Here is a 228,902-nt window from a genome sequence, read left to right on the forward strand (position 1 = left end):
GCCATCAACCCGACCTCCGGCGCGCTGCCCGCCGCCACCGGCGTGGCACTGAAAGCCCCCGGCTTCTGGCACCGCGCGCTGCGCCACCGCAGCTTCTGCATCGGCGGCGTGCTCGCCGCGCTGCTGGTGCTGGCCGCGCTGCTGTCCTATCTGTGGACGCCTTACTCGCCCTACGGCATGGACATGGCGAACAAGCTGCAGGCGCCCTCCGGCTCGCACTGGCTCGGCACCGATGCCTTCGGCCGCGACGTGGCCTCGCTGCTGCTCGTCGGTGCACGTGCATCCATCCTGGTCGGCGTGATCGCGGTCGGCATCGGCCTCGTGGTCGGCACCGCCCTGGGCTTGCTCGCGGCCGCCAAGCGCGGCTGGGTCGAGGAAGCGGTGATGCGGCTGTCCGACTTCACGCTGGCCTTTCCCGCAATCCTGTCGGCCATCATGATGACCGCCGTCTTCGGCGCGGGCATCGTGAATGCCATCGTGGCCATCGGCATCTACAACATCCCGACCTTCGCGCGCATCACGCGTGCGTCGGCCAATGCGATCTGGTCGCGCGAGTACGTCGCCGCCGCGCGCGCCTGCGGCAAGGGCAGCTTCTCGATCACCATGCAGCACGTACTGCCGAACATCTCGGCCGTGCTGATCGTGCAGATCACGATTCGCTTCGCCATCGCCATCCTTGCCGAAGCCGCCCTTTCCTACCTGGGCCTGGGCACGCAGCCGCCGCAACCTTCGTGGGGCCGCATGCTCAGTGAAGCGCAGACCCTCATGTTCCAGCAGCCGCTGCTGGCCGTCTTCCCCGGCATGGCCATCGCGCTCGCGGTGCTCGGCCTGAACATGCTCGGCGACGGCCTGCGCGACCTGCTCGATCCGCGCCTCGCACGCGCCCGCTAAGCGATATGCCACTCCTCGAAGTCAACAACCTCCAGATCGGCCTGCAGACCCAGCGCGGGCCGGCGCAGGCCGTGCGCGGCATCTCGTTCTCGCTCGAACGCGGCGAGACGCTGGGCATCGTCGGCGAGTCGGGCTGCGGCAAGTCGATCACCGTGATGTCGCTCATGGGCCTGCTGCCCTCCAGCGCCAAAGTCGCGGGCAGCATCAAGCTCGACGGGCAGGAGCTCGTCGGCCTTCCCGAAAAGAAGATGTGCGAGATCCGCGGCAACCGCATCGGCATGATCTTCCAGGAGCCGATGACGGCGCTGAACCCGGTGCACACCATCGCGCGCCAGGTGGGCGAGCCGCTGCGGCTGCATCGCGGCCTGACCAAGGAACAGGCCCGCAAGGAGGCGCTGAACCTGCTCGAGCGGGTGGGCATTCCCGACGCGGCCTCGCGCCTCGATGCGTACCCGCACCAGTTCTCCGGCGGCCAGCGCCAGCGCATCGGCATCGCGATGGCGCTCGCTTGCGGTCCCGACCTGCTGATCGCCGACGAGCCGACCACCGCGCTCGACGTGACCATCCAGAAGCAGGTGCTCGACCTGATCCAGGGCCTGGTCAAGGAAATGGGCATGGCGCTGATCCTGATCTCGCACGATCTCGGCGTGATCGCCAGCAGCGTGAAGCGCATGCTCGTGATGTACGGCGGCAGCGCAGTGGAAAGCGGACCGACCGACGCCGTCTTCGCCAGCCGCGCCCATCCCTACACCCGTGGCCTGTTCGCGGCACGCCCCGCCCTCGGCGCAGTGCGCGCCGGCCGGCTACCCACCATCAGGGGCAGCGTGCCGGAGCTGGTCGACATGCCCCGCGGCTGTGCATTCGCCGGCCGCTGCGCTCACACCATCGACCTGTGCCAGAGCACGAAGCCGCGCGAGACGCTGCTGCCGAACAACCACACGGTGCGCTGCCTGCGGCTGGGCGAGATCGCCGCATCGAACGCCAGGGCCGCCGCCGCATGAGCCAGTCAGCCACCGCCCGCCAGCCCCTGCTGGCCGTGAACAACCTCTATCGCCACTACGCGCTGCCGCGCGAGAAGCTGTTCGGCCCGCCGCCCACCGTGAAGGCACTCAATGGCGTCAGCTTCGAAGTGCAGGCCGGCCAGAGCATGGGTATCGTCGGCGAATCGGGCTCGGGCAAGTCGACCATCGCTCGCCTCGTGATGGCGCTCGACACGCCCACCTCGGGCACTGTCTCGCTCGAAGGCCGCGACCTGCACGCGCTCTCGAAGGAAGAGCTGCGCGTGGCGCGGCGCGACTTCCAGATGGTGTTCCAGGACCCTTACGGCTCGCTCGACCCACGCCAGACCGTCGCGCGCATCGTCGCCGAGCCCTTGGAAGCACTGGCCGCAACGAGCCGTGCTGAGCAGCGCGAGCGCGCCAGCGAAACGCTGGCCGCAGTGGGCCTGCGCACCACCGACCTCGACAAGTACCCGCACGAGTTCTCCGGCGGCCAGCGCCAGCGCATCGCCATCGCGCGCGCGCTCATCACGCGCCCCAAGCTCATCGTGGCCGACGAGCCCGTGAGCGCGCTCGACGTGTCGGTGCAGGCCCAGGTGCTCAACCTCATGCAGGACCTGCAGCAGCAGTTCGGCATCAGCTACCTGCTCATCAGCCACGACCTCGCGGTGGTCAACCACCTGTGCGACGAAGTCTGCGTGGTCTTCAAGGGCCGCATCGTGGAGCGCGGCCGTCCAGCCGACCTGTTCGAGCACGCGCAGCACGAGTACACGCGCACCCTGCTTTCCGCCGTCCTGCATACGCCCTCCCGCTAGCCGGGGCGGCTTTCCTTCCTTTTCCACACTCACCTCCAGGAACTATCGAATGTTGAAGCGACGCACACTCATGACTTCCGCCATGGCCGCGGCAATCCCGGGTGTCTTCCTGCCCCAGGCCCGTGCGCAGGCCGGCAAGAACACGCTGACGATCGGCATGCCGCTCGAACCGCCGGGCCTGGACCCGACGAGCGGCGCCGCTTCGGCCATCGCGGAAATCACGCAATACAACATCTTCGAGACGCTCACCAAGGTGAACGCCGACGGCTCGGTCACGCCGATGTTGGCGGAGAGTTGGTCGTCCTCGCCCGACATGAAGACCTTCGTCTTCAAGCTGCGCAAGGGCGTGCGCTTCGAGAACGGGCAGCCCTTCAACGCGAACACGGTGAAGTTCTCCTTCGACCGCGCGGGCGGCGCCAAGAGCACGAACAAGGACAAGCGCTTCTTCAGCGAGATCGGCACCGTCGTGCTCGACGAGCACACAGTGGGCGTCAACAGCACGCTGTCGAACCCCGACCTGCCCTTCATGCTCGGCCAGTCGACCGCCTGCATCGTGGAGCCCAAGAGCGCCGAGACCAACGCCACTGCACCCGTGGGCACCGGCCCCTACAAGCTGAGCGCCTGGCAGCGCGGCGCCTCGTGCACGCTGGTGAAGTCGCCGACCTACCGCGACCCCAACCTCGCGAAGACCGAGAAGTTCGTCTTCCGCTTCATGTCGGACACGGCCGCGCAGACCGCCGCGCTGCTGTCGAACGACATCGACATCTTCCCGCGCGCGGGTACGCGCTCGGTGAGCCAGTTCAAGGGCAACGCGCGCTTCCAGGTGATCGAGGTGGGCACGCGCGGCAAGGTGATCCTGACCATCAACAACCGCAAGAAGCCGCTCGACGACGTGCGCGTGCGCCGCGCGATCCTGGCGGCCATCGACCGCAACGCGATCATCCAGGGCGCGGCCGACGGCTTCGGCAGGCCCATCGGCAGCCACTACGCGCTGGGCGCGCCGGGCTTCATCGACACCACCGCGATGAACCCCTTCGACGTGGAGAAGGCGAAGAAGCTGCTGGCCGAAGCCGGCGTGAAGACGCCGCTCGAGCTGCGCCTGCAACTGCCCCCGCCCTCCTACGCCCGCCAGGGCGGCGAGGTGATCGCCGCGCAGCTCGCGCAGATCGGCATCAACGTGAAGATCCAGAACGTGGAATGGGCCCAGTGGCTCAGCGGCACCTTCGGCGGTGCGCACGACTTCGACCTGACCATGGTCGCGCACGTGGAGCCCTTCGACCTGGTGAAGTACACCGAGCCCGACTACTACTGGGGCTACGACTCGAAGAAGTTCCGCGACTTGTTCGTCACCATCCAGAACGAAGAGAACAAGAAGCGCCGCGCCGACCTGCTGGCCGATGCACAGCGCATGCTTGCGACCGACGCGGTCAACGGCTTCCTCTACCAGGCGGTGTTCCCGACCATCGCGCGCAAGGAAGTGAAGGGCCTGTGGCCGAGCATGCCGATCGTGGTGAACGACCTGGCCGCGATCTCGTGGGGTTGATGCGATGAGCACGTCGACATCGAAGCCCCTGTATTCCCTGGGCGTGCAGGAGCTGCACGCGGCCTATGCCTCCAAGGAACTCTCGCCGGTGGAAGTGGCGCGCTCGGTGAACGAGCGCATCGCGGCCTACGAGCCCGAGCTGCATGCCACCTGGCTCTTCCGCCCCGAACTGGCGCTGGAACAAGCCCGCGCCTCCGAGGCACGCTGGCTGGCCGGCAAGCCGCTCGGCACGCTCGACGGCGTGCCCGTGACCATCAAGGACAACCTCGCGACCAAGGGCGATGCGATGCCGCTGGGCACCGCCGCCTACGACCTCGTGCCGATGAGCTACGACTCGCCGCCCGCCGCGCGCCTGAAGGAAGACGGCACCGTGCTGGTCGCCAAGACCACCATGCCCGACCTGGGCATGCTGTCGTCGGGGCTGTCGAGCTTTCATGAGCTCTCGCGCAATCCGTGGGACCTGTCGCGCACGCCCGGCGGTTCCAGCGCTGGCGCCGGTGCTGCTGCCGCCGCCGGCTACGGCCCGCTGCACGTGGGCACCGACATCGGCGGCTCGCTGCGCCTGCCGGCGAGCTGGTGCGGCATCTACACGCTCAAGCCCAGCTTCGGCCGCATTCCGCTGAGCTCTCCCTACATGGGCCGCTGTGCCGGCCCGATGACCCGCACCGTGGCCGATTCGGCGCTGATGATGGCTTCGGTCGCGCAGCCCGACGACCGCGACTATTCCGAACTGCCGCCGCCAGTCATCGACTGGAATGCCTTCGAGGTCGATCCGTCGTTCATCAAGGGCAAGCGCGTGGCGCTGCACATGGACGCGGGCTGCGGCCTGCCGCTGGACCCGCAGATCGCCGAAGCCGTGCGCCGCGCGGCGAAGCACATCGAGGCCGCTGGTGCGCACGTCGAGGAAATCCCGGCCTTCATGACGCCGAAGATGCTCAAGGGCATGGACCACTTCTGGCGCATGCGCTCGTGCATCGACATCCAGGCTATGGCGCCGGAGAAGCGCGCGAAGATCCTGCCGTACATCCGCGAATGGGCCGAGAGCGCGGCCGGCTTTTCGGGCGCGCACATCTTCGAGGCCTACAGCGAGTTCATCGCCACGCGCGCGGCGGCCATCGCCGCGACCAAGGCCTACGACTTCGTGATCTCGCCGGTGTCGCCCAACATGCCCGCGCCGGCCGACCACGCCTCGCCGACCAACGACCCGATGCTGCCGCTGGAGCACATCGGCTTCACCGTGCCCTACAACATGTCGGAGCAGCCCGCTGCCTCGATCAACTGCGGCTACTCGGCCGAAGGCTTGCCCATCGGCCTGCAGATTGCCGGTCGTCGCTTCGACGACCTGGGCGTGCTGCAGTTCAGCCGCGCCTTCGAGCAGATCCGCGAAACGCAGAAACCCTGGCCGGAACCCAACGCGACCCGTTGACCCGGCCCCCAGGAGACAAGACACCATGAACGCAACAGCAGCCCACTACATCGACGGACGCCGCGTGCAGTCCGAAGGCAACGCCACCATCGACGTGATCGACCCGAGCGATGGCAGCAAGTTCGGCGAGATCGCGCGCGGCACCGCCGCAGACGTGGACACCGCCGTGCGCGCCGCGCGCCAGGCCATGGGCGAGAACTTCGACGGCCCCTGGGGCGGCATGACCGCGCTGCAGCGCGGCCGCCTGCTCGCCAAGCTCGGGGCAGCCGTCATGGAGCACCACGAGGAGCTGGCCCAGCTCGAGGCGCGCGACACCGGCAAGGCGCTGCGCGTGGCGCGCAACGACGCCACCGCGCTGGCCCGCTACATGGAGTACTACGCCGGCGCCTGCGACAAGCTGCACGGCGACACCCTGCCCTACGAGCGCGGCTACACCGTGCTGACGGTGCGCGTGCCGCACGGCGTGACGGGCCACATCATTCCCTGGAACTACCCGATGCAGATCGCGGGCCGCAGCGTGGGCGCCTCGCTCGCCGCGGGCAACGCCTGCGTGGTGAAGCCGGCGGAAGATGCGAGCCTGTCGCTGCTGCGCCTGGCGGAGATCGCGACCGAAGTGGGCTTTCCGGCTGGCGCGCTCAACGTGGTGACGGGCTACGGCAAGGAAGCCGGCGCCGCGCTGTGCGCGCACCCGGGCATCGACCATATCTCGTTCACCGGCTCGACCATGACCGGCCGCAGCGTGGGCCTGGCCGCGGCCGAACGCCACTGCCCGGTGACGCTCGAACTCGGCGGCAAGTCGCCGCAGATCGTGTTCGCGGATGCCGACCTCGACGCGGCCGAGCCGGTGCTGCTCAATGCCATCATCCAGAACGCCGGCCAGACCTGCTCCGCGGGCAGCCGCGTGCTGGTGGAACAGTCGGTCTATGAAGAAGTGGTGCAGCGGCTTGCCAAACGCTTCACCGCCGTGCGCGCGGGCACGCCCGCCGAAGACCTGGACATGGGCCCGCTCATCAACGAAAAGCAGTTCCGCCAGGTGCGCGACATGGTCGCGACCGCCGAGGCCGCCGGCCTGAAGGTGGCGGCGCGCGGCACGGTGTCGCCCAACGCGTCTTCCACCGGCTACTACCAGGAGGCCGTGCTGTTCCGCGACGTGCCGCACGAGAGCGACATCGCGCAGCGCGAGGTCTTCGGCCCGGTGCTGGCCCTGACGCCCTTCGCCGACGAGGCCGAAGCGGTGCGCCTGGCCAACGGCACGGATTTCGGCCTGGTGGCCGGCGTATGGACCCGCGACGGCGCGCGCCAGTTGCGCATGGCGCACAAGCTGCATTGCGGCCAGGTCTTCGTCAACAATTACGGTGCGGCGGGTGGTGTAGAACTGCCTTTCGGCGGCGTGAAATCCAGCGGCTTCGGCCGCGAGAAGGGCTTCGAGGCCCTGCTCGGATTCACGACCCTCAAGACCATCGCCATCAAGCACGGATGAAGACAACACATGACTACCACTGAACAGCAGCAAGCGCCGCGCAAGGTCGGCCTCGTCGGCGTCGGCCTCATGGGCCACGGCATCGCCAGCAACATCGTCAAGCACGGCCACCAGCTCACCGTGCTGGAGCACGCGGGCAACCAGCCCATCGACGGCCTGCTGAAGGCCGGCGCCACCTCGGTGAAGGACGTGGCCACGCTGGCCGCGCAGGTCGACGTGCTGATCCTGTGCGTCACCGGCACCCCGCAGGTCGAGGCCGTGATGCTCGGCGACAGCGGCGCACTGACCACGCTGCGCCCCGGCACCGTGGTCATCGACTGCTCGACGGCAGTGCCCGCCTCCACCGCCAAGGTCGCGGAAGCAGTGAGCGCCAAGGGCGGCAAGTTCATCGACGCGCCCATGACCCGCACCGCGAAGGAAGCCGCCGAAGGCCGGCTGAACCTGCTGGTGGGCGGCGACGAGCAAGTGCTGGCCTCGTGCCTGCCGCTGCTGCGCTGCTTCGCCGAGAACATCACGCACGTGGGCGGCATCGGCGCTGGCCATGCGATGAAGCTGCTGCACAACTTCGTCTCGCTGGGCACCGTGGCGCTGCTGTGCGAGGCGGCCGCCTGCGCGGAGCGTGCCGGTGTGAAGCCCGACGTGTTCGTCGACGTACTCGCCAAGGGCGGCGGCAACGGCGTAGCGCTGGAACGCGTCAAGCCCAAGCTGCTGACGGGCAGCACCGATTCGCTGAAGTTCTCGATGGCGAATGCGAAGAAGGACCTCGGGTACTACAACGACATGGCGGAGCAGTCTTCTTCGAGCCATGGCATTGCGCAGGCTGTGGATGCGCTGCTGACTCACGGGGTCGAGAAGTTCGGTGGTGACCGGATGGTGCTCGATCTGGTTGAAGCGTTGCGCTGATCTCTTGCCCGCACTTGCTCTGTGCGGGCCGCTCGCTGTTCGGGGCGCGTGCGGCTATGAAGTTCGTGGTTCGACCGCTGCGGCGGAATGCGGATGGATATGCGCGGGCGCAACACTGAACATTTGCCGGACCTCGTCCATCCCAGCTCGAACCACCCAATCTCGCACCATCACTCAAACCGTATCTCAGCCACGGTAGGCGCATTCGGCTCCCTGGTTTGAGCATTCGCAATGCCACCGTCCTTTTCGTTCCTGAACCAGTAGCGGCAGCCGGTTCGAGAAATCATCGTCACGCACATCGAGCCGTCGGAGTTGAGAACCCACTTGCCCGACGCCTTGCCGGGCCCGCTTTGATTGACAAAGTCGACGCGGCCATCCGAATAGAACTGCCAGCGCGACACCATGCCGGTCGAAAGATTGCTTGAAACGATGGGCTTGCCGATCAAGGTGGTCTCTACCTCGGCTTTGGTCAGAAACACCCGGCCATGGATGGGTGCGGACTCCTCGGAGATGGCCGGCACGGCGGCAATGCAAAGCAGCGTGCGGACGACGTATCGTGTGAACATGACATGCCCCTCTGACGTCGCGCAGTCGGCGTGCGTTCAGCCCTGCGCGTGCGTCCAAGCGCCTGGTTGGCCTGTCGGTAACGCCCGATGGCGTTACATGGCATTAACTAAAAAGCGCTACTTCTTTGAGCGCTGGATCCGGCCGGTGCACGCGAACGAGGCCTGCTTCTTCCTGCGCTCCACAGCCATGCCGGGAGGTGGTGGCCCGAGATCGAGACGAGGAAGGCGGCGTTCTTTTTCGGCGACGACACGACTTGTGCTCCGATGGCCCTCCGGCAAGGTGGCCGAAGGGCGTTGTGGGGTGGCTTGGGCAAACTCCGTAGCAACGCGCCAGCGACGGCGGAAGAGCACTATGAAGGCCACGGTGCAGTTGCTTGTATTGCGCTGTGTCGTGCGTACGGCGCTTGTAAACGGCCCATTGATTTCCGCGCAGACGTAACCCACGTTTCCGCTGAATCTCGGCCCTTCCCACACCTCGGATCGCAGGCCTGTGGTCCAGAGCATCGGCACGCGGATATCCGATTTCTGCCGGCGAGGTCGTGGCGTCGAACTGCACGGGCACGAACGCCGCTTTGGCTTGATCCCGCAGCATGTCGACGGTCGCATTGACAGGACTGGCGCTGGGCAACCGTTGATCGCTTTGCTTGATCGGTGGTCCAAATCAGCCTGGCCGCTTCAGCGTCACTGGATGGCGGTAGCCAGTTCAGCGCGCACTGCCGCGAACACGGCAGCGGGATTCAAGGCACGCGATATGGGTCGGCCGATGACCACGTGCGTCGCGCCAGCCCCGATTGCCTGCGTGGGAGTCGCAGCCCGCACGTGGTCATTTTGTTCATCGCCTGAGAGCTGCGTACCTGGCGTCACGATAAGGGCACCGAGCGGCAAGACCTCACGAAGCAGCCTCACCTCCAATGGGGACGCTACAACGCCATGGCAACCGGCTACGGCTGCAAGACGACCCAGTCGTGCGACCTGCTCTGGAACCGTCGAGGCGACACCTACCTCTTTCAAATCCTGGTCACTCATGCTGGTGATGACGGTGACCGCAAGAATCTTTAGTTGAGGGAACTGGCTCGCGGCTTGAACTGCCGAGCGAAGCACAGCGGAACCGCCTGAGGCGTGCACAGTCACCATCGAAGCACCCAGATGTCCGGCTGCCGTCACCGCGCCAGCCACCGAGTTTGGAATTTCCAGCAGCTTGAGGTCCAGGAAAACACTTTTCCCTGCATCTACAAGCTCGCGGACGACCGAAGGTCCTGCTGCCGTCAGCAGCTGCAGGCCTACCTTGTAGAACGTAGTGGCTGCGCCCAACTGCTTCACGAGGTCCGCCGCCAATGCGGCGGTAGGGAAGTCGAGCGAAACGATGATGCGGCTGTCCGTGCTCATTGACTTGTCCTCAATGTCGATGCCCTGCGCTCCCAGAGAGACCGTGAACTGGGCAAACGTGCGCAGCCTATCAGCTGACAGGCAGAATGCGGCCAACAGCGGTCGTCCAAGACAAGCCGTCAATTAAGCCAAGAATCGCAACTTCGATGAGTCACCTCACCATTTCGAGCATCAACTGGCTTTCAGATAGCGGGGACGCCAACGTTACGCTTTCCAGCGATGTGGCCACGGTGGTGGCCTTTTGCTTTCAGTGCTCTTACAAGGTTGGCCAAACAGTTCCCAACCTGCTGCATCCGGTCATGGTTGACGAGCTGGAGTCTCCGTACCTGCAAGACTGGCCGGCAGATAAGAAAGCACTTGCTGGTGCAGAGCGGCTGGAGTGTCACGGGAGCTACGGGTATCGCGGTTGCGGCGAAGTAGTCGATCAGGCTGAGGGACTGGTCCAGGCGCGTGGCTTCGTCTTCAACTTCGGGGATGTCCCGGCTGGTGCAGAAACTGTTCGATTTCAGTTTGACCGACTGGACCTTTGGTGAGCACAAGTGTGAGCAGATAAACGACTGCTTTCGAGAACAGCGAACTTCGGCTCAAGGCCCGGTGGCGTCGACCTCACTTCGACTACAGTCGGCCACAAGCCGTCATCCGGCGTTCGGGGCCAAATCGCGACGTAGCGACGTAGCGACGTTGGGCCGACCACGCAGAATTCGACCACCTTCGCACTCTAAGCAATAAAACCGCATGACATTGACTAGTTTGCTCGGCAAGAAGCTGAAAGACGAAGAGATTCTTCAACTCATAGAGGACTATCAGGTCGGCGATGTCGTCTATAGCTTCGATCGCCTACGCGAGGGCACAGAGGACGAGTACTGGGCCGAAGCGAAGGCGGCTGGATTTGCGGTCCGGTTTGACCAGAACCAAGTGCTCAAGACGGTCTTCTGCTATGCGTCCTCAATTGAGGGGTTCACACCCATCTCAGCGAGCGACGTTGGGGTGCCCTTTTTTAGTTCTTTTGAGGATGCAGAGGTTGCAGCCAAGGCCGCAGGAGTTCGTCATTCCACCGGGCATGTTGACGATGCTCTACTGGGCTTGAAGTCATCTTGGGTCCGACATGAGCGCCCTGAAGCCTGGGTGCACTACGAGTTCCGTGATGGTGAACTTGCTCTGGTCACGCTTTCGCGCTCAAGGCCGTAGTCCGGCCATCATCGGTCGTTCATTCAAGATACTCGAACTGATGCAGTCGATCCGAAAGTACTATCGAACGTACAACGAGAGTCATGAAGGGATTCCTGGACTCTTCTATTGCGAAGTCCATGACGGCATGATCACTCGGATGATTAACAGCTTTGAGCATGAGCTGTGGTGGGCAACCCCTAGCGCTCATAACAACGAGCAGTATGACTTCACGACCCGTCCCGAATTTCCAGAGGCCGATACAGAAAATCTGAAAAGGGATGCGGCCCTCACCGAACTGTCCCTCGCAGAGTTCGAGGAATTATGGCGCCGTGCGACGCGGCAGCCTTAAGGCTCTTTAGAGCCAGCAATCTGCCTCGCACCGCCACTCGATCGACCAGGCGAGAGACCGCTTTGGATTGAATCGAACTTCGGCTTCGGGCCCTTTCCGGTCACTCGTCCCGGCAGAAAGCGGCCACTCGAATCGCACGAGCCCGCACCGTTGAGGTCAGGACAAAAATTTTATTGAAGCAACGAACTCTTCAAATGGCTTCTCCATCTCTTTGAAAAAAACCATGGGGTCCTTTGCCTTGTCCACAGACCCCGCTCCGCATTGAATCATCCACGCGAATCCTGGCGTCTGAGTGACGAAGTGCTTGGTAACGACTCTGAACTGATCAGCACCTTGGCCCTCAGTGACCGTCGCAACGGCCCAGTAGGCCAGCGCACCCCCTATCGTGCTCTGTCCCACCTTTTCGATAGAAAGCGGGCCGCGCACCTGGGTAGCGAGTCTTGCTCGGAATCCTTGCGCATCGAGCGGCTTACTGGCATATGCCTCATTAAGTTGCTTCTGGGAATATGACCGAAAGTTTGGCGGCAAATCGTGCCTGTCGATCTGGCAAGTAAAAGCGATGTTGCCTCTCTCCCTGAGCCCCGCTCGAATCGCAACTATCTTTCGCGTAGGTTCACTTGCCAGCCGGTACTCCCACCGATCAGGCAGGTCAAAGGAGACGGTGGCCTCCGGAACGGCCACTTGCCTAGAAAAGGCGCTCATCGGCAAGACCGACAGACAGGCAATTCCGAAAAGGAGTGCCGACTGCGGGATGAAACGAATCTTCGAAGTTGTGCGCATTTCTCGTCCAGTTTTTGATGAAAGTTTAGGCTCATCCATGCGCCAGTCTGCTCGAGGAAGAGGCAGGCGGTAAAGGTCGGCTTCTGGCCGCCATCGGCCTATTTGCTGGACTCCAGCAGCTTCAATGTCTCAGCGGGAAGTACGCCATCGGGAAGAAGCTTGCTCTTAAGCGCTGACGGCCTAAAACCGGTGTTGTCGTAGCCTCCCACCAAGAGCCATGTTTGCCTCAGCTTCACGTGGAAGTTGCCAATGCCGCTACAACTGATACCACTTGGTTCGCCGACGCCAATAGTCGTGACAATTGTCGATTGATTCCCTCCGCGCCATGAACGTAGTACCTCAAACTCGACTTTCTGCTCAGAGAGCATCTGCGGGCGAGGCGGTAGATTCTCGACCACAACAACTCTGGCAAGGATGACCACTTGCAATGAGTCTCGTTGCTTCAAGAAGGCTTCTAGGTCGTACGCGGACGGCGCAAGGCTGCATGCCGCTGCACAAACAGGTAGCGCGCCGAACAACGCTCCGCCAGCGGAACTGAGCCAGTTTCTAAATCCCATAATTCCTCCCGTCGACTGTCGACCTCACCTCGCCCCACCCTGGGCCATTGACTGCGGTTTATCGAATTCTGGTTCAGGGCCGATCGTCTGCTATTGGCCGACTGTCGCCGGTCGCGACAGCATCGCGAACGGGCCCAGAGCGGCCCTTGATCAACGTTAGTCATCAACGTCTGTAGTCCATCCTTGCGCTCCACAGAACTCCTTGACGTGGTGGAATTCGGCGTCGGTGACGTGATACAGATAGGCAAATGCGTGTAGAGCCCCGCATCGCTCGTAGACCAACACCGCGTCATTTATTATTTGCGCCGGGAGAACGGTCAAACCGTGCACGGAGTGCTCCGCCGGCATCGGGTGTCCAAGGGCAGACTCAATGCGTGGGTGCAGATCTGGAAATGCCATATTCATCAAAGTCCGCTTCCTACCGACTGTTATGAGATCTGATGCAAGTCAGAACGCGCTCGCCAAGCACTCTCAGACTGGAAGAGCAAAGCTTGAGAGCGCTAGGCACGTCGGGTTGTGGCCGCATGAGGAACTACCCAGCGACGTACATCGTGGTTTCTGGCAGCTCGCCGGCCTTCCAATGCGCGAAGACCTTCTGAGCCGCACGGTCGGCGACCCGACGCTGGCTATCACCGGGCATCGGCTCAAGTAACTCGAACTTTCCAGTTTTCTTGACGAGCTTCAGCCGCCCGGAGACGGCTCTGGCCTGTTCGTTGCGGTTCGGGCCAACCGCACCGTAGAGATTGCTACTGAACTGGTAGACACACTCGCGGTCGTCGTCGGAGAGGCGACGCAGACTTATGCACATCCAGTCGAGGTACTCACCGGAATCAGACGTCGATGGCGATGGCTCTACGGACATGATTTCTGACGACCACAGGGGGTGCATGGGTTGCTAAAGGTGACTGCTCGGGCTGAATCGAGCCACAGCGACGAACGTCCTGTCCTGGCCGATTGCTGCGTTTTCTATGCGAAGACTGTTGTTGGTGGCTTTGCCACAAACCCTCGTTCGACATCCCCTTTGAACCCAACAGCCTCGTACAAGCCGTGAGCCTCTGAACGCTGCATGCCGGAAAGGAGCATCACCTTACAGCAGCCAGCTTGCCAAGCCTCCATCAACGCGAACTCCAGCAATCTGCGGCTGAGCCCACGGCGCCGGAATCTCGCCGCCGTCACAACGTGTTCGATAACACCGATGGGCCTTCCGCCACTCGCAAGGTTGGCCAACGTGGCCAGCATGCAGGTGGAGGCGACCTCCTCGTCGCATTCGGCCACCAGCACCATGGATTGCGGGCCTTCCGCGACCTCCCTCCAAAGTAAATCGAGGCGATCATTCGCAATCGGAGGGTCATGGGGTCTCAACTCGCGATAGAGCGCGAGAATGGCGGGTGCGTCTGCGGCGGCAGCTTTCCTGACTGTGATGCACGTCATATGCGGTTGTTAGTGCGCCTTCGTCGAAGGTCTGGTTCTGGCCGACTGCGAAGGACGTTAGACACTTCCCGATTCATCCTCGCCAGCAGCAACATCACTTTGTACCTGCGTAGATCATGGCAAGGCCCTTGAGGAATTCGTCGAGCAAAATCTCCGTGTTGCCTGTGCAAGTTTCACCGATCATTTTCGAGTCGCAGTGGCTCGGGAAGTGCGTGGAAGATACATAGTTCAAGGTTCTTATGCTCACTGCTGGCCTGTAGTCGAAGTGCGGGCTCGGTTTGACTTCGATTGTTCCAAGCCCCCATCCTGTCTCGCGCAGTGGGGCGTAGCCCGATTCGCATTGGGCACGTGCCGCCTCCTCTTTCCCGGCAGGAGTCCAGCTGGCGATCAAGGGATCCTTGAAGTACGAATACGTTGAGTCGCCGGGCGCCCCGGCCTTGACCAGTAGCACCACGTATCGATTGCCGATTCCACGTCCACTGAAAGGACTGAACGAGATCATGCTGCCCACCGAAGGGCCCTTCACCGTCGACCGCACTACAGCCTCGTAAATGGCGCCGCAGCGCTGCCCAATGCTGGCCATTGCAAGTCGCCCCTCAACGATTTCCACCTCAGCAACAACGTCTGCTTGCGCCACCGCTTGGTCCAAGTCGATATATATGGACGTGGCTAAGCAAGCTTGTTGTGCAAAGGCAAGGATTGCCGTGAGTACAAGACTTCGGATCATGCAAAGCACCTTGTTCGTGACTAGGTTCACAAAAGACCTTCGACGCGGCAACCGCTGCGGCTTGGCATCGCAGCCGAAGAAGAAAACACTTGCATCTCGCAGTCCACTCCTTAAGGGGGCAATGAAGGCTTGATTTGGTTGCAATGTACCTAGCAAAGTAGCAGTTGCGCGCCACAATGATGGAATATTGAGCTGCCGTGACGAACGACCGCTTCTAGCCGATTCACGCCGCTGAATGCACCAGCGTTCATCGAGCAATACGCGCGGCCAATGCGTCGAACACCTCGGCAAGACCACGATCCTCTGAGCTGTAGGGGTAGTCGAAGTGTTCAACTTGCAGCCACTGCGCTTCCTGGCCGGGATGAACGTACTTCTCGAAGTCGTCGACCAGCAATACTTGGTGGGGATCTACGCCCGGGACAAATTGAAGGTCTTTGGTCTCGCCCCGCCAGACGATGTACTCCATATCCGCAAACCAGGTGGGCGCGACCTTCTCATCCACCAATAGGCGCGCGATCTTTCGGAATCGTTCTTCCTTGACTGTGGTGAACATGACGATGCGGGGGAACAACTCAGCGCAACGAGTCAGGAACTCAGCCAGGCCTGGCCGCGGTATCTGGCTCATCGCGTTTGAGATCAAGGTGCCTTCGAGATCGAGGGCAAGGACATATTCGTTCATGGACGGACTTGGATCGACTGTAGGAACGTCTGGTCTTGGCGAAAGCGCTAGACATCAAGCGCTCGCTGCCTGCGGATCTGGCGCTTCTGCTCTGCACTGGGCGGCTTGAACGAGCCGGAAAGACGGCGCTGGAGAGACTTTATCGCGGCGGTTTTTGCACGCATAGCACCCGCGTCGACCACCGTCTGAGCCTGCGCCCATTCCAGTGCCCCTTCGATAGGTGCCCCTCTTAACGCACACAGGCAAAGTGTCTGTTGAAATGGGGTGTTGGCGCCCGCGAACGTCTCGATAACCAAGTCCCTCAACTTCTCCCGCTGTTCATGTGTGATGACCAGCCCGTCGTCGAAGCTGGTCAAAGAGTTCAACGCGCTGAGCGCTTGCCAAAACGGATCGCCTGGCTCGTCCGAAAGGGGAGTGGTCGACAGGCAGTAGTCCAGCAGCACCGCAACACAAGGCTCGGTGCGGACTTCCGTAAGAACCGCGATGGCAAAGGTCGCGAGTGTCCGATTGGTCAGCAAACGCTGCAGCGAAGCAATGCCACCCCGCCCGTAGGCAATGCAGGCCGCAGCCCAGCGCGCGAGCGGCGCTACTCTTTTGCCGTTTTCCAGCAAGCCGTCCTCATGCCAGCCGTGTTGCTTGCAGAGTCGTTCAATTTCGTCAGCACCCTCAGCACCATATGCCAGCGAAAACCGAATCATGTCTTCTGGATTAACTGATCCACCGTAGGACAGTGGTGCGGAGCCTTTCGCGGCTTTGCGGGCAAGATCGTTGAACTTCATCTGATGTGCGTTTGATCGAGGCTAGCCACTTCCAGTGGCCTCTTAGCTTGCAGCACGGGCCATGGACTTGCGGATCGATTCCAAGAGTTCTTCCGTAGGCAACTCGACAGACGATCCGTCGGCACGAAATTCATCAAGACTGCGCAGCAGGCTACCGATTCTTGATGGTGCGAAAGACCACCCTTCAACATTCGACCACCCTCTTTCAACCAGGAATCCCTCTTGGCGACGGGTGCAGCGCAGCCAACCGGTGTATTGGTCCGAGAAGTCATATGGCAGGAAGGCGATCTCATCAACGTGCAACTCATTCAGAACTTCCAGCCATTGTTCCAACACTCGCAAGAGCACTGCTCGAACCTTCGCTACATCTTCGACTTTTGGCAGCAGGTAGTCGTCAAGCGCCAGGTAATAGGAATCGCAAACCCAAGTTTTCCCTTCCCACTCCAGCACGATGTCGTTGTGCTGGGTTCCGTTGTCGACGAAATTCAAGCTCAAACTCATCACGCCCTCCTTTCCCATTCGAATCACAAAGATCGAAAGATCTACTTCGTCGAATCTGCGTGCAGGTGCTGAGCGGCCGTTTCTGACCGCACGCTGCCGCGCCTCCGAACGACAGCTCTTGGTCGATAGTACCTATTCACTTCGCCAGAGCCAACGACAGCAACCATTGCAAAGCAGATGAGCGCGTTGCCTGTCGCCGCAGCGCACGGCCGACGCCGAGGCTGGCTCTCTCAACAGAATCGAACTACCGCCATCAGGGAGACCTGAGCCTCTTCGCACAAAAGGGCTTGTTCCCAGGCAGGCGGCGATCTCGCGGCCCGCAGACAAGCCCCTACCCGCCAGCCTCAGGCGCCTCACGCCGCGCCTTCTCACTCATCTGAAACAGCTCACCAGCCTTGCGAGCAAGCTCAGCCGCAAGCCAAAGCAGGTTGTCCAATCGTCGAGGCCCATCCCCGCTGCACCAGTCGACGTCTTGCCCGTGGCAGACCCACAGGAGAGCTTCGAGTTGAGACAGGGTGTTTTCAAGAAGATCCGCCGGGTCTTGGGCGTTGTCTTCGGAAGCTACCAGCGTAGTTGGCCGGGCTATAGTCTTGGTAGCCATTTTTGTGCTGTCCTTTAGAGGGTAGTGCACGAACTTGGTTAGACGGCTGGGGTGCTCGCTACATCCCGGCCGTCGCCTTTTGATACCTCGCATCTGCATCGCTGCTTTCGCACCGACGACCTGCCGCGAGGCAAGCAGCCTTCGAACATCGGGTTGAGTTGGGTGGGTGGCGCCTTTCTGCTCCCCTTGGTAGGGTATCGAGTGACAGGGGCATTCACTCTAGAGAAGAAGCCGGCGAAGCAACCGCTGCCACAGCACGAAGTCGCGAAGACCGCGAACTAATGCAGCTTCCGCAACACGCCGCGCGCAGACCTCGCGAGCCCCGAGCCATATCAGCCCACAGCGGCTCCAAAACGCTCACGCCGATGGGGTGCCTTGCGCAGCGAAATAAAGGGGGAGCCCGAAGGGCGGAGGACATTCGCGGAGCAAGGTACCCCGTCGGCCTGAGCGTCGCCCTGAATGACCCCGAACCCCACGCACCGACATGTGCCGAGCGCGCCGGCGTCAAGCCTTACGTGTTCGCAGAGGTGCTCGCCAAGGGCGGCGTCGAAGCGTTGCGCTGAGCAAGCGCACCACGCTAGAAGACTCTCAGGGCGCCCGCATTCGGGCGCCCACTGGCCGGGTTCAGTTAACCGTGTGCGAGCCCAGGCCCGCCGAGGTGTCGATGGAGAAGCTGTCCCATTGCGTCGCCGTATCGAAAGCGATGCCCGGGTTGGGATCACCCGATTTGATCGTGGGCTTGCGGCGCAGCGTCTGGTTCAGCGTGCTTGCGCCGTTGGCGCTCTTCCACTCGGTTCCGGGGTCGAACCCGACCTGGCCGATGCGGTCAATGACCGTGCCCGACTTCTCCAGCGTCAGGGCGTCGTCGCCGTTGAAGTTGGCGACGCCGCTGTCCTGAGTGCCGGCCGGTTTGAAGGCAGCCGTGGCGCTGGCGTGCGCCAACACGATCGTGCCGCCAGGCGGCAGGGAGCCGCTCAGCGCCTGCGTGCTCGTCGGCGCAGTCACTCCGTTCGAGTACAGCTTGACGGCATAGAGGCTCAGGTCGATCGCCGAGGCGGTCGGGTTGTAGAGCTCGATCGCCTTGTTGTTCGACGAGCCTTCCACATACTCGCTGAAGAAAAGGTCCGGCGGGCCGGGCGGCAGCACCACGACCGTGGTGGTGACATTCACATTGCCCGTCTTCGTCGCGGTCTGGCCGGCGGAGTTGGTCAGCGTGACCGTCACGCTGAAGGTGCCCGCTGCCGCGTAGGTGTGCGTCACCGCGCCAGTACCGGTTGCCGTGGTGGTAGGACTGCCGTCGCCCCAGTCGACCACGAGCGAGGTCATCGTGTTGGCCCCGCCAGGAATGGCTTCCGTGATGTCCACGCTGTAGGTCTCGCCGGTCTTCGCCGAGGCCGGAATCGAGGCGCTGACGATGGGCTCCACCACCACGGTGTCGGCCGCGAGGTTCAGCCCCACGAGCACCGGATCGTGGTCCGACGCGCGGAACGGCGTGGGCGCGTAGCGGTCATCAGTCGTGAAGTCGGTGTTGTAGTCCAGCGCGGTCGGCTCGTCGGAGTTGATGTGCCACACGCTCACGCCGTTGACCTGCGAAGCCAGGGAGGCCGAGGCATAGGCGTGATCGAGCGCGCCGGTTTCGCCGCCGAACACGTAGGTGTAGCGGTCGCCGGCGGGCATGCGCTTGAGCAGGCTCTCATTGGCCGCGCCTTCCAGCACCTTCGTCGGGTCTTCCAGCAGATAGCTGTTGAAGTCGCCCATCATCAGCACGTCGTTCTCGCCAGTCGTGCCCATCGCCTTGAGCTTGCTCACGAAGCTGTTGAGCGCAGTGGCTTGCTGGGTGCGCGCCAGGTTCCAGCAGCCCTGGCCCTGATCGGTGTCGCCCGTGGTGGGGCAGCTGCCCTTGCTCTTGAAGTGGTTGACCACGAACCAGAAGCCACCGTTGTTGCCCACCGCGCTGAAGCGCTGGGCCAGCGGCGGCCGGCCGCTTGCGGCGGTGTAGTCCGTCAGGTCGGTGCCGGTCGGCAGCACGACGTTGCCGACGCGCTGGACCTTCGCGGGCTTGTAGAGGATGTCGACCTTGATCGCATCCGTGCCGAACACGCCGCTGTTGACTGCCGCGTAAGTATTCGGCCCGAGCTTGGCGTTGAGGGCGGCCAGCAGGTCGTTCGTTGCCACGTCGGTGTTCTGGATCTCCATCAGGCCGATCACGTCGGCGTCGAGCCCAGCGATGGCGGCGACGATCTTGGCTTGCTGCCGCTTGAACTCGTTCAGGTTGTTGGCGCCGCGGCAGTCCGTTGCGACTCCTGTGCCGAGCAGGCAGACCTGGCCGGTCTGCCCTGCGGAGTTCGTGCCGTCCACGAAGGTGGTGAAGTAGTTGAGCACGTTGAGGCTGGCCACCTTGAGCGAGCCACCGACCACCGGTGCGGTGGGCTGGCGGGGATTGGCCTGCGCGAACACCGGTGCCACCGTCGGCTGGATGCGATAGGCGCCGAAGTTGTGGCTCAGGATGCCCGTGACCTTTTGCGTCGTGTCGCCCATGCGCCGAGTGCCGTCGGTGCCGGCTGCGCTCAGGTAGGGAATGGGGTTCGGGTTGGACACCGAAGCGCCGTCGTCCAGCACGATGCGCGAGAGCAGGTTCTGCGCATGCGTCGCCGTCGCGTTGCCGTTGGTGGGGTTGAACTGACGCCCGTTGAGCGACAGCACCATCTGGCCGTAGCGGCCCAGCTCGAAAAGTTCGGTCACGGCCAGGGGCTGTGCGATCTCGACGAGCATGCCTTCGTAGCGCTCCAGCGTGGACTCGTCGGCGACCGGCAGTGTGATCTGCGTGGGTTTGACGACCACGCCGCTGCCGCAGACGCTGATGGCGAGCGGGGTCGGGGTCGTGCCGGCAATCTGCGTGATGCTGTCAGGCTTGGCCCCCACACCGGCAGTCTGGCCGAACTCGGCCACCACGCCAGTGACCTGCACGTAATCGCCGACCGCCACGCGGGTGGCGTTGTTCGGCGCATAGACGAAGACACCTTCCGAGGTCAGCGGGTCGGCATCGGGCACGAGCTGCTGTACGAAGAACCCATTCAGCTTCACCGAGGTGGTGCCGGTGTTCTGGAAGTCGCCGACGACCACGCCGCGCACGGTCACGGCCTGCGAGGCCATGGGGCTGATGTTGCCCGTGCCCTGCACGGAAGAGATGGCCGCGAGCGGCGCGCCGGCCGGAATGGCCGCGGCGCATGTGGGCGGAGGCGTGACTGGCGCGGGGTCTTCAGGCTGCGCCGCTGGCGGCGTGCCGCCCGAGGACGGGGGAGTCAGTGGAAAGAAAGCGTTGCCGCCACCACCGCCGCCGCAAGCGGTCAGCAAGATGGCCAGTGTCAGCGCCAATGTCTTGAACGGCCACGCGGGCCTCGATCCTCGTCCTCGGTGTGTCATTTGGGGTCTCTCTTGTTGTGGGGGCCGGCAAGCGAACCGCGGCCGTTTTTATGGTTCTTGTGTGTAACCCCCGAGACACCCCAGGCACGCCTGGGTGATAGCGCAGCCGCTAGCTCATGCCGCGCGCCAGCAGATGGTCGACCAGCCGCCGCTGCGGAAAGCTCAACGCCTCCTGCCGCGTGCACAGGTACATGCGGCGCGAGGCCCACGCATCGGTGAGGTTGATGAAGCGCAGCTTCATCTCCTTGCGATAGGTCACCGCGGCGCCTTCGGGCAGGATGCCGACGCCCATGCCCGCTTCGATCATCCGGCACACGGCCTCGAAGCTCTTCACCCGCACGCGCAGGCGCAGCACCTTGCGCGCGCTCATCGCGGCGTCTTCCATGGTGCGGGAGATGGCGGAGTCGTCCTCCAGGCCGACGAAGTCGTAGTCGAGCAGTTCCTCGAACGACACCTCGCGGCCGCGCCACGGATGCTTCTGCCGCACGATGGCCACCAGCCTGTCGGTGCGGTACGGAATGAAGTGCAGCGCCGGGTCTGCCGCCTCGCTGGTGATGACGCCCACGTCGGCCTGCCGGTCGCGAATGGCCTGCACGATGTAGACGCTGCGGTGCTCCTCCACGCTCACGCGGATCTCGGGATAGCGCTGGCGGAAGCTCGCCACGTCGTCGGGCAGGAACTGGCCCATGGCCGACGCGTTGGCATGCAGCCGCACACGGCCTGTGGCGCCCTGCGCGTAGTCCGAGAGGTCGGCGCGCATGCGGTCGACGTCGCGCAGTATCTGCCGCGCATGCATGGCCAGCGATTCGCCCGCGCCGGTGGGCGTCACGCCCTTCGATGTGCGGTTGAGCAGCGCCACGCCCAGGTGCTCTTCGAGGATGGCCAGCCGGCGGCTGGCGGCCGACAGCACCATGTGGCTCTCGGCCGCGGCCTTCGACAGGCTGCCGTGCTCAATGGCGCGCAGGAAAAGCGCCAGCGAATCGAGGTCGGGTCTCATGGGGTTCGGGGTCGGTCTGCGAGGCCGACATTGTCGGGCCAGCAGGGGCCACGGCCTCCGCCGAAATACTTTCGGCAGATCGCGCCCGCAAGAGACAGATCTTCCGGAATGCGCTGCACTTTGCCCAAACGAAGAAGCACTTTCCGCGGGCGAAGCGGAAGAATCGTTGCTGTTCCGGCGTCTACCCCGCCGGGGCGTCCGGCGAGCCGGCCCTCTACCGGGGCCATGCCCGCATTCCAACGAGTCCTACCCGGAGTCTTTTCCTGTCATGGCATCCCACGAACTGGCCAGCGTTGCGCTGGACGACAAATACACGGCCACCGAAGGCCGGATCTACCTCAGCGGCATCCAGGCGCTGGTGCGCCTCATGCTCGTGCAGAAGTGGCGCGACCAGAAGGCCGGGCTGAACACCGCGGGCTTCGTCTCGGGCTACCGCGGCTCGCCGCTCGGCGGCCTCGACGAAGCGCTGTGGAAGGCGCAGCCGCAGCTCGAAGCCAACGCCGTGAAGTTCCTGCCCGGCGTGAACGAGGAACTGGCCGCCACCGCCGTCTGGGGCACGCAGCAGGTGCACCTGACGGGCGAGTCCGCCGTCGATGGCGTCTTCGCCATGTGGTACGGCAAGGCGCCGGGCGTGGACCGCTGCGGCGACGTGTTCAAGCACATGAGCCACGCGGGCACCTCGCCCAACGGCGGCGTTCTGCTGGTGGCGGGTGACGACCATGGCGCGTCTTCGTCGACGCTGCCCAACCAGAGCGATCACCTGTTCGCCGCGTCGATGATCCCGATGCTCTATCCGCAGAGCGTGGAGGAGTACATCGAGCTCGGCCTGCACGGCTTCGCGATGTCGCGCTTCGCGGGCCTGCCGGTGGGCTTCAAGGCGCTGGCGGACACGGTGGAGTCTTCGGGCTCCATCCCGGCCGACGCGCTCGACGTGCACACGCGGCTGCCCTCGGACTTCGTGTTCCCGCCCGGCGGCGTGCACGCGCGCCTGTCGACCGACACGCTCGGCGTGCAGGCGCGCAAGCAGGAAGCGCTGATGCAGGACTACAAGATCTACGCGGCCATTGCCTATGCGCGCGAGAACAAGCTGAACCGCGTGACCATCGATTCGCCAAAAGCGCGCCTTGGCATCGTGGCCTCGGGCAAGTCGTACCGCGACGTGCTGGAGGCGCTGGAAGAACTGGGCATCGACGCCGACGAGGCCGCCCGCATCGGCATCCGGCTCTTCAAGGTGTCGATGCCCTGGCCGCTGGAACCCGATTCGATCCGCGAGTTCGCCGACGGGCTCGAAGAGATCCTGGTCGTGGAAGAGAAGCGCCAGATCGTCGAGTACCAGCTCAAGGAGCATCTCTACAACTGGCGCGAGGACGTGCGCCCGCGCGTGATCGGCAAGTTCGACGAACAAGGTGAATGGGGCGCGCATCCGCGCGGAAAGTGGCTGCTGCCGGCCACGGCCGACTTCTCGGTGGCGCAGATCGCGCGCGTCATCGCGGGGCGCGTGGCGCGCTTTCACACCAGCGACCGCATCCGCATGCGGCTCGCCATCCTCGACGCGAAGGACGTGGTGCTCGGCAAGGCAGTCGCCACGCCCTCGCGCCCGGCCTGGTACTGCTCGGGCTGCCCGCACAACACATCGACCAAGGTGCCCGAAGGCAGCCTCGCGCTCGCGGGCATCGGCTGCCACGTGATGGCCACCGCCATCTACCCCGAGCACAACCGCACGACCACGCACATGGGCGGCGAAGGCGCGCCGTGGCTGGGGCAGGCCTGGTTCTCCAAGCGCAGGCACGTGTTCGCGAACCTGGGCGACGGCACCTACTACCACTCGGGCTCGCTCGCCATCCGCGCCGCAGTGGCGGCGGGCGTGAACATCACCTACAAGATCCTCTACAACGACGCGGTCGCCATGACCGGCGGGCAGCCGGTGGACGGCCCCATCACCGTGCCGCGCATCGCGCACCAGATGGCCGCCGAGGGTGTGAAGCGCCTCGCGCTGGTGGCCGAAGACCCGACGCGCTGGGCCGACCGCAGCGTGCTGCCGCCGGAGCGCGAGGGCTTCGTGCTCACCGTGCACCACCGCGACAGCATGGACGCCGTGCAGCGCGAGCTGCGCGAGTTCGAGGGCGTCTCGGTGCTGATCTACGACCAGGTGTGCGCCGCCGAGAAGCGCCGTCGCCGCAAGAAGGGTGAGTTTCCGCAGGCCGCGCGGCGCGTGTTCATCAACGACGCGGTGTGCGAGGGCTGCGGCGACTGCGGCGAGCAGTCGAACTGCACCGCGCTGCTGCCGAAGCAGACAGAACTCGGCCTGAAGCGCGCCGTGGACCAGAGCGCCTGCAACGCCGACGAGTCGTGCATCAAGGGCTTCTGCCCCAGCTTCGTGACGGTGGAAGGCGTCAAGCCGCGCAAGCAAGCGCCGGTCGCCGCGAAGGCCGCGGCCGAAGAGGCGCCGCTGCCCGAGCCGAGGCAGCTCGCGCTCGAAGGCATGCACAACATCCTCATCACCGGCATCGGCGGCACGGGCGTCATCACCATCGGCGCGCTGATCGGCATGGCGGCGCACCTCGAAGGCAAGGGCGTGAGCGTGCTCGACATGACGGGCATGTCGCAGAAGAACGGCTCGGTGACCTCGCACGTGCGCATCGCGCGCGATGCAGCCCAGCTGAAGGCGCAGCGCATTCCCACCGGCGAGGCCGACCTGATTCTGGGCTGCGACATGCTGACGGCCGGCGCGCCCGACGCCATCGCGCGGATGCGGCCGGGCCGCACCTACGCGCTGGTCAACACCTTCGAGCAGCCCACGGGGCATTTCGCGCAGCAGCCCGACTGGCAGTTTCCGGCCGCGCAGGTGCGCGCGCTGATCGAGGAATCGGTGGAAGGCCGCGCCGACTTCGTCGATGCGACGCAGTTGGCCACCCGGCTCATGGGCGACGCCATCGCGGCCAACCTGTTCCTGCTGGGCTTCGCCTTCCAGAAGGGCTATGTGCCGCTGTCGGCCGAGGCGCTGGACAAGGCCATCGAGATCAACGGCGTGGCGGTGAAGGCGAACCAGTCGGCCTTCCGCTGGGGCCGCAAGGCGGCGCTCGACCTCGCAGCGGTGACGCGCGAAGCCTCGCCGCAGAAGGTGGTCGCTCTGCAGCGGCCGCAGAGCTTCGAGGCGCTGGTGAAGAGCCGCACCGAGTTCCTCGTCTCGTACCAGAACGCCGCTTACGCGCAGCGCTATGCGGAGCTGGTGGAGCGCGTGCGCGAAGTCGAACAGCGCGAGCGCGGCAGCAATGTGCTGGCGAAGGCGGTCGCGTCGGGCCTCTTCAAGCTCATGGCCTACAAGGACGAGTACGAGGTTGCGCGGCTGTACACCGACAAGCGCTTCATGGAAAAGCTCGGCGAGCAGTTCGAGGGCAAGCCGGTGTTGCGCTTCCATCTCGCGCCGCCGGTGCTGGGTCGCCGCGACGCCGAGGGGCGTGCGGTGAAGACCAGCTTCGGGCCGTGGATGATGGGCGCGTTCCGCGTGCTCGCCGGATTGCGCGGCCTGCGCGGCACGGCTTTCGATGTGTTCGGGCGCACCGCCGAGCGGCGCATGGAGCGGCAGCTTGTCGAGGACTACCGCGCGATGGTCGAGGGCCTGCTCGCTCGCTTCGACACCATCGACTTCGACACGGCGCTCTCGCTGGCGCGGCTGCCCGAGCAGATCCGCGGCTTCGGGCACGTGAAGCAGGAAAGCGTGGTGTCGACACGGGTGCGTTGGGAGGCGCTGGCAAGGCAACTGGACGCGACCCCGGCGCAACCTGCGCCGAGGCAGCCGCAGCCGGTCGCGGCCTGAGCGAACCGGGCAGAGGGCGAGCGGCAAGGGCCCTGCCGGGAGGATCAGGGCAAAATCCGTCCGCCGCGCCGGTCGGCCCTGTTCCCCCATGCCGCCCACCACTCCCGAAACGCCAACGCCCTCCCCGGCCGCCAGCCCGCGCCGCCGGCGCCGCAACGTGGTCGCCTGGACGGCAGCGTGCTTGCTGGCCCTGCTGCTGATCGGCCTGGCCGGCCAGTGGGCTGCGCGCCGCGAGGCGAACTTCCAGGCCGATTCGATCCGGCGCGCCATGGAAGTGCACGTGCTCGGCCTGCGCGATGCCGCCGGCAAGTACAACTACCTGCCCTTCACCACCGGCCTGCATCCGCTCGTGCTGGCCGCGCTGGACCATCCGGGCGACCCGGCCGCGAAGCAGCGCGCCAACCTCTACATCGAAGGGGTGAACCGCCGCGCCGGCTCCGACGCGCTCTACCTGATCGACATGCAGGGCCTCACGCTGGCGGCCAGCAACTGGGCGACGCCGCAGAGCTTCGTCGGCCAGTCCTACGCCAACCGGCCCTACTTCATCGACGCACGCGCGGGACGCAACGGCCTCTTCTACGGCGTGGGCCAGACGACGGGCGAGCCCGGGCTCTTCATCTCCTCGCCGGTGCGCGGCACGGACGGCGAGGTGCGCGGCGTGTTGACGGTCAAGGTGAGTCTGCGCCAGGTGCAGGAGACATGGACCTTCGTGCGCGACCCCATCCTGCTGACCGACGCGCGCGGCGTCGTGTTCCTGAGCTCTGTGCCGTCGTGGATGTACCAGTCCACGCGCCCCCTGGCAGCCGCCGAGCTCGAGGGCATGCGGCGCGACCAGCAGTACGGCACGCGCACCAGCTTCCAGGCGGTGCCGTGGAAGGTGGAACACGAGGAAGGCGCGCACAGCTATCTGGTGCGCGCCAGCGTCGGCGGCCGGCCGCGCCAGTTTCTCGCGGTCGACGAGCGCCTGCCCGACCTCGGCTGGACGCTGACCGTGATGGCCGACCACGCCGACGTGGACGTCGCGCGCGAGCGCGCCTGGATGCTGGGCCTGCTGCTGGCCGTGGTTCTGCTGCTCGCCGGCCTGTACTGGCAGCTGCGCGAACGCCGCTTCGCCGAGCAGCGCGACGCGCGGCGCGACCTGGAGCTGCGCGTGCGCGAACGCACCCACGAACTCGACGAGGCCCATGCCTTCCGCAAGGCGATGGAAGACTCGCTGCTGGTGGGCATGCGCGCGCGCGACCTGGAAGGCCGCATCATCTACGTCAACCCGGCCTTCTGCGAGATGACCGGCTACGACGCCGACGAGCTGCTGGGCAAGCTGCCGCCCTACCCCTACTGGCACCCGAACGACGTGACCCAGCACTGGCGGCAGTACGACGCCATGATGAGCGGTCAGCCCGCGCGCTCGGGCTTCGAATCGCGCCTGCGGCACCGCGACGGGCACGAGGTCATCACCATGGTCTACACCGCCGCGCTGATCGATGCCGACGGCAGGCACAGCGGCTGGATGAGCTCGGTGGTGGACATCACCGAGCAGAAGCGCGCCGAGCTGCGGCAGCGCCAGAACGACGAGCAGCTGCAGCACGCCCAGCGCCTCGCGAGCCTGGGCGAGATGGCATCCACCCTGGCGCACGAACTGAACCAGCCCCTGATGGCGCTGAGCAACTTCGCGAGCGCCGCCAAGGCCTTTGCCGAGCAGGGCAACCAGCAGCTGCTGGTGAGCAGCCTCGACGAAGCCATGACGCAGGCCCGGCGCAGCGCTGAGATCGTGCGGCGCATCCGCGGCTTCGTGCGCCAGCGCACCGTCGGCACCGAGGACTGCGCGGTCGCCGCGCTGGCCGGCAACGCGCTCGCGCTGCTGCAGGGCGAGATCCGCATGCGCCAGGCGCGCGCCGAGCTGCGCATTCCGCAAGGGCTGCCCGACGTGCGCGGCGACCGCGTGCTGCTCGAGCAGGTGCTGCTGAACCTGCTGTCGAACAGCCTGCACGCCATGCAGGCCGTGCCGCCGGAGCAGCGGGTCGTGGAAGTCGAGGCCGGGCTAGAGGGAGGCCGCATGCACATCCGCGTGGCCGACCGCGGCCCGGGCATCGACCCGGCCGTGGCCGACCAAGTGTTCTCGCCCTTCTTCACCACCAAGACCGGCGGGCTGGGCCTGGGCCTCAACATCTGCCGCACCATCGTCGAGGCGCACCGGGGGAGCCTGTACTTTGCCGACCGGCCCGGCGGTGGCACAGTCTTCACACTCGAGCTGGAAATCTCTCCGCCATGAACGCCATCACCGCAGCGAGCGCTCCCGCCAACAACCTGTGCATCGTGGACGACGACGAGGCCGTGCGCCGCTCGCTGGGCCTGTTGCTGCTGTCGCGCGGGTACGCGGTGCAGACCTTCGCATCGGGCGAGGCTTTTCTCGAAGGCACCGACCTGCAGCGCGCCGGCTGCGTGATCCTGGACCTGCGCCTGGGCGGCATGAGCGGCCTGCAGGTGTTCGACGCGCTGCGCACGCAGGAGAGCCCGCTGGTGGTGATCTTCCTGTCGGGCCACGGAGACATCCCCGTGGCCGTGGAAGCCGTGCAGAACGGCGCCTTCGGCTGGCTCGAGAAACCCTGCAACGACGAACGCCTGCTCGACACCATCGCCCGCGCCCTGCAGCAGGCCGGCGAAGTCGCCGCCCGCCGCCAGGCCCGCCAGGCCGCGCAGGCCCTGTGGGACAAGCTCACTCCGCGCGAGATGCAGATCGCCCGCCTCGTGGCCGAGGGCAAGCCCAACAAGCAGATCGCGCAGGAACTCGCGCCGCTGGAACAGCGCACGGTGGAAACGCACCGGGCGCATGTGTTCGCGAAGCTGGGGCTGGCGAACAGCCATCAGCTGGATCGGTTTCTGCGGGAGCATGCGCTGTAGGTAGCGCCGGCGCGAGCGCTCTAACGCGGATTCATGGCATCGAAGGTGGCCTCGTAGCGACCGTCGCGCTCGGCCCATCGCCTGGCTCGATCGCGTTCGACAAGCAGTTCGCCCCTGGGATGGTCCCTGCGCTCCAGCAACTGCATGACCTCCGCGACATAAGCGTCGACAGGCATGGCACGCGGGTCGGACGCCTGCCCCGCGCCCGTCAGTTCCGTCTGCACGTAAGGCGGCGCAAGCTCGAGGACTTCGACGGGAATCTTGCGCAGCTGATGGCGCAGCGACTGGAGCCATGAGTGCAGGAACGCCTTGCTGGCGCAGTAGGCCGGAAAGTCGGCGCGCGGCACGAAGGCGAGGTTGGAGCTGGTCGCGATGATCGTGGCGCCCGGCTGCCGCTTCAGCACCGGCAGCAGCGCCGCCGTCACGCGCAGCACGCCCAGGACGTTGGTCCGCACTATCGCTTCGGCGCCGGAAGCGTCCCAGCTGTCGGCGGTCATGTCCTCCGCCTGCGAGATTCCCGCATTGGCGACGAGCACATTGAGCTCGGGAAAGCGCGCGCGAACCTCGTCGGCGAGGCGCGACAGCGCTGCCGGGTCGTCGATGTCGAGCGGTATCCCGAAGAAGCCGGGACGGTTCGCGGTGATCTGGTCGAGCAGGGCCTGTCGCCGCCCCGTGACGATGACGCGGTTGCCGCGCGCCAGCAGGGCTTCGGCAAGCGCGCGGCCGATGCCGCTGGTGCCGCCGGTGACGAGAATGGTGTTGCCTGTCGTGTTCATGGTTGCTGCCTTTCTTTCGTTGAGTCGGATGACTCGAAAGGCGGCGGCAGGCCTGGAACGCCGGACTCGCGAACGGCCACGGCAAGACGGCGCGCATGGGCGTCTCGATCGGGCGGTCGCGAGGCAGGAGGATAGGGGCATACCGTGGCGCCTTTCGATGCTTCGAGATTTCCCTGCTGGGACCCTCGCGACGAAGGACGCGTTGGATGACGGTAACGCCTACGGAAGCGCCATCTGGTGACGGCGGCTGCGGGCGGATTGTCGGCAAGGCGCCTTGCGACCGTCAAGCCCCCGCTCCCGATGCCAGGCCCGCCGGCCCCTCCAGGTCTTTCTAGGTATTTACCCTTGCGTACCGATACGTAGACGCCCCGCCCCCAGCTACGGACGACAGCGCGACCCGAGGCGGACAGACTCGGCCGAACGGCCTCCGCGTGACTTTTTTCTTAACGCGGCGGGCCCCAGCCAGAGACAAGGACCCCTTTTCATGACCGCCACCGCAAGCGCGGCCGCCGGTGCTTCCAGCGCCGACGCGGCACCCGCCACCAGCAGCAACACTCCCTATACCTTCGAGGAAAAGCGCAAGCGCATCTTCGCCATCTTCGCCGCCTCGTCCGGCAACCTCGTGGAGTGGTTCGACTTCTACGTCTACGCCTTCTGCGCCATCTATTTCGCGCCGGCGTTCTTCCCCAAGTCCGACCCCACCGTCCAGCTGCTGAACACCGCCGGGGTGTTCGCCGCCGGCTTCCTGATGCGCCCGATCGGCGGCTGGCTGTTCGGCCGCATCGCCGACCGCAAGGGCCGCAAGACCTCGATGGTGACCTCGGTCGTCATGATGTGCGTGGGCTCGCTGGTCATCGCCTGCCTGCCCACCTACGCGCAGATCGGCGCGGCCGCTCCGGCGCTGCTGCTGCTCGCGCGGCTGCTGCAGGGCCTGTCGGTGGGCGGCGAGTACGGCACCACCGCCACCTACATGAGCGAAGTGGCCATGCGCGGCCAGCGCGGCTTCTTCTCGTCGTTCCAGTACGTCACGCTGATCGGCGGCCAGCTGCTCGCGGTGGTCGTGGTGGTGGTGCTCCAGCAGCTGCTGGACGAGGCCGAACTCAAGGCCTGGGGCTGGCGCATTCCCTTCGTGCTGGGTGCCGTGGCTGCCGTGGTCGCACTGCTGCTGCGCCGCACGCTGACCGAAACCGCCAGCACCAAGACCCGCGCCGCCAAGGGCGCTGGCACGATGCGCGAGCTGTTCACCCACCACAAGCGCGCTTTCTTCGTGGTGCTGGGCTACACGGCCGGCGGCTCGCTGATCTTCTACACCTTCACCACGTACATGCAGAAGTACCTGGTGAACTCGGCCGGCATGTCGATCAAGACCGCCAGCAACGTGATGACGGCCTGCCTGTTCATCTACATGTGCATGCAGCCGGTGTTCGGCGCGCTGTCGGACCGCATCGGCCGCCGCAGCAACATGCTGCTGTTCGGCGCGCTGGGCGCGCTGATGACGGTGCCGGTGCTGAGCAACCTGCAGAACGTGGGCAGCCCGCTGGCGGCCGGCCTGCTGATCACGCTGGCGCTGGCGGTGGTGAGCTTCTACACCTCGATCAGCGGCATCGTGAAGGCCGAGATGTTCCCGCCCGAGATCCGCGCGCTGGGCGTCGGCCTCTCCTACGCGGTGGGCAACGCGATCTTCGGCGGCAGCGCCGAGTACGTGGCGCTGGGGCTGAAGTCGATCGGGCACGAGTCGTACTTCTACTGGTACGTGACGGCCATGATGGTCGTGGCGTTCACCGTGAGCCTGCTGCTGCCGAAGCAGGCGAGCTATCTGCACCACGACAAGTAGGACAGGCAGGCAGACAGGGGCGCCATCGCCCCGCCGGGAGGCTTGCCACCTCCCGAAGCGATATCCCGGGAAAGCTTTTTCGAATCGATCGATCCACCAGAAAGCATGAGGGTAAAGCCATGGCGAGACGGATGGTCCACAACGCAACCATCACCTTGAAGCTGCCGTTCGACCTCGACACGGAGGCCAGGGTCAAGGCCCTTCGAGCGGCCGGTGTTCCGGTGGATGCGGAAGGCAACGCACGACAGGGCTTTCTCTTCGTGCGCTCGGGTGACGGCTACAGGAGCCGTGTCGACATCTTCCGGTGGTTTCCCGACGAGGTGAGCCCGATCTCGCGCGATGCAACCGCCATGGCGAAGCCCCCGCGCGAACAGCGCCCCGCACCGCCGCCGGGCAACACGCTCGACCACTGGCTGGCCCAGATCCTGACGCAGCCCATTCCCACCCACGACGCCGTGCTGCGCTACGAGCCGGAAGCTCCTTCGACCACGTTCGGCTGAGACTGCTCGCTCAGGGCATCGCTCAGAGCCGGATGCTCTCGAAGCTCCTGACGAGCACCAACCCCTCGCCGACGCGCGGCTGGCCGTCGTCGGCGATGGTGTCGGCCCGCCGGACCAGTTCGCCGAAATCGAGCCCCGTCCGGGCCTCGATCTTCTCGATGGGCACGCGCCACTGGTTCACGTCCACCGAGGCCAGCGCCTGTGGCGAACCCAGGCTGCGCCGAGGTTCGGAAAGCAGCTTCGACTGATCGGCCACCAGCCCCACGGCCCTGGGGCCGGCCTGCCCCTGCCAGACCACGACCTTGAAGAACGACGAGGGGATCTGCACGTCGTCCGCCCACAGGTCGATCTTGTCGTCGAAGATCGGCCCCTGAAAGACGGCCAGCCTGCGTCGCACGTCGCCCGCGAGGGTGCCGTTCTCGAGCACGTAGCGCTCCAGCCCCTGCCAGTACCTCGCGCTCTGGTTGAACCTGAAATGCTGCGGCGAGCAGTTCGTGAAATGGAAGGTGTCGGCATTGGCGCGCGCGGCGTCTTCCGCCGAACCCCAGGTCGGGTCGGTGCGCCGCGTGAGGTGGCCGCGGTCGAAGTAGGTCGACCATGCCGAGTAGAAGCTCTGGTCGAGCACGAAGCTCGCGCTGACGCGCGGGTCCTTGAACCAGACCTCTCCTTCGGACGCGTTGGGCTGGCCGGTCTTCCTGTCGATTTCGAGATAGGTCTCGCCGTCGATGTTGGTTGCCGTGAAGAGCGCGATGCGCTTCGACTTGTTCAGCTTCAGGCTGAAGTGCTCGTACTTCAGCTCGCCCTCGGCGGCGTCGGGCTCCTCCGCCCGCAGCGGGGCGACCTGCTTCGCCAGAGCCGGCGAGGGCTGCGGCAGCGGCAGTTCCAGCCCCGGAACGAACGCCGAGTCGTAGCCATTGCGGTTGCCGTAGTCCTGGTCGACCTGCACGGCCTCGGCGCCACGGGCCAGCACCTTCGGCTGCAGTGAAGTGGAAGCAAGCGAGGACCGGGAGGCGTCGACGACGACAGGCTGCGCCTGCACCGCCTGCCCGATGCTGATCGTCAATTCGATGGGCACGGTCAGCCGGATGGAACTGGAAGGCGATGCACTGCTCGGGGTGTCCATGGTGTGAAGCTCCGTGGTTGGGTTCGTGATCTCGACTTCCTTGGCCTCCCGTGCCGACGGCCGGGGCGGCGATAGCCTGCGGTCGCTTCCCACGGCGGCCGCGCTGCCGGGGTCTCCGAGCGCAAGCGCATCGCGCAGCAGCGACTGCCACTGCGCCGGCAGCCCGCTCAGGCGACTGGCGAGGTCGCGATAGATGGCACTGATGCGAACGCCCTCGTTCACGTTCACCGGCGGCTTGTCGCCAAGGGCATTCCGGTCGATGAAGGGCTCGCCCCAGTGATGGAGCGCGACCAGTTGCCAGTCGTCGTTGAACACCGGCGAACCCGAGGAGCCCTGCTCGGTATCCGTCTCGTACAGCAGCGTGCGGTCGGTGCGCGCCGTGAGGATGTTGTTGCGCACCGTGATCATCTTGGGCCAGCCCGAGGGGTGCTGGACGATGTTGGTGTTCATCCCGAGCACGTGCTTGTCCGGCTGGTCCGAGAGCGCGCAGAAGCCCAGGTCGCCGGCCTCGGCCTCGCCGGACTGCCTTCGGCCCAGCGCCACGAGGGCGTAGTCGAGCTGGTCGTCGGGCGAGAACAGCGCGAAGCGGTCGGGGTCGAGCAGGAAGGTGGTCGTGGGCTTCGGCACGCCGCGCTCGTCGAGCTCGCGGAAGAAGGTCACCTGCGTGCCCCGCGCCGCGGACTCGTGCTGGATGACGTGGCGGTTGGTGATGAAGAGCGCCGGGCTGACCATGAAGCCGGTGCCGATCTCCGCCCTGGTTCCGTAGTTGACCTCGACGTAGCCCACGGCCCTGGCGCTGCGTGCTCCCTGCGACAGGAAGCTGGCCCGCTGGAAATCCTCGGTGGCGCCGGTGATGGACTCCGCGCCGCTGGACGACATGAGCGTCCGATGGCGCGTCGCATAGGCGCGCGAGCGTTCGACGTCAGGTTCTGCATCGCGCCAGCGGCCCTCGGCCACCAGCTTCCTCACCTGTTCACGCTCGGCGGCGGTACTCTGCAGGCTGGCCTTGAAGGCGTCGATCGCTTCCTCGTTCACGGCGTTCCTCCTTGTGAAGGCGCGGGACTTGGGCGTGAACCGCACGACTGCGGTTCATTGAAGCGGCCGATGGCGTCATCCGGATGACAGTCCGGCCTGGTGCAGGGCCGTGCGAGGTGCGGGAAGAAAGGCGACAGCGGTCGGCATCGAGGCGGTTCCCTGAGCGGATTTTTTCTCCCTGGCCTCTACCAGCGCCGAACCGCTGTCGGGACGCAGTGTGCGCGCCGTGGGTGAATTCGCAGTGAAGTTCAGGAGGGAGTTCCGTGAAACGATACCTGCCGTCCCGCTTCGCGCGACTCCCCGGCTGAAGCCCGCCTGGCAACCCGCCCCGTTCGGAAAAGAAAAAGGCGCTGTCGGCGCCGACCCGGTTTCCGGGCGGTGCCGACAGCGCCGCTGGCTTGGGCGTTCGCCGCCGTGCTCTCGCGCTACTCCTGCGGCTCGAGTGCCACGGGCACCGCCGGAGCGGTCTTCTTCCGCGCCTGGAGGACGAACGATACGACCTGCCACACGACGAAGACCGCGATCAGGCTCAGCAGCGTGCCGCTGATGGGCCGGGAGACGAAGGTGCCGAAGCTGCCGCGGCTCAGCAGCATCGCGCGGCGGAAGTTCTCCTCCAGCATCGGCCCGAGGATGAAGCCGAGCATCAGCGGCGCCGCGTCCAGCTCCAGGCGCATGAACATGTAGCCCATGAAGCCGAAGGCGGCCGTGATGAAGACGTCTTCCAGGTTGTTGTTCACGCTGTAGGTGCCGATGCAGCAGAAGAACAGGATCGACGGGAACAGCACGCTGTAAGGGATCTTGAACACCGAAAGCCAGTAGCGCACCAGCGGCACGTTGAGCACCAGCAGGAAGACGTTGCCGATCCACATGCTGGCGACCAGGCCCCAGAACAGCTCGGGGTGGCTGCCGATCATGTTCGGTCCGGGCTGGATGCCCTTGATGATGAAGGCGGCCAGCATCAGCGCCATCACGGCGTTCTCGGGGATGCCGATGCTCATCAGCGGAATGAAGCTGGTGCGCGCTGCCGCTTCGTCGGCTGCAGCCTGTCCGGCCACGCCCTCGATGCAGCCGGAGCCGATCTCGTGCTTGTACTTGCTGACCTTCTTGTCGATCGCGTAGGCCGCGAACTGCGCGATCGTCGGGCCGCCGCCGGGCAGGATGCCCAGGAATGAACCGACCACGCTGCCGCGCAATGCGCTGGGAATGATCCGCTTGAACTCCGCCCAGGTGGGAATCAGGTTGATCTTGCCGTTGAAGGGCGAGCGCTCTTCGCGCGAGTCGAGATTCTTCGTGATCTCGGCAATGCCGAAGCAGCCCAGCGCAATGCTCACGATGCCGACGCCGTCCACCAGGAAAGGCAGGTCCAGCGTGAAGCGCTGCATGCCGCTGTTCACGTCGGTGCCGATGGTTCCGAGCAGCACGCCGATCATGCACATGGCCAGGCCGTTGAGCAGGCTGCCCGTGGTCACGAAGCTCACGCACACGAAGCCCACCAGCATCATCGAGACGTAGTCGGCGGGACCGAACAGGAAGGCCACCTCGCCGAGCACGGGCGCCAGGAACGACAGCACCAGGATGGCGACCGTGCCGCCGATGAAGCTGGAGAAGCCCGCCGTGAACAGCGCCAGACCCGTCTGCCCCTTCAATGTCATCGCGTACCCGTCGATACAGGCCACGATGCTGCTGGCATGCGGGATCTTCATCGTGATCGCGCTCACGCTGTCGCCGTACTGCGCGCCGTAGTAGATGCCGGCCAGCATGATGAGCGCGCCGGTCGTGGGAATCGAATAGGTCAGCGGCAGCAGCAGGCTGATGGTGGCCAGCGGGCCGAGGCCGGGCAGCAGCCCGACCAGCGTGCCCACGGTGCAGCCGATGGCGCAGAACATCAGGTTCTGCCAGGTCAGGGCGTGAGAAAAGCCGAACGCCAGGTTGTTAAGGACTTCCATCGTCGTGACCTCAGTAAAGCGGCAGGTTCAGGCCGAGGAGTTTCTGGAGGGCCAGAGCCATCACGATCAGGCCTGCCGAGATCTTGATGCTGCGCACCCACGAGGGCGAGCTGCCTGCGAACGACGAGCAGAACACCATGAAGACGATGCCCGCGATCATGTTCACGTACTGCGAGATCAATGCGAACCCGCAAAGGCTCGCGAGGATGAGACCGATGTTCTTGAAGTTGAAGACCAGCGGCACCTGTGCGACGAAGAAGGCCCGGATCACCGTCGCCACGCCGATCACCAGCAGCATGCCGCTCACGAGGGCCGGAAAGAGCCCGGGCCCCGCGCGGCTCAGGTCTCCGATGGGGTAGCGAAGCGCCGTGAGGCCGAAGGCCAGCGCGATTGCCATGAGGAATAGTCCCCTGACAAGATTTCTGTTTCTCATACGTTCCCGATGTACTGGGTAGTTGAATGCCACCGGCGCGGGTGAATCCGCCCGGTCCCGTCTCCATCCGGATGGAAATCCGGACGATGCGATGCTCTTGGGGCTAGCTGATCGCTGTCTGACGACGGCGTGAGGGGAACTACGTACCCAACGCCTGGGCGGGCAGCGCGCGGCGCCGGTACCCGGGGGGGAAGGAACCGGCCGGATCGGCGGTATCCGTCCACGCCGGCCATACGGCTTCCCATATAGCTCTTTTTTCTCAGTGACCTTCTGCACTGGCAGCCAGGGCCTGATTTGCTTAACTTCCGGGCATACGCAACAACCCAGGGAGCGATCAATCATGGCAGTAGACATGTTCATGCGCGTCGAAGGCGCGAACGGTGAATCGAAGGACTCGAACCACAAGGAGTGGACGGACATCAAGTCCTTCGCGTGGGGCGCGACGCAGCCCGGCAACATGGTCAGCGGTGGTGGCGGCGGTGTCGGCAAGGCCAGCTTCAACGACCTGCAGGTGCTCGCGCGCATCGACAAGGCGGCACCGTCGGTGCTGAAGAACTGCGCAAGCGGCAAACACCTGAGCAAGGTGGAAGTGTCGGTGTGCAAGGCCGGTGGCTCGCAGATCGAATACACCCGCGTCACGCTCGAAGAGGTGCTGGTGACCTCGGTGCAGTACACGGCCGAGCAGGGCTCGGACGCGGTGTTCGTTCAGTACGCATTCCAGGCCGCCAAGGTGAAGCAGCAGTACTGGGAACAGACCGACAAGGGCGGCAAGGGCGCCGAGACGGTGCTGGCCTGGAACATCAAGGAGAACAAGGAGACCTGATTCCCGCCGTCGGCCGAGCGTCAGGATGACCCGCAGTTTCATCGCCCACAGCTCGCTGGGCGAGCGCCTCAAGTTCCGTTCGATGACGGGACAGGAGCGCATCTCCACCCTGTTCGAGTCGCGCGTGCGGCTCGTGAGCGACATGCAGGGCATCCCGCCGAAGCAACTGCTCGGCGAGGACATGACCATCGAGATCAATCTCGCCACCGAACTGGGCGGGCCGGGCCTGCGCTTCCTCAGCGGCCAGGTCGCGCGCTTCGCCTGCGTCGGCAAGGACGACGGCGACATGTGCGTCTACGAGGCCACGCTGCGCCCGTGGCTCTGGTACGCCACGCGCCGGTCGGACTTCAGGATCTTCCAGTTCAAGACGGCACCGCAGATCCTGCAGGAGGTGCTGGCGCCCTACGGCTTCGCCATCGACACCAGGCTGGGCGGCAACTACCGCACCTGGGAGTACTGCGTGCAGTACGCCGAGACCGACTTCAACTTCGTCAGCCGGCTGATGGAGCAGGAAGGCATCTACTACTTCTTCTCGCACGCCAAGGGCAGCCACCAGCTGGTGCTGTGCGACGGCCCCGACTCGCACGCCGACCTGCCCGCCGGACCGGCCAAGGTGCCCTACCACGCGGGCGTGCTGGCGGCGCAGATCCTGGAGCAGGACTTCATCGACACCTGGCATCACGCCGAGGACATCGCCCCGGGCAACTTCGCGGCCGACGACTACGACTTCAGGAAGCCCAACGCCGAGATCGACACGCTGCGCCGCCAGCCCGCGGGCCACAGCCACGACAGCTTCGAGATCTACGACTGGCCCGGCGGCTACACCGAGATGGGCGACGGCGAGAACTACGCGCGGCTGCGGCTGGAGCAGCTTGCCGGGCGGCGCGAACTCGTCAGCGCCGAAGGCAACCTGCGCCACATGGCGCCCGGCTACCTGTTCGAGCTGGCGCGCCATCCGAGCGCCGAGGACAACCGGCGCTACCTGATCGAGGCCGTCACCTACGACTTCCAGGAGAACGCCCTGCGCGTGGCGGGCGCCGCCGACGCGGCCTACCGCGAATCGACCAGCAGCACCAGCTACCGCCAGGCCTTCGAGGTGCTGCCCGACAGCGCGCCCTACCGTACCGCGCGCGTCACGCCGCGCCCGCGCACCACCGGGCCGCAAACGGCCGTGGTGGTGGGCCCCGCCGGCGAGGAGATCCACACCGACGAGTACGGCCGCATCAAGGTGCAGTTCCACTGGGACCGCTACGGCAGGCGCGACGAGAACTCCTCGTGCTGGATACGCGTGTCGCAGACCTGGGCCGGCAACAACTACGGCGCGATGCACATCCCGCGCATCGGCCAGGAAGTGATCGTCGACTTTCTCAACGGCGACCCCGACCACCCCATCGTCACCGGCTGCGTCTACAACGCCGCGCAGATGCCGCCGTGGGAGCTGCCGCGCCACAAGACCCAGACCGGCTTCCAGACCAACTGGAGCAAGGGCGGCGGCGGCAAGCACATGCTGCGATTCGAGGACAGCCGAGGCACCGAGCACATCGAGCTCTCCACCGACCACGGCAACACCCACCTGCACATGGGCTACCTGATGAACCAGGGCTCTGGCGTGCAGCGCAGCTACGGCTTCGAGCTGCGCACCAACGAGTGGGGTTCCATCCGCGCGGACAAGGGCCTGCTGCTGACCACCTACACGCAGGACTTCGCGCAGAAGACCTCGCGCGACAACCCCGACGGCCACGAGCACATGGGTGCCACGCTCGCGCAGAGCAGCGCGCTCATGCAGGCGGCGGGGCAGGCGGTGGCGGCAACCAAGTCGCTCGTGAGCGCGATGGCGCAGGGCAAGAACCAGCTGCTGTCGGGGCTGGTGCAGGGCGTGCAGTCGGTGGGCGGCATCTCGCAGGCCATCACCGCGCTGGCCGCCGGCGGATCGCCCGAAGCCGGCGTCTCGGACGACCCCGACCCGGCCATGGCCGATGCGCAGCAGATGCTCGACCTCTCGCGCAGGATCGACAAGCCCGTGGTCTCCATCGTGAGCCCCGAGGGCCAGACGATGATCAGCCCCCGGCCCATCGTCATGAGTTCGGGACAGAGCGTGTCGATGCGCTCCACCTCGGCGATGACCATGACCACCGGCGCCCAGCTCACGCAGCTGGCCGCCAAGGGCATGCTCACGCAGGTGAGCGAGGGCGGGCAGGTCAACGTGGTGTCGGACGGCGACATCGTCTCGCACGCCAGCGCCGGTGCGATCAACCTGGTGTCGAAGACCGACGCCTCGGTGACTTCGACCACGGCCAACGCCAACCTCACCGGCCAGAAGTCGGTGCTCGTCCAGGCGGCCGAGCAGGACGTGTTCGTCACGGCCAAGACCAGCATCTCGTTGATCTGCGGCAAGTCGTCGATCGTGCTGCTGGCGGATGGGACGGTGAAGATCAACGGGGTGAAGGGGTTGGTGAACTTCACGGACAACTTGGATCAGCGGGGCGGGAAGATTTTTCTGAATTGCGAAGCGCCCATCGGCAGCCAGGCCGAAGAAGCCGTGGTGGAGGAAGCTGTGCCGGTGGCGCCCGCGGCGGCGGCCACGTCGGCCGGCGCGTCCGAGAGCGCCGTACCCGCCGCCGCGCCGCCTGGCTACGTGACCACCGGTCTTGGCAAGGGCGTCGATGCCATCTCGGCGCGATCGCCCACGCTGCAGAACCAGATCAAGTTCCTGCAGGGCCAGGGATGGAAGATCGGCTATGGAGCCGCGGGCGGCGGCACATATGCCAACACCAATTCCGGCGTCAAGCGCATCGTGATCGACGGCAACGAGAAGAGCGACCCCTACAGGACCACCGCCTCGCTGTCGCACGAGGTCGGGCACGCGGTCTACTCGTACAAGTTCAAGCCCGATGTTTCCTCGAAGAGCGCCTTCGTCAACAGCATGCTCAGCTCCGAGGGCGAGGCCGCGCTGAACCAGATCCAGGTGCAGCGCGAAGTCTGGCGCGCGGCCAAGGTCGACATCCTCAAGGGAGCGAACCCGACGAACGTGGCCGCGTTCAACGATGCCTACAACGTCATGCTCAAGGGCGGTACCCGGGAGGCCGCGCGAGCCGCGGCCGGCAGCTACTACGGCACGCTCAACACCTCGACCACCGGCGAGCAATACACCCTGTACTACGGCAACTCCTACGACAAGACCCATGGCGGCAAGCACTGAACCCGTGAATCCGCAGGCCACGGCCATGACGCTCTGGCAGGCCGTCGAAGCGCTGGCGGCGCAACTGCCGTTCTCCACGCAGAAGGTCGGCCGCACGCTTTCCACCACCCTGAGCGACACGCACGCGGAGGGCGGCGACGTGTTCCGCTTCTTCGAGGGCACGCCAGTGCGCCTCGGGGATGGCACCGAGCTCGCACGCATCGACCTTCGCATCAAGCGCGAAGGACCGCACCCGGGCTTCCTGGTTCTCGAACTGGGCGGGCGCTGCGTACCGATGGCCGAGGTTCGCCAGCACTACGCGAACCTGGAGATCACCGGAGTGCCGCGCGGCCGGTCGCTCGACGAGGCCACCACCCATACCGCCACGCTCGGCTGGGGCCGGCTGTCGTTCGGTTTCACGGAGCGCAACCCCGACTGCCTGGCCCACGTGGCCTTCGACCCCTCATAGGCGGCACGCCCGAAAGGCTGGGAGAAAAAAAATGAACTATCACATCCAGGAAGGCCAGTTCGATGTGCCCGACGACGGCCGCATCGACCGCTCGATGAACGTCCTCGCGATGCCCGACGGCTCGGGCACCACGCTCGTCGTGAGCCGCGACGCGCTGCGAACGCAGGAAACCCTGCCGCAGTTCGTCACGCGCCAGATGAACGACCTCACGCGGCAGGTGAGCCAGCTCAAGGAACTGTCGCGCGGTGAAGTCGCCATCGGCTCGCCGATGCTGGACCTGCGCGGCATCGAGCTCGCCACGCAGTTCAGGCAGAACGGGCAGGCGCTGCACCAGCGGCAGGCCGTGTTCCTTCCGTCGGCCTCGAGCCGGAACGTGCTGATCCTCACGGCCAGCAGCCCCCTGCCCTTCGACGCCGAGGGCATCGCGATCTGGCAGCGGGCACTCGCGAGCTTCCAGCCGCGAGGCTGACGCCGCCAGGCCACGCACGCAAGCACACCATGGCCGGCCAGCCCGCAGCACGCCTGCACGACCCCATCGCCCACACGAATGCGCACGCGCGGTTCTGGGCGAAGTTCGCCGGCGGGCTGATCGGCGGCATCGCCGTGGGCTTCGCGGCGGGGCTGGCCGCGGCGGCCATCGTCGGCACCGGCGGGCTGGCGGGACCGCTCGTGGCCGGACTGGTGGTCGTGGGCGCGCGTGCCGCCGGCGGCTACATCGGCGCGGGGCTCGGCGAGGCTGCAGCCGATGCGCTGGTGCCCGAGACGCTCACCGTCACCGGCGCGATCACCAGCGGCTCGTCGGACGTGTTCATCGACAGCAAGGCCACGGGTGCGGCGCGCGCCTCGCCCGACGTGCCCATGGACACCGTGAGCTGCTCCAGGGACTCGCCGCAGATCCTGCTGGCCGAAGGCTCCGAGACCGTCTTCATCAACATGGGCGTGGCCTGCCGCAAGGACGACCACACCGAGTGCGGCGCCAAGATCAGCGAGGGCTCGCGCACCGTCTTCATCGGCGGGCCGACCGCGCGCGTGCGCGAGGTGGCCGACGAGGTGCCGCTGATCTCGAAGGTGCTGGTGACCATCTTCAACGTGGTCATGATCTACAAGGGCCTGCGCTGCCTGCCGAAGCTCGCGCGGCAGGGCCGGAACGCCCTGCCCTGCCTGATCGAAGGCGCCGTGGGGCTGGGCATGGGCATCCACGGCATGGTGAGCTCCTTCGGCAACCCGGTGCACGCGGCGACCGGCGGCAAGTTCCTGGGCGGCGAGAGCGAGCTCGACTTCACCCTGCCGGGGCCGCTGCCCATCGAATGGCAGCGCTTCTACAGCAGCCACGACATGCGCCGCGACGGCGCGCTGGGACAGGGCTGGAACCTGCCCTACGCGATGGAGCTGCGCCCCGGCACCGGCGCGGCGGGCGAGCCTGTGCTCACGCTCGTCGACGAACAGGGCCGGCTGCTGGAGCTGCCCGACATCGAACCCGGCACGCGGCAATACAGCCCGCGCGACGGCCTGGACCTGTGCCGCACCGAGAGCGGCCACTACTTCATCCATGTGCCGGGCGGGCTGTTCTTCATCTTCCAGCCGCCGCGCGAGGACCTGCCGCGCGAACAGACGCTGAAGCTCTCGCGGCTCGAAGACCGCAACGGCAACTTCATCGAACTGCGCCACGACGCGCAAGGCCGGCTGGGCGAACTGACCGACAGCACCGGGCGCCTGCTCGCGCTCGACTACGCGGGCGACGGCCGGCAGCTGCGCGCGGTCCGCCTCGCGGCAGGCGCGCCGGGCGAAACGCCGTGCCTGCTGGTGGCCTACCGGCACGATGCGGAAGGCCGGCTGCTGGAGGTGACCGACCGCAACGGCGAGGTGGTTCGCCGCTTCGGCTACGAAGCACAGGGCAAGGTGCAGAGCGGCCTCATGAACTTCCACGCCGACGCCGCGGGGCTCGAGTGCCACTACGCGTGGACCGGAACCGGCAAGGACGCGCGCGTGCGCCGCCACTGGACCAACGACGGCGAGAGCTGGGACGTCGGCTTCTCTCCGCTGCAGGGAGAAGGCCCGGAAGCCTTCGGCGAAACCCGCGCAGTCGACCAGCTCGGCCGCGTCTTCGTCTGGCGCTGGAACGCGCAGCACCGACTGCTCTCGTACACCGATGCCTCGGGCCGGCACTGGCAGGCGCACTACGACGAGCTCGACCAGCTCGTGGCGATGACGGAGCCCGGCGGTGCCGTCACCCGCTGCACCTACGACGCGCAGGGCTTCATGAGCAGCCGTACCGACGCGCTCGGCCGCACGCACAGCACCGGCTGGACCGAGCTCGGCCTGCCCTGGCGCGAGACCCTGCCCGACGGCAGCGCCTGGACCTATGCCTACAGCGACGAGGGCAACCTCGTGCGCGAGACCGATCCGCTCGGCCACGTCACCGAATACAGCTACGACAGGCGCGGCCTGCCCATCGCCATCACCGATGCCAGGGGGGGCGTCAGCAAGCTGAGCTGGAACGAATGCGCCCAGCTCGTCGCGCAGACCGACTGCTCCGGCAAGACCACGCGCCATGCCTACGACGACCGTGGATACCTGAAGACGCTGACCGACGCCGCGGGCCAGCAGACGCGGTTCACGCACGACGCCATGGGGCGCCTGCTCGGCGTCTCGCAACCCGACGGCAGCCACCAGGCGTTCCACCGCGACGCGGCGGGCCGGCTGCTCGCAAGCACCGACGCACTGAGCCGCACCACCCGGTTCGCACTCGGCCGCCGCGGCGAGCCGCTGTGGCGCCAGGACGCGGAGGGCAGGCACGTCGCCTGGAACTACGACAGCGCCCGCAGGCTGCAGTCGCTGGTCAACGAGAACGGCCTGCGCTTCGAGTTCGCGTACGACGACGCCGACCGCGTGGTGGAAGAGCGCCGCGTGGGCGGCACGCGCGTGCAGGTGGAGTACGGCGCCGGCGGATGGCCGGTCGCCATCACCCACCATCCCGGCATCGGCGACGAAGACCTCGCGCCCGACGCCCCGCAGGCCGGCCCGCGCCGCGCGGCGCAGCCGCTGCGCACCGAGCTCGTCCGCGACGCGGTGGGCCGGCTCGTGGAGAAGCGCACGGCCACGCACCATTACCGCTATCGCTACAGCGCGCTCGACCAGCTCATCGACGCCGTCAAGCTGGAAGTGGTGAGCCCGCTGGCCGAGGGCAAATCGGTGCAGCTGCGCGCGCTGCACCGCAGCTGCTTCGCCTACGACAGGCTCGGCCGGCTGGTGGGCGAGACGGCCATCGACGAAGTCACCGGCGAGCGCCACCAGTTGCGCCACGAACACGATGCGCTCGGCAACCGCACGCGGACCCTGCTGCCCGCGCTGGCGGATCAGGCCGACGAGCTGCGCGCGCTGAACTACCTGCACTACGGCTCGGGGCACCTGCACCAGGTCAACTTCTCGCTGCAGCGCGGCGACGCGCCGGCCGTGCACCAGCTCATCAGCGACATCGAGCGCGACGACCTGCACAGGGAGATCGCGCGCAGCCAGGGCACGCTCTCCACGCGCTTCGCGCTCGACCCGCTGGGGCGCCGCGCCGCGGCCTGGAGCCGGCCGGGGTCGCTGGCTTCTCCCTTCACCACCCGGGACAACTCATGGCGCCAGGCCATGGACAGCGCGGGCACCGCCGACGCCCGCCTGCTCGACGGCCTGATGAAGGAATACAGCTACGACCCCACGGGCGAACTGCGCCAGAGCCGCCACTCGCTGCAAGGCGCGACCGGCCATCGCTACGACGCCACCGGCCGCATCGAGGAAACCGTGCGCATGCCGCTGCCCGCAGCGCAGGCCGTGCGCGACGCAGCCAACCAGGAGCGCTTTGCCTACGACCCGGCCGGCAATCTGCTCGATGCGTCGCTGGCCACAGCGCCCCGGGGCGAGATGCGCGGCGAGGTACGCGGCTATGTGCGCGACAACCTCGTGCGCGTGTTCGAGGACAAGCGCTACATCTACGACGGCCACGGCCGGCTCGCGTGCAAGAAGTCGGGCAGGCACACCGAGCAGCGCTTCGAATGGGACGACGAGAACCGCCTCGTTGCCGTGCACACCACGCGACGCCCGCACACGCCGGAGGCCACCACCCAGGTCGCGCGCTTCGACTACGACGCCATGGGCCGCCGCGTGGCCAGGCACGATGCCTTCGGCACCACGCGCTTCATCTGGGAAGGGCTGCGGCTGATCGAGGAGCGCCGTGGTTCGCAGGTGGTCAGCTACGTGTACGAGCCCGACAGCCACGTGCCCATGGCGCGCGTGGACGCGAGGACATCGCCCGCGGCGGCAGCGGCGGCGGCGGCGTCAGCCTCGTTGCCCTCCGCGCGGGTCCTGCACTTCCACAACGACCCCGCCGGCATGCCGGAGGAGCTCAGCAGCGACGACGGCAACCTGTGCTGGCGCGCGAGCTACAGGACCTGGGGCGCGACCGTCGCCGAGCAATGGGAAGTCACCGCGCTCGACGGCCGCCCCGCCCGGCAGGGCGAGGAAGCGCCACGACCGGTGGAGCAGAACCTGCGCTTCCAGGGGCAGTACCTCGACCGCGACACCGGGCTGCACTACAACACCTTCCGCTTCTACGACCCGGACATCGGGCGCTTCATCAGTCCCGATCCGATCGGGCTCGCCGGGGGCTTCAACCTGCACGGCTACGCGCCCAACCCGATCCGGTGGATCGACCCGCTGGGTTGGATCTGCGGCGAGACCCTCGCGCGGCCGGTCGGCTTCAACCGGGGCAGCCGCAACTTCGTGCTCGAGCAGGGCAATGCGGCTTCGGGCTGGAAGCACATCTACGACCGGCACGTGGACCCGCTGCGATTCCCCAAGAAGTCGAAGTTCAACTCGAGCATGAGCCAGGACGACATCGCCTCGATGCTCGGCAAGACACTCAAGCACGGCAAGGAGTCGAGCTACGAGGGCAAGCCGGTCTTCGAGTCCAGGCTCAAGTACGGCGGAGAATACAAACGCTATCGGGCGACCGTGAACGAAGACGGGACCGTCCAAACCTTCCACCCGCTGGACTGACTGCATATGCTGGACATCTACTACGCGCCCTCCTCCACCAAGGCCATGCCGGAAGACCCCGGCAGCCTGGAGTTCGCCGGCTCCATCGATCTCGATGCGCACCGTTCGCTCGCCGCCCTGTTCGACAAGGGCAGGCAGGCAGGCGCCGATCTCAGGTACTCCGACGATTCGATGCTCGAGCCCGCGCAGGTGGCGACGCTGCTGAAGGTCTTCACGGTGAATGCAGGCGAGCTGTCGGGAAACCGGCAGGCGCTCGCGGCATTCGCCGCCATGCGCGAGCTTCTCGAAGCCGCGGTGGGAAAGGGCTGCGGGCTCGTGGCCTTCGGCGATTGACTTTGCGCAGGCCTCTTTCGTTCGTTACAAGGAACCTCTTGATCCACCGCATCCGCTCGGCCCTCCTCGCCTGCGCCCTCTGCACCGCTGCGCTGGCCGCATCCGCTCAGGTGAAGATCGGTTTCATCGGCACGCTCTCCGGACCTTCGGCGGCACTCGGGCAGGACCAGTACGACGGCTTCATGCTGGCCGTGGAACAGCGCAACGGAATGCTCGGCGGCGTGCCCGTGGCGGTCGTCAAGGAAGACGACCGGCAGGACCCCGAGCTCGGTGCGCAGCTGGTGGAGAACCTGGTCCAGAAGGACAAGGTCAGCTTCATCACCGGCGTGACCTCTTCCGACGTGATGATGGCAATGGCCAGGCCGCTCGCCAGATCGGGCGTGCTGTTCGTCGGCTCGAACGCCGGCCCCGCGCCGCTCGCTGGCAGGCAGTGCAACAACAGGTTCGTCTTCACCTCGTCCCAGGACGAGTACCAGGCCGGAATCGTGGGCAGGCATGCGGTCGACAAGGGCTGGTGGAAAACGCTGTTCCTGGCGCCAGACAGCCCGTCGGGCCGGGACCAGCTGCGGGGCTTCAGGCACTTCTATTCGGGCGAGGTGGTGAGCGAACTCCACGCCCGGCCCGGCCAGGCCGACTACTCGGCGGAGCTGGCGAAGATCAGGTCTGTCGCGCCGGACGCGGTGGTCGCCTTTCTTCCGGGCCAGATGGGCGTCGACTTCATCAGGCAGATGAACCGGTCGGGCCTGCTGGGGAAGGTTCCCCTGCTGACCATCGGCACCGTCGACGGCACGACGCTGCCGCTGCTCGGCGATGCCGCGCTCGGCGCGCTGGCGGGCTCGGTCTGGGGCCCCGACCTGCCGAGCCCGACGAACAAGGCTTTCGTTCCGGCCTTCGAAAGGAAGTACGGGCGCATCCCGTCGCAGTACGCCGCGCAGGGTTTCGATGCGGCACTCCTCATCGACAGCGCGCTGAAGGAAACCGGGGGCTCCGTCGCCAATCGCAGCGACCTGCGCAACGCACTCAGCAGGGCCGACTTTCCGTCAGTGCGCAGCGGCTTCAAGTTCCTGCGCAACGGCTTCCCTGTCCAGGACGGCCACGTCTTCGTGGTCGCCAGGGATGCCCAGGGCCGCGCGTCGCTGAAGCGGGTCGCGACGCCGCTGGAGGCGAACGTCGACGCTTACTGGAACGACTGCAGGTAAGAAAAGGGAAGCGGCGCGAACCCGAATAGGGGTTTTCACCTATCTCCCGGCATGTCGATTCTCCTCACGCTCGCCCGACGTGCTGCTGAGGGTCATCCTCGGTTCTTCAGGAGTAATCAACCATGGCTACCAACACCAATACCGTCCGCCTGCACCGCGTCCTGCGCGCCCCGCCGGAGCGCATCTATCGCGCATTCACCCAGCCCGGCGCCTTCGAGCGCTGGCTGCCCCCGTTCGGCTACACCGGCAAGGTCCACGCGATGGAGCCGGTGGTGGGCGGCGTCTGGCGCATGTCCTTCACCAACTTCGGCACCGGCCACAGCCACTCGTTCGGCGGCAAGTACCTGGAGCTCGTTCCCCACACCCGCATCGCGTACGACGCGAGCTTCGACGATCCCAACCTTCCGGGCACCATGAAGACGACCGTGAGCTTGACCGCCGTGTCCTGCGGCACGGACGTCTCCATCGTTCAGGAAGGCATTCCCGCCGTGATTCCCGCCGAGATGTGCTACCTGGGCTGGCAGGAGTCGCTGGTCTCGCTGGCCCAGCTGGTCGAGCCGAACATCCCGGGCTGAGCGCCCGCGGGCTTCGCTGCGGCGAACCCGTGACCCTGCTGCCGGAACCCGCTCCGGCAGCAGGCCCCATCTCCCCCAAGCGACCACGCCTTGATTCCCCCGGCCTACGCCCGGGAATACCCTCTGACGCCTCTTCGTTTGTCTTGCCTACATTTCTTGCATGCAAGAGATGGCATTGCTTGCATGCAAAACCCAGACACGACAGACAGACAGACAGGAGACTTCATGCCCCGCTTCGCCAAATCGCTATTCGGTCAGGTGGTCATCGCGCTGGTGCTCGGCGTGCTCGCGGGGCTTCTTGCGCCCGAGTACGCCGTCAAGCTCAAGCCGCTCGGTGACGGTTTCATCAAGCTGATCAAGATGATCATCCCTGTGCTGGTGTTCTGCGTGGTGGTGCACGGCATCGCCGGCGCGGGAGACCTCAGGCGCGTGGGCCGGGTGGGCGTGAAGTCGCTCATCTACTTCGAGGTGCTGACCACCATCGCGCTGGCGATGGGCCTGGTGCTGGCCTTCGTGTTCCAGCCGGGCACGGGCATGAACGTCGATCCGTCGAAGCTCGATCCGGCCGCGATGAGCGCCTATGCCTCGAACGCCGACAAGCTCACGAGCGGCGGCACGGTCGAGTTCCTGATGAAGCTCATCCCGACCACGGTGGTGAACGCCTTCGCCACCGGCGACGTGCTGCAGGTGCTGCTGTTCGCGGTGCTCTTCGGCTGCGCGCTCACGCTGCTCGGCGAGCGCGGCAAGCCGGTGGCCGTGGTGGTCGACGCGCTCTCGCTGGTGCTCTTCAAGATCATGGGCATCATCATCAAGCTGGCGCCGCTGGGCGTGCTGGGCGCCATCGCGTTCACGGTGGGGCAGTACGGCATCGGCTCGCTCAAGCAGCTGGGCATGCTGGTCGCCCTCTTCTACGGCGCGGTGCTGGTCTTCGTGTTCGTGGTGCTCGGGCTGGTGATGCGCATGTCGGGCTTCAGCCTGATCAAGCTGCTGCGCTACCTGCGCGAAGAGCTCGCCATCGTGTTCGCCACCACCTCGTCGGACAGCGTGCTGCCGCAGGTCATGGCCAAGCTGCGCCGCATGGGCATCCGCGATTCGACCGTGGGCCTGGTGATTCCCACGGGCTACTCGTTCAACCTCGACGCCTTCTCGATCTACATCACGCTGGCGGCCGTGTTCATCGCGCAGGCCACCAACACGCCGATCTCGATGGCCGACCTGATGACGATCCTGGCGATCGCGCTGGTCACCTCCAAGGGCGCGCACGGCGTGCCGGGCTCGGCCATCGTGGTGCTGGCGGCAACGCTGCATGCCATTCCGGCGATTCCCGCGATCGGGCTGGTGCTGGTGCTGTCGGTCGACTGGTTCATGGGCATCGCCCGCGCGCTGGGCAACCTGATCGGCAACTGCGTAGCGACGGTGGCCATCGCCGCCTGGGAAGGCGACATCGACCGCGAACGCGCGCACGCGGTGCTCGACGGCACCTATTCGCCCGACGACGAGCCGCTGGCCGAGGCCGAAGACACAGCCGTGGTAAACACCACGGCCACCGCCTCCGCATCGAGCGCCCACTGAACAGGGAACAGAAGAGAAACATGCCCGCCGACGTCAGCCCCACCGTCATCGCCGAACGCGTCGTCGAGGCCATCCTCGCGCAGAAGCTCGCGCCGGGCGAGCGGCTGGGCGAGCAGGCGCTGGCCGAGAACTTCTCGGTGAGCCGCACGATGGTGCGCGAGGCGCTGATGCAGCTGCAGGCGCGCGGTTTCGTCGAGGTGCAGTCGCGCCGCGGCTGGTACGTGGTGGAGCCTTCGGCCGAAGAGGCGCGCGACGCCTTCTCGGCGCGGCGCATCGTGGAGGCCGGCATCCTCGAGGCCAGCGCGGGCCGGCCGCTCTCGAAGGTGATCCGCAAGCTGCGCGACCACATCGCCGACGAGCAGCGCGCCATCGAAGGCGCCGACGCCGCCACGCGCGCCTTCCTGCTGGCCGACTTCCACGTCTGCCTGGCCGAGCAGATGGGGCACCAGCTGCTGGTCGACGTGCTGCGCGATCTCACGGCCCGCACCACGCTGGCGGCCACGCTCTACCAGTCGAAGCACGAGGCGGGGCAGTCGTGCGCGGAGCACGGGGCGATCGTTGCGGCGCTGGAGGCTGGGGATACGGCCCGGGCGCGGCGGCTGATGCTGGAGCACATCGGCAATGTCGAGCGGGCGCTGGAGGTCGACGCGGCCACGGAGCCCGATGCACCGAGCAGGCTCAAGGCCACGCTGGCGCCGGTGGCGCTGCCGCGCGCGCGGCGGTGATCGCGCCCGTGCACGTCTGTGCACTAATACCGCGCGTGCTATCGAGTTCCTAGCATCCGGCGCAATGCCGCCGGGCTTCCCAGGCGAGCCGATCGCCCGAAACAGCCCTGGCGCACGAGGGCGCACCCGCTGACACGGTCCTGGGTTCCGGCTCGGCTACAGTCCGAGACACTTATGAACTCACCCCAACTCCAGCGCGGCGTGTTCCTCGCCCTTCTCGCCGTCGTGACCGTCGCCTTCCTCTGGGTGCTGATGCCGTTCTTCGGCGCGGTGCTGTGGGGCGTGGCGCTGGCGATCCTGTTCACGCCGCTCTACAAGCGGCTGCTGAAGAAGATGCGCGGCAGGCCCAACGCGGCGGCACTGTCCACGCTGGCCATCTGCCTGTTCATCGTGATCCTGCCGCTGGCCATGGTGGGCGTGTCGCTGGTGCAGGAGATCGCGCTGGTCACGCAGAGCATCCGTTCCGGGCAGCTCAACTTCGCGGCCTACTTCCAGCAGATCCTGGACGCCTCGCCGCAGTGGCTGCTGAACCTGGTCGAGCGCTTCAACCTCGGCGACATGGCGGCCTGGCAGGCGCGCATCTCGGCCGCCGCCGGGCAGGCCAGCCAGATCATCGCGAGCCAGGCGCTGGCCATCGGCCAGAACACCTTCGACTTCATCGTCAGCTTCTTCGTGATGCTGTACCTGCTGTACTTCCTGGTGCGCGACGGCGCAACGCTGTCGAAGACGATGCGCGACGCGGTGCCGCTGGCCAAGCCGCACACGCACTACCTGCTCAACAAGTTCACCACCGTGATCCGCGCCACCGTGAAAGGCAACGTGGCGGTGGCCGTCGCGCAGGGCGCGCTCGGCGGGCTGGCGTTCTGGTTCCTCGGCGTGCAGGGCGCGCTGCTGTGGGCGGTGCTGATGGCCTTCCTGTCGCTGCTGCCCGCCGTGGGCGCGGCGCTGATCTGGGCGCCGGTGGCCATCTACTTCCTGGCCACGGGCCATTTCTGGCAGGGCGGCGTGCTGATCTTCGTGGGCGTGTTCGTGATCGGCCTGGTCGACAACATCCTGCGCCCCGTGCTGGTGGGCAAGGACACGCAGATGCCCGACTACATCGTGCTGATGTCGACCATCGGCGGCATGGCGATCTTCGGCATCAACGGCTTCGTGATCGGGCCGGTGATCGCGGCGCTGTTCATGGCCGCGTGGAGCCTGTTCGCCGATTCGGGCCACGTGGGCAACGGCCACGAGGCAGCCGAAGGCGTGGAAGGCGCCGAGAACAGCGGCAAGAAGAAGGGCTGAGGCGGCTGAGGCAGGAGCAGGCACCCGCCCGCTCCTCCGTTCCGCCCCCTCCGCGCGCATTTCGCGCGCGCAATCCTGCGTTTCGTCACATGGCGCTGGGCACCGAGCCCGGCCTGCGAGATCGTCGGGCCTCCAACTTCCAACGAGGCCCGCCATGCAACTTCCCGCATTCATGTCCCGCCCGGCCGTGCACGCCCTGTGCACCACCGCGATCCTCCTGCCCGCCGGCGCCTTCGCCGCCGACCTGAGCCTGAGCGTCGCCGACGGCCCCGCCGCCAATGCCACGCTCTACGTCGCGCTGTACAACGACGCCGCCAGCTACGCCGACAGCAAGGCCGTGGCCTCGCAGACCGCGCCGATGCAGGACGGCAAGGCCCGCCTCGTGTTCGCGGGACTGGCGCCCGGACGCTACGCGCTGCGCGCATTCGCCGACGAGAACGGCAACGGCAAGCTCGACACCAACCTCATGGGCATGCCGATCGAGCGCTATGGCTTCTCGAACGACGCCAAGGGCAACCGCGCCGCGCCCGACTTCGAGGCCGCCGCGATCGCCGTCGACGCCGACCTGCAGACCGTCATCCACCTGCGCTGAGGAGCACGACGCCATGGAACGACGCGAACTCCTGCGCCTGCTGGCTTCGGCCGGCGCCCTGCCCCTGCTGGCACCGCTGGCGCGCGCGGCCGGCACCGACGATTGGCAGACCCAGTTCGAGGCTGCCGACGCCCCCTGGAAGACCGGCTTCGCCACGCCTGCCGACGACTTTCCGCTGACCCGTGCCACGGTGCGCGGACGCTTCCCCGACGCCGTGGCGGGCACGCTGTTCCGCATCGGCCCGGCCGGCCACGACCTGGGCGGCGAGCGCTACCACCACTGGTTCGACGGCGACGGCATGGTGCATCGCTTCGTGATCGAGGGGGCCGAAGTGCGTCACCAGGGCCGCTATGTAGCCACGCCCAAGCGCGTGGCCGAAGTGAAGGCCGGCCGCCGCCTGTTCGAGGCCTTCGGCACCATGCCGCCGGGCGTGGAGCCGCCGACTTCCGCCGACAGCATCAACGTTGCCAACACCAGCGTGCTGCCGATGCGCGGCGAGGTCCTGGCGCTGTGGGAAGGCGGCTCGGCCACGCGCATCGACGCGCTCACGCTCGACACGCTGGGCGTGAAGACCTGGCGCGCCGATCTCGCGGGCATGCCGTTTTCGGCCCATCCCAAGGTCGATCCGGACGGCACGGTGTGGAATTTCGGCGTGAGCTCCGGCCAGGGCCTGCTGGCGCTGTACGAGATCGCGCCCGAAGGCGCGCTGCGGCGCGCGGCCGTGGTGCCGGTGGCAGACATGCCGATGGTCCACGACTTCGCCGTCACCGAGCGGCACCTGGTGTTCCTGCTGCCGCCGCTGGTCTACGACAGCAAGCGCAAGGCCGCCGGCGCGAGCTTTCTCGACGCGCACGTCTGGCGGCCGGAGCTCGGCATGCGCGCACTGGTCATCGACAAGCGGAACTGGGAAAAGCGCCAAGTGCTCGCGCTGCCGGCCGGCTTCCTGTTCCACGTCGGCAACGCCTGGGAGGAAGACACGCCGCGCGGCACGCAGATCCACATCGACTACGTGCGCTCGGACAACGCCGACTCGGTGTTCGTCACCAGCCGCGAACTGATGCGCGCCCGCCGCGTGAAGACCACCGAGCCGCACCTGACCGTGGCCACGCTGAACCTGTCCACGGAGCGTGCCATGCAGAAGACGCTGGCGCAGGAAGCCGAATTCCCGCGCATCGACCCGCGCCGCGTCGGCCTGCGCCATCGCCAGGTGGTGCACGCCACGCAGATCCGGCGCGACCTGCCCGGCTTCGGCGCGATCGCGCGCACCGACGTCGAGACCGGCCGCAGCCAGCGCTACAGCTACGGCACGCAGGCCATGGTGGAAGAACACGTCTTCGTGCCCGACGGCTCGAAAGCGGGCTGGGTGCTGGGCACCGTGCTCGACTTCGGCAGGCGGAAGACGGTGCTGTCGTGCTTCGCGGCGGACAACCTGGCTGCGGGACCGGTGGCGCAGGCCACGCTGCCTTACGCTCTTCCTCTAGGCCTGCACGGTGCCTTCGTGAGCGCCTGAAGAAGAAGAAGAAGAAGAAGAAGAAATTCAGGCCTCCCACCAGCCTTCGTCGAAGCGCCCCTGCAGGAAGGCCACGAAGCCCGACACCTTGCCCGGCACCAGCTTGGGCGACGGGAAGACGGCGTGTATCTCCTGCTCGGGCAGCGCGTGGTCGCCGAGCACCTCGCGCACCTTGCCGGCCGCCAGCGAGTCGCTGGCCACGTAGCGCGGCATCAGCGCGATGCCCAGGCCGTCGCGCGCCGCCGCCAGCACGGCCGAGAGGTTGTTCGAGCGGAAGCGACCCGACACCGGCACCGTGACCGGCTCGCCCCTGGGCGTGTGCATGCGCCAGAACTCGTCGCCCACCACGCTGCTGTAGATGAGCGCCACGTGCGCGCTCAGGTCCTGCGCGCGCTTCGGCGTGCCGTGCTTCTTCAGGTAGGCGGGCGAGGCGACCATCACCCACGGATTGGCGCCCAGGTAGCGCGCGCCCAATGACGAGTCGGCCAGCTTGCCCATGCGGATGGCCACGTCGATGCCCTGCGCGATGAGATCCACGTAGCGGTCCTCGAAGCTCAGGTCGAGCTGCACCTGCGGATGCCGGCTCATGTACTCGAGCGCCAGCGGCACCACCACGCGCCGCCCGAAGGCCACCGAGGTGCCCACGCGCAGCAGCCCCTGCGCCTGGGTCTGCCGCAGCTGCACGATGCTGTCGGCCTCCTCGGCCTCACGCACGATGGTCTTGCACTTCTCGTAGTAGAGCGCGCCAGGCTCGGTGAGGCTCACGCCGCGCGTGTTGCGGTTGAGCAGGCGCACCTTCAGCCGCTCCTCGGTGGCGGCGATCTGCTTGGTCACCGTGGGCTGCGTGGTGTTGAACTCGCGCGCGGCCTTCGAGAAGCTGCCCGTCTCGACCACCCGCACGAACATTTCCATTGCCAGCAATCTGTCCATGGGCCGGATGGTAGTCACTTATTCCGCCGTGGAATAGGTTTTATGGTCCGCAGCCGTCTTCTTGGAATCCGCCCCGCTTCCTACAGTGAGCCCATCCCAAAGGAGACTCAGATGGCAAAGATGACAGCGGTCCAGGCCGCGGTTCTGGTGATGGAAAAAGAAGGCGTCACGCAGGCCTTCGGCGTGCCCGGCGCGGCGATCAACCCGATGTACTCGGCCCTGCGCCAGCGCGGCAGCATCGCGCACATCCTCGCGCGGCACGTGGAAGGCGCCTCGCACATGGCCGAGGGCTACACCCGCGCGGTGGCAGGCAACATCGGCGTGTGCATCGGCACCTCGGGCCCGGCGGGCACCGACATGATCACGGGCCTGTACTCGGCCTGGGCCGATTCGATCCCCATCCTCTGCATCACCGGCCAGGCGCCCCGCGCGCGGCTCTACAAGGAAGACTTCCAGGCGGTGGACATCGAGTCCATCTCCAAGCCCGTCACCAAGTGGTCGGTCACGGTGCGCGAGCCGGGCCAGGTGCCGCAGGTGTTCCAGCAGGCCTTCCACCTGATGCGCTCGGGCCGCCCGGGCCCGGTGCTGATCGACCTGCCCTTCGACGTGCAGATGGCGCAGATCGAGTTCGACATCGACAGCTACGAGCCGCTCAAGCCCTACAAGCCGGCCGCCACGCGCGCCCAGATCGAGAAGGCCATCGGCATGCTCAACGCGGCCGAGCGCCCGCTGATCGTGGCCGGCGGCGGCGTCATCAACGCCGACGCGTCCGACCTGCTGGTGCGCTTCGCCGAGGCCACCGGCGTGCCGGTGATCCCCACGCTCATGGGCTGGGGCTCCATTCCCGACAACCACCCGCTGATGGCCGGCATGTGCGGCCTGCAGACCAGCCATCGCTACGGCAACGCCACGATGCTCGCCAGCGACTTCGTGCTGGGCATCGGCAACCGCTGGGCCAACCGCCACACCGGCTCGGTCGACGTCTACACCAAGGGCCGCACCTTCGTGCACGTGGACATCGAGCCCACGCAGATCGGCCGCGTGTTCACGCCCGACTTCGGCATCGTGTCCGACGCCAAGGCGGCGCTCGAACTCTTCGTCGAGGTGGCCGAGGAAATGAAGGCCGCCGGCCGCCTGACCGACCGCCGCGAGTGGGCCAAGGCGTGCATCGAGCGCAAGAAGACCATGCTGCGCAAGACGAACTTCGACGAAGTGCCGATGAAGCCGCAGCGCGTGTACCAGTGCATGAACAACAACTTCGGCAACGACACCTGCTACGTGAGCACCATCGGTCTCTCGCAGATTGCGGCCGCGCAGTTCCTGCACGTGTACAACCCGCGCCACTGGATCAACTGCGGCCAGGCCGGCCCGCTGGGCTGGACCATTCCCGCAGCGCTGGGCGTGCGCGCCGCCGACCCCACGCGCAAGATCGTCGCGCTCTCGGGCGACTACGACTTCCAGTTCATGATCGAGGAGCTGGCCGTGGGTGCGCAGTTCAAGCTGCCGTACATCCACATCGTGGTGAACAACTCCTACCTCGGCCTGATCCGCCAGGCGCAGCGCGGCTTCGAGATGGACTACTGCGTGCAGCTCGCGTTCGACAACATCAACGCGGCGCCCGACGCGGGCATCGAGAGCAGCTACGGCGTGGACCACATGAAGGTGGTCGAGGGCCTGGGCTGCAAGGCGATCCGCGTCAATCGGCAGGAAGAGATCGCGCCGGCCATCCGCCGCGCCGAGGCCCTGATGGCCGAGTTCAGCGTGCCGGTGGTGATCGAGGTGATGCTGGAGCGCGTGACCAACATCGCGATGGGCACCGAGATCGACAACATCACCGAGTTCGAGCCGCTGGCCGAGACGCCGGCCGACGCGCCCACCGCCGTCGCGGCGCTGCTCGACTGAGACGAAGGAAGAGAAAAGACATGCCCAAGTTCGCAGCCAACCTGACGATGCTCTTCACCGAGCTGCCCTTCATGCAGCGCTTCGAGGCCGCCGCCAAGGCCGGCTTCAAGGGAGTGGAGTACCTCTTCCCCTACCCCTTCGAGAAGAAGGAACTCGCCGCCGCCCTGCGCGACAACGGCCTGCAGCAGGTGCTTCACAACCTGCCCGCCGGCGACTGGGACAAGGGCGAGCGCGGCATCGCCTGCCATCCCGACCGCACCGGCGAGTTCGCCGAAGGCATCGGCGTGGCGATCGACTACGCCACCGCGCTGGGCTGCTCGCAGGTCAACTGCCTCGTGGGCAAGGTGCCCGCGGGCGTCGACAGGGAAGCGGCCCACAAGACGGTGGTGGCCAACCTCCGCCTCGCAGCGCGCGAACTCGAGGCAGCGGGCCTGCGCCTGCTGATCGAGCCCATCAACACCTTCGACATCCCCGGCTTCTTCCTCACGCGCACCGACCAGGCGCTGGCACTGATCGAGGAAGTCGGCTCTTCCAACCTGCGCGTGCAGTACGACATCTATCACGCGCAGCGCATGGAGGGCGAGCTGGGCAACACGCTCACGAAGCACCTCGCGCAGATCGGCCACATCCAGCTGGCCGACAACCCGGGCCGCGGCGAGCCGGGCACGGGCGAGATCAACTACCCGTGGCTCTTCAAGCACATCGACTCGCTGGGCTACGACGGCTGGATCGGCTGCGAATACAAGCCCCGCGCCACCACGGTCGAGGGCCTCGGCTGGCGCCAGGCGCTCACGCAGCAATGAATGAATGAAATCGGACAAGGAAACAGAGACATGACGACCCAACAACAGAAAATCGGATTCATCGGCCTCGGCATCATGGGTGCGCCCATGGCGGGCCACCTGCTCGATGCCGGCTACCAGCTGTTCGTGAACACGCACGGCAACACGCCCGAGCCTTTCGTCTCGAAGGCCACCATCTGCGCCTCGGCGGCCGAAGTGACGCGCCAGGCCGACATCGTCTTCATCATGGTGCCGGACACGCCCGACGTCGAGAAGGTGCTCTTCGGCGTGCCCGGCTCCGAAGGCGTGGCCGCAGGCCTGAAGGGCTCCAGCGGCAAGATCGTGGTCGACTGCAGCTCCATCGACCCGATCGCCACCAAGGACTTCGCGCGCCGCATCACCGCGCTGGGCGCGGGCTACATCGACGCGCCGGTCTCCGGCGGCGAAGTGGGCGCCAAGGCCGCCAGCCTCACGATCATGTGCGGCGGCGACGAAGGCACCTTCGAGCGCGTGAAGCCGCTGCTCGACAAGATGGGCAAGAACGTCACGCTCGTGGGCGGCGCCGGCGACGGCCAGGTCTGCAAGGTGGCCAACCAGATCATCGTGGCGCTGAACATCGCGGCCGTGAGCGAGGCGCTGGTGTTCGCCTCGAAGGCCGGCGCCGATCCGGCCAAGGTGCGCCAGGCGCTGATGGGCGGCTTCGCGAGCTCGCGCATTCTCGAAGTGCACGGCGAGCGAATGATCAAGCGCACCTTCGCGCCGGGCTTCCGCATCGCGCTGCACCAGAAGGACCTGAACCTCGCGATGCAGAGCGCACGTTCGCTGGGCGTGTCGCTGCCGCAGACTGCCGGCGCTGCCCAGTTGATGAACGCGTGCGCGGCGCTGGGCTACGGCCAGCTCGACCACTCGGCGCTGGTGCGCGCGCTGGAAGCGCTCGCCCAGCACACCGTCACGCCGGACTGACCAGGTACTCCCCAGGCTTCGCGCACTTCGTGTCGCTTCTCCTTCCCCCTCGCCGGGGGCAACACCAGCGGCCCGGCAAAGCCGGTTCCGCGGTGTTCCTCGAAAAGAATCAGGTTTTTGCAGCGGTCTCCAAGGATTCCTTGAGATTGCGCCGGCGCCAGGCCCAGGTCTTCACGGCCTGCGGCAGGATGCCCAGGCACGAGGCGTAGTACGTCACCTTGAAACCCCAGAAGCGCGGCCCGATCGGCGTGTTGCGGAACAGGTCGCCGGCCAGGATGGACAGCAGCGCCTCCTGCATGCGCCAGATGTTGCGCGGGTTCATGAAGAGCCGCCGGATGGCCGGCGAGGTGATGCGGTAGATGAACCACGAGAACATCTTCGGCCCGTGCTTCATCACCTTCTCGTAGTGGCGGAAGGCCTTTTCGGCTTCCTTCGCCTCGCCCTTGAGCCAGTGGTCGGCGGCGGTGGCGGCCTCGAAGCCGCTGTTCATCGCCAGGTACACGCCCGAAGAGAACATCGGGTCGACGAAGGCGTAGGCGTCGCCCACCATCATGAAGCGGTCGCCGCGGCAGAACGCCGAGTCGTAGGCGTAGTTGCCGGTGGAGGTGGCGCCTTCCATCAGCGTGGCGTTCTTCAGGCGAGCGGCCAGCTTGGGCGCGAGCGCGATGGTTTCCATCAGGAACTCCTCGAGCGAGCCCTTGCGGCGCTTGAAGTAGGCCGGAGAAGCCACCGCGCCGACGCTCACCGTGCCGTCCTTCAACGGGATGTACCAGAACCAGCCGTGGTCGAACCAGAACAGCGTGATGTTGCCCTCGAAGCGGCCCGGCCGGCGCTCGGCGTTGGCGAAGTGGCCGAACAGCGCGGCGCTGGCGTGCTTGCGGTTGCGGCGCTTGGCGTCGAACTGGTTCGACAGCAGGGTGTCGCGCCCGCTGGCGTCGATCACGAAGCGCGGGCGCCAGGTGGTCTCGGCGCCGTCGTCGCCCTTGACCTTCACCGCCGGCCGGTTGTCGGGCGTGCCCTTGCCGGCGTCCATGTCCACGCCGGTGACGCGCTGTCCCTCGAAGGTACGCGCGCCGCGCTTGCCGGCATGGCGGAACAGCAGTTCGTCGAACTCGGAGCGGCGCACGTGCACCGCGTAGGGAAAGCTCTTGTCCATCGCCTCGGCGAAGTGGAACTGGCTGGAATGGTCGTGCCAGGGCGAGACGAACTCCGCCCCATGCTTGCGGATGCCGATGGCCTCGACCTCGGTGCGCACGCCCAGGCGGTCGAACAGCGGCATGTTCATCGGCAGCAGCGATTCGCCGATGTGAAAGCGCGGATGCTGCGCCTTCTCGAGCAGCACCACGTCGTGCCCCTTGTCCGCGAGCAACGCGGCCACCGTGGAGCCCGACGGGCCGCCGCCGATGACGACGACGTCAGGATCGTTGCTGTTGAAAGGTCCGGATGCCATGCGTTGTTGCCCCTCTTGTCGTGGTGTTGTCGTTGTCGGCGATACCCCGGCCCGATTCCCGGCTGGACAGCCGGTCAGTTAACCAATGGGTAACGATCTGCAGTTTAGCGAACCCGCCAGCCCGTCCGACCGCCTTTTCCGTACCTGCCCTATCGGGCCGAAGATATGGATCCAGGCGTTTTCGGCATTTCCCCAGTAAGAAGAGGCCCCGCTTTTGCGGTAGCCTCATTGCCCGTCAGAAACAAGGAGACTTTCATGGCTGCACCCCTTTCCCCCGCAGAAGAAGCACTTCGCGAGGCAGCGCGCGAATACCACCGCTCGCCCGTCAAGGGCAAGATCTCGATCACCCCGACCAAGCCCCTGCTGAACCAGCGCGACCTGTCGCTGGCCTATTCGCCCGGCGTGGCCTATCCCTGTCTCGACATCGCCGCCGACCCGGCAACGGCCTCCGAATACACCGCCCGCGGCAATCTCGTGGGCGTCGTCACCAACGGCACCGCCGTGCTCGGCCTGGGCGACATCGGCCCGCTGGCCGCCAAGCCGGTGATGGAAGGCAAGGGCTGCCTGTTCAAGAAATTCGCCGGCATCGACGTGTTCGACATCGAGCTGGCCGAGCGCGACCCCGACAAGCTGGTCGACATCATCGCGGCGCTGGAGCCCACGCTGGGCGGCATCAACCTCGAGGACATCAAGGCGCCCGAGTGCTTCTACATCGAGAAGAAGCTGCGCGAGCGCATGAACATCCCGGTGTTCCACGACGACCAGCACGGCACGGCCATCATCTCGGCCGCCGCGCTCATCAACGGCCTGGAGCTGGTGGGCAAGAAGATCGAGGACGTGAAGATCGCCGTCTCGGGCGCAGGCGCCGCAGCCATCGCCTGCCTCGACGTGATGGTCGGCCTGGGCGCCAAGCCCGCCAACATCCACGCCTGCGACTCCAAGGGCCTGATCTACATGGGCCGCGCGGGCGGTTTCGACGAATCCAAGGCACGCTACGCCCAGAAAGACACCGGCGCCCGCACCCTGGCCGACGTGGTGAAGGACGCCGATGTGTTCCTGGGCTGCTCGGCCCCCGGCGTGATGACCGCCGAGATGGTCAAGACCATGGCCAGCCAGCCCATCATCCTGGCGCTGGCCAACCCCGAGCCCGAGATCCGCCCCGAGCTGGCCAAGGCCGTGCGGCCGGACTGCATCATCGCCACCGGCCGTTCGGACTACCCGAACCAGGTCAACAACGTGCTGTGCTTCCCGTACATCTTCCGCGGCGCGCTCGACTGCGGCGCCAGCAAGATCACGGAAGAGATGAAGCTGGCCTGCGTGCGCGAGATCGCCGAGCTCACCAAGGCCGACATCAGCGAGGAAGTGGCCACCGCCTACGCCGGCCAGGAGCTGGCCTTCGGCCCCGACTACATCATTCCCAAGCCCTTCGACTCGCGCCTGATCCTGCGCATCGCGCCGGCCGTGGCAAAGGCTGCGGCCGCCTCGGGCGTGGCCACGCGCCCGATCGAGGACATGGACGCCTACCGCCAGCACCTGACGCGCTTCGTCTACCAGACCGGCATGTTCATGCGCCCGGTGTTCAGCGCCGCCAAGATCGCCACCGCCAAGCGCGTGGCATATGCCGAGGGCGAGGACGAGCGCGTTCTGCGCGCCGCCCAGTGGGCGGTCGACGAAGGCCTGGCAAAGCCGATCCTGGTGGGCCGCCCCGCCGTGATCGACGCGCGCATCAAGAAGGCCGGTCTGCACATCCGCGCGGGCGTCGACTTCGAGATCGTCAACCCCGAGGACGATCCGCGCTTCCGCACCTACTGGGAGAGCTTCCACAAGATCATGGGCCGCCGCGGCGTGACGCCGGAAGCCGCCAAGACCATGGTGCGCCGCTCGAACACCACCATCGCCGCGCTGATGATGCACCTGGGCGATGCCGACGCCATGATCTGCGGCCTGGTCGGACGCTTCGACGTGCACCTGGAGCACATCCGCAACCTGATCGGCCTGAAGCGCGGCGCACCGGGCTTCGCGACGCTGAACGCGCTCACGCTCGACAAGCGCACGGTGTTCATCACCGACACCAACGTGAACGAAGACCCCAGCGCCGAGCTGCTCGCCAGCATCGCGGTGATGGCCGCCGAGGAAGTGCGCCGCTTCGGCCTGCCGCCGAAGGTGGCTTTCCTATCGCACTCGAACTACGGCACCTCCAGCCGCTCGTCGGCCCGCAAGATGCGGCTGGCGCGCGACCTGTTCGCGCAGATGGCACCCGACATCGAATGCGACGGCGAGATGCACGGCGACGCAGCGCTGTCGGAGGAAATCCGCCGCACCGCCCTGCCCGAGACCACGCTGAGCGGCGAAGCCAACCTGCTGGTGTGCCCGAACCTCGATTCGGCGCACATCCTCTACAACGTGCTGAAGATGACCGGCGCCAACGGCATCACGGTCGGCCCGGTGCTGCTGGGCGCCGCGAGCTCGGCGCACGTGCTCACGCCTTCGTCGACGGTGCGCCGCATCATCAACATGACGGCGCTGGCGGTGGCGAAGGTCACGGTCGACAAGTAAGCAGCAGCAAGAGCCGCTCAGGCATGGAACGGTGACGCGACCGGCACGTCGTCCGGGTCGAACACCTTCCATGCCAGCAGTTCCTCTTCCTCAGGCGGCGGCTCGCAGCCGCCCACGCGGCTGGGCTTCCAGCCGAAGCGTTGCCGCGTGTCGGCCAGCGCCTCGGCGCGCTTGAAGGCGGCCAGCGCCGAATCGATGACCGGCACGCCCAGCACGTCCTGCAGCTGGCGATAGAAACCGAACTCCAGCGTGCAGCCCAGGATCAGCGCCTCGGCGCCGTCCTCCTCGATGGCGCGGCGGCCCTGCTCGATCATGCGGCGCGCGGTTTCCTCGCGGTCGCGCTGGAAGTCTTCCACCCCGAGCTGCAGCGCGCGGCACGAGGCCAGCAGGTGGCCGTGCCCGTACTCGCGCACGCGCGACTCGATGCGCGGCACCCACTTTCGTCGCCCGACGATGACCGACACCTTCTGCGCCAGGTTGGCCGCCACCTCGAACGAGGCCTGGCAGGGCGCGACCACCACCGTCTCGCCCGAGATCTCGCGCGCCTCGACCAGCACCGGGTCGTAGAAGCAGCCGAGCACCACCGCGTCGAACTTCTTCACGGCCGCGTCTCGCACCACGCGAACGATGTCGGCGCCCAGCAGCGCCTCGTAGCTCTGGTACTCGACGTGATGGCGCACCGAGACGTTGCGCAGCGAAACCACCTCGACCTCGGTGTCAGGGTTCTTCACCTCGGCGAATTCACGGGCGAAGCGCTCGTTGTAGGTGTCGTTGCCGACCGTCCGTATCCATCGCACGCGCAGCGTCATGGCGGCTCCTCCTTGCGCGCGCTCAGGCCAGCGCTTCCTCGGCGGGCGCGAAGGCCTCGCCGAGCGACTTCTCGAGCGGCCGGTAGAGCTCGGGCATGAACATCGTGCGTGACAGCAGCAGCCGCGCGCGCGGCGCGACCAGCACGCGCAGCCGCGCGCCCTGGCGCACGTGGGCCGACACCACCGGCCTGCCGTCGTCCGAGAAGGTCATCACGAGATCGGGGAAGCGGGCGATGCGCTTTCCTTCCTGCTCCAGCAGCATGTATTCGTTGATGAAGCGCATCGTGGTGCGCGCCGCGTCGTCGAGCTCGACGATGCCCACGTCCACCCCTTCCTGCTGTTCGCAGCGGTAGGTGCGCACCTCGCCCTCGGCCACGATGCGGCCTTCCAGCGAACGGGCCACCGCATCGACGCCGCCATCGAGGTACGTCTGGCCCAGCGCGATGGCATGGCTGATGGCGCCCGGCGCCCCGTGCCGGCGCGCATAGCCCACGCTGACCGGGTTACGCGCCACCGCCACGAGGCCGCCTGCCTCGACGGAGGCGCGGCGCACCACGGCGGAGGTCTGCTCCAGGCGGCCCGACACCACGCCTTCGACATAGCGATGCGGCTCGCCGCCCGCGTAGGCCTGCACCGAGAGGTAGTCGGGCTCGGTGTGCAGGCCTAGCGCGCCCATCACGCTCGACGGATGCGCGCGGCCGTTGCAGGCCAGGTCGATCACGGGCAGCCCGCTCATCGCGGCATGGAACCAGCCGTTGACCGTGGTCTCGGCGCCGTTCTCGTTGGCATGCAGGCCGACCAGCTTCTGGCCCGCCGGCAGTTCGCGGCGCAGCAACTCCAGCGTGCGCAGCAGGTGCGCAGGCTGCACGTGCGGATCGGGCGCGGCCGGGGCGCCGACCAGCGCCATGGTGGCGGTGAGCGCCGAGTCGTCGAATTCGTCGATGCTCCACAGCTGCGGCGTGCCGACCTGCAGCGCCAGCTTCGCGGCGCGCTCGCCGGACTCGATCAGCCCACCGCCACCGCCGCCGAGGATGGCGCCGCCCCAGATGGCCGCGCGGACGTCGTCGCTTGTCAGATTGCGTTTCATGGATTCGTGGTTCCTGTGTGATGAAGGGAAGGAGGAAAGGCGGAGCGCGGTGCCGGAGCACTACTTGCGCAGGCTCTTCACCGCGCCCGAGAAGAAGCTGTAGAGCGCGTCGCCCGCGATGACGCCGCCTGCGAACACTTCGAGCCGTTCTCGCGCCGCAGCGCCAAGAACGCGATGCACGACCAACCGGCAGGCGATGCCAGCCGCGACCATCCAGCCAGCCATCGGGCTCGCGATGAGCAGGCCGGTGGCGAACAGCACCCCGAGCTGCTGTCGCGCGCCGCCCACGATCTGCAGCAGCGCGCCGGGCAGCGCCCACAGCGCGAGGTTGCGCGCCGTGTCGCCCGAGATGCCTGCCTTGATGGCCGCCACGTAGGCCGCGTTGATGGGCGCCGGCTGGTGGTTGGCGAAGAACAGCCTGTAGCTGCAGGCCACGACCACGATGGCCACGGCGAAGCCCACCATGCCCGCGATCATCTGTTCGCGCCGGCCCGCTATCTCGAAGGACGTGCCCGATGTCTCGCCGCGCAGCAGGTGCCCGGCCTTCAGGTCGTAGCCCATGTCGGCGAAGGCCGGCCCGGTGGCCGCGGAGAAGCCCGCCAGCACCACCAGCGCCTCGGGCGGAAAGCCGATCAGGATGCCGATCAGCAGCGAGATCAGCGCCACCGCGAAGGCCGGGAACCAGCCCGAGTGCATGGCCGCGATGCCCACGATCAGCTCGTGCACGAAGGCCGCGAAGGTGCCGTAGACGACGAAGCACACGAGCATGCCGGGCGACATGCCGGTGTACACGCCCGTGCCCACCGCCAGCAGCACCATGATCGCGAGATAGCCCACGCCGCCGAGGCGCAGCGATCGGCCCAGCGCGGTGGCACCGCGTGCCTCCAGCGACGCAGCTGCGCCTGTGCCGGGCGCGGCGGAGCCGTGCCTCTTCAGCACCACGCGCCCCACCTGCACCAGCGCCACGATGCCCGCGCCGATCATCATTCCGTGCGGCACGTAGCGCGCGCCGATGTCGAAGCCGAAGAGCTGCGCCGAGTAGCCCCGCAGCAGCAGGCCGATGCCGAAGGCGGTCATCGCGCCGAGTCCGCCGATCAGCGCCACGCCGAAGGCCGACATCGGCAGCTTGAACACCGCGCCCGCCACGCCCGTGGCCAGCCCGCCCAACAAGAGCCAGGCCTGCTTGCCGCCGCCGTCGCCCGCCTTGATGGCCTCGGCCGCCGCGATGCCCAGCGGCCACGGGTTCTTCGCCGGGAAGGCGGGCGTGTCGAACATGCGGTAGAGCAGCCAGGCATCGAGCAGCATCGCCAGGCTCACGCCGACGAGCATGGGCACAACCATGTCGGGCAGCCCGAACAGGAAGGGAATGCCGATGGGCAGGAACAGGCTGTTGGCGGCGCCGAAGGTGGCCGACGAGATGCTGGTCTGCGCGAGGTTCTGCGCATGCACCGAGCGGAAGCCCCGGAACATGGCCAGCGGCACGCGCGCCAGCGTCATCGCCGCGAGCGCACCGATCAGCGAGGTGCTCGGCGTGATGCCCAGGCTCGCCAGCATCTGGATGCCGACGATGGCGCCGAACACGCTCAGCACCACCGTCAGGATCAGGTTGGCCGGCGCCAGTGCCTTCGGGTGCAGTTCCGGTGACGGACGGGCGGCGTCGCCCTCCTGCAGCGGCATCGCCGCTGTTGCCTCGTGGTTCATGGTCATTTTCTGAAGTTCCATTTTATGGAACTCAATCCAATAAAATTGAACCAAATGATAGAACCCGCCGAAGCGCTGTCAAGGCTGGTTCACCCCGAGCCGGCGGACGCGTTCCGCGCCGAACCTATGATTCCCACCCGCCAACCCATCTGAACTATGAGCACCCTCGCCAACGCCATGGACGTCCTGAAGCTGATCGCGCGGCTGCGCCGCGACATCACGGTGACCGACGTGGTGACGGAGCTGGGCCTGCCGAAGAGCTCGGCCTCGCGCACCCTCAGCATGATGGCGGGCTACGGCTTTCTCGATCGCGACGCGGCCACGCGCGCCTACCGGCCGGGCGGCGTGATCATGGAAGCCTCGTACCACTTCCGCGCTTCGCGCAACGCCGCCTCGCTGGTGGAGGAAGCGCTCGACGCGCTGGTGGCCGAGACGCGCTTCACCGGCTACATCAACGTGCTCGACGGCGCCGACACGCTCGTGATCCAGATGCGCGCCGGCGCCGGCGCGCTGCAGATCTACACGCCGCCGGGAAGCCGCGCACCGGCCTACTCCAGCGCCATGGGCCGCGCCTTGCTCGCGCGGCAGGGCGACGCCGAAGTGACTGCCCTGCTGGGCGGCCGGCTAGACCAGGGACGCGGTGACGCACCCCGCACGCGCAAGGACCTGCTGGCGCGCCTCGCGGTGATCCGCGAAACCGGCTGGGCCCTGTCGCGCGGCGAGTACGTGACCAACGTGGCGGGCATCTCTTCCGCCGTGTTCGACCCGGCCACGCGACAGGCCTACGCCTTCGGCATCGCGCTGCCCGCGGAGCTGCTGTCGGACGCGCTGGTCGAGCGCTTCGGCGCCATCGTGCGCGATGCCGCCGCGAGCGTCGGCAAGCGCGTCGGCGATCCGTACTGGCTCGCATTCGGTGCAAGCGCCCCCTGAAACCGAAGGGATTTCCCGCCGAAGGTGCGAAATGCGGGAGCGACGCACCAGTTCGATCCGCAGGAAGGGTTCGCACCAATCACGTGCGGGCACCGTTTTTGCTTGAATGCAGAAGCATTCAATCCCCTTTCATCCAACGGATCGATCTCCGCATGAACAAGCGCCAACTGCTCCAGTCCTTCCTCGCCGCCTCGGCCCTCAGCTTCGGCCTCACCCCGGCCTTTGCGCAGACCTCGACGCCGATCAAGTTCCAGCTCGACTGGCGCTTCGAAGGACCGGCCGCGCTGTTCCTGCATCCCGCCGCCAAGGGCTACTTCAAGGCCGCCGGCCTCGACGTGACCATCGATGCCGGCAACGGCTCGGGCGGCACCGTCACGCGCGTGGCCTCGGGTGCCTACGACATGGGCTTCGCCGACCTCGCGGCGCTGATGGAGTTCCACGCCAACAACCCCGACAGCCCCAACAAGCCGGTCGCGGTGATGATGGTCTACAACAACACGCCGGCATCGGTCATGACGCTCAAGAAGAGCGGCATCACCAAGCCCGCCGACCTCACGGGCAAGAAGCTGGGCGCGCCGGTGTTCGACGCGGGCCGCCGCGCCTTCCCGATCTTCGCGAAGGCCAACAACATCGGCACGGTCAACTGGACCGCCATGGACCCGACGCTGCGCGAGACCATGCTGATGCGCGGCGACATCGACGCCATCACCGGCTTCACCTTCACCTCGCTGCTCAACCTCGAGGCGCGCGGCGCCAAGACGGCCGACGTGGTGATCCTCCCCTACCCCGACTACGGCGTGAAGCTGTACGGCAACGTCATCATCGCCTCGCCCAAGCTCATCAAGGAGCACCCGGAGGCGGTGAAGAAATTCCTCTCGGCCTTCGCCAAGGGCGCGAAGGAAGTCATCGCCAATCCGGCGGTGGCCATCGAGTCGGTGAAGGCGCGCGACGGCATCATCGACAGCAAGCTCGAGACGCGCCGCCTGCAGCTGGCCATCGACACCGTCATCAACAGCGCAGACGCGCGCGCCGAAGGCTTCGGCGCAGTCAACGCGGGCCGCATGTCGCTGATGGCCTCGCAGGTGTCGGACGCCTTCAACACCAAGACGCGCGTGAGCCCCGACGCGGTGTGGACCGCCGCGCTGCTGCCGCCGGCCGCCGAACTGAACATCCTGAAGAAGTGATGGCAGCCGCATCGCAGGACGCGGCCGCAGCCCCTTTCGTCGCTCCCTTCGTCGACTTCCAGGACGTCTGGCTCGCCTACAACGAGGAGCTGCTGCGCGCCAACCACTTCGCGGTCGAGGCCATCGACCTGAAGGTCAAGCGCGGCGAGTTCATCGCCATCGTCGGCCCCTCGGGCTGCGGCAAGTCGACCTTCATGAAGCTCACCACCGGGCTGAAGATGCCGTCGATGGGCAAGATCCGCATCGACGGCCAGCCCGTGACCGGGCCACTGAAGATCTCGGGCATGGCCTTCCAGGCGCCTTCGCTGCTGCCGTGGCGCACCACGGTCGACAACGTGCTGCTGCCGCTGGAGATCGTCGAGCCCTACCGCTCCAGCTTCAAGGCGAAGCGCAAGGAGTACGAGGAGCGCGCCCGCCGCCTGCTGCAGAAGGTGGGCCTGGGCGGCTACGAGGACAAGTTCCCGTGGCAGCTCTCGGGCGGCATGCAGCAGCGCGCGAGCATCTGCCGCGCGCTCATCCACGAGCCCAAGATGCTGCTGCTCGACGAGCCCTTCGGCGCGCTCGACGCGTTCACGCGCGAGGAGCTGTGGTGCATCCTGCGCGACCTCTGGACCGAGCAGCAGTTCAACGTGATCCTGGTGACGCACGACCTGCGCGAGTCGGTGTTCCTCGCCGATACGGTGTACGTGATGAGCAAGAGCCCCGGCCGCTTCGTGGTGAAGCGCGAGATCGACCTGCCGCGCCCGCGCGAGCTCGAGCTCACCTACACGAAGGAGTTCACCGACATCGTGCTGGAGCTGCGCGGGCACATCGGAGCCATCCGCAATACCGGCGCGAGCGCCGCCCAGTCCGCCGCGGCGGTATCTCACTGAGGGCGCGCGACACATGAAGAACACCAGGCAAATCGAACGCTGGTCGCCCTGGCTGCTGCTCGTGGCGGTGATCCTGCTGTGGCAGATCATCTGCTCGGCCTTCGAGGTTTCCGACTTCATCTTCCCGAGCCCGTGGCGCATCTGGAACCAGTTCTGGGAATTCAAGGAAGTCATCGCGGGCCACGCGTGGCGCACCTTCTGGGTCACGATGGCGGGCTTCGGCCTGGCGATCGTGGTGGGCGTGCTGCTGGGCTTCGTGATCGGCAGCTCGCGCATCGCGTACGCGGCGATCTACCCGCTGATGACGGCCTTCAACGCGCTGCCCAAGGCGGCCTTCGTGCCGATCCTGGTCGTGTGGTTCGGCATCGGCATCGGGCCGGCGATCCTCACGGCCTTCCTGATCAGCTTCTTCCCGATCATGGTCAACATCGCGACCGGCCTCGCCACGCTCGAACCCGAGCTGGAAGACGTGCTGCGCGTGCTGGGCGCCAGGCGCTGGGACGTGCTCATGAAGATCGGCCTGCCGCGCTCCATGCCCTACTTCTTCGGCTCGCTGAAGGTGGCGATTACGCTGGCCTTCGTCGGCACCACGGTGAGCGAGATGACGGCGGCCAACGAAGGCATCGGCTACCTGCTGATCTCAGCCGGCTCGGCCATGCAGATGGGCCTGGCCTTCGCGGGCCTGATGGTGGTGGGCGCGATGGCGATGCTGATGTATGAACTCTTCAGCGTGGTCGAGAAGCACACCACGGGGTGGGCGCACCGGGGCTCCCAGAACCAGTGAGCCACCGCGTCGATGCGGGCGATGCAGGCTGCGGCTACGAAGCCGAACGCTGCAGCCGCATCGACACCGAGAACCGGTCCGCCGGATGGACCGACACCGAAACCTCGAAAGCCAGCCCCTCGGCATCGAGATAGCGGCGCACGATCTTCAGCGCCGCCGCGCCCTGCTCCACCTGCAGGGCCTTCGCCATCGCCGCGTCCCTGACGATGTCGGCACGCACGTCCTGGTGGATTTCCACGATCTGCCGGCCGTAGCGCTCGGCGATCAGTGAGCTGACGAGGGTGCCGGGCGACTCCCGCACCAGGTCGCGAACTTCCGAATACGCCGGGTCGACGTACAGGTCGGTCCATCCGATGGGTCCGCCTTCTCCGCCGGTGTCGAGCCGCAGGCTGGAGATGCGCAGCCAGCGTGTGCCGGGCGCGCAATCCAGGTCCCTGGCCACCGGGGCCGCCACGGCCACCTCCTCGATCGACTGCACCTGCCGCAGGTACTCGGTGCCGAAGTGCACGAGATCGTCCACCGACGCGATCGAAGGGCGGAAGGTGTCGCGCGGCTTGGTCGCCTCGACGCGGGTTCCCGCGTTCTTGCGCCGCGACACGAGGCCCAGCCGCTGGAGTTCGGCCAACGCCGCCCTCACGGTATGGCGGCTGGTCTTGTAGTGGTCGCAGAGCTCGAGTTCCGTCGGGAGCACTGAGCCGACGGCGAAATGACCGCTGGCGATGGCTTCGGTGAGGTGACGCGAGATGTCGCTGTGGTGAGGCTTGGATGGCGAAGACATGTTGCCCCCGAGGATCGCATTCATGGCGTCAAGGGTAAACCCCGATTCGTCGAATATGTTCGGACATATTAAAGTCGAATATGTCCGAACATATTTGCGTTCGCTGCTTCCACCTTCAACAACTCCCATGACCCTTACCCGCTCCTCGATTCCGATGGCCAGCACCGTCGTCGACTCCATCCTGTTCCGCGACGCCTTCGGCACCCAGAAGATGCGGCAGCTTTTCTCCGACGGCGCGCTGGTCCAGCGCTACATCGATGCCGAGATCGCGCTTGCCAGGGCCGAGGCGCGCGTGGGCGTGATCCCGGTCGAGGCAGCGGAGGCGATCGCACGCGAATCGAAGATCGAGCGCATCGACTTCGACCACATGCGCGAGGAGACGGACATCGTCGGCTACCCCATCCTCCCGCTGGTGCACCAGCTGGTCGGGATGTGCGGCGAGGCCGGCCGCTACGTGCACTGGGGCGCGACCACGCAGGACATCATGGACACGGCAGTCGCCCTGCAGGTGCGCGACGCGCTCGACAGCATCGGCGAGGACATCCGCGAGCTGCGCGGCATCCTCGCCTCGCTCTCGAAGAAGCATCGCGACACGCCGATGGCCGGCCGCACCCACCTGCAGCAGGCGCTGCCCGTGACCTTCGGCTACAAGGTCGCGATCTGGCTCGCCATGTTCGACAGGCACCAGCAGCGCATCGCCGAGCTGCGTCCGCGCGTGGCGGTGGTTGAATTCGCTGGTGCCGCGGGCACGCTGGCCTCGCTCGGCGACAAGGGCTTCGAGGTGCAGAAGGCCATGGCCCAGGAACTGGGGCTGGGCGTGCCCGCCACCACCTGGCACGTGGCGCGCGATGGCTTCGCCGAGGCGGTGAACCTGCTCGCGCTCGTCACCGGCTCGCTGGGCAAGATCGCGCTCGACATCATGATCATGGCCTCGACGGAGTTCGCCGAGGTCTACGAGCCCTTCGTCAAGGGACGGGGTGCATCGAGCACGATGCCGCAGAAGCGCAACCCGATCTCCAGCGAGCTGATGCTGGCCGCCTCCAAGGCCGTGCGGCAGCACGCGGGGCTGATGGTCGATGCGATGGTGCAGGACTTCGAGCGTGCCACGGGCCCCTGGCATGCCGAGTGGATCGCCATTCCCGAGAGCTTCATCCTCACCTCGGGCGCGCTGCACCAGGCGAAGTTCGCGCTCGGCGGCCTGATCGTGGACGAGGCGCGCATGAAGCACAACCTGGGCATCAGCCGCGGCCTCATCGTGGCCGAGGCCGTGATGATGGGCATGGCGCCCCACATCGGCCGCCAGCAGGCGCACGACGTGGTCTACGACGCCTGCCGCACCGTCAACGAAAAGGGCGGCACGCTGGCCGAGGCGCTGTCGGCGCTGCCCGAGGTCACGAAGCACTTCGACCGCGCGGCCATCGATCGCATGACCGATCCGGCGAACTACCTCGGCCTCGCGCCGCTGATGGTGGACCGCGCGCTGGCCCTGTCCGCCGAAGTGGCGGCCTGAGCCGCGACGACGAACCACCAACCCCGAGGAGACAAGACAGATGATCGACATCAAGAAGCTGGCCGCGCGCGCCTTGCTGGCAGTGGCATTCACAACCGCGGCGCACGGCGCGAGCGCGCAGGCCTATCCGGCCCGCCCCGTGACCTGGATCGTTCCGTTCGCGGCGGGCGGCCCCACCGATGCGCTCGCACGGGCCGTGGCGGAGCGGGTCGCGCGCGAACTGGGCCAGCCCATCGTCATCGACAACGCACCGGGCGCCGGCGGCACCGTGGGCGCGGCGAAGGCATCGCGCGCGCCGGCCGACGGCTACACCATGCTGGTCGGGCACATGGGCTACATGGGCGCCGCGCCGGCGCTGTACAAGAAGCTCGCCTACGACCCGGTCAAGGACTTCGCGCCGGTGTTCCGCTTCCCCGACACGCCGCTGGTGCTGATGGTGCGCAAGGAGCATCCGGCGAAGGACATCAAGGCGCTGGTCGACTTCGGCAAGGCCAACCCCGACAAGCTCTTCATCAGCAACGCCGGCGTGGGCTCCAGCTCGCACCTCATCGCGGCCCTGTTCGCCGCCTCGGCGGGCATCAGGATCTCGCAGGTTCCGTACAAGGGCGCGGGGCCGGCGCTGATCGACGTGATCGGCGGCCAGGTCGACGGCATCTTCGACCAGACCAACACCGCCCTGCCGCAGATCAAGGAGGCGAAGGTCCGCGCGCTGGCCGTCACCTCGAAGGTGCGGCTGCCGCAGCTCAAGGACGTGCCCACGCTCGCCGAGACGGTGCTGCCCGGCTTCGAGGCCTCGACCTGGTACGGCATCTACGCGCCCAAGGGCACGCCGCAGCCGGTGCTCGACAAGGTGCAGCAGGCCTACCTGAAAGTGATGGGCGACAAGGCCTTCACTGACCGCCTGGCCGAGCAGGCGATCCAGATGCTGCCGCCGGAGCAGTACACCGGCGCCGCGCTGGGCAGGCACACCGAAGCGGAAGTGGCCCGCTGGAGAGCCGTTGCGGCCAAGGCCAGCATCTCGCTGGACTGACGCGATGACGGCCACGCGCATCGAGCACGATGCCTTCGGGCCGGTGGAGATTCCGGCCGGCCGGTACTGGGGAGCACAGACACAACGCGCGCTGGGCGTGTTCGACGTGGGAACCGAGCGCTTCCCTGTATGCCTGCTGCACGCCTTCGGGCTGCAGAAGATCGCGGCGGCAAGAGCCAATGCCCGCTGCGCCGCGCTCGACGCGGCACTGGCGGAAAGCATCGCCACGGCCGCCGGGGAGCTTTCGCGCGGCCTGTTCGACGACCACTTCCCGCTCACGATCTGGCAGACCGGTTCGGGAACCCAGACGAACATGAACGCCAACGAGGTGATCGCGAACCGGGCCAACGAGCTGCTCGGGCAGCCGCTGGGCACGAAGTCGCCGGTGCATCCCAACGACCATGTGAACGCATCGCAGTCGTCGAACGACAGCTTTCCGACGGTGATGCACATCGCGACCGCGATGGAGCTGACGCAGCGACTGGTCCCCTCGCTCACCGTGCTGAAGGACGCGCTCGAAGACCGCGCACGCGCTTTCGCCGACGCGGCCAAGGTGGCGCGCACGCACCTGATGGACGCCGTGCCGATGACGATGGGCCAGGCGTTCGAGGCATTCGCGTGGCAGGCGAACAGCGGCATCGCGCGGCTGAAGGACGCATTGCCACGACTGCTGCTGCTCGCCCAAGGGGGAACGGCGGCGGGAACAGGGCTCAATGCGCCCGAGAACTTCGACGTTTTCTTCTGCGAGGAGATCGGCAAGCTCACGGGTCTGCCATTCGAGCCTCATCCGTGCAAGTTCGAAGGCATGTCGGGCCACGATGCGCTGGTGGAGTTGTCCGGGGCCCTGAACGTGATCGCCACCTCGCTGATAAAGATGGCGAACGACATCCGCTGGATGGGATCGGGCCCGCGCTGCGGCTTCGGCGAGCTGGTGGTGCCAAACGACGGGCTGACCTCGTCGATCATGCCGGGCAAGCGCAACCCGACCATCGCAGAAGTGGTGGCCCAGGCTGCCATGCAGGTGGCGGGCAACCACGTGACGGTGACGATGGCAGGCGCCTCGGGCAACTTCGAGCTCAACGTGGCCAAGCCGGTGCTGATCCACGGCGTGCTGCAGTCGATCCGCATACTGGCGGACAGCGCGCGCGTCTTCGCAGGCAGGCTGGTTGCCGGACTCGAGGTCGATCGCGAGCGGCTCGAAGCGAACCTGGGCAACGCGCTTCTGTCGGTGACGGCGCTGAATCCGGTGCTCGGCTACGACAAGGTGGCGCGCATCACGCGCACCGCCGTGGAGCGCCGCATTGCGCCAAGAGAAGCGGCCGTCGAACTGGGCTACCTGAGCGCCGAGGCGTACGACCGGCTGGTCGACCCGCTTCGCATGGCAAGAGGAAAGAGCTAGCGGCCGCGCCGGATCAGACCAGATGCCGGCGCCGGCTGTGCTGTCCCTGCTTCGCGAACACATGCGCGAGATGCTTCTTGACTGTGTTGACACTGATGTCGAGTCGCTCGGCGATCTGCTTGTTGGTCAGGTCCCGGTGCATCAGCGAGAGCACTTCATCCTCTCGTGCGGTCAGCCTCGTTGCAGGCGATATCGCTCGGGACGCCGCCGGTCCGCCGGCTGCCTTCAATCGCAGCACCGACAGATACAGTGCCTGCAACACCGGCCCCGGGAAGCCCAGGATGCCTGCCAGCACGGCATCCAGCGATTGCGCGAACTGCTCCGCGCTCGCTGCCCACTCGACGCAGCCGCGCGCCTGGATCCGGATCGCCGCATCCAGCCCCAACATGGAGGGCGCCTCCCAGCCCAGGAGCCAGTCGATGGCTGGAAAGCGGCAGCGCAGATCGTCCAGCCTGTCGACTCTCTCGGGCGAAATCAACGCGATGTCAACCAGCACCAGGCGAGGCGCCTGCTGCCGGCAACGGGCGTCCAGGTCGGAGAGGCCGTTCATCTCCGCATGCTCGACCTGGTACATCCGCCCGGCCCGAAGCCTCGAGGCCAACAGGCCCGGCCCGGGCAGCGGCGATGCACGGCCTGGGCAGGTTGCGACGAGAACCGGAACACAGACTTCGACCGCAGGGAAAGGGGATCGAATCTCAAGGCAAGCCGGCTGAAAACCGCTTGATGTCCACAGCGCAGGCGGCGCAAATGGCGAGGTCGGGCGAAAGTCTTGCGTGAACGGCCGCGTATCCGCGTTCCACGCAGGTTCGAGCCCGGCAGGCGACAGTGGGACTTCTTCCATGGCTTCCTCCGAAGCACTTGTTTTGGAGGTATCCGTGGGGTAATGGTAAAGACCTCACTATCGGACAGATAGGCCCGCAACCCTCGCAAGGTATCAAAAGGTTAAGGGCTTGCAGGCGCCTGCCCGGCACGGCGCGTCATCCTTTGGGTGACAACTTTTATCCTATGGACAAGGCATCGTCGGGCGGTTCAGCATGCCTCCTCTGCTGATACGCGAACCTGGTTGATTGGCAGCGAAAGCGCCTCGATCGCGTGGTTCCTGTCGGCGGGTTTTTTCTCAACCGAGGAGTGTTTATGGCTGCGCTAAATCTGACGGCCGGCTCGACCGTCACTCTGGACGAATCCGCCAATCTGCAGAACCTTGCCGCTACTCCCGCCGCTGCCGGCGACAGCAACGACAACGACATCTCCGCGAGCTCGCTGCCGGCTGCCTTCAGCAGCCGCCTGGCGGCCCAGAGCGTCGGAACCGCCATCAATGCCGCGCTGAGCGGCTACAACGGGTCGAATACCGGCACCAACGCGTTCACATTCAGCATATCCGGCACGGTCACCGATATTTCCTTCACGGACGCGAACGGCGCTGCGCTCAACGGCTTCGACAGCGGACTGAATACCGCCGACGGCGAAGACATCTTCCTCTACACCGACACGACCAACAACAACGTCGTCTACGGGAAGACCGCCCTCAATGTCGTCGTGTTCGCCGCCTACCTGGAGGAAACGGGAACCCCCGTGAGCGGCGCCAAGATCTGGATGGTCCAGTATGAAGCGATAGCGAACCCGGATGCGACCAACCCCGACGACGCAGTCAACCTGCTCGACAAGGTCTTCGTCAGCGTCAGCCAGGATGCGGACTTCAACCTCGCGGGCGCGCCATCCGGCCAGAACCTGTTCCTGATGTTCACCAAGGCCAACCCGACGATCGTCAACGGCCGGATTTCCGACGTGTCGATCATCGCGACGGGCAAGGACCCGGCGAATCAATCCGGGGCAAATCCCAACAGCACGGCCGACGACATCAACATCACGACCGGCGACACGATCAACACCAGCCAGGCCGGCGGGCCGACGACGTTCGGCACCAACAGCCAGATGATCACCGAGCAGGAAGGCATCCGCTTCACGTTCGTGACCGGCGCCAGGGCGAACGTCACCATTCCGAACCTTGACCAGAACGAGGCCGACCTGGAGTCGAACATCGACTTCACCGGCATGTTCGGAGCGAGGACCGCCGATTTCGACGTGGTGCAGCTGCAAAGCGGAAAGAGTGCCCAGGTCAGGATCACCGCATACAGCACGGCGGTCGAGTCCGGCAATAGCTTCATCGATGGCTACGCGGGCGACCAGGTGATTTCGATCACGAGCGTGCGCGTGCTCGACTCCGTTACCGGCGCGGCTCTGGAGACCTACGCGAACGGTGCCGAGGGCGGACAGAGTGCGGCCATCGCGATCAGCATCACCGGCGGCGTCGCGATGATCACCGGCGTCAAGGCCGGCTACTCGGTCGAATACACGACCTCGGCGGACCACAACCGCGTACTCATCGAGAACGGGGCGGCCCTCAATGCCTCGGGCAACACCCACGCCGACTTCGACATCGGTGGATTCCGGCTGCTGCAGGTTTCCAGCGCGACGGCAGAGGTCGGGTCCATGATGGTCTTCGAGGACGACGGCCCGTCCATCGTGCTGGCAACGCCCACCGATACGGCGCAGCTCAACACCCAGGACGCACAGACCATCGGGGCAGCCACCGACTCCGCCACCCAGGACTTCGCGGCGGCCTTCGGCACGACTTCGAGCAGCTTCGGCAGCGACGGAGCGGGCACCACCGACCCGACCTTCACGCTCGGCGTGAAGGCACAGGGCATCGACTCCGGGCTCAAGAGCGACGGCGCGACCATCTACCTGTACCTGCTGAACGGCAAGGTGATCGGCTCGACCTCCGCCACCGAGCTCGGCGTCGCGGCGGCCAACACGGTCTTCGACCTGGCCGTGAATGCGGCAGGCTCGGTGACGCTGCAGCAGTTCGCCGAAATCGACCACGCGCTGCCGGGTGCTTCGTCGAACTACGCGGCCCAGCAGGCCACGATGGCCGACGACCTGATCACCCTGACCAATGCCGTGACGCTCACCGATAGCGATGGCGACACGGCCTCCGACTCCAAGCTGCTCAACATCGGCTCGAACATCCAGTTCGACGACGACGGCCCGACCATCGTGCTGGCAACGCCCACCGACACGACGCTGCTCAACACCCAGGACGCACAGACCGTCGGCGCGGCCACCGACTCCTCCATCCAGGACTTCGCGCCGGCCTTCGGCACGACTTCGAGCAGCTACGGCGCCGACGGGGCGGGCACCACCGACTCGACCTTCACGCTCGGCGTGAAGACGCAGGGCGGCGCATCCGGGCTCACGAGCGACGGCGCGGCCATCAGGCTGTACCTGGTTGCCGGAGCGGTCATCGGCTCGACCTCCGCCACCGAGGCAGGCCTTTCGGCGACCAACACCATCTTCGACGTGAGCGTGAATGGCGCCGGCTCGGTGACGCTGCGGCAGTTCGCCGAAATCGACCACGCGCTGCCGGGCTCCTCGTCGAACTACGCGGCCCAGCAGGCCACGATGGCCGACGACCTGATCACCCTGACCAATGCCGTGACGCTCACCGATGGCGATGGCGACACCGCCTCCGACTCCAAGGTGCTCAACATCGGCGCGAACATCAAGTTCGACGACCACGGCCCGACGGCGACCGCCATCTCCGACCTCACCGGAGCGAACGACGCCCAGCCGATTGCGGGAACCTACAACTTCTCCATCGGCGCCGACGACGTGGACAACGCGTCGACCGACGGCATCGTGCTGAACAGCCTGACCGGCACGACCGGCGGCGGACGGCCCATCACCGATGCGACGGTCTCCCACTTCGCGGAAGACGCCACGACGGTCACCTACAACTTCAGCTTCAACTACTACCCCGGGCCGACGTCGACGACGACGCAGGCGGCCACGGGCACGGTCGTCTTCAACAAGACGGACGGTACCTTCACCTTCGACCTGGACCAGGTCTTCGGAGGACAGACGACGTTCTCCACGAGCGCGCCGCTGGCATCCTTCAACTACGACACCATAGGCAACAACTCGCCGGAGATCGTGGTCCAGAAATACAGCAACGACTTCTTCGGCGTGCTGTCCGCCAGGTCCGCCACGCCTCCGAGCGATTCCGGCGACCTGCTGGCGGGCAACAATCACGCATTCGTGCCGGGCGAGACCTTCACCAGCGAGAGTGCCGGTTTCGTCAACGTCGCGACCAACACACTCGGGGTGAACTCCGATACCGTCCAGTCCGGCGAGCTGCTGAACTTCGACTTCTACAAGTCGAATCCGGTGAGCAACCCCAACCTGACGAGTCCGCCGCAGCGCCCCGGGGCGGCCATCGTCGGTACGGACACGGCCTATGCCGACGCGATCAACATCACGATCGACCAGATCACGGACGGCGAAGACGTGGCCGTTCTGCTGAAGCTGTTCAATGCGTCGACCAACACCACCACGACCAGGCTCCTGATCGCCAACTCCGCGGCGGACTACCAATCGGCCGGAGGAGGCCTGAAGGTGGTCAGCATCGGCGAGGACGACTACGACAGCGCCAACTACCAGATCACGGGCCTGCAGGTCTTGAGCAGCACCGAAGAGATCACCGGCACGGGCATCAGCCTGACTGGCCATAACACGGTGAATCTGACCGCGACCGGCACGAACTACGCCGATACGGCGGACAACGACGTGTTCAAGATCATCAAGATCGACGTGATCACGTCGACGACGATCAATTCGGACGTGGACCTGAACTTCGTGGGTCAAGTGATCGACGGCGACGCCGACTTCGCGGGCTTCGACTTCGACGTCCACCTGGAAATCGATGGCGTGGCCAACCTGATAGGCACGACCCAGCAAACGGAAGCGATCGCATAGCGAGCCCTGGAGCAAGGGGTGGCGGAAATGCCGCCCCTTCTCGCCTGGCCTGTGCCCAGGCTTACCGATGTCGAACCTGCGAGGTGGTATGAAACCCCAGGAAAAGTCTGGCGAATTGCGGCAGGCGGTGACAACGCTCCACGCCTGCTTCGTGCGGGCCGCCTGGTTCAGTGTCTGCTCGAGCCTCTTGCTGCTGGCTCCGAGCGCGTACATGCTGGAGGTGTATGGGCGGGTCGTGAACAGTCGCAGCATGCTCACGCTGGCCATGCTGACATTGCTGGTCCTGGCCGCCTACTGCCTGATGGAAGTACTCGACTGGGCACGCGCGGAGGTGATGTACCAGGCGGGGCAGAAGCTGGACCGGAAGATGCGCGACCGCGTGTTCGCCGCCGTCTTCGAAGCGGGCCTCAAGCGGCTGCCGGGCGGAACCGTGCAACCGCTCAACGACCTCCGGACTTTGCGGGAATTCCTGTATTCGCCGCCGCTGCTGGCGCTCATGGAAGCACCGGTTTCGCTGGTCTTCCTGGCGCTGATGTTCGCCATCAGCCCGGTGCTGGGCTGGTCGGCTGTCGTGGGCTCGCTGCTGCAGGTGTTCGTGGGCTGGATCAACGACCGGAACACGCGGCCGCCGCTGGTGGCGGCCAATCGATGCGCGATCGAAGCGCAGCAGTATGCGGACGCCGCGCTGAGAAACTCGCAGGTCATCGAGTCGATGGGCATGCTGCGGGACGTCCACCGCCGATGGATCGCCAGACGACGCGACTTCCTGCAGCGCGAGGCCCTGGCTTCGGACGGCGCCGGAGCCTGCCAGGCCGTCAGCAGATTCCTGCAGGTCACGATGGGTTCGCTGTTGCTCGGCCTGGGCGCCTGGCTGCTGCTGAAGAACCCGCTCAACGGCAATGCCGCGATGATGGTCGTCGGCTCGATCCTGGGCGGCAGGGCCCTGGCGCCGCTGGTGCAGCTCCTGGCGCAATGGCGCATGGTGGTCAATGCCTGCGACGCGTGGCAACGCCTGGACAGCCTGCTGGGCGCCATTGCCCCGAGACCGGACGCGATGTCCTTGCCGCCACCCAAGGGCGCGCTGCAGGTCGAAAACCTCGTGGCGGGCGCACCGGGCAATGGCCCGGCCATCCTGAAGAACGTGGCCTTCGCCCTGGCGCCCGGCGAAGTGCTTGCCGTCGTGGGCCCCTCTGCCGCGGGAAAGACGACCCTGGCGCGCCTGATCGTCGGCCTCTGGCCGGCAGCCAGCGGCAAGGTGCGGCTGGACGGCGCGGACGTGTTCACTTGGGACAAGAGCGAACTCGGCCCGCACATCGGCTATCTGCCCCAGGACGTGGAATTGATCGACGGCACACTGGCCGAGAACATCGCGCGCTTCGGGGAGGTGCGGCCTTCGAAGGTCAAGGCGGCGGCATTGGCCGTCGACCTGCACGCATCCATCACGAGCCTTCCGTTGGGCTACGACAGCCCGATCGGACCCGAAGGCGCCGTGCTGTCGGGCGGACAGCGGCAGCGGGTCGCGTTGGCGCGCGCGATCTACGGCGAGCCCGCGCTGGTGGTTCTCGACGAACCGAATTCGAGCCTCGACGATGCCGGCGACGCAGCGTTGGCAAGCACCATCCTGAACCTCAAGGCGCGCGGCACGACCTTCGTCGTCATGACGCACCGTACCAGCGTGCTGGCCGTGGCGGACAAGATGCTGGTGCTGTGCGACGGCACGATGCAGGCGTTCGGCGCGCGAGACGAGGTCCTGGCGTCGCTGCGGCAGGCCAACGAGCAGGCGGCGGACCGGATGCGCAAGGCGGAAGGCAGCCTTGCATCGAAGCGGCGCGATGCCGGAAACGCCGCGGGCATCGCGCTTCAGGCGCACACGCTGCCATGAAGACACCTGCGTTCTTCGACCGCAGCGACCTGGGACGCGCTCTCTGGGGGTTCCGAAGAGACTTCCTGCAGGTCGGATCGCTGAGCTTCCTGAGCAATCTGCTCATGCTCGCGCCGACCATCTACATGTTGCAGATATTCGACCGCGTGCTCGCCAGTCAAAGCGAACTGACCCTGCTCGCGATTTCGCTGATCACGCTGCTGCTTTTCGGAGCGCTGGCCTTGTCGGAATGGCTGCGCTCGCGGCTGCTGGTGAGGGCCAGCCTGCGCTTCGACCGGCAACTGGGCACACGGGTGTTCAACGGGAGCTTTCAGGCTTGCCTCGGCCAGTCGGCACCCAGCGTGTCAAGGCCGTTCGCGGACCTGAACCAGATCCGCCAGTTCCTGACGGGCCCGGGCGTCTTCGCGCTCTTCGATGCGCCCTGGACGCCGATCTACATCGCGGTGATCTTCTTTCTTCATCCCTGGCTCGGCGTCCTGGCACTCGGCTTCGCGCTGGTCCAGGCCGCACTGGCCTGGTTCGGGCAGAGGAAGACCGTCGCGCCGTCGGAAGCGGCCCTGAAAGCCGCGAGCGAGACGATGGGCGACCTGCAGGGCAAGCTCCGGAACGTCGAGGTGCTCGAATCGATGGGCATGGTCGGCAACCTGCAGAAGCGCTGGAATCGCCAGCACGCGGCCTGCATGAACAAGAGCGCATCAGCGAATGGTCTTGTCAATCGCGTCGCCGGCTGGAGCAAGTTCGTGCGCTACAGCCAGCAGTCGCTCGCGCTGGGGGCGGGCGCGCTGCTGGTGATCGACGGCCAGTTGTCGCCGGGCGCCATGATTGCCGCGAATGTGCTGATGGGCCGCGCCCTCGCACCCATCGACCAGCTGCTCGGCACGTGGCGAGGCTTTGTCTCCTGCCGCGCCGCATTCGGGCGTCTCGAAAAGCTGCTGGCCGAGTTCCCCGGGCAGCCCCCCTTCCCTCCCCGGGCCGGCCCCACCGGCGAGATCAGCCTGCAAGGCGTCTTCGCGGGAGCCGCGGGGCGCCCGGCGCCCATCCTGAAGAACATTTCGTTCGCGGTCCCCGCGGGAACAGTGGTCGCGCTGCTGGGGCCTTCCGGTTCCGGCAAGTCCACCCTGGTGAAAGTCATGGTCGGGATCTGGACCGCATCCCGCGGCGCGGTGCTGCTCGACGGCGTGCCGGTCCGAAGCTGGAATCGTCTCGAACTGGGTCCGCATCTCGGCTATCTGCCGCAGGACGTCGAGTTGTTCGGAGGCTCCATTGCCGAGAACATTGCGCGGCTCGGCGAGATCGACTCGCGCAAGGTCATCGAGGCCGCATGCAGCGCCGGCCTGCACGAGACGATCCTGCGATTTCCCAAAGGCTACGACACCCTCATCGGGGACGCGGGCCATCTGCTTTCCGGGGGGCAGAAGCAGCGGATCGGACTGGCCCGGGCACTCTACGGCGACCCGTCGCTCATCGTTCTGGATGAGCCGAACGCCAACCTGGACGACACCGGCGAAGCAGCGCTGCTGCGAGCCATACGGGAACTGAAATCCAGGGGGAAAACGGTGTTCCTGGTGACACACCGCCAGGGCGCGGTTGCCGTGGCCGATCGCCTCATGGTCCTGAGCGACGGCGAACTGACCGCGGACGGGCCACGAGACGCCGTGCTCGCGTCCTTGCGCCGACCTCAGCCCGACGTGCGGCCGGCAGTCCTGGCGCAGTCGGCCTGATCCGGAGCCGTCCTGCAACCTATCGATCTCGAAGGGAGTTCCAGATGGCCAAGCCGAATGCTCTCAGGGACGTGACTGCCATCCCGTCGCCGGTCGGGGAAGATCGATCGCAGGATGCGGATGGCCTCGGAACCGGGCTCGGACGCGCCGGGCGGATCGGCGTCTGGGCCCTGGTCGCCGGATTCGGCGGGTTTCTGCTGTGGGCCGCGTTTGCTCCGCTGGACGAGGGCGTGCCGAGCCAGGGGCAGGTCGCCATCGACACGAAGCGCAAGGTGGTCCAGCACCAGGTCGGAGGCATCCTCAAGGAAGTGCGGGTCGGCGAAGGCGATCAGGTCCAGGAAGGCCAGTTGCTGTTCAAGCTCGACGACGCCGCGGCCAGGGCGAGCTTCGAAACCGTGCGGCAGCGCTACCTGGGGTTCCGCGCCATACAAGGCCGCCTGCTGGCCGAACAGGGAGGACTGGACGCCATCGACTTCCATCCGGACTTGCAGGTGGCGGCCTCGGACCCGCTGATCCGGCAGCAGATGTTCAACCAGGAGCAGCTGCTCAAGTCGCGGCGCGCCGCCCTGCGCGCCGATCTGCAATCGATCGAGGAGAACATCCAGGGCCAGCAGGCGTTGGCCCAGGCTTACGCGAGCATGCTGAGCAGCCGCCGGACCCAGCTTTCTCTTCTCGACGAGGAACTGGGCCAGACACGCAAGATGGTTGCCGAAGGCTATGTTCCGCGCAATCGCCAGATGGAGATGGAGCGCCAGGTCGCGGAATCGAGCACCTTCATTGCCGAACTTCTCGGCAACATGGGCCGGGCCCGACGCTCGGTCGCGGAGCTTCGCCAGCGTGCCATTGCAAGGCAGCAGGAGTACCACAAGGAAGTGGAGACTCAGCAGGCGGAGGTCAGCCGCGAGGTGCTCGGAGACTTCGAGAAGTTCGTCGCCTTGCGGGACGAACTGGGCCGCACCGAGATCCGCTCGCCCGCCTCGGGCCAGGTAGTGGCATTGGTGGCGCAGACCGTGGGCGGCGTGATCGCACCGGGGCAACGGCTGATGGACGTGGTGCCCGTCAACGAGCCCTTGCTGCTCGAGACGAGAGTGCCGCCGCATCTGATCGACCGCGTCCACGCCGGCATACCGGTGGACGTGCGCTTCTCGACCTTCGCCCATTCCCCGCAGCTCGTAGTGCAGGGCAAGCTGGTTTCGGTCTCCGGCGATCTGCTGACGGACCCTCAGACCAACACGAGCTACTTCCTCGCGCGCGTGGCGGTGACTCAGGAGGGCCTGAGAAAGCTGGGCAAGCGTTCGCTGCAGCCGGGCATGCCGGTCGAGGTGGTATTCAAGACGGGAGAGCGCTCGCTGCTCGCCTATCTCCTGCACCCGCTCACCAAGCGCATCGCAGCCTCCATGACGGAGGAATGACCGGTGAAGAAAACCGCGCTGGCATTCGCTGCCGCCGGCCTTCTCTGGGGGCCGGCCTGGTCGCTCGACCTGTCCCAGGCCTACCGGGAAGCACTGGAACAGGACTCGACGATCCGATCCGTGCGGGCAGCCACGGACGCCCGGCGCGAACGCCTGCCGCAGGCCCGTGCGCAACTGCTTCCCAACTTGTCGGCAAGCGTCTCGCGCTATCGGAACTGGCTGGAAAGAACTTCGCCGGACACCTCCGGGCAACTCGTCACGGCCAACCTGCGCTACACCAGCAGCAGCGAAGTGCTGAGCTTGAGGCAGCCCATCTTCCGCATGTACCTGATGGCCGACTACCGCCAGGCCCAGGCGCAGGTCGACGATGCCGAGGCGACTCTCGATCGCGAACTGCAGAACCTCGGCGTCCGGGTGAGCGGCGCCTATTTCGAGGCGCTGCTGGCCGAGGAGCATCTCGCGCTGGTGCTCTCGCAGAAGACGGCCTACACGACCCAGCTCGATGCCGCGCAGAAGCGGTTCGGCGCGGGCTTCGGCACGCGCACCGACATCGACGAGGCGCGTGCGGCCCTGGACCTCAACGTGGCGCAGGAACTGGAGGCGCGCCAGAACCTGGACTTCACGCGCAGGCAGCTCCAGAGCCTGGTCAATCGCCCGATCGACAGGCTGGCGCCGCTGGACCCGTCCAGGATGCAGCTCGTCCGGCCGACGCCCGACCGGGTGGAGGACTGGATCGAGCGGGCCGAGCTCGAAAGTCCGGAGCTTCGTTCGCTCGGTGCCCAGGTCGAAGCAGCCAGGCACGAACTGGCGAAGGCACAGGCAGGCCACTATCCGACCCTGGACGCCATCGCCCAGTGGTCCCGCAACGACAGCGACACGATCACCAGCATCAAGACCCGCTACAGCAACAAGTCCATCGGCCTGCAGCTCAACATTCCCCTGTATTCAGGCGGCCATGTGAGCTCCACCGTGAGGCAGGCGGTCGCGGGCCAGCAGCGGGCCGAAGAGGCCCTCGAAGCCCTGCGCCGCGACCTCGGGGTGCGGCTGCACCGCGAATTCCGCGGCGTGACCGAAGGCACCCTGAGGGTCAAGGCCCTGGAGCAGGCGGTGCGTTCCGCGGAGCAGGTCGTCCTCTCGAACCGGCGCTCATTCGAGGCCGGCAGCCGCACCTTGCCCGACGTGCTGAACGCGGAACAGCAGAAGGTCTCCGCCCAGCGCGACCTGGCGCAGGCCCGGTTCGTCTACCTGATGTCTCGCATACGCCTGCAGGCACTCTCGGGCGGCGCCAAGACCGAAGTCATCGAGGAGATCAACGGCTGGCTCACTCGCTGACGACGCCAGCGATCCGGATCGGCAGGCCGGGGACTCATGGGCGCTGCACGCCTGCGAAGCGCGCCGGCCCCTCCACCTGCCAGCCGGTGCCGGCGGCCGGATCGAGGTCGCGAACGCAGCGCGTGAGCCCGTCGTCCAGGTCGAGCGTGACACCGATCCGCCAATGGCCGCCGGCCCCGCGCTCCACCTGCAGCATGGCGAAGCCGTTGCCGGTGCCCACGGCCGCCGTGACCATGGTGCCGCCGAAGGCTTCCGACATGGGGCCGGGCTCGACATGGCCGTCGAGCCAGAACGTGTCGGGCCGCGCGTTGACGAAGGGCCATGGGGCATACAGGCCCGAGGACACGACCGAGATCACCTCCACGGGCCCGCCTTCCGCCTGCAGCCAGAGGCTCGACACGCTCGACATGTGGCGGTCGCCCGACAGCACCACCACGTGGCGCGCGGTGGTGTCGCGCAGCAATTCGAGCAGCACTCGCTGCGAAGCCGGGTAGCCGCTCCAGTCGTCCAGCCCGAGGCGCTGCGCCGGGTCGCCGAAGACGGCCGCGCGCGGCATCGGGAACAGCGTCACCGGCGACACGATGAACTTGGGCAGTCCGGCGGGCGCGGCCTCGAGCCACTTCCTCAGGTCATCCATGCCGGCCTCGGCGCGGATCGCGGCCCGATCCAGCGGCGCGGCGACGGTCGCGGCTTGCTCGGCCGCGCGCAGCACCCGCTGCTGGCGCGTGCTGCGGGTGTCGAGCATGTAGAACGGAAAGCCGGCCGGCGCGATGCGATAGTCGAAGGGACGCTGGTCGCGGCGCGGGCCGGTGTCGCGCACCAGCTTGTGCTGCTGCGCAAAGTAGGCCTCGAGCGCGACGCGCACTGCCGGCGTTCCGTAGGGTTCGGGGCCCGGCTCCCAATCGTCCATCACCTCGTGATCGTCGAGCAGCGGATAGGTCGGCAGCGAGGCCGTTACCTGGCGCAGCGCCTCCAGCCTGAAGGTGAGCGCATAGGCCTGGCCGACGTCGTCGCCGCCCGCCGGCACGAAGAGGCCCGCGGTCTGGTCGACATACACCTGGTCACCGACGAGCAACAGCAGCTGCGGCTTGTGCAGTGGCGCGAGCGCCTCCAGCCGCTGCGCGAGCCGCCGGTACGACGCCTGCGCGGGCACCCGGTCGACCAGACCCGGCACGTACTGGCAACTGGCGAGCGCGAAGCACAGCGAGGCCTGCGCGGGCTCGCCTTCGCGCTGCACGGCGCCCGTCCATGCGGGGTCGAGGCGCACCACGGCGCGCTCGAGCTGCGCGTCGGTGGCCGCGTCCAGCGTTCTCGTCACCTGGCGGCGGATGGGCTCGATCGGTTCGTCCTGCGGCTGCGCGAACAGCCCGGTCTCCAGCCGCCGGCCCAGCACTTCGACAGGGCCGCGTGCCATGGGCAGGTCGTCGTGCGCCGTCAGCACCGCGAAGCCCTGGTAGTCGGCGAGCCGGTCGTCGAAGAGGTCGATCTCCACCGCCTCCTGCAGGAGCTTTTCGCGCGTGGTCTGGAGTGCCACCATCCATGCGAAGTCGAAGCACCATCTCCCGCCGCGTCGCCACGCGGGCACGAAGACCACGGCGCGCGCCGACACATGCGCGGGCGGCGGGCGCAGCGCCAGCCGGCAATGCAGCCGGCCCGCGTTGCCGGCCGCGCGACTCGCATGGCCGAGCCATGGGCCGGTCCACGGCAGGCTGGCGCGCCAGTCGGGCGGCACCGGCGTATCGGGGCCGGGCTTCCTGTCGAAGGTCTCGAAGAACCGCACGATGTGCGGGAACACGTCGCGACAGGCCTTCTCGCCGATCAGCGTGTCCTGGTGGCCGTAGGCGCCGAGCACCAGCAGCTGGTGCGGGGTGCCTTTGCCGAGGAACAGGTCGCCTCCGGAAGGGCTCGAGGAGTCCGAAGGGTCCGGCAGCTCCGGTGGCTCCCGGGACAGGCCACCGTCCTTGCCGAACACGCGCTTCAGCAGCCAGAAGCTGTCGTACGAGCCGCGCCAGTCGAACACCGCGTTGCGCTGGCCGTGCAGCATGAACACCGGGAAGCCGAAGCGCTCGCCGACCTGCTCGAAGCCGACGGCGTGGCCCTGTCCGCCGGCGTCGGTCAGCACCTCTTCGCGGGCGTAGTTGCCGACCTGGGCGAGGCCTCGCAGCTTCACGAAGCCGTAGATCGAATCGAGCGCATCGAGCGTGTCCTTGCCGATGTTGTGCAGTCGCATGGTCTGGCCGAAGATGGCGTCGGCCCGGTGCCGCACTGCCGCGAAGCCCGGTGCCTCGCGCAGGCGCTGCGCTTCGCCGTCGTCATCGGGGTAGGGAAAGGTCGCCAGCAGGCCGTCGACGAGCAGGCGCTTCATGTGCGTGAGCACGGGCCGCGTGTCGAACTCGTCGACGCCGATGAACTGCCGCAGGTAGCCCGCCACATAGCCCCGGAAGCGGTTGAAAGCCGTGGCGCGCAGCAACGGCCCCACCTGCGACAGCACCACCGCGCCGATGGACGCATGCAGCCCCGGCAGGCGCAGCACCGCCACGCTGAACATGGCGGCACCGATGCAATGCGCCACCACGTCGACCTGGACAGGCGCAGCTTCGTCGGGCATGGCGTAAGCCGCCTGCACGGTGCGCAAGGCGTCGGGAATGTCGGTCTCCGCCACCTCGTCGAACGACCAGCAGGGCCGCGGCCGGTTCGGAAAGCCGATGCTGGTGCGCAGGTCGAGCACCCAGACTTCGCGCCCGGCCGCGAGCAGGCTGTGCACCAGGTTGCCGGGAATGCTCCTGTGCGCGAAGGTGGAACCGCTCGCGCCATAGCCGTGGATCAGCATCACGGGCCTCGTGCCCGCGCGGCGCGCCGGCGGGCGAAAGCGCGACAGCAGTCGCGACGGAACGCCGCCAGGGCCGGCCGCGGCGTCGAGCTCGACCGGCTCGGGCCGCACGCCGTACACCTCGCCGGGCAGGCGCTCCCAGTCGCGCCGCAGCGAGTCGGGCGGCGGCACGAAGTCCAGCAGATGGACGTGCAGCACGATGCGCAGCACCCACAACGCCAGCTCGGCCAGGTCGCCCAGCTGGTTGGGCATGTCCTGCTGATGCTCGACACGCAGCAGCGGCTGCAGCTTCTCGACGAAGTAGGAAGGGTCCAGCACCATCCGGCCCAACCGCTGCGCGCCGAGGTGATCGATCCGCTGCAGTTCGCCCTCGCTCAGCTGCCGCCACGGATTGCCGCCCTCGACGAACGCGATGCGCTTGCTGAGCCGCAGCCGGTCGCCCACCTTCAGTGGCGCGCCGCGCTCCACCCGTGCCACCGTCCAGTCGTATTCGATGAGGCGCGCCTGCCCCAGGTGCGAGCACAGCGCCATCAGGTCGGCCATGACCGGGCCGTCGAAGGCCAGGCTCTCTCCGCCTTTGTCGTTGCCGCCGTTCGGGCCCACCGTGGACGCGCGCGAAGGCAGCAGTACCTCCGCCAGCGCCTGCAGCTTCTTGCGGGCAAGCTCGTGGCTGCGCAGGATGCGCTCGATGCTGTCGCTCTTCTCGCGCACCAGCATCGATGCGGTGCCGGTGCAATGCGCGACGGGCGCGTCGTCGCCCTTGCCGAAGCGCAGGACCACCACCGGCTGGGCCAACGCGCGCGGTGTCGCGCGCAGGGCCGGTACGTCGACCGGCTCGAATTCCACCTCGGCGCTCAACGCGAAGTCCTGGCCGTCGATATGCACGCGGCCCGTCATCCGCTCGCGCAGGGAGACGCGCGTGGGCGCGGGCGCGCGGGGCCGGGTCAGGTCGCGGCGCAACGGGCGCTCCGACGCCGGGGGCTGCGGCGAATCCACCAGCGCCAGGCCCCAGTCCGCGGCCAGCACGGGCACTGCGCGCTCGGCCAGTGCCGCGATGGTGAGCGAGGGGTTGATGCCGAGCGACACCGGCACGATCGAGCCGTCGAGCACCGCCAGGCCGGGCACCAGCGCAGCAGCACCGGCAGCGGCGCCGTCGTGGACGCGGCCCCAGCTGTCGACCACGCCGCGCTCGCGCCCGTCGGCCATGCGGCAGCCGCCCAGCGGGTGCACCGTGAGCACCGAGCCCGCCGCTCCCACCAGTGACTCGAGGCTGCGAAACGGCGGGAGCGGATTCCAGAGCGGATTGGGCAGCACGCGGCCGCCGAGTCCGCCCACGCCGTCGTGGGCCGCATGCAGCGCACGCATCTGCGCCGCGAACACCGGCAGGGCCGCGACCTTGTCCCACGCGACGCGCACTTGCGCATCGGCCAGCACCGCGTCGCTGCCGCCATGGCCGACCGGTTCGATGATGCCGGCGGCGCCGTCGTCGCCCATCATTCCGTAGACCGGCGTGCGGCGCAGCATGTCGTCGTCCACGGCCAGCGGATCGCGCCCCTCGTCCGGTGCGTGAAGGTCGAGGTCCATGCGCGCAAGTGCGTGCAGTGCGTCCGTGGTGGTCACCACTTCGGCCAGCAGGCGGCGCAGCGGCGCGGGAACGGCGAACTCCTCGATCACCAGCGGGCGCTCGCCCTGCTTCGCGCGGATACGCAGCAGCCCGGTGATGGTCGGCCCGACGCCGCGCTGCGCCGGCGCGTCGCCCTCGAGCGCACTGGACAACGCCTCGTCGTGCTGGTCGGTCGCCGCCGCGATCATGTCGCCGTTGGCCGAGAAGCCCGTGCCCAGAGCCTGGGAAACCGGCAGGCCGGCGGCCCTGGAGCGCAGCAGCAGTTCGGTGGAGCCCAGCGTGCCGGCGGCCACCACCACTCGCCGCGCGCGCACCACGTAGGGTCGGCGGTTGTCGCTGCGTGCCTTGCGCCGGTCGGTGAAGAAGAACTCGACCGCAAAGCCGGCTCCTCCCGGCAGGGCCGCGATGCGATGCGCGGTGGCGCCGGTGAACAGGCGTGCACCGCGCGCGTGAGCCAGCGCGAGGTAGTTGGTGTCCAGCGATTTCTTGGCGCGGTGGTTGCAGCCGCTCACGCAATCGCCGCAGCGCAGGCAGCGGTGCATCGCCACCTGGGCCGGCGTGCGCGTGCCGTCGACGAAGGCGATCGCAACGTGTGCCTTGCCGCGCTCCGCGTGCAGCCGCTCACCCGCTTTCAGCAAGGAGTCGAGCTTCGACACGCTCTCGGGAATCTGCTCCAGGCCCAGCATGGCCTCGGCCTTGCCGTAGCCGTCCGCCAGCGCGGCGAGATCGAGGCCTGCGGGCCAGGCACCGCCCTCGAAGGCATCGGGCGTGGCGCGTTCCATCACCGCGGCGTTGATGAGCGACCCGCCGCCCAGCCCGTTGCCGAGCAGCGCGTTCACATCGCCGCCCAGGCGCAGGTCGAACAGCCCCGAGGCGTTGCCGCGCGCGGGCCTGCCGTCCTGCATGCTGAAGCGCACGTGTCCCGGCAGCTCCGCGAAGGTGGCCGGAAACTCGCCCGGCAGGTATTCGCTGCCGCGCTCCAGCACGTAGACCTTGACCGGCACAGTGTTCGCTGCCGTGCCGGGCGATGCGTCCACCGGCAGCGCGCCCGCCAGCCGTGCCGCCGCCACCGCACCGCCGTAGCCGCTGCCGATAACGAGCACCTCGCAATGCAGCGCGTCGGGCGGAGCCGCGAGGATCTCCCGCACCAGCACTTCGGCGCCCTCCGAGAGCAGGCGATCGCCCGGGGTCTCGTCGTGATGGCGGCCGCCGTCGTTCATGTTCGGCTCCTCGCGGGGTGGTCGCGGATTCAGGAATGTTCGATGGCTGCGGCCAGCGTGCGGCCGAGCGTCTGGTCGTCGACGGGTTTGCGCAGCAGCGGCAGCGCCTGCCGCCGCGCGGCCTCGACCACCGCCGGGTCGGTGTCGGCCGTGACCATGACGATGGGTAGGGCCGGCTGTGCGCAGCGCTGCGCGCGCAGGCGCTCGGCGGCATCGAAGCCCGAGATGCCGCCGAGCCGGCAGTCGACCACCAGCACATCGGGCTCGTCGATCTGCTGCAGTGCCTCGTCGAGCGTGGAAGCGGCGAGCACGCGGCAGCCCATCGCGCCCAGCGCGTTGAGGTAGGCGCCGCGCACCATCGGGTCGTCCTCCAGAACCAGCACGCAGCGACCGTCCAGGCTCCACGGAGCGCCCGCGCCATCAACCTCGGAACCATCGGCGCCGAGGGAGGCCGCGCACGGCAGCCGCAGGCGGAAGCAGGCGCCAGCGCCGAGGCTGGACTCGAGCTCGACCGGCACGCCCAGCAACTCGGCCATCCGTCGCACGATGCCCAGGCCCAGGCCATGCCCTGCTGCAGCCGCGACGCCGGGGCCCGCCGCCTGGAGTTGCACCAGGTCCTCGAACACGATCCGGTGGTTCTCGGGTGCGATGCCGGGGCCGCTGTCCTGCACCGTCAGCTCGACCTCTGCATTCGGTGCGTCCGATGCATCCGATGCATCCCGCGTGCAGGCCTGCACCAGGACCTGCCCGTCCGGGGGCGAGAACTTGATCGCGTTGTCGATGAGGTTGGCCAGCATGCGGCGCAGCAGGTCGGGATCGGTGCGCACCGCCAGGCCGGGCGGACAGGCAGTGCGCAGGCCGACCCGGCGCGCCGCTGCCGCCGCGCCGAAGCTGGCCATCACGGCCGTCAGCAGCCGGTCGATGCGCACGCGCTGGGGTTGGGCCACGACCACGCCGGCATCGAGCTTCGAGACGTCGAGCAGTGCATCGAGCATCGCGCGCAGCTGCTCCAGGCTGCTGTCGACCACCTCGACGATCGCGCGCGCATCGGGCGCCATCGCCACGTGCCGCAGCGCACCCACGTTGAGCGCCATCGCCTGAAGGGGCTGGCGCAAGTCGTGGCTGGCGCCGGCCAGGAAGCGGCTCTTGTCGTTGTTGGCGCGCACCGCCTGATCGCGGGCGATGGCCAGCTGCGTGCGCTCGAACTCCAGCGAAACGGCCAACGCCTGGTTTTCGGCGCGGATGCCGAACGACTCCTCGAAGGTCTGCAGGTTGCGCCGGGCAAAGCGCGTCTGCACGCCGAAGAACATCAGCACCAGCGCGCCCACGCCCCAGCCGAGCCAGCCGTCGGCCACCAGCCACATGGCCGCCGTGGGCACGAAGAGCAGCCCCGCGTAGGCCAGGAAGGCGGGCATCACGGTCGCGCTCGTGGACACGGCCCCCGCGCCCCACGACACCAGGATCATCGTGAGGACCGCATCCAGCGTCGGATCGAGCCGGACCATGAACAGCGCCGCGGAGCCGTTGCAGGCGCCGATCAGCACGTTCCAGCGCACGGTGGCGCGCAGCCGCTCGGCGATCGGGCGGGCGCGGTCGGCGGCCATGCGTGCGAGCGCGGCGGCGCGCCACTCGCGGCTGGCGATCACCGCTGCGAACCAGCCCAGCACCCAGGGCGCCGGAAGGTCGCGCCAGACGATGGCCGCGACGACGACGGCGGTGAGCAGGATCTGCCAGCGCAGCCCCACGGCCTGCTCGGCGACCACCTGCAGGCGCCGTTCGTCCAGCTCGTCCGGTGCGGCCGGCATGTCACGCAGCCTCGAGCGCCCATGCCGCCTGCGCGTCGAAGACGCGGCACAGGGCATCGGTGCGGTTGCGGGCGCCGAGCGCGCGGTAGACCATCGACAGGTGCACCTTCACGGTGCCCTCGGCAATCATCAGCTGGCGCGCGATCAGCTTGACCGGCATGCCCCGCATCGCCAGCGCCAACACCTGGCGCTGACGCGGCGACAGCTCGACGCGCAGGAAGCCGGCGAGATCCTCGCGCGGCAATTCGTCGGGCTCGCGCGCGCGGGTCACGTCGTCGGCCAGCACGAACTCCGCCGGCAGGTAGATCCTGTGGCGCAGCACCACGCGCAGGGCGGCCTCCATGTCCTCGAGCCGGTACGACTTGGGGATGAAGCCGGCCGCGCCGGCCTCGATGACCTCGCGCACGCGCTGCGGCGAACTTTCCGCGGACTGCATGCACACGGGCGTGGCTTCGAAATGCGCCTTCACGGCCTTGAGCGCTGCCAGGCCGGAGAGTTGGGGCAGGTGGTAGTCGAGCAGCAGCAGGTCGACTCCGACGGGGTCTAGCCGGCAGGCCTGCTCGGCGTCCCGCACGGCTTCGAAGTGGAAGGGGCGGCCCGGTTCTATCTCGGCGGCCATGCGCTCCAGCAGGAGGCGGGTGCCGTTCCAGACGATCTCATGGTCATCGACCAGCAGAACCTTCATACAGGCCTCTCGTCTACGGTGGCCCTCCCCGTCCTGAATGCAGATTAGCGCAAAGCACCCCAACAAGCGAGTGCGCGCACCTACACCAACGGCCTAGTCGGATGGCCACGCCGGCGCTGCACCGGGGACTAGGCGCAGCGTTCAATTGTTGCGGCGGGCGTCGCGCGGAAGACTGGCTGCATCCGATGCACCGAGGACCGCCATGAACACCCCGAAATCTCTTGCCGCGCTGCGTGCCGCATGGGAGCCCCTTGCGTGCCGGTTCTGCATCCTGGCGCTCCACCACGCGATGCTCGCCCGCGCGCTGTGCGCTGCGGCCATGCTCGTGGTCTCGCTGCTGGCGGGTTGCGCCGCATTGCCGGACAACGTGCACCGTGTCGCGTCGCAGGCACGCACCGACGTCGGGGACAGCGCGCTCGCACGCATCGCCGCCGCGTCGCTGCCGGGCCTGGACGGCGCAATGCCCGAAGCAACCGACGTATCCGGCGTGCGCCTGCTGCCCGGCGGCGACCAGGCCTTCGACGCACGCATCGCGCTCGCGCAGGCCGCGCTGCATACCGTCGACGCACAGTACTACGTCGTGGCCGGCGACACCTCGGGGCAGCAATTCCTGCGCGAGCTGCGCGACGCGGCCCGGCGCGGCGTGCGAGTGCGCCTGCTGGTCGACGACCTGTACGCGGGCGGCGACGACGAGATGCTGGCAGGGCTGGCCGCACACGCCAACGTGGAGGTACGTGTCTTCAACCCGCTGCCGGCGCGCGGCGGCGGTCTGCGCACGCGCGTGCTGCTGTCGCTGCACGAGATCGGCCGCGTGAACCGGCGCATGCACAACAAGCTCTTCATTGCCGACAACAGCTTCGCGATCACAGGAGGGCGCAACATCGCCGACGAGTACTTCGGGCGCAGCAAGCCGGCGAACTTCATCGACATGGACGCGCTGCTGGCCGGGCCGGCGGTGCGCGCGCTGTCGGCGAGCTTCGATGCCTTCTGGAACGGGCCGCTGTCGTACCCGTTCGAAGCCATCGCAGCCGGCCAACGCCCGACGCCGGCCCATGCCCGCGAACGCTTCGCCGAACTGGTGCGCGACCTCGCGCGCTTCGTGCCACCCGACGAGCGCGACGTGCTGGGGCGTAGCCCGGTCGGCGCGCAACTGGCGCAGGGGCTGGTCGAACTGGTGCCGGCGAAGGTGCGCGTGGTAGCGGATGCGATGGTGCAAGCCCCCTTCGCGAGCGACGCCGGCGGAGACGTCGGGGAAGCCGGAGAACCGCGAGGCCGTGAAGGCGCGGTCATGGCCGCGAACCTCGACCTTTTCAAGACCGCGCGCTCCGAGGTGCTCGTCGTCTCGCCCTACTTCGTCCCCATGCCCCGCATGATCGAGGCGCTCGCCCATGCGAGCCGCGAGGGCGCGAGCGTGTCGGTGATGACCAATTCGCTCGCCACCACCGACGAGCCGCTGGTGCACTACGGCTACGCGCGCTACCGCAGCGCACTCCTGCAAATGGGTGCTGCGCTGTACGAATTGATGCCGGCCGGCGAATCGCATCCGGCCTGGAGCGACACCGACAGCGGCCGCGGTTCGTTGGGCCGCCTGCACGCCAAGCTGGCGGTGGTCGACCGGCGCTGGTTCTACGTGGGGTCGATGAACATGGACCGGCGCTCGGCACATTGCAACACCGAGCTGGGCCTGATCGTCGACAGTCCTGCGCTGGCCGGCGAGCTGGCCGAACTGATCCGGCGCGTACGCATGCCCGCGAGCTTCACCGTGAGCGAGGCGCCGCAGCGCGGCGGCCTGCAATGGAGCTTTCTGCGCGAAGGACGCCGCTGGGTACTGCATCGGGAACCGGAATCGAACTGGGCCCAGCGACTGCGCTGGTCGGTGCTGTCCCTGGTGGTGGACGAAGATTTTCTGTAACGCGGCTTACCCAAATTGCCACATGCCGCCCTGTGCATGAAGCGGCATCAGTGCGGCTTGCCGAAGATTCCGTGCACGTGATCGAGTTGCGTGCAAGAGAGTGCGGCTGTGCAAGAAATAGATCAACGCGAGCGTGGCCCAGGACTACCATTCAATCGTTCACGTGCGGTTCTGCACGAGGCTGCCGCGGACCAATTGCTCACTCGTGCAAGGAGAGTCGCGATGGCAAGTCCTATGAGTGTCAACAAGCTTCAGACGAAATCCCATGACGAACCGGATGAGGTTCGGGAGCCCGAGAAGACCCGGGTCGAAGTGGTCCGCCTCGAGGGGTACACGCTCGGACGCTTCAAGTTCGAGCCCGGGTGGCGCTGGTCGAAGTGCATCAAGCCGGTCGTGGGCACCGACAGTTGCCAGGCGGCTCATGTCGGTTATGCGGTCTCCGGCCGGATCACCGTGCAAATGGATGACGGCTCGCAGACCGTCATCGAGGAAGGCATGTCGTACACCATTCCGCCCGGTCACGACGCATGGGTCGAAGGCAACGCCCCGTTCGTCGGCCTCGAGATGATGAGCGCGGAGGAATACGCAAAGTCCAAGAGCTGACCCGAGGCGAGAGACCTCAGGGCAGAACTTCTCGGGATGGTCGAACGGGAATGCTGTCCGAACGGAACGCCGGACTGGAATGATCCGGCGGACCGATGACAATCGGCCGCAGCGGCCGCGGTCCTTTCGCCCGCGAACCCGTTCGACTCCTTCTTCCTCAGCGATACATGTTTGCCCTGACCCGCCTGACCATCGACCGCGCCAGAAAGGAGCGCTTGCCCCAGGTCGCCGGAAGCCTGGCGTTCACGACCTTGCTCTCCATCGTGCCCCTGCTGGCGGCGAGCTTCGCGCTGCTCACGCGGTTCCATGCATTCACCCGGTTCAAGTATGCGCTCCAGGAGTTCCTGCTCAGCAGGCTGCTTCCCGCGGACATCGCACGCACGGTGCTGAAGTACCTGAACCAGTTCGCCGCGAACGCCAGCGGCCTGACCTGGGTCGGCTCGCTCTTCTTGCTGGGCACGGCGATCGCGATGTTGCTCACCGTGGAGAACGCGCTGAACCAGATGTGGAAGATCCGGAAGAATCGACCGTTCTTCAGGAGAGTTGGCCTGTATCTGCTGATGTTGGTCGTCGGCCCACCCGTCCTGGGGCTGAGCCTGTGGGCCACGTCGTACCTGCTGGGTATCTCCATGGGCCTGATCGGCGCGCTGCCGCCCTCGTTCGCATTCGTGCTCGACCTCGGGCCGCTCATGCTCGGCATGGTTGTACTGACGAGCATGTTCTACCTCGTTCCGAACACCAAGGTACGGCTGCGCGATGCCTTCGCGGGCGGCCTGGTCGCCAGCATGGCCTTCGAGCTCGGCAAGCGCGGCTTCACCACCTATCTCGTCAAGGTGCCAACGTACAAGGCGCTGTATGGGGCGTTCGCGGTGCTCCCCATGTTCCTGCTGTGGGTGTACTTCTCATGGCTGGTCACGCTGGTCGCGGCCATGATGACGGCCAATCTGGCGCTCACCCGGCAGCGACCGGCAGGCAAGCCCGCGCGGGCCTAGGGCCTGTTCACACTATTTCCGGGGTCGCGAAGGGCAGCCAGGGCGGGCCAATCAAGGCGCGCGACGACGCGTGTGCATGCGCACACGCCAGGAGCGCAACGCCGAGTGGCCCGCCCTGGCTGCCCTTCCCGCAGGGTTGGCGCTCCAAGGGGCCGTCTGCGGCGTTGCCCGCGCTTGCAAGGCATCAGCCTTGCAAGCGCGGGCGCCTTGCAGCCAGCCCCTTGGAGCGCCAACGCGACCCCGGAAATAGTGTGAACAGGCCCTAGTTGCCGCACCGGCATCGCCTGATGCCTTCACCCGAGCAGCAGTGAAGCCTCGTCGCGCCAGTAGGCCACCGCGGCCAGCCAGCCTTCCCATACACAGCCGTTGCAGCCTCGCCCGCAGCAGGTGGTGGGCTCGGGCGGCGGTGCGCGCATGGCGAGCCCTTCGGCATCGAGCTGCGCGCGGACGCGGGCGATCAGCGCCTGTGCGGTGGCGAGATCGGTCGGAGGGGAAAGGTCCTGGTCGGCGAGAGGCATGGCGGCAGGCTGCGATTGTCGGTGCTTCAGGAGCCCTTCAGCCGTCGCGCGGCGGACGGCCACAGAATCGCGCGATGTCTTCCTCCGCCCCGCTGCCCCGCCTGGCGCACGTCGACCTGCTGCGCGGGCTGCTCGCGATCTTCGTGGTGCTGCTGCACGCCAACCTGCGCATTCCCTTCGGGCCGCCGGAGCTGGCCCAGTGGCTGGGGCCCCGGGCCTCGGGCATCCTGTTTCGCAGCGGCTACTACGCGGTGATCGTGTTCTTCGTGGTCTCGGGCTACCTGATCACGAGCGCGTCGATACGGCGCTGGGGCGATCTGTCGCGCGTGCGGCCCGCATCGTTCTATCGCCTCCGCGCGGCGCGCATCCTGCCGCCCCTGTTGTTGCTGCTCGCAGTGCTGGCGGTGCTGCACCTGGCGGGCAGCGCATGGTTCGCGCTCGACACCTCGAAGGTCTCGCTGTGGCGGGCGCTGCTGGCGGCGCTGGGGTTGCATCTCAACTGGCTTGAGGCGCAGGTCGGCTACCTGCCTGGGCCATGGGGCGTGCTGTGGTCGCTTTCGGTGGAAGAGGCCTTCTACCTGGGCTTTCCGCTGTTTTGCGTGCTGTGCGGCAGCGAGCGGCGACTGGCACTGCTGCTGGTCGTGCCCATCGTGCTCGGGCCGCTGGCGCGCAGCGTGTTCAGCGACAACGAGCTGTGGCAAGACCACTCCTATCTCTCGGGCATGGACGGCATCGCCTTCGGCTGTCTCGCCGCCCTGCTCGCGCACCGCGTGCCGCAAACGCCGACAGTAGCGATACGCCGTGCGGTGCTGCTGACGGGCCTGGTTCTGAGCGTGGCGGTGTTCTGCTTCCGCAAGGAGGTGTACCAGCTGGGCCTCACGCGCTTCGGCCTGCAGGTGACGCTGCTGGAGCTTGGCATCGCGCTGATGCTCGCCGCTGCGCACTGGCGGCCGTGGACCTGGTGCGCCGGAGCGATGGCCACGTCGTTGCGCTGGTTCGGCCGCAACAGCTACGAGGTCTACCTGAGCCACATGTTCGTGGTGATTCCCGCCGCATGGCTCTTCCAGTGGCTGGGCGCGTCGCCGTCGTGGATCCCGCTGTGGTTCTTCGCGGTCGTCGCGGCCTCGGGGCTGCTGGGGCAGGTCTTCGCGCAGTGGTTCTCCGAGCCCTGCAACCGCGCGCTCAGAGGTCGAGGTTCAGCTCCAGCCGCATCTTCGCTCCGCCCGATTCGCTGGAACCGATCGTGAGCTGGCCGCCATGCAGGCGCGCCACTTCGGCCACGAGGTGCAGCCCGAGCCCTGCGCCGCGTCCTCGCGGCACCAGCCGGTGGAAGGGAGCCACCACGCGCTCGCGGTCGGCCTCCGGAATGCCGGGGCCCGAGTCGAGCACTTCGAAGCCCGAGGGCTCCCACAGCCGCACCTGGATGTCGCAGCCCTGCCCGCCATGCTCGATGGCGTTCTGGATCAGGTTGCTCAGCGCGCGCTCCAGCGAGGGTGCGTCGCCGCGCACCCACAGCGGCTTCGGTGCTTCCACCGACAGCGTGCAGCGATTCATGATGGCCAGCGGCGCGATGTCGCCCGCCACGCGCTCGCACAGCGCCTTCAGGTCGACCTGCTGCTGGTCGTGCGCGGCAATGCGGTCCAGCCGCTGCAGGTCGAGCAGCTGCTCGGCCAGCGTGGCGAGCCGCGCCGACGCCTGCATCAGCTTCACCTTGAGCGGGCCGTCCTGCAGCCCTTCGAGATGGATCTGCAGCGTGGTGATCGGCGTGCGCAACTCGTGCGCAGCATCGGCGAGGAAGCGCTCCTGCCGGTCGTAGCCCTCGTTGAGCCGGTCGAAGGCGCGGTTCACCGCGTTGACCAGCGGGCGGATCTCGCTCGCCACGTTGGCCAGCGGCAGCCGCGTGGTGCGCTCGTGCACGTCGATGCTCTCGGCATGCTCGGCCGTGGCCACCACGCCCTTGAGGCCGCGCTTCACGACGAAGGGCGTCGCCAGGATCACGCCGAGGCAGGTCACCAGCGCCATCGGCGCCACCAGGAACAGGAAGGCGATGCCGGTGCCCTTGAGCGTGTTCTTCACCGTCAGCGGGCCGCCGGTCTGCGTCATCAGCGCCACCGGGCCGGCCCGGGTCTCCACGCGCTCGAAGCGGGCCTTGGGGCGGGTGTTGTCGCTCTCTGGGTTGATGGCCATGCGCTCCATGCCGTCGAGCGAATCGAAGAGCGCGGCATAGATGGGTGGCACCTCGCCGTTGCGCACCTCCGAGCCCCTCTCGTCGCGCGCGATGAACCAGAACGGCGGGTCTGCCTCGCGCAGGCGTTGCACTTCGGGCGTGGGCTCGACCACCAGCTGTCCGTCGGGGCCGCGCGCGAGGGAGCGCTGGATCACCGCGATGGTTTCCTGCCCCGTCTCGTCGACCACCCGCCCCAGCACCCAGGCAAGGCCGAGGAAGCCGCCCATCACCAGCGTTCCGACGACCACCTGCAGCAGGATCAGGCTCCAAATCAGCCGCCAGCGCAGCGAGAGAAGGCCCTGCCTCATGCCGTCATGCCGCCGGACGGGCCGCGCAGATCAGGTAGCCCACGCCGCGGATGGCATGGATCTCGACCTGCGCGCCGGCCTTGTCGAGCTTGGAGCGCAGCCGCGACACGTGCGTGTCGAGCGCGTTCGACTGGATGTCGTCCTCGTGGCCGTATACGCGCTCCTGCATGGCCTCGCGCAGCACGGTGCGGCCGCGATGCTCGAGCAGCGCCTCGAGCACGAGCAGCTCGCGGCGCGGCAGCGTGATGCAGTGCTCGCCCACGTGGGCCTGCCGCGTGTGGTGATCGAAGCGCAGCTGCCCGAGCGTCATGACGAGGTTCGCGCGCACCGCGGGGCGACGTGCAAGCGCACGCACGCGCGCCATGAGCTCGTCCATCGAGAAGGGCTTGGCGAGGTAGTCGTCGGCACCGCCGTCGAGACTCAGCACGCGCTCGGCCACGTCGGTCATGGCGGTGAGCACCAGCACGGCGGCGGGAATGTCGTTCTCGCGCAGGAAGGCCACCAGCGAGAGGCCGTCGCCATCGGGCAGGCCGCGGTCGAGCACGATCACGTCGTGCTGCGCCGAGAGCGCCGCGTCCTCGGCCTCGCGCAGCGAACCCGCCACGTCGACCACCGCCTGGTTCTGCCGCAATGCGGAAGCCAAGGCTTGCGCCAGGTCGACTTCGTCTTCGACGAGCAGGATTCTCATGGGAGTACGGAGAAAAGGGAGGCCAAAGGCCGGCCATTCTAGGAGAGGCCCTCTTGCGGAAGGCGCAATGTTCACGCAATGCAGTTGCATAAGCTGGGGCGCCAATGAACTCCCGCCCGGCGATTTCCTCCCCCGCACCCTCCGTTTCCTGGTACCAGGCATTGGGCCGGCGCATCGCCACACTGTGGGTGGTGAAGATGATCGGCACCACCGTCGGCATCTCGGGCTTCTTCGTCATCTACTTCTGGGTGATGCACAACCCGCCCTCGGAGCCGACAGTGATGCCGCTCACGCTGCTCGACCACTGGGTGGGCGTGAGCGACGACGCGATGCTGCTCTACGGCTCGCTGTGGTTCTACATCTCGCTCGCGCCGGCCTTCGCGAAGGACAAGGCGGAGCTATGGGCCTGCGCGCGCGATGCCGCCCTCATGGCAGGCGTGGGCCTCGCGGTGTTCTGGCTCTTCCCGACGACGGTGCCGGCATTCGCGGTCGACTGGGCCCAGTACCCGGCGCTGCAGTTCCTCAAGTCCGCCGACGCGGGCGGCAATGCGTTTCCGTCGCTGCATGTGGCGTTCGCGGTGTTCACTGCCGTGCTGCTGGAGCGCCAGTTGCACGCGGTGGGGTCGCCTGCATGGGTGCGCGTGCTGAACATGCTGTGGGCCCTCGGCATCGTCTACTCGACGCTGGCCACGCGCCAGCACGTTCTGCTCGACGTGCTCGGCGGCTCGCTGCTCGCGGCCGTCGTGAGCTGGGCCGGCAACACGCGCAGCCGGCTGGTGTGGACCGGGGCCTGAGCCCCGGCAGTCTCAACCGGTCTTGCACTCGTCCGGCGGAACGCCGCCGCCCTGCGCCGCGACGATGCCGAACGCCTTCAGGGCTGTGTCGATCTCGGGTTCGCCCGTGTGGCGATGGGTGACGCAGCGCAGCCTGTTCCTGCCCCAGGTGCGCACCAGCACGCCCAGCTTGCGCAGCTCGGCCTCCCACCAGGCCGCGTCGTGCCCCGAGGCGGCCACGTCGACCTGCACGATGTTGGTCTGCGGGAGGTTCGCCGAAAGGCCCTGGAGCTGGCCGATGCCGTGAGCGAGCCGGCGCGCGTTCGCGTGGTCGTCCGCGAGACGGCCCACCATGGTGGTGATGGCGACCAGCCCCGCGGCGGCGGCGATCCCGACCTGCCGCTGGCTGCCGCCGAGCAGCTTCCTGTGCCACCTCGCACGCTGGATGGTGACCGCGGGCCCCGCGAGCACCGCCCCCATGGGCGCGCTGAGGCCCTTGGACAGGCACAGCGACACCGTGTCCGCGAAGGCCGTGATGCCCGATGCCGGCACGCCCAACGCCACCGCGGCATTCATCAGCCGCGCGCCGTCCAGGTGAACCGAGGCGCCCGCGGCCTTGGCCGCGCCAAACACTGCCTGCATGTGCGAAAGCGGCAATACGGCGCCGCCGGCGTTGTTGTGCGAACTCTCGAGGCAGACGAGCCCGGTGCGCAGCTTGTTGCGGCCCGGAGCCAGTGCCTGCGCGAGCAGGCCGAGGTCCATGGCGCCGTCGACGCCGTCTACGGGCTGGTAGAACGATCCGGTCAGCGCGGCCGCGCCGCGTTCGGTCACGTAGATGTGCGAGGCCGCCTCGGCAAGAACGACCTCCTGGCGCCCGGCCTGGGCGAGGATGGCCAGCAGGTTGGCCATCGTCGCGCTGGGAACGTACAGCGCAGCCTCCTTGCCCAGCAGGCGGGCGGCCTCGGACTCCAGCTCCAGTGCGGTCGGATCGCCATCGAGCCCGTCGTCGCCCAGGGGGGCTGACGCGATGCGGTCGTACATCTGCGGCGTGGGGCGCGTCACGGTGTCGCTGCGCAGGTCCACCGTCGTGCCGCAGTCTTCGGCGCCGGGAGCGGCCATGGCGTGGGGTTGCTGCGTCATTCGGCCGTCGCGCCGGACGCTTTCACGACCTCCGCCCATTTCTTTCTCTCGCTGTTCAGGAAGGCGTTGAACGACTCCGGCGTTCCGGTGCGCACATAGACGCCGCGCGCTGCCAGGCCGGCCCGCACGTCGGGCGCGTCGAGCACCTTGTTGATCTCCGCGTTCATGGTCCGCACGATGTTGTCCGGCGTCTTCGCGGGCACCACGACGCCGTAGAGCGTGTAGTACTCAAAGCCCTTGAAGCCGCTCTCGATGAAGGTCGGGACGTCGGGCAGCGATGCATCGCGCGTGCCCGAGGTCACGGCCAGCGCGCGCAGCTTGCGGTCCTTGATCAGCGGCAGAGCCGACACCAGGGAGGAAATGTAGAAGTCGACCTGCCCGCCCAGCAGGTCGGTCATGGCGGGGCCGCCTCCCTTGTAGGGAATGTGCAGCACGTTGGCCCCCGCCGTCACGCGCAGGCTTTCGGCCACCAGGTGCCCGACGGTGCCGTTGCCGGAAGACGCATAGGCAAGCTGCTTCTTCTTCGCCGTGGCCAGCAGCGAGGCGAGGCTGTCGATGGGGCTGGCGGCATTCACCACCAGCACCGACACGCCCGTGCCCACCAGCGCGACCGGCGCGAGGTCTTTCACCGGATCGAAGTTGAGCTTCTTGTAGAGGAACTGGTTGACGGTCAGGTTGCTGGTTTCGCCCAGCACCGCGGTGTAGCCGTCGGGCGGCGACTTCGCCCCGAACTCCAGGCCGATGTTGTTGCCGGCGCCGGGCTTGGTGTCGACCACCACCTGCCATCCGGCCTGCTCGCCCAGCTTGGCCGCGAGCAGGCGCGAGACCGCATCGGTGCCTCCGCCGGGAGGGCTCGGCGAGATGAGGTGGATGGGGCGCTCGGGAACCCACGCGGCGGCGGCTTGCGCCTGCCATGCGGCGAATGCGAGCCCCAGGGTGCACACCAGGCTCCTGGCACGTACGAGGCGATGTGGTCGGGTCTTGTTCATATGTCGGGGGCTTCCGGTCTGGCAGGCGTGGCGGTTGTGACAGTTGCAATGGACCGGAGCGATCGTAGGCACCCCATAGAATGAGTAAAGCGAGATATACAAACACCAACTGTGAGGATTTCTCATGAATCTCACGATGCTCGTCACGCTGCGCACCATTCTCGAGCAGGGCAGCTTCACCGCCGCGGCGGGCGTCGTAGGCTGCAGCCCGAGCGCGGTCAGCCTGCAGGTCAAGCAGCTGGAGCAGTACTTCGGACGGCCGCTGTTCGACCGCTCCACGCGCGTGGTGGTGCCGACGGCATTTGCCCGCGAGGTGGTGAGCGCGGTGGGCGACTTCTCCCACAGGCTGCAGATGCTGCGCTCGCGCCCGGCGGTCGAGGTGGCGGGCCGGATCCGGGTGGGCGTGATCACCAGCATGCAGAGCGACGTGCTGCCGCAGGCGCTGCATGCGCTGCGGCAGAAGCACCCGACGCTGGACGTGGTGGTCCCGCCGCTGAACGACAGCGACGAGATGATCTCCGAGCTCAAGGCGGCGCGGCTCGACGTGGCCCTGCTGGTGCGCCCCGAAGCCGGCGGCTCGCGCCGCCTGGTCTGGCAGGAGCTGCACCGCCAGCCCTACGTGCTGCTGGCGCCGCCGAACGCCTCGGGAAAGACGGTCAGGCAGTTGCTGGAGAGCTATGACTGGGTCGGCTACGACCTGTCTCTTTCGGGCGGACGCGTCGCCGCGCGGTACGTGCGCAGCCTGAAGCCCGATGCGCGCTGCGTGATGGAACTGCGCTCGATGGATGCCATCGTCGCGATGGTCGCCCAGGGCCTGGGGGTGTCGGTGGTTCCGCAACCCAGGCGCCCGCTGGTCGATGCCTACGCGGTTCGAGAGGTGGGACTGGGAAGCCGCGCTCCGTTTCGAAAGCTCTCGCTGGTATGGCGCAACTCGGACGAAGGCAACCGCAACGTGGAGGCGGTTGCGCAGGCCTTCGCAACCGCGTTCGGCCTTCAGCGAAGGCCGTGAAAGAAGGGGCTTACCAGAAGATCCAGAGCGCCAGGCCGCCGAAGATGGCCCACTTCACGAGGTAGTACACCCGCTTGTCCCAGGCCTTGAGGCGCTTGCCGACCACGCGGATCTGGTAGATGTACTTGAAGGCGCGGTTGAGGCCGCCGGTCTTGTCGTTCGCATCGTTGGGCGAGGCGGCTGCGGCCAGCAGGTTCTTCGCGAACCAGCGGTTCACCGCGCTGGCCCAGCGGTACTTCAGCGGGCGCTCGATGTCGCAGAACAGGATCACGCGGTCATGGTCGGTCGTGTTCTCGGCATAGTGGATGTAGGTTTCGTCGAACACCACGGCCTCGCCGTCGCGCCAGTGGTAGCGCTGGCCGTCGACGTCGATGTAGCAGCCCTCGACGCCCGGCGTCCACAGGCCCAGGTGGTAGCGCAGCGAACCTGCGAAGGGGTCGCGGTGGCGCACGAGGCGGCTGCCCGGAGGCAGCTCGGCGAACATCGCGGCCTTGATGGTGCCGATGCCCTTGAGCAGCTCGGTGGTGCGCGGGCACAGCACGGCGGCCGAGGGATGCGCATCGTCGTACCACTTCAGGTAGAAGCGCTTCCAGCCGCTCTTGAAGAAGGAGTTGAAGCCCACGTCGTTGAACTGGTTCGACGCCTTGATGCTGCCGCCGTTGCGCATGGCGAGCGCTTCCTCGCGGATGACTTCCCAGTTCTCCTCGAGCACGCGCATCTCGGGAAACTGCGAAGGCGACAGGTAGGGCGTACCCGGCACCTTCGAGAAAAGGTACATGAAGACGTTCAGCGGGGCCAGGAAGGTCGAGTGGTCAGAGAGCTGTCTGAAGAAGCGATGCCGCACCTGGCCGCGGAAATGAACGTAGAGCGCACTGAGCGCGAAGATGGCAAGAATGACCCACTTCATTTGGAAAGTGTCCTGTAAGCAGCGCCGGGTAGTGTAATTCCTCGCCCCGAAATGGACCTGACGGCGCCCTTTGGCCGTGCACCGGGGCAGGTTTCAGCTGCACAGCATGGGTTGGGGCGAATCGGCCAAGGCCAGCGGCAGCCGCACGGTGGCCAGCAGGCCGCCACTGGCGGTCTCGCCCAGCATCACCTCGCCGCCGTGGCGGTCGACCACAGACTTGACGATGGCCAGCCCCAGCCCGCTGCCGCTCTGGTTCTGGTCGGGGTTGCGGAAGAAGCGGTCGAACACCCGCTCGCGCAGCGCGGGCGGAATGCCGGGGCCCTGGTCGGCCACCGTCAGCAGGGCCTGCGAGCCGTCGCGCGCCACGTTCACCACCACCGTGCCGCCGGGCGGGCTGTACTTGATGGCATTGTTGATGAGGTTGTCGATCATCGAGACCAGGCTCTCGCGCTCGCCGAGCACCGGCACGCGGTCTTCGCACTCCAGCTCCAGTTCGACATTGCGGGCGCTGGCCAGGCTTTCGATCATGGCGAGCCGGTCCTGCACCAGCGCGTCGAACGACAGCATCACGGGCAGCGCGCTGTCGGAAACCGCGTCGCTGCGCATCAGCTGCAGCAGCTGCCCCACCAGCCGGGCCGCGCGGTCGTTGCTGCGCAGCAGGTTGCCCATGAGCTCGCGCTGGCGCTCGTCGGTGCTCTGCTCCTTCAGCGCCTCCACGTTCACGCGCATGGCGGCCAGCGGCGTGCGCAGCTCGTGGGCGGCGTCGGCGATCAGGCTGCGCTCGCGAGAGGTGCTGTCGCGCACCCGCTGCAGCAGGCTGTTGATGCTCTGCACCAGCGGCTGCAGCTCCTTGTGCGGCGGCGTGTACGACAGCGGCGTGAGGTCGGCCGGCCCGCGCTCGGCGGTTTCCTGGCTCACGCGGCGCCAGGGCCGCAGCGCGAGACGCACCGACAGCCACGCGGGAAAGATCAGGAAAGGCAGGCTGATCACCAGCGGCAGCAGGTAGTAGCCGCGGTACATCACGGTGACCGTCAGCCGCCAGACGCTGGGCTCGGCCAGCATCACGCGGATGTCGCTGTCGGGCGAGGCCAGCGTGCGCGCTCGCCACTCTCGATTGCCCGCCTTCACGGTCTCGATGCGGTTCGGCTCGCTATTGAGGATGACGGGCACCGCGGCCGTCGAGCGGTAGACGAGCCTGTCGCCCTGCCACACCTGCAGGACCGGCGAGGTGTCCGAGGCGGCGTCGCCGTCGCCGATGGTCTCGAGCAGCGCGGCGTCGAAGGCGGCGATGGTCTCCTGCTGCTTGTCGGGCCGGTCGGCGGTGTTCTTCGCGATCGCGATCACCGTCTGGAAGATCTTGTCGAACTTCAGCAGCTCGGGGTCTTCGTAGGAGTCGTACAGCAGCAGGGCGATGGCCATGGTCCACAGCAGGGCGACCACGCCCATCTGCGCAAGCAGCAGGCGCCGCATCAGGGAAGGTTGTTTCCAGTTCTTCCAGCGCTGCGCCAGCGCCTGAATCATTTCTGCGTGCTCCGCGCCAGCGATTGCACGTCGATCACGTAGCCGATGCCGCGCACCGTGCGGATGTAGCCCTGGCCGATCTTCTTGCGCAGGTTGGAGATGTGCACCTCGAGCGAGTTGCTGCCGTTGGCCTGTCCGCCGGGCAGCACCTGCTCTTCCATCACGCGGCGCGTGACCACGCGGCCGGTGCGCTTGAGCAGCAGCGCCAGCAGGTCGAACTCGCAGCGCGACAGCTCGACCGGCTCGCCGTCGACGATCACGCCGCGCGTGGGCTCGTGCAGCGCCAGCCCGCGCATGCGGATGGTCTCGTCGTTGAAGCCGTAGCTTCGGCGCGCGAGCGCACGAACGCGCGACAGCAATTCGGCCAGCGCGAAGGGCTTGACCAGGTAGTCGTCGGCGCCGTCGTCCAGGCTTCGCAGCCGGTCGTTGAGCGCGTCGCGCGCGCTGAGCACCAGCACAGGCAATATCTGTCGGTCGCGACGCAGGCGGAACAGCAGATCGAGCCCGTCGCCGTCGGGCAGGCCGAGGTCGAGCAGGACCATGTCGAAGGTGCCGCCGTCGAGGGTGCGCAGGGCGTCGTCGAGTCTGCGGACCCACACCACATCCATGCCTTGATTGGCCAGCGCGATGCGCACGCCATTGCCGAGGTCAAGGTCGTCCTCAACAAGCAAGAGATTCATGAGCCTCCACGTGAACTGACCACTCCGTTTCCGGAATGTGGCGGAAGTATCTGCCAAGCGCCGTCACGGCACTTCAGGAAATCTTCATGAATGCCGAAGCAGGCCTTCAGGTGCGGCTCGGACACTGGAGCCATTCCCTGCACACGGAAACGGAACCCCCAAGTGAATGGCCTGCCCTCGCCCCCGGCACGTACTGCCCGCCCGGACCGCTACCGCCTTCGACGGCGGGACATTCTTCATGCCATGGCGCTGACCGGCGTCGCGGGCCTCGCGGCCTGCGGTGGCGGCAGCCACGGCGGTGTCGGGGTCGGAGGGGTAGGAGGGGTTGGCACCGGTGGCGGCGGCAAGCCCACGGTCTTCGACCGCCGGGTGAAGGTGTCGGCCACGCCCGAAGTCTCGCTGCAGGTACGCGACTGGCAGCCGCCCGGCAGCACCGGCCCCGTCATCGTGCTGCTGGCCGGACTGGGCGGCAACGCACGCTATTTCGACAGCCTCGCACCCGCGCTGGCAGCGAGATCGCGGGTGCTCGCCATCAGCCGGCGCGGCTACGGACTCTCGGACAAGCCGATGCCGGTGAAGACCGCCACGCAGTACTACGAAGTCGATACGCTGGTCGCGGACCTGAAAGCGGTGCTCGACGCGCTGGGCGTGCAGCGCGCGGTGCTGGGCGGCCATTCGATCGCGGGCAACGAGCTCACGCGATTCGCGGGCCTGTATCCGGAACGGACGCAAGGACTCATCTACCTGGACACCACCTTCGACTACACCTTAGACGGCGACAGCGGAGGCGAGACAGTGCCGGACAACCGCCTGCTCCACGAGCCCAAGCCGACACCGGACGACGGCCGATCCCTGCAGGCCGCCATCGCCTTCTTCCGGCGCAACTCGAAGAACTGGTGGCCTGCGCTGGAAGCGAACCTGCGCGACGCCATCGACATACGCGGCGACGGAAGCGTGCGCCTCAATACCCCCGATGAAGTGGAGACCGCCGTGGACACAGCCGGACACTCCTTCTCGCCGGACTACAAGGCCGTGCGCGCGCCGTCGCTTGTCGTGACCGCCCTGCCCTCTGGCAGGCGCGACATGTTCCCGTGGCTCGAGCTTCCGCTCGACGCGAAGACACAGAAAGACGCTGACGACTATCTGCGCATCTTCCGTCGCGTGTCCATCACGAATTCGAATCAGCTCGTGGCGGCGCTCGACACGCCGAACCGCCTGACCCTGGACAACGCCAGCCACGGCGACTTCATCATGGAGCGCGAGGCCGAGGTGCTGCGCGCCATCCAGTTCATGACATGGGCCTGAGCTATGCCGATGTTTGCTTCGCGCGCAGCAGCTTGATAAGCGCCGCGAGTTCCTCGCCGCCGAGGCCGGCTGCGTCCGCCCGCTGGAAGATGCCGGCCGCGAAGGCCGGGAAGCCGGTGTCGATGCCGGAGTCCTGCGCCGACTGCAGGATGCGCCGCGTCGCCTCGACCGAGATGCGCATCGGGCTCTGCGAGATGGCGAAGTCGCCCGACTGGATGACGGAGCCCTCGTGCTGAAGAAAGCCGGCGAAGGTCGGCATGATGCCCGCGACGATGCGGCCGTATTCGGCCACGTCGAAGCCTTCGTGCTCGGCGATGCGCGCGCCGTGGATGAAGCCGAGCATCGTGCCGTAGATGGTGGACAGCGTGGCGAGGTCCATGGCCGCCGCCGCGCTCGCGGCCTCGCCCAGGTAGACGATGCCGCCGGCCAGCGCCTTCAGCCAGGGCTCGGCTTCGTCGAACACCGGCCTGGCGCCCGACACCAGCAGCGGCGTGTCGGGCTGGCCCATCTGGTCGGGTGCGGCCTGGATCGCGCCTTCGAGGTAGGCGGCGCCTTGCTTGCGCGCCCACGCCTGCGCGTCGCGGGCGTCCTGCGGGCTTCCGGTGGTCAGCTGCACCAGCAGGCGGCCGTCCATGGCGGCGGCGACGCCGTCGAGCGCGAAGATGGCATCGGCCGCGCGGTAGTCGTAGACGCACATCACGACGACGCGCGCGGCGCGCACCGCCTCGCTCGCGCTGCGCGCCAGTACCGCGCCTTTCGCGACCAGCGCATCGGCCTTGCCTGCCGTGCGGTTCCACACGGTCACCTTGTAGCCCTGGTCGAGATAGAGCCGCGCGATGGCCTCGCCCATCGCTCCCAGGCCCAGAACGGAAACTTCCTTGATGTCGTTGCTCTTGCTGCTCATGACGATTCGCTCGTTGCGGGTTGTGAAGATGGACGTATCGTAGGAATCGGGCTTCCTAACGGTCAAGTACCTACAATTAAGTTAGGTACTTACCAAAATGTATGTATTACCTACTGATGGGGATGAAGATGAAATCCAAGAAACCCTACAACTGCGGCATCGGCCCGGCTTTCGACGTGATCGGCGGCAAGTGGAAGGCCGTGATCCTGTGGGAGCTCCACGTGCAGCCCCTGCGCTTCGGCGAGCTGAAGCGGGCGCTGCCCGACATCAGCGAGAAGATGCTGATCCAGCAGCTGCGCGAGATGGAAACCGACGGCATCGTCCATCGCGAGGTGTTCCACGAAGTGCCGCCGCGCGTGGAGTACTCGGAAACGAAGCTGGGCGCCACGCTCAATGCGGCGCTCGCGCCGCTGGCCGACTGGGGCGACCGCTACGCGAAGCGCGTGGAGGCTGCGCGCACGCGGGCCGAGGCTGCGAAGTGACGAGACAGGCGAAGTCCGCCGCCGCGCTGCTCGCGCTCTGCGCAGCCTTGCATGCCTCGCCGGGCATGGCACAGGCCGCGTGCTCGCCCTCTCCCGCATGGGCCGGCCCGCAGATGCGCAGCGCGCCCGAAACGGTCTGGCGCAGGGACTTCAAGCGTCCCATCGACGGACAGCTCCCCGCAGGGCTGCAGGCCGCCCTCGGCGATGCGCTAGACAAGATGCTGCAGCACGTTCCGGCCGCGAGCGTGGCCGTCGCCATTCCCGGCGAAGGCATCTGGTCCGCCACGCGCGGCCTGGCGCGCAGGGAGCCGGCGCAGCCCGTGGTGCCCGACCAGCAGTTCCAGGTCGCGAGCACCGCCAAGACGCTGACGGCCGCGGTCGTGCTGCAGCTCGTCGAGGAAGGCGGGCTCGGGCTCGGCGACACCATCGACAAATGGTTTCCCGACGCGCCGAACGCGAAGCTCACCACCATCGAGCAGCTGCTGCGCCACACCAGCGGGCTCGTGAGCTTCAACGCGCTGCCGTCGCTGGGCACTGCCTACCGCACGCCCGCCGACATCGTCGCGCTCGGCACATCGCAGAAGCCGCAGTTCTGCCCCGGCACGAACTGGAGCTACAGCAACACCGGCTACGCGATGCTCGGAATGATCGTCGAGAAGGTGGACGGCGCGCCGTTCGCCGAAGTGCTTTCGAAGCGGCTCATCAAGCCGCTGGCGCTCACGCACACCGTCATGCGCAAGGCCGGCGTCGAACTGCCCGTCGCCACGGGCCATGCTTCGGGCAGGCCGGTCGAGGCGCCCGACCAGTACGCAACACCCTATGCGGCAGGCGCGCTGGCATCGACGGCGGGCGACCTCGCGGTGTTCTGGCACGCATTGCTCGCGGGCAAGGTGCTGCCGGGCGAATCGGTGCATCGCATGTTCACCGGCATGCCCGCGATGCTCGGCCCCTACGCCGGCAGCAACTCGTTCTACGGCATGGGCGTGCAGCTCTACGACGTGCCCGACGGCCCCGGGCTGATGCTCGGCCACAGCGGCGGCATCGAGGGCTTCACGAGCATCGTGGCCTACGTGCCGGCGGACGACGTCTACATCGCCGTGGCGTTCAACGAGAAGAAGGTGCCGGCAGAGGCCGGCCTGTGGGCGCTGCTGCGCGCGGTGCGGACATATCGCGCGCTGCAGTGATTGGCGAGAGGAAGAGCCGGCTCACTCGGCCCAGCCGGTCTCGATCTCCGTCTTCACCTCTGTCATGAGCTTGTGCACCGGGCACTTTCCGGCCACGCGCAGCAGCTCTTCGCGCTGCGCCTCGCTGAGGTCGCCGCTCAGGCGCAGGCCCGACTTGAGGCGGTAGACGCCCTTGCGCTCCTCGCTGTCGTCACGGTCGACCACCACCTCGATGTCTTCCACCGGAATGCCCTTGCGGCGCGCGTAGATCAGCACTGTGAGCGCCTTGCAGGCCGCGAGCGACGCGTCGTACAGGTCGTGCGGCTCGGGGCCGGCGTCGCTGCCGCCACCGGCCGGCGATGCGTCGACCGGGATCTCGTGGTTGCGGATCTTCAGGATGTGTCGCGTGCCGGTGGTGCCGTCGCGGCGGATCGAGATGCTCATGCGTGTTTCCTCTGGGAGGGTGTTGCGGTTCGGGGAGAAAGCGTCTTCACGTACAGGATGGTGGTGAAGCCGCTGTGCCATTCGAGGTCGGGGTAGCGGTCGGCCTCGCGGTAGCCGAGCGCGAGGTAAAAGCCCTGGCTCTTCGTGTTGAAAGTGTCCGTCTCCAGCCGCGCGAGCTCCACGCCGTCGGCGCGCATGCCGTCTTCGGTGAATGCCATGAGGGCGCGGGCGATGCCCTTGCGCTGGTGCATGGCCGGCACGTGCAGCGCGTGCACGAAGTCGTGCTCCCAGTGCACCATGCCGACCACCTCGCCGTCGATCTCGGCCACGAAGAAGTCCGGGCCCTTCTCGTCGATGTAGCCCACGGGCGCGCCGCTCTCCTCGTAGGCCCTGGCGGCCTCGGGCGTGAGTTCCGGCAGCCAGGTGCCGGCGAAGGTGTCGTCGAGGATGGCCTTCACCGCGTCGAAGTCCTCGATGCGCCAGGGCCGGATGGTGACGTCGGGAACGTCGTTGTTCGTGCTCATCGGTTCAGCTGCTCAGCGGTCCACCGCCAGCATCAGCGTTTCCTTGATTTCTTCCATCACCACGTAGCTGTGCGACTCGGCCGCCACCGGCAGCTTCTTGAGGATGTCGCCCAGCAGGTGCCGGTATTCGCTCATGCCGCTGAGCCGCGCCTTCACGAGGTAGTCGAAGCTGCCCGACACCAGGTGGCATTCGAGCACCTCGGGCATGTGCAGCAGCTCCTTGCGCACCTTGTCGAACACGTCGCCTGACTTGGCCGAGAGCTTGATCTCGACGAACACCAGCAGCGTCTTGTCCAGCGCTTCGGGCGACACGTGGGCGTGGTAGCCGGTAATGACGCCGTCGCGCTCCATGCGCTTCACGCGCTCGGCGCAGGGCGACGCCGACAGGCCGATGTGCTCGGCCAGCTCGGTCATGGACATGCGGCCCTGGCGCTGCAGGACGTCGAGGATCTTGCGGTCTATGCGGTCGAGTTCGGGCATTTCACTTCGGAGGAGGCCTTGGACGATGAGCGGCAGTGTATTCCACTGCCGAATCGCCGAAATCAGTGGAATCCACTGCATTGAGGACTTTAGATTCCATTCATTCCATTTGAATCGGCGAATACACCATGAAAGTCATCGTTCTCGGCGGCGGCGTGATCGGCACCACCACGGCGTACTACCTTGCCCGCTCGGGCGCCGAGGTCACCCTGCTCGACCGGCAGGCCGGCCCCGCCGAGGAAACCAGCTTCGGCAACGCCGGCCAGGTGTCTCCCGGCTACTCCACGCCGTGGGCCGCGCCGGGCATTCCGCTGAAGGCGATCAAGTGGATGTTCAAGAAGCACGCGCCGCTGTCGATCCGCCCCGACGGCACCCTGTTCCAGCTGCGCTGGATGGCCGCCATGCTGCGCAACTGCTCGCCCGAGGCCTATGCGGTGAACAAGGAACGCATGATGCGCGTGGCCGAATACAGCCGCGGCTGCCTACAGCAGCTGCGCGCCGACACCGGCCTGCAGTACGAGCAGCGCACCGGCGGCACCCTGCAGCTGTTCCGCACGCAGGCCCAGCTCGACGCGGTGGAGCGCGACATCGCCGTGCTCGAGGAATGCGGCGTGCCCTACGAGCTGCTCGACCGCGACGGCCTCGCCCGCATCGAGCCCGCGCTGGCCGGTGCACGCGACCGGCTCACCGGCGGCCTGCGCCTGCCCAACGACGAGACCGGCGACTGCCACCTGTTCACCCGCGGCCTCGCCGAAATTGCACGCGGCATGGGCGTCGACTTCCGCTTCGGCCAGACCATCGCCGCCCTCGAAACCGACGGCGGCCGCATCACCGGCGTGCGCACCACGGCCGGCAAGATCCTCACGGCCGACCGCTACGTGATGGCCTTCGGCAGCTACTCGCGCGCCGCCATCGCCTCGCTGGGGCTGGACATCCCGGTGTACCCGGTCAAGGGCTACTCGCTGACCGTTCCGCTGCTCGACGAATCGCTGGCGCCGCAGTCGACCGTGCTCGACGAAACCTACAAGGTGGCCGTCACGCGCTTCGACAACCGCATCCGCGTGGGCGGCATGGCCGAGCTCGGCGGCTTCGACCTGCGCCTGAACCCGGCACGCCGCGCCACGCTCGAAAAGGTCGTGACCGACCTGTTCCCCGGCGGTGACGTGCCGAAGGCCACCTTCTGGACCGGCCTGCGCCCGATGACGCCCGACAGCACGCCCATCGTCGGCGGCACGCGCTACGCCAACCTGTTCCTCAACACCGGCCACGGCACGCTGGGCTGGACCATGGCCTGCGGCTCGGGCAAGCTCATCTCCGACATGGTGATGGGCCAGCGCCCCGAGATCCGCACCGACGGCCTGGCGATGGACCGCTACGAAACGGGCTCGTCGCGCGCAACGCGCCCGAACCCGGCGACCGCGCCGGCTTGATGCGCTTGATGCAGAGGCCGCTCAGGCGGCCTTTGCGATCGGAATCACGGCACTGCTCATGCCACGATAGACCTCCGCCTCGCCGTGCTTCGCGAGCAACTGCATCAGGTGCTTGCGGATCAGCATGCCGGGCCGGTCCGACTCCATCGAATACTCCACCCCGCGCCGGCGCGTGTCGACCAGCGCGTCGGGGTCGGTCGACTCGAGGATGTCCTTGTCCTCGCGCGTCACCGCCTCGTCGAAGTCGATCAGCATCTGCGCAGTGCAGTCGGCCTCGGTGTCGTTGCGGAACAGCCATTGACAAAGCTGCATGCGGCCGTCGTCGATGGGCGTGAAGCAGTTGATGATGATGTGGCGCACGCCGCTCGGATACTCGATGTCGAGCCGGCGCGAGAACGGCAGGAAATACGCGTTGCGCATGTGGCGCGTGGTGATCGGGTCGGTCACGCCGCTGATCGCATGGAACTTCACCGGGTTGGTCGCCTCGATGACCGTCTCCGCGTAGAAGCCCGAATCGTTCTCCACCAGCTCGTACTTGCTCGGCTTCGGGCTCGCGGCCACGCCGAAGGTGGCGCGGTGCACGAAGCTGAAGTGCGAGTTGTCGAAGGAGTTCTCCAGCGCGCGCATCGGGCTGGTCTGCCACTCCTCGTAGAACTGGAAGATGGTGCGGTAGCCCGGGTCGTCGAACTCCGGAATCGCCGGAATGTCGGCGATGGGCTCCTCCAGCGCCACCCACGCATAGCCGTAGCGCGCGGTGCAGCGGTAGGCCGTGGTGCGGTATTCCGGCGAGATCTTCCGGTCGGGCTCGTACTGTGGAATGCGGATGACCTGGCCACTGCGGTCGTAGGTCCAGCCGTGGTAGCCGCACTGGATCGCGCCGGTGCCGCAGGCCTGGCCTTCGGCGTCCACGCACCAGCCCTTCGACAGCTTCGCGGTGCGGTGGCAGCAGCGGTCGCGCAGCGCGGCGGGCTGGCCGTCGGCGTCGATGAAGAGGACGATGTCTTCGCCCAGCAGCCTGAAAGGCTTCGGGCCGTTGGCAAGTTCGGTGAGCGGCATGACGGCATGCCAGAACTTGCGGAAGACGGGTTGTTGGGTGACGAGCATGCGCGGACTCCTTCCGTGGTCGTGTGGGGACGAACTGAAAGAGCAATTTCCTGCCTGGATGCGTGGGGCATCGCGCGGCTGAACGCTTCTACTCTGCGCAGACTGCCTTGCAAGTTGCGCGCCCGGATTGTGGCGCGACCGCGCCGCCGCTCCAAGCCCCGGCCCGCAAAGCCCGAGCAAAACACCCGAGCAAGATAGTCGAGAGGGCCCTTGGCATGCGTCGTGCATGACCGGCCGCAAGAGTAGAAGCGTTCAGCAGCGCACGCACCATGAAAGTGCGCCCGCCCGGAAATTGCTCTTGAAATGCCCGCCGCCCTTCTTCCTTCACCGGGAAAAGGCGACCGGATTCAAGACACGAAGCTTCCGAGGCCCCACATGCAACGTCGATCCTTCCTCGCGGCCAGCGCCGCAGCCATCGCCGCCCCCGCCGTGCTTGCGCAGAACGGCAAGCTCACCCCGCTCAAGTTCACGCTCGACTTCCGCATCAACGGGCAGACCGCGCCCTTCTTCCTTGCGCTCGCCAAAGGCTACTACCGCGACGAAGGGCTGGACGTGAGCATCGACACCGGCGCCGGCTCGGTCGCATCCATCACCCGCATCGCCAGCGGCGTCTACCAGCTGGGCCTGGGCGACATCAGCTCGCTGGTGGAGTTCAACGCGCAGAACCCTGGCACGCCGATGGTGCAAGCTGTGTACCAGTACTACAACCGCGCACCGTTCGTGATCATCGGCCGCAAGGACCGCGGCGTGAACGGCGACTTCAGGAGCCTCGCGGGCAAGAAGGTCGCTGCGGCGGCCGTCGAATCGACCCGCCGCGCCTGGCCGATGGTCGCGCGCAAGCAGGGCATGCGCGCCGACGCCTTCCAGTGGCAGACCACCGACTTCAGCGCGCGCGACAACGTGATGGTGCGCGGCGACGTCGACGCCGCCACCTACTTCCACGACTCGGCCGTCTCGCTCTTCGCGCGCATGAAGCCCGAGGAGCTCTCGGTGCTCAAGTACGCCGACGCGGGCGTCAACCTGTACGGCAACGCCATCCTCGCGGGCAGCAACCTGATCGCGCAGAACCCGAAGGTGGTAGCCGCCTTTCTTCGCGCGAGCAACCGGGCCATCGTCGAGACCTTCGCCAACCCGGCACCGAGCATCGCGGCCATGCGCCAGCGCGAGCCCATCCTCGATGAGAAAATCGAACTCGAGCGCTGGGGCATCACGGCGCAGTACGTGGGCGCCGCCGACACGCGCGGCCACGGCCTCGGCGATATAAAGAAGCTCACGCTGGAGCAGCAGGTCGACGAAGTGGCCGATGTCTTCGGCCTGAAAGTCAAGCCCGCCTCCGACGCCATCTTCAACACCTCGATGCTTCCATCGCGCAGCGAACGCTCCCTCCCCAAGGCATGAACACCACCAGCAGCAACAACGGCATCACCTACCCCGCGGAAACCGCGCTCGACGAGCGCGACGGACGCTACCTGCGCAAGGCCATCGTCTGGTCGCACGCGGCGCGCCGGCGGGGCAACCGCCCCTTCGGCTCGGTCATCGTCTCGGCCGCGGGCGAGATACTGGCCGAGGCCGGCAACAGCAACACGGAAACGGGCGACTGCACCGCCCATGCCGAGGTCAACGCATTGCGCGCGCTGGCCGGGCGCAACATCTCGCGCGAGGAGCTGGCCGGCGCCACGCTCTACGCCTCGGGCGAGCCCTGCGTGATGTGCGCGGGCGCGATCTTCTGGTCGAACATCGGCCGCGTGGTGTTCGGCATCGACGCCGAGCGGCTGCGCGTGTTCCGCGGCGAGCGGCAGGACCAGCGCGATGCGGAGCTTTCGTGCCGCGACGTGTTCCGTGCCTCGCCGCATCCCATCGAATGCATCGGGCCGGCGCTGATCGACGAGGCCAGCGCGGCCCACGACGGCGCCTGGAAGACCTGAAAGCCGGCGCACTAGACTCCCCGGATGCCCTGGCACGCCCGTCTCCATCTTTCCTACCGGCAGGAAGCCTCCCGCACCGTCGCCCGCTTCCGCCATGACGGCCCGCTGCGCATCCTGCAAAGCCTGTATCCCGAGGGCGACGCCGTGTGCCACAACGTGCTGGTGCATCCGCCGGGCGGCCTGGTGGGCGGCGACACGCTCGACATCGACATCGAGGCGGCCGACGGCAGCCACGGCCTGATCACCACGCCCGGCGCCTCGCGCTTCTACCGCTCCGAGGGCGATCTCGCGCTGCAGCGCACGCGCATCCGCCTCGAGGCCGGCGCACGGCTCGAATGGCTGCCGCTCGAGGCCATCTGCTACAGCGGCTGCCGCGCGGAGAACCGGCTCTCCATCGAGGCCGCGCCCGGCGCCGAGCTGATCGGCTGGGACGTGACCGCGCTGGGCCTGCCCAACGCCGGCCAGCCCTTCGAGCGCGGTACCTACCTGCAGCACATCGAGGTGCCCGGCGTCTGGCTGGAGCGCGGGCGCATCGACGCGGCTGACCAGCGCCTGCTGCAGAGCCCCATCGGCCTCGGCGGCCAGCGCTGCCTGGCTTCGCTCTTCTTCGTGGCGGGCTCGCCGATCGCGCGCGCCCGGCGCGACGCCCTGCTGGCGCACACGCGCACGCTGCTCGACGCGAGCCCGCTGGCCGAAAGCGCCGGCGCCACCAGCCCGCACGCCGAAGTGGTGGTGCTGCGGGTGCTGGCGCCCGTGGTCGAACCCGCGATGCAGCTGCTGCGGCAGGTCTGGCAGGCATGGCGCGCGGAGCTGTGGCGGCTGCCGGCGGCCACGCCGCGCATCTGGTCCACCTGAGGCCGTTTCGCCCTGCCCCGGGGCCTCGGGGATGAATCTGTAGGCACCGTCTGACGGACAGCCGCCGCGCAAAGGCGCACTCTGGCCCCTTGCCCAGCGGATGACGAGGATCGGCCATGCCTGTTGACGACACCCCGGACACCCTTCACCGCCGACTGGCGCGGTTCAACGCCGCACGGCTGAGGCCCGGCATCCCTTCGCTCCGGTGGAAGGAGGAGCTGGAGCATGAGCATGCCTGCCGCCTGCTCGAAGGCGAGTACGTCGAAGGCCTGCGCGCCACCGTGCAGGCGGCCGCGTCGGCTGCCTGCGGCAACGCGGCGCATTTCGTCGCCTGGTTCGAGTCGCTGGCGCACAACGGGCCGGGCCAGGGCCACCCGCTGTTCGACTGGCTGGCGCATGAGGCCACGCTGCCGCAGATGCGCTGGTTTCTCACGCAGGAGGCCGCGGGCGAGGCCGGTTTCGAAGACCTGCTTGCCTACGCCCAGGTCAAGTTGCCGCCGCAGCCCAAGCTGGAATGCGCGCGCAACTTCTGGGACGAGATGGGGCACGGCAAGCAAAGCGCCATGCACGGCCAGATGCTGGAGCAGATGGTGCGCGAGCTCGACCTGCACCCGGCCATCGACACCACCGTGTGGGAATCGCTGGCACTCGCCAACACCATGGTCGCGCTGGCCACCACGCGGCGCTACGCCTTCCACGCCATCGGCGCGCTCGGCGTGATCGAGCTCACGGCCCCCGGCCGCGTGAAGCAGGTAGCCGCCGGCATGCAGCGGCTGGGCCTCGGCGGCCGTGCGCGCGCCTACTTCGACCTGCATGCGGCGCTCGACGTGTCGCACTCCCGCGCGTGGAATCGCGAGGTGATCCTGCCGATGGTCGAGGCCGACCCGGCCTGCGGACAGTTCATCGCCGAGGGCGCGCTGATGCGGCTCACCTGCGGCGAACGCTGCTTCGAGCGCTACGGCGCCGAGCTACGGCAGCCGGAAGAGGTCGCCGCATGCTGAACGCGGCCGACGTGCTGCGCCAGGTGGCGGCCACCGGCTACCGCTTCACCGCGGTCACGCCGCTGACGCACCAGCGCGTGCTCGCGCGGCGCGGACGCGAGCCGGGCGCCACCCTGCGCGACATCTTCGGCTGGAACCTGCCCTTCGAGACGCGCGCGCTGCCGCCCGAACTGCTGGCCGGCATGGAGCGCGCCGGCATCGTGCGGCGCGAGGGATCGCTGCTGCGCAGCACGGTGCGCATCGCCAGCCTGGGCGACGACCTGTTCTTCCACTCGGCCTATCCCACGGTCGAGGAGAACGCCGTGTTCTTCGGCCCCGACACCAGCCGCTTCGCACGCTTCATTGGCCATGCACTGGCCTCGCGCAAGGCGCAACGGCAGTCTCTTCGAGTGCTCGACGTGGGATGCGGCAGCGGCGCCGGCGGTATCGCGGCAGCACGCGCGCTGGCGGACGCAGGTACGGCGGCAACGGTGGTGATGAACGACATCAACCCGCTCGCCCTTCAGTACACGGCGACCAACGCGGAGGTGGCGGGCATCGCCGTCGCGCTCGCACAGGGAGATGCGCTGTCGGCGGTCGATGGCGACTTCGATCTCATCATGTCGAACCCGCCCTACCTCGACGACGCCGCGCAGCGCGCCTACCGCCACGGCGGCGCGCGGCTGGGGCGGGCGCTCAGCGTGCGCATCGCGGCCGAGTCGCTGAAACGGCTCGCGCCGGGCGGGCAGCTGCTGCTCTACACCGGCGTGGCGATGGTCGACGGCGAGGACCCCTTCCTCGCCGAGATGCAGCCGCTGCTCGCGGCACCGGGCCTGGCCTGGTCCTATGCCGAGATCGACCCCGACGTGTTCGGCGAGGAGCTGGAACGGCCGGTGTACGCGCACATCGACCGCATCGCCGCGGTCGGCCTGGTCGCCACCCGCGCGGCGGAGGCAGCCTGATGGCCGCCGGGCTCGACCTCGGCATCGACACCGCCCGGCTCGCCGTGGTGCGCGAGTGCAGCGTGCTGGAGCGCATGCCCAAGTGGCTCATCTGCGTGCCGCTGGTGGTGCAGTGGCTGTGGCTCTCGGTGCGTTACGGCGGCGCCACCGTGCCCACTGCCGCCAATCCGCACATCACCTCGGGCGGGATGGCCGGCGAAGGCAAGCTCGAGTACTTCCGGGGCATGGGGCCGCTGGCGCGATCGGTCACGGCCGAACACGTCGGGGTGCTGAACGACGGCACGGCCACCGAAGACGCGCTGCGGCAGGCCATGGCCGCCAGCGGCCTCGCGTTTCCCGTGGTCGCCAAGCCCGACCTGGGCCTGTGCGGCTACGGCGTGCGCCTGGTGCCCGACATGGCGGCGCTGCTGGCCTACCTGGCCGTCTTCCCCGCGGACGAAACGGTGGTGCTGCAGCGCTACCTGCCGCAGGAAGGCGAAGCCGGCATCTTCTACGCCCGCGATCCGGTCACCGACGAGGGCCGCGTCATCGGGCTGGCGCTGCGCTACTTTCCCCGCGTGACGGGAGACGGCCGCAGCACCGTGGCGCAGCTCGTGGCGGCCGACGTGCGCGCCCGCCGCATCGCGCGCTCGCCGCGCCACCAATGCAGCGTGCCGCCGGACAGCGTGCCCGCCGCCGGGCAGCAGGTGCGGCTGGCCACCATCGGCTCGACGCGCGTGGGCGGCCTCTACCGCGACGGCGCGGCGCTCGTCACGCCTGAGCTGGTGCGCGCCATCGACGCCGTAGCTCGCGACATGCCCGACTTCCGCTTCGGGCGCTTCGACGTGCGCTACGAAAGCCTGCGCGAGCTCGGCGCCGGGCGCGGCTTCACCATCATGGAAGTCAACGGCGCGGGCTCCGAGGCCATCGAGGCGTGGGACCCCGACATCGGCGTGATCCAGGGCTTCCGCATGGTCTTCGCCAAGCAGCGGCTGCTGTTCGCCATCGGCGCGGCGCAGCGCAGGGCCGGCGTGAAGCCCATCGGCCTGCTCGCGCTCGCGCGGCTCAACCGGCGGCAGAACCGGCTGGTCGACCGCTATCCACCTTCCAACTGAGCACCTTCCGACCGAGTCGTCGCACGCACATGGACATCACAGCCCCGCACGCCCTGCCTCACCGCTCGCCCACGCCCCTCGCGGCCGTGGCGCCCGTCCTGGAAACCCGCTGGGCCGATTGCGAGGAGGACGTTCGCGAAGCGCAGCGCCTGCGCTTCTGCGTATTCGCGCAGGAGATGGGCGCCCGGCTGACGCCGCCCGAGGGCACGCCGCCCGGGCTGGACGCGGACCGCTTCGACGCCTTCTGCGACCACCTGCTGGTGCGTGCCGTCGATCCGGTGCACGGCCCCGGCCCGCTCATCGGCACCTACCGCGTGCTCACGCCGGAGGCGGCGCGCCGCGCGGGCGGCTTCTACACCGACACCGAATTCGACCTGGCGCCGCTCGCCCCGCTGCGCGGCAGCGCGCTGGAGCTGGGCCGCTCCTGCGTGGACGCCGACTGGCGCTCGGGCAGCGTGATCATGGCGCTGTGGACCGCGCTCGGGCAGTACATGGTCGACCACGCGCTCGACACCATGATCGGCTGCGCCAGCATCGGGCTCGACGACCAGGGCACGGCCGCGGCGCGGCTGTGGCACCGGCTGTGCCGCACCCACCTAGTGGAGGAGCGCTGGCGCGTGGAGCCGCGCATCGCGCTGCCGCTCGATGCTGAGCCCGACACCGATGCCGACAGCGACCTGCCTCCTCCCGCCACGCCGCCGCTCATCAAGGGCTACCTGCGCTGCGGCGCGCGCCTGCTCGGGCCGCCCGCGCTCGACGTGGCATTCAACACCGCCGACCTGCCGCTGATGCTGCGGGTGGACGAGGTTTCGCCGCGCTACCGCCAGCATTTCTTCGGCATTCAGGCGTGAACACGGGCACCTGAACGGCAACGCGAAGACGGCGCAAAACGGGCGCGAAAACGGCGCCGAAAGGGCAGCAGGAGCGCTTCGGATACAGTCCCGCACCAGCCCGCCTCAAGACCTGCCGCCAGCGTGACCTTCCGAAGAACCGCCAACAGTCTGGTTTTCCGTCTCCTCGTCATGGGCCTGGCGATGGCGCTCGTCGGCACCGCGGCCAGCTACATCCAGCTCACCCGCTTCCTGCGGGAGGACCTGACGAAGTCGGTGGCGACGCAGCAGACGGCGCTGGCCGCCTACGTGGCCCGCGACGTGGACAACTACATCGTCGAGCGGCTGTCCTTCCTGGAACGACTGGCCCTCGCCCTGCCGCCGGAACTCATGTCGCAGCCCCGGCAACTGCATGCGTGGCTGGCGGAGCGAGGCGCGCTGAGCGACCTCTTCCCGCTGGGCCTGGCGGTCGCCGACATCGACGGCAAGCGGCTCGACGACTCCGGACAAATCACAACGGACAGTCCGGAATTCACCGCCGCATCCGCCGGGCGGCGCGCCGTGGGCCGGCCACGGGCCACGGCCTCGCAGCACTCGGCCCTGCCCATGGGCGTGCCCGTGCGCAACGCCGCCGGCCAAGTCATCGCAGTGCTGCTCGGCATGGCGGACCTCACGGCCGACGGCCTGCTCGACCACCTGCAGGAGGGGCGCGTGGGCCAGAACGGCGGCATCCTGGTGATCTCGCCGCGCGACCGCCTCTTCGTCGCCTCGACGGACGTCTCGATGTCCCTCAAGCCGACGCCGGCCGATGGCGTGAACCTGCTGCACGACCGCGCCATGGCGGGCTTTCGCGGCAGCGGCACGACGCGCAACGCCCGGGGCATCGACGAGATATCCGCCATCGCGTCGGTGCCCAGCGCCGGCTGGTTCGTGGTGGCGCGGCTGCCGGTCTCGGAAGCGCTGGCGCCGGTGGCGCGCATGCAGACCTTCATCCTGCAGCAACGCGCGCCCGCCGTGACCGCGGTGCTGCTCGTGATCGGCCTGATCATGACCTGGCTGCTGCGGCCGCTCTTCCGCGCCGCCGACCAGGCCGACCGCATGACCCGCGGCGAACTCGCGCTGGCGCCGCTGCGGGTGGTGCGCGACGACGAGATCGGGCACCTCACGCAGGCCTTCAACCGTCTGCTGGCCAAGCTCGTCGACAACCAGGAGGCGCTGGCGCACCTCGCTCACCACGACGCGCTGACCGGCCTGCCCAACCGCCAGCTGCTGCGCGACCGGCTGCAGCAGGCGCTGGCCCACGCCGGGCGGCACGGGCACCAGGTGGCCGTGCTCTACCTGGATCTCGACGGATTCAAGAGCCTCAACGACACCTTCGGCCACGAGGCGGGCGACAAGGCCCTCGGGGAAATCGCGCGCCGCCTGCAGTGCCTGGTGCGGCAGACCGACACCGTGGCGCGCATCGGGGGCGACGAATTCGTGCTGCTCGCCACCGGCCTCAAGGCGCCGGCGGAACAGGGCGCGCTGGTGCTGGCGCAGCGATGCATCGACGCCATTGCCGCGCCGCTGCCGCAGGAACTGGCCGGCATGGCGATCGGCGCGTCGATCGGCATCGCCCTGGGCAACGGGAGCGAAACCCCGCAGGACCTGCTCGCCGCGGCCGACAAGGCGATGTACCGGGCCAAGCAGGGCGGGCGCGGCAGCTATGCGATGACGGGCGTGGCGACCGGGACGTAAGCCCTGGCGCCGCTTCGGCTCCTACGCCGGCATGTCGGTACGCGGCAGCCGCAGGTGCTTCTTCAGCGTCTCGAACACCTGCCGCGTGACCGGGTTCACCACGTGGCTGCGCACGTAGAGGTAGTAGGCCAGGTCGGGCAGCCTGGGCATGCCGTCGCCCGCGCCGAGCACGCGCAGGCCGGCGTCGAGCTGCTCCACGCCGCGCGCCGTCACGCCCAGCCCGGCTCGCAGCGCGGCCTTGATGCCGATCAGGCTCGACGAGGTGTAGCGCGGCGTCCAGGCCACGCCCGCCGTGTCGAGCGCCTCGTGGCCGATGCGGCGGAAGATGCTGGGCCCGTCGGCCATGATGAGCGGCACCGGCTTGGTCGGGTCGTGCACGTAGCTCGCGGCGCACAGCCACACGGTGGGCGAGTTGCGCAGCACCACGCCCTCGAACTGCGACTGCGCGTCGGCTCGGTTGGAGATGATCATGTCGACCTCGCCGCTCTTGAGCGAAGTCATCAGGTAGGGGCTGCGGCCGATGTGGATGTCCAGCTGCAGCAGCGGCGAGGTGCGCGCCACCTCGGCCAGCAGCAGCGGCAGCATGGTCTCGGCCACGTCGTGCGGCGCGCCGATGCGCAGGTTGCCCTCCAGCTGCCCCTGCCGCAGGCTGCGCAGCGCCTCGTCGTTCAGCGCCAGCATGTGGTGCGCGTAGGTGAGCAGCCTCTCGCCGTGCTCCGTCAGCCGCTTCTGCCGGCCCTGCTTGACGAACAGCGGGTGGCCGATCTGCTCTTCCAGCCGCTGCATCTGCTGCGTGATGGCCGACTGCGTGCGCCCCAGGTGCACGGCGGCGGCGGCAAAGCTGTGGAGGCTGACGACGGCCGCGAAGGAGCGCAGCAACTCGAGATCTAGCGTGGGCATACATCAATTTTATTAATGTGTTTACTGCGTCGGCTGGATTGTTGCGTCACGCCCCCGTCACTACAGTGGATGCACACGAAACAGGCAACCCCACTGGAGAAACCGCATGAGCACCCCATCCGAGCAACGCAGCCGGGCCGTCGAGGCGTCCATCGCCGAGATGAAGAAAGCCATCGGCGGCGCTGAAGCCACCCGCGAAAAACTCGACGTGGTGCTCGATTCGCTGCAAGGCCTGGCCGCGCACACCGAATACTGGGGCGCCGCCGACTTCCCACCGCCCGAGGCCGGTGAGCACCAGGCCCGCTACCTGATCGCCGAGGACCCGGACCAGAGCTATGCGCTCTACCTGAACGTGATGCGCCCGGGCAAGAAGATCGTTCCGCACAACCACACGACCTGGGCCTGCATCGCGGCCGTGGAAGGCACCGAGCACAACCGCGTGTACGAGCGCACCGACGACGGCAGCGTGCCGGGCGTGGGCAAGCTGAAGCAGACCGAGCTGGTGGTCGTCGCGCCGGGCAAGGGCATCGCGCTGATGCCCGAGGACATCCACTCGGTCGAGATCCAGGGCGAGCAGGTCATCCGCCACCTGCACATGTACGGCCGCGCCCTCGAGACGCTGAACAGCCGCACCGCCTACGACCTGGCTGCCGGCACGTACCAGACCATGGGCATCGGCGTGCAGACGCGCCGCTAGCCGCGGCTTCCCCATTCACATCCCTTCCTCATGCGGGCCGCGCGCCGTGGCCCCGCAGGACTTCGTTCGTCCCGACGACTTTCCCTCATGACTTCCTTCATCGACCCGAAGACCCTCAAATCCTGGCTGCACGACGGCGGCGAGATCGCATTGCTCGACGTGCGCGAGCACGGCCAGTACGGCGAGGCGCACCTGTTCTACGGCATCCCCCTGCCCTTCAGCCGGCTGGAGCTCGACGCGCCGCGCCTCGTGCCGCGCCGCGGCGCACGCACGGTTGTCTACGACGAGGGCGACGGCACCAAGGTCGCCGAGCGCGCCGCCGCGCGGCTCGCCGCGCTGGGCTACACCGACGTGCACGTGCTGCAGGGCGGCGCCCCCGCATGGAAGGCGGCGGGCTACGTGCTCTTCGCGGGCGTGAACCTGCCTTCGAAGACCTTCGGCGAGCTGGCCGAAGAGGTCTATCACACGCCCCGCGTCAGCGCCGACCAGCTGGCCGACATGCTGGCGCGCAAGGACAAGGTGGTGGTGCTCGACGGCCGCCCCACCGGCGAGTTCCGCAAGATGAACATCCCCGGCGCCACCTGCTGCCCCAACGGCGAGCTGGCCTACCGCGTGCGCCGGCTGGTGCCCGACACCACCACGCCCATCGTCATCAACTGCGCAGGCCGCACGCGCAGCATCATCGGTGCGCAGACGCTCATCAGCCTCGGCCTGCCCAACCCGGTGTATGCGCTGGAGAACGGCACGCAGGGCTGGTACCTCAACGACCACAAGCTGGAGCACGGCGGCACGCAGCGCTACGCCGACGACAGCGGCAACACCGACCTGCGTCCCGCCGCGAAGGCGCTGGCCGCGCGCTTCGACGTGCCGAGCGTGAACGCGCAGACCGTGCGCCAGTGGGCCGACGACGCGGGCCGCAGCCTGTTCCTGTGCGACGTGCGCACTCCGGAAGAATTCGCGGCCGGCAGCCTGCCCGGCGCACAGCACACGCCCGGCGGCCAGCTGATGCAGGCTGGCGACCAGTACTTCGGCGTGCGCGGCGCGCGGCTGGTGCTGTTCGACAACGACGGCGTGCGCGCGCCCACCATCGCGAGCTGGCTGCGGCAGATGGGGCATGACGCGAGCGTGCTCGAAGGTGGCCTGGCGAGCGGGCTCTCGCTCGCACCGGTTGCGGCACCAGTGGCGCCCGCGCTGGCCACCATCGACGCGCAGGCCCTCGCGGCACGCATCGAGCGCAACGACGTGGCGGTGATCGACCTGCGCGGCAGCATGCAGTTTCGCGCCGGCCACATTGCGCAGGCGCGCTGGTCGATCCGGCCTCGCCTCGCGGCCGATGTGAAGAGCGAGACCCGCCAGCTGGTGCTGATCGCCGACGACGCGGCGCTCGCCGCATGGGCGGCCGCCTCCGAACTCGCCGGCATCTCGCCCGCCCCGCTGCTGCTGGCGGGCGGCATGGCCGCCTGGAGCGCCGCCGGCCTGCCGGTGGAAGCCACTCCCGCACTGCCCGCCGATGCGGACTGCATCGACTACCTGTTCTTCGTGCACGACCGGCACGACGGCAACAAGGAAGCCGCGCGCCGCTACCTCGCATGGGAGACCGGCCTGGTCGCGCAGCTCGATGCGCAGGAGCGCGCGGCCTTCCGGCTGCCCGCCGCCGCATCGCACGGCTGACCTGCCCGCCAGCCAGCCAACGGTCCCGCTTTCTGTTCGTCCTTGTCAGTTCCTATTCCAGGAGTTTCGTCATGTCGTTCGCCAGCCGCATCCCGCATATCGCCCGTCTCGCCGTCGCAGCCGCCTGGCTCTCGGCACTCGCACTGCAGCCAGCCACAGCCGAACCGATGGCGCCGCGAAACGGCTTCCCGTCGCAACCGGTGAAGTTCATCTCGCCGTTCCCGCCGGGCGGCGGCAACGACGCCACCGCGCGCCTCGTCACCACGCGCCTGCCGGAAATCATGGGACAGCCCGCCGTGGTCGACAACCGGGGCGGCGCCGGCGGCAACATCGGCGCCAAGGCCGTGGCCGATGCCAAGGCCGACGGCTACACGGTGCTGACCTCGCAGGTGTCGATCATGGCCGTGAACCCGTCGCTGTATGCGTCGCCCGGCTTCGATCCGATCAAGAACTTCGTTCCCATCACGCAGATCAACGCCGCTCCGCTCGCGCTGGTGGTGGAAGCCAACTCGCCCATCAAGAGCTTCGCCGACCTCGCCGCCAAGGCGAAGGCGAGCCCCGGCAAGGTGACCTACGCGACGCCGGGCAACGGCACGCTGTCGCACCTCGTCGGCGTGGTGCTCGCGAAGGACAACGGCGTGGAAATGACGCACGTGCCCTACAAGGGCGCCGGCCCCGCGCTCACCGACCTGATCGGCGGGCAGGTCGACGTGATGGTCACCTCCACCGCATCGGTGGCCGGCATGGTGCAAGGCGGCAAGCTGCGCGTGCTGGCCGTTACCAGCCCGCGCCGCATCGGCGTGTTCGCCAAGGTGCCCACGCTGGAAGAGCTGGGCTATCACGGCGCGCGATTCGAGGACTGGTACGGCTTCTTCGCCCCCGCCGGCACACCGCCCGAGCGCGTGGCCTTCCTCAACGAAGCCATCGTGCGCACCCTGCGCATGCCCGAAGTGAGCAAGCTCGTCACCGACGGCGGCAGCGAGGTGGTGGCAAGCACGCCCGAGGCCTTCGCCGCGCAGCTGAAGCAGGACATCGATCGCTGGTCGCGCATCGTCAAGCTTTCCGGTGCGCGCGCCGACTGATTGGAGCAACATAGCGGGCCGCCCGCTCCTCGTCTTCTCTTCTCCTCGCCTCCTCTGCACATGTCCGACTCGCACAACGCTCCCGCCGACCTGAAGCTCGACACCCGGCTCACCCGCACCGGCAAGACCGCGTCGTACGCCGGCGGATCACCCGTCAACGTGCCTCTGGTGCGCGCGAGCACCGTGCTGTTCGACAGCGTGGGGGCGATGCGCGACGCACGGGCGCGGCGCGACGAGGAGCGCGTCTTCAGCTACGGCGCGCGCGGCACGCCGACCGCGTTCGCGCTGGAAGACGCGGTGAGCGAACTCGAGGGCGCCTACCGGACGCGGCTCTTTCCGACCGGCCTCGCCGCCATCGGCATGGTGCTGCTGTCGTACCTGAAGCCGGGCGACCACGTGCTGATGTCGGACAGCGTGTACGAGCCCACGCGCAACCTCGTGCACTCGTTCCTGGAGCCGTACGGCATCCGCAGCTCGTTCTTCGCGGCGGACGGCAGCGGCATCGAGGAGCTGTTCGAGCCGAACACGCGGCTGGTGTACGCCGAGTGCCCCGGCTCGCTGGTCTACGAGATGTGCGACCTGCCGAAGCTCGCCGAACTGGCCCACTCGCGCGGCGCGCTGCTCGCCGCCGACAACACCTGGGGCTCCGGCTGCCAGTACCGCCCTCTCGCGCTGGGCGCCGACATCTCGACGATGGCCGCCACCAAGTACCTCTCGGGCCACTCCGACGTGATGATGGGCACCGTCGCCACGACCGAGGCCGCATGGCGCCCGCTCAACGAACGCTGCGACGCCTTCGGCATGACCGTGAGCCCCGACGACGCATGGCTGGTGCTGCGCGGCATGCGCACGCTTTCAGCGCGCCTGCAGGTGCACGAGCGGCATGCGCTCGAAGTCGCGCACTGGCTGGAGAAGCGCCCCGAAGTCGCGACCGTGTTCTGCCCGGCCCTGTCTCAGCACCCGGGGCACGAGATCTGGAAGCGCGATTGCAGCGGAACGAACGGGCTGCTTTCCATCGAGCTGCAGCCGGGCGTCGAGAACGCAGCGGTCGAGCGCTTCGTCGATGCGCTCAGCCTCTTCGGGCGCGGCTCGTCATGGGGCGGCTACGAGAGCCTCGTCGCATGGACCAACATGCGCGCCGCGCGCAGCGTGACGGACTGGAGCAAGCGTGGGCCGGTGGTGCGGCTGCATGTTGGGCTTGAGGCGCCGGCGGATCTCACGGCGGATCTGGCGCGTGGGTTCGATGCGATGAACATGGTGACCTGAGATCGAGCCTCCATGTGTCGCATGTCCTGGTCGCTGCGCGCCTACTTCCTCGGCCAGTCCAGCGATTGCGGCGTACTGAACTCCAGCACGGGCGATCCATTCTTGAAGGCATTGAACTGCACGAGGATCTTCTTTGCCTTCTTTGCCGATGCAATGAACTTGCCCGCGCCCTGTAGAAAGATCGTCTCGCTGCTGTGGTCAGCCGGCCCGTTGCCCCCGAAGCGCACCGGAGGCCCGTCGTCGAATTTGATCGTGACCTTGCAGTCATAGGTGCTGCAGAGCATCTGCCCCTTGTCGATCGAAATGAGGACATCAAGCCCGTACTGAGGATGCTGACGGACGGGGAGGTAGCCCCGGTTTTTTCCTTGATAGGGAAAGTCGAAATTCAGCAAGTTGTCCGAAACCGTCTGAGCGCTTGCAGATTTCTTCCCTGTCATCTTGTCGACCGACTCTTCGTAGTTCCAGCCTACGGCATGGGCGGCCGAACAAGCGGCCAACAGAACGGCAACGCCGAACCTTTTCATTTCCTCGCTCCTTTTACTGAAGGAGCAACCTTACCCCATGGGAAACGCCAGGGTGACGAAGGTCGGCTAGCGGTTTTCCCCGATCAGCGCCCCAGATGCCTGTCGAAGAACCGCGCGATATCGCCGAACGCCTCCCTCGTCTCAGGCGCATCCGGATTGATGCCGTATTGCGCGTGCGACTGTCCCTCGTACACGTTGAGCTCGGCTTCCACGCCTGCGCGGCGCAGCTTGCGATGGGTACGCACGGTGTTCGACAGGAACAGGTCGCGCGTGCCGCTGGTCAGGATCGCGGGCGGAAAACCCTTGAAGTCGCCGTAGATCGGCGAGAGCTGCGGATCCTTCAGGTCGCGGCCCGCCGCGTACAGCAGCGCGGCGCGGCCGAGCCAGCCGTCCCAGGTGACGAGGATGTTGTCTATCCATTCGTTGGTCTGGTAGCTGTCGCCGATCTTCGAGATGTCGGACCACGGTGTGCCCGGTGCGATGGCGGCGGGCAGCGGCACGTTCTCCGCCTTGGCGCGCAGCACCAGCGCCAGCGTCATTGCGCCGCCGGTGGAAGTGCCGAAGACCGCCATGTTCCTCGGCCTGTTGGTCTTCACCAATTCCTTCCATACGGCCATCGCGTCGTCCATGGCGGCCGGGTACGGGAAGTCCGGCGGCATGCGGTAGTCGACGGAGACGACCTTGTAGCCGCCGATGCCGGCCAGCAGGATCGCCTCGGGCAGGGCCGACTCGCCGGGGCCGAACACGTAGCCGCCGCCGTGCACGTGCATCAGCAGCCGCTTCTCGTTGCCGGGCGCGATCTTGTTGGGCGTGACGATGAAGGCGTTCACGCCCGCGATCTTCGTGGCCTGCACGGAGACGCCGAGCTTCTGCTTCAGCGCGGGTATCGCAGCGATCACCGGCGCGGCGCGGCTGTTGGTGAGCTGCTTCCACTCCGCCGCGTCCTTGGGCGCCGCGTTGAAATGCGGCGGGTACGGCGCCGCGATCAGCGCCTGCATCTGCGGGCTCACCTCGTTCGTGGGCACGGGGCTGAGCTGGGCCGGCGAGCGCCGCCCGCCGGGCTGCGCATTGGCCGCGGCCTGTGCGGTGGCCTTCTCGGCATAGGTCTGCGGGGCTTGCGTGGAGCACGCAGACAGTACGACGGCAGCGAGCAGCGCCGCGGCGCGCGAGATCCTGGAAATCATCGGCTTCCTCTTCTTTGTCTTGTGGATGGCGCCGGCTGAAGGCCGTGCGCATCGATGCTCGCATTGCACGCACGCGGCAAGCACCCGTTGAAACCCCAAGCGAAGGCATCGCGATTGCGTCCGATGCGGACAAAAGCACTCAGACGGAATGAAAACTCAGCGCCACTGCGCCAATATCCGGCGCACTTCTTCGTCGGTGGTCGCACCGAACGATCGGTACCAGTTGCCGACCGCGACGAAGGGCTCGGGCACGTGCATACACACCACCTCGTCGGCATGGGGCGCCTGGCCTTTCAACGCATCGCACGCGGTCGCACTGCCCACGGGCACGGCCACGACGACAGACGCGGCACCGAGCGCCCGTGCCGCGATCACCGCCGCGCGCATCGAAAGACCGGTGGCGAGCCCGTCGTCGACCAGCAATGCCGTCATGCCGCGCAGGTCCAGCGGCGCGCAGTGCTCGCGGTACTCGTGCTCGCGCCGCTGCAGTTCGCGTCGCTCGCGTTTCAGGACGCGCGCCACGCCCGGCACGTCTTCGCCGGTCACGTGGATGCCGCCCGTGGCGATGGCGCCGACTGCGTATTCCTCATGGCCTGGGAAGCCCAGCTTGCGCACGACCAGCACGTCGAGCGGAAGGTTCAGCGCCCGAGCCACCTCGGCGCCCACCGGCACGCCGCCCCGCGGCAATGCGAGCACGATGCAGCGCTGCGCATCGCGGTAGTGGCTCAGCAGCGTCGCCAGTTGCCGGCCGGCATCGGTTCGATCCCTGAACATGGCATGCCTCTTTGCACGCGCCTCATCCGTGGCCGCCCGGCGCGCGAGCGTCGCCGCCTTCGAGGACGGTTTCGGCGCGCATGCCCATGCCACCGCCGCCGCCTCCGCCGGTCCCACCCTTCGAACCGCCACCGCGCCCGCCACCAGCGCCCTCGCCGCGCGCGGGCGCGCCCTTGGCTCGCACGGGGCCCTGCCTGGGAATGCTCAGTTCCGCCGGAACGGGGTCGAGGTCGAGCACATCGCGGATGAAGGTGCGCAGCGCCACGACCAACTCGGCAGTCTCGACCGCCCGGCCCGCGACCATGTCGTTGGCCACCTTGATCGCGAGGCGCACGTGCGTCTCGGTGCCCAGCAGGATCACGTCGGAGAGCGCAGCCTCCACGGCATCGCGGATGCGCCGGCGGCGGTCCGATGCGGACAGGTCGGCATGGCCCGCCGCATCCTCCGGCGAAGCGGCTTCGGCCCGCTGCCTGAGCTCACGCAGATGGCTGGGGTCGACGGCCAGGTCGCCGGTGAACGAGCCACCCAGCACCTTGTAGGCCGCGATGAGTGTCTTCAGCCGCTCGTTGATCTGGCGGTTCTGCCGCTCGCGCCGCTGCTGCACGCCGTGCATCACCAGCAGGCGGATGCCGACCGCCACGACGGAAACCAGCACCAGTCCCAGCAGCGTCGTGAAGAGGCCCTGCCAGGAACTGAAGTCGAGCACATTGCGCATGGTTGACTGTCCTCGCGTCGAGGGCTACCGGATGCCCTCGCCATGTGGCATTGTGCGACCGGCGCACGGGCGCCGCCGTAGTCGGATGCCGACTCAGTCAGTCGCAGCGTAGTCGGATGCCGACTCAGTCAGTCGCAGGCACGCTTGCCGGAGGGCGAGGTCCGCAGGCGGTTCAGGAAGGTCAGTTGCACCTTCGCCGTCTCGCTGCCCTGCACCGCCGCGCGGCGCATCCACTCGCCGGCTTCGCAGCGGTCGGCCTTCACGGCGGTGCCGTAGAGCGCCGGGCCGGTCATCAGCACCATGCCGAGCATCTCCTGCGCCTCCGCGTGGCCTTCGATGGCGGCCTGCCGCAGGTGATCGAGCATCGCGCGGTAGTCGCGACCGGCCTGCGCCTCGAGCGCGAGCTGGAAGCGCTGCTCGGCCTGCAGGTCGAGGTCGGCACCCGCGGGACGCGCCGCACTGATCGCCGCCACCAGCAACAGCACGCCCGACAGCAGGACGCGCAGGCGCAGCGACAGGCCGGTCATCTGGTTGAGGTTGAGTTCGGATGGCATCGAGGTTCTCCACGAGTGATGTTGTCGTGGAGGCATCGTCGCGCTGCCGCGCCGAACGGAAAAGCTGGAATTCGCGCAGGCGGGCTCAGCCGCAGACTGAGCCTGCACTCGCATCCTGGCTCAGAACTTCGCGGTCAGCATCACCTGCAGCTCGCGTCCGGGGCCCGGCATGATCAGGTTGTCCACGCTGCCGTGCCCCGACACGTAGTACTTGCGATTCGCGATGTTCTTCAGGTTCGCCGAGATCTCGTAGCGCCCGGTCTTGTAGCTCGCGGCCAGGTCGGCCGTGACGTAGGAAGGCAGCTTGACGAGGTTGCTCAGCGAGGCATAGCGCGCGGCCATGTAGTTGATGCCGCCGCCCGCGCTCAGGCCGTTGCCCAGGTCCTTCATGAGCCACACGAAGGCCGAGTGCCGAGGCGTGAGCGGCGCGATCTTGCCCTGCACCGGCATCGCGGCGCCGACCGGCAGCTGCAGCGAGCTCACCGTGGCCAGCGACTTGGTCATGCGCCCGTCGAGGTACGCATAGCCCGCGCTGATGTCCCAGCGTCCCGGCAGCTTGCCGGCAAGCGCCAGCTCCATGCCGTTGGTGCGCTGCGTGCCGACGTTGATCTGCCGCGCGGGGTTGGTAGGGTCGGTGTTCTTGATGCCCGAGCGCTCCAGGTTGAACACGGCCGCAGTGAGGTTGAGCGCGCCGTCCAGGAAGTCGAGCTTGGCGCCGATCTCCTTGTTCACCGTGATCTCGGGGTCGTTGGCGGTGTTGCTGGCCGACAGCGCAAAGGTCTCGGCCGAAGGCTGGAACGAGCGGCTGTACGACACGTAGTACGACTGGGTTTCGCTCGGCTGCCAGACCAAGCCCGCGCGCGGGCTGAACTTGCGGTCGGTGCGCGACAGCGGCGCGAGGGTGCGCTCGAAGGACGTGTCCTGCCCGAACACGTCGTAGCGGCCGCCCACCAGCGCCTTCCACTGCGGCGCCAACGTGATCTGGTTCTGCGCGTAGAGCGCGGCCGTCTTGAAGGTGGAGTTGCTCGGAATCGCGCTCGTGGCCGTGTAGCTCGAAAGCGGCAACGGCGCCGGCACGGCCACCGGGTTCAGGATGCTCACGCGCTCGTAGCCGGTGGCGGAACTCACCGAGTACAGGCGCTTGTCCTGCTGGCCGAGTTCAGCGCCCACCAGCCATTCCTGCTTGAAGCCACCCAGCTCGTTGCGCCACGTCAGGTCGGTCTGGTTGAACCAGCCGCTTTCGTCGCGGTCGACGAAACCGCGGGTGCGGCCCACGGTGAGGCGCACCGGGTCGGTGGTGCCGCTGGGCAGCGTATTGAAGCGGTCGAGCTTGTAGCTGTAGTAGCGCGTGGTGTTGCGCAGGGTCAGCGCGTCGCTGAAGCGGTGGTTGAGGGTGGCGGTGAACGACTGCACCTTCGTCGTGGTGGTGTCGTCGCGCTTCGCGAAGACAGAGCCATAGTAGGTGCCGATGGGCACGTTCACGGGGCGGCCGTTGAGCGCCGGAATGCCGAAGTCGGTGAGACGCTGGTCGTAGGCGTTGGTGTACTGCAGCAACAGGTCGGTCTGCGGGCTGAACTTGATGGCCAGCGATGGCGCGATGTTGTAGCGGTCGATGAACTGCTGGTCGCGGTAACTGCCCGACTTCTCGCGCGCCACGTTGAGGCGGAAGGCCATGTTCTCGCCGATGGGCGTGTTGAGGTCGGCGGTGGCCCGCTTGAAGTCGTGCGAACCCAGGCCGAGAGAAACCTCGCCGAAGGGGCGCTCGAAGATCGGCTTCTTGGTCACGCGATTGACGAGGCCGCCCGATGAGCCACGGCCGTAGAGCACGGCGGCCGGGCCCTTGAGCACTTCGATGCGCTCGGTGTCGGAGAGATCGCGGAAGTACAGCGCATCGTCACGCACGCCGTCGACGAACCAGTCGGCGATCGCGGTGAAGCCGCGGATCACCACCTGGTCACGCTGGCCGTCGCCCGCGTTGAACGACACGCCCGGTGCGTTGCGCAGCGCGTCCTGCATCGAGGTCGCGCCCTGGTCGCGCAGCAGCTGCGCCGGCAGCACGTTGACGGCCTGCGGAATGTCGCGCAGCGGCGCGCTGCTCTTGGTAGCTGTGCTGCCGACGGAAGGCGCGTAGCCGACGTCCTGTTCGGAAGTGACGGTCACTTCCTTCAGCGTGGCGTCGGCACTCTGGGCCTGGGCCGCGCAATGGGCAGCGGCCAGGGCGGCAACGAACAGGGACGGATGGCGCAGGCGAAAGCGCGGCGCGCGAGAACGGACGGACATGGCAGGAATTCCCTCAGGGCGATCTGTTTTTTGAAATCGCGAAGCGCCACGCCGGCGCCTCCATCGCTCGGATGAAGAAACCGTGTGTGCCCTGCCTTGAAGAAATCTGGGTTGGGTGCCTTCGCCGGCCCGCACCGGCGCGGTGGCCGGGGTTTCGGACGAAGGGATCGCATCGCGCGACCCGGCGGATTCTAAATAGATGCGGCCGCCTCCCGGGCCGCCACGGCGGCGCTCAGCGCGCCCGGGCTCGCGTCAGCAGGTAGCTCTGGTGCACCACGTTGTCGACGTAGTACGGCTCGGCCAGCGCATCGAATTCGGCCCGCAGCGCCGCCAGCTTCTGCGGATCGTCGGCAAGACCTTCGACGAGCTTGCGCATCGGGCCGACCGAGCGCTCCAGGAACAGGCGGAAGTGCTCGATGCTCAGGGCCGGAAAGTGCATGGTGCCGCGCCCGAAGAACGGAGCATCGAAGTGCGGCCCCAGGCGCTCCGCGACGATGCCGGAGTTGCCCCATTGCGGCGGCGGCGATGCGCCGGCCGGAGGCGGCGGCGAGTTGCGACCGATGAAGGCGAACAAGCGGCCCACGAAGTGCTCCGGCGGCCAGGTGGCGAAGGCGATGCGCCCGCCGGGCTTGAGTACGCGGCGCATCTCGGCAATGGCCACTTCCGGGCGCGGCGCGAACATGTGGCCGAACTGGCTGAGCACCACGTCGAAGGAGGCATCGGCATACGGCAGGTTCTCGGCATCGCCTTCGGTCCAGACGATGTCCTCGAGCCCGGCGATGGTCGCGTTCTCTCCCGCGGCCTCGATCAGCTCGGGCGTCAGGTCGAGCCCCGTGACGCGTGCGCCGCGGCGTGCCGCCGTGACGGCCACCACGCCGGTTCCGGTGCCGACGTCCAGCACCGACTCGCCTTGCTCGACCTGCGCGAACCTGACGAGATGCCCGGCCACCGGGGTCGTGAACATGGCGGTCGGCGCGAAGGTCGACCACATCTCGCGCTACCGGTTCTTGAACTCTGCAAAGGGATCCTGGGACATATCACCCTCCATGTCAGCCACGAGGCTGCGGACATGGGCGGGACTCTAGGCCCGGGGAATGAGCCCGTCCATCCCTCGGGACGGGGCTTCGACAGGCAAGAGCTGTAACGCAATGCCGCGACGGGCTCAGCAGCAGCGGCCCTTGCCGGCGCCATAGCGCGCCTCCAGCCGCTCGCGGAAGAAGGCCTCGTAGCCCATCGGCGGCTGGTCGGGGTGGGTAGCCGCCATGTGCGTCAGGTAGGCGTCGTAGTCGGGCAGCCCGACCATGAGCCGCAACGACTGCTTGAGCGAGCGCGCGAAGTAGCGCCCGGCTTCCGGCAATGCAGCGAGGCCCATGGCGTTCAGTGGGCGGCCGTGGTGGCGGCGCCCATCGCCTCGAACGGCGTCTCTTGCGTGGTCGGCCGGTTGGCCGCGCGCGCAGCGATGCAGGCCTTGATGCTGTACACCAGCACGCTCAGCACCACGAAGATGAAGAGCGCGCACAGCGCGGCGTCGAGGCGGTCGTTGAAGATGATGCGCGACATGGCCTCGGGCGTCTTCGCCGGCGCCACCAGCACGCCGTTGGCGATGCCCTCGGTGTACTTGGCCGCGTGCGAGAGGAAGCCGATCTTCGGGTCGGACGAGAAGATCTTCTGCCAGCCCGCCGTGAGCGTGCAGGCCAGCAGCCACGCGGCCGGCGCAATGGCAACCCACGCATAGCGCTCGCGCTTCATGCGGAACAGCACCACCACGCCCAGCATCAGCGCGACGGCGGCCAGCATCTGGTTGGAGATGCCGAAGAGCGGCCACAGCGTGTTGATGCCGCCCAGCGGATCGACCACGCCCTGGTACAGGAAGTAGCCCCAGGCAGCCACGCACAGCGCGGTGGCGACGAGGTTGGCCGGCAGCGAGTCGGTGCGCTTGAGCGCGGGCACGAAGCTGCCCAGCAGGTCCTGCAGCATGAAGCGGCCCGCGCGGGTGCCGGCGTCCACGGCCGTGAGGATGAACAGCGCCTCGAACAAAATCGCGAAGTGGTACCAGAAGGCCATCATGGCCTGCCCGCCGATCGCCTGGTGCAGGATGTGGGCCATGCCCACGGCCAGCGTCGGCGCGCCGCCGGTGCGGCCGAGGATGGTGGTCTCGCCCACGTCCTTGGCGGTCTGCACCAGCATCTCGGGCGTGATCACGAAGCCCCAGCCCGACACCGTGGCAGCCACCTGCTGCGCGGTGGTGCCGACCAGCGCGCCGGGGCTGTTCATCGCGAAGTAGATGCCGGGCTCGATGCACGAGGCCGCCACCAGCGCCATCACGGCGACGAAGGACTCGGCCAGCATGCCGCCGTAGCCGATGAAGCGCGCGTGGCGCTCGTTGTCGAGCATCTTGGGCGTGGTGCCCGAGGAGATGAGCGCGTGGAAGCCGGAGACGGCGCCGCAGGCGATGGTGATGAACAGGAACGGGAACAGGCTGCCCGACCACACCGGGCCGTTGCCCTGCGCGAACTGCGTGATGGCGGGCATCTGCAGCGTGGGCATCACGAACACGATGCCGATGGCCAGCGCGATGATGGTGCCGATCTTCAGGAAGGTCGAGAGATAGTCGCGCGGCGCGAGCAGCAGCCACACCGGCAGGCTGGCGGCGACGAAGCCGTAGCCCACCAGCATCCAGGTGAGCGCCTTGCCGTCGAAGGTGAAGAGCGGCGCCCATTCGGGGCTCTGGCTCACGGCCTGGCCGCCGAAGATGGCGAGCATCAGCAGCACGAAGCCGATCAGCGACACCTCGCCGATGCGGCCCGGGCGGATGTAGCGCAGGTACACGCCCATGAAGAGCGCCACGGGAATAGTCGCGGCCACCGTGAAGGTGCCCCACGGCGATTCGGCCAGCGCCTTCACCACGATCAGCGCCAGCACCGCGAGGATGATGATCATGATCATGAAGGTGCCGAACAGCGCGATCATGCCGGGCACCGGCCCCATCTCCTGCTTGACGAGATCGCCCAGCGAGCGGCCGTCGCGCCGCGTGGAGATGAACAGCACGATGAAGTCCTGCACCGCGCCGGCGAACACCACGCCGGCCAGCACCCACAGCAGGCCGGGCAGGTAGCCCATCTGCGCCGCGAGCACCGGGCCCACCAGCGGCCCCGCGCCCGCGATGGCCGCGAAGTGGTGGCCGAACAGCACGTTCTTGTCGGTCGGCACGTAGTCGAGGCCGTCGTTGTGGCGGTGCGCCGGCGTCTTGCGGTTGCCGTCCAGGCCCAGCACCTTGTCGGCGATGAAGAGGCTGTAGTAGCGATAGGCGATCAGGTAGGTGCAGATCGCGGCGGCCACCACCCAGAGGGCGTTGACGCTTTCGCCTCGGGTCAGGGCCACGGTGCCCAGCGCGAACGCGCCGATCACGGCCACGACCAGCCACACCAGATGGCGTCGGATGCTGTGCATGCGGATGTCTCCTAGGTATTGAACCCGGGGAGTTTTGCCGGGCCGGGGCGTCGGCGCATCCGTCGGACCGCGCGGAGCGGCCGCGTGGCTTTGCGTAATGGAAAACCCTCGATTCCGCTGTTGCGCGGACCCGGCAACGGGCCTGTTCGAGGGCTTGCATTTCGCATAAATGTGATAAATTCACATTCTTAACAATGTGAAACATTCCTTTCGAGCCACGATGAACCAGCATTCGCAGGCACGCAGACGCAGCAGCGGCTTCACATTGATCGAGCTCATGATCACGGTCGCGATCGTGGCCATCCTGGCGTCGATCGCCCTGCCGAGCTACCAGCAGTACGTCATCCGCTCGAAGCGCTCGGCGGCCCAGGCGCAGATGCTGGACATCGCCAACCGGCAGCAGCAGTTCCTCATCGCCAACCGCGGCTACGCCGACAAGGCGGCGCTCACCGCCAGCGGCTACAGCCTGCCCGCCGAGGTTTCCGGCAGCTACAGCTACGACGTCACCCTCTCCACCACCGGCGCCCCGAGCTACACGCTCACCTTCACGCCGACCGGCTCGCAGTCGGGCGATGGCGCGCTCTCCCTCACCAGCGAAGGCGTGAAGACGCCGTCCGGCAAATGGTGACGAGCCGCCCCGCCCGCCGCCAGCGCGGCACCACGCTCATCGAGGTGCTGGTCACGCTGCTCATCCTGGCCTTCGGCCTCTTCGGCCTCGTGGGCCTCCAGGCCCGCATGCAGGCCTCCGAGATGGAGTCGTACCAGCGCTCGCAGGCGCTGATCCTGCTGAACGACATGGCCAGCCGCATCGCGACCAACCGCCGCACGGCCGCCAGCTACATCACCAGCGCGCCGCTGGGCGCCGACGCCGCCTGCCCCACCTCCACCGGCACGCGGCAGCAGGTGGACGCCAAGGAGTGGTGCAACGCGCTGCAGGGCGCCGCCGAGGTTTCCGGCAACAGCAAGCTCGGCACCGTGATCGGCGGGCGCGGCTGCGTCGAGGACATGGGCAACAACGAGTACCTCGTCACCGTCGCCTGGCAGGGACTGGGGCCGATCTCGGCGCCGCCCGACGGCGTGGCCTGCGGCAAGGGGCAGTACGACACCGGCACCCAGTGCAAGGACGACAAGTGCCGTCGCACCGTGACCACGCTGGTGCGCATCGGGTCGCTCTCATGAGCAGCCGCCGCACCGCGGTCGCCGCGCCGCGCCGCTTGCGCTCGCCACTGCGGGCCCAGCGCGGCCTCACGCTGATCGAGCTGATGGTCGCCATCACCATCATGCTCATCGTGGTGGCGGCGCTGCTCGCGCTCTTCCTGAACGTGAGCAACTCGCAGCGCGAGCTGGAGCGTGTCAACCGCCAGATCGAGACCGGCCGCCTCAGCGTCTTCGTGCTCGAGAACGAGCTTTCCCACGCGGGCTTCTGGGAAAACTACATGCCCGAGTTCGACGACCTCACCGTCACCGGCGCCCCCACGCACGTGCCCACCGGCGCGCTGCCCGATCCGTGCCTGCCCTACTCCGTCGCGAACTGGACCGACGACTACAAGCGCCAGCTGCTCGACCTGCCGGTGCAGACCTACGACAGCGTCCCCGCGAGCTGCGCCGACCTGCTGAAGAACAAGAAGGCCGGCACCGACATCCTCGTGGTGCGCCACGCCGAGACCTGCCTGCCCGGCACGACCAACTGCGATGCCGACACGAGCGGCGCCATGTATTTCCAGTCGTCGCTGTGCGGCACGCAGAAACCCTCCTCGTTCGCCCTGTCGACCGCCGGCTTCGACACCATGTTCCGCAAGGACTGCACCACCCCATCGCCCAAGCGCAAGCTCGTGGCGGACATCTACTACGTGCGCGACTACGCCGAGACCGCCGGAGACGGCGTTCCCACGCTCGCGCGCTCGCGCTTCGACCTGGCGGGCGGCACGCTCGCGCAGCAGCCGCCCGTGCCGCTGATCGAGGGCGTCGAGGGCTTCCGCGTCGAGCTCGGCCTCGACACGCTGAGCAAGACCGGCGCCGCCGTCGACTACACCACGGCCATCGCCTGGGCCGACCCCGCGAACAAGTCCACACCCGCCAACCGCGGCGACGGCAGCCCCGACGGCGCCTTCGTGCACTGCAGCACCAGCCCGGCCTGCACCGCCGACCAGCTGGTCAACGTGGTGGCCGTCAAGCTGCACGTGCTGGCGCGCAGCGCCGAGGCGTCGCCCGGCCACACCGACACCCGCACCTACCAGCTCGGCGGCTCCACGCTGGGCCCCTTCAACGACCACTACAAGCGGCACGCGTTCTCCACCTCCGTGCGCCTGACCAACGTCACCGGCCGGAGGGAAACGCCATGAACCCACGCGCGCCACTCGCCCGCGGCACCGGCCAGCGCGGCGCCGCCCTGCTCATCGGAATGATCATGCTGCTGCTGATCACGCTGGTGGTCACCGCCGCCTTCAACCTGAGCAACGCCAACCTCAAGGCCGTGGGCAACCTGCAGACGCGCAACGAGGCGGTCGCCGCCGCCAACCGCGCGATCGAGGAAGTCGCCTCCAGCCTGCTGGTGCCCGGCAGCGACGGCAGCCCGACGCTCGCGGCACCGCAGCAGACCGTGAGCATGGTGGACATCAACAACGACGGTGTCACCGACTACCAGGTGAACGTCACGCCTCCCGTCTGCGTGCGTGCCACCAAGGCACTGGACAGCGGCAGCGGCGGCTCCACGGGTCCCGGCGGCGTCACGGGCGGCGCTTCCAGCAGCGGCTCCGGCCTGGCAACGCTGCCCGACCAATACAACTCCGTCTGGGACATCAGCACCACGGTGACCGACAGCATCACCGGCACATCCACCGCCGTACGGCAAGGCGTGCGGGTGCTGCTCAACAAGGCGCAGTTCGATGCCTTCTGTGCCTCCTAGGCATGCCACATCACGACAACCCGACGACGAACAGGCCCGCACCATGATCCGGAAACTTCTCGCTTCGCTGTGGACGGCCGCCGCGCTCACCGCGTTGACGGCGGGCCAGGCCCGCGCCGAGGACATCGACCTCTTCGTAGGCTACAACCCCAGCGCGGCGCAGGCGCCGAACGTGCTGTTCGTGCTGGACAACACGGCCAACTGGAACCAGCCCTTCACCGCCGAGATGACCGCGCTCGCCTCGGCCTTCGAAAGCCTGAAGGCCAACAAGTTCAAGGTCGGCCTGATGATGTTCACCGAGACCGGCCAGGGCAACTCCAACTCCGATGGCGGCTACGTGCGCGCCGCGGTGCGCACGCTGGACGACGGCACCAAGATCAAGTACGGCGCGCTCATCCGCAGCCTCGACAAGCTCGGCGACAAGTCCAACGGCGGCAAGGCCGGCAAGACCATGGCCGAGGTCTATCGCTACCTCGCCAGCGGCACGCCTATCGCCGGCAACAGCAAGAACAAGGCCGACTACAGCGGCAACGTGAGCGGCACGCAGGCCTCGAAGGACATCTACGCGCTCACGCGCAACGCGCTCAGCGGCTTCTCCGCCACCACCTACGTCGGCCCGAGCACCGAGAACTGCACCGGCACCTACGTCATCTACATCAGCAACGGCGCGGCACAGGACAACACCAGCGACAGCCAGATCTCCAACGCCGCCCTGCGCGCAGCGGGCGGCGATGCGACGCAGATCGCACTGAGCCCCAGCGGCTCGCAGGACAACACCGCCGACGAATGGTCGCGCTTCCTGCAGACCAGCATGGGCGTGAAGGTCTACACCATCGAGGCCGCCAAGGCCACCGGCGGCCAGGGCCCGGGCTGGAGCGCGCTGCTCAAGAGCATGGCCACCCAGAGCAAGGGCGAGTACTACGACATCTCGGCGCAGCCCGACCTCGGCAGCGCGCTCGGCGCGGCGCTGGACGACATCTTCAGCAAGATCCAGTCGGTCAACAGCGTGTTCTCCTCGGTGAGCCTGCCGGTGAGCGTGAACACCCAGGGCACCTACCTGAACCAGGTGTTCGTGGGCATGTTCCGCCCCGACCAGGACGCCTTTCCGCGCTGGAACGGCAACCTCAAGCAATACAAGCTGGGCCTGGACAGCACCAACCAGCTGATCCTGCAGGACTCGGTGGGCAACAACGCCGTCAACAACCAGACCGGCTTCGTCGCACCCTGCGCGCGCAGCTTCTGGACACCCGCGCCCAGCGACACCGACGTCTACTGGAGCTTCCGGCCCTCCGGCGACTGCCTGGGCAAGGAAGCCGCCGACAGCCCCGACGGCAACGTGGTGGAAAAAGGCGCGCAGGGCTACATGCTGCGCCGCCTCGCAGTGGCCAACCGCAACATGAAGACCTGCGCGCCGGGCGGCTGCACGGCGCTCACCGCATTCGCCGACGGCAACTCCGCCATCACCAAGGCGGCGCTGGGCGTCACGGCGGACACCGACCGCACCGCGCTCATCAACTGGGCGCGCGGCCTCGACAACAAGGGCGACGAGCGGCTCGACGCGCAGGGCAACCCGGTCACCTCCACCTCCATGCGCCCCTCCGTGCACGGCGACGTGGTGCACTCGCGGCCGGTCGCCATCAACTACGGCACCGACGCCTCGCCCCAGGTGGTGGTGTTCTACGGCGGCAACGACGGCGTGCTGCGCGCCGTCAACGGCAACCGCAGCGCGGCCATCGGCTCGGCGGCCGCTGGCGACGAGCTCTGGTCCTTCATGCCGCCGGAGTTCTACGGCAGCCTCAAGCGGCTTTACGACGACACCACGCGCATCAACTTCCCCGGCCTGCCGGTCACCGCCGGCGCGGTCGCGCCCAAGCCCTACGGCATGGACGGCCCGGTCTCGGCCTACCGCAAGGACAGCACCGCCTGGCTCTACGCGAGCATGCGCCGGGGCGGCCGGCTGATCTACGCCTTCGATGTTTCCTCCGCCTCCGCGCCCACGCTGAAGTGGCGCAAGGGCTGCCCCAACCAGGGCGACGACACCGGCTGCGACACCGGCTTCGAGGGCCTCGGCCAGACCTGGTCGGCGCCCAAGGTGATGCGCGCCAGCGGCTACGGCGGCGGCAACAGCCCGCTGCTCATCTTCGGCGGCGGCTACGACAAGTGCGAGGACGTCGACACCAACAGCGCTAGCCAGGCCTGCGGCAGCGGCGCAAAGGGCAGCGGCATCTACGTGCTCGACGCCGACACCGGCGCGCGCCTGCAGATGTTCGCCACCGCGCGGCCCGTGGTCGGCGAAGTCACCGTCGTCACCGACTCCCTCGGCGTCGCCCGCATCGCCTATGCCGCGGACCTGGGCGGCAACGTCTACCGCATCGCGCTCGACAGCGGAGCGCCGTCCGCCTGGACCATGACGCAGGTCGCCTCGCTCGGCTGCGACACCGTGACCACCTGCACGCCCAACCGCAAGTTCATGTTCGCCCCCGACGTGGTGGAGGACAACGGCTCCTTCGTGATCCTGCTGGGCTCCGGCGACCGCGAGAAGCCGCTGCGCTACTACAACGTCGCGCTCGGCGTGACCAACCGCTTCTACATGCTGGTCGACAAGCCCACCGACAGCACCTGGCTGAGCAGTGAAACCAGCCGGTGCGGCACCGGCAACGGGCTGCTGTGCCAGGCCTCGCTGCAGCCCATCACCGACACATCCACGCCGAGTTCGTCCGACCTCGCGACGAAGAAGGGCTGGTACCTCGCCCTCGCCGCCGGCGAACAGGTGGTGACGAGCTCGGTCACGGCTTACGGCATCACCACCTTCAACACCCACACGCCGACCAACCCCAACACGCAGTCGTGCCGCGCCGACCTCGGCACCGCGCGGGTCTACAACGTGTCGTACGTCAACGCCGCTCCTCAGGGAACCGGCGGCCGGTTCCAGAACGTGGTGGGCGGCGGCCTCGCGCCCTCGCCCGTGGTGGGCCGCGTCCAGCTCGACGACGGCAGCATGCGCGACGTGGTGATCGGCGCCAACCCCGACTCCTTCCTCAGCCCCAAGGGCACCGCGCCCAAGGCCGCGTTCAAGCAGCCGAAGGGCCGGGTCTACTGGTTCATCCAGAAGTGAGCCCGCGGAGCTCCGGCAACATGCGCAACCGCCCCCGCACCGCCCGCGCGCACGGCTTCACGCTGGTGGAGCTGATGGTCACGCTGGCCGTGCTGGTGGTGCTCGTCGCCATCGCCGTGCCTTCGTTCGACAGCATCCGGCTGTCCACGCGCCTGAGCGGCTACGCCACCTCGCTGGTCTCGGGCAGCCAGCTCGCGCGCAGCGAGGCCATCAAGCGCAATGCCCCGGTCACCCTGTGCGCCTCGGCCAACGGCACCAGCTGCAGCACCAACGGGCAATGGGAAGCCGGCTGGATCGTGCTGAGCGGCACGCAGGTGCTGCGCGTGGAAAGCGCCGCGGCCTCCGGCTACCTGCTGCGCGAAGCGGGCGGCGCCAGCGCCATCGTGTTCCAGGCCACCGGCATGGGCGCGGGCCAGAGCCGGATCACCATCTGCCGCACCACCCCCAGCGCCAACCAGTCGCGCGCCGTGAGCATCAGCGCGACGGGGCGCACCAACGTCACGAAGTCGAACGACGGGACCTGCACGTCGACCTAGGAAAAAGCGGCCCGGCGGACCAACGACAATACGGCGCAGCGACGGGGGTTGGATGGCGGCCCGCCCCCCTGTCTTGGAACTTAGAACTCACGAACCCAGGAGCAACGACCGCATTCATGGAACACCGGCTGGATTGGGCCCTTGCCGCCTGCGCTCGCATCCTTCGTCCGGTCGTCCGGCTGGCGCTCGCCATGGGCGTCAAGCACCCGCACCTCGAGGAACTGCTGCGCGACCTGCTCATCGAGGAGGCGCAACGCTCCTGGCGCCAGCAGGGCGTGAAGCGGCCCAACCTCAGCCAGATCTCGGTGACCACCGGCCTGAACCGCAAGGCCGTCACCGCCAAGGTCCGCTCCACCGTCGACCCCCTGCCCCACACCGAGCTCTCGGCCGCGGCCAAGACCTTCACGCTGTGGCTGCAGATGATGACCGGCGACGACGCACTGCGCCGCCTGCCCGTGACCACCGAGAGCGAGGAGCCCTCGTTCGAGCGCGTGGCGCGCCTGGCCAGCCGCGGCAACATCCATCACCGCACCATCCTGGATGAGCTGGTGCGCCTGAACATGGTGGCCGAGGACAGCGGCGTCGCCGAGCTCATGTCCGACGGCTTCGTTCCGGTCGAAGACCTCCAGTCGATGCTCGCCTTCCTGGGCGACAACGGCCGCGATCACCTGCTGGCGGCCGTTTCCAACACGCTGGGCGAATCGCCCCGCATGCTCGAGCGCGCGGTGTACGCGCGCGGGCTCACGCTGGAAGACTGCGCGAACATCGAGCGCCTCGCGCGCGAACGCTGGACCGGCCTGCATCACGAGCTGGCCCGCGAAATGACCCAGGCCGTCGACCGCGCGCCCGCCGACAGCAAGGCGCGCATCCGCGTCGGCATCTATACCTATTACGAAGACGACGAAGCCGCGCCGAAGAAGAGCGGGCCCTCACGATGAACACGATCCTCACATTCACACGCCCCTTCCGGTTCGCGCACGGCGTCCTGCGCGGCCTGCTGCTCGCAGGCGGCATGGCCATGCTTCTTTCCTGCGGCGGCGGCGGAGCGTCCGGCACCGGCGTTGCGAGCGTCTCTGGCACGGCAACGGGTACCACGGCTGGCACGGACACAGGCGGCGGTGGCGGCGGCAACGCCTCGGGCGGCAACGCCGGCGGCAGTTCGGGCGCCGGCAGCGGCAATGCAGGCGGCGACAGCACCAGCACCGCAGGCAACACCAACGGCGACGGCTCCGGCGTGGGTTCGGGCGGCACCGGCGTGAGCGCGGACGCCGCCGGCATCGGCGCCGCTGACGGCCTGGGCAGCGTCATCCTCAACGGTCTGCGCTACGACACCGACAGCGCCACCTTCACCATCGAAGACGCCAGCGAACTGCAGATCGGCATGAGCGCGCGCATCGCCGGCAAGGTCGACGCCAACTTCACCAGCGGCACCGCCGCGCAGGTCGTCTCGGCCGCCGAGTTGCGGGGCACCGTCTCCGCCATCGACCTCTCGAACGGCAGCTTCACCGTCATGGGCAGCCGCGTGACCACCGACACCGCCACCGTCTGGGGCGACTCCAACGGCGCGGCCGACCTGGTCGACGGTAACGTGATCCAGGTCTGGGGCCTGCCCGCCGCGCCGGGCACGCTGCGCGCCACGCGCGTCCAGATCGCGCCGGGCTCCGTCGAGCCGCTGGTGACAGGCACCGTCCAGAACCTCGACCTTGTCGGCCGGCACTTCTCGCTCGGCCTGCTCACCGTCGACTACGGCCCCGGCCTCGACACCGCCAGCCTGGCCGAAGGCGCCATCGTCCGCGTGCGCGGCACTGTGGCACCGGTGGCCGGCCACTTCACCGCCACCACGGTCAAGGGCTGGTACGCAATCCCCACGGCCGACGGCATCGCGCTCCAGCTCGCGGGCGTCGCCACCGACTTCGCCTCGCTCGGCGACTTCCGCGTGCTCGGCAACAAGGTCGACGCGCGCAATGCGCAGATCACCGGCGGCCCGGCCGGCTCCATCGGCAACGGCGTCAAGGTCGAGGTCGACGGTTTCCTCTCGGGGCAGGTGCTCGTGGCGAAGAAGCTGCGCATCCGCTACGTGCCGGGCACGGGCGGGCCGGCGTCCTTCACGGTGATCGGCCCCGTCGCCGGCTACCAGTCGGCCGCCGACTTCATGGTGCGGGGCCAGCGCGTGAATGCCAGCGGCTCCGCTACCATCTTCGAAAACGGCACCGCCGCGGACCTGGGCAATGGCAAGCGCGTGACAGTAGTCGGAGACCGCGTGGTCGACGGCGTGCTCATCGCCCAGCGCGTTACCTTCGCGCAACCCTGAGCCACGGGGGCCGAGCCCGGTACTGCGCGGTGCCGGGCAACCCAGGCCACGTCGTCCGCGGCGCGACCGGATCGATCGGAGCCATGGACACGCCAACCACCCAAGCGCCCGCATCCTCGACGCCACGCTGCTGCATCGCAGGGGGCGGCCCCGCCGGCATGGTGCTGGGCCTTCTGCTGGCCCGTGCCGGCGTGCCGGTCGTCGTGCTGGAGAAGCATCTCGACTTCCTGCGCGACTTTCGCGGCGACACCGTGCATCCGTCCACGCTCGAAGTGCTGCACGAGCTGGGCCTGCTCGAAACCTTCCTGCAGCGCCCGCACGACCGCATCGACGAACTGCGGGCCACCTTCGAGGGCCGCAGCGTCGCGGTGGCCGACTTCAGGCACCTGCCCTCGCACAGCAAGTTTCTCGTGCTGATGCCCCAATGGGACTTTCTCGACTTCATGTGCGACGAGGCCCGGCGCTACCCGGGCTTCGAGCTTTGGACCGACGCCGAAGCCGTCGGCCTGCTGCAGGACAAGGGCCGCGTGAACGGCGTGAAGGTGCGGCTCGGCCGCCATGCCGGCCAGCCGCGCGACGTCGAACTGCACGCCTCGCTGGTGGTGGCGGCCGACGGCCGGCATTCCGCGCTGCGCGATGCGGCGGCGCTGCCGCACATCAGCTTCGGCGCGCCCATCGACGTGCTGTGGATGGCCGTTCCGAGACTGGCCGGCGACCCGTCGGCCACCGCGGGCCACGTCGCGGGCGGCCACTTCCTGGTGACACTGAATCGCGGCGACTACTGGCAGTGCGCCTTCGTCATACCCAAGGGTGGCCATGACGCGCTGCGGTCGCGCGGCATCGGAGCCTTCCACGAGGAAATCGGCCGTATCGCGCCCTTCCTGGCCGACCGGCTGCCTTCCGCCCTGCCCGACTGGGATTCGGTAAAGCTGCTCGAAGTGACGGTCGACCGCCTCGAGAGCTGGTCGTGCCGTGGCCTGCTGTGCATCGGCGACGCCGCGCATGCGATGTCGCCGGTAGGCGGCGTCGGCATCAACCTCGCGGTACAGGACGCCGTGGCTGCGGCGAACCTGCTGGCCGCCGCGCTGGCCGGCGACGCGACCGAGAAGGAAATCGACGCCCTGCTGCCCCAATTGCAGCGCCGCAGGGAACTGCCCGTGCAGGTCACCCAGGCCGTGCAGCGCTTCATACAGGACCGCGTGCTCATGGCCGTGCTCGACGGCAAGCCGGCGACAGGCCCGCGGCGCCTGCCCTTGCCCCTGCGCCTGCTTGCGCGCTGGCCGCTGCTTCGCCGGCTGCCGGCGCGGGCCGTTGGGCTGGGCCTGCGGCCCGAACACGTGACTTCGCCGCGCTCGCCGCGCACATGATGAAAAAACTGGCATTTCGTTACATAGCCGGGGCCTGACGGGCCTTGGCAGGAGGGCTCGGACAGAGGGCCCTGTTGTAGACTGCCGGGTTTTTCGGATCACGCGCATTCGGGCGCTTTCAGGGGGCATGGAGCAAGTTTCAAGGCGCACAGGTTTCAACGGCTCGGCGCTCATTCGCTTGCTCTCAAGGCTTTCCAACGTCGACGCCCGGGAACCCGCGCAACCCACCGCCGACCGGCTGAGCCAGTGGTTCGGCTGGACCGACGCCATCTCGCTGTCCGCCGCGCTCGACGGTGCCCCGGCAACGCCGCAAACCGGCCTCCGCGCCCCCCGCAACAACGAAGAAAGCGAATGCCAGCGCGTCAAGACCGCACTGGCTACTGCCATCGTCGAGGACGACACCTTCGGCGCCGGCAAGGATGCCGCTTCCGACTTCACCCCCTACAAGCGCCGCTACCTGGCCCGGCAACAGGCCATGGAAGCGGGTGCGAGCACCCTGCGCGGCAAGCTACGCGCGGCCATGGCGGCGAAGTCGCCGGCCATGGCCCGGCTCGCATCGGTCGACGTGGTCATGGCCCAGGTGCTCGAAGCGCGCGAATACAGCCTGCTGTCGGCCGTGCCGGGCATCCTCGAGCGGCACTTCGAGCGCCTGCGCAAGGCCGCCGAAGCTCCGCCGGCGGAAGCCGACGCCGAAGCATCCGAGACAGACGACAACCCCCACAGTGTCCAGCCCGCCGACGAGTGGCTGGACGTGTTCCGCAAGGACGCCCAGGACGTGCTGCTCGCCGAACTGGACTTCAGATTTCAACCGGTCGAAGGGCTGCTCGATGCCCTTCGCACCCAGGCCACCAGGACCTCATGACCCGATTCCTCCACTACGCCGTATTTGTCGCTGGCCTTGCCGTCGTGGGCTGGGTGGGCGCCGGATACATCGGCACCAACCCGCTGGCGCTGGCCGTCACGCTGATCATCGGCGCGTTCTACATCATGGGCGCGCTGGAGCTGCACCGCTTCCAGCAGGCCACCGACAGCCTGACGCAGGCCACGACCGACCTCTCGGCCCCGCCCGAGAGCCTCGGCACCTGGCTCGACAGGCTGCATCCCTCGCTGCGCAACGCCGTGCGCCTGCGCATCGAAGGCGAGCGCGTGGGCCTGCCGGGCCCCGCCCTCACGCCGTACCTCGCAGGCTTCCTGGTTCTGCTGGGCATGCTGGGCACCTTCATCGGCATGGTGGTCACGCTCCGGGGCACCGGCCTCGCGCTGGAAAGCTCGACCGACCTGCAGACCATCCGCGATTCGCTCTCCGCACCCGTGAAGGGCCTCGGCCTCGCCTTCGGCACCTCGGTGGCGGGCGTGGCCGCATCGGCCATGCTGGGCCTTGCTTCTGCACTAAGCCGCCGCGAGCGCCTGCAGGCCGGACAACTGCTCGACACGAAGATCGCCACCGTGCTGCGCGTCTTCTCGCAGACGCACCAGCGCGAAGAGTCCTTCAAGCTGCTGCAGCAGCAGGCCCACGCGATGCCCGAGATGATCGGCCAGCTGCAGGCCATGGTGCACGCCATCGAACGGCAGAACCAGTCCCTCAGTGACCGGCTCGCAGCCAGCCAGGACAGCTTCCACAGCAAGGCCGAGGCCGTGTACGGAAACCTCGCTTCCTCCGTCGACCAGTCGCTCAAGCAGAGCCTGACCGAGAGCGCGCGCGTCGCGGGCGCCGCGATCCAGCCCGTGGTCGAAGCCACCATGGCCGGCATCGCGCGCGAAACGGCCGCGCTGCACCAGACCATCTCGAGCACCGTGCAGCAGCAGCTCGACGGCCTCTCCGGCCGCTTCGAGGCCACCACCGACCGCGTGGCCGACACCTGGAAGACCGCGCTCGCCGAACACCAGCACACCAGCGAAGCGCTGTCGAAGGACGTGCGCGGCTCTCACGACCACTTCGCGCAGACCTTCGAGCAGCGTTCCGCCGCGCTGGTGGACAGCGTCTCCGCGCGCCTCGAAAGCACCGTCGGCAACGTGTCGAAGACCTGGGGCGACGCGCTCGCGCAGCACCAGCAGGTCAGCGAGAAGCTGTCGGGCGATGCGCACCAGGCCCTTACCTCCGCCACCGCCGCGTTCGAGCAGCACACCGCATCGCTGCTGCAGACCGTGGACCAGGCGCACGCCAAGCTGCAGACCGAGCTGGCAGCGCGCGACGAACAGCGCCTCTCGGCCTGGACGCAATCGCTCACCGACATGGGCGCCTCGCTCCACCAGCAATGGCAACAGGCCGGCGCGCACAACGCGAGCCAGCAGCAACAGCTGCTCGACACGATGGCGCAGACGGCACGCGACACCATGGCGCAGACCGAGACGCATGCGAAGAGCACCGTCGCGGAGATCGCACGACTGCTGCAGGCCGCGGCCGAGGCACCGCAGGCCGCGTCCGACGCGATGTCGCAGATGGCACAGCGAGATGAGCAGCGCCTCGCGGCCTGGACGCAATCGCTGACCACCATGGCCGCATCGCTGCAGCAGGAATGGCAGCAGGTCAACGCGCACCACGCGGGCCAGCAGCAGCAACTCATCGACGCGATGACGCAGACCGCACGCGACACGATGGCCCAGACCGAAGCACACGCGAAGAGCACGGTCGCCGAGATCGCGCGGCTGCTGCAGGCTGCATCGGAGGCACCGCAAGCTGCTGCCGATGCGATGTCGCAGATGGCATCGCGCGACGAAGAGCGCCTCGCGACCTGGACGCAATCGCTGACCGCCATGGCCGCGTCGCTTCAGCAGGAATGGCAGCAGGTCAACGCGCACCACGCAGGCCAGCAGCAGCAGCTCATCGACACGATGGTGCAGACCGCCCGCGACACGATGGCGCAGACCGAGACGCACGCGAAGAACACCGTTGCCGAGACCTCGCGGCTGCTGCAGGCTGCCGCCGAGGCACCGCAGGCGGCTGCCGACGCGATGTCGCAGATGGCGTCGCGCGACGAACAGCGCCTCGCGGCATGGACGCAATCGCTGGGCGCCATGGCCGCCTCGCTGCAGCAGGAATGGCAGCAGGCCAACGCGCACAACGCGAGCCAGCAGCAGCAGCTCTTCGACACCATGGCCCAGACCGCGCGCGACATGTCGGCGCAGACCGAGGCGCACGCGAAGAGCACCGTCACCGAGATCGCCCAGTTGCTGCAGGCCGCATCGGAAGCGCCACGGGCTGCGGCCGAAGTGGTGACGGAGCTGCGCCAGAAGCTCGCCGACAGCATGGCGCGCGACAACACCATGCTGGAGGAGCGCAGCCGCATCCTCGAAACCCTTTCCACCCTGCTCGACGCGGTGAACCACGCTTCGACCGAACAGCGCGCGGCCATCGACACGCTGGTGTCGGCATCGGCCGAGATGCTGGAGCGCGTCGGCAGCCGCTTCACCGAGAAGGCCGAAGCCGAGTCCGACAAGATGAGCAACGTGGCCGCGCAGATCGCCGGCAGCGCCGTCGAAGTGGCCAGCCTGGGTGAGGCCTTCGGCCTCGCCGTGCAACTCTTCAGCCAGTCGAACGACAAGCTCGCGGCCCACCTGCAGCGCATCGAAGGCGCGCTGGGCAAATCGATCTCGCGCAGCGACGAGCAACTCGCCTACTACGTCGCGCAGGCGCGCGAGGTGATCGACCTGAGCATCATGTCGCAGAAGCAGATCGTCGAAGACATGCAGCAGATCGCCAGCAAGCAAGAGAAGCAACTGCAGGCGCCCGTGGACAGCGAAGCATGATGGGCACCCGCGAAGACATCGAGGCCGGCTTCGACGAGCCCGGCGTGCCGGTGTGGGCCGTGTTCGGCGACCTCATGGCCGGCCTGCTCGGCGCCTTCGTGCTCATCCTCGTGTGTGCGCTCGGCATGCAGATGGAGCTGGCGTCGAAGCTGGAGACCGAAGTCAAGCAGCGACAGGCCGAGGCCAAGCGCCTGCAGACGCTCGAGCAGGCCCTGGCGGCGCCGCTTGCCGCGGGCCGCGTGACGCTGACCAACGGCCGCATCGGCATCAGCGGCAACGTGCTGTTCGCCTTCAACTCGGCCGAGCTGCAGCCCGAGGGCAAGCAGCTGCTCAAGAGCCTGGCCGCGCCGCTGACCACTTATCTCAAGTCGCGCGACGAGATCCTGATGGTGAGCGGCTTCACCGACGACCGGCAGATGCGCGACAACGCACGCCAGTTCGCGGACAACTGGGAGCTGTCGGCACAACGCGCACTGACCGTGACGCGCTCGCTGATCGAGGCCGGCGTGCCGTCGTCGACGATCTTCGCCGCCGCCTTCGGCTCCGAACAGCCCGTGGCGTCGAATACCGATGCGGATGGCCGCTCCAAGAACCGTCGCGTGGAAATGGCGCCCACGCCGCGCCCTTCTTCTTCCAGCGCCAGCGCGAAGCCTCGTGACTGAGCAGGAAGAAGCCACCACTCGCGACACCGGCGCCATGGTCGCCGCGGCGCTCGCGCGTGGCGACCAGCGCTTCGATCCGGTGCGCTTTCGCGTCATCGAGGCGATGGCCCGGCGCGCGGCTGTGCTCGATGGCGAAGTGCGGCGCATCGTCGACGACAAGGTAATCGCGCTGCTTGCAGCGTATGGCGAAGATCAGGAAAAGGCGAAGTCCGCTGAAGCTGCGGAACAGCCGGCTGAGCCCGGGCGCGACGCATTCGCTGAGCTCATCGAGCACATCGCGAAGCATGCGCCGGCTGCCGGCGACGTTCCCGCAACAACGGCAGCAACGGCAGCGAAGACAACGGCAACGGGCAAGGCAATGCCCCGCCCCTCTTCTCGCGCTGCAGCGCCTGCGCCAGCCGCCGAGCTGAAGTCGATTCGCTACTTCAAGAGCACGTGGTCCAAGCTCAGCGCCGACCGGCGGCTGAACCAATCGCGCGCGAAGGTGCCCCAGAACGCCGGCCCACTCAACTCGCACCAGCTCGTGCACCGCTCGCTCACGCTCATGCGCGACATGTCGCCGGAGTACCTCAACCGGTTCATGGCGTATGTCGATGCGTTGTCGTGGGTCGAGCAGCTGAATGGTGGTGCTGCTGCAGCGGCGAATGCTGCGAGCCCGCGTGCCGAGGGCGCGAAGAAGAGCGGTCGCGGCAGCAAATCCGGCTGAGGCCTCTACTCGCTCAGCCGAAGCAGCTCAGGGCCGCCGCGCCTGCACCGTCTGGCGCGACCAATACACGCCATCGAGCCGATCGAGCCGCACAACGCCACCCGTCGAAGGCGCATGCACGAAGCGCCCATTGCCCACGTAGATGCCCGCATGCGAGGGCGTGGAAGAGCCGAAGAGCACGAGATCGCCAGTGCGAAGCTCGGATACAGCCACCGGGCTGCCGAAGGCCGTCATGCGCGCCACCGTGCGAGGCGGCGATTCACCCACGCTGTTGAGGTATACGTAGCCGATGAGCCCGCTGCAATCGAAGCCTCCGTCGGGCGTGTTGCCGCCGTAGCGATACGGCGTGCCCACGAGGCCGAGCGCGTGGATCGCGATGCTGTTCGATTGCTCGGCTGTCAACGTGCTGGTGCCACCGATGACGGGCCCGGGGCCGCCGCCCTGTCGTGGCCCCGAGGGGCTCGCACAGCCGATGAACAGAAGGCATGCCCCTATCGAAAGAAGCCGAAGCAGCCACTGCTGCGATGTGGTCGGGGATGAGGATGTCGGCACAGGCGCGTCGTACATGTCGGATGGCTGGGCTCGTGAACCTGCACGAACTCTAGCGCGGAATGCGACGGTTTCCTGAAGATGCCGGCCCTCCGCGGCCCGCACTGCTGCGCGGGCGCCACGGAGGGATGCGTGGGCAAGAGGCCTGCGCGTGCCTCCTGCACGTTCTTTTGGGTCTCTTTTCTTACTTGCTTACTCTGCGGCGGGCGCGTTGACCGCGTCCTTCAGCGCCTTGCCGGCGGTGAACTTCGGCGCCTTGCTGGCCTTGATGGTCATCTTCTCGCCGGTCGAAGGATTGCGGCCTTCGCGCTCGGGACGGCTGGCCACGGCGAAAGTGCCGAAGCCGATCAGTTGCACCGTGTCGCCCTTGGCCAGCGCGCGCGACAGGTTGTCGATGGCGGAGTCGAGCGCGCGTGCGGCGTCGGCCTTGCTCAGGTTGGTGTCCGTGGCGATGGCGGCGATGAGGTCGGTCTTGTTCAAAACGGGTGTCTTTCTTTGGTCGGACGATGAATGGATTGAAATGAAACAGGTGCGCACGGGGCGCACCGGGCTCGAACTTTAAACGCCCCGTCGAGGAATGAAGACACACACCCGCGTTTCAAAAGTGAAACATCGTGATCGATGCACGTTGTGGATGCACGAAACTCCGGCCCGGACTGGATGAAAAGTACCGACGATGAGGCTGTTCGAACGTTTTCGGGCCTGGCAGGACCACAGGCGCTGGCACCGGCTCGCATGCGAGCGAGCGCTGGCTGAGTTCGCGCTCACGCACGCGGAGCGGACGGTTGGGGCACATGTGTTGCGGCTTGGCGCGCAGGAAGCGGTGGTTCGCGTGATGTACGCCAATGGGCGGATACCGCTTGGGCGCTGCTGGTTTGCGGTGCCGCGTGACGGTGGTGCCGTGCGGGAGTTGTCGTTCGAGGACGTGGCTCTGATGGAGTCGCCCTGGCGGTGAGGCTGAACACCGCATAGCGAATGCAAGAACACGCGGAGCAAGGTCAGTCCGCTGCCGAGGCCTTCCTGTTGCGCCACCGCCGGTACAGCCAATTGCCGATGAATCCGCCGACAACGACGCAAAGCGCCTGCACGAAGACGGCAATCATGAATGCGTCGGAGAGGTCGTATTCGCTGCGTGCCATGTTCATTTCGTACCAATGGCCGATACCCATCAGGCCGAGGTTCGAAACGAATCCGAGCAGTAGTGCACCCGCAGCAATAGAGAAAATTCGAAGAATTGCATTCACGTCATGGAACCGGGCCAAACGGCTCCGACCTCCCTCATTTTTTTGATCTTCTAGCTGTTCAGCGCTCGAAGCACCTTGATCGCGAGCGCTCCACGCCCCGCTCCGATTCCACGATTGCGCAGATTCGTGTTTTCGGCTTCGGTCACGTCTCGCCAAGTTTCCACTGACTCAATGATCTTGTGAGTCTCGTCGGTGTCGACTGCGAAGTCCACGAATCTCTCATCTTGCGTAAGCAGCAAACCGAACAGCCTTGGCATTCCAGGGAAATCGATGTCCAAACCAATGACGATAGATCTCTCCCACTCAACGCCTCGCTCGAGACCACTGACCCTGAGTGCTTCGGGAAGAGGGTTCTGCCTCCAATGGATGGCTTCTCGCTGGATCGACTCTTCGACCAACGCGTTCTGTTGTTGCACGCTCAGCTTGCGACGGTGTGGCAATGGCATATGTCAGAAGGCTGCGACTGCAGCCTCACGTTTCGTTGTGGAAAAGCTCAAAGGCCAAAGACCAGCAGCAAGTTGTTGGCAGGCATCGAATGCCGCTCCCGCAGCACAAGCCCCACCCGCTGCGCCTGTGCAGCCACATCTGCAAGCCGCCGTATGCCCCACGCAGAATTGCGCGCACGCAAGTCTTCGTCGAACGCCAGATTGCTCGGTGCCGTCGGCACGTCGTCTTCGAAATAAGGCCCGTAGGTAACGAGCACCCCGCCGGCACGCAGATGCCGGGCCGCCCCTTGCATCAGCCCAATGCACGCGGCCCAGGGCGCGATGTGGAGCATGTTCGCGCAGTAGATCGCGTCGAACTTCTCTTCCCCATCAACGAAGGAGAAGCCCTGCGAAGGCCATTGAGGCGCCGTGACGTCGAGCAGTACCGGCGGCCGGAGATTGGGCAATGCGGCTTGCGCGATTCGAGTTGCGATGCCGGGCAGCGCGCGGGCATCCGCGTCGGTGGGCTGCCAGGTCCATTTGCTCAAGGCCGTGGCGAACCAGACGGCATGCTGGCCCGTGCCGGATGCGATCTCCAGCATGGCGCCCTGCTCACCGAGGATGCCGGCGAGTGCGTCGAGGATCGGCTGCTTGTTGCGGTCGGCGGCGGGGCTGTGGGGAAGACTGGACATTTGAATTCGAAGAAGAGCGGCTGGGCGAGATCGGGAACTGCAGTTTGTACCCGCTGTCAGCTCCACGGTCGACGTTGCAGGGCTGGCTAGGCCACACCCGTGCGGCCTGCACCCCTACCCCGCCGCCACGATCACATGCGCCTGGATCTTGCCGGCCACCGGCCCTTCGCCATGACGGCTCGCAATCGCCCGTGCCGCGCGGTCCGTGGCCAACTGGAGCGCGTTGGCGTCGCGCGACTCGATCTCGTTGCGCAGCGGCGTTCCCTGGCAATAGGCGGTGGCGACCTCGCGCGCCGAGGGTGAGCGGCTGAGCTTCTCGCGCGTGTCGATCTGGATGCTGGTGAAGCCTGCGCGGCGCAGGTCCTCGCGGATCAGCGCGACGTCGTGATAGCCGTGCGGCGTGCGTGCCAGGAAGCGCGGAGGGTCTTGCGGGAACAGCTCGGCCATGGCGTTGGTGACCTCGTCGGCAAAGGCGTTCTCCTCGATGCGGTCCCACACGTTGAAAACGAAGTGCCCGCCCGGCCTCAGCACGCGGCGCGCCTCGGCATAGCCGGCGGTGCGGTCGGGGAAGAACATCGCGCCGAACTGGCAGCAGACGACATCGAACGAAGCATCTTCGAACGGCAGCTTGAGTGCATCCGCCTGCCGCCATTCGATGTTGATGCTGCCGGTGCTGCTGCCGCCGTTGCCATCGGCGCCGCCGCCCTGTCGGGTGGCGGCGTAGTCGAGCATGGGCTGGTTGAGGTCGGTCACCACGTAGCGCGCGCCGGCGCCGAGCCTGGGCGCAAGCGCCCGCGTGACCACGCCGCTGCCGGCCGCCGTTTCGAGCACCGCGCCGGGCGAAGAGGCCGCGACCAGCTCCGCCATGTCGAGGGCATAGGCCTCGAAGATCAGGGGGACCATGAGCGTGTCGTAGAACTTCGGGATCGAACCCGCGAATACCTTGTCGGTTTCGGGCATGGGGTGTCTCCTTGAAGGCTTGTTCGGAGCAAGTGCCCTTGGGTGCCCTGTTGGGGTTACCTAGTCCGGGGTTGGCTGGGTGGCTGCAACAGGTGCGCGGGCTGATCGGGCATCGGCCGCGTTGTGCGATGGTGGCCCTGTCTGCAGGCCTCGTCAACGTCGTGACGTGGAGTGGCCTAGCGCGAAGGCCCGTCGAAGAAGAAGCGGGTCGTGGCCATCATCCGCACGTTCTTCGTCGAGTTGACCGATGGCGTGTGAAGCACGCGCATGTCCATCAGGAAGACGTCGCCTGCGCGGCCGGACATCTCGATGATTTCGATGCCCAGTTGATCGAGATTGCGCTTCAGGTCGCCGGGGGTCTTCAGCACTTCGCGCAGTCGGGAAGATGTGGGCATGCCCTGGGTGTCGACGCGATGCGAGCCGGCAAGTGCCAGCGTCGCGCCGCCTCCGGGGGCTACGTCGTCGATGAGGAAGAAGGCCTGTATTCCGGGGAGCGGGCCTTTGGGGTTTGCGGCGATGTCGACGTGCCAGTTCAGGTTTTCGAGTGTCGAGGCGCCTTGGTTGAGTGGGGACAGGAGTAGTTGTGTTTCTTGAACGCTGGATGGGGCGCGGCCACCTAGACGAGTGATGTAGTCGATCAGTTCGGCATTGGCCAGCGTTTCATGCAGGCCCGGAACCTTGACGAGCGCGGACAGCTTTCCGATCTGTTGAAAGACAGGGAGCTTTTGCAGAGAGCTCGCCGAACCTTGTCCTCCTCGCTGTGAACTCAGCCGCTTGAACTCATCGAGCAACTTTCCCCTGATGCCGGCAACCGCCTTCTTTGAATGGAAGCCTTCCAGTCGCTGGTGTCCGCTGTCAATGAAAAAACTTTTCTGAAATTGGTTCATAGCTATTCCTGCGGCAGCAGGCGAAGAGTGGACATGAGGCCGCTGAATCAAGCGTACTGCGCTGCCGCACACGGTGACTAGGCCTAAATTCGCGGTCAAGCAGCAGTCACCAGGCCCGTTCTACCGCATGGCGGCTTCAGACTGAATGCTGTCGGTCGCAGAAGTTGCCGTGAGCGACAGCTAACAACAGCAGCCGACTTTGGGCAATGCTGGAATCACTACCGCAGTAGCCGCTCATCCGGACCTGGATAGCATCGGGCCGACTGATCGAGTCCACGCCCGAATCAAGCCGGTTCAACCGTACCAGACCGGTGGAGTGGCTGAAGTCTTTATGCAAGATCGCCAAGTTGCCGCAGGGCGCGAAGGCATTTCACTCAAAATGAGGGGGCCGTAAATGAGGAACGTATCATGAGCTCCAGTGATAGCCCAAAGGTCTTTGTCTCATACGCTTGGTCAAGTCCTGACCATGAGCAGTGGGTTTTGGATTTTTGCCAACGCCTTGTAGAGGCCAGCGTCGACATCATTCTTGACAAATGGGACTTAAGGGAAGGGCAAAACTCCTACCAGTTCATGGAGCGAATTGTTAATGACTCTGCAATCAGGAAAGTCATCATCATTTCGGATCGCATCTATGCTGAAAAGTCCAATGACCGCCGCGGCGGAGCGGGGACCGAAGCCCAGATCATCTCCCCCAAGCTTTATTCTGGAAAAGACGAAGGTCGCTTCGCGCTTGTCGTCAGAGAGCGCTCCGAAAGTGGCGAGCCGTTCGTGCCGACTTACTACCATGGGCGAATATTCATCGACATGAGCACTGATGAGCTAGCTGACAGCAACCTGGAGCAATTGCTGCGCTGGATCTTCGACAAGCCCCTGCATCAGCGACCACCTTTGGGGACAAGGCCGTCATTCTTGACCGATGAGCCTGAAGTCGGTCTTGGCACCGAGTTCACCGCGAGTCAGTTTCGTCGCGCGGCCAGGGGCGGCAGCGCGAACTCCGCAAACTTGTTTCGAGAGTACTTGGAGTGCTTTTGCCGCAATCTTGACCGCTTTGCCATCTTAGATCCTCGTGCGACAAACAGTCTGGTCGTGAAGCAATTTGAAGCTCTCAGGCAAGCAAAGGATGAGTTTGTGAGGGTTGTCTTAGACGCCGTCGATCACGAGTCCGTTTCGCGACAGAAGCTGTCAATGCATCTTGTCCGTTTCTTTGACGATCTTTTGGCACGGTGCTACCCGGCGAAGAGAGACCGAGAGTCAACCGACCACTTCAAGCTGCTAGCTCACGAGCTTTTCGTGTCCGTCGTAGGCATAGCTATCTGGCGCGAAGAATTCGAACTGGCGAAGAGTCTTCTGGCCGCGCCCTACTTCGGCGCGATCAAGAATGGGTACCGCGGCGGCCAACGCGATTCTTACGCCGTGTTTTGGCAGGGCGATGATCGCCTCAAAGAGCTCAGAACGCCTGAAGGTTCCGAATATCACACCCCCTTCGGGCAGACGCTCCAGGAGCGAACCTCATCAGGAGTGTTGCCTCGAGACCAGTTTCTGCAGGCGGATCTGCTGATCCATCTTCGTGCTGAACTCGCAAACGGCGATGACCGCTGGTACCCACTGACATGGATCTATATGAGTCACCACCGAGCGCTCGAAGTCTTCATCCGTGCTCAGTCAGAGCAATTTTTCGGACAGTTGAAAGAGGTTCTCGGCATCGAATCGCTGGATCCGATTCGGGAACTCGTAACAAGCAACGGTCCAATGGGATACCGACGGATTCGGCTCGGCTCCAACGTGCTGAGCTATGCTGCCTTGATGCTTCCAGATGCAATAGCTACCCGTCGCTGAACTGGAGGTTCGGCTGGACCGAGCGCCGCGACCGACCGCATCGGGCACTCGGCCATCCAGCGCACAAGGAAGAATCTGACCGGATCTTGCCGGCTCATGCCTTCCAGCACACCAATCGCTTCGCGCTGCGTTATCCCGAGAAGCCGGCAAAGACTGGGAGCCGTCTTTCGCACGGATGGGATACGCAGCTAGCTTCGACCCAAAGCTGTCTCTGAGTCCAGCAAAACGGAGGACTGAAGCTGGACAGCCGTTCACTTGAACTGCTGACATTATGGGCCTGCCCTTTAGGGCAGTGCCGCCCATGCACTCCTGCAAGGGCGGAATGATGCGTGATGGTCAGCATGCTTAGTCCCGCTCCTCTAAAGAGACAATCATGCCCGAGGGGCATGGCGCAACGCGGCCATCGCAGTGCAGCAGAACAGCCTCACCGACGACTGGTGCGGTGCTGGAGCGCCGTTGCCAAGTAGCGGCTCCCGCTGCGACCGCCACCAAGAGCCTCTTCTCGAAAACGAATGATATGGACAAGGCCGGTAATGCCCGCCATAGTGCACGCACCAAAATCACTGTAGCCGCAATGGAATCGGAATCAGACAGTCCCGTCCATCATCAGCAGCGCTCGGCTTTCATTAGGAATCTTGTCCAAAGATCGTCGGTACCGCAGGCCACTAGGTCTGACGCGCGATGCGTTCCCAGTTCCATTGTGCAATTCTGGGACGACCTCGCTAAATTACCCGAAGACGTTCGGGAGTGCATTGCCACCTGGTCCAGGTGGAAAACTAGTGGCTTCGTCCATCGTGTGTTCGACACCGAAAGTGCGGCACAGTTTATCGGTCGCTCTTTCGGCCCGGATCACGCGCGCGCGTTCACACGCTGCTACCACCCCGCGATGCAGGCTGACTATTTTCGACTGTGCTACTTGTTCGTCGAAGGCGGGATGTATGTCGATGCGGATGATGTGTGCATGGCGAGAGATATCTCGAGCTTGTTTGATGGGAGTAGTCTGAAAGTGCAGCCACTCTGCTATGACATCGAATCCGACTCGATGGTGAGTCCAAGAGACTTTCTGCAAGCAGGCGCAAACGACGACGGTTGGATTTTCTACTTCAACAACAATCCGCTAGTTGCTTGTCCAAGAGATCCGATCATAAGGCGCGCACTTGAGCGGGCGACTCAGCTCTTGAACGACGCTGCGGATGGTGAGCTCCCTGAAATCCAGTCCACTACAGGTCCGGGCAACCTTTCGAGGGCAGTTTTCGAGTTGGGAGCGGCATCAGAAGGCAACGATCAGATTCAGGTGTTGAAAGGCTGGGATTCCATCGCTGTCTCGCGGTGGCCACTGAGCTACCGCAGGGATACGAGGAATTGGCGTCTTTCAAACGGCAAAAGTTTTCACGCCGCGTGCAGAAGTTTCAATGAATCTATTTGAGCCACTGGGGATCGCACGGCGACTACTTCATTCACTATTTCTACGCGCACGCACATTTCTGCCAACGCAGAAGTCGATGGCATTCGCCGCCGAAAGCGGTCAAATCGCAGACATCTACGTGATCAATCTGGACCGACAGCCCGAGCGCTTGGCGGCGGTAATGCATGAGTTACATCGGATTGTCGACGCCGCAGGTCAACCTTTGTCCCAGCGGCTTATTCGGCACGCGGCATGCGACGCCCGGGCCGCCCCAGCAGGCATGCTGAAAAGCCCAGACATCGATCCTTACTACACACTCGCCGATCAGTTGTTCGTCGAACCACAGCCGCACATGTTGCCTGCAAGTTTTGATCTGAATCGGCCGATCCGAATGAGCGATGCAGAGATCGCTGTCGCCCAGTCGCATATTGATGTTTGGAGGAAGATCGCAAGCTCGGACGCACCGTATGGACTGGTTCTGGAAGACGACGTCTGGTTCGAACGGGGATTCGGGCGGCTAGTCGACGTGGCCTGGCGAGAAATGCAGGCAGCTGATCAGGCCGATCCTTCCTTTGACGTGCTTTACTTGTCGTACAAGGAGGTCAGGCATGGCGCCCCAAAGACCCCCCTTTCGCCGAACGTCTTCCGTCCCGAGCGGGGGCTTTGGTATTTGTCCGGATGCGTGCTTTCCAAGCGTGGTGCGCAACGACTCCTTTCGCTTCTTCCGTGTCGCGGACCGGTCGATCTGTGGATCAACCAACAGTTCCATTTGATGGACGTGCGCGCCGTGCGCCGCTCCGTCATCGCCCAACGGCTCGACCTGCAGTCGACGAACTCCTATTCAATCTTGCCTGCGCTGACTCAGATCGGGATCCTCAACGATACGACTCCCGGCACGTTTCACCAGCGCCCCACCGAGTCTCCCGTATTTGCGTTTGGTGCTCAGAACTCCGGCCTGTCGTCGCTGGCAATGGCGTTGTCGATGCTCGGCTATCGCTGCTGCAGCGACTTAGACGACCTGCCTCACTCGGAACTGGACCGGCTGCTCAACGGGCGGCGCGGTCGCATATTCGACGCTTACGTCAATGTCGCCTCGCTCGCACCGCACCTTGCGAGGCTTAGGGAACGATATCCAGGCGCCAGGTTCATCGTGCTCGGCGAGCTCAACCAACAGGCCGCCCGAACTTCAGAACTTCTCACCGTGATTGGGAAGGGCGTGCTGCACCTAGACGAGCTCGCCGGAGACTGGCCTGCCCTTTGTGAGTATCTCCGCCTCGCACCGCCTATCGCTCGCTATCCCTCCATTCCCGACCGCGGTTACCGCACGCACCGACGCACTGCAATCAATAGCACTGCACCAGCGAAAAGACTTCGACACGATGTGTCACCGTGGGTGGCACCGGAGCGACGCGAGTGGCGAGGGATCGACACGGAGCCTGTAGAGTTACCGGCACAGTCGGCGATCGTATTGACGCGTTTCGATGATGATCTGGTCGACCTCAGCACTTCGCGTTGGGTGCTTCGCGACGACACATTTCCTGGAAACCTGGCCCTGTTTCGCCCTGCGAACGTCCGAGCGGGCCCGGCCGGCGGTGTTGAACTGCGGGTTGAGCAGGCTCCGCTCGGCGTTCGGAATTTGAGCGCGGCGGCAGTCTCCAGCCGTGACCGCTTCCTGTTCGGTCGCTTCGAGGTAACCCTGCAAGCTACGGACGTCCCGGGTCTGGTCACCGGCTTCTTCCTGCATCGGGATTCACCTAGACAAGAGATCGATGTGGAGATCACTGGCGACCGCCCGGATCGAATGCTGGCGAACGTGTTTTACAACCCAGGTTCAGACGGCGCGAAGTTCGATTACGGCTACCGTGGGACACCCATTTGCATCGACCTAGGGTTCGACGCTTCAAAAGCGTTGCATACCTACACGATCGACTGGGAGCCCAATGAAATCCGCTGGCTTGTTGATGGCCAGATCGTCCATCGACGCGTACTTTGGGACCCAACGCCTATTCCGGACTTGCCGATGACGCTGCACGTGAACACGTGGCCAACCCGTTCCCGCGAGCTAGCTGGCCAGCTGGTGCTCGGCATACTCCCGGCAACAGCGCGCGTTCGGAGAATCAGCGTTAACGCAATTCACGGGGACGATATCCCGCAACCAATCCCACCCACGCTCAGGTCAGAGCCTGTATCACCGGTGGCATTGGCCTGAATGCATAGGCTGTAGCAGTTGTCGCCGAGCTGATTAGATGTGTCCGCTTCTTGGCTTGCAGCGGCCCCTCCACCGTCATACTCCGAATGGCGGCAATCGCTGCATTGCAGCCCTTCAGGTATGCCCGCTCCAGACTGATTTGAGGCGTTCGCCGCTGGGGCCTCCGCGACTGCTCCCGCCAAGAGCGGTCCGCAGCAACAGGGCGGCCTCGCTGTCGGATCGCGCGCGTAAACCGGCCATCTTGTGGTGTCGCCCGTGCACACACCGTCCGAGTGTCGGCTGCGCGAGCGCGCGACCGTCGCAATCGAAGAGTCGGCCGCTTGCGCAACGTAACATCCGGCGCCACACTGGGCAGAGGAGTCCAAACTATGAGGCGCGCCGTCTATTACCCCCACACGCAGATCAGGAACGAGAACTTTCTCAAGACATCCCTGCTGCTCTGGGATCAGGTTGACTTTGTCTCGCCGGTAAAAGAATTCTTCTTCGACGACGCACCGAGGATCGAACTGGAAGCGCTCGATTTGCTGTGTCACGCCCACGTACCGAGCCAACAAGAGAAGGAACTGGTGCACGCGAGAGTGGTCGAATTGCTTCGACGCCCGCTGCCCGACTGGCTGGTGACGACGCAAGTCCCGGAGTCTGTCGTCAAAGGCCGCAAGATCCGTGAGTTCGCTACAGGCTACGGCATGTACCCTGAGAAGCTGGCCCACAAGACTTGGCGCTTGCTGGAAGCTGCGAGCCTAGTGCGACTGCAAGGCCCCGATGAGGACTACTACGCCCGGCCATTGATCGGCTTTTTGCTGATGTCGCTGCTGGCAGACGCCTGCGCCGGCGACGCGAAGGGCAAGATCACTGATAGGTCCGACGCCTATGAATTTATGGGGAAGATGATTGCAGCTGAGCGGCCCACCCCCCCGACCAACATCGACTCAGGTCAGCTGAGCGCTGCTCAGGCCGGCTTGGTCAGTCTGGCCGTCAACACGGTGCGAACCGACGGCATTCCATTGGAGAACATCGTCGCCATGAGGAAGCGCGAGGAAGGATCTGCCGGGCACCACTACCGAAAATTTCGGCAGAACCTCGCGGCCAAGATTGAAGCTTCCACGGAACGCGCTTTGGCGGCGCCAGCGCCGGAAGATCGCCGGGACATCGCTGCTGATTTCGAACGCGAGATGCGCGACGACCTTGCCTTTCTCAAGGAGGAACTTGGGATGGCCAAGCGCGAAGTGCTCTTCTCCAAAGAGATGGTCGCGCTCTACAGCCTCGGCAGCCTCGGCAGCCTCGGCAGCCTCGCCGGAGACATCACTGCCTGGGTGGGTGCGGGGGTTGGCGCGGTTCAAGCTACCGGTAAGTTCTCAAAGGCATACGCCGAAACGCTCGGAAAGCACGCCATTTCATACCTCTACGTCGGCGAGCACCCCACTCTGCGCAACATTCCTTTTGGCCCGCTTGCCTAGCGGCCCCGCTTCAACGTTAGGCTCCATGAAGACGGACTTCAGCGACCCACTTGCATTCTTGCGACATCTCGCTGAACAGGCCGTCGTCGATGACATCGGCCTACTTCGAGCCGTGGCGCGTTGCCTCGCACCCGAAGATGCAGCAACGCTCCTTCGGGATGAGGCCACGAGGACCTCAAGCCTGCGAGATGCCCTGCTTCGAAAGGTTGTCGAAGATGCGGAAGCGGGGGTTCGGCGTGAACATCACACTCTTGTCCGTCAGTTGCTGAGGGCAGTTGAATCCGCCGACGGACGCACTAGCCAAATTCTTGCCTACTCGCTTTCTTCGCTCTGCCCGACTCTCCCTCGAAAAAAGCGGCGTTTGGTCCAAGAAGCATTCGTTCGCTCTCGTTTCGTTGGCATTCGACGTCGAGGTTACAGGCTGATTGGCAAAGACAAGGTGCCTGATTTGTCGATCATCGTGGCCGCATGGCGTGAGTGGGGAGATCCAGAGTGTGCGTGGCTCCTAGTAAAGCTGCTGCCTGCTGCGGATCTGGCATCTATGAAGTCGGAACTGCTGCCGTCCCTCGACCAAGGCTGGATGCTCTCAAGACTCTTCCTTAGACTTGCAGAGCTAGACGCCGACTTTCCAGACGAGTTGGAACGTCTGGACAGCGTCTCATACTGCTATGTGTTGGCAAAGCTCGGCCGCACGATCCCGAACGAGAAGGCTATGAGCATCGTCGAGCAGAGCGCCGGCGACGAACGCTTTGGGCTACTGGTTTGGTCGATAGGCAAGATGGGGCTCTGGGAAGTGCTCGTCGCTATACAGCAGCGCCTGCCAGAACTTGAGGAACGACGATTCGCCGCGTTGATGCAGCATGACGCTTAGCCTACATCAGCAGCCGATGGCCTCGGCCACGGCTGCTCGTCGAGCAAACCCTGCGACGGTGCGCAGTATCGTGATGTCCAACTGGCATTTCGAATGGAGCGGCTTCGCCATCCGACAACGTCAACATTGAGCGGCAGCTTGAGGCAAACCACTCAAAATGGTCGACCGGCCGCTCAAGATCAGTTGTGTGAGTTCAGAGGCGCGGGAAGCAGACGTCCGCTGAGGCCGGAGTCAATTTGGCCCGCGTGACCAAAACGAACGGCAGGTACAGCCCGCAGACCGGTCAGACAAAGCATGACCCGGCCCGCTCCTCGATGACCGGAACTCGCTGAGAACCGGTCGGACGACGCCTCGCGCCGACCGACCGAGATCGCTGCAAAGCGGAAAGCCGCGAAGAGGGCCGAAGTTCCACAGCAAGCGCCAAGCCACCTTCAGAGACTCGGCGCCCTGAGCCCGGTCACCCAGCCGGACTCACCTCCTGATAAAGCGCCACCGCCTCCCGCGCCAAATCCGAAGCAATCCAAAGCAGATTCTCCCGATGCGCCTCCCCCGCCTCCTGGAACCATCCATCCCCGGCGCCGTAAAAGCACCAGAGCAGCGAGTTCAACTGCTCCAGCTTGTTCTCCAGAAGACCGGACGGGTCCCGTGTCGTGGTCGCGTCCGCGGATGCCGGCTTTGCAGGCCCGGCCATAATTCGTTTAGCCATTTGGTGTGCTCTCTTTCCAAAGTTCTGCACGTCACTTGGTTAGACGGCTGAGGTGTTCGCGCACCTTGGCCGTCGCCTTTTGTGCCTCACGTTCGCGTCGATGCAAGTCGCACCAACAGCCCGCCGCAAGGCAATGCGGTTCACTCAAGAGAAGTCTTTGTGTGCTCTGCCCTCCATGCCCACTTGGTGGGTCGTTCAACCACAGGGGCATTCACTGTATAGAAGACCAGCCCCGCGCAGAAATAACTTTCTGCCCAGAATTTCTCGATTCCTTCGAGTAATCGCGAGGCCGCAGCGCCAGTACACAAAGCGCTGACAGTCGCTGGGTCAATCAGCGAAAAAGAGGCTGCAGAAGCGGCTGAATCAACTCACGAATCGCGCCCGAATTCGCGCGCATGTTCCACCGCGTACTTGATGAGCTCCGCCTGCCCCTCGATGCCCAGCCGGCGCTTGATGCTCTGCCGGTGCGCCTCCACCGTGCGCACGCTCAGGCCCAGTTCGCGCGCGATCTGCTTGCTCGATTCGCCCCGGCCCAGCGCCGAAAGAATCTCGCTCTCGCGCGGCGTGAGCAGCGGCCTCGGCTCCTGCGTGCGAAACAGTTTTTTCGACACAGCCGGGCTCAGGAATGTGCCGCCGGCCGACACGGCCTCTATGGCCGCGACGATCTCGGCCGCGGGCGCGTCTTTCAGCACGTAGCCGCGCGCGCCCACCTGCAAGGCCTTCTGCACGTACTCGGGGTTGTCGTACATGCTGAGCATCACGATGTGCGTCGCGCTCTGGCGCTGCAGCAGCACTTCCGCGAGCTCGATGCCGTTCATGTCCTTCATGCCGACGTCCATCAGCATGAGGTCGGGCCGCACGCTGTCGACCAGCTCCAGTGCCTCGGCGGCGCTGCCGGCCTCGCCGACGATCTCCAGATTGGGCATGGAGCCGAGCCGGGCGCGCAGGCCGTCGCGCACCAGCGGGTGGTCGTCGACAAGAAAGAGCCGGATGGTCTTGGCGGTGGTCATGCTCTGGCGCCTGATGCGGGCGCGTGTGCCTGCTGTTTCTGTTCGGCCGCTGCTGCCCTCGCGCTGCGTGCTGGCACCTCGGCCTCGATGGAGGTGCGCCCGGCGTTGCTGCACATGGTGAGCCGCCCGCCGATGGCCTCCATGCGCTCGCGCATGTTGCGCAGGCCGATGCCGCGCCTCGGGTCGAGCTGCACGGCCTCGATGTCGAAGCCGGTGCCGTCGTCGCTCACTTCGAGCCGCACGCCTTCTTCTTCGTCGAAGTTCAGCGCAATGTGCACATGCTGGGCGTTCGCGTGCTTGCGCACATTGGTCAGCGCCTCCTGCGTGAGGCGGAAGAGCGCGGTCTTCACCTCGGGCTGCAGCTCGAAGGACTCGCCGCCGATCATCATCGAGGCATCGACGCCGCCGCCCTCTTCCCTGAACTCGTCGACCAGCCGCTCCAGCGCGGCGGGCAGGCCCAGGGTGTCGAGCAAGGCGGGGCGCAGCCGGTGCGAGATGCGGCGCACCTCTATCAGCGAATCGTTGAGCCGCTGCAGCGCCTTCACCAGCGCGGGCGGCGTGGGCTGCTGCTGGCGGTCGAGCGACTCCACGGCCGATTCGATCAGCAGCTTGGCCGACACCAGCGTCTGGCTGGTGCCGTCGTGCAGTTCGCGCGCGAGGTGGCCGCGCTCTTCTTCCTGCGACTGCACCACGCGCCGCGCGAGCAGGCGCAGCTTGGCTTCCGCCGTACGGTGCTCGCTGAGGTTGAGCAGCAGGCCGGCGGCGCTGACCACGCCGAGGCACAGCGCGGCAATGCCGGCTATCCACAGCAGCGTGGCGGTGACGTTGGCGTTCACCTGCCGGTCGAGGGTGTCCATGGTGGTCTGGATGTCGTCGAGGTACAGGCCGGTGCCGACCATCCAGTTCCAGCGCGGCATGGCGGTCACGTAGCCGAGCTTGGGCGCCAGCTGCGCGCTCGAGGGCTTGCGCCATTCGTACTCGACGTAGCCGCCGCCGTTCTCTTTCGCGCCCTTGATCAGCTCCTGGATGGTGTAGCGGCCATGCGAGTCGCGCAGCTCCCAGAGGTTCTGCCCGACCAGCTCGGGCTGGCGCGAGTGCATGAGGGACTTGCCCTCCAGGTCGTACACGAAGAAGTAGCCGTCGTCGCCGTAGTTGAGCGCGGCCAGCCGGCGCAGGGCCTCGTTGCGGGTGGCCTCGTCGTCCTGGCCCGATTCGTACAGCGGCATCAGGTTGCTGACGGCCAGGTCCACGTAGCTGCGCAGCTCGCTGCGGCGCTGGGCCATGTAGCTGTTCTCGATGAGGGCACGCTCGCGCTGGGCGAGGTCGTTCTCCTGGTGGCGCACCGCAAGGGCCACCAGCACCAGCGCCAGGAGCAGCGGTGCGACGGCGAGCGCAACGATCTTGGTGCGGAGGTTCATCGGGTGGCAAGGCTACCACCGCGCCTGGAGGCCGCCGGGCCGGGTCAGCCGCCGACGGCAGCAGGCACCGATGCCCGCCTGAACTCCGTCGCGTAGTAGAGCAGCGCCACCAGCACATACCCGCCACCCAGCAGGCACAACCCGCCCCATCCGTGGAAGGCATACACGGCGGCCGCGATGCCCGAGGCCACCGCCGCGCAGATGAAGATGAAGGTCATGAACAGCCCGTTGATGCGGCCGCGCAACTCGGGCGCAAGCATGAACAGGCTGCGGAAGTTGAGCACCTGGCACAGCTGCACGGCGCCGTCGAGCAGGATGCCGGCCGCGACCAGCCCGGCCAGCGAGTGGTAGTGCATGGAGACGGCGCCCAGCACGAACGAGAGCAGCGCGACGACGATGGCCCAGCCGGTGGCGGCCCGAGTCCAGCCCCTGTCGGCCAGCCGGCCCGCCACGGGCGCGAGCAATGCGCCTGCCGCACCCGCCAGTGCGAACAGCGCGATGCCGCCCTGCCCCATGCCGAACTCGTGCACCAGCGCCAGCGGCACGGCCGTCCAGAAGGCCTGGAAGCCGGAGAACATCATTCCCTGGTAGAGGCTGCGCCTGCGCAGCAGCGGCGTGTTCCACACGATGCCGGGCAGCGAGGCCATGGTGCGCGCATAGCCCACCGAGGCATGCGGGTGCCGCCGGGGCAGCACGCGCCACAGCACGGCGATGAGCGAGGACATCAGCACGGCCGACAGGCCGAACACCGCGCGCCAGCCCAGCGCAGAGGCCACCACGCTGGCGAAGGGCCGAGCCAGCATGATCCCGCCCAGCAGCCCGGCCATGATGTTGCCGACCACCTTGCCGCGCGTGGCCTCGGGCGCGAGGTGCGAAGCAAAAGGCAGCAGCACCTGTGCCGCGACGGCGCACGTGCCCACCACGAATGAAGCCGCCAGGAAGGTAACGGCCGAGCCCGAGAGCGCAATGCCGACCAGCCCGATCACCGCGCCGAACAGCGCGCCGAGGATCAGCCTGCGGTTCTCGACCACGTCGGCCAGCGGCACCAGCAGCAGCAGGCCGGCGCCGTAGCCGAGCTGGGTGAGCGTCATGATGAGCCCGGCCAGGCCGGCGTGCAGCTGCAGCGTGTCGGAGATGGGGCCGATCAGCGGCTGGGCGTAGTAGATGTTGGCTACGCAAAGGCCGCAGGCGACGGCGAATACGAGCGTGAGCGCGGGCGTGAGCCCCGGGGCGGAAGGATGGGCAGCGTGGGCCGCAGGGGCCGTGGAGGATGAAGAGGACACGGAGGAATCCCGGTTGCCGGTTGCGAGAAGGCTGGATTCAGGGTTAACCCGAAGGCCGGGCACCTTAGCACGCGCAGCCGGTTTCTGCTGGCGTGGGCCTTGTGCAGGCCCTCGGGACAACTACGCCTCAGTCGACCGTGGTCGGCCTGCCCGAGGCCACCCAGGCATCGAGCCCGCCCGTCAGCGGCAAGGCCCGCCGCGCACCGCGCGCCAGCAGCACGCGCGCGGCCTGTGCGGCCGACACCTCGTTGGGGCAGTTGCAGTACAGCACCACCACCCGACCGTTGGCATGCGACAGGTCGAGGCTGCGCTGCTGCAGCGCCTTGAGCGTGTAGGCCTGCGCCCCCGGAATGCGGCGCGGGTCGACCTGCACGCCGGCCTTGCCACGCACGTCGATCACCAGCGGAGGCTCCTCGCCGCTCAGCAGCTCGTGCAGCTCTTCTACCGAGATGCGCGGCATGCCCGTGAGCCGCATGAAGGCGCGCCGGCGCCAGTAGCGCACCGCCAGGATCACCAGCAGCACCACGGCCAGCGCGGCGGTGGCGACGCCGCCGGCCTGCGCCATGATGGCCAGTACTTCCTGGATCTGGTTGCGGAACACCCAGCCCAGCCCGAGGAAGAGCCCGGTCCAGACCAGCGCCGCGCCAATGTCGAAGCCGATGAAGCGCCGCACCGACATGCCCAGCGCCCCGGCCATCGGCGGTGCCACCACCGACACGCCCGGCACGAACTTGGCGGCCACGAGCGAGAGCCCGCCCCAGTCGGAGATCAGCGATTCGCCGCGCCGCACGCAGGAGTCGGGTGAAAGGGAGATGCGGCACAGCAGCCGCATGAAGCGGTAGCCGAAGCGCCGCCCGGCATAGAACCACGCCCCGTCGCCCAGCAGGTTGGCGATGACGGCCGCCAGCACCACGCCGGCCACCGAGACATCGCCCGCCGCGAGCAGCGCGCCCGTGAGCACCAGCACCGCCGCCGCCGGCACCGGCAGCCCCAGCCGCGCGGCGAAGCTGGCGGCGAAAACCACCAGGATCGCGTTCTGCACGAGCAGGGACATCAGTTGCGCCATGGCTGCCCTTGTGGCCCGGATGCGGGCGGAATCTGCGGAGGTTGCGTGCTGTTCATGCCGGCAGCGATTCTCGGGCATGGCCCAAGAACGTACCGGGCACAGGCCATTGGCGGATGGCTCCAGCCGGCATCAACCAGCGTCACCCGGCGGTTTTTTCGGGGGTGCGAGACACGCTGAAGCCGAAGGTATTCAGGCCCCCTTCGCTCGACGCGCTGACCTGCCCGCCATGCATGCTCGCCACGGCCTTCACGATGGCCAGCCCCAGCCCGTGGCCGTGGTGCTCGCCGCCGTCGTTGCGCGCCTCGTCGACACGGTAGAACCGGTCGAACAGGTGCTGCAGATGCTGCCCGTCGATGGGCGCACCGGGGTTCGAAACCGTGATCCAGGTCGCCGCGCCCTCCTCGCGCAGCGTGACGGTGATACGCGCGCCCGGCTTCGAATGCTCGATGGCGTTCTGCAGCAGGTTCGACATGGCGCGGCGGAACAGCGCGCTCTCCAGCCGAGCCTCGGCCAGCACATCGCCCTCGATGACGACCTGCGCGCGCGTCTCGTCGAGCACGAACTCGAAGAACTCGATGGTCTTGCGCACCTCCTGCGCCACCGGCGTGAGCACCAGCCCTGTCGCCACCTCGCCGCGGTCGGCCCGCGCGAGGAACAGCATGTCGTTGACGATGGAGCGCACCCGCTCCAGGTCTTCGAGGTTGGCCTGCAGCACCTCCTGGAACTCGCCCGCGCTGCGCTGGCGCGAGAGCGCCACCTGGGTGCTGCCGATGAGGTTGGCCAGCGGCGTGCGCAACTCGTGCGCCACGTCGGCGTTGAACGATTCGAGCTGGCCGTAGGCTTCTTCCAGCCGGCTCAGCGCGCCGTTGAAGGCCTCGGCCAGCGCCGAGAGTTCTACCGGTAGAGGCTCCGCGCGCAGCCGCTGCGACAGCGTCTTGGGCCGCAGCGCCTGCGCCTCCTTCGACAGCCGCTCCAGCGGCCGCAGCCCGACCCGCGCGATCCAGTAGCCCGCGAAGGCCACCACCAGCACCGCGCCCAGCCCGAACGCGACCAGCGCGCTCAAAAAGGCCTGGCGCGTGCGCGCATAGGGCTCGGTGTTGCGCCCGACGATCAGGCGCACGGCCGGGCGCTGCTCGAAGGGATCGATGTGAACCGATAACGTGCGGAACGGCCGCTCCTGCCCCGGCAGCTCGACGACGCTGGTGTGGCCGTTGGCCTCGCGCGTGAGACCGTCGATCTCGGCCAGGCCCTTGCCGTACTGGAAGCGCGGATCGTCGCTGAGCACCCAGAAGCGCACGCTGCCGTCTTCGGGCGTGAGCGCGTCCATGCGCGCCTGCACGCGCGACCAGCGCTCGGGGCTGCCGATGGCCTTGATCCAGAACTGCAGGCTCTTGAGCGTGGTGTCGAGCTCCTCGTATTGATGCCGCTCCAGCTCGCGCGCCAGCACGTTGTGCAACGCGAAGCCGGCCAGCGCGAAGGTCGCGAGCGCCACGGCCGCGAACATGATCACCAGCCGCGCGGTGATGGAGCGCTTCACGGCGCCACGCCCTCCCCGCCGCTCTCGCGTACCTCCATCACGTAGCCCATGCCGCGGATGGTGTGCAGCAGCTTCGGGCTGAAGGGCACGTCGATCTTGTCGCGCAGCCGCTTGATGGCCACCTCGACCACGTTGGTGTTGCTGTCGAAGTTCATGTCCCACACCAGCTCGGCGATGGCGGTCTTCGAGAGGATCTCGCCCTGACGGCGCGCCAGCACCGCGAGCAAAGCGAACTCCTTGGCCGTGAGGTCGATGCGGGTGCTGCCCCCACCACTGCCACGAAAAGCCTTGCGCGCCAGCAGGTCGATCTGCAGGTCGGCAATGCGAAGCTGCATCGGCTCCTGCTTGCGGCCGCGCCGGTTCAGCGCCTGCAGCCGCGCCAGCAGTTCGAGGAAGGAAAAAGGCTTGACGAGGTAGTCGTCGGCCCCTTCGTGCAGGCCCTTGATGCGGTCTTCGACGCGGTCGCGCGCAGTGAGCATGATGACCGGCGTCTGCTTCACGGCGCGCAGCGCGCGCAGCACCGAGAAGCCGTCCTGGCCCGGCAGCATCACGTCGAGCACGATCACGTCGTACTCGTGCGTGAGCGCTAAATGCTGGCCGTCGATTCCGTTGTGTGCCATGTCGACGGCGCAGCCCTGCTCGGTCAGCCCCTTGGAGAGGTAGTCCGCGGTTCTCAGTTCGTCTTCGACTATCAGGATCTTCATGGCGCTTTCTGCCTTCTTGTCTTCGTCTCCACCCCTTCCGGCATCAGCCAGCATCAACCGGCATCAACCCGCGTTCATCCGTGCACCTCGGCAGGCACGGGAGCCTTGCCTTCCTTCGCGGCCTTGCGGGCCTTGCGCGCTTCCTTGCGTCGCATGTACCAGTAGTGGGCGCGGTCGAGGTACAGGTAGACCACGGGCGTCGTGAACAGGGTGAGCGCCTGCGAGAGTATCAGCCCGCCGACCATCGCGTAGCCCAGCGGCCGGCGCAGCTCGGAGCCCGAGCCGTGGCCCAGCATCAGCGGCAGGCCCGAGAGCAGAGCGCACATGGTGGTCATCATGATCGGGCGGAAGCGCAGCAGGCAGGCCTGGTAGATGGCGTCGTGCGGCGTCATGCCCTGCTCGCGCTCGGCCTTGAGCGCGAAGTCGATCATCATGATGCCGTTCTTCTTCACGATGCCGATGAGCAGGATGATGCCGATCAGCGCAATCACGCTCAGGTCGTAGCCGCCCGCCATCAGTATCAGCAGCGCGCCCACGCCGGCCGAGGGCAGCGTCGAGAGAATGGTTAGCGGGTGGATGTAGCTCTCGTACAGCAGGCCCAGCACGATGTACACCGCCACCAGCGCCGCTGCGATCAGGTAGGGCTGCGTGGCCAGCGAGTCTTGAAACGCCTGCGCCGTGCCCTGGAACGAGCCGGTGAGCGACTGCGGCAGCCCCATGTCTGCCTGGGCCTTGTTGATGGCGTTCACCGCGTCGCCCAGCGCATGGCCCGGCGCGAGGTTGAACGAGATGGTCACGGCCGGAAACTGGCCCTGGTGGCTGATCGACAGGTAGGCGGTCTTGCTGGTGTCCACCTTCACGAAGGTCGACAGCGGCACCTGCTGGCCGGTGATGGGCGAGTTGAGATACAGCTTGCTGAAGAGCGCCGGGTCCTGCTGCAGCGCGGGCGTTACTTCGAGCACCACGTGGTAGCTGTTGAGCTGGGTGAAGTACTGCGCCACCTGGCGCTGGCCGATGGCGTCGTACAGCGTGGCATCGATGGTGGCCGGCGAGATGCCGAAGCTCGATGCGCGGTCGCGGTCGATGGTGAGCACGGCAGAGGCCGCGGCGTTCTGCTGGTCGGTGGCCAGGTCGGTGAGCTCGGGCAGCTGCTTGAAGCGCTCCAGCAGCTTGGGCGCCCAGGTGTTGAGCTCGTCGAGGTTGGCATCGGTCACCGTGTACTGGTACTGCGTGCGCGAGGCCCGACCGCCCACGCGGATGTCCTGGCCCGCCTGCAGGAAGAGGTTCACGCCCTGCACCTTGGCCAGCTGCGGGCGCAGGCGCGTGATGATCTCGTCGGCGGTGGCGGTGCGGCCTTCGTCCTTCGGCTTCAGGCTGATGAAGAAGTTGCCGGTGTTGTAGGTGGACGAACTGCCGTTCATGCCGAAGCCGGTCACGTCCGGGTCCTTGCGCACCACGTCGGCCAGCTCGATCATGCGGGCGTTCATCGAGGCGAAGGAGGCGTCCTGTGCCGACTCGGCGAAGCCCGAGATGAAGCCCGTGTCCTGCTGCGGGAAGAAGCCCTTGGGAATGAACACGAAGAGCACGCCCGTGGCCGCTACCGTGGCGATGAAGGTCATGAGCGTGATGAACTGGTGGTCGAGCACCACGTGCAGCCCGCGCTTGTAGGCGCCGAGCATGGCGTCGAAGCCGCGCTCGAACAACTGGTAGAGCCGCCCGTGCTTGCTGCCGTGCTCGTTCTTCAGAAAGCGCGAGCACAGCATGGGCGTGAGCGTGAGCGAGATCACCACGCTCACCACGATGGTGAGCGTGACCGTCACCGCGAACTCGCGAAAGAGCCGCCCCACGATGCCGCCCATGAGCAGCAGCGGAATGAACACCGCCACCAGCGACACCGAGATCGAGATGATGGTGAAACCGATCTCGCCCGCCCCCTTGTACGCGGCCTCGACCGCCGACATGCCCTCTTCCACGTAGCGGTAGATGTTCTCCAGCATCACGATGGCGTCGTCCACCACGAAGCCGACCGCGATGGTCAGCGCCATGAGCGACAGGTTGTCGAGGCTGTAGCCCAGCAGGTACATCACCGCCACCGTGCCCAGCAGCGCGAGCGGCACCGTCACGCTGGGAATGAGCGTGGCCGGCACGTTGCGCAGGAACACGTAGATCACGCCCACCACCAGCGCGATGGTCAGCAGCAGCGTGAACTCCACGTCCTTCACCGAGGCACGGATGGTCTGCGTGCGGTCGATGATGGCGTTGACGTCCACCGTCGGCGGGATCGAAGCCTTCAGCCGTGGCAGCGCGGCGTTGATGCGGTCCACCGTCTCGATGACGTTGGCGCCCGGCTGCTTGGTGATGGCGAGCACGATGGAGCGGCCGTTCTGCACGGTGCTGCCCTCGGGCGCGGCGGCACCGGCATAGGCCCAGCCGGCGATCTTGGCGTTCTCGGGGCCGTCGACTGCCACGCCCAGGTCGCTCACGCGGATGGGCGCGCCGTTGCGGTAGGCCAGCACCACGTCGTTCCAGGGCTTGGCCTTCAGCAGCTGGTCGTTGGTATAGACGGTGAAGCTCTGGTTGGGCCCGTCGATGGTGCCCTTGGGCGCGTTGACGGTGGCCGAGGCGAGCACGGTGCGCACGTCTTCCAGGCTCAGGCCCAGCGCGGCGAGCTTGGCCGGGTCGACCTGGATGCGCACCGCCGGCTTCTGCACGCCGCCGATGTTGACCAGGCCCACGCCCGAGATCTGCGATATCTGCTGCGCGAGGATGTTGTCGGCGTAGTCGTTCACCTCGGTGAGCGGCAGCGTCTTCGACTGCACCGAGAGAATGAGGATGGGCGCGTCGGCCGGGTTCACCTTGCGGAAGGTCGGCGGGCTCGGCAGGTTGGCGGGCAGCTGGCCGGTCGATGCATTGATGGCGGCCTGCACGTCGAGCGCGGCGGCGTCGATGCTGCGGTCGAGGTCGAACTGCAGCGTGATCTGGGTGGAGCCGAGGCCGCTGGTCGAGGTCATCTGCGACAGCCCCGCGATCAGCGAGAACTGCCGCTCCAGCGGCTGGGCCACGTTGGAGGCCATGGTCTCCGGGCTGGCACCCGGCAGGTTGGCCGAGACCTGGATCGTCGGAAAGTCGACCTGCGGCAGCGGCGCCACCGGCAGCAGCGGAAAAACCGCCGCGCCGACCAGCAGGATGGCCAGCGCCAGCAGCGTGGTGCCAATGGGGCGCTTGATGAATGCGGCGGAGATGCTCAATTGCTGCTCCCGCTGCTGGTGGCGACCTTCGCCGCATCCTTCACGGCGTCCTTGACGGCACTCTTCGCGGCCGGCGGCGGCTCGACGATGGTGGCGCCGGGCTTGAGCTTGTACTGGCCGTCGACCACCACGCGCTGGCCGGCCTCCAGGCCCTTGTCGATCACGGCCGTGCCGTCGGCGATCTGCACCACGTGCACCGGCACGTTGGCGACCTTGTTCTCGGCGTCTACAGCCCAGACGTAGGTGCTGTCCTGGCCGCGCTGCACGGCGGCTGCGGGCAGCGTGAGCGAATCGGCCCTGCGGTCGAGCTGCAGCCGCACGTTGACGTACTGGCCCGGCCACAGCGTGTGCTGCGGGTTGGTGAAGCTGCCCTTGAGCTGCACGGTGCCGCTGGTGGTGTCGATCTGGTTGTTCAGCAATATCAGCTTGCCGGTGCCCAGCATCTGCGTGCCGCTGCGGTCGTAGGCCACCACCGAGAGCGGCTGGCTGCTTTGCTGCTGCACGCGGTTGATGTCCTGCACCGCGTCCTCGGGCAGCGTGAACTGCACGGCGATGGGGTCGATCTGGTTGATGACGACCAGCCCGTTGGTGTCGGCCGCATGCACGATGTTGCCCGGGTCCACCAGCCGCGCACCCACGCGACCGTTCATCGGAGAAGTGATGCGCGTGAAGCTCAGTTGCACCTCGGCGTACTGCACCTGGGCCGCGTCGTTCTGCACCGCCGCTTCGAGCTGGTTGACGAGGGCCTTCTGCGTGTCAACCTGCTGCTGCGTGGCCGCGTCCTGCGCGATCAAGGTGGTGTAGCGCTTGAGGTCGGCGCGGGCGTTCGTCAGCGTGGCCTGGTCCTTTGCCCTGGTGGCCTGTGCCTGCGCGAGCTGGGCCTGCAGCGTGCGCGGGTCGAGCTGGGCGAGCAGTTGGCCGGCCTTCACGTCCTGCCCCTCGACGAAGCCGATCTTGTCGAGCTGGCCGTCGATGCGCGCCTTGACGGTGACGGTGGCCATCGAGGCAACGGTGCCGATGCCGGAGCGGTAGACCTGCACGGTCTGGGTGGCGACGCGTGCGGTGGTCACCTGAACGGGCGGCGTCTTCGGTGCGTCGGGCTTGGCGGCGTTGGCCGCGTGATGGGTGAGCGCCCAGGCGCCGCCGCCGAGCACAAGCACGAGCGCGGAGGCCGCGAGCCAGGTGGATCGGCGTTGGTACAGGGGGTGCGTCGTGGTGGTGTCTGGGGTCGTCATGGCATCAATTCCCGGAAGTCGTTGTGGCGGCGTTCCAGCCGCCGCCCGTGGCCGCGATCAGCGAGACGCTGGCGGCCAGCTGGCGGCCGAGCACCTGCGCGGCCGTGCGCTGGTTGGTGAGCGAGAGCGTCTGCGCCGTCACCACGCTGAGGTAGGTGGCGGTGCCGGCGCGGTACTGGCTCAGCGCCATGCGCTCGGCGAGCTGCGCGGCGCGCACGGCGTCGGCCTGCAGCGCGGATTCGTTGTCGAGCACGCGCAGGGTGGCGAGGTTGTCTTCCACCTGCTGGAAGCCCGCGAGCACGGTCTGCTTGTATTGCGCGACGGAGACGTCGTAGGCGGCCACGGCCTGGTCGGTGTGGGCCTTGCGCAGGCCGCCATCGAACACGGTCTGCGCCAGCGCAGCGCCCAGCGACCACACCCGGCTGGGCGTGTTGAACAGCGTGCCCAAGGTGGCTGCGCTGAAGCCGCCGCTGGCGCTGAGCACGATCTGCGGGTAGTAGGCGGCCTTGGCCACGCCGATGTTGGCGTTGGCCGCCTGCACGCGACGCTCGGCGCCGGCGATGTCGGGGCGGCGCTCCAGCAGCTCTGAAGGCAGGCCGGCGGGCGTGACCGGCAGCTTCACGTGCAGCGCAGCGGCCGAGGAAAGCGACTCGGCCGTGGGCGCCTGCGACGAAGTCTCGAGCGGCGGCAGCGAGAACGACGCGGGCGCCTGTCCGGTCAGCACCGCGATGGCGTGCTCCAGCTGGCTGCGCTGCGCGTCGAGATCGACGGCCTGGGCCTGCGCGGTCTTGAGCTGGCTCTCGGCCAGCGCCACGTCGGAGCGCAGCACGGTGCCGGCCGCGTACTGGTGCTGCGTGAGCTCGAGAGCCTTGGCGTAGGCGGCGGTGGTGCTGGCGTACAGGTCGCGCTGCAGGTCGATCACGCGGATCTGCAGATAGTCCTGCGCCAGCGTGGTCTGGATGCTGAGCCGCGCGCCGGCGAGGTCGTCGGCGCTGGCCTGCTGGCTCGCGTTGCCGGCCTCGACAGAGCGACGCACCGCGCCCCAGATGTCGGGCTCCCAGCTCGCGGCAAGGCCGAGGGTGTCGGTGGTGCCGAGCTTGAGGGTGCCGGTGCTGTTGCTCTGGGCGCGGGTGGCGCCGGCGTTGAGGCCGACGGTCGGGAAGAAGCCGGCACGCGCCGCCGCGGTGATGGCCTGTGCCTCGCGGTACTGGGCCTCGGCGACGCGGATGTTCTGGTTGGCCGCGTTGGCTTGAACAATCAGCGAGCTGAGCGTGCTGTCGCCGTAAGCCTCCCACCAGGGGTGGTCGGCGTCGATGGTCTGCGGTGCGGCGGTCTTCCAGGGGCCGCCGGTTTCCTTGAAGGCGGCGGGCACGTCCACCTGCGGGCGGACGTAGTCGGGGCCGACGGCGCAGCCCGCGAGTAGCGCGACGGCCAGCGCCAGGGCCGTGCGCGAAAGAAGAGATGCGTCTGGTAGGGCCATGATGAGGGCACTCTAGGCACCCCCATCAAACCCCTCGCTGTCGACTAACTGACAGTTCTGACAGTTTCGGCTCTCCCCCAGGCTGCGCGCACTTCGTGTCGCTTCGCCCACCCCCTTCCGGGGGCAACACCTGCGGCCCGGCGAAGCCGGTTCCACGGTGTTCCTGGTTTTCCTCCCTCCCCCGCTGGGGGAGGGTCGGGGTGGGGGCACGACGGCGCCAACTTGAGCACGGCGCTTGTTCGAAGGCCTGCCCCCATCCCGGCCTTCCCCCAGCGGGGGAAGGAGAAGAGCCGTTCAGCGCGGGGCGTCGCCCTTGCGGTACTCGGCGGTCAGCTCGTCCAGCTTCTGCTTGAGCGCCGGATCGAGCTTGTATTCGGCGGCCGCGATGGTCGCCTCGAGCTGGTCGGGGCGGCTGGCACCGAGCAGCGGCGCGGTGATGAGCGGGTTCGCCATCACCCAGGCCACCGCCAGCGTGGCCAGCGGCACGCCGGCTTCGTCCGCCAGCTTGTGCAGCTGCGTCACGGTGTTGAAGCTGCGCTCGTTCCAGTAGCGGTCCTGGTACATGCCGCCGGCGGTGCCGAGCGTGAAGCGGGTGTTTTCCTCAGGCTTGCCGCCGGGCTTGTACTTGCCGGTGAGCAGGCCGCCGGCCAGCGGGTTGTAGGGGATCACGCCCAGCCCCTCTTCCGCCGCCAGCGGCAGCAGCTCGCGCTCGATCTCGCGGAACAGCAGGCTGTAGCGCGGCTGCACCGACACGTAGCGCGTGAGCCGCAGCAGGTCGGACTTGCCCAGCGCACGGGCGAGGCGGTAGGCCAGGAAGTTCGACACGCCGATGTAGCGCGCGCGGCCCGACTTCACGATGGTGTCGAGCGCCTCCAGGCTTTCTTCCAGCGGCGTCTCGCGGTCGTCCATGTGCAGCTGGTACAGGTCGACGTGGTCGGTCTTCAGCCGCTTGAGCGAGGCGTCGATGGCGTCGAGCAGGTGCTTGCGCGAGGCGCCCTGGTCCCAGCTGTTGGGGCCGACCTTGTTGACCGCCTTGGTCGCCAGCACGAAGCGGCGGCGGCCCGAGGGGCCCTGCTTCTCGAGCCAGTTGCCGATGATTTCCTCGGTGCGCCCTGCCGTCTCGATGGTGCCGCCCAGCGGATACACGTCGGCGGTGTCGAGGAAGTTGATGCCGCCTTCGGCTGCCTTGTCGAGGATCTGGTGCGACACGGCCTCGTCGGTCTGCAGGCCGAAGGTCATGGTGCCGAGGGCGAGGCGGGAGACGGTGAGGCCGGTGCGGCCCAGGCGGGTGGTGGGAAGGCTCATGGTGTTCGGTTCTCGCTCGGGAGGGAAGGAGATGGGATGAGGGATGGGGTGGAGGGGGCGGCGGCCATCATAGGCACGACCGCGCGACCCTGCAGGCGAGCGAGGTTTCAGGTGCCTTCGGCGTGCACACCGGGCGCGCCGCGCTCGACCGAGAAGCGGGCCATGGTGCCGACCGGCGAATCGGCCGTCCTCTCGTCTTCCACCGCACGGAACTCGACCGCGGCGCCGCGCGCATCGAGCGTCATCAGCGCGTAGCCGCGCTTGTCGGCCCGGCCGTAGCGCAGCTGCGGGTTCTTCGCGAGCATGTTCGCCACGCTGGCGGCGCTCGGCCCTTCGGAAGTGATGGCGCCGCCGACGAATTCGGTCGCGACCAGCGGTCCCTGTCGCGCATCGCCGCGCCGAAGGTCGGCCGCCCAGAAGGCGTGCACGTCGCCGCTGGCCACCAGCGCGTTGCCGCCGCGTGCCTTGTGTTCGGCCAGCGCGTCGAGCAGGCGCGCGCGGGCTGCGGCGTAACCGTCCCAGCCGTCCATCCAGTAGCCGTGCTCGGGGCCGCGCTTGCGGTCGGCCTCGGCGAGCAGCGTGGGCTGGGCGACGACGGTCCAGCGCGCGGGCGGCGCGGCGAGTTCGCGCGCCAGCCAGGCCTCCTGCTGCGCGCCGAAGAGGCTGCGCTCGGGCGCGAGCCGGTCGGCGCAGTCGGCCAATGGCGAGGCGCTGCGCCCCGCGAGGCAGACATGATGCGAGCGGTACTGGCGCCCGTCGGTCAGCAGCAGGTCGAGCATGCGGCCGAAGCGGTGGCGGCCGTAGATGAGGGCATCGGCGCCGCGCGGGCGCATGCTGGCGGGCACGGGCATGTGCTCGTACCAGGCCTGGTAGGCAGCCGCGCGGATCGCAAGAAACTGCGCGGGGTCTGCCGTGCGTGGCGACACGTCGTTCGTGTAGTCGTTGGCGACCTCGTGGTCGTCCCAGGTCACGAGCCAGGGGAAGGCGGCGTGCGCGGCCTGCAGCTGCGCATCGGCCTTGTAGAGCGCGTAGCGGTCGCGGAACTCGGCAAGCTGCGTTGGAATTCCGCCCTCGTGGCGCCGCACCTGATGCGAGTTGCGGGAGCTTTCGTAGATGTAGTCGCCCAGGTGCACCACGAAGTCGAGAGGCTGCGCGGCCATGTCGCGGTAGGCGGCGTAGCGGCCCTGCTCGTAGTGCTGGCAGGAGGCGAAGGCGAAGCGCAGCGGCTTCGCGGACTCGTCGGTATCGGCCGGCGCGGTGCGCGTGCGGCCGGCGGGGCTGCGTGCGCCGCCGGCGGTGAACCGGTACCAGTACCAGCGGCCCGGGGAAAGGCCTGCCACCTCGACGTGCACCGAGTGGGCGAATTCGGCCGTGGCCGTGGCCGTGCCTTTCGCCACCACGCGCCTGAAGCCTTCGTCGTCGGCGACTTCCCAGCGCACCTCTACCGGCGCATCGCCCATGCCACCGCCCTGCAGTGGCTCGGGCGCCAGCCGCGTCCAGAGAACGAAGCCGTCGGCTCGCGGAACGCCCGACGCCACGCCGAGCGTGAACGGGTCGCGCGATGTCGTCGTCGCCGGCTGCGCTTGCAGGCGCAGGAAAGGATGGCCCAGCGACGCGGCCGCCAGGCCGGTGCACAGCAAGCGCCTGCGCGAGACGGGAAAGCCGGTCATCCGCGTGCCGCCATGGCCAGGTCCGGCCTGTCGGTGGTGATCTGCCGGATGGGCATCGCGAGCCAGTGCGCGATCTCGTCGGGCTCGTTGATGACCCACGCGCCCAGACGCTCGGAGCCCAGCGCTCCGAGGCACTGCGACCACGTGGCGGCCAGCAGCTTCTTCTCGACGGCGACGATGCACCCGGGCAGCGCCGCATAGCGCGCCAGCGCGCGGCCGATGCCGCCCAGCATCTCGGCCGAGCGATGGTCCAGCGAAGCCAGCACGCGCGCGCCCGGCCAGCACTCGCGCACCTGCGCCAGCACCTCGGGCACGAAGCAGGTCAGGATGCTGCGCTCCTGCACGCCGGCGTCGTGCAGCGCCCGCACGATGCGTGCGACCGCGCCGGCAGGCAGCTCGCCGGCCGCGTCGGTCTTGATCTCCACGTGCAGCTCCATGCGCGTCGGCGCGAACAGCCGCAGCACCTGGATCAGCGAAGGCACGCATTCGCCCCTGTCCGCGCCGGGCCCGGCGGGATCGCCCTGCCCTTCGCGCAGCCGCGTGGCGAGCACCTCGGCGGCCATGCGCTCGCGCACCGGGCCGGAGCCTTCGGTAGTGCGGTCGAGCAGCGGGTCGTGGATGACCACGGCCGTGCCGTCGCGCGTTTCCTGCACGTCGAATTCGACCGCGTCGGCGCCCGATGCGATCAGGCGGCGAAAGCCGCTCAGGCTGTTCTCCGGCCAGAGGTTGCGAGCGCCACGGTGTCCCACGATGATCATTGCGGCATTGTCCTTCCGTTCTATTTGCTGCTGTCGACCAGCCCCTTCACGAACGAGCGCTGCAGTGCGATCACCACCAGGATCGGCGGCAGCATGGTGAGCAGCGCCGCGCTCATGGCCACGTTCCAGGCCGGCTGCGAATCGGAACGCGGGATCAGGTGCTTCAGGCCGATCACGGCGGTGGCCATGTCCTTCTCGGTAGTGAAGAGCAAGGGCCACAGGTACTGGTTCCATCCGTAGAGGAACAGGATGATGCCCAGCGCGGCGATGTTCGAGCGCGACAGCGGCAGCAGGATGGTCCAGAAGAAATGCATGGGCGAGGCGCCGTCGATCCGCGCGGCCTCGCACAGTTCGTCGGGCACCGTCAGGAAGAACTGGCGGAACAGGAAGGTGGCCGAGGCCGATGCGATGAGCGGCAGTATCAGCCCCGGGTAGGTGTCGACCATGTTCCACTGCAGCTGGATGTCGATGCTGTGCCCTGTCACCGCGTTCCAAGCGTCAGACAGGTGCAACGTCTCCACCAGCCATTGCACCGGCAGCGCCGCATTGGCGACCGACTCGTAGGTTGGCGAGATGCGCACCTCGATCGGCAGCATCAGCGACACGAAGATGAGCCAGAAGGCCGTCATGCGGAATCGGAAGCGGAAGTACGTGATGGCGAAGGCCGACAGCAGCGACACCGCGATCTTGCCGAAGGTAATGCCCACCGCCACGATGAACGAGTTGAGGAACAGGCGGCCGAAGTTGGCCTGCGTCCACGCGGTGCGCAGGTTCTGCACGAACTGGTCGCCGGGCAGCCAGGGCAGCGGCACCTGCTGCACTTCGCCGATGGTGAGCGAGCCGGCCACGAAGGCAAGGTACAGGGGCACGCAGACGAAGGCCACGCCCACCAGCAGGATGGCGTGGCAGATGCCGTCGAGGATGGGGGCGCGTTCAACCATGTGCCGCGGCTTTCCGTTCGGGGTTCATATGTCGTAGCTCACGCGGCGCTCCACGTAGCGGAACTGCAGCAGCGTCATCAGCAGCGCGAAGATCATCAGGATGACCGACTGCGCCGCCGAGGAGCCGAGGTCGAGGTTGACGAAGCCGTCCGTGTAGACCTTGTAGACCAGCACGTTGGTGGCGCCCGCGGGACCGCCGCCGGTGACTGCGTCGACGATGGCGAAGATCTCGAAGAAGCCGTAGACGAAGTTCATCACGGCCAGGAAGAACATCGTGGGCATCAGCAGCGGCAGCCCGATGGTGAAGAAGCGCCGCAGCGGCCCCGCGCCGTCGACGGCCGCGGCCTCGAGCAGCGAGGACGGCACCGCGAGCAGCCCGGCCAGCAGGAAGATGTAGTCGTAGCAGACGTGCTTCCACGAGGCCGCGAGGATCACCAGGATCATCGCGTCGGAGCCCACGCGGTTCGGGTCCCATGCGAAGCCCAGCGCATGCAGCACGTGCGCGAGCGGCCCCACCGCCGGGTTGAACAGGAAGGCCCACAGGATGCCCGCGATGACCGGCGCGATGGCATACGGCAGCAGGATGATGGCCTTGTACACCCCGCGCCCACGAATCACGCGGTCGCTGGCGAAGGCCAGCACCAGCGCGACGGCGATGGTCAGCAGGTTCTGCAGCACCGTGAACACCACGGTGACCTGCGCCGACTCGTGGTAGTTGGCGCTTCGCAGCAGCTGCACGAAGTTGTCGAAGCCGACGAAGTGCACCGTGTTGCCGAAGGGGTCGGACAGGAAGAAGGCCTGCCCCAGCGCGCGGAACGACGGAATGAAGAAGAAGAACAGCAGGATCGCGAGCTGCGGCAGGAGCAGCAGCACCGGCAGGCGCACGTCCTTGAAGTGCGCGCGTTTCAGTCCTGCTTCGGGTCCGGCCATGGAATTGCCCTGCCTGCGTGCCTGCTCAGTAGCGGCCCTTGTTCAGTTTCTCGTACTGGCGCAGGATCTCGTTGCCGCGCTTCACGGCGTCGTCCATGCCCGCCTGCGGCGTCTTCTTGCCGGCCACCACGTTCTCGAACTCCTCGCGCTGCGCCATCATGGTCTGCGTGAAGTTGCCGAAGTGAAAGCCCGTGGAGTTGACCGTGGGCGTGCCGCGCGTGAGCTGCAGGATCGCGATCTCGCGCGTGGGGTGCTGCTTGTAGTAGTCCTGCGACTTCGCCAGCTGGTAGGCCTTGTTGCTCAGGGGCACGTAGCCTGTGGACTTGTGCCACCAGACCTGCGTCTCGGGCTTGGCAAGGTAGTCGAGGAAGGCGGCCACGGCGTCGTATTCCGCCGGCTTCTGCCCCTTCATGACCCACAGCGACGCGCCGCCGATGGTGCTGTTCTTCGGCTGCTTGCCCTCCTCCCACGGCAGGTAGGTGGCGCTCCAGTCGATCTTGGCCTCGCGCTCGATGCCGCTGTGCGCCGCCGTGGAGGCGAAGAAGGTGGAGCACTTGCCCGAGGTGAAGAGCTGCTCGGGGCTCAGGCCCTGGCCGGCGATCTGCATCACGCCGTCGTCGATCCACTTCTTGATGCGCCCGACCTGCGAGACGACCGAGGTCTTGTTGTAGACGAACTCGGTGTCCAGCCCCTGGTATCCGTTGGCCTTGGTTGCGTACGGCAGGTCGTTGATGGCGCTGTAGTTCTCCAGCAGGCTCCAGTGGTAGTCGCCCGCTAGCACCGAGCCGCAGGCGGAGATGTCCTTCTGCTTGATGGTGTAGAGCTGCTTCTCCAGTTCCTGCCAGGTCTCGGCCGGCCTGGCGAAGCCGGCCTTCTCGAAGTGCGTCTTGTTGTACCAGAGGATCGGTGACGAGGAGTTGAAGGGCATGGTCATGAGCTTGCCCTTGTAGCTGTAGAAGCCCGCCACGGGTTTCACGAAGTCGGCCCAGTCGACCTTGTAGCCGCGCTGGTCGAGCAGGTCCTGCACCGGCATGGTGGCGTCGGACAGCAGCATGGTCATGAAGCCGCGCTCGTAGATCTGCACCAGCTGGGGCGCGCGCTTGGCGCGGTAGGCGGCGATGGTGCCGTTGATGACCTCGTCGTAGTTGCCCTTGTTGACGGCCACCACCACGTACTTCTGCTGCGATGCGTTGAAGTTCTTCACGAGCTCGTCGACGCGCTCGCCGAGCGTGCCCCCCATGGCATGCCACCACTGGATCTGCACGGGTTCGGCGGCTGCGGGGGCGTTCGCGCCGAGCCAGAGCATCGAGGACATGGCGAGCGTGGCGAGGGTGCTGCGTCGTTGGAAGTTCATCGCGGTCTCCTTGGAGTCGAGGGATCGGTCGGTGGTGCGGGTTTCGGAATTCAGGATTCGGCGACCCAGAAGCCGCCGGGGGCAAAGAGGTCGGCGATCGCGCGGTCGAGCCAGCCGAGATCGTCGAGCAGGTCGAGCACGGTGTAGCGGCGACGGATCAGGCGCGCGCGGCGATGGTCGGCGGCGAAGCTCGCGCCGACGATGCCGAGATCGCGCGGATGCGCCGCGCCGCCGACCGCGCGCAGGCGCTGCTGCATGTCGCGCGCGCCGACGAGCTGCCGTGCGAGCGAATCGCGCAGCGCGGGCCATACGCCGGCAAAGCGCGCGACGCGGGCGCGGCGGCTGCCAGCGGCGCGCTTGGCGTTCATTTCCTCGCGGGCGGCTGCACGGAACTCCTCGCGTCCGAAGGCGGCGTCGATCTCGCGTGCGAGCGCGTCATCGTCGTGGCCTTCCGGCACTTCGGCGACCGCGGCGGCCAGCGCGGCATCGCCCTGCTCGCGCAGCCATTCGTACATCGCGAGCATCGCCACGCAGCCCACGCCGACGCACGCGCCGTGCGCGGCGGGTTCGCCGTCGACGCGCAGGTCTTCCATTTCCCACAGGTGCGAGAACTGGTGGTCGCTGCCGCTCGCGGGCCGCGAATTGCCGTGTGCCTGCATCGCGAAGCCGCTGACCAGCAGGCCCGACAGCAGGTCGCCCAGGGCCTTGGGCTCCTGTATCGCAAGGCGCTCGGGCGCGCCCAACCAATCGTGCAGGTGGGACTGCACCATGTCGAAGGGGCGCCGGTTCAACGGCTCGACGCCGAGCGCATCGGCCAGCAGCCAGTCGGCGCCGGCCACCGTCTTGCCGGCGAGATCGCCGTAGCCCCACGCCGTCATGCGCGCGGGGGCTGTGCCGAGCACGTCCAGGTCGGCGAGCACGGCCACCGGGGGGGCGCAGGCCAACGTGCGCTTGAAGCCCTCCTCGTCGAGCAGGGCTGCGCCCGATGCGGCGTAGCCGTCCATCGACGCTGCAGTGGCCATGCACACATAGGGCTTGCCGGCCATCGAGGCGGCGTGCTTGACCAGGTCGCTGATCACGCCCGAGCCCACAGCCAGCGGCGTGAGTTCATGCGCGGCGAGCTTGCGCGCGATGGCTTCCGAAGACGACACGCGCGGCTTGAGGCGCGGGCGCGCGGGCAGCACCAGCGGCGGGGCGAGCGCGATGCCGCGCGCCTCCAGCAGCGCCTGCGCGGCGGCGCCGGCGACGTCCCAGGTGGTTTCGTCGGCCACCAGCATCCAGCGAGCGCCGGGGGCAACGCGCCGCAGGAGGTCGGGCATCGCGCGTGCCGCGGCGCGCTCGACGACGACCTCTTTCGTGACGGCGGCATCGCGCAAGGCAGCTCTCAACGGGGATGTGGTTTCGCTCATGTCTCCGGGTAATTCAGGCGCCGACTGGTGGCGGATGAACAAGTGTATATTTTGAAATTCATTTGTTTCAAGCGGGTGACTTCCCCAATACCGGCATCGGCGCGGGCAGAATCCGGACACGACAACGGAGCATTCGGATGGCTGACGAAGATCAGGTGGTGGTGCGCGTGGCCTGGCTTTACTACATGGAGGGCCTCACGCAGGACGCCATCGCGACGAAGCTCGGGCTCACGCGGCTGCGCGTGAACCGGCTGCTGGGCGAGGCGCGCGAAAGCGGGCTGGTCAGCATCAAGATCAATTCGCGCCACGAGAGCTGCCTGCGTCTTGAGGAAGAGCTGCGCACGGTCTGCGGGCTGCGCGAGGCGGTCATCATTCCCACGCCGGGCAGCGCCGATCTCATTCCGGCGCTGCTCGGCCGCACCACCGGCGAATACCTCTCCAGGCACCTCGAGACGCATCGCGTGCGCGGCATCGGCGTGGGCTGGGGCGCGACCCTGCGCGAGACGATCCGCCACGTCACGCCGGGCGAGTGGCCGAACCTGCACGTCAACTCGATGATGGGCGGCTTGACGCGCGGCCTCGAGATCAACACCTTCGAGACGGCCAGCGCGCTGGCCAGCCGGCTGGGCGCGCAGTGCAGCTACCTGGCCGCGCCGCTGTACGCGGGCAGCGCGAAGTCACGCGACACCATCGTGTCGCAGGACGTGTTCAAGGATGCCTTCGGCCAGATCTCGGCCAACGACGTGGCGCTGCTGAGCGTGGGCGACCTGAGCACCCGCTCGCTGCTGGTGCGCTACGGACTGCCCAAGGACGTGCCGGTGGCCGAGCTGCGGCAGGCCAAGGCGGTGGGCGACATCGTCGGCCAGTTCCTCGACCGCCACGGCAAGCCGGTGAAGCACGCGCTGAACCAGCGTGTGGTGGCGCCCTCGACACAGGAGCTCGCGAAGATCCCGACGGTGATCGTGGCTTCGGGCGGCGAGAACAAGGCGCCGATCATCGCGGCGGTGCTGTGGGCGAAGCTGGTGTCGGTGCTGATCTGCGACGAGCAGGCAGCACGCGCCGCGCTGAAGCTCTACGAGGCGCTCGGGGAGCGCTGAACGCCGGCGGGCCGCAGGCTGGCCCTCGCGCTCGCGATCGCCCAGCCGAAGATGCCGAGGCCGGCGAGTGCCAGCAGTGCGCCGACCCAGCCGGTGGAAGTCCAGCCCAAGCCTGCCGCGATCGCCACGCCGCCGAGCCACGCACCGAGCGCATTGGCCATGTTGAAAGCCGAGTGGTTGAGCGCGGCGGCGAGCGTCTGCGCGTCGCCCGACACATCCATCAGGCGGATCTGCAGCGCCGGGCCGATGGCCACGGTGGTACCGATGAGGAACACGTTGATGGCGGCCGTGATCACGTTGTGCGCCGCGAAGGTGAACATCGCGAGCACCAGCGCCGCGTAGACCATCAGGCCACCGATGGTGCGCATCACCGACTTGTCGGCCAGCCGCGCGCCCACGAGGTTGCCCGCGACCATGCCGAGGCCGAAGAGCGCGAGCACGAAGGGCACGCCGCTCAGCGACAGGCCCGCTACCTCGATCAGCGTGGGCTTGATATAGCTGAACACCGAGAACATGCCGCCGAAGCCGATGGCCGCGATGCCGAGCGTGAACCACACCTGCTTGCGCTTGAGCGCGCCGAGCTCGCGCCACGGGCTGGCACCCGCGGCCGGCGCCATGTCGGGAATGTCGCGACGCAGCAGCACGATGGCCACCAGCGCGATGACGCCGACGAAGACGAAGGCGGCGCGCCAGCCGAAGTACTGGCCCAGCCACGCCGCGATGGGCACGCCGACCAGCGTGGCCCCGGTGAGCCCCAGCATCACGAGCCCCACTGCCCGTGCCCTGCGCCCCGGCGGTGCGAGGGTGGCGGCCACCAGCGCGGCCACGCCGAAGTAGGTGCCGTGCGGCAGTCCGGCGGCGAAGCGCAGCAGGTTCAGCAGCAGGTAGTTGGGAGCGACGGCGCTGGCGAAGTTGCCGGCCGCGAACACGGCCATGAGCGCGATCAGCAGCGCGCGGCGGCGCCAGCCGGCGGCGAGCACCGCGAGCACGGGGGCGCCGATCACCACGCCGAGCGCATAGGCGCTGATGACATGGCCGGCCTGCGGGATGCTCACGCCGATGTCCTTCGCCACCTCGGGCAGCAGGCCCATGATGACGAACTCGCCGGTGCCGATGGCGAAGCCGCCGACGCCGAGCGCGAGCACCGCGCGCAGGAAGTTGGCGGGTGCGCCCGAAGGCAGGGTGAAGGAAGAAATATCGGTGACCGCGCTGTCCTGCGCGGGTGGGGAGGCGTTCAAGGCCAGGCTCCTGGGAGGGGGTGCCCGGCGGCAGCGGGCAAGGCGCGATTTTAGGGTAAACCCTGAAATCGCGCCGATACGCAATTGCCGAAGACCTTGTACTGGCAGGGCCGGGAAGCCCCTGGCAGTGGGCTCAGATCGCCACCAGCTGCCTCACGCCCTGCGCTTCCATGTCCTTGCCGAGGCCGCGCGCGATGACCTCGCCGCGCTCCATCACGAGGTAGTCGTCGGCCAGCTCCTGGGCGAAGTCGTAGTACTGCTCGCACAGCACGATGGCCATGTCGCCCCGGTCGGCCAGCATGCGGATGACGCGGCCGATGTCCTTGATGATGCTGGGCTGGATGCCCTCGGTGGGCTCGTCGAGGATCAGCAGCCTGGGCTTGGGCGCCAGCGCCCGTGCGATGGCGAGCTGCTGCTGCTGGCCGCCCGAGAGGTCGCCGCCCCTCCTGTTCATCATCTGCTTGAGCACCGGGAACAGCTCGTACAGCTCCGCCGGAATGGGCGTGCCGCCGCTCTTGTAGGCCAGGCCCATGCGCAGGTTCTCCTCGACCGTGAGCCGCGCGAAGATCTCGCGGCCCTGCGGCACGAAGCCGATGCCCGCCCTCGCCCGCTCGTAGGGCGTGGCCTTGTGGATCGGCTTGCCTTCGAGCTCGATGCTGCCGCTCTTGATCGGCACCAGGCCCATGAGCGACTTCAGCAGCGTCGTCTTGCCTACGCCGTTGCGGCCCAGCAGCACCGTGACCTTGCCGAGCTTCGCCTCGAAGCTCACGTCCCGCAGGATGTGGGAGCCGCCGTAGTACTGGTGGATGTTCTTGACTGTCAGCATGGTTCGTTCTCCCTCAGCGGCCCAGGTAGACCTCGATCACGCGCTCGTCGGCCTGCACCTCGTCGAGCGTGCCCTGCGCAAGCACGGAGCCGTCGCACAGCACGGTGACGATCTCGGAGATGGTGCGGATGAAGCTCATGTCGTGCTCCACCACCATCAGCGAATGCTTGCCTTTGAGCGAGAGGAACAGCTCGGCCGTGCGCGCGGTCTCCTCGTCGGTCATGCCGGCCACGGGCTCGTCGAGCAGCAGCAGCTTCGGGTCCTGCATCAGCAGCATGCCGATCTCTAGCCACTGCTTCTGGCCGTGACTCAGGTTGCCGGCGAGGCGCGACACGCTGTCGGCGAGATGGATGGTCTCCAGCACCTCGGCCAGGCGGTCGCTCTGCGCCGAGTCGAGCCGAAAGAGCATCGACGAGCGCACGCCCTTGTCGGTCTTCAGTGCGAGCTCGAGGTTCTCGAACACGGTCAGGTGCTCGAACACGGTCGGCTTCTGGAACTTGCGGCCGATGCCCAGTTGAGCGATTTCCGCCTCGCGGTGGCGCAGCAGGTCGATGGTGCTGCCGAAGAACACCGTGCCCTCGTCGGGCCGGGTCTTGCCGGTGATGATGTCCATCATCGTGGTCTTGCCCGCGCCGTTCGGCCCGATGATGCAGCGCAGCTCGCCCGGCGCGATGTCGAGCGACAGCTTGTTGATGGCCTTGAAGCCGTCGAAGCTCACGCTCACGTCTTCCAGGTAGAGGATGCGGCCGTGCGTGACGTCGACCTCACCCGGCGTGACATGACGCCCGAAGTCGGCGGCGCGACCGCCCGACTCGGTGCTCCCGCTCACGTAGTGGATGCCGCTGGCCCGTGCGGCGCGCTCGGCGCCCGCTTCCATCAGGTCGGGCGTCATGCGCGTGCTCCCTTCGCTTCCACAGGCAGCGAGGCCATGGCATCGGTCTCGACGCCCTGCTCTGCAGCGACGGCGCGGCGCGCGTCCTGTACGGGTTCAGGTGGCGTGGTCTTCTTTTTCTCCCTCGACAACCACTTGCGCACCAGCCCGACGATGCCGTTCGGAAGGAACAGCGTGACAGCAATGAACAAGGCCCCCAGGAAGTACAGCCAGTACTCCGGATAGGCCACGGTGAGCCAGCTCTTGGCGCCGTTGACGATGAAGGCGCCGATGATCGGCCCGATCAGCGTGGCGCGCCCGCCCACCGCCGCCCAGATGGCGATCTCGATGGAGTTGGCCGCGCTCATCTCGCCCGGGTTGATGATGCCGACCTGCGGCACGTACAGCGCGCCGGCCACGCCGCACATGACGGCGGAGATGACCCAGATCGTGAGCTTGTAGGGCAGCGGGTTGTAGCCAGAGAACATCACGCGCGTTTCCGCGTCGCGAATCGCCTGCAGCACGCGGCCGAACTTGCTGCCGATGAGCCACTTCGCGAACAGGAAGAAGCCCAGCAGCGTGGCGCCGGTGAGCGCGAACAGCGTCATGCGCATTTCCTGCGTGGCGATCGGGATGCCCAGGATGCGCTTGAAGTCGGTGAAGCCGTTGTTGCCGCCGAAGCCCGTCTCGTTGCGGAAGAACAGCAGCATGGCCGCGAAGGTCATGGCCTGCGTGATGATCGAGAAATACACGCCCTTGATGCGCGAGCGGAAGGCGAAGAAGCCGAACACGAAGGCGATGAGGCCCGGCACCGCGACCACGAGGACGAGCGTGGCGATGAAGCTGTCGCTGAAGGTCCAGTGCCAGGGCAGCGTCTTCCAGTCGAGGAACACCATGAAGTCGGGCAGGTCGCTCTTGTAGTTGCCGTCGCGGCCGATCTGGCGCATGAGGTACATGCCCATCATGTAGCCGCCCAGCGCGAAGAAGAGGCCGTGGCCCAGCGAGAGGATGCCGGTGTAGCCCCAGATCAGGTCCATGGCCAGCGCGCAGATGGCGTAGCACATGATCTTGCCGACCAGCGCCACCGCGTAGTCGCTCATGTGCAGCGGGCTGTCCACCGGCACCCACATGTTGAGCACGGGCGCGACGGCGCACACCACGATCAGCGCGACGAAGAAGGCCGTCCAGCCCTTGCCGCTCAGCAGTGGCCCCTTGGTTGGCAACGTTACCTTGCTCATGCTTCCGCGCTCCGGCCCTTCATGGCGAAGATGCCCTGAGGTCTCTTTTGAATGAAGATGATGATGAAGACAAGCACCGCGATCTTCGCGAGCACTGCGCCCGCCCAGCCTTCGATGAACTTGTTGAGAATGCCCAGCCCCAGCGCCGCGTACACGGTGCCCGCGAGCTGGCCCACGCCACCCATCACGACCACCATGAAGCTGTCGACGATGTAGCTCTGGCCCAGGTCGGGGCCGACGTTGCCGATCTGGCTCAGCGCGCAACCGGCCAGGCCCGCGATGCCGGAGCCCAGCGCGAAGGCGTAGGTATCGATGCGAGCGGTGTTCACTCCCATGCACGAGGCGATCGGCCGGTTCTGCGTGACGCCGCGCACGAACAGGCCCAGCCGCGTGCGGCCGATGAGCCAGCCCATGGCGACCAGCACCAGTGCCGCGAAGACGATGATGCAGATGCGGTTCCACGGCAGCGTGACGTTGCTCAGCATGGTGAAGCCACCGCTCATCCAGCCGGGGTTTTCCACGCCGACGTTCTGCGCGCCGAAGATGGAGCGCACCAGCTGCTGCAGCATCAGGCTGATGCCCCAGGTGGCCAGCAGCGTCTCGAGCGGGCGGCCGTAGAGGAAGCGGATCACGCCGCGCTCCAGCACCGCGCCCACGAGCGCCGATGCCATGAACGAAACCGGAATGGCGGCGACGAGGTACCAGCCGAACGCAGCCTCGGGCATGTACTTCTGGAAGATGCCCTGCATCACGTAGGTGGCGTAGGCGCCGATCATCATCAGTTCGCCGTGCGCCATGTTGATCACGCCCATCAGCCCGTAGGTGATGGCCAGGCCCAGCGCGGCCAGCAGCAGCACAGAGCCCAGGCTGATGCCGCTGAACACGGCGTTGATGCGGTCGCCCCAGACCAGCGCGCCGTCGATGCTGGCAATGGACGCGACGATGGCGGCCTTGACGTCCGCCTCGGTCTCGTCGGCCAGGCGCTGGTTGAGCAGCAGCTTGGTGTCGGGGTTGCGGTTGTTGCCCAGCTCCTTCGCCGCGGCGAGGCGCTTCGCCTTGTCGGCGCTGCCGAGCATGCTGGCGGCGCGCACCAGCTCGAGCTGGGCCTTGATCTTCGGATTGGTCTCGGCGGCCAGCGCCTTCTCGACCATGGGCACGCGCGACTCGTCGGGCTCCTTGAAGAGCGCCTGCGCGGCCTCGGCGCGCACGGCGTCGTCCTTGCTCGTGAGCTTGAGCGCAGCCTGCGCGGCATCGAGCGCGCCGCGCATGAGGTTGTTGTTGACGACGTCTTCGGCGGTGTCGGGCACCTTCAGTTCGGCGCCGCTCACCGGGTCGTAGCCCTTGTCGTCCTTCATCACGAAGACCTTGTCTTCCGTGTACTTCACCGCGTCGTCGGACATGGCCTGGATGAAGGCGGAAGTCTTCTCGTCGGCCGTGAGCACGGCCTTGTTGAGCGCGGCGATGCGGGCTTCGGAATCGCCGGAGGCGATGGCCCGGGCTTCGTCGGCGGTCAGCGCGTGGGCGGCCGATGCCATCAGCAACATGGCGGCCAGTGCGCAGTGAAGGGTTCGTCGAAGCATCATGAGACTGGAAGTTGGATTGGCCCCCTCCCCTTCCGGGGGAGGGTTGGGGTGGGGGCACTCGGCGCCTGAACAAGCGCAGTGCTCGGATCGACCGCCGTCAGCCCCCACCCCTGCCCTCCCCCAGCGGGGGAGGGAGAAACACACTTACATTGATTTGCCAGCTGGGTAATCCGGCTTCTTGTCGTTGCCCTCGATGTACGGGCTCCACGGCTTGGCCTTGACCGGGCCCGGCGTCTTCCACACCACGTTGAACTGGCCGTCGGCCTTTATCTCGCCGATGAACACGCTCTTGTGCAGGTGATGGTTCTTCTCGTCCATCTTCGAGACGATGCCCGAGGGAGCAGTGAAGGTCTGGCCGGCCATGGCGGCGATCACCTTGTCGGTGTCGGTGCTCTTGGCCTTCTCGACCGCCTGCTTCCACATGTGGATGCCGATCCAGGTGGCTTCCATCGGGTCGTTGGTGAGCGGCTTGTCCTTGTGGCCGGCGATGTTCTTGGCCTTGGCGTATTCGCTCCACTGCTTGATGAACGCCGTGTTGGTCGGGTTCTTGATCGACATGAAGTAGTTCCATGCGGCCAGGTGACCCACCAGCGGCTTGGTGTCCACACCGCGCAGTTCTTCCTCGCCCACCGAGAAGGCGACCACGGGCACGTCCTTGGCCTTCAGGCCGGCGTTGCCGAGTTCCTTGTAGAAGGGCACGTTGGAGTCGCCGTTGATGGTCGACACCACTGCCGTCTTGCCGCCGGCCGAGAACTTCTTGATGTCTGCGACGATGGTCTGGTAGTCGCTGTGGCCGAAGGGGGTGTACTTTTCGTCGATGTCCGATTCCTTCACGCCCTTGCTCTTGAGGTAGGCGCGCAGGATCTTGTTGGTGGTGCGGGGGTAGACGTAGTCGGTGCCCAGCAGCACCCAGCGCTTGGCGCCGCCGCCTTCCTTGCTCATCAGGTAGTCGACGGCCGGAATGGCCTGCTGGTTGGGAGCGGCGCCCGTGTAGAACACGTTCTTCGAGAGCTCTTCACCCTCGTACTGCACGGGGTAGAACAGCAGGCCGTTCATTTCCTCGACCACCGGCAGCACCGACTTGCGCGACACCGATGTCCAGCAGCCGAAGATCACCGAGACCTTGTCCTGGCCGAGCAGCTGCTTGGTCTTCTCTGCGAACAGGGGCCAGTTGGAGGCCGGGTCGACCACCACGGGCTCGAGCTGCTTGCCCAGCACGCCGCCCTTCTTGTTGATGTCGTCGATGGCCATCAGCACCGTGTCCTTCAACACGGTTTCCGAGATGGCCATCGTGCCCGACAGCGAGTGCAGCACGCCGACCTTGATGGTGTCGGCGGCGAATGCGGGCGCAGCAGAAATGCTGGCCAGCGCGACGGCGGCGGTGAGCGCCTTGAGTGTGAAACGACGTTGCATGTGGACTCCTGCTCCGGGGTTGGTTGAACCTTTTCGACAGCGCTTGGCTGGCGTGGGAGGGAGTCTGCGGAACGCACCACAAAGGGGAAATACGCCGGGTGGCGTACACGGATGTACTCAGCCGGGTGGCAGGACAGGCGGTTCAGGGTACTTGCGGGCGTTGACGAGCATCTTGCTTCTCGCCGCCGCGATCACGTCGATGCCGAGCTTGTCGGCAAGCTGCAGCAGGTAGAGGAAGACATCGGCAATCTCGGTGCCGATCTCGGCACGCTTGTCGGCCGGCAGATCGCGGCTCTGGGCTTCGGTGAGCCACTGGAAGTGTTCGAGCAGCTCGGCCGCCTCGACGGAAAGCGCGGAGGCGAGGTTCTTGGGGGAGTGGAACTGCTCCCAGTCGCGGGCTTGTGCGAAGTCGCGCAGGGCTTGAGTGAGCGCTTGAAGATCGTTGGTCATGTTCATGATCGAGTGCGAACCGGAAAACCCATTTCGGGCATTAAAATTCCCAAAATGGGTAAAACTCCATCGCCTCTGCCGAAAACGGACAAGTCCACCGGGCTTGCGGACGCCTTGTTCACGACAACCCAGCAGCGCGTGCTGGGCTATCTCTTCGGCCAGCCGGACCGAAGTTTTTTCTCCAGCGAATTGATCAAGCTTACTGCCGCCGGTTCGGGCGCCGTGCAGCGCGAGCTCAAGTGCCTGACCGACAGTGGGCTGCTCACAACCTCGCGCGTAGGCAATCAGAAACACTACCAAGCCAACGCAGACTCACCGATCTACGAGGAGCTGTGCAGCATCGTGCGCAAGACTTTCGGACTCGCGGGCCCCTTGCGCGAAGCGCTGGAACCCATGGCCGACAAGATCGATGCTGCATTCGTCTTCGGCTCGGTGGCCAAGAAGAGCGACACGGCCGCAAGCGACATCGACCTGCTTCTGATCAGTGACGAACTTGCGTATTCGGACCTGTTTCTGGCCCTCGACGCGGTATCGGCACGCCTCGGCCGTACAGTGAACCCGACCATGCTCACGAGGAAAGAACTGATGCGAAAGCACAAGGACGGCGAATCATTCGTCACGCGCGTCATGGCACAGCCCAAGCTTTGGGTGGTTGGCGACGCGCATGTCCTACCCACTTGAAAACCTGTGCGGTCCGTCGAAGCCGCTGACGGCCGAGGCACCCGATGCCCGCGAATTCGCGGGCCTGCTGCGCTCCGGGCAAGCGCGTCTGGCAGATGCCCAAGTCGCACAACTCTCCCTGGAGAGCCGCTTCGATCTCGCCTACAACGCAGCGCATGCCATGTGCCTTGCCGCGCTGAGATGGCATGGCTATCGCTCGAGCAATCGCTTCATCGTCTTCCAGGTGTTGCCGCACACCCTGTCGCTGGGGCCGGAGGTATGGCGTGTGCTCGCCAAGGGTCATGAGATACGAAATCTCGGCGAATACGAAGGCGACATGAACATCGACGAACGCATCGTCCGCGACCTGATCGCCGCGTGCCAGCGAGTGGCCGAGAAGCTGTCCGCCCTTCCCCTGCCGTCAAGCAACTAGGTGTGCCGTGCGCCCCTGCGGTACAAGGCCGCCACGAGCAGCGCCGACACCGTCAGGTACAGCAGCGCCGCCCCGAACGCGCTTGCATATCCCGCCGCATCGGGCGCGTGGCCCAGCCGCCCATAGAAGAGGATGCCGATCAGCGCCACGCCCAGCGCGTTGCTCGCCTGCTGCACCATCGACATCACGCCCGAAGCCACGCCCGCATGCTGCGGCGGCAGGCCGGCCAGCACGGTGGACACCAGTGGCGCCATCACCATGCCGAGCCCGGCACCCTGCACGAAGAGCAGCGGCACCATCCACGCCACGACGTGCGAATGCCCGGCCCATCCGGCGACGTTGACGAACTGCAGCGCATGCCCCGCCGCCAGCACCAGCGCGCCGAGCGCGATGGGCGGCTTGCCGCCGAAGCGCCGCGTGATGCGCGCGCCCGCGATGGATGTCCCGAAGAAGCCGACCGCCAGCGAGGTGAAGACGATGCCCGAGCTGAGGGCCTCGAGCCCCAGGCCCTGCTGCAGGTACAGCGCGAGCACGAAGTACAGCGAGGCGTTCCCCGCGTAGAAGGCCAGCGTGGTGAACAGGCCCGTGACGAAGCGGCCGTTGGCCAGCAGCACCGGCGCCACCAGCGGCGCACCGCCGCGCGCGGCGAGCCTGCGCTGCTGATATGCAAAGGCGGCGAGCAGCGGCAGCGCCGCGGCAAGGCACGCCCAGCTCCACAGCGGCCAACCCTGCTCGCGGCCTTCCACCAGGGGAAGCACCACGGCCACCGAGCTCAGGGCCACCAGCAGCATGCCGACCAGGTCCAGGCTGCTCCTGCCGTTGTTCGCGAGAGACGGGATGACCCGAGGCGCGAGCACGAACGCCAGCAGGCCGATCGGCACGTTGATGAGGAAGCAGCTGCGCCACCCCTGCCCCGCCAGATCGGCATGGATCAGCAGCCCGCCCACGAGCTGGCCCAGCGTGGCAGCGAGCCCCAGCGCGAGACCGTAGGCCGCGAAGGCTCGCGCGCGGTCTTCGCCGGTGTAGGCCAGGCCGATCATCGCCAGCACCTGCGGTTGCAGCAGCGCGCCGGCCAGCCCCTGCAGCACGCGCGCGGCCACCAGCAGTTCGGCGGTCGGCGCGAAGCCGCAGCCAGCGGAAGCCAGCGCGAAGAGCAGCAGGCCGAGCATGAACATCCGCCTGCGCCCGAAGATGTCGCCGAGCCTCCCGCCGGTGATGAGGCCCGCCGCCATGGCCAGGCCGTAGCCGGCCACCACCAGCTGCAGGGTGCCGGCGCTCGCCTGCAGTTCGCGCTGCATCGACGGCAGTGCGACGTTGACGATGAAGAAGTCCATCACCACCAGGAAGGTGCCGCTAAGCATGACCCACAGGCCCAGCCGGCCGGGTCGGACCACGCCCGCGCCCTGGCTGGTCGTGGAAGAAAGGGATGCTGCGGAGGCCGCTGTGTTCGACTGCGTCATGATGGGCCCGAGTGTTCGGGCCGGGCGACACGGCGGCAATGACCTCGGAGGTCATCGCCCGGCTCGGGCAGCGGGTTTCCGGGGTGCGTCCCGGCTCAGGTCTTCACGACGTTCTTGAACTGCGCGGCTGCGAAGGCCCAGCTCATGCGCGTGGCATCGGGCCCTTCGGGATCGCTGAACAGCTGATGCGGCGCGCCGCCGCTCCACGAGTGGCCCAGCCCCGCGATCTCGCACAGGGTGACGAGCGTGCGGCCCTTGCGCTTGAAGTCGGTCACGCGCATCGCGCGACGCCTGCCTCGCTGCATGTCGCGCGGCAGCCCGGGCCGCGCGCCCAGCGCCGTGGCCCACACCGTGGCGCTGCTGACGGCATTGCTCGGCGCGACCACCGCGTCGGCGTCTCCGTGCAGCACCAGCATCGGCGGCAAGGTGGTGAAGACTGCAGCGGCGCCCATCGCCTTGCCGACTGCCGTGGTGGGCATCGGCGGCACGTGCTCCCCGCGCATCGCGCCGAGGGCCGTGACCGACGACTTCGCCGCGCCGGGCGCCACGCCCGAATGCATGACGACGGCGCGGAAGCGGTTCGGATAGCGTGTGGCCAGCAGCGCCGCCATTCCCGCGCCGGCCGAGAGACCGGCCAGCGCCATGCGGTCGCGGTCGATGGGATAGAGCAGGCAGGCCTGGTCGATGGCGGCCATCAGCGTCGCGGCCTCGGCATCGGCCTTGCCTGAACGGCGCTCGTACCAGTTCCAGCAGCCTTGGGGATGGGCGAGCCGGTCCTGCTCGGGATAGAGCACCAGGAAGCGCTTGCGCACGGCCAGCGCGTTCATGCGGGTGCTCGCGGCGAAGTCGCGCCCGGTCTGGCCGCAGCCGTGCAGCATGACCATGAGCGGCAACCGCTCGCCCGGCTGGAGCTCCAGCCCGGCCGGCCGGAACAGGTGATAGCCGCGCGCCCCGCCGGGGCCCACGGCCATGCCGCTGAGCCAGTCGCCCCTGCCGGGCGGGGGCTTGAGCCGCTGTGCCGTGGCGCGCCGGACCTGTCCCGCGATGCGCTTGCTGTTGTTCAGCGTTGCCTTGGTTAGCGCGCGCAGGTTTCGCTCGTAGGCGCGGGCGAAGACGGAGGCTGTGGAACGGCTGGCCATGGCGCGCAGTGTGACCGCAAAGCGCCGGCCGGCCTACTCCCGGCCCCGGGGCAGCCCCGGGCCGGGCGCGCTTCAGTAGATTTCCGGGACGATCATGCTGGCCGGAACCGGCTGGCGCAGGTAGTCGGCATGGCGTACGCGCTCGGGCAGCTCGACCGGCGGGTGCGGCACCTCGTTGTAGGGCAGCTGGCCCAGCAGGTGGCTGATGCAGTTCAGCCGCGCCTTCTTCTTGTCGACCGCCTGCACCACCCACCACGGAGCCTCGGGGATGTGGGTGCGCTCGAGCATGGTTTCCTTCGCCTTGGTGTATTCCTCCCAGCGGCGGCGGCTCTCGAGGTCCATAGGGCTCAGCTTCCACTGCTTGAGCGGGTCGTGGATGCGACCGAGGAAGCGCATGTGCTGCTCGTCGTCGGTGATGGAGAACCAGTACTTGATGAGCTTGATGCCCGAGCGCACGAGCATCTTCTCGAACTCGGGCACGGTGCGGAAGAACTCCTCGTACTCGTCGTCGGTGCAGAAGCCCATGACGCGCTCGACGCCGGCGCGGTTGTACCAGCTGCGGTCGAACAGCACCATTTCGCCGGCGGCCGGCAGGTGAGCCACGTAGCGCTGGAAGTACCACTGCGTGCGTTCGCGGTCGTTGGGCGCCGGCAGCGCGGCCACGCGGGCCACGCGCGGATTCAGGCGCTGGGTGATGCGCTTGATGACGCCGCCCTTGCCCGCCGCATCGCGGCCTTCGAACAGGATGACGACCTTCTGCTTGCTGTGCTGCACCCAGTCCTGCAGCTTGACCAGCTCGCCCTGCAGGCGGAACAGCTCCTTGAAATAGGCCTGGCGGGCCGCCTTGTCGGTGGACGACTGGGTGGTTGCGGAGGCGGGGTCGAGGCCGTCGAGGTTGCGGTCCTCAATTTCCAGCTCGAGCTCTTCGTCGTAGCTGTCGATCAGGTCGCGGGCGATGCGTTGCATCAGGTCTTCGTGGTCGGGAAGTGCGCTCGTCAGCATGGTGGGCAGCAGAAGAAAGGATTGAGAAGGGAGACGAAAAAGCATGCTGCTCGCCCTATATGACGACTACGTGACGGTTTTGACGCCATTGACATGTAGTTGTCACACGCCGCGAACACCATCTGAAGCCATTCCAACACCCCAGAATCGCCCATGAACACGCTTGCAGCCCCGCATGCCGAGTTACCGTCGGCGCCTGCCGCGCAACGGCCGAAGCTCGACGCCAAGCCCGGTCCGCTCACGCTGATCACCTTCGTGGGGCTGCTGGCCGCCGGCCTGCTCTTCACGGCCTGGAGCCTGGTGGGCGACGTCACGGCCTCCGGGGCGCCGGTCACCACCTGGGTGCCCTACATACTTCTGGGCGTGGCGCTGCTGATCGCGCTGGGCTTCGAGTTCGTCAACGGCTTCCACGACACGGCCAACGCCGTGGCCACCGTCATCTACACCCATTCGCTGCCGCCCAACTTCGCGGTGGTGTGGTCGGGCGTCTTCAACTTCCTGGGCGTGATGGTTTCCAGCGGCGCCGTGGCCTTCGGCATCATCGCGCTGCTGCCGGTGGAGCTGATCCTGCAGGTCGGCTCCGGCGCCGGCTTCGCGATGGTGTTCGCGCTGCTGATCGCCGCCATCATCTGGAACCTGGGCACCTGGTGGCTGGGGCTGCCGGCATCGTCGTCGCACACGCTGATCGGCTCGATCATCGGCGTGGGCGTGGCCAATGCGCTCATGCACGGCCGCGACGGCACCAGCGGCGTCGACTGGGCGCAGGCCACCAAGGTGGGCTATTCGCTGCTGCTGTCGCCGATGGTCGGCTTCGGCTGCGCCGCCCTGCTGTTGCTGGCCCTGCGAGCCTTCGTGAAGAACCGTGCACTCTATGAAGAGCCCAAGGGCAGCGAGCCGCCGCCGTGGTGGATCCGCGGCCTGCTGATCCTCACCTGCACGGGCGTCTCGTTCGCGCACGGCTCCAACGACGGGCAGAAGGGCATGGGTCTGATCATGCTGATCCTCGTAGGCACGGTGCCGATGGCCTATGCGCTGAATCGCGCGATGCCGGCCAACGAAACCGTCAAGTTCGTGGCCGTGGCCGAGATGGCGCAGAACGCGCTGAACCGCAGCGTGCCGACTTCGCTGCCGGCCATGGAGCCGGCGGCCGCGCGCGACACGCTCTCCACCTATGTGCGCACCCGCGAGTTCGCTCCTTCCGTGGTGCCTGCGCTGGCCGCGACCGCCGGCAGCATCGGCCAGCAGGTGCGCCAGCACGGCTCGCTGGCCGGCGTTCCGGCCGATGCCGTCGCCAACGTGCGAAACGACATGTACCTGGCCTCCGAGGCCATCCGCCACCTCGACAAGAGCGGCGCAGCGAAGTTCGACGAAGAGACGAAGCTGCGCGTGAACACCTTCCGCCAGGAGCTGGACAGCGCCACGCGCTTCATTCCGCTGTGGGTCAAGGTGGCGGTGGCCATCGCGCTGGGCCTGGGCACGATGATCGGCTGGAAGCGCATCGTGGTCACCGTGGGCGAGAAGATCGGCAAGACGCACCTGAGCTATGCGCAGGGCGCCTCGGCCGAAGTGGTCGCCATGGTCACCATCGGCGCGGCCGACATGTACGGGCTGCCGGTGTCGACCACGCATGTGCTTTCGTCAGGCGTGGCGGGCACCATGACGGCCAGCGGCTCGGGCCTGCAGCTGTCCACGCTGCGCAATCTCGCGCTGGCCTGGGTGCTGACGCTGCCGGTGGCGATGCTGTTGTCGGGGTCGCTCTACTGGCTGTTCACCCGCATCTTCTGATTTCGCGTATCTACCATCTTGTCGGCATTCCATGATCTCGCTGCCCAGTCCTACGGGGGCGACGAAGCCGGGCTGATCTGCGGCTACCTTTTCGACGCCCGGGCGCCGGAGCCTGCGCGAGCGATCGACTCGGCGCAGGCGGCGGCGTGGCTGGCCGAGCAGCGAGATGCCCCGACCGGCCCTGCAAGCCGCGAAGACCTCCACGACTGCGAAGGCGACGGGCAGGAGAACCCCGCCTACGTCTGGCTGCACTTCAACCTGAGCCATGCGCACGCCGAGCGCTGGCTGGTGCGGCACGCGAATCTGTCGGACACCTTCTACGAGACGCTACACGAGGGGCTGCCCTCCACGCGCATCGAGCGCGACGACGATTCGCTGATCGCCGTCATCAACGACGTGCACTTCGAGTTCAGCTTCGAGCCCTCGGACATCTCCACGCTGTGGATCAGCGTGGGCCCGCGCCTCGTGGTCACGGCGCGCACCAAGCCGCTGCGCTCGGTGGACGCGCTGCGCACGGCGGTGAAAGCGGGCGACGCGCCGCGCTCCAGCACGGAGCTTCTCGAGCACCTGCTGCGCGCACAGGCCGACGTGCTGGTGAAGATCGTGCGCGGCGTCACCTCGCGCATCGATCGCATCGAAGACGAACTGCTGGCCGGCCGCCTCGACCACAAGCGCGCCCGCCTGGGCGTTCTGCGCCGGCTGCTGGTGCGGCTGCAGCGGCTGCTGGCGCCCGAGCCCGCCGCGCTGTTCCGGCTGCTGCAGGGGCCTCCAGGATGGATGGCCGAACCCGACGCGCAGGCGCTGCGCGGCTCGACCGAGGAGTTCTCGGTGGTGCTGCGCGACATGCAGGCGCTGCAGGAGCGCATCAAGCTGCTCCAGGAAGAGATCGCCGCCAACGTCAACGAGGACAACAACCGCAGCCTTTTCGTGCTGACGGTGGTGACCGTGCTGGCGCTGCCGATCAACATCCTGGCCGGCCTGTTCGGCATGAACGTGGGTGGCATTCCGCTCGCGGAGCACAAGCACGGCTTCTGGATCGTGGTGGGCATCGTGATCAGCTTCACCGCGGTGGCGGCCTGGGCGGCTTTTCGCAAGAAGCGCTGAGGCGCATGCAGCGGTGCAGTAATGCTATTTATTTAATAGCATCTTGCATAGCATCCACGCGCCCGCAACGATGTTCCAGACCCCATAGAATGCGAGGGTGTCCTCCATTCTCAATGCCGATCTTCACTGCCACTCCGTGGTTTCCGACGGCACGCTGACGCCCGAAGAACTGGCCACGCGCGCGGCCGCCAACGGCGTCGAGCTCTGGGCCCTCACCGATCACGACGAAATCGGCGGCCAGCACCGCGCCGCAGCGGCGGCCCGTGCCAACGGCATGCGCTATCTCACCGGCACCGAGATCTCGGTGACCTTCGCCGGCGAAACCGTGCACATCGTCGGCTTGGGCTTCGACCCCGACGACGCGGCCATTTCGCAAGGCCTCTACGACACGCGCGGCGGCCGCGGCAAGCGGGCGCAGGAAATGTCCGAAGGACTGGCAAAGGTCGGCATCCACGGCGCCTACGAAGGCGCGCTCAAGTTCGTCGGCAACCCCGAACTCATCTCCCGCACGCACTTCGCGCGCTTTCTCGTCGAGCAGGGTCACTGCCGCGACACGCCAGAGGTGTTCCGCAAGTTCCTCACCGAGGGCAAGCCCGGCTACGTTCCGCACCGCTGGGCCACGCTGAAGGACGCCGTGCACTGGATCACCGCCGCCAAGGGCATGGCCGTGATCGCGCACCCGGGCCGCTACAAGTTCACGGCCAACGAGGAGTACGCGCTGTTCCTCGAGTTCAAGGCGCATGGCGGCCAGGCGATCGAGGTCGTCACAGGCAGCCACACGCCGGCCGAGTTCGTCGAGTACGCCGACAAGGCGCTCGAGTTCGATTTCGCCGCTTCGCGCGGCAGCGATTTCCACAGCCCCGACGAGAGCCACTGCGATCTCGGCAAGCTGCCGCCGTTGCCCGGCGCGCTCACTCCCGTGTGGGAACTGCTCGGCGACCGCATCCAGCAGTGAGCCAGAACCCCGGGACCGGCACCGACAGCGCGGCGGCAGTTGCGCTGGCGAACGCACGCGCGGCGCAGCAGCGCAGCGTCAGCAAGGAGTCGGAGCGCATCCTCGCCGGTATCGGCTTGGTGATCCTGGCGGTGGCCTGCTTCGCGACGCTCGACACCGCCACCAAGTACTCCACCCTCGGCGTGCCCATCCTGATGGGCGTGTGGTTCCGCTACGCCTTCCAGGCCGTGGCAACCACGCTGGTGCTGCTGCCGCTGCGCGGCACGGAGCTGCTTCGCACGCGGCATCCGCGCTACCAGGCGCTGCGCGGGGCGCTGCTGCTGGCGTCGAGCATCTTCGCCTTCCTGAGCCTGCGCTACATGCCGCTGGCCGAGTTCACCTCGATCGTGCTGATCGCGCCGCTGGTCATCACGCTGCTGGCGGCCACCACGCTCAAGGAGCACGTGTCGCCGCTGCGCTGGTCGCTGGTGGCGGGCGGCTTCCTCGGCACGCTGGTCATCCTGCGGCCGGGCGGCGGGGCGTTCAGCTGGGCCATCTTCCTGCCGCTCGGGCTGGTGCTGAGCAACGCCTGGTTCCAGGTGCTCACGAGCAAGCTGGCGCAGACCGAGAACCCGCTGACCATGCACTTCTACACCGGCTGGGTGGGTACGCTGCTCGTCTCGCTGGGAGTGCCCTTCGTGTGGACCTCGCTGCCCTCGTGGGAATGGTGGGCGCTGCTGTGCCTCATGGGCTTCATGGGCACGGTGGGGCACTTCATGCTGATCCTGGCCTACCAGCGCGCACCGGCTTCCACGCTCACCCCGTATCTCTATGCCCAGATCGCGTTCGCCATGCTCGGCGGCTGGATCGTCTTTTCCCATGTGCCCGACAGCTTCTCGCTGATCGGCATGGCGATGATCGCGGTCTGCGGCGCGGCCGGCGCATGGCTCACGGTGCGCGAGCGCCGGGTGCCCATCGAGCCCGCCGAATCCTGACCAGGAGCCTTTCTTCATCATGGCCCAGTACTTCGAAGTCCATCCAGAGAACCCGCAGCAGCGCCTGCTGAAGCAGGCCGTCACGCTGCTGGAGCGCGGCGACATCGTGGCCGTGCCCACCGACTCCAGCTACGCGCTGGCCTGCCACCTCGACGACAAGGACGCGGTCGACCAGCTTCGCCGCATCCGCCAGGTCGACGAGAAGCACCATCTCACGCTGCTGTGCCGCGACCTGAGCGAACTGGCCAACTACGCGCGCGTCGACAACAAGCAGTACCGCCTGCTGAAGGCGGCCACGCCCGGCCCCTACACCTTCCTGCTCGAGGCCACCAAGGAAGTGCCGCGCCGCGTGAGCCATCCGCAGCGCAAGACCATCGGCCTGCGCGTGCCCGACCACAAGGTGCTGCTGGAGCTGCTGTCGCTGCACGGCGCGCCCCTCCTGGCCACCACGCTGATCGCTCCGGGCGAGACCGAGGCCCTGAACGACGCGCAGACCATCCGCGAGCGCTTCGAGAAGCAGATCGCCGCGGTCATCGATGCCGGCGCCTGCCCTTCGCAGCCAACCACCGTGGTCGACCTCACGCCCATGGGCTCGGGCGACGACCCCGTCGTGGTGCGCCAGGGGCGCGGCGCGCTGGCCGTGCTGGGCCTCTGAAATCGGGGCTGAGAACCACTCCCGTCTGACACAATCGCCCAGTGGATATTTCAAGTCAGATTCAAACCGTCCTGATCCTGGCGCTGCCGGTGCTGTTCGCCATCACGGTGCCCGCCGTGGTTCGAGGCCGTGTGGCAAGCCACTTCGGCGATCAGACGGCCGCCATGATGGGTCGACTAACGCTGAACCCGATCAAGCACATCGATCCCATTGGCACGCTGCTGATCCCATTGGTGCTGTACTTCGCTACCTCTGGAGCGCTGCTGTTTGGCTATGCCAAGCCGATCCCGTTCGATCCGCGCAACCTGCGTAATCCGAAGCGAGATCTGCTCTGGGTGTCACTATCAGCGCCGGCGGCCAACTTCGCGATGGCACTGGCATGGGCCATCCTTTTCGTCCTGCTGCGTGCCACTGGCATCGATGAGCCTTTTTTCGTACAGATGGCGCAAGGCGGCGTGCTGGTCAACCTCGTCATGTGGGCCTTCAACCTGTTCCCCTTGCCACCGCTCGATGGCGGTCGCATCCTTGTGGGTCTGCTGCCGAATGGACCGGTGCCAAACTTTCTTGCACGCATCGAGCCCTATGGCTTCTTCATCGTGATGGCACTGGTGCTGGCCGGAGTTCTCGGCAAGCTTTGGCTGCAGCCGCTGATGGCGGCGGGCTACTCCATCATCAACACGATCCTTATTCCGCTCGTAGCTTTGCTGCGCTAAGTTTCCCCTTCGTTCCATGGCTTCGTCTTCCCAAGCTCCCCTGCGCGTCCTGACCGGCATCACGCCGTCGGGCACGCCGCACCTCGGCAACTACGTCGGCTCGATCCGCCATTCGGTGCGGCAAAGCGTCGCGCCCGGTGTGCAGAGCTTCTTCTTCCTTGCCGACTACCACGCGCTCATCAAGGTGCAGGAGCCGGCGCTGATCCAGCGCTCCACCCTCGAGATCGCCGCCAGCTGGCTGGCCTGCGGCCTCGACCCCGAGAAAGTCACCTTCTACCGCCAGTCGGACATCGTCGAGATACCCGAGCTGACATGGTTCCTCACCTGCGTCACCGGCAAGGGCGTGCTCAACCGCGCGCACGCCTACAAGGCGCAGCTCGACAAGAACGTGGCCAAGGGCGAGGACCCCGACGCCGACGTGACGGCCGGCCTCTTCATGTACCCGGTGCTCATGGGCGCCGACATCCTGATGTTCAACGCCCACAAGGTGCCCGTGGGCCGCGACCAGGTGCAGCACATCGAGATGGCGCGCGACATGGCGCAGCGCTTCAACCACCTCTACGGCGATCACTTCACGCTGCCCGAGGCCGAGATCGACGACGCCGTGGCCACCCTGCCCGGCCTCGACGGCCGCAAGATGAGCAAGAGCTACGGCAACACGATCCCGCTGTTCGCGCCGCGCGCGCAGTTGCACAAGCAGATCTCCAGCATCGTGACCGACTCCCGCGCACCCGGCGAACCCAAGGACACCGAGGGCTCTGCGCTCTTCCAGATCTACCAGGCCTTCGCCAGCGCCGAGGAAACCGAGTCGCTGCGCAAGGCGTACGCCGACGGCATCGGCTGGGGCGACGCCAAGCAGATGCTGTTCGAGCGCATCGACCTCGAAGTGGCGCCGCTGCGCGAGCGCTACGAGGCGCTCATGAACGACCCGGCGCAGATCGAGCGCACCCTGCTGGCCGGCGCCGAGAAGGCGCAGGCCCTGTCGAAGCCCTTCATGGCCAGCCTGCGCCACGCGGTCGGCCTGCGCAATCTCGCGGCCGGCAAGGACAAGGGCCAGGCCAAGGCGGCCAAGGTCGCCAAGCCCAGTTTCAAGCAGTACCGCGAGAAGGCGGACGGACTTTTCTATTTCAAGCTGTTGGATGCGCGCGGCGAAACCCTGCTGCAAAGCCGTGGATTCGCGTCGCCGCAGGAAGCGGGCCGTACCATCGCAATCCTGCAGGCACAACGCGGCGAAGCATTGGCCGCGCTGGCCGGCCAGCTGGAACCCATCGGTACAGAAAAAATACGCGCCGTCGAAGAGGCGCTGGAGGCACTGACGGAAACGACACCCGGCACAACCAGCGGGAGTTGATCCGGCAACGCCCATCGGCTTATCGGCCGATGAGCATGACGAGAGAAGACGGTGCGATCACAAAGGAAGAAAACATGAGCATTTATGTCATCGACGACCACCCCTTGATGCGCGACGCGATCGTGATGGTCTTGCGGCGCTTGCGCCCGGCCGAGAACATCGTCGAGCTCGAACGCCTCGACAAGCTCGCAAGCTCCGTGCAGCAGCGTGGCGCGCCCACGCTCTTCTGCCTGGACCTGAAGCTGCCGGACACCAACGGCGTCTCGGGCGTGATCGCGGTCAAGCAGGTCTATCCGAACGTGCCGATCGCCGTGTATTCCGCGGCCCCCTCCGCCGACATGGAAGACGCCTGCATCGAGGCTGGCGCCGACACCTACATCGAGAAGTCGGCCAGCTCCAACGAACTGGCGGCGGCCCTGCGCGGCCTGCTGATGGCCGGCTCGGAAGACGAAGCCGACGAGATGCCCGCTGCCAACAGCGGCAAGCTCTCGAAGCGCCAGACGCAGCTGATCGCCATGCTCGACAAGGGCATGAGCAACCGCGACATCGCCACCGACCTGGAGATCAGCGAGCACACGGTGAAGGTTCACCTGTGGCGTCTGTTCCGCAGGCTGGGAGTGAAGAGCCGTACGCAGGCGCTGCACTACGCGCGCACGAACGGCTTGCTATCTGGCTGACCCCCAGGCTTCGCGCACTTCGTGTCGCTGCGCCAACCCCCTTGCAGGGGGCAACACCTGAGGACCGGCAAAGCCGGTTCCTCGGTGTTCCCGAAATAAAAAACCGCGCCTTGGCGCGGTTTTTTCATGGGAGCGGGATTGAGTGTGTCTTCAGCCGCCGGAGGCCGTCACCCGCGCCTGCGCAACCGCCTCGTCGGCGTCATGCAGCGCCACCCTGAACACGCTGCCGCTGCCCAGCCGCGAGCGCACGCTCACCGGGTGACCCAGCACGTGCGACAGCCGCGCGACGATGGCAAGGCCCAGGCCGAAGCCGTCGGAGGTGCCGGCGTGATCGGCCACCTTGTAGAACTCCAGGAACACGTCGCGCAGATGCTCGGGCGCGATGCCGATGCCGGTGTCCCACACCTCCACGCGCAGGCCGTCGCGCGTCTGCCGCGCTGCCAGCAGCACGCCGCCTTCGGTCGTGTACTTGATCGCGTTGGCCAGCAGGTTGCCGATCATGCGGCGCACGCGGATCGGGTCGGTCAGGAACGAGCCCTCGCACATATGCACGCGGAAATCCAGGCCGCGGCTCTCGGCCACGGGGCGGTATTGCAGCTCCAGGTCGTGCAGCAGCTCGGGCACGTCGACGCGCTCGACGTGCAGGCGCACCTGGCCCGAGTCGATGCGCGCCAGGTCGAACATCGAGTCGAACAGCGCATTCACCGCGTGCGTGGCGCGCACGATCTTCGGCGCGAGCTCGAGCACCAGCTCGGGCTCGTTGCGCAGCCAGTCGGCGTACAACGAAAGTGCCAGCACCGGTTGGCGCATGTCATGCGCGGCGCTGGCCAGGAAGCGGTTCTTCATGGCCACGGCCGAAACCGCCGCCTGCCGCTGCTGGGTCAGCGACTTGATCAGGATGTGGTTGTGGAACAGCAGCTCCAGGCTGTTGCGCGCCGTCTCGTGGATGTGCCGCCCGGCCCTCAGCAGCAGGAACCAGTGCAGGATCGGCAGTATGGGCATCAGGTAGCCGTACTGGAACTGCGGATGCTGCAGCGTGATCGACACCAGCCGTATCAGCACCGCCCCCAGCATCGTGATGAACAGCGTGTTGACGTAGCGCTTGAGCAGCGGCGGATGCAGCGCCAGCCCGTTGAGCGGAAAGGTGCCCACGCCGGCCACGATGAGCCAGCTCATGAACTGGTTGACCTGCGGCGTACGTTCGAAGAACAGCAGCACCGACAGCCCCCACACCACCGCGCTGGTGCTCCAGACGAAGCCGTAGCGCTCGGTGAACTGCTGCTGCGCGGCCGCGCTGCGCCCGGCGTAGCGCACCGCGTAGACCCGCGCGCCCCAGGCCCGGCAGGCGGTGGCGATCAGGCCAGCCAGGAGCCAGATGAGCAGTTCCCAACGGGGGACGTAGGCCCAGTTCAGGCCGACCATGGCCGGCATCAGCGCCGCGGAGACGAAGTACGAGCCCTTCGCCGAGCGCATCAGGCTGCGGATGAGCTCGCCGCGTACCCACGATTCGGCTTCATCGGCCGAAGCCGGGGCGGGGGTCATGCTGGCGATCGACGCATTGGCCATAAGCCGGCGATCTTAACGGCCAGTCCGCCAGTGTTTCTTGGGGTAACAATCGAGAATCAGGTCAACAATTGAGCTGTTAACCAGGAAGAATTAACTCGCATGTTGTCCCACGTCTACATCGGTGTGAACGACTTCGAGCGCGCCTTCTCCTTCTATTCGGCGCTCATGGGCGAACTGGGCCTGAAGCTGAGGTTCCGCGACGACGGCAAGCCATGGGCCGGCTGGCAGGGCCCCGACGCGCCCCGCCCGCTCTTCCTGGTGGGTACCCCGTACGACGAGCAGGCCGCCTCGCCCGGCAACGGCCAGATGGTGGCGCTGATGGCCGCCGACCGCGCCACGGTGGACCGGGTCCACGCCATCGCGCTGGCACAGGGCGGCACCTGCGAAGGCCCGCCGGGCCTCAGGCCGCACTACCACGCCGACTACTATGGGGCCTACTTCCGTGATCCCGACGGCAACAAGCTCTGCGTCTGCTGCCACAAACCACCCGATCCATGCTGAACAACCTGACTCCCTTCCTCGTCCACTGGGCCATCACCGGCATCTCGCTGTGGGTCGCAAGCCATCTCTTTCGCGGACTGAAGTTCGACAGCACCGGCGCGCTGATCGTCTCGGCGCTGTTGCTGGGCCTGGCCAACGCGATCGTCAAGCCCTTGCTGATCGTGCTCACTCTGCCGCTGACGCTGGTGACCTTCGGGCTCTTCCTGCTGGTCATCAACGCGCTGATGATCCTGCTGGTGGCCGCGCTGGTGAAGGGCTTCAGGGTGTCGGGCTTCTGGACCGCGCTGTTCGCGAGCATCTTCATCTCGCTGCTGAGCATCCTCATCGGCTCGCTCGTCACCGGCGGCGACCCCGCCGAGAAGGTGCAGATGCCGCAGAGCGGCAACTGGCTCTGAGCGCCTAGGCGAGCACCGCACCGCCGCGCAGCAGCGCCTCGCGCAATGCCGGCACCGGAACCGCCCGCACCTGGGCGCCCATGCCCTCGCCAGCCGCCTTCGCTGCCATCGCCGCGGCAATGCCGGCCGCGTGCCCCACCGCCATCGAGATCGTCATGACCCGGATGGCCGCCAGCGCCTCGTGGCTGGCCGAGATGCCCCGCCCCACGCCCAGCGCGTTGTCGAGAGCGCCCGGGATCAGGCTGCGGTACGGAATCTGGTAGGCGTGGTCGTCGTCCATCGGCACGTAGTGCAGCGAACCGCCCTGCGCCGGATGGATGTCGATCGGGTAGGCCCCGGCCGCGATGGCGTCGGCGAACTGCACCGGTTCCAGCAGCTCGGCGGCCGTCAGCACATGGTCGCCCTCCACGCGCCGCGTCTCGCGCACGCCCACCTGCGTGCCGAAGGCGCGAAGCCGGCCGTTGCCGCAGCCGGGCACCGAGGCGGCGATGAAAGCCGCGGCCTTCCATGCCTGCCGCCGGCCTTCGATCTCCGCGCCGCCGAGCGCCATCGGGTCGGTGGCGTCGATGGCCAGCCGGCTGATGTTGAACCAGGCGTCGTCCGAATGCGGAACGCGGCTGGAGTGCAGCGCGGCCCGCGCGAGACCGCCCTGCGCATAACCCCTGGCGGCCAGTTCGGCGAGCTCCGCCTTCGAGAGCGCGCCGAAGCGCTCGAAATCGATCGGGCCGAAGCGGAACATCATCGTGGCCGGCTGCAGCGCCTCGCCGCCGCCGAGCTCGAGAAAGCGTGCGCCCGCCTGCTCGAGCGCGTCCATGTCGCCGGAGGCATCGACCAGCACGGCCGGGCGCAGGGCGAGCACGCCGCCCTTGGTCAGCACGCGCAAGCCGGCGACGCGCCGTCCCTCGCACTGCACGTCGAGCAGGCTGGCATGCAGCAGCGGTTGCACGCCGGCCTCGGCCACCATGTCGTCGAGCACCAGCTTGAGCACCTCGGGCTCGTATTCGACGCGGTCCATGTGATGCCCGGTGGACATCACGAATCGGTCGTGCTCGCGCGCGCCGCCGTAGCGCCGCAGCCGCTCGACCACCTCGTCGGCAAGCCCCGCCACCACCTTGCGGCCGTTGCCGGTCTGCCAGCTGTTGAACTGCGCCACCGCGCCCGCCGTGGCGTTGCCGCCCAGGAAGCCATAGCGTTCGACCAGCACCACCGAGGCGCCCTGCCGTGCCGCCGCCACCGCCGCCATGGTGCCCGCGACGCCTCCGCCGCACACCACCACGTCGGCCTCGACGACGCGGCTCGTTCCGATGTCCTTGTTCATGTGCATGCTAGTTCTCGACCTGGATGCCGCGGCTCTTCACCACCTGCCCCCAGCGGCCGCCTTCGGCCTTCAGGTACTGGGCCGTGGCCTCGCGGCCGCGGATGAATGTCTCGAGGCTCAGCGCCTCGAAGCGCTTCTTCACCGTCTCCGACTGCAGCGCGCCTGCCAGCAGCTTCTCGAGTCGCGCCAACCCCTCGGCAGGAATGCTGCCCTTGGGCGCCACCAGCGTGGCCCAGCCCTCCACCTCCAGGCTCTGCAGCTTCAGGCTGCGCAGGGTCGGCACGTTCGCCAGCTCGGCCACCGGCTGCGCCGAAGACACAGCCAGCGCACGCAGCCGGCCCGAGCGGATGTGCACGATCACGCTCGGCAGGTTCAGGAAGCCCATCGACACCAGTCCCGAGATCAGGTCGGGCATCAGCGCGCTCTCGCCCTTGTAGGGCACGCTCACGAGCGAGGTGCCGGTCTCCTGCGCGAACAGCTCGGCCGTCAGGTGCGCCAGCGTGCCGGTGCCGCTGTTGCCCGCGCTGAGCTTGCCGGGCTGGGCCTTGGCCTGCGCCACCAGGTCCGCCACGGTCTTCGCCTTCGATTCGGCCGGCACCACCAGCACCAGCGGCTGCTGCGAGACCATGCCGATGGCGTCGAAATCGCGCGCCACGTCGTAGGTCAGCTTCGGGTTGAGCGACGGGTTGATCACCATGCTGTTGCTGCCCATCAGCAGCGTGTGGCCGTCGCGGCTCTGCAGCGCCGCCATCACGCCGATGGCGCTGCCCGCGCCGGGCTTGTTCTCGACGATCACCGGCTGGCCGAGCTGCGGTGCCAGCACCTCGGCCAGCACGCGCGCCGAGCCGTCAGCGCCGCCGCCGGGCGCGAAGGGCACGATGATGCGCACCGGTTTCGTGGGCCAGGCCTCGGCGGCATCCGCGCGGTGGCCGAAGGCGACGGCGAGCGTCGCGACCGAGAGAGTGGAAATCGCATGCCTGCGCGTGATGCCGCGCGCGGCGGCGGTGGTGGCGGTGATGCCGGTGACTGTGGCCATGTCTCGTTGCCTCTTTGCTTGTTCTGAAGAATGAGGCCGATCCTAGGAAGCCCCCGCCCGCCCGGCAAATACCAACATGTCGCAAGCCCATAACATCGCGTTATCGAACAATGGCATCGGGCCGAGGCAAGTCATGAACCTCCGACAGATCGAAGTCTTCCGCGCCGTCATGCTGGCGGGCTCCGTCACCGACGCTGCGCGCTCGCTGCACGTGTCGCAGCCGGGCATCAGCCGCATGCTCTCGCACATCGAGCTGCAACTGGGGTTGCGCCTCTTCGAGCGGCGCAAGGGCAGGCTGCTGGCGACGCCCGAGGCGCAGGCGCTGTTCGCCGAGGTCGAGCAGGTGTACCGGGGCGTGGCGCGCATCGACGACTGCGCGCAGGCGCTGAAGGGCGGCAGGATGCTCACGCTGCGCGTGCTGTGCAGCCCCGGCACCGGGCTCGACATGGTGCCGCGCGCCCTCACCGCGCTGGGCGAGGAATTTCCCGACGCGCGCCTCTATTTCGAAGTGCTGCTCGCGAAGGAGATGGTCAAGCGCCTGGTGGCGCACGAGGCCGACGTGGCCATCTCCACGCTGGCCATCGACGATCCGCTGCTCAGCGCCCGCCCCATCGGGCGGTGGACGCTGGCCGGAGTGTTCCCGCGCGGCCACGCACTGGAGTCGCGGCGCACGCTGGCGCCGGCCGACATCCTGAAGGAACGCATGATCTCCTTCAGCCCCGACACCCCGCAGGGCCGGATCATTGCCGACTGGTGCGTGCAGCAGCGCTGCCAGCCCGACTCGCGCATCGAGGTGCGGGCCGGCCAGAGCGCCTGCGCCATGGCGGCGGCGGGCGCGGGCGTGGCCATCGTCGACGACCTCACGGCGCGCGGCTGCATGACCGACCGGCTGAGCTTCAGGCCGATACGCAACGCGCCCTCGTTCGACATCTTCGCGGTGACCAACGACAACTTCGCGGCCTCGCTGCTGGCCGGCCGGTTCGTCGCGCACGCCGGGGCCGCGCTGCGCCAGCTGAAGAAAGAGCGCGCCTGAACGGGCAGCGCCATCCCATATTCTGCGGAGGGACAGCGCGCGACGGCTGCCTATGATCCGCCTCACCCGGCAGACAGAGACCGGTGAACGAGGAGCCCCCATGAAGATCGCCTTCACGTCGTGCATGAACTACAAGTCCGGCCCCGACGGCTACCAGCACGTCTGGAACCGCATCGCGCAGGAGCAGCCCGACTACCTGTTCCTCCTGGGCGACCAGATCTACATGGACTACTTTCCCGATCTTGGCGATCCGTCCGACGGGAACCCGGCCGTGTTCGCCGACCTGATGCAGGGCAAGTACGAAACGCAATGGAGCGTGCCGAACTTCAAGGCCCTGCGGGACGCGCTGCGCCTGCGCCAGGGCAACGGCGGCGGCGTCTACGGCACCTGGGACGACCACGACTTCGCATGGAACAACGCGCACGGCTCGAAGGTCAGCGCGCCGGTGAAGCAGGAGACCCGCCGGCTCTTCACCAAGTACATGCAGATCGAGCAGCTGCAGAACCCGGCGCATCTCGATCCTGCCACCGACGGCATCTACTACTCGGTGCCGCTGATGCACCAGCAGCAGCGCATCGGCCGGGCGATCTTCCTCGACACCCGCTGGTACAGCGCCGAGCCCGGCGACGCCAGCCCGCTGCTCGGGCGCAAGCAACTCGACTACCTCAAGCAGGAACTGGCCAATGAGCAAGGCTACGTGGTGATCTGCGCCGGCACCCCGATCCGCGCGACCGGCAACGGCTGGATGCGCTACCGCGACGACTACGCGAAGTTCCGCGAGATCATCTACGGGCGCAACATCATCTTCCTGACCGGCGACATCCACGAGAACGCGTTCCTGCCGCCGGCCGGCGGAACGAAGATGTTCGAGGTCGTCTCCTCGGGCGCCTTCGTCACCAAGTACTACCTCACCGGCGAGCGCGAGAACTTCGGCATCCTCGACTACTCGCCGGCCAGCACCGACATCAAGCTTTTCGACAAGCACGGGCTGGAGCTGCACAACGTCATCGACAACGCGACCTTCATGCACCAGGAGATCCGATGAAAGCATCCGGCACCTTCTTCCGGACCCTCGCGGCCGCCGCCTTCTGCATGGCGTCGGCGTTCGCGCAGGCCCAGTTCGTCGGCGACCTGGTGCTGGAACCTGCGGGATGCACGCAGACCGGCAAGTGCAAGGTCAAGAACAAGCTCCGCTTCACCGACAGCAACAAGCTCGTCTGGGAAACCTACGACGGAGAGCCCACCGACGGCGCCACCATTCCGCCGATATTCCAGCCGATCGTCGGAAAGCCCTTCGAGGAGTCGTTCCTCAAGGCGGCAATCATCCACGACCACTACTGCGTGCGCCAGGTGCGTCCATGGCGCAAGACGCACCGCGTCTTCTACGAAGGGCTGATCGACCAAGGCGTGCCGCAGGCCAAGGCCAAGCTGATGTACTACGCCGTCTATCTCGGCGGTCCCAAGTGGGTCAAGCTGATGCCGGGCGAAAGCTGCAAAGGCAACTGCATCAAGAGCTTCAAGACGAGTGACGGCCAGCCGGTGATGCGCTCCCGCGAGGCCGACTATGCGACGGTGACGAACGAGGCCGAGCTTGCCGCGCTCGAGCAGGAGCTGCAGGCCAACCCTGACGGCATCAGCCTGGAAGACCTCGAGAAGCGCGCACAGGCAAAGCGCCCCGACGACTTCTACTACCGCAACGGCGACCAGGTGCGCATGAAGAACCTGCTGGCCACCGAGTGACCGGCGGGCACTGCCTGCCCCGGACGGGAGCTCCCGGCGTATTCTCGGCAGCCATGGGTTTGCGACGATGCTGCGTCGCATATCCTTGATCCTTGGACTGCTTTCCCGAGAAAGAAGCCCCTTGCCCCCGACCAAAGCCTCCGCCGCCCCCGTTCCGCCCCTCACCCGCCCCGCGACCATGGCCGACGTGGCCGCGCGCGTCGGCGTATCGAAGATGACGGTGTCGCGCGCGCTCAACCGGGGCGGCAGCAGCGACCGCGTGACCTCCGAGGCGCTGCGCCAGCGCATCCTGCAGGCCTGCGAGGAAATGGGCTACGTCATCGACCAGACGGCGCGCACCTTCTCCAGCAAGCGCTCGGGCTTCGTCGCGGTGCTGATCCCCTCCCTCAACAACTCCAACTTCTCCGAGACCGCCCAGGGCATCACCGCCGCCGTGGAAGCGCGCGGCCTGCAGCTGCTGCTGGGCTACACCGACTACCGCGTGGAAACCGAGGAGCGCCTGCTGCGCGCCATGCTCGCGCGCCGGCCCGAAGGCGTGATCCTCACCGGCGGCTCGCACACGCCGGCCGCTCGCGCGATGCTGCAGGCTGCGGGCGTGCCGGTGGTCGAGACCTGGGACCTGCCCGTCACGCCCATCGAGCACACGGTCGGCTTCTCGAACGCGGAAGCCGCGGGCGCGATGGTGCGGCACCTGCACGACAAGGGCTACCGGCGCATCGCCTTCATCGGCGGCACCTCCAACCGCGACACGCGCGGCGCCGACCGCCAGCGCGGCTACGCGGAGGCGATCCGCGAACTGGGCCTGCCCGACGGCCGCGTGATCAGCTTCGGCCAGCCGCCCATCTCCATGGAACAGGGCGGAGAGGCCGTGGCGCAACTGATCCGCCAGTGGCCCGACGTGGACGCGGTGCTCTGCGTGTCCGACCTCTCGGCCTTCGGCGCGCTGATGGAATGCCAGCGCCGCGGCTGGGAAGTGCCGGGCCGCATCGCGATCGCGGGCTTCGGCGACTTCGAGGTGGCGCGCGCCTGCCATCCGCGCATCACCACCGTGGCGGTCGATTGCGTGGGCATCGGCAAGGCGGCGGGCGAACTGCTGCTGCGCGTGATCGACGGTGCGCGCGAGGGGCACCGGCCGCCCGCCGAGACGGTGCTGATCCCGTTCCGCATCGAGCAGCGCGAGAGTTCGTAGGCCCCTGCTTCAGGAGGGCCGGTTCGCAGCCGCGCGCGACACCTGTTCGATGACGCGCCCCATGTGCCGCACGAGCCCGTCGGCCCGCTCCGGAGGCATTCCCGCGTAGCCGAGCACGAAGCCGTTGTAGAGCGTGCCGGCCGTGCCCGGCAGGCAGAACGGACTCAGCGGACGCAGCCCCAGCCCCTGCACCCGCGCCGCCCGGCTCACGTCCACGTCGGCGACCGATGCCTCGAGCCGCGCCGACAGATGCATGCCGCCCGCGCCGCCGGAGACGGTGACGACGCCGCCCAGGTGCCGCTGCAGCGCCTCCTGCAATGCCTCGCGCCGCCGGGCATAGAGCTGCCGCATCCGGCGCAGGTGCAGCGTGAACTGGCCGCTTTCGATGAAGTCGGCCAGCGCGGCCTGGTCCGCGACCCGGCCGCGCATGCCGGTGGCGCCGATCGCGCCCAGCAGGGCCGGGACCACCGGCGCGGGCACCACCGTGAAGCCCAGCCGCAGCGCCGGGAACATCGTCTTGCTGAAGGTGCCGACGTAGATCGCCGGCGCATGCGCGTCCAGCCCCTGCACGGCCGAGAGCGGAACCTTCTCGCTGCGGAATTCGCTGTCGTAGTCGTCCTCGACCAGCCACGCGCCAGCCTCGCGCGCCTGCCGTATCAGCGCCAGCCTCCGCTCCAGGCTCATCATGGCGCCGAGCGGGTACTGGTGCGAAGGCGTGATGTAGATCAGCTTCGGAGGCGTTGCGCTCCAGTCTTCGGCGCTGGGCGCCAGGCCCTCGGCGTCGACCGCGATGGGAACCAGACGCAGGTCGGCCGCCTGCAGGGCCGCGCGGGCGCCCGGGTAGCCGGGGTTCTCGATCCATGCCGTGTCGCCCGCGTCGGCCAGCGTGCGGGCGCAGAGCTCGAGGCCGCCCTGCGATCCGTTGGTGATGAAGACCTGCTCCGCCTCGCAGCGCACGCCGCGCGACACGCGCAGGTATTGCGCGATCGCCTGCCGCAGCGGCAGGTGGCCCTGCACGGGGGCGTAGTTCAGCTGCCGTGCGTCGATGGCGCGCCAGGCCCGCTCCATGCAGCGACGCCATGCGGCGAGCGGAAACTCGTCCAGCGCCGGCACGCCGGGCCACAGGGGCAGCGCGCGGTCGGCCTCGTCCGGCCCGCCGTGCGGAATGGCGGCTCGCCGTGCCAGCGGCGGCGCCTCGGGCGCCTGCGCCGAGTCGCGCCCGACGGCCGCTTCACGCGCCAGTCCGAGGCTCGCGACGACGGTGCCATGGCGCGTGCCGACGAGGAAGCCTTCTGCGCCCAGGTGCTCGTAGGCATAGAGCACGGAGTTGCGGGCCATGCCGAGCTCGGCCGACAGGGTTCGCGTGGACGGAAGCCGCGCGCCCTCGGCGATCTTTCCGCCGAGGATCGCCCAGCGAAGGCAGGCGTACAGCCGGTGCTGCCGGGTCGCGGGGCCCTGCGGCCCCTCTTCGCGCGCGAATGCGGCGAGCAAGGCGCCGTAGTCCATGTGGTGGTGGCTCCATCGATGTGGGCTGATCTGGGTCTACAAATGATGCCACGGCAAGCCTAAGGTCCGGGGTCGAACCCATCCGCTTCCACCTACGAATGAGCACTTCCGCCACGGCCTTCGCATCGACAACGTCATCGCGCGCCGCGCCCTGGCTGCTGGGCCTGGTGGCGGTGGTCTGGGGCATCAACTGGCCGGTCGGCAAGGCCATGCTCGCCCACCTTCCGCCGGTGTGGACCGTGGCGCTGCGAACCGGCGTGGGCGCCCTCGCCGTCCTGCTGCTGTGCCTGCTGACGCGGCGGCTGGTGCTGCCCCGGCGCGCGGACCTGCCGGTCATCCTGAGCGTCGGCGTGCTGCACATGACCGCGTTCTCCGTGCTGTGCAGCATCGGCCTGCAGCACGTGACGGCCGGCCGCTCGGTGGTGCTGGCCTACACCACGCCGCTATGGGTGGTGCCGGGCGCATGGCTGTTGCTGGGCGAGGCTCCCACGCGCTGGCGGCTGCTGGGCGCGGGCATCGGCCTGGCGGGGCTGGTGCTGATCTTCAATCCGCTGAGCTTCGATTGGCACGACCGCCGCGCGGTCGCCGGCAATGCCGCCGTGCTGCTGGCCGCTCTGTGCTGGGCGGGCAGCATCCTCTACGTGCGCGCGCACAGATGGGTCACGCCGCCCTTCGAACTCGTTTTCTGGCATGCGCTGCTCGCCAGCTGCCTGCTGCTGCCGATGGCCTTCGCGCTCGAAGGCGTTCCGCGCATCGAGTGGAGCCCGGCACTTGTCTCGCAGCTGCTCTACGGCGGCGTGTTCGGCATCGCGCTGGCTTCATGGGCCATGACCACGATCAACCGCGCGCTGCCCGCGACGACCACTTCGCTGGGGCTGCTGGGCGTGCCGGTGATCGGCATCGTCTGCTCCGCCGTGTCGCTGGGGGAGCGCATCGGCATGGCGCTGGTGGGAGCGCTCGCGCTCATCCTCGGCGGCATCGCGCTCGGAATGGTGCGCGGCAGGGACTGAACGCGCCGCGCGCTCTCAGGGCACGTACACCATATAGACCTCGAACGCGAAGCCGCCTTCGGCTTCAGACACGTGAAGGTGCAGCACCAGGTCGCTGCGACCCTCGGAAACCGTCCAGAGATCGACCAGCGCGTTCCATCGCCTGCCGAGCCAGATGCAGACCGACGAATCCCACGTGTCGTCGGGCAGGTCGACCAGCGTCTCGCCGTAGTCGCGGATGTAGTCCTCGATCTGCCGGGCATCCTGCGCCGGTATGGGCCGCACTCCCGCGATGGGAGTGCCGATGCGATAGTCGCCGAGCACGAAGGCGTGGACGATCTCCCGAATGGTCGAGCGCCAGGCCGAAGGTATGGGTTGCTGGGCGTCCCCATCCTTGAGCACCGGCACGTCGGCATGTCCGTCATCAAAAGTCATCGGTTCAGGCTCCGGAAAAATCGCGGCCATTCTGCGCTGCCGTGATGACGCGCGGCGAACAGGCCGACCGCCCGCTTCATCTCTTGCGGGCCACGATGCAGGGACGGTTTTCCGTGCCCTTCGTCGCGTGGTCTTCGACGGCAAGAATCTCGAAGCCCGCGGCCTCCATGTGCTGCTTCAGCTCCGCTTCGCGGAAAGCGCTTGCATAGGGCGCCGCGCCGATCGCGCGCATCGCGGGCAGCAGGAGCCGGATCAGCGGGTTCATGTCGCCGACGCAAGGCGTCTTCGAGATGAACAGGCCTTGCGCCGCAAGCAGGCCGTGAATGCTGCGCAGCGTGCCGGGCAGGTCGCGCACGAGGTGGAGATAGTTGAACCCCATGACGATGTCGAACCGCGCGGCTTCCTGCGCGAGCGCTTCCGCCGTTGCGATGCGGAAGGCAAGCGCGGGCACGGGGCTGGCCGCGAGCTTCTCGTTGGCGATCGCGATCATGCCGGCGGAGATGTCCGTCGCGAGGTAGCTCCCCGCATCGGCCGCGAGCCGCAGCGCTGTCGTGCCCGTTCCGCATCCCAGCTCGAGCACCCTCGAATCCGGCCGCAGCAGTGCGCGGGTGCGCTCCAGCGTGCGCTCGTAGCCGGCCGGATCCCCGATCGCGCTCTTCGCGTACCTGCGTGAAGTCCGGTCCCAGAACCTGGCGTCGCTCGCTGCGTTCATGATGAAAAGATCATCGCACTCGCCCCCGGGCGGCATAATCGCGCCCCTTTTGTCCTGGGGGTTTCGATGGAACTGGAGATCGCGCAATCCACGCCAACCGCCGCCGGCATCGCGAAGTTCGTGCAGGCCCACTATGGCCTGGGCGAGGTGATCGAGAGCGAATTCCTGCGGCGCAGCTTCAACCAGGTCTACAGGCTCGGCTTTGCCGATGGGCGCCGCGTGGTGGCGCGGCTCTCGGCCGAACGGCCGCGGGGCGATCCCAACGTGATGTTCGAGGCGGCCGCGCTGGAGCACCTGGCCCGCGCCGGATGCCGCGTATCGCGCTGCCTGCCGGCCGCGAACGGCGAGATCGCGGTGCAGGTACCCCTGCCGGAAGGTTCGCGAGCGCTGATGTTGTTCGAGCACCTCGACGGCGAGTTCACCGGCGACTCGGCCGAAGACATCCGGGCTTTCGCGCAAGGCCTGGCCACCCTGCACGTCGCAGGCGAGACCTACGAAGGCCCCGGCAGTGCCTACTCCCTCGACCTCGACTACCTCCTTCTGCGACCGCTGCAGGGCCTGCTGCGTGCCCCGACCATGACCGCCGAGCTGCGCCCGCAATTCGAGCAACTGGGCGAGCGCCTGCATGCCGACATCTCGGCCCTGGGCGCGCTGAGGCAGGTGCTGTGCCACGGTGATGCCCACGGCAACAACAACTTCATCGTGCGAAATGCCCAGGAGCAGTGCGAGGCCGTGTTCTTCGATTTCGATGAAACAGGCCCTGGCTACCTTGCCTACGAACTTGCTGTCTATCCGTGGCTTCTGCATCCACGTACGACCGACGGCGTGCTGAGCGACAAGGCGAAGACTCAGTGGAAGCACTTCATCTCGGCCTATCGCGAGGCAAGACCCGTCGCCGACAACGATCTGGCCGCCGTCCCGCGTTTCATGGCGGTCCGGCAGTTCTGGATGCTGGGGGAGAACGCCGGACGCGTTCCTGTGTGGGGCTCGCAGGCAATGCCTACCAGCGTCCTCCGTCGGCAGCTGGCCATGCTGCGCGCCTGGGAGAAGCTGGAACTGCCTCAGTGACCGGCGCCCCTCAGAAGTTGTGCGAGATGCCGAACTGCAGGCCCCTAGACCCCGCCCCCGGTACGCCGGCCGGCGACGAATCGCTGACGACATAGGCCGCGTTGCCCCGGTTGCGGATGTACGAGTAGGTGCCGTACAGCGCGGTGCGCTTGCTCAGGTAGTGCACGTAGCCGACGGCGTACTGCGTCGCATCGTCGCCGTCGAGTCCCGGCCCCGAGCGGTTGGAGCGCGCCACCGAAGCCTTGATCACGCCCGGCCCCACCGGCACGCTCACGCCCAGCAGCGCGTTCACCTGTTTGTCGGTGTCGGCCTTCTGGCGGTAGTAGTTGGCGTAGAGCTTCGCTACGCCGAAATCGTAGGTGCCGCCGATGCTGGCCACGCGGTAGTCGGTGGTGCCGACCGGCGTGACGCCGTAGGCCGCCGCCACGTCGATGGTGCCGTTGGTCCAGCCTAAGCGCGCGCCGCGGTAGCGTGAGCCTTCCTGGTCTTCGGGCAACGCGTACATCGCCTGGCCGTAGAAGCCGCCCAGGCCCTTGGGCAGGAAATAGCCCACCGAATTGTTGGCCCGCGCCAGCGTGCGCGCGCCGCCGAGGCCGAAGGGCCAGCCCTCGACGATGTTGGCCGAGCCGCCGACGCCCACGGTGCCGAAGGGCGAGAACTGCGAGATGTTCCAGAAGGTGGGCGTGTAGTCGCGCCCCAGTCGCAGTTCGCCGAAGCTGTTGTGCGACAGGCTCAGGGTGGAGCGCCGGTGGAAGCCGGTGCCCTGGATCTCGCCGGTGTCGGGCAGCAGCGCCATCTCCAGCCAGAAGCTCGCGGCCAATCCGCCGCCCAGGTCTTCGGTGCCGCGAAAACCGAGGCGGCTCGGGAAGATGTTGCCGCCCTGGTCGAGCGACTTGACCGAAGCGCCGCCGCTCTTCGACCAGGTGACGTTCATGTCCAGCGTGCCGAATATCTGCACGCTGGATTGCGCCGTGGCGCTCGCGCCGGCCGCGAGGCAGATCGCGCCGGTGAACGCATGCGGCAGCAAGCTGCGGCGGGCGATGGTGGTTGGGGGCTTGGTGGTCCTGATCCTCATGCTTGTCTCCTGGTTGTAGAAATCGTTGTAGTTCTGGCGCGTGCGCCGGCGCACGGCGCTTGCGCTGCAAGCACCGTGGCGTGGGAATTCCGGAAAAAGAAAGAAGGCGGCGCGGTGCGTGGCCGCGCCCCGGGGCATCGCCCGTCAGTCGATGCGGATGTTCTTGGCCTTGATCAGCCGGCTCATGGCCTGCGCTTCGCGGTCGATGACGGCGGCCGCCTCGGCAGGCGTGCTGCCGATGGGATCGAGGCCGGCGTCACTGAGGAGCCTGCCCATCTCCGGCGAATGCGTGATGGCGACGATCTCCTTGTTGAGCCTGTCGACGATGGCCTGCGGCGTCCTGGCCGGCACCCAGAAGCCCAGCCAGGTGAACACCTCGACGCCCGGATAGCTCTCCGAGAGCGTGGGCACGTTGGGCAGTGCCGCGCTGCGCTTGCTGCCCGTGTACGCCAGCGCCTTCACGCGGCCCGACTTGATGTTGGGCAGCGCCGAGACGGGCGGCTCGAAGCCCAGCTGCACCTGCCCGGCCATGAGGTCCGGCGCTGCGCTCTGCTTGTACGGCACGTGCAGCAGCTCGATGCCCGCGGCCTCCTGGAACAGCTCGAAGCCCAGGTGCGAGGTGGTGCCCGAGCCATAGGAGGCGAACGAGATCCTGCCCGGCTCCTTCTTCGCCAGCGCGACCAGCTCGGGAATGTTCTTCACCGGCACTGCCGCATTGGCCAGGATGAACGATCCGCCCTTGAGCGCCTGCGTGACCGGCAGCAGGTCGTTCTTCGCGTCGTAGGGCATCTTCGAGAGCAGGAACGGCGTCATGGTGAACGGGTTGCTCGTCGAGAACAGGATCGTGTAGCCGTCGGGCGCGGCCTTGGCGACCGCGTCGGTGCCGATGGAAGCCAGCGCGCCCGGCCTGTTCTCGACCACCACCGGCGTCTGCAGCGCGCGGCTGAGGCGGTCCGCATAGGCGCGGGCGAAGATGTCCGAGCCCACTCCCACGGGCGTGGGCGTGATGATCTTGATGGGCCGCGACGGCCAGGGCGAGCCCTGCCCCCAGGCGGGTGCGAATGCGCTGGCCGAGACCAGCACGGCGAGCAGCGAGCGAGCGATTCTTTTCATGGTTTGTCTCCTGTATCTCTTCTGTCTCTCTTCTGTTTCTCTTCCAGGCCTCCCGCCCGCGTCGCGGGCGCGGCTCACGCTCAGGGCAGCGGCGGATAGTCCGTGCCGTCCAGGCCCGGCACCGGCACCCGCGTGGGGTCGTTGCCGTGCGCCTGCAGTTGCTCGACGGCGTAGTCGGTGACGCAGCCCGACAGCAGCTGGCGCGGGTCTTCGAGCACCACGCGCAGGCGCGTGTTCAGCGCACGCCAGTCGTCCGGGCCGGCGATGGCCGGCATCTCGGCCACCGCGCGCGTGTCCGCGTCGAGCACGGGGCGGACGGTGGAGGAAGGCTCGTAGCGCGGATAGCCGTCGTACATCAGCGTGCCGAGTTCGCTCACGGCGCGCGTGTGGGCCCACAGCTGGCGCATCGAGCTCTCGAACGCGCGCATGGCCGTCATGTCGGACGCCGAACCGGCCGGGAACTCGGCGGCGTGGGGCGCGATGAAGAGCCGGTCGAGCGAGAGCGTGTGGCGCGAGGCGCCGAGGATCATGGCGGCCACCGAATTGGTGGTCCACGTCACGCCGGCGGTGGGCCTGCCCTGGCGCCCGATCACCAGCGCCATGGCGCGCGACCAGTCGATGGCATGGCGGTCGAGCCAGCCGATCACGCGGTGGCTGATGTCCATGCCGACCAGGAAGAAGGTGGCGATCATCACCGCGTTCATCGGCACCGTGGCGCCGACGGCGAAGCCGCTGCCTTCGAGGTAGTGCTCGCGCATGTCCCAGGGCGTGAAGAGCTCGGGCCGCTCCAGCACGCGTTCGAGGTAACGCTCGGTCAGCACGCACGAGTAGCGGACCAGTTCGGCGATCTTCTGCTCGCGCCCCCGGTAGGCCGGCACCGCGATCCGGTCGCGCCACAGCGCCACCGAGTTGGCCTCGCGCGCCACGCGCGTGGCCGCGACCAGCCGTTCGGCTTCCCTGCGCCACAGCGGCCCGTCGGGATCGACCAGCCGCATCTTGAGGATCGACGCCACCGCCGGCCCGTGGTGCGAGATGCCGGCCAGCTCCTTGAAGCCGCGCGTGGAGAGACGAAAGCCCTCGACCTCGGGATCACGGCCGTTGCCGGGGAACAGCACGATGTCCGCGCTGGTGGCCACGATGAGCGGATCGCCCGCCGTCGCCGCGCCCGTGAGCGCGGCCAGGTTCGCGCCGATGCCGTGCGGCCCGCCGGTGTAGGTTTCGAAGAGCCGCAGCAGCTCTGGGCTCTGGTGCGAGGCAGCGGGATGGTTCATGCCGGCTCCTTGTCCGCGGGGAAGTCGAGGCGGTAGACACGGCTCGGCGTGCGGAACCGCACCTCGCCGCTGAGGCTGTTGGTCACGACCATGTAGCGCCGGCCCTCCGCCTCGAAGAAGGATGCGTCGGTGCCGCCGGAAGTCGGGAACTCGGCGACCGGCTCCATGCGGCCCTTCGTCATGCGCAGGACGGTCGACTGCAGCCGGGGGATCGGCGCCTCGCGCGTTCCATGCAGGAAGTTGACCTGCACCAGCCGGCCGCCGTCCGGCGTCGCGATCCAGTCGAACTCGCGGCCACCCGGTCCGCTGAGCACCTGGTGCTGCACGAAACGGCCGTCGCTCCAGCGGTAGAGCACGGTGTCGTCGTGCAGGCATGCGAACGCGAGCCAGGTGGAGCCCTCGGTCTCGAAGAAGCGGAAGGCCCGCCCACTCTTGCCTTCCAGCTCCTGGAAGGGCTCGAAGCTGTTGCCGTTCCAGCGCAGCAGCTGCGACGGCACGGCGTGGTCGGCATAGGCCAGCAGCTTCTGCCCGTCGACCTCGAAGAAGGCCCAGTTGTAGCCCCAGCCCGAGCGCACCGTCTGCAGCTTCTCGAAGCGCTCGCCGTTCCATTCGTAGATGCACGATTCGGCGCCCGGCGCGAGCGGCGTATCGCCATGGGTCACTCCCTGCGCGAGCGCGAGGAAGTGGCGCGGGCCGATCTCGAAATGAATCCACTGCTTGGCGGCCGATGTCGCAATGCGCTGGAAGACGTCGAAGCGCCCGTCCACCAGTTCGAAGATCGTCGAATGCGTGTCGAGCGCGTACGGGCCCGAGCCGGTGCGCAGGCTGGCGGTGGCGAGGAAGGCGCGCTCGCCGATGCGGAAGAACTCGGCGTCCTCGCCGCCCGGCACGGACAGCCGAGCGTGCTCGACGAAGCTTTCGCCCTCCCAGCGGTAGACGAGCGCGTCGACATCGCTGTTGCCCAGCGTCATCTGCGCGGGCTGCCCCGCGATGTCCTCGGCGAGCTGCGGCACCACGAGGTAGCGGGTGCCGGCATGTTCGAAGACTTCCGCGGCGCGCGCGCCGGAGGTGTCCAGTTCCTGGATGCAGTCCATGGTGGTGTCCGCCATCTTCATGCCTTCCGTTTCAGAAGCCGAACAGCCGAGCGGGG

Annotated in this window: 198 protein-coding genes (1 of these 198 running past the window's edge); 104 read left to right on the forward strand and 94 right to left on the reverse strand. The window is 67.4% G+C overall.

Annotation, left to right across the window (positions count from 1 at the left end):
- Positions 1-3 precede the first annotated feature (3 nt).
- Genes EJP69_RS16855 through EJP69_RS16885 form a run of 7 tightly spaced genes read left to right on the forward strand, consistent with a single transcriptional unit; the run spans position 4 to position 8,056 of the window.
- Positions 4-891, forward strand: coding sequence for an ABC transporter permease (locus tag EJP69_RS16855; RefSeq protein ID WP_126472019.1), 888 nt, complete (start codon positions 4-6; stop codon positions 889-891).
- A 5-nt stretch (positions 892-896) separates the two neighbouring features.
- Entirely contained in the window at positions 897-1,892 is a 996-nt protein-coding gene (locus EJP69_RS16860; protein ID WP_126471591.1) for an ABC transporter ATP-binding protein, read from the forward strand.
- A complete protein-coding gene (locus EJP69_RS16865; protein WP_126471593.1) occupies positions 1,889-2,704 on the forward strand; it encodes an ATP-binding cassette domain-containing protein in 816 nt (271 codons plus the stop codon). The genes EJP69_RS16860 and EJP69_RS16865 overlap by 4 nt, the downstream gene beginning before the upstream one ends.
- Positions 2,705-2,753: 49 nt before the next feature.
- Complete coding sequence (locus tag EJP69_RS16870; RefSeq protein WP_093308066.1) at positions 2,754-4,247, forward strand: ABC transporter substrate-binding protein; 1,494 nt, start codon at positions 2,754-2,756, stop codon at positions 4,245-4,247.
- Between the two features lie 4 nt (positions 4,248-4,251).
- Positions 4,252-5,673 carry an amidase gene (locus EJP69_RS16875; RefSeq protein ID WP_093308065.1) on the forward strand — a complete coding sequence of 474 codons (1,422 nt, stop codon included), beginning with the start codon at positions 4,252-4,254 and terminating at the stop codon, positions 5,671-5,673.
- 25 nt (positions 5,674-5,698) lie between these two features.
- Complete coding sequence (locus EJP69_RS16880; RefSeq protein ID WP_126471595.1) at positions 5,699-7,153, forward strand: aldehyde dehydrogenase family protein; 1,455 nt, start codon at positions 5,699-5,701, stop codon at positions 7,151-7,153.
- A 9-nt stretch (positions 7,154-7,162) separates the two neighbouring features.
- Positions 7,163-8,056, forward strand: coding sequence for an NAD(P)-dependent oxidoreductase (locus EJP69_RS16885; protein ID WP_126471597.1), 894 nt, complete (start codon positions 7,163-7,165; stop codon positions 8,054-8,056).
- Positions 8,057-8,226: 170 nt separating this feature from the next.
- Here the strand turns inward: EJP69_RS16885 and EJP69_RS16890 are convergent, their stop codons facing one another.
- Both EJP69_RS16890 and pyrF read right to left on the reverse strand, forming a co-directional pair.
- Positions 8,227-8,622, reverse strand: a complete 396-nt coding sequence (locus EJP69_RS16890; RefSeq protein WP_093197304.1) for a hypothetical protein — start codon at positions 8,620-8,622, stop codon at positions 8,227-8,229.
- A gap of 681 nt (positions 8,623-9,303) precedes the next feature.
- Positions 9,304-10,008, reverse strand: coding sequence for an orotidine-5'-phosphate decarboxylase (gene pyrF, locus EJP69_RS16895; RefSeq protein WP_126471599.1), 705 nt, complete (start codon positions 10,006-10,008; stop codon positions 9,304-9,306).
- 146 nt (positions 10,009-10,154) lie between these two features.
- Between pyrF and EJP69_RS16900 the strand changes: the two genes are divergently transcribed.
- The 3 genes from EJP69_RS16900 to EJP69_RS16910 all read left to right on the forward strand — a co-directional run bounded on the left by EJP69_RS16900 (position 10,155) and on the right by EJP69_RS16910 (position 11,527).
- Entirely contained in the window at positions 10,155-10,541 is a 387-nt protein-coding gene (locus tag EJP69_RS16900; protein ID WP_126471601.1) for a hypothetical protein, read from the forward strand.
- Between the two features lie 202 nt (positions 10,542-10,743).
- The gene (locus EJP69_RS16905; protein WP_126471603.1) at positions 10,744-11,196 is read left to right on the forward strand and encodes a hypothetical protein; all 453 of its coding nucleotides are present in this window, start codon (positions 10,744-10,746) and stop codon (positions 11,194-11,196) included.
- The gene (locus EJP69_RS16910; protein WP_206169340.1) at positions 11,153-11,527 is read left to right on the forward strand and encodes a hypothetical protein; all 375 of its coding nucleotides are present in this window, start codon (positions 11,153-11,155) and stop codon (positions 11,525-11,527) included. The genes EJP69_RS16905 and EJP69_RS16910 overlap by 44 nt, the downstream gene beginning before the upstream one ends.
- Positions 11,528-11,683: 156 nt before the next feature.
- Here EJP69_RS16910 and EJP69_RS16915 read toward each other — a convergent pair whose 3' ends face one another.
- The 10 genes from EJP69_RS16915 to EJP69_RS16965 form a co-directional block, all read right to left on the reverse strand.
- Complete coding sequence (locus EJP69_RS16915) at positions 11,684-12,346, reverse strand: hypothetical protein (protein ID WP_126471605.1); 663 nt, start codon at positions 12,344-12,346, stop codon at positions 11,684-11,686.
- Between the two features lie 59 nt (positions 12,347-12,405).
- Positions 12,406-12,753 carry a hypothetical protein gene (locus EJP69_RS16920; protein WP_126471607.1) on the reverse strand — a complete coding sequence of 116 codons (348 nt, stop codon included), beginning with the start codon at positions 12,751-12,753 and terminating at the stop codon, positions 12,406-12,408.
- Positions 12,754-13,396: 643 nt separating this feature from the next.
- Positions 13,397-13,726 carry a hypothetical protein gene (locus EJP69_RS16925; protein WP_170217146.1) on the reverse strand — a complete coding sequence of 110 codons (330 nt, stop codon included), beginning with the start codon at positions 13,724-13,726 and terminating at the stop codon, positions 13,397-13,399.
- 104 nt (positions 13,727-13,830) lie between these two features.
- The gene (locus EJP69_RS16930) at positions 13,831-14,295 is read right to left on the reverse strand and encodes a GNAT family N-acetyltransferase (protein ID WP_126471612.1); all 465 of its coding nucleotides are present in this window, start codon (positions 14,293-14,295) and stop codon (positions 13,831-13,833) included.
- A 94-nt stretch (positions 14,296-14,389) separates the two neighbouring features.
- Positions 14,390-15,280: a hypothetical protein gene (locus EJP69_RS16935; protein WP_126471614.1), complete on the reverse strand. Its 891-nt coding sequence runs from the start codon at positions 15,278-15,280 to the stop codon at positions 14,390-14,392.
- Positions 15,270-15,701: an NIF family HAD-type phosphatase gene (locus tag EJP69_RS16940; protein WP_126471616.1), complete on the reverse strand. Its 432-nt coding sequence runs from the start codon at positions 15,699-15,701 to the stop codon at positions 15,270-15,272. Before EJP69_RS16940 ends, EJP69_RS16935 begins: the two co-directional genes overlap by 11 nt.
- 47 nt (positions 15,702-15,748) lie before the next feature.
- A complete protein-coding gene (locus tag EJP69_RS16945; protein ID WP_126471618.1) occupies positions 15,749-16,480 on the reverse strand; it encodes a hypothetical protein in 732 nt (243 codons plus the stop codon).
- A gap of 42 nt (positions 16,481-16,522) precedes the next feature.
- Complete coding sequence (locus EJP69_RS16950; protein ID WP_170217147.1) at positions 16,523-16,981, reverse strand: hypothetical protein; 459 nt, start codon at positions 16,979-16,981, stop codon at positions 16,523-16,525.
- 1,225 nt (positions 16,982-18,206) lie between these two features.
- The gene (locus tag EJP69_RS16960; RefSeq protein WP_126471624.1) at positions 18,207-21,005 is read right to left on the reverse strand and encodes an ExeM/NucH family extracellular endonuclease; all 2,799 of its coding nucleotides are present in this window, start codon (positions 21,003-21,005) and stop codon (positions 18,207-18,209) included.
- Between the two features lie 109 nt (positions 21,006-21,114).
- The gene (locus EJP69_RS16965; RefSeq protein ID WP_126471626.1) at positions 21,115-22,002 is read right to left on the reverse strand and encodes a LysR family transcriptional regulator; all 888 of its coding nucleotides are present in this window, start codon (positions 22,000-22,002) and stop codon (positions 21,115-21,117) included.
- A gap of 268 nt (positions 22,003-22,270) precedes the next feature.
- Between EJP69_RS16965 and EJP69_RS16970 the strand changes: the two genes are divergently transcribed.
- From EJP69_RS16970 to EJP69_RS16980, 3 genes are all read left to right on the forward strand, one after another.
- Positions 22,271-25,819, forward strand: coding sequence for an indolepyruvate ferredoxin oxidoreductase family protein (locus EJP69_RS16970; RefSeq protein WP_126471628.1), 3,549 nt, complete (start codon positions 22,271-22,273; stop codon positions 25,817-25,819).
- An 88-nt stretch (positions 25,820-25,907) separates the two neighbouring features.
- Positions 25,908-28,088: an ATP-binding protein gene (locus EJP69_RS16975; protein ID WP_126471630.1), complete on the forward strand. Its 2,181-nt coding sequence runs from the start codon at positions 25,908-25,910 to the stop codon at positions 28,086-28,088.
- Positions 28,085-28,717 (forward strand): response regulator transcription factor, encoded by a 633-nt coding sequence (locus EJP69_RS16980; RefSeq protein WP_093197333.1) that lies wholly within the window; start codon positions 28,085-28,087, stop codon positions 28,715-28,717. The genes EJP69_RS16975 and EJP69_RS16980 overlap by 4 nt, the downstream gene beginning before the upstream one ends.
- A gap of 20 nt (positions 28,718-28,737) precedes the next feature.
- Here EJP69_RS16980 and EJP69_RS16985 read toward each other — a convergent pair whose 3' ends face one another.
- Positions 28,738-29,493, reverse strand: coding sequence for an SDR family oxidoreductase (locus EJP69_RS16985; RefSeq protein WP_126471632.1), 756 nt, complete (start codon positions 29,491-29,493; stop codon positions 28,738-28,740).
- Positions 29,494-29,977: 484 nt separating this feature from the next.
- Between EJP69_RS16985 and EJP69_RS16990 the strand changes: the two genes are divergently transcribed.
- Together EJP69_RS16990 and EJP69_RS29635 are read left to right on the forward strand one after the other, a co-directional pair.
- Positions 29,978-31,327 (forward strand): MFS family transporter, encoded by a 1,350-nt coding sequence (locus EJP69_RS16990; RefSeq protein ID WP_093197337.1) that lies wholly within the window; start codon positions 29,978-29,980, stop codon positions 31,325-31,327.
- A gap of 131 nt (positions 31,328-31,458) precedes the next feature.
- Positions 31,459-31,827, forward strand: a complete 369-nt coding sequence (locus tag EJP69_RS29635) for a hypothetical protein (protein ID WP_206169341.1) — start codon at positions 31,459-31,461, stop codon at positions 31,825-31,827.
- Between the two features lie 22 nt (positions 31,828-31,849).
- Here the strand turns inward: EJP69_RS29635 and EJP69_RS17000 are convergent, their stop codons facing one another.
- From EJP69_RS17000 to EJP69_RS17010, 3 genes are all read right to left on the reverse strand, one after another.
- Entirely contained in the window at positions 31,850-33,985 is a 2,136-nt protein-coding gene (locus EJP69_RS17000; protein ID WP_206169342.1) for a DNA/RNA non-specific endonuclease, read from the reverse strand.
- Between the two features lie 425 nt (positions 33,986-34,410).
- A complete protein-coding gene (locus EJP69_RS17005; protein WP_093197342.1) occupies positions 34,411-35,931 on the reverse strand; it encodes a tripartite tricarboxylate transporter permease in 1,521 nt (506 codons plus the stop codon).
- A 10-nt stretch (positions 35,932-35,941) separates the two neighbouring features.
- Positions 35,942-36,364: a tripartite tricarboxylate transporter TctB family protein gene (locus tag EJP69_RS17010; RefSeq protein ID WP_338067634.1), complete on the reverse strand. Its 423-nt coding sequence runs from the start codon at positions 36,362-36,364 to the stop codon at positions 35,942-35,944.
- A gap of 340 nt (positions 36,365-36,704) precedes the next feature.
- Between EJP69_RS17010 and EJP69_RS17015 the strand changes: the two genes are divergently transcribed.
- The 13 genes from EJP69_RS17015 (at position 36,705) to EJP69_RS17075 (ending at position 53,667) form a co-directional block, all read left to right on the forward strand.
- Entirely contained in the window at positions 36,705-37,187 is a 483-nt protein-coding gene (locus EJP69_RS17015; protein ID WP_093197348.1) for an Hcp family type VI secretion system effector, read from the forward strand.
- A gap of 25 nt (positions 37,188-37,212) precedes the next feature.
- On the forward strand, positions 37,213-40,386 hold the full coding sequence (locus EJP69_RS17020; protein WP_126471636.1) for a type VI secretion system Vgr family protein: 3,174 nt from the start codon (positions 37,213-37,215) through the stop codon (positions 40,384-40,386).
- The gene (locus EJP69_RS17025) at positions 40,370-40,834 is read left to right on the forward strand and encodes a hypothetical protein (RefSeq protein WP_240652179.1); all 465 of its coding nucleotides are present in this window, start codon (positions 40,370-40,372) and stop codon (positions 40,832-40,834) included. The genes EJP69_RS17020 and EJP69_RS17025 overlap by 17 nt, the downstream gene beginning before the upstream one ends.
- Before the next feature lie 31 nt (positions 40,835-40,865).
- A complete protein-coding gene (locus EJP69_RS17030; RefSeq protein WP_126471638.1) occupies positions 40,866-41,303 on the forward strand; it encodes a DcrB-related protein in 438 nt (145 codons plus the stop codon).
- Between the two features lie 29 nt (positions 41,304-41,332).
- Complete coding sequence (locus tag EJP69_RS17035; RefSeq protein ID WP_126471640.1) at positions 41,333-45,874, forward strand: RHS repeat-associated core domain-containing protein; 4,542 nt, start codon at positions 41,333-41,335, stop codon at positions 45,872-45,874.
- A gap of 6 nt (positions 45,875-45,880) precedes the next feature.
- A complete protein-coding gene (locus EJP69_RS17040; protein ID WP_093197362.1) occupies positions 45,881-46,207 on the forward strand; it encodes a hypothetical protein in 327 nt (108 codons plus the stop codon).
- 38 nt (positions 46,208-46,245) lie between these two features.
- Positions 46,246-47,406, forward strand: a complete 1,161-nt coding sequence (locus tag EJP69_RS17045; RefSeq protein WP_170217148.1) for an ABC transporter substrate-binding protein — start codon at positions 46,246-46,248, stop codon at positions 47,404-47,406.
- Between the two features lie 122 nt (positions 47,407-47,528).
- Positions 47,529-47,981, forward strand: a complete 453-nt coding sequence (locus tag EJP69_RS17050) for an SRPBCC family protein (RefSeq protein ID WP_126471642.1) — start codon at positions 47,529-47,531, stop codon at positions 47,979-47,981.
- A gap of 225 nt (positions 47,982-48,206) precedes the next feature.
- On the forward strand, positions 48,207-49,553 hold the full coding sequence (locus tag EJP69_RS17055; protein WP_126471644.1) for a C4-dicarboxylate transporter DctA: 1,347 nt from the start codon (positions 48,207-48,209) through the stop codon (positions 49,551-49,553).
- Between the two features lie 20 nt (positions 49,554-49,573).
- On the forward strand, positions 49,574-50,278 hold the full coding sequence (locus EJP69_RS17060) for a GntR family transcriptional regulator (protein ID WP_126471646.1): 705 nt from the start codon (positions 49,574-49,576) through the stop codon (positions 50,276-50,278).
- 174 nt (positions 50,279-50,452) lie between these two features.
- Positions 50,453-51,565 carry an AI-2E family transporter gene (locus EJP69_RS17065; protein ID WP_126471649.1) on the forward strand — a complete coding sequence of 371 codons (1,113 nt, stop codon included), beginning with the start codon at positions 50,453-50,455 and terminating at the stop codon, positions 51,563-51,565.
- A gap of 154 nt (positions 51,566-51,719) precedes the next feature.
- Positions 51,720-52,157, forward strand: coding sequence for a DUF2141 domain-containing protein (locus EJP69_RS17070; protein WP_126471651.1), 438 nt, complete (start codon positions 51,720-51,722; stop codon positions 52,155-52,157).
- Between the two features lie 13 nt (positions 52,158-52,170).
- On the forward strand, positions 52,171-53,667 hold the full coding sequence (locus tag EJP69_RS17075; RefSeq protein WP_126471653.1) for a carotenoid oxygenase family protein: 1,497 nt from the start codon (positions 52,171-52,173) through the stop codon (positions 53,665-53,667).
- 27 nt (positions 53,668-53,694) lie between these two features.
- Here the strand turns inward: EJP69_RS17075 and EJP69_RS17080 are convergent, their stop codons facing one another.
- The gene (locus tag EJP69_RS17080) at positions 53,695-54,597 is read right to left on the reverse strand and encodes a LysR family transcriptional regulator (protein ID WP_093197383.1); all 903 of its coding nucleotides are present in this window, start codon (positions 54,595-54,597) and stop codon (positions 53,695-53,697) included.
- Between the two features lie 111 nt (positions 54,598-54,708).
- Between EJP69_RS17080 and gcl the strand changes: the two genes are divergently transcribed.
- The 3 genes from gcl to EJP69_RS17095 are packed head-to-tail and all read left to right on the forward strand — an operon-like array spanning position 54,709 to position 58,244.
- Positions 54,709-56,499: a glyoxylate carboligase gene (gcl, locus tag EJP69_RS17085; protein WP_126471655.1), complete on the forward strand. Its 1,791-nt coding sequence runs from the start codon at positions 54,709-54,711 to the stop codon at positions 56,497-56,499.
- Between the two features lie 20 nt (positions 56,500-56,519).
- Entirely contained in the window at positions 56,520-57,302 is a 783-nt protein-coding gene (hyi, locus tag EJP69_RS17090; RefSeq protein ID WP_126471657.1) for a hydroxypyruvate isomerase, read from the forward strand.
- A 30-nt stretch (positions 57,303-57,332) separates the two neighbouring features.
- Positions 57,333-58,244 (forward strand): 2-hydroxy-3-oxopropionate reductase, encoded by a 912-nt coding sequence (locus tag EJP69_RS17095; protein ID WP_093197390.1) that lies wholly within the window; start codon positions 57,333-57,335, stop codon positions 58,242-58,244.
- Between the two features lie 109 nt (positions 58,245-58,353).
- On the opposite strand, the gene EJP69_RS17105 is transcribed toward EJP69_RS17095, so the two are convergent.
- Positions 58,354-59,694, reverse strand: coding sequence for an NAD(P)/FAD-dependent oxidoreductase (locus EJP69_RS17105; protein WP_093197393.1), 1,341 nt, complete (start codon positions 59,692-59,694; stop codon positions 58,354-58,356).
- Between the two features lie 255 nt (positions 59,695-59,949).
- Here EJP69_RS17105 and EJP69_RS17110 point away from each other — a divergent pair, with 255 nt between their 5' ends.
- Complete coding sequence (locus EJP69_RS17110) at positions 59,950-62,250, forward strand: NADP-dependent malic enzyme (RefSeq protein ID WP_093197395.1); 2,301 nt, start codon at positions 59,950-59,952, stop codon at positions 62,248-62,250.
- A 17-nt stretch (positions 62,251-62,267) separates the two neighbouring features.
- On the opposite strand, the gene EJP69_RS17115 is transcribed toward EJP69_RS17110, so the two are convergent.
- From EJP69_RS17115 to EJP69_RS17125, 3 genes are read right to left on the reverse strand one after another with little or no spacing between them, the layout of a single operon-like run.
- Entirely contained in the window at positions 62,268-63,059 is a 792-nt protein-coding gene (locus tag EJP69_RS17115) for an aspartate/glutamate racemase family protein (protein WP_206169343.1), read from the reverse strand.
- A gap of 22 nt (positions 63,060-63,081) precedes the next feature.
- Positions 63,082-64,146 (reverse strand): S-methyl thiohydantoin desulfurase domain-containing protein, encoded by a 1,065-nt coding sequence (locus tag EJP69_RS17120; protein WP_126471659.1) that lies wholly within the window; start codon positions 64,144-64,146, stop codon positions 63,082-63,084.
- A gap of 60 nt (positions 64,147-64,206) precedes the next feature.
- Positions 64,207-65,853 (reverse strand): OPT/YSL family transporter, encoded by a 1,647-nt coding sequence (locus EJP69_RS17125; protein WP_240652180.1) that lies wholly within the window; start codon positions 65,851-65,853, stop codon positions 64,207-64,209.
- Positions 65,854-66,003: 150 nt separating this feature from the next.
- Between EJP69_RS17125 and EJP69_RS17130 the strand changes: the two genes are divergently transcribed.
- The 4 genes from EJP69_RS17130 to EJP69_RS17145 all read left to right on the forward strand — a co-directional run bounded on the left by EJP69_RS17130 (position 66,004) and on the right by EJP69_RS17145 (position 69,617).
- Complete coding sequence (locus EJP69_RS17130; protein WP_126471661.1) at positions 66,004-66,777, forward strand: IclR family transcriptional regulator; 774 nt, start codon at positions 66,004-66,006, stop codon at positions 66,775-66,777.
- A gap of 152 nt (positions 66,778-66,929) precedes the next feature.
- Positions 66,930-67,961, forward strand: coding sequence for an ABC transporter substrate-binding protein (locus EJP69_RS17135; RefSeq protein ID WP_093197405.1), 1,032 nt, complete (start codon positions 66,930-66,932; stop codon positions 67,959-67,961).
- Entirely contained in the window at positions 67,961-68,833 is an 873-nt protein-coding gene (locus EJP69_RS17140; RefSeq protein WP_126471663.1) for an ABC transporter ATP-binding protein, read from the forward strand. Before EJP69_RS17135 ends, EJP69_RS17140 begins: the two co-directional genes overlap by 1 nt.
- A gap of 13 nt (positions 68,834-68,846) precedes the next feature.
- Positions 68,847-69,617: an ABC transporter permease gene (locus EJP69_RS17145; protein WP_093197410.1), complete on the forward strand. Its 771-nt coding sequence runs from the start codon at positions 68,847-68,849 to the stop codon at positions 69,615-69,617.
- Between the two features lie 34 nt (positions 69,618-69,651).
- On the opposite strand, the gene EJP69_RS17150 is transcribed toward EJP69_RS17145, so the two are convergent.
- Complete coding sequence (locus EJP69_RS17150; protein WP_126471665.1) at positions 69,652-70,395, reverse strand: GntR family transcriptional regulator; 744 nt, start codon at positions 70,393-70,395, stop codon at positions 69,652-69,654.
- A 127-nt stretch (positions 70,396-70,522) separates the two neighbouring features.
- Here EJP69_RS17150 and EJP69_RS17155 point away from each other — a divergent pair, with 127 nt between their 5' ends.
- The 3 genes from EJP69_RS17155 to EJP69_RS17165 are packed head-to-tail and all read left to right on the forward strand — an operon-like array spanning position 70,523 to position 74,334.
- A complete protein-coding gene (locus tag EJP69_RS17155) occupies positions 70,523-71,905 on the forward strand; it encodes a class-II fumarase/aspartase family protein (RefSeq protein ID WP_240652181.1) in 1,383 nt (460 codons plus the stop codon).
- Positions 71,906-71,945: 40 nt separating this feature from the next.
- Positions 71,946-72,935, forward strand: a complete 990-nt coding sequence (locus tag EJP69_RS17160; RefSeq protein WP_126471667.1) for a tripartite tricarboxylate transporter substrate binding protein BugD — start codon at positions 71,946-71,948, stop codon at positions 72,933-72,935.
- A 4-nt stretch (positions 72,936-72,939) separates the two neighbouring features.
- Complete coding sequence (locus tag EJP69_RS17165) at positions 72,940-74,334, forward strand: class II fumarate hydratase (protein ID WP_126471669.1); 1,395 nt, start codon at positions 72,940-72,942, stop codon at positions 74,332-74,334.
- Between the two features lie 13 nt (positions 74,335-74,347).
- Here EJP69_RS17165 and EJP69_RS17170 read toward each other — a convergent pair whose 3' ends face one another.
- A complete protein-coding gene (locus EJP69_RS17170) occupies positions 74,348-75,175 on the reverse strand; it encodes a helix-turn-helix transcriptional regulator (protein WP_126471671.1) in 828 nt (275 codons plus the stop codon).
- Positions 75,176-75,468: 293 nt separating this feature from the next.
- On the opposite strand from EJP69_RS17170, the gene EJP69_RS17175 reads away from it, so the two are divergent.
- The 5 genes from EJP69_RS17175 (at position 75,469) to EJP69_RS17195 (ending at position 85,496) form a co-directional block, all read left to right on the forward strand.
- Complete coding sequence (locus tag EJP69_RS17175; protein WP_126471672.1) at positions 75,469-79,149, forward strand: DUF5801 repeats-in-toxin domain-containing protein; 3,681 nt, start codon at positions 75,469-75,471, stop codon at positions 79,147-79,149.
- 88 nt (positions 79,150-79,237) lie between these two features.
- Positions 79,238-81,031 (forward strand): type I secretion system permease/ATPase, encoded by a 1,794-nt coding sequence (locus EJP69_RS17180; protein WP_126471674.1) that lies wholly within the window; start codon positions 79,238-79,240, stop codon positions 81,029-81,031.
- A complete protein-coding gene (locus EJP69_RS17185) occupies positions 81,028-82,752 on the forward strand; it encodes a type I secretion system permease/ATPase (protein WP_126471676.1) in 1,725 nt (574 codons plus the stop codon). The genes EJP69_RS17180 and EJP69_RS17185 overlap by 4 nt, the downstream gene beginning before the upstream one ends.
- A 44-nt stretch (positions 82,753-82,796) precedes the next feature.
- Positions 82,797-84,164 carry an HlyD family type I secretion periplasmic adaptor subunit gene (locus EJP69_RS17190; protein WP_126471678.1) on the forward strand — a complete coding sequence of 456 codons (1,368 nt, stop codon included), beginning with the start codon at positions 82,797-82,799 and terminating at the stop codon, positions 84,162-84,164.
- Positions 84,165-84,167: 3 nt separating this feature from the next.
- Positions 84,168-85,496: a TolC family outer membrane protein gene (locus tag EJP69_RS17195; RefSeq protein WP_126471680.1), complete on the forward strand. Its 1,329-nt coding sequence runs from the start codon at positions 84,168-84,170 to the stop codon at positions 85,494-85,496.
- A gap of 34 nt (positions 85,497-85,530) precedes the next feature.
- Here the strand turns inward: EJP69_RS17195 and EJP69_RS17200 are convergent, their stop codons facing one another.
- Genes EJP69_RS17200 through EJP69_RS17210 form a run of 3 tightly spaced genes read right to left on the reverse strand, consistent with a single transcriptional unit; the run spans position 85,531 to position 93,660 of the window.
- Entirely contained in the window at positions 85,531-91,170 is a 5,640-nt protein-coding gene (locus tag EJP69_RS17200; RefSeq protein WP_126471682.1) for an alkaline phosphatase D family protein, read from the reverse strand.
- Positions 91,171-91,199: 29 nt separating this feature from the next.
- Positions 91,200-92,975, reverse strand: coding sequence for a hybrid sensor histidine kinase/response regulator (locus EJP69_RS17205; protein WP_126471684.1), 1,776 nt, complete (start codon positions 92,973-92,975; stop codon positions 91,200-91,202).
- A 1-nt stretch (position 92,976) separates the two neighbouring features.
- Positions 92,977-93,660 carry a response regulator gene (locus EJP69_RS17210; protein ID WP_093197441.1) on the reverse strand — a complete coding sequence of 228 codons (684 nt, stop codon included), beginning with the start codon at positions 93,658-93,660 and terminating at the stop codon, positions 92,977-92,979.
- A 202-nt stretch (positions 93,661-93,862) separates the two neighbouring features.
- Between EJP69_RS17210 and EJP69_RS17215 the strand changes: the two genes are divergently transcribed.
- The 3 genes from EJP69_RS17215 (at position 93,863) to EJP69_RS17225 (ending at position 97,167) form a co-directional block, all read left to right on the forward strand.
- Positions 93,863-95,572 carry a phospholipase D-like domain-containing protein gene (locus EJP69_RS17215; RefSeq protein ID WP_126471685.1) on the forward strand — a complete coding sequence of 570 codons (1,710 nt, stop codon included), beginning with the start codon at positions 93,863-93,865 and terminating at the stop codon, positions 95,570-95,572.
- Between the two features lie 222 nt (positions 95,573-95,794).
- Positions 95,795-96,175 carry a cupin domain-containing protein gene (locus tag EJP69_RS17220; protein ID WP_093301859.1) on the forward strand — a complete coding sequence of 127 codons (381 nt, stop codon included), beginning with the start codon at positions 95,795-95,797 and terminating at the stop codon, positions 96,173-96,175.
- Positions 96,176-96,342: 167 nt separating this feature from the next.
- The gene (locus tag EJP69_RS17225; protein WP_126471687.1) at positions 96,343-97,167 is read left to right on the forward strand and encodes a YihY family inner membrane protein; all 825 of its coding nucleotides are present in this window, start codon (positions 96,343-96,345) and stop codon (positions 97,165-97,167) included.
- A 293-nt stretch (positions 97,168-97,460) separates the two neighbouring features.
- Here the strand turns inward: EJP69_RS17225 and EJP69_RS17230 are convergent, their stop codons facing one another.
- Positions 97,461-97,685 (reverse strand): oxidoreductase-like domain-containing protein, encoded by a 225-nt coding sequence (locus EJP69_RS17230; protein WP_093197451.1) that lies wholly within the window; start codon positions 97,683-97,685, stop codon positions 97,461-97,463.
- Between the two features lie 74 nt (positions 97,686-97,759).
- Here EJP69_RS17230 and EJP69_RS17235 point away from each other — a divergent pair, with 74 nt between their 5' ends.
- Entirely contained in the window at positions 97,760-98,932 is a 1,173-nt protein-coding gene (locus EJP69_RS17235; protein ID WP_126471689.1) for an acyltransferase family protein, read from the forward strand.
- On the opposite strand, the gene EJP69_RS17240 is transcribed toward EJP69_RS17235, so the two are convergent.
- Complete coding sequence (locus EJP69_RS17240) at positions 98,868-100,220, reverse strand: sensor histidine kinase (protein ID WP_126471691.1); 1,353 nt, start codon at positions 100,218-100,220, stop codon at positions 98,868-98,870. The two genes, EJP69_RS17235 and EJP69_RS17240, sit on opposite strands and share 65 nt — an antisense overlap.
- A 4-nt stretch (positions 100,221-100,224) precedes the next feature.
- A complete protein-coding gene (locus EJP69_RS17245; protein WP_093197459.1) occupies positions 100,225-100,908 on the reverse strand; it encodes a response regulator in 684 nt (227 codons plus the stop codon).
- 104 nt (positions 100,909-101,012) lie between these two features.
- Here EJP69_RS17245 and EJP69_RS17250 point away from each other — a divergent pair, with 104 nt between their 5' ends.
- The gene (locus EJP69_RS17250; RefSeq protein ID WP_240652182.1) at positions 101,013-101,702 is read left to right on the forward strand and encodes a phosphatase PAP2 family protein; all 690 of its coding nucleotides are present in this window, start codon (positions 101,013-101,015) and stop codon (positions 101,700-101,702) included.
- Positions 101,703-101,714: 12 nt separating this feature from the next.
- Here EJP69_RS17250 and EJP69_RS17255 read toward each other — a convergent pair whose 3' ends face one another.
- Complete coding sequence (locus tag EJP69_RS17255) at positions 101,715-102,821, reverse strand: threonine aldolase family protein (protein WP_240652183.1); 1,107 nt, start codon at positions 102,819-102,821, stop codon at positions 101,715-101,717.
- The gene (locus EJP69_RS17260) at positions 102,818-103,810 is read right to left on the reverse strand and encodes a tripartite tricarboxylate transporter substrate binding protein (RefSeq protein WP_126471693.1); all 993 of its coding nucleotides are present in this window, start codon (positions 103,808-103,810) and stop codon (positions 102,818-102,820) included. The genes EJP69_RS17255 and EJP69_RS17260 overlap by 4 nt, the downstream gene beginning before the upstream one ends.
- Positions 103,811-103,934: 124 nt before the next feature.
- Between EJP69_RS17260 and EJP69_RS17265 the strand changes: the two genes are divergently transcribed.
- Positions 103,935-104,819: a LysR family transcriptional regulator gene (locus EJP69_RS17265; RefSeq protein WP_093197466.1), complete on the forward strand. Its 885-nt coding sequence runs from the start codon at positions 103,935-103,937 to the stop codon at positions 104,817-104,819.
- Positions 104,820-104,829: 10 nt separating this feature from the next.
- Here EJP69_RS17265 and lpxO read toward each other — a convergent pair whose 3' ends face one another.
- The 3 genes from lpxO to EJP69_RS17280 form a co-directional block, all read right to left on the reverse strand.
- Positions 104,830-105,726, reverse strand: a complete 897-nt coding sequence (gene lpxO / locus EJP69_RS17270) for a lipid A hydroxylase LpxO (RefSeq protein ID WP_093197469.1) — start codon at positions 105,724-105,726, stop codon at positions 104,830-104,832.
- A 93-nt stretch (positions 105,727-105,819) separates the two neighbouring features.
- Positions 105,820-107,247 (reverse strand): sensor histidine kinase, encoded by a 1,428-nt coding sequence (locus EJP69_RS17275; RefSeq protein WP_126471695.1) that lies wholly within the window; start codon positions 107,245-107,247, stop codon positions 105,820-105,822.
- Positions 107,244-107,927 carry a response regulator gene (locus EJP69_RS17280; RefSeq protein ID WP_093197474.1) on the reverse strand — a complete coding sequence of 228 codons (684 nt, stop codon included), beginning with the start codon at positions 107,925-107,927 and terminating at the stop codon, positions 107,244-107,246. The genes EJP69_RS17275 and EJP69_RS17280 overlap by 4 nt, the downstream gene beginning before the upstream one ends.
- Before the next feature lie 243 nt (positions 107,928-108,170).
- On the opposite strand from EJP69_RS17280, the gene EJP69_RS17285 reads away from it, so the two are divergent.
- Positions 108,171-109,232 (forward strand): alpha/beta hydrolase, encoded by a 1,062-nt coding sequence (locus tag EJP69_RS17285; RefSeq protein WP_170217149.1) that lies wholly within the window; start codon positions 108,171-108,173, stop codon positions 109,230-109,232.
- A 1-nt stretch (position 109,233) separates the two neighbouring features.
- On the opposite strand, the gene EJP69_RS17290 is transcribed toward EJP69_RS17285, so the two are convergent.
- Positions 109,234-110,136, reverse strand: a complete 903-nt coding sequence (locus EJP69_RS17290) for an NAD(P)-dependent oxidoreductase (protein ID WP_126471699.1) — start codon at positions 110,134-110,136, stop codon at positions 109,234-109,236.
- A 128-nt stretch (positions 110,137-110,264) separates the two neighbouring features.
- Between EJP69_RS17290 and EJP69_RS17295 the strand changes: the two genes are divergently transcribed.
- Together EJP69_RS17295 and EJP69_RS17300 are read left to right on the forward strand one after the other, a co-directional pair.
- Positions 110,265-110,618, forward strand: a complete 354-nt coding sequence (locus EJP69_RS17295) for a winged helix-turn-helix transcriptional regulator (RefSeq protein WP_093198433.1) — start codon at positions 110,265-110,267, stop codon at positions 110,616-110,618.
- Positions 110,615-111,802: a serine hydrolase domain-containing protein gene (locus EJP69_RS17300; RefSeq protein WP_126471701.1), complete on the forward strand. Its 1,188-nt coding sequence runs from the start codon at positions 110,615-110,617 to the stop codon at positions 111,800-111,802. The genes EJP69_RS17295 and EJP69_RS17300 overlap by 4 nt, the downstream gene beginning before the upstream one ends.
- A gap of 21 nt (positions 111,803-111,823) precedes the next feature.
- Here the strand turns inward: EJP69_RS17300 and EJP69_RS17305 are convergent, their stop codons facing one another.
- From EJP69_RS17305 to EJP69_RS17315, 3 genes are read right to left on the reverse strand one after another with little or no spacing between them, the layout of a single operon-like run.
- Positions 111,824-112,225, reverse strand: a complete 402-nt coding sequence (locus EJP69_RS17305) for an OsmC family protein (protein WP_093197483.1) — start codon at positions 112,223-112,225, stop codon at positions 111,824-111,826.
- A complete protein-coding gene (locus EJP69_RS17310) occupies positions 112,222-112,749 on the reverse strand; it encodes a GNAT family N-acetyltransferase (RefSeq protein ID WP_126471703.1) in 528 nt (175 codons plus the stop codon). Before EJP69_RS17310 ends, EJP69_RS17305 begins: the two co-directional genes overlap by 4 nt.
- Before the next feature lie 12 nt (positions 112,750-112,761).
- Positions 112,762-113,229 carry a winged helix-turn-helix transcriptional regulator gene (locus EJP69_RS17315; RefSeq protein ID WP_093197485.1) on the reverse strand — a complete coding sequence of 156 codons (468 nt, stop codon included), beginning with the start codon at positions 113,227-113,229 and terminating at the stop codon, positions 112,762-112,764.
- A 128-nt stretch (positions 113,230-113,357) separates the two neighbouring features.
- On the opposite strand from EJP69_RS17315, the gene EJP69_RS17320 reads away from it, so the two are divergent.
- Entirely contained in the window at positions 113,358-114,659 is a 1,302-nt protein-coding gene (locus tag EJP69_RS17320; RefSeq protein ID WP_126471705.1) for a D-amino acid dehydrogenase, read from the forward strand.
- A 21-nt stretch (positions 114,660-114,680) separates the two neighbouring features.
- On the opposite strand, the gene EJP69_RS17325 is transcribed toward EJP69_RS17320, so the two are convergent.
- Positions 114,681-115,763 (reverse strand): aromatic ring-hydroxylating dioxygenase subunit alpha, encoded by a 1,083-nt coding sequence (locus EJP69_RS17325; RefSeq protein WP_093197490.1) that lies wholly within the window; start codon positions 115,761-115,763, stop codon positions 114,681-114,683.
- Between the two features lie 375 nt (positions 115,764-116,138).
- Here EJP69_RS17325 and EJP69_RS17330 point away from each other — a divergent pair, with 375 nt between their 5' ends.
- The 8 genes from EJP69_RS17330 to EJP69_RS17365 all read left to right on the forward strand — a co-directional run bounded on the left by EJP69_RS17330 (position 116,139) and on the right by EJP69_RS17365 (position 124,146).
- Positions 116,139-117,161: an ABC transporter substrate-binding protein gene (locus EJP69_RS17330; protein ID WP_126471707.1), complete on the forward strand. Its 1,023-nt coding sequence runs from the start codon at positions 116,139-116,141 to the stop codon at positions 117,159-117,161.
- Complete coding sequence (locus tag EJP69_RS17335; RefSeq protein ID WP_093197494.1) at positions 117,158-117,688, forward strand: nucleoside deaminase; 531 nt, start codon at positions 117,158-117,160, stop codon at positions 117,686-117,688. The genes EJP69_RS17330 and EJP69_RS17335 overlap by 4 nt, the downstream gene beginning before the upstream one ends.
- A 24-nt stretch (positions 117,689-117,712) precedes the next feature.
- Positions 117,713-118,543, forward strand: coding sequence for an urease accessory protein UreD (locus EJP69_RS17340; RefSeq protein ID WP_126471709.1), 831 nt, complete (start codon positions 117,713-117,715; stop codon positions 118,541-118,543).
- Between the two features lie 116 nt (positions 118,544-118,659).
- Positions 118,660-119,544: an iron-containing redox enzyme family protein gene (locus tag EJP69_RS17345; protein ID WP_126471711.1), complete on the forward strand. Its 885-nt coding sequence runs from the start codon at positions 118,660-118,662 to the stop codon at positions 119,542-119,544.
- Complete coding sequence (locus tag EJP69_RS17350; protein WP_126471713.1) at positions 119,538-120,485, forward strand: methyltransferase; 948 nt, start codon at positions 119,538-119,540, stop codon at positions 120,483-120,485. Before EJP69_RS17345 ends, EJP69_RS17350 begins: the two co-directional genes overlap by 7 nt.
- Positions 120,485-121,579, forward strand: coding sequence for a hypothetical protein (locus EJP69_RS17355; protein WP_126471715.1), 1,095 nt, complete (start codon positions 120,485-120,487; stop codon positions 121,577-121,579). The genes EJP69_RS17350 and EJP69_RS17355 overlap by 1 nt, the downstream gene beginning before the upstream one ends.
- Positions 121,580-121,608: 29 nt before the next feature.
- The gene (locus tag EJP69_RS17360) at positions 121,609-122,430 is read left to right on the forward strand and encodes a GNAT family N-acetyltransferase (protein WP_093197507.1); all 822 of its coding nucleotides are present in this window, start codon (positions 121,609-121,611) and stop codon (positions 122,428-122,430) included.
- 123 nt (positions 122,431-122,553) lie between these two features.
- Complete coding sequence (locus EJP69_RS17365; protein ID WP_240652184.1) at positions 122,554-124,146, forward strand: GGDEF domain-containing protein; 1,593 nt, start codon at positions 122,554-122,556, stop codon at positions 124,144-124,146.
- A 21-nt stretch (positions 124,147-124,167) separates the two neighbouring features.
- Here the strand turns inward: EJP69_RS17365 and EJP69_RS17370 are convergent, their stop codons facing one another.
- The gene (locus tag EJP69_RS17370; RefSeq protein WP_093197513.1) at positions 124,168-125,046 is read right to left on the reverse strand and encodes a LysR substrate-binding domain-containing protein; all 879 of its coding nucleotides are present in this window, start codon (positions 125,044-125,046) and stop codon (positions 124,168-124,170) included.
- A 106-nt stretch (positions 125,047-125,152) separates the two neighbouring features.
- On the opposite strand from EJP69_RS17370, the gene EJP69_RS17375 reads away from it, so the two are divergent.
- The 4 genes from EJP69_RS17375 to metC all read left to right on the forward strand — a co-directional run bounded on the left by EJP69_RS17375 (position 125,153) and on the right by metC (position 129,762).
- Positions 125,153-125,743, forward strand: coding sequence for a cysteine dioxygenase family protein (locus tag EJP69_RS17375; RefSeq protein WP_093197515.1), 591 nt, complete (start codon positions 125,153-125,155; stop codon positions 125,741-125,743).
- A gap of 87 nt (positions 125,744-125,830) precedes the next feature.
- Positions 125,831-127,414: a rhodanese-like domain-containing protein gene (locus EJP69_RS17380; protein ID WP_126471718.1), complete on the forward strand. Its 1,584-nt coding sequence runs from the start codon at positions 125,831-125,833 to the stop codon at positions 127,412-127,414.
- A 71-nt stretch (positions 127,415-127,485) separates the two neighbouring features.
- Complete coding sequence (locus tag EJP69_RS17385) at positions 127,486-128,496, forward strand: Bug family tripartite tricarboxylate transporter substrate binding protein (protein WP_093197521.1); 1,011 nt, start codon at positions 127,486-127,488, stop codon at positions 128,494-128,496.
- A gap of 60 nt (positions 128,497-128,556) precedes the next feature.
- Positions 128,557-129,762: a cystathionine beta-lyase gene (gene metC / locus EJP69_RS17390; RefSeq protein WP_126471720.1), complete on the forward strand. Its 1,206-nt coding sequence runs from the start codon at positions 128,557-128,559 to the stop codon at positions 129,760-129,762.
- A gap of 41 nt (positions 129,763-129,803) precedes the next feature.
- Here metC and EJP69_RS17395 read toward each other — a convergent pair whose 3' ends face one another.
- The 9 genes from EJP69_RS17395 to EJP69_RS17435 form a co-directional block, all read right to left on the reverse strand.
- Positions 129,804-130,286, reverse strand: a complete 483-nt coding sequence (locus EJP69_RS17395; protein WP_126471722.1) for a hypothetical protein — start codon at positions 130,284-130,286, stop codon at positions 129,804-129,806.
- A gap of 83 nt (positions 130,287-130,369) precedes the next feature.
- Positions 130,370-131,470: an alpha/beta hydrolase gene (locus EJP69_RS17400; protein ID WP_126471724.1), complete on the reverse strand. Its 1,101-nt coding sequence runs from the start codon at positions 131,468-131,470 to the stop codon at positions 130,370-130,372.
- Positions 131,471-131,626: 156 nt separating this feature from the next.
- Positions 131,627-132,244, reverse strand: a complete 618-nt coding sequence (locus EJP69_RS17405; RefSeq protein ID WP_126471726.1) for a phosphoribosyltransferase — start codon at positions 132,242-132,244, stop codon at positions 131,627-131,629.
- Between the two features lie 22 nt (positions 132,245-132,266).
- Positions 132,267-132,959 (reverse strand): hypothetical protein, encoded by a 693-nt coding sequence (locus tag EJP69_RS17410; RefSeq protein WP_126471728.1) that lies wholly within the window; start codon positions 132,957-132,959, stop codon positions 132,267-132,269.
- A gap of 128 nt (positions 132,960-133,087) precedes the next feature.
- A complete protein-coding gene (locus EJP69_RS17415) occupies positions 133,088-133,513 on the reverse strand; it encodes an SEL1-like repeat protein (protein ID WP_093197539.1) in 426 nt (141 codons plus the stop codon).
- A gap of 120 nt (positions 133,514-133,633) precedes the next feature.
- Positions 133,634-135,793, reverse strand: coding sequence for a TonB-dependent receptor (locus EJP69_RS17420; protein WP_126471730.1), 2,160 nt, complete (start codon positions 135,791-135,793; stop codon positions 133,634-133,636).
- A gap of 232 nt (positions 135,794-136,025) precedes the next feature.
- The gene (locus EJP69_RS17425; protein WP_240652185.1) at positions 136,026-136,757 is read right to left on the reverse strand and encodes a class I SAM-dependent methyltransferase; all 732 of its coding nucleotides are present in this window, start codon (positions 136,755-136,757) and stop codon (positions 136,026-136,028) included.
- A gap of 198 nt (positions 136,758-136,955) precedes the next feature.
- Positions 136,956-137,165 carry a YbdD/YjiX family protein gene (locus EJP69_RS17430; protein ID WP_126471732.1) on the reverse strand — a complete coding sequence of 70 codons (210 nt, stop codon included), beginning with the start codon at positions 137,163-137,165 and terminating at the stop codon, positions 136,956-136,958.
- 5 nt (positions 137,166-137,170) lie between these two features.
- Positions 137,171-139,243, reverse strand: coding sequence for a carbon starvation CstA family protein (locus tag EJP69_RS17435; RefSeq protein ID WP_126471734.1), 2,073 nt, complete (start codon positions 139,241-139,243; stop codon positions 137,171-137,173).
- Positions 139,244-139,463: 220 nt separating this feature from the next.
- On the opposite strand from EJP69_RS17435, the gene EJP69_RS17440 reads away from it, so the two are divergent.
- The 13 genes from EJP69_RS17440 to EJP69_RS17500 all read left to right on the forward strand — a co-directional run bounded on the left by EJP69_RS17440 (position 139,464) and on the right by EJP69_RS17500 (position 154,592).
- On the forward strand, positions 139,464-139,871 hold the full coding sequence (locus EJP69_RS17440) for a type IV pilin protein (RefSeq protein ID WP_093197550.1): 408 nt from the start codon (positions 139,464-139,466) through the stop codon (positions 139,869-139,871).
- Positions 139,865-140,422 (forward strand): type IV pilus modification protein PilV, encoded by a 558-nt coding sequence (gene pilV, locus EJP69_RS17445; RefSeq protein ID WP_093197553.1) that lies wholly within the window; start codon positions 139,865-139,867, stop codon positions 140,420-140,422. Before EJP69_RS17440 ends, pilV begins: the two co-directional genes overlap by 7 nt.
- Positions 140,419-141,585, forward strand: a complete 1,167-nt coding sequence (locus EJP69_RS17450) for a PilW family protein (RefSeq protein WP_126471736.1) — start codon at positions 140,419-140,421, stop codon at positions 141,583-141,585. The genes pilV and EJP69_RS17450 overlap by 4 nt, the downstream gene beginning before the upstream one ends.
- A complete protein-coding gene (locus EJP69_RS17455; RefSeq protein WP_126471738.1) occupies positions 141,582-142,148 on the forward strand; it encodes a hypothetical protein in 567 nt (188 codons plus the stop codon). Before EJP69_RS17450 ends, EJP69_RS17455 begins: the two co-directional genes overlap by 4 nt.
- Before the next feature lie 43 nt (positions 142,149-142,191).
- Positions 142,192-145,263: a pilus assembly protein gene (locus EJP69_RS17460; protein ID WP_126471740.1), complete on the forward strand. Its 3,072-nt coding sequence runs from the start codon at positions 142,192-142,194 to the stop codon at positions 145,261-145,263.
- Between the two features lie 20 nt (positions 145,264-145,283).
- Positions 145,284-145,799, forward strand: coding sequence for a GspH/FimT family pseudopilin (locus EJP69_RS17465; RefSeq protein ID WP_093197564.1), 516 nt, complete (start codon positions 145,284-145,286; stop codon positions 145,797-145,799).
- Positions 145,800-145,915: 116 nt separating this feature from the next.
- Positions 145,916-146,737 carry a DUF6502 family protein gene (locus EJP69_RS17470; RefSeq protein ID WP_126471742.1) on the forward strand — a complete coding sequence of 274 codons (822 nt, stop codon included), beginning with the start codon at positions 145,916-145,918 and terminating at the stop codon, positions 146,735-146,737.
- Entirely contained in the window at positions 146,734-148,110 is a 1,377-nt protein-coding gene (locus EJP69_RS17475; protein ID WP_126471744.1) for a DUF5666 domain-containing protein, read from the forward strand. Before EJP69_RS17470 ends, EJP69_RS17475 begins: the two co-directional genes overlap by 4 nt.
- A gap of 83 nt (positions 148,111-148,193) precedes the next feature.
- Positions 148,194-149,477 carry an FAD-dependent oxidoreductase gene (locus EJP69_RS17480; RefSeq protein WP_126471746.1) on the forward strand — a complete coding sequence of 428 codons (1,284 nt, stop codon included), beginning with the start codon at positions 148,194-148,196 and terminating at the stop codon, positions 149,475-149,477.
- 127 nt (positions 149,478-149,604) lie between these two features.
- On the forward strand, positions 149,605-150,339 hold the full coding sequence (locus tag EJP69_RS17485) for a DUF3348 domain-containing protein (protein ID WP_126471748.1): 735 nt from the start codon (positions 149,605-149,607) through the stop codon (positions 150,337-150,339).
- Positions 150,336-153,224 (forward strand): DUF802 domain-containing protein, encoded by a 2,889-nt coding sequence (locus tag EJP69_RS17490; RefSeq protein ID WP_126471750.1) that lies wholly within the window; start codon positions 150,336-150,338, stop codon positions 153,222-153,224. Before EJP69_RS17485 ends, EJP69_RS17490 begins: the two co-directional genes overlap by 4 nt.
- Positions 153,221-153,886 carry an OmpA family protein gene (locus tag EJP69_RS17495; RefSeq protein WP_126471752.1) on the forward strand — a complete coding sequence of 222 codons (666 nt, stop codon included), beginning with the start codon at positions 153,221-153,223 and terminating at the stop codon, positions 153,884-153,886. The genes EJP69_RS17490 and EJP69_RS17495 overlap by 4 nt, the downstream gene beginning before the upstream one ends.
- Positions 153,887-153,920: 34 nt before the next feature.
- Entirely contained in the window at positions 153,921-154,592 is a 672-nt protein-coding gene (locus EJP69_RS17500; protein ID WP_240652186.1) for a DUF2894 domain-containing protein, read from the forward strand.
- Between the two features lie 27 nt (positions 154,593-154,619).
- On the opposite strand, the gene EJP69_RS17505 is transcribed toward EJP69_RS17500, so the two are convergent.
- Entirely contained in the window at positions 154,620-155,159 is a 540-nt protein-coding gene (locus tag EJP69_RS17505) for a C40 family peptidase (RefSeq protein ID WP_126471754.1), read from the reverse strand.
- Positions 155,160-155,333: 174 nt separating this feature from the next.
- Complete coding sequence (locus EJP69_RS17510; protein WP_125946996.1) at positions 155,334-155,621, reverse strand: HU family DNA-binding protein; 288 nt, start codon at positions 155,619-155,621, stop codon at positions 155,334-155,336.
- A 196-nt stretch (positions 155,622-155,817) separates the two neighbouring features.
- On the opposite strand from EJP69_RS17510, the gene EJP69_RS17515 reads away from it, so the two are divergent.
- Positions 155,818-156,096, forward strand: coding sequence for a hypothetical protein (locus EJP69_RS17515; protein ID WP_126471756.1), 279 nt, complete (start codon positions 155,818-155,820; stop codon positions 156,094-156,096).
- A 43-nt stretch (positions 156,097-156,139) separates the two neighbouring features.
- On the opposite strand, the gene EJP69_RS17520 is transcribed toward EJP69_RS17515, so the two are convergent.
- From EJP69_RS17520 to EJP69_RS17540, 5 genes are all read right to left on the reverse strand, one after another.
- Positions 156,140-156,385 carry a hypothetical protein gene (locus EJP69_RS17520; protein ID WP_126471758.1) on the reverse strand — a complete coding sequence of 82 codons (246 nt, stop codon included), beginning with the start codon at positions 156,383-156,385 and terminating at the stop codon, positions 156,140-156,142.
- A 50-nt stretch (positions 156,386-156,435) separates the two neighbouring features.
- Positions 156,436-156,801: a hypothetical protein gene (locus EJP69_RS17525; protein ID WP_126471760.1), complete on the reverse strand. Its 366-nt coding sequence runs from the start codon at positions 156,799-156,801 to the stop codon at positions 156,436-156,438.
- A gap of 77 nt (positions 156,802-156,878) precedes the next feature.
- On the reverse strand, positions 156,879-157,502 hold the full coding sequence (locus EJP69_RS17530) for a DUF938 domain-containing protein (protein ID WP_126471762.1): 624 nt from the start codon (positions 157,500-157,502) through the stop codon (positions 156,879-156,881).
- A gap of 114 nt (positions 157,503-157,616) precedes the next feature.
- Entirely contained in the window at positions 157,617-158,462 is an 846-nt protein-coding gene (locus EJP69_RS17535; RefSeq protein WP_126471764.1) for a class I SAM-dependent methyltransferase, read from the reverse strand.
- Between the two features lie 176 nt (positions 158,463-158,638).
- Positions 158,639-159,349 (reverse strand): phytanoyl-CoA dioxygenase family protein, encoded by a 711-nt coding sequence (locus tag EJP69_RS17540; protein WP_126471766.1) that lies wholly within the window; start codon positions 159,347-159,349, stop codon positions 158,639-158,641.
- Between the two features lie 408 nt (positions 159,350-159,757).
- On the opposite strand from EJP69_RS17540, the gene EJP69_RS17545 reads away from it, so the two are divergent.
- The 5 genes from EJP69_RS17545 to EJP69_RS17565 all read left to right on the forward strand — a co-directional run bounded on the left by EJP69_RS17545 (position 159,758) and on the right by EJP69_RS17565 (position 167,127).
- Positions 159,758-161,185 carry an SEFIR domain-containing protein gene (locus EJP69_RS17545; protein WP_126471768.1) on the forward strand — a complete coding sequence of 476 codons (1,428 nt, stop codon included), beginning with the start codon at positions 159,758-159,760 and terminating at the stop codon, positions 161,183-161,185.
- A 574-nt stretch (positions 161,186-161,759) separates the two neighbouring features.
- The gene (locus tag EJP69_RS29505; protein WP_338067641.1) at positions 161,760-162,611 is read left to right on the forward strand and encodes a glycosyltransferase family 32 protein; all 852 of its coding nucleotides are present in this window, start codon (positions 161,760-161,762) and stop codon (positions 162,609-162,611) included.
- Positions 162,612-162,687: 76 nt separating this feature from the next.
- Complete coding sequence (locus tag EJP69_RS17555) at positions 162,688-164,799, forward strand: family 16 glycosylhydrolase (RefSeq protein WP_170217151.1); 2,112 nt, start codon at positions 162,688-162,690, stop codon at positions 164,797-164,799.
- Between the two features lie 368 nt (positions 164,800-165,167).
- Complete coding sequence (locus EJP69_RS17560) at positions 165,168-166,256, forward strand: hypothetical protein (protein WP_126471773.1); 1,089 nt, start codon at positions 165,168-165,170, stop codon at positions 166,254-166,256.
- 25 nt (positions 166,257-166,281) lie between these two features.
- Complete coding sequence (locus EJP69_RS17565) at positions 166,282-167,127, forward strand: hypothetical protein (RefSeq protein WP_126471775.1); 846 nt, start codon at positions 166,282-166,284, stop codon at positions 167,125-167,127.
- 457 nt (positions 167,128-167,584) lie between these two features.
- Here the strand turns inward: EJP69_RS17565 and EJP69_RS17570 are convergent, their stop codons facing one another.
- From EJP69_RS17570 to EJP69_RS17650, 17 genes are all read right to left on the reverse strand, one after another.
- Positions 167,585-167,833 carry a hypothetical protein gene (locus EJP69_RS17570; protein ID WP_240652187.1) on the reverse strand — a complete coding sequence of 83 codons (249 nt, stop codon included), beginning with the start codon at positions 167,831-167,833 and terminating at the stop codon, positions 167,585-167,587.
- A 368-nt stretch (positions 167,834-168,201) separates the two neighbouring features.
- Complete coding sequence (locus tag EJP69_RS17575) at positions 168,202-168,843, reverse strand: response regulator (RefSeq protein ID WP_093197607.1); 642 nt, start codon at positions 168,841-168,843, stop codon at positions 168,202-168,204.
- On the reverse strand, positions 168,840-170,261 hold the full coding sequence (locus EJP69_RS17580; protein ID WP_126471777.1) for a cache domain-containing protein: 1,422 nt from the start codon (positions 170,259-170,261) through the stop codon (positions 168,840-168,842). The genes EJP69_RS17575 and EJP69_RS17580 overlap by 4 nt, the downstream gene beginning before the upstream one ends.
- A 44-nt stretch (positions 170,262-170,305) precedes the next feature.
- Positions 170,306-171,544, reverse strand: coding sequence for an MFS transporter (locus EJP69_RS17585; protein ID WP_126471779.1), 1,239 nt, complete (start codon positions 171,542-171,544; stop codon positions 170,306-170,308).
- A 127-nt stretch (positions 171,545-171,671) separates the two neighbouring features.
- Positions 171,672-172,610, reverse strand: coding sequence for a VTT domain-containing protein (locus EJP69_RS17590; RefSeq protein WP_126471781.1), 939 nt, complete (start codon positions 172,608-172,610; stop codon positions 171,672-171,674).
- Positions 172,611-172,749: 139 nt separating this feature from the next.
- Positions 172,750-174,147: a heavy metal sensor histidine kinase gene (locus EJP69_RS17595; protein WP_126471783.1), complete on the reverse strand. Its 1,398-nt coding sequence runs from the start codon at positions 174,145-174,147 to the stop codon at positions 172,750-172,752.
- The gene (locus EJP69_RS17600; protein WP_126471785.1) at positions 174,144-174,851 is read right to left on the reverse strand and encodes a heavy metal response regulator transcription factor; all 708 of its coding nucleotides are present in this window, start codon (positions 174,849-174,851) and stop codon (positions 174,144-174,146) included. Before EJP69_RS17600 ends, EJP69_RS17595 begins: the two co-directional genes overlap by 4 nt.
- 74 nt (positions 174,852-174,925) lie before the next feature.
- Complete coding sequence (locus EJP69_RS17605; protein ID WP_126471787.1) at positions 174,926-178,099, reverse strand: efflux RND transporter permease subunit; 3,174 nt, start codon at positions 178,097-178,099, stop codon at positions 174,926-174,928.
- Positions 178,096-179,334 carry an efflux RND transporter periplasmic adaptor subunit gene (locus EJP69_RS17610; RefSeq protein ID WP_126471789.1) on the reverse strand — a complete coding sequence of 413 codons (1,239 nt, stop codon included), beginning with the start codon at positions 179,332-179,334 and terminating at the stop codon, positions 178,096-178,098. Before EJP69_RS17610 ends, EJP69_RS17605 begins: the two co-directional genes overlap by 4 nt.
- 4 nt (positions 179,335-179,338) lie before the next feature.
- The gene (locus EJP69_RS17615; RefSeq protein WP_126471791.1) at positions 179,339-180,814 is read right to left on the reverse strand and encodes an efflux transporter outer membrane subunit; all 1,476 of its coding nucleotides are present in this window, start codon (positions 180,812-180,814) and stop codon (positions 179,339-179,341) included.
- A gap of 294 nt (positions 180,815-181,108) precedes the next feature.
- Positions 181,109-182,119, reverse strand: coding sequence for an aldo/keto reductase (locus EJP69_RS17620; RefSeq protein ID WP_126471793.1), 1,011 nt, complete (start codon positions 182,117-182,119; stop codon positions 181,109-181,111).
- A 107-nt stretch (positions 182,120-182,226) separates the two neighbouring features.
- The gene (locus EJP69_RS17625) at positions 182,227-183,789 is read right to left on the reverse strand and encodes an alkaline phosphatase D family protein (RefSeq protein WP_126471795.1); all 1,563 of its coding nucleotides are present in this window, start codon (positions 183,787-183,789) and stop codon (positions 182,227-182,229) included.
- The gene (locus EJP69_RS17630; protein ID WP_126471797.1) at positions 183,786-184,547 is read right to left on the reverse strand and encodes a glycerophosphodiester phosphodiesterase family protein; all 762 of its coding nucleotides are present in this window, start codon (positions 184,545-184,547) and stop codon (positions 183,786-183,788) included. The genes EJP69_RS17625 and EJP69_RS17630 overlap by 4 nt, the downstream gene beginning before the upstream one ends.
- 20 nt (positions 184,548-184,567) lie before the next feature.
- Positions 184,568-185,488 (reverse strand): ABC transporter permease subunit, encoded by a 921-nt coding sequence (locus EJP69_RS17635; RefSeq protein WP_093301959.1) that lies wholly within the window; start codon positions 185,486-185,488, stop codon positions 184,568-184,570.
- A 24-nt stretch (positions 185,489-185,512) separates the two neighbouring features.
- Positions 185,513-186,418 (reverse strand): ABC transporter permease subunit, encoded by a 906-nt coding sequence (locus EJP69_RS17640; protein WP_093197641.1) that lies wholly within the window; start codon positions 186,416-186,418, stop codon positions 185,513-185,515.
- A 25-nt stretch (positions 186,419-186,443) separates the two neighbouring features.
- Entirely contained in the window at positions 186,444-187,772 is a 1,329-nt protein-coding gene (locus EJP69_RS17645) for an extracellular solute-binding protein (RefSeq protein WP_126471799.1), read from the reverse strand.
- A 50-nt stretch (positions 187,773-187,822) separates the two neighbouring features.
- Positions 187,823-189,181 (reverse strand): iron-containing alcohol dehydrogenase, encoded by a 1,359-nt coding sequence (locus EJP69_RS17650; RefSeq protein WP_126471802.1) that lies wholly within the window; start codon positions 189,179-189,181, stop codon positions 187,823-187,825.
- A gap of 137 nt (positions 189,182-189,318) precedes the next feature.
- Here EJP69_RS17650 and EJP69_RS17655 point away from each other — a divergent pair, with 137 nt between their 5' ends.
- Positions 189,319-190,278: a sugar-binding transcriptional regulator gene (locus EJP69_RS17655; protein ID WP_126471804.1), complete on the forward strand. Its 960-nt coding sequence runs from the start codon at positions 189,319-189,321 to the stop codon at positions 190,276-190,278.
- Here the strand turns inward: EJP69_RS17655 and EJP69_RS17660 are convergent.
- The 7 genes from EJP69_RS17660 to EJP69_RS17690 all read right to left on the reverse strand — a co-directional run bounded on the left by EJP69_RS17660 (position 190,254) and on the right by EJP69_RS17690 (position 197,897).
- Entirely contained in the window at positions 190,254-191,516 is a 1,263-nt protein-coding gene (locus EJP69_RS17660; protein WP_126471806.1) for an MFS transporter, read from the reverse strand. The two genes, EJP69_RS17655 and EJP69_RS17660, sit on opposite strands and share 25 nt — an antisense overlap.
- Positions 191,517-191,649: 133 nt before the next feature.
- Entirely contained in the window at positions 191,650-192,342 is a 693-nt protein-coding gene (urtE, locus tag EJP69_RS17665) for an urea ABC transporter ATP-binding subunit UrtE (protein ID WP_019657834.1), read from the reverse strand.
- Between the two features lie 13 nt (positions 192,343-192,355).
- Positions 192,356-193,234, reverse strand: a complete 879-nt coding sequence (gene urtD, locus EJP69_RS17670) for an urea ABC transporter ATP-binding protein UrtD (RefSeq protein WP_093301977.1) — start codon at positions 193,232-193,234, stop codon at positions 192,356-192,358.
- Positions 193,231-194,451 carry an urea ABC transporter permease subunit UrtC gene (gene urtC / locus EJP69_RS17675; RefSeq protein ID WP_126471808.1) on the reverse strand — a complete coding sequence of 407 codons (1,221 nt, stop codon included), beginning with the start codon at positions 194,449-194,451 and terminating at the stop codon, positions 193,231-193,233. The genes urtD and urtC overlap by 4 nt, the downstream gene beginning before the upstream one ends.
- Entirely contained in the window at positions 194,448-195,995 is a 1,548-nt protein-coding gene (gene urtB, locus EJP69_RS17680; protein WP_126471810.1) for an urea ABC transporter permease subunit UrtB, read from the reverse strand. Before urtB ends, urtC begins: the two co-directional genes overlap by 4 nt.
- 183 nt (positions 195,996-196,178) lie before the next feature.
- Entirely contained in the window at positions 196,179-197,447 is a 1,269-nt protein-coding gene (gene urtA / locus EJP69_RS17685; RefSeq protein WP_019657838.1) for an urea ABC transporter substrate-binding protein, read from the reverse strand.
- A gap of 117 nt (positions 197,448-197,564) precedes the next feature.
- Entirely contained in the window at positions 197,565-197,897 is a 333-nt protein-coding gene (locus EJP69_RS17690) for a nucleotide pyrophosphohydrolase (RefSeq protein ID WP_126472043.1), read from the reverse strand.
- Here EJP69_RS17690 and EJP69_RS17695 point away from each other — a divergent pair.
- Complete coding sequence (locus EJP69_RS17695; protein ID WP_240652188.1) at positions 197,880-198,578, forward strand: nucleotidyltransferase domain-containing protein; 699 nt, start codon at positions 197,880-197,882, stop codon at positions 198,576-198,578. The two genes, EJP69_RS17690 and EJP69_RS17695, sit on opposite strands and share 18 nt — an antisense overlap.
- Entirely contained in the window at positions 198,562-198,990 is a 429-nt protein-coding gene (locus tag EJP69_RS17700) for a hypothetical protein (protein WP_126471812.1), read from the forward strand. The genes EJP69_RS17695 and EJP69_RS17700 overlap by 17 nt, the downstream gene beginning before the upstream one ends.
- On the opposite strand, the gene EJP69_RS17705 is transcribed toward EJP69_RS17700, so the two are convergent.
- From EJP69_RS17705 to ppk2, 3 genes are all read right to left on the reverse strand, one after another.
- Entirely contained in the window at positions 198,987-200,450 is a 1,464-nt protein-coding gene (locus EJP69_RS17705; protein ID WP_126471814.1) for an MFS transporter, read from the reverse strand. The genes EJP69_RS17700 and EJP69_RS17705 overlap by 4 nt on opposite strands.
- A 95-nt stretch (positions 200,451-200,545) precedes the next feature.
- Entirely contained in the window at positions 200,546-201,589 is a 1,044-nt protein-coding gene (locus EJP69_RS17710) for an extracellular catalytic domain type 1 short-chain-length polyhydroxyalkanoate depolymerase (RefSeq protein WP_126471816.1), read from the reverse strand.
- A 72-nt stretch (positions 201,590-201,661) separates the two neighbouring features.
- The gene (ppk2, locus tag EJP69_RS17715; protein WP_093197685.1) at positions 201,662-202,591 is read right to left on the reverse strand and encodes a polyphosphate kinase 2; all 930 of its coding nucleotides are present in this window, start codon (positions 202,589-202,591) and stop codon (positions 201,662-201,664) included.
- 153 nt (positions 202,592-202,744) lie between these two features.
- Between ppk2 and EJP69_RS17720 the strand changes: the two genes are divergently transcribed.
- From EJP69_RS17720 to EJP69_RS17755, 8 genes are all read left to right on the forward strand, one after another.
- Positions 202,745-204,376, forward strand: coding sequence for an inorganic phosphate transporter (locus EJP69_RS17720; protein ID WP_093197688.1), 1,632 nt, complete (start codon positions 202,745-202,747; stop codon positions 204,374-204,376).
- Positions 204,377-204,394: 18 nt separating this feature from the next.
- Positions 204,395-205,480, forward strand: coding sequence for a transporter (locus tag EJP69_RS17725; RefSeq protein WP_126471818.1), 1,086 nt, complete (start codon positions 204,395-204,397; stop codon positions 205,478-205,480).
- Between the two features lie 97 nt (positions 205,481-205,577).
- Positions 205,578-206,435 (forward strand): 3',5'-nucleoside bisphosphate phosphatase, encoded by an 858-nt coding sequence (locus tag EJP69_RS17730; RefSeq protein ID WP_126471820.1) that lies wholly within the window; start codon positions 205,578-205,580, stop codon positions 206,433-206,435.
- Positions 206,432-207,409 carry a DMT family transporter gene (locus EJP69_RS17735; RefSeq protein WP_093301995.1) on the forward strand — a complete coding sequence of 326 codons (978 nt, stop codon included), beginning with the start codon at positions 206,432-206,434 and terminating at the stop codon, positions 207,407-207,409. Before EJP69_RS17730 ends, EJP69_RS17735 begins: the two co-directional genes overlap by 4 nt.
- A 19-nt stretch (positions 207,410-207,428) precedes the next feature.
- Positions 207,429-208,064 (forward strand): L-threonylcarbamoyladenylate synthase, encoded by a 636-nt coding sequence (locus tag EJP69_RS17740; protein WP_093197698.1) that lies wholly within the window; start codon positions 207,429-207,431, stop codon positions 208,062-208,064.
- A 41-nt stretch (positions 208,065-208,105) separates the two neighbouring features.
- On the forward strand, positions 208,106-208,777 hold the full coding sequence (locus EJP69_RS17745; RefSeq protein ID WP_093197700.1) for a site-2 protease family protein: 672 nt from the start codon (positions 208,106-208,108) through the stop codon (positions 208,775-208,777).
- A 16-nt stretch (positions 208,778-208,793) separates the two neighbouring features.
- A complete protein-coding gene (locus EJP69_RS17750; RefSeq protein WP_093197703.1) occupies positions 208,794-210,128 on the forward strand; it encodes a tryptophan--tRNA ligase in 1,335 nt (444 codons plus the stop codon).
- Between the two features lie 74 nt (positions 210,129-210,202).
- Positions 210,203-210,805, forward strand: coding sequence for a LuxR C-terminal-related transcriptional regulator (locus EJP69_RS17755; RefSeq protein ID WP_093058637.1), 603 nt, complete (start codon positions 210,203-210,205; stop codon positions 210,803-210,805).
- A gap of 150 nt (positions 210,806-210,955) precedes the next feature.
- On the opposite strand, the gene shkS is transcribed toward EJP69_RS17755, so the two are convergent.
- Entirely contained in the window at positions 210,956-212,371 is a 1,416-nt protein-coding gene (gene shkS / locus EJP69_RS17760; RefSeq protein ID WP_093197705.1) for a surface-behavior sensor histidine kinase ShkS, read from the reverse strand.
- Between the two features lie 99 nt (positions 212,372-212,470).
- Here shkS and EJP69_RS17765 point away from each other — a divergent pair, with 99 nt between their 5' ends.
- Both EJP69_RS17765 and EJP69_RS17770 read left to right on the forward strand, forming a co-directional pair.
- Positions 212,471-212,872, forward strand: a complete 402-nt coding sequence (locus EJP69_RS17765; RefSeq protein ID WP_093197708.1) for a VOC family protein — start codon at positions 212,471-212,473, stop codon at positions 212,870-212,872.
- A complete protein-coding gene (locus EJP69_RS17770) occupies positions 212,866-213,267 on the forward strand; it encodes a phage holin family protein (RefSeq protein WP_093197710.1) in 402 nt (133 codons plus the stop codon). The genes EJP69_RS17765 and EJP69_RS17770 overlap by 7 nt, the downstream gene beginning before the upstream one ends.
- Before the next feature lie 4 nt (positions 213,268-213,271).
- Here EJP69_RS17770 and EJP69_RS17775 read toward each other — a convergent pair whose 3' ends face one another.
- Together EJP69_RS17775 and EJP69_RS17780 are read right to left on the reverse strand one after the other, a co-directional pair.
- Entirely contained in the window at positions 213,272-214,591 is a 1,320-nt protein-coding gene (locus tag EJP69_RS17775) for an FAD-dependent oxidoreductase (protein WP_240652190.1), read from the reverse strand.
- Between the two features lies 1 nt (position 214,592).
- Positions 214,593-215,621, reverse strand: a complete 1,029-nt coding sequence (locus EJP69_RS17780; RefSeq protein ID WP_240652191.1) for a Bug family tripartite tricarboxylate transporter substrate binding protein — start codon at positions 215,619-215,621, stop codon at positions 214,593-214,595.
- A 133-nt stretch (positions 215,622-215,754) separates the two neighbouring features.
- On the opposite strand from EJP69_RS17780, the gene EJP69_RS17785 reads away from it, so the two are divergent.
- From EJP69_RS17785 to EJP69_RS17800, 4 genes are all read left to right on the forward strand, one after another.
- Positions 215,755-216,654 (forward strand): LysR family transcriptional regulator, encoded by a 900-nt coding sequence (locus tag EJP69_RS17785; RefSeq protein WP_170217152.1) that lies wholly within the window; start codon positions 215,755-215,757, stop codon positions 216,652-216,654.
- A gap of 100 nt (positions 216,655-216,754) precedes the next feature.
- A complete protein-coding gene (locus EJP69_RS17790) occupies positions 216,755-217,699 on the forward strand; it encodes an alkaline phosphatase D family protein (protein ID WP_170217153.1) in 945 nt (314 codons plus the stop codon).
- Positions 217,696-218,394, forward strand: a complete 699-nt coding sequence (locus EJP69_RS17795) for a DUF1353 domain-containing protein (RefSeq protein WP_093197720.1) — start codon at positions 217,696-217,698, stop codon at positions 218,392-218,394. The genes EJP69_RS17790 and EJP69_RS17795 overlap by 4 nt, the downstream gene beginning before the upstream one ends.
- 178 nt (positions 218,395-218,572) lie before the next feature.
- Complete coding sequence (locus EJP69_RS17800; protein ID WP_126472049.1) at positions 218,573-219,583, forward strand: LacI family DNA-binding transcriptional regulator; 1,011 nt, start codon at positions 218,573-218,575, stop codon at positions 219,581-219,583.
- 9 nt (positions 219,584-219,592) lie between these two features.
- On the opposite strand, the gene pdxR is transcribed toward EJP69_RS17800, so the two are convergent.
- Entirely contained in the window at positions 219,593-221,089 is a 1,497-nt protein-coding gene (pdxR, locus tag EJP69_RS17805) for a MocR-like pyridoxine biosynthesis transcription factor PdxR (RefSeq protein WP_126471826.1), read from the reverse strand.
- 98 nt (positions 221,090-221,187) lie between these two features.
- On the opposite strand from pdxR, the gene EJP69_RS17810 reads away from it, so the two are divergent.
- Complete coding sequence (locus EJP69_RS17810) at positions 221,188-222,099, forward strand: DMT family transporter (RefSeq protein WP_126471827.1); 912 nt, start codon at positions 221,188-221,190, stop codon at positions 222,097-222,099.
- A 15-nt stretch (positions 222,100-222,114) separates the two neighbouring features.
- On the opposite strand, the gene EJP69_RS17815 is transcribed toward EJP69_RS17810, so the two are convergent.
- Both EJP69_RS17815 and EJP69_RS17820 read right to left on the reverse strand, forming a co-directional pair.
- Positions 222,115-222,513 (reverse strand): DUF7668 domain-containing protein, encoded by a 399-nt coding sequence (locus EJP69_RS17815; RefSeq protein ID WP_206169344.1) that lies wholly within the window; start codon positions 222,511-222,513, stop codon positions 222,115-222,117.
- A gap of 76 nt (positions 222,514-222,589) precedes the next feature.
- Entirely contained in the window at positions 222,590-223,312 is a 723-nt protein-coding gene (locus tag EJP69_RS17820) for a class I SAM-dependent methyltransferase (RefSeq protein ID WP_240652192.1), read from the reverse strand.
- Between EJP69_RS17820 and EJP69_RS17825 the strand changes: the two genes are divergently transcribed.
- Entirely contained in the window at positions 223,292-224,293 is a 1,002-nt protein-coding gene (locus tag EJP69_RS17825; RefSeq protein ID WP_126471829.1) for a phosphotransferase enzyme family protein, read from the forward strand. The genes EJP69_RS17820 and EJP69_RS17825 overlap by 21 nt on opposite strands.
- A 10-nt stretch (positions 224,294-224,303) precedes the next feature.
- Here the strand turns inward: EJP69_RS17825 and EJP69_RS17830 are convergent, their stop codons facing one another.
- The 5 genes from EJP69_RS17830 to EJP69_RS17850 all read right to left on the reverse strand — a co-directional run.
- The gene (locus tag EJP69_RS17830; RefSeq protein WP_126471831.1) at positions 224,304-225,368 is read right to left on the reverse strand and encodes a porin; all 1,065 of its coding nucleotides are present in this window, start codon (positions 225,366-225,368) and stop codon (positions 224,304-224,306) included.
- A gap of 144 nt (positions 225,369-225,512) precedes the next feature.
- On the reverse strand, positions 225,513-226,481 hold the full coding sequence (locus EJP69_RS17835; protein ID WP_126471833.1) for a Bug family tripartite tricarboxylate transporter substrate binding protein: 969 nt from the start codon (positions 226,479-226,481) through the stop codon (positions 225,513-225,515).
- Positions 226,482-226,561: 80 nt separating this feature from the next.
- Entirely contained in the window at positions 226,562-227,752 is a 1,191-nt protein-coding gene (locus tag EJP69_RS17840) for a DUF5624 domain-containing protein (RefSeq protein WP_126471835.1), read from the reverse strand.
- Positions 227,749-228,861 (reverse strand): hypothetical protein, encoded by a 1,113-nt coding sequence (locus tag EJP69_RS17845; RefSeq protein ID WP_206169345.1) that lies wholly within the window; start codon positions 228,859-228,861, stop codon positions 227,749-227,751. The genes EJP69_RS17840 and EJP69_RS17845 overlap by 4 nt, the downstream gene beginning before the upstream one ends.
- A gap of 16 nt (positions 228,862-228,877) precedes the next feature.
- Positions 228,878-228,902 carry the end of an amidohydrolase family protein gene (locus tag EJP69_RS17850; RefSeq protein WP_126471839.1) on the reverse strand. Its footprint extends 854 nt past the window's final position, so the window shows 25 of its 879 coding nt (coding positions 855-879); the start codon falls outside the window, past its right edge; its stop codon occupies positions 228,878-228,880.

The organism is Variovorax gossypii (assembly GCF_003965815.1).
Lineage (GTDB): Bacteria > Pseudomonadota > Gammaproteobacteria > Burkholderiales > Burkholderiaceae_C > Variovorax > Variovorax gossypii.

Excerpts from the sequence above, each read along its gene's own strand:
- EJP69_RS17480 (WP_126471746.1), top strand. The coding sequence starts at position 148,194 with ATGGACACGCCAACCACCCAAGCGCCCGCATCCTCGACGCCACGCTGC.
- EJP69_RS17845 (WP_206169345.1), bottom strand. The coding sequence starts at position 228,861 with ATGGCGGACACCACCATGGACTGCATCCAGGAACTGGACACCTCCGGC.
- EJP69_RS16910 (WP_206169340.1), top strand. The coding sequence starts at position 11,153 with ATGGTGAACTTGCTCTGGTCACGCTTTCGCGCTCAAGGCCGTAGTCCG.
- EJP69_RS17385 (WP_093197521.1), top strand. The coding sequence starts at position 127,486 with ATGTCGTTCGCCAGCCGCATCCCGCATATCGCCCGTCTCGCCGTCGCA.
- EJP69_RS17155 (WP_240652181.1), top strand. The coding sequence starts at position 70,523 with ATGACCCTTACCCGCTCCTCGATTCCGATGGCCAGCACCGTCGTCGAC.
- EJP69_RS17350 (WP_126471713.1), top strand. The coding sequence starts at position 119,538 with ATGCTGAACGCGGCCGACGTGCTGCGCCAGGTGGCGGCCACCGGCTAC.
- EJP69_RS17540 (WP_126471766.1), bottom strand. The coding sequence starts at position 159,349 with ATGAACCAATTTCAGAAAAGTTTTTTCATTGACAGCGGACACCAGCGA.
- EJP69_RS17505 (WP_126471754.1), bottom strand. The coding sequence starts at position 155,159 with ATGTACGACGCGCCTGTGCCGACATCCTCATCCCCGACCACATCGCAG.
- EJP69_RS16905 (WP_126471603.1), top strand. The coding sequence starts at position 10,744 with ATGACATTGACTAGTTTGCTCGGCAAGAAGCTGAAAGACGAAGAGATT.
- EJP69_RS17080 (WP_093197383.1), bottom strand. The coding sequence starts at position 54,597 with ATGGACAGATTGCTGGCAATGGAAATGTTCGTGCGGGTGGTCGAGACG.
- EJP69_RS29635 (WP_206169341.1), top strand. The coding sequence starts at position 31,459 with ATGGTCCACAACGCAACCATCACCTTGAAGCTGCCGTTCGACCTCGAC.
- EJP69_RS17280 (WP_093197474.1), bottom strand. The coding sequence starts at position 107,927 with ATGAATCTCTTGCTTGTTGAGGACGACCTTGACCTCGGCAATGGCGTG.
- EJP69_RS16965 (WP_126471626.1), bottom strand. The coding sequence starts at position 22,002 with ATGAGACCCGACCTCGATTCGCTGGCGCTTTTCCTGCGCGCCATTGAG.
- EJP69_RS17030 (WP_126471638.1), top strand. The coding sequence starts at position 40,866 with ATGAACTATCACATCCAGGAAGGCCAGTTCGATGTGCCCGACGACGGC.
- EJP69_RS29505 (WP_338067641.1), top strand. The coding sequence starts at position 161,760 with ATGGAATCGGAATCAGACAGTCCCGTCCATCATCAGCAGCGCTCGGCT.
- EJP69_RS17370 (WP_093197513.1), bottom strand. The coding sequence starts at position 125,046 with ATGCCCACGCTAGATCTCGAGTTGCTGCGCTCCTTCGCGGCCGTCGTC.
- EJP69_RS17400 (WP_126471724.1), bottom strand. The coding sequence starts at position 131,470 with ATGATTTCCAGGATCTCGCGCGCCGCGGCGCTGCTCGCTGCCGTCGTA.
- EJP69_RS17205 (WP_126471684.1), bottom strand. The coding sequence starts at position 92,975 with ATGCCGGCCGCACCGGACGAGCTGGACGAACGGCGCCTGCAGGTGGTC.
- EJP69_RS17740 (WP_093197698.1), top strand. The coding sequence starts at position 207,429 with ATGGCCCAGTACTTCGAAGTCCATCCAGAGAACCCGCAGCAGCGCCTG.
- EJP69_RS17750 (WP_093197703.1), top strand. The coding sequence starts at position 208,794 with ATGGCTTCGTCTTCCCAAGCTCCCCTGCGCGTCCTGACCGGCATCACG.
- EJP69_RS16870 (WP_093308066.1), top strand. The coding sequence starts at position 2,754 with ATGTTGAAGCGACGCACACTCATGACTTCCGCCATGGCCGCGGCAATC.
- EJP69_RS17200 (WP_126471682.1), bottom strand. The coding sequence starts at position 91,170 with ATGAACGACGGCGGCCGCCATCACGACGAGACCCCGGGCGATCGCCTG.
- urtA (WP_019657838.1), bottom strand. The coding sequence starts at position 197,447 with ATGCAACGTCGTTTCACACTCAAGGCGCTCACCGCCGCCGTCGCGCTG.
- pdxR (WP_126471826.1), bottom strand. The coding sequence starts at position 221,089 with ATGGACTACGGCGCCTTGCTCGCCGCATTCGCGCGCGAAGAGGGGCCG.
- EJP69_RS17020 (WP_126471636.1), top strand. The coding sequence starts at position 37,213 with ATGACCCGCAGTTTCATCGCCCACAGCTCGCTGGGCGAGCGCCTCAAG.
- urtD (WP_093301977.1), bottom strand. The coding sequence starts at position 193,234 with ATGACGCCCGACCTGATGGAAGCGGGCGCCGAGCGCGCCGCACGGGCC.
- pilV (WP_093197553.1), top strand. The coding sequence starts at position 139,865 with ATGGTGACGAGCCGCCCCGCCCGCCGCCAGCGCGGCACCACGCTCATC.
- EJP69_RS17625 (WP_126471795.1), bottom strand. The coding sequence starts at position 183,789 with ATGACCGGCTTTCCCGTCTCGCGCAGGCGCTTGCTGTGCACCGGCCTG.
- EJP69_RS16950 (WP_170217147.1), bottom strand. The coding sequence starts at position 16,981 with ATGAGTTTGAGCTTGAATTTCGTCGACAACGGAACCCAGCACAACGAC.
- EJP69_RS17290 (WP_126471699.1), bottom strand. The coding sequence starts at position 110,136 with ATGAGCAGCAAGAGCAACGACATCAAGGAAGTTTCCGTTCTGGGCCTG.
- EJP69_RS17145 (WP_093197410.1), top strand. The coding sequence starts at position 68,847 with ATGAAGAACACCAGGCAAATCGAACGCTGGTCGCCCTGGCTGCTGCTC.
- EJP69_RS17720 (WP_093197688.1), top strand. The coding sequence starts at position 202,745 with ATGAACACGCTTGCAGCCCCGCATGCCGAGTTACCGTCGGCGCCTGCC.
- EJP69_RS17580 (WP_126471777.1), bottom strand. The coding sequence starts at position 170,261 with ATGAACCTCCGCACCAAGATCGTTGCGCTCGCCGTCGCACCGCTGCTC.
- EJP69_RS17060 (WP_126471646.1), top strand. The coding sequence starts at position 49,574 with ATGCCCGCCGACGTCAGCCCCACCGTCATCGCCGAACGCGTCGTCGAG.
- EJP69_RS16975 (WP_126471630.1), top strand. The coding sequence starts at position 25,908 with ATGCCGCCCACCACTCCCGAAACGCCAACGCCCTCCCCGGCCGCCAGC.
- EJP69_RS17375 (WP_093197515.1), top strand. The coding sequence starts at position 125,153 with ATGAGCACCCCATCCGAGCAACGCAGCCGGGCCGTCGAGGCGTCCATC.
- EJP69_RS16885 (WP_126471597.1), top strand. The coding sequence starts at position 7,163 with ATGACTACCACTGAACAGCAGCAAGCGCCGCGCAAGGTCGGCCTCGTC.
- EJP69_RS17330 (WP_126471707.1), top strand. The coding sequence starts at position 116,139 with ATGCAACGTCGATCCTTCCTCGCGGCCAGCGCCGCAGCCATCGCCGCC.
- EJP69_RS17380 (WP_126471718.1), top strand. The coding sequence starts at position 125,831 with ATGACTTCCTTCATCGACCCGAAGACCCTCAAATCCTGGCTGCACGAC.
- EJP69_RS17830 (WP_126471831.1), bottom strand. The coding sequence starts at position 225,368 with ATGAGGATCAGGACCACCAAGCCCCCAACCACCATCGCCCGCCGCAGC.
- EJP69_RS17615 (WP_126471791.1), bottom strand. The coding sequence starts at position 180,814 with ATGGCCCTACCAGACGCATCTCTTCTTTCGCGCACGGCCCTGGCGCTG.
- EJP69_RS16930 (WP_126471612.1), bottom strand. The coding sequence starts at position 14,295 with ATGACGTGCATCACAGTCAGGAAAGCTGCCGCCGCAGACGCACCCGCC.
- EJP69_RS17310 (WP_126471703.1), bottom strand. The coding sequence starts at position 112,749 with ATGAGCACGAACAACGACGTTCCCGACGTCACCATCCGGCCCTGGCGC.
- EJP69_RS17215 (WP_126471685.1), top strand. The coding sequence starts at position 93,863 with ATGAACACCCCGAAATCTCTTGCCGCGCTGCGTGCCGCATGGGAGCCC.
- EJP69_RS17565 (WP_126471775.1), top strand. The coding sequence starts at position 166,282 with ATGAAGACGGACTTCAGCGACCCACTTGCATTCTTGCGACATCTCGCT.
- EJP69_RS17265 (WP_093197466.1), top strand. The coding sequence starts at position 103,935 with ATGAATCTCACGATGCTCGTCACGCTGCGCACCATTCTCGAGCAGGGC.
- EJP69_RS17235 (WP_126471689.1), top strand. The coding sequence starts at position 97,760 with ATGTCTTCCTCCGCCCCGCTGCCCCGCCTGGCGCACGTCGACCTGCTG.
- EJP69_RS17630 (WP_126471797.1), bottom strand. The coding sequence starts at position 184,547 with ATGATCATCGTGGGACACCGTGGCGCTCGCAACCTCTGGCCGGAGAAC.
- EJP69_RS17160 (WP_126471667.1), top strand. The coding sequence starts at position 71,946 with ATGATCGACATCAAGAAGCTGGCCGCGCGCGCCTTGCTGGCAGTGGCA.
- EJP69_RS17655 (WP_126471804.1), top strand. The coding sequence starts at position 189,319 with ATGGCTGACGAAGATCAGGTGGTGGTGCGCGTGGCCTGGCTTTACTAC.
- EJP69_RS17500 (WP_240652186.1), top strand. The coding sequence starts at position 153,921 with ATGGTCGCCGCGGCGCTCGCGCGTGGCGACCAGCGCTTCGATCCGGTG.
- EJP69_RS17295 (WP_093198433.1), top strand. The coding sequence starts at position 110,265 with ATGAAATCCAAGAAACCCTACAACTGCGGCATCGGCCCGGCTTTCGAC.
- EJP69_RS17120 (WP_126471659.1), bottom strand. The coding sequence starts at position 64,146 with ATGAAACGCAATCTGACAAGCGACGACGTCCGCGCGGCCATCTGGGGC.
- EJP69_RS17415 (WP_093197539.1), bottom strand. The coding sequence starts at position 133,513 with ATGCCATCCGAACTCAACCTCAACCAGATGACCGGCCTGTCGCTGCGC.
- EJP69_RS17610 (WP_126471789.1), bottom strand. The coding sequence starts at position 179,334 with ATGACGACCCCAGACACCACCACGACGCACCCCCTGTACCAACGCCGA.
- EJP69_RS17645 (WP_126471799.1), bottom strand. The coding sequence starts at position 187,772 with ATGAACTTCCAACGACGCAGCACCCTCGCCACGCTCGCCATGTCCTCG.
- EJP69_RS17175 (WP_126471672.1), top strand. The coding sequence starts at position 75,469 with ATGGCTGCGCTAAATCTGACGGCCGGCTCGACCGTCACTCTGGACGAA.
- EJP69_RS17640 (WP_093197641.1), bottom strand. The coding sequence starts at position 186,418 with ATGGCCGGACCCGAAGCAGGACTGAAACGCGCGCACTTCAAGGACGTG.
- EJP69_RS17165 (WP_126471669.1), top strand. The coding sequence starts at position 72,940 with ATGACGGCCACGCGCATCGAGCACGATGCCTTCGGGCCGGTGGAGATT.
- EJP69_RS17425 (WP_240652185.1), bottom strand. The coding sequence starts at position 136,757 with ATGTTCACGACCCCGGTGGCCGGGCATCTCGTCAGGTTCGCGCAGGTC.
- EJP69_RS17790 (WP_170217153.1), top strand. The coding sequence starts at position 216,755 with ATGAAGATCGCCTTCACGTCGTGCATGAACTACAAGTCCGGCCCCGAC.
- EJP69_RS17555 (WP_170217151.1), top strand. The coding sequence starts at position 162,688 with ATGGCATTCGCCGCCGAAAGCGGTCAAATCGCAGACATCTACGTGATC.
- EJP69_RS17460 (WP_126471740.1), top strand. The coding sequence starts at position 142,192 with ATGATCCGGAAACTTCTCGCTTCGCTGTGGACGGCCGCCGCGCTCACC.
- EJP69_RS17780 (WP_240652191.1), bottom strand. The coding sequence starts at position 215,621 with ATGGCCACAGTCACCGGCATCACCGCCACCACCGCCGCCGCGCGCGGC.
- EJP69_RS17395 (WP_126471722.1), bottom strand. The coding sequence starts at position 130,286 with ATGAAAAGGTTCGGCGTTGCCGTTCTGTTGGCCGCTTGTTCGGCCGCC.
- EJP69_RS16880 (WP_126471595.1), top strand. The coding sequence starts at position 5,699 with ATGAACGCAACAGCAGCCCACTACATCGACGGACGCCGCGTGCAGTCC.
- EJP69_RS17420 (WP_126471730.1), bottom strand. The coding sequence starts at position 135,793 with ATGTCCGTCCGTTCTCGCGCGCCGCGCTTTCGCCTGCGCCATCCGTCC.
- EJP69_RS17055 (WP_126471644.1), top strand. The coding sequence starts at position 48,207 with ATGCCCCGCTTCGCCAAATCGCTATTCGGTCAGGTGGTCATCGCGCTG.
- EJP69_RS17170 (WP_126471671.1), bottom strand. The coding sequence starts at position 75,175 with ATGGAAGAAGTCCCACTGTCGCCTGCCGGGCTCGAACCTGCGTGGAAC.
- EJP69_RS17015 (WP_093197348.1), top strand. The coding sequence starts at position 36,705 with ATGGCAGTAGACATGTTCATGCGCGTCGAAGGCGCGAACGGTGAATCG.
- EJP69_RS17315 (WP_093197485.1), bottom strand. The coding sequence starts at position 113,229 with ATGCCCGAACTCGACCGCATAGACCGCAAGATCCTCGACGTCCTGCAG.
- EJP69_RS17795 (WP_093197720.1), top strand. The coding sequence starts at position 217,696 with ATGAAAGCATCCGGCACCTTCTTCCGGACCCTCGCGGCCGCCGCCTTC.
- EJP69_RS17470 (WP_126471742.1), top strand. The coding sequence starts at position 145,916 with ATGGAACACCGGCTGGATTGGGCCCTTGCCGCCTGCGCTCGCATCCTT.
- EJP69_RS16925 (WP_170217146.1), bottom strand. The coding sequence starts at position 13,726 with ATGTCCGTAGAGCCATCGCCATCGACGTCTGATTCCGGTGAGTACCTC.
- EJP69_RS17095 (WP_093197390.1), top strand. The coding sequence starts at position 57,333 with ATGACGACCCAACAACAGAAAATCGGATTCATCGGCCTCGGCATCATG.
- EJP69_RS17025 (WP_240652179.1), top strand. The coding sequence starts at position 40,370 with ATGGCGGCAAGCACTGAACCCGTGAATCCGCAGGCCACGGCCATGACG.
- metC (WP_126471720.1), top strand. The coding sequence starts at position 128,557 with ATGTCCGACTCGCACAACGCTCCCGCCGACCTGAAGCTCGACACCCGG.
- EJP69_RS17705 (WP_126471814.1), bottom strand. The coding sequence starts at position 200,450 with ATGACGCAGTCGAACACAGCGGCCTCCGCAGCATCCCTTTCTTCCACG.
- EJP69_RS17430 (WP_126471732.1), bottom strand. The coding sequence starts at position 137,165 with ATGGGCCTCGCTGCATTGCCGGAAGCCGGGCGCTACTTCGCGCGCTCG.
- EJP69_RS17065 (WP_126471649.1), top strand. The coding sequence starts at position 50,453 with ATGAACTCACCCCAACTCCAGCGCGGCGTGTTCCTCGCCCTTCTCGCC.
- EJP69_RS16890 (WP_093197304.1), bottom strand. The coding sequence starts at position 8,622 with ATGTTCACACGATACGTCGTCCGCACGCTGCTTTGCATTGCCGCCGTG.
- EJP69_RS17440 (WP_093197550.1), top strand. The coding sequence starts at position 139,464 with ATGAACCAGCATTCGCAGGCACGCAGACGCAGCAGCGGCTTCACATTG.
- EJP69_RS17305 (WP_093197483.1), bottom strand. The coding sequence starts at position 112,225 with ATGAGCATCTCGATCCGCCGCGACGGCACCACCGGCACGCGACACATC.
- EJP69_RS17825 (WP_126471829.1), top strand. The coding sequence starts at position 223,292 with ATGGAACTGGAGATCGCGCAATCCACGCCAACCGCCGCCGGCATCGCG.
- EJP69_RS17455 (WP_126471738.1), top strand. The coding sequence starts at position 141,582 with ATGAACCCACGCGCGCCACTCGCCCGCGGCACCGGCCAGCGCGGCGCC.
- EJP69_RS17535 (WP_126471764.1), bottom strand. The coding sequence starts at position 158,462 with ATGCCCGAAACCGACAAGGTATTCGCGGGTTCGATCCCGAAGTTCTAC.
- EJP69_RS17335 (WP_093197494.1), top strand. The coding sequence starts at position 117,158 with ATGAACACCACCAGCAGCAACAACGGCATCACCTACCCCGCGGAAACC.
- EJP69_RS17405 (WP_126471726.1), bottom strand. The coding sequence starts at position 132,244 with ATGTTCAGGGATCGAACCGATGCCGGCCGGCAACTGGCGACGCTGCTG.
- EJP69_RS17140 (WP_126471663.1), top strand. The coding sequence starts at position 67,961 with ATGGCAGCCGCATCGCAGGACGCGGCCGCAGCCCCTTTCGTCGCTCCC.
- EJP69_RS17840 (WP_126471835.1), bottom strand. The coding sequence starts at position 227,752 with ATGAACCATCCCGCTGCCTCGCACCAGAGCCCAGAGCTGCTGCGGCTC.
- EJP69_RS17620 (WP_126471793.1), bottom strand. The coding sequence starts at position 182,119 with ATGAGCCTTCCCACCACCCGCCTGGGCCGCACCGGCCTCACCGTCTCC.
- EJP69_RS17810 (WP_126471827.1), top strand. The coding sequence starts at position 221,188 with ATGAGCACTTCCGCCACGGCCTTCGCATCGACAACGTCATCGCGCGCC.
- EJP69_RS16860 (WP_126471591.1), top strand. The coding sequence starts at position 897 with ATGCCACTCCTCGAAGTCAACAACCTCCAGATCGGCCTGCAGACCCAG.
- EJP69_RS17590 (WP_126471781.1), bottom strand. The coding sequence starts at position 172,610 with ATGGCGCAACTGATGTCCCTGCTCGTGCAGAACGCGATCCTGGTGGTT.
- EJP69_RS17490 (WP_126471750.1), top strand. The coding sequence starts at position 150,336 with ATGACCCGATTCCTCCACTACGCCGTATTTGTCGCTGGCCTTGCCGTC.
- EJP69_RS17465 (WP_093197564.1), top strand. The coding sequence starts at position 145,284 with ATGCGCAACCGCCCCCGCACCGCCCGCGCGCACGGCTTCACGCTGGTG.
- pyrF (WP_126471599.1), bottom strand. The coding sequence starts at position 10,008 with ATGAGCACGGACAGCCGCATCATCGTTTCGCTCGACTTCCCTACCGCC.
- EJP69_RS16990 (WP_093197337.1), top strand. The coding sequence starts at position 29,978 with ATGACCGCCACCGCAAGCGCGGCCGCCGGTGCTTCCAGCGCCGACGCG.
- shkS (WP_093197705.1), bottom strand. The coding sequence starts at position 212,371 with ATGGCCAATGCGTCGATCGCCAGCATGACCCCCGCCCCGGCTTCGGCC.
- EJP69_RS17495 (WP_126471752.1), top strand. The coding sequence starts at position 153,221 with ATGATGGGCACCCGCGAAGACATCGAGGCCGGCTTCGACGAGCCCGGC.
- EJP69_RS17110 (WP_093197395.1), top strand. The coding sequence starts at position 59,950 with ATGGCTGCACCCCTTTCCCCCGCAGAAGAAGCACTTCGCGAGGCAGCG.
- EJP69_RS17210 (WP_093197441.1), bottom strand. The coding sequence starts at position 93,660 with ATGAAGGTTCTGCTGGTCGATGACCATGAGATCGTCTGGAACGGCACC.
- EJP69_RS17010 (WP_338067634.1), bottom strand. The coding sequence starts at position 36,364 with ATGAGAAACAGAAATCTTGTCAGGGGACTATTCCTCATGGCAATCGCG.
- EJP69_RS17345 (WP_126471711.1), top strand. The coding sequence starts at position 118,660 with ATGCCTGTTGACGACACCCCGGACACCCTTCACCGCCGACTGGCGCGG.
- EJP69_RS17150 (WP_126471665.1), bottom strand. The coding sequence starts at position 70,395 with ATGTCTTCGCCATCCAAGCCTCACCACAGCGACATCTCGCGTCACCTC.
- EJP69_RS17340 (WP_126471709.1), top strand. The coding sequence starts at position 117,713 with ATGCCCTGGCACGCCCGTCTCCATCTTTCCTACCGGCAGGAAGCCTCC.
- EJP69_RS17325 (WP_093197490.1), bottom strand. The coding sequence starts at position 115,763 with ATGCTCGTCACCCAACAACCCGTCTTCCGCAAGTTCTGGCATGCCGTC.
- EJP69_RS17125 (WP_240652180.1), bottom strand. The coding sequence starts at position 65,853 with ATGACCATGAACCACGAGGCAACAGCGGCGATGCCGCTGCAGGAGGGC.
- EJP69_RS17770 (WP_093197710.1), top strand. The coding sequence starts at position 212,866 with ATGCTGAACAACCTGACTCCCTTCCTCGTCCACTGGGCCATCACCGGC.
- EJP69_RS17070 (WP_126471651.1), top strand. The coding sequence starts at position 51,720 with ATGCAACTTCCCGCATTCATGTCCCGCCCGGCCGTGCACGCCCTGTGC.
- EJP69_RS16970 (WP_126471628.1), top strand. The coding sequence starts at position 22,271 with ATGGCATCCCACGAACTGGCCAGCGTTGCGCTGGACGACAAATACACG.
- urtE (WP_019657834.1), bottom strand. The coding sequence starts at position 192,342 with ATGCTGACAGTCAAGAACATCCACCAGTACTACGGCGGCTCCCACATC.
- EJP69_RS17545 (WP_126471768.1), top strand. The coding sequence starts at position 159,758 with ATGAGCTCCAGTGATAGCCCAAAGGTCTTTGTCTCATACGCTTGGTCA.
- EJP69_RS16945 (WP_126471618.1), bottom strand. The coding sequence starts at position 16,480 with ATGAAGTTCAACGATCTTGCCCGCAAAGCCGCGAAAGGCTCCGCACCA.
- EJP69_RS17040 (WP_093197362.1), top strand. The coding sequence starts at position 45,881 with ATGCTGGACATCTACTACGCGCCCTCCTCCACCAAGGCCATGCCGGAA.
- EJP69_RS17435 (WP_126471734.1), bottom strand. The coding sequence starts at position 139,243 with ATGCACAGCATCCGACGCCATCTGGTGTGGCTGGTCGTGGCCGTGATC.
- EJP69_RS16875 (WP_093308065.1), top strand. The coding sequence starts at position 4,252 with ATGAGCACGTCGACATCGAAGCCCCTGTATTCCCTGGGCGTGCAGGAG.
- EJP69_RS17450 (WP_126471736.1), top strand. The coding sequence starts at position 140,419 with ATGAGCAGCCGCCGCACCGCGGTCGCCGCGCCGCGCCGCTTGCGCTCG.
- urtC (WP_126471808.1), bottom strand. The coding sequence starts at position 194,451 with ATGAGCAAGGTAACGTTGCCAACCAAGGGGCCACTGCTGAGCGGCAAG.
- EJP69_RS17765 (WP_093197708.1), top strand. The coding sequence starts at position 212,471 with ATGTTGTCCCACGTCTACATCGGTGTGAACGACTTCGAGCGCGCCTTC.
- EJP69_RS17530 (WP_126471762.1), bottom strand. The coding sequence starts at position 157,502 with ATGTCCAGTCTTCCCCACAGCCCCGCCGCCGACCGCAACAAGCAGCCG.
- EJP69_RS16900 (WP_126471601.1), top strand. The coding sequence starts at position 10,155 with ATGAGTCACCTCACCATTTCGAGCATCAACTGGCTTTCAGATAGCGGG.
- EJP69_RS16940 (WP_126471616.1), bottom strand. The coding sequence starts at position 15,701 with ATGAACGAATATGTCCTTGCCCTCGATCTCGAAGGCACCTTGATCTCA.
- EJP69_RS17785 (WP_170217152.1), top strand. The coding sequence starts at position 215,755 with ATGAACCTCCGACAGATCGAAGTCTTCCGCGCCGTCATGCTGGCGGGC.
- EJP69_RS17115 (WP_206169343.1), bottom strand. The coding sequence starts at position 63,059 with ATGACGCTGCGCGTGCGATGGATACGGACGGTCGGCAACGACACCTAC.
- EJP69_RS17485 (WP_126471748.1), top strand. The coding sequence starts at position 149,605 with ATGGAGCAAGTTTCAAGGCGCACAGGTTTCAACGGCTCGGCGCTCATT.
- EJP69_RS17285 (WP_170217149.1), top strand. The coding sequence starts at position 108,171 with ATGGCGCTGACCGGCGTCGCGGGCCTCGCGGCCTGCGGTGGCGGCAGC.
- EJP69_RS17005 (WP_093197342.1), bottom strand. The coding sequence starts at position 35,931 with ATGGAAGTCCTTAACAACCTGGCGTTCGGCTTTTCTCACGCCCTGACC.
- EJP69_RS17190 (WP_126471678.1), top strand. The coding sequence starts at position 82,797 with ATGGCCAAGCCGAATGCTCTCAGGGACGTGACTGCCATCCCGTCGCCG.
- EJP69_RS17360 (WP_093197507.1), top strand. The coding sequence starts at position 121,609 with ATGGACATCACAGCCCCGCACGCCCTGCCTCACCGCTCGCCCACGCCC.
- EJP69_RS17225 (WP_126471687.1), top strand. The coding sequence starts at position 96,343 with ATGTTTGCCCTGACCCGCCTGACCATCGACCGCGCCAGAAAGGAGCGC.
- EJP69_RS17700 (WP_126471812.1), top strand. The coding sequence starts at position 198,562 with ATGTCCTACCCACTTGAAAACCTGTGCGGTCCGTCGAAGCCGCTGACG.
- EJP69_RS17260 (WP_126471693.1), bottom strand. The coding sequence starts at position 103,810 with ATGAACAAGACCCGACCACATCGCCTCGTACGTGCCAGGAGCCTGGTG.
- EJP69_RS17650 (WP_126471802.1), bottom strand. The coding sequence starts at position 189,181 with ATGAGCGAAACCACATCCCCGTTGAGAGCTGCCTTGCGCGATGCCGCC.
- EJP69_RS17240 (WP_126471691.1), bottom strand. The coding sequence starts at position 100,220 with ATGAGGCAGGGCCTTCTCTCGCTGCGCTGGCGGCTGATTTGGAGCCTG.
- EJP69_RS17035 (WP_126471640.1), top strand. The coding sequence starts at position 41,333 with ATGGCCGGCCAGCCCGCAGCACGCCTGCACGACCCCATCGCCCACACG.
- EJP69_RS17570 (WP_240652187.1), bottom strand. The coding sequence starts at position 167,833 with ATGGCTAAACGAATTATGGCCGGGCCTGCAAAGCCGGCATCCGCGGAC.
- EJP69_RS17180 (WP_126471674.1), top strand. The coding sequence starts at position 79,238 with ATGAAACCCCAGGAAAAGTCTGGCGAATTGCGGCAGGCGGTGACAACG.
- EJP69_RS17250 (WP_240652182.1), top strand. The coding sequence starts at position 101,013 with ATGAACTCCCGCCCGGCGATTTCCTCCCCCGCACCCTCCGTTTCCTGG.
- EJP69_RS17355 (WP_126471715.1), top strand. The coding sequence starts at position 120,485 with ATGGCCGCCGGGCTCGACCTCGGCATCGACACCGCCCGGCTCGCCGTG.
- EJP69_RS17690 (WP_126472043.1), bottom strand. The coding sequence starts at position 197,897 with ATGACCAACGATCTTCAAGCGCTCACTCAAGCCCTGCGCGACTTCGCA.
- EJP69_RS17815 (WP_206169344.1), bottom strand. The coding sequence starts at position 222,513 with ATGACTTTTGATGACGGACATGCCGACGTGCCGGTGCTCAAGGATGGG.
- EJP69_RS17245 (WP_093197459.1), bottom strand. The coding sequence starts at position 100,908 with ATGAGAATCCTGCTCGTCGAAGACGAAGTCGACCTGGCGCAAGCCTTG.
- EJP69_RS17600 (WP_126471785.1), bottom strand. The coding sequence starts at position 174,851 with ATGAAGATCCTGATAGTCGAAGACGAACTGAGAACCGCGGACTACCTC.
- EJP69_RS17800 (WP_126472049.1), top strand. The coding sequence starts at position 218,573 with ATGGCCGACGTGGCCGCGCGCGTCGGCGTATCGAAGATGACGGTGTCG.
- ppk2 (WP_093197685.1), bottom strand. The coding sequence starts at position 202,591 with ATGCTGACGAGCGCACTTCCCGACCACGAAGACCTGATGCAACGCATC.
- EJP69_RS17320 (WP_126471705.1), top strand. The coding sequence starts at position 113,358 with ATGAAAGTCATCGTTCTCGGCGGCGGCGTGATCGGCACCACCACGGCG.
- EJP69_RS17755 (WP_093058637.1), top strand. The coding sequence starts at position 210,203 with ATGAGCATTTATGTCATCGACGACCACCCCTTGATGCGCGACGCGATC.
- EJP69_RS17050 (WP_126471642.1), top strand. The coding sequence starts at position 47,529 with ATGGCTACCAACACCAATACCGTCCGCCTGCACCGCGTCCTGCGCGCC.
- lpxO (WP_093197469.1), bottom strand. The coding sequence starts at position 105,726 with ATGAAGTGGGTCATTCTTGCCATCTTCGCGCTCAGTGCGCTCTACGTT.
- EJP69_RS17710 (WP_126471816.1), bottom strand. The coding sequence starts at position 201,589 with ATGGCCAGCCGTTCCACAGCCTCCGTCTTCGCCCGCGCCTACGAGCGA.
- EJP69_RS16985 (WP_126471632.1), bottom strand. The coding sequence starts at position 29,493 with ATGAACACGACAGGCAACACCATTCTCGTCACCGGCGGCACCAGCGGC.
- gcl (WP_126471655.1), top strand. The coding sequence starts at position 54,709 with ATGGCAAAGATGACAGCGGTCCAGGCCGCGGTTCTGGTGATGGAAAAA.
- EJP69_RS16960 (WP_126471624.1), bottom strand. The coding sequence starts at position 21,005 with ATGACACACCGAGGACGAGGATCGAGGCCCGCGTGGCCGTTCAAGACA.
- EJP69_RS17835 (WP_126471833.1), bottom strand. The coding sequence starts at position 226,481 with ATGAAAAGAATCGCTCGCTCGCTGCTCGCCGTGCTGGTCTCGGCCAGC.
- EJP69_RS17410 (WP_126471728.1), bottom strand. The coding sequence starts at position 132,959 with ATGCGCAATGTGCTCGACTTCAGTTCCTGGCAGGGCCTCTTCACGACG.
- EJP69_RS17255 (WP_240652183.1), bottom strand. The coding sequence starts at position 102,821 with ATGACGCAGCAACCCCACGCCATGGCCGCTCCCGGCGCCGAAGACTGC.
- EJP69_RS17560 (WP_126471773.1), top strand. The coding sequence starts at position 165,168 with ATGAGGCGCGCCGTCTATTACCCCCACACGCAGATCAGGAACGAGAAC.
- EJP69_RS17275 (WP_126471695.1), bottom strand. The coding sequence starts at position 107,247 with ATGATTCAGGCGCTGGCGCAGCGCTGGAAGAACTGGAAACAACCTTCC.
- EJP69_RS17515 (WP_126471756.1), top strand. The coding sequence starts at position 155,818 with ATGAGGCTGTTCGAACGTTTTCGGGCCTGGCAGGACCACAGGCGCTGG.
- EJP69_RS17130 (WP_126471661.1), top strand. The coding sequence starts at position 66,004 with ATGAGCACCCTCGCCAACGCCATGGACGTCCTGAAGCTGATCGCGCGG.
- EJP69_RS17230 (WP_093197451.1), bottom strand. The coding sequence starts at position 97,685 with ATGCCTCTCGCCGACCAGGACCTTTCCCCTCCGACCGATCTCGCCACC.
- EJP69_RS17185 (WP_126471676.1), top strand. The coding sequence starts at position 81,028 with ATGAAGACACCTGCGTTCTTCGACCGCAGCGACCTGGGACGCGCTCTC.
- EJP69_RS17575 (WP_093197607.1), bottom strand. The coding sequence starts at position 168,843 with ATGACCACCGCCAAGACCATCCGGCTCTTTCTTGTCGACGACCACCCG.
- urtB (WP_126471810.1), bottom strand. The coding sequence starts at position 195,995 with ATGTTGCTGATGGCATCGGCCGCCCACGCGCTGACCGCCGACGAAGCC.
- hyi (WP_126471657.1), top strand. The coding sequence starts at position 56,520 with ATGCCCAAGTTCGCAGCCAACCTGACGATGCTCTTCACCGAGCTGCCC.
- EJP69_RS17105 (WP_093197393.1), bottom strand. The coding sequence starts at position 59,694 with ATGGCATCCGGACCTTTCAACAGCAACGATCCTGACGTCGTCGTCATC.
- EJP69_RS16980 (WP_093197333.1), top strand. The coding sequence starts at position 28,085 with ATGAACGCCATCACCGCAGCGAGCGCTCCCGCCAACAACCTGTGCATC.
- EJP69_RS17075 (WP_126471653.1), top strand. The coding sequence starts at position 52,171 with ATGGAACGACGCGAACTCCTGCGCCTGCTGGCTTCGGCCGGCGCCCTG.
- EJP69_RS17135 (WP_093197405.1), top strand. The coding sequence starts at position 66,930 with ATGAACAAGCGCCAACTGCTCCAGTCCTTCCTCGCCGCCTCGGCCCTC.
- EJP69_RS17635 (WP_093301959.1), bottom strand. The coding sequence starts at position 185,488 with ATGGTTGAACGCGCCCCCATCCTCGACGGCATCTGCCACGCCATCCTG.
- EJP69_RS17775 (WP_240652190.1), bottom strand. The coding sequence starts at position 214,591 with ATGCACATGAACAAGGACATCGGAACGAGCCGCGTCGTCGAGGCCGAC.
- EJP69_RS17475 (WP_126471744.1), top strand. The coding sequence starts at position 146,734 with ATGAACACGATCCTCACATTCACACGCCCCTTCCGGTTCGCGCACGGC.
- EJP69_RS16915 (WP_126471605.1), bottom strand. The coding sequence starts at position 12,346 with ATGGATGAGCCTAAACTTTCATCAAAAACTGGACGAGAAATGCGCACA.
- EJP69_RS17220 (WP_093301859.1), top strand. The coding sequence starts at position 95,795 with ATGGCAAGTCCTATGAGTGTCAACAAGCTTCAGACGAAATCCCATGAC.
- EJP69_RS16865 (WP_126471593.1), top strand. The coding sequence starts at position 1,889 with ATGAGCCAGTCAGCCACCGCCCGCCAGCCCCTGCTGGCCGTGAACAAC.